Source organism: Stutzerimonas azotifigens (assembly GCF_013522725.1).
GTDB lineage: Bacteria > Pseudomonadota > Gammaproteobacteria > Pseudomonadales > Pseudomonadaceae > Stutzerimonas > Stutzerimonas azotifigens_A.
The window spans coordinates 1-228,965 of the sequence record NZ_JAAMRF010000003.1 but is presented as its reverse complement, the minus strand read 5'-3'; the positions used below and the strand labels follow the sequence as shown (position 1 = coordinate 228,965).

The window sequence follows — 228,965 nt, the reverse complement described above, 5'->3', positions numbered from 1 at the left end:
TCGAGAACGGTCATTTCGTGATGATCGGCCTCGGCGTCGAAGGCAAGCCGCTGATGCGCGCCTACAGCATCGTCAGCGCCAACCACGACGAGCACCTGGAATTTCTCAGCATCAAGGTGCCGGACGGCCCGCTCACCTCGCGCCTGCAGCATCTGAAGGCGGGCGATCCGATCCTGGTCAGCCGCAAGCCGGTCGGTACCCTGGTGATGCACGATCTGCGACCCGGCAAGCACCTCTACCTGTTCGGCACCGGCACCGGTCTGGCGCCGTTCATGAGCATCGTCCGCGACCCGGAGGCCTATGAGCGTTTCGACAAGATCGTGCTGGTGCATTGCGTGCGCGAGGTCAGCGAACTGGCCTATCACGACTACCTGACCCACGAGCTACCGCAGCACGAATTCCTCGGCGAAGAGGTGCGCGACAAGCTGATCTACTACCCCACCGTCACCCGCGAGCCGTTCCGCAACCAGGGCCGCATCACCACGCTGGTGGAGACCGGTCAGCTCGCCGCCGACATCGGTCTGCCGCCCCTGAACAAGGACAGCGACCGGGTCATGCTCTGCGGCAGTCCGGCCATGCTCGATGCGCTGACCGGCATGCTCGACGAAATGGGTTTCCACGCTTCACCGCAGCAGGGCGAAGCCGGCGACTACGTGATCGAGCGCGCCTTCGTCGAGAAATGAACCTGGCTCAGCGCGCGTCCGTTCAGACCGGGTATGTACCCCGGTCTGATGGTGACAGCTGCGCGCGGCTTCGCCTCCACCCTTCGATCCTGGCCAGCGCAATGCTTGCTGAACGCCTTCTCGTATTCCTGAGGCCGTACCGCTGATGCGCCAGCCGACAAAAAAAGAAACAACCCGCTAACTTTGCCGCCTTTTGTTGTCTGGATAGGGAGCGCACTCGACCAGAAAGACATGCGCACCGCTTCGAGCCTGATGATGAGGTCTCCCTTCTATGCTGACGCTTTCAATTAATGGCAACGACCTGCAGGTCGATGTGCCGGACGATATGCCCCTGCTCTGGGTTCTGCGCGATGTGCTGGGTCTGACCGGCACCAAATACGGCTGTGGCATCGCCCAGTGCGGCGCCTGTACCGTGCACCTGGACGGTCAGGCGGTACGCAGCTGCGTGCTGCCGGCGAGCAGCGCGGCCGGCAAGCAGGTGGTGACCATCGAGGCCATCGGCGAGACGGACATTGGCCGCGAAGTGCAGGCCGCCTGGCTCGAGGATGAAGTCGTGCAATGCGGCTACTGCCAGTCCGGGCAGATCATGGCAGCCGCCGCCCTGCTGGCGCAGAACCCTGCCCCGGACGATGTCGCCATCGACCAGAGCTTGGCCGGCAACCTCTGCCGCTGCTGCACCTATACCCGCATTCGCAGCGCCATCAAGCGCATCGGCCAGGCATGAGGAGGCGCGCCGTGAACGAGCAACCCTTTTCCCCATCGCGCCGGCAACTGCTCAAGGTCGCGGGCCTCGGCTTCGGCGGACTGGTGATCGGCTTTTCGCTGCCCTTCGCCGGACGCAGTTTCGCCGAACAGGTGCTTCCCGAGGGACCGGAGGACGGAACGCTGCCAACCGCTACCGCACTCGACGCCTTCATCAGCATCGACCGTGACGGCAAGGTGACCTTTACCGTGCCGAAGATCGAGATGGGCCAGGGCGCCCAGAGCGGACTGGCGATGATGATTGCCGAGGAACTGGAAGTTCCTCTCGACGAGATCACCTTGAAGGAGGCTCCGCCGAACGAAGATATCTACAACGACAGCCTGCTCAATTTCCAGGCGACCGGTGGTTCGACCTCCATCCGCAGTAACTGGGAACCGCTGCGCCGCGCGGGCGCCGCGGCCCGGCTGATGCTGATCCAGGCCGCGGCGCAGCGCTGGCAGATACCGGCCGACCGGCTTCGTGCCGAGAACGGCCAGGTGCACGGCCCGGACGGCCAGACTCTGGGCTATGGCGAGCTGGTCGAGGCCGCCTCGCAGCTGCCGATTCCGGAAGACATCCCGCTCAAGCCGGCCAGCGAGTTCAAGGTGATCGGCAAACCGTTGCGCCGGCTGGACACGCCGTCGAAGGTGGACGGCCGCTCGCGGTTCACCATCGACCTGGCCGTGCCGGACATGAAATACGCCTCGATCCGTGCCTGTCCGGTGGTCGGCGGCAGCGTGGCCTGCGTCGACGACAGCGCCGCACGCCGGATCCCCGGGGTAGTCGATGTGGTGCGTATGGGCAATGCCGTGGCCGTGATCGGCGAGCACACATGGGCGGCGTTCTCCGGCGTGCGCGCATTGGAAATCGAGTGGGATTACGGCGAGCACGCCGGGCTCGACTCCGAGCAGATGGAGCGGGCGATCCGCGACGCGCTGGACGAACCCGGCGCGCTGGCAAACGAAGTCGGCGACATCCAGAACGCCCTGGACAACGCCGCCAAGACCTTCGAAGCCGAATACGAGATGCCCTTTCTCGCCCACGCCGCACTCGAGCCCATGGGCTGCGTGGCGCAGGTACGTCCCGACGCGGTCGAGCTCTGGGTCGGCACCCAGGTTCCCGTCCGCGCCCAGACAGCTGCTGCCGAAGAGGCCGGGCGGCCGCCAGAGCAGGTCATCGTCAATAACCAGCTCATCGGTGGCGCCTTCGGCCGCCGCCTGGAAGTGGATTTCATTGCCCAGGCGGTGGCCATCGCCAAACAGGTCGACTATCCGGTCAAGCTGACCTGGACCCGCGAGGAAGACACCGCCCACGACATGTACCGGCCGCATTACATCGACCGATTGGCCGCCGCGCTGGATGGCGAGGGCCGCCTGCTGGGCTGGCGTCACAGCATCGCCGGGGCTTCGGTGCTGGCGCGCTTCGCGCCAGAAGCGGTGCCGGAGAATGGACTCGACGGCGATGCGGTCGAGGTGGCGCAGCATCCGATCTATGCGCTGGAGCATCTGCGGGTCAATTACATCCCGGTGCCGCCCAAGGCGATCCACCAGTCCTGGTGGCGCGGGGTAGGCCCGCTGCGCAGTACCTACATGCTGGAAAGCTTCATCGACGAAGTGGCCCGCAGCGTCGACCGCGATCCGGTCGATTACCGCATGCAGCTGCTCGGCCAGCACCCGCGAGCCCAGGCGGTGTTGCGTCTGGCTGCGGAAAAAGCCGGCTGGGGTCAGTCCTTGCCCGCCGGGCACGGGCGCGGTGTGGCGGTGCAGGAAGTGTTTGGTAGCTTCCTGGCCACGGTGGTCGAGCTGGAAGTCGCCGAGGGCAAGGGCATTCGCCTCACACGCCTGGTGGTGGCGGTCGATTGCGGCCAGGTGATGAATCCGGTGTCGGTGAAGTCGCAGATCGAGGGCGGCACCCTGTTCGGCCTCTCCGCGGCGCTGTTCAACGAGATTACCGTGCGCGATGGCCGCGTCGAGCAGAGCAATTTCCACGACTACCGTCAGTTGCGCATCAGCGATGCGCCACCGGTGGAAACCTACATCGTCGAAAGCGCCGAAGCGCCCGGCGGCGTGGGCGAGGCCGGCACCGCGATGATCGCACCTGCCCTGGTCAACGCCCTGCACAGCGCCAGCGGCGAGCGCATCCGTCGCCTGCCGCTGGCCCGCGCCGGTTATCACGTGCTTGGAGGACGTCCTGCATGAGGTTCAACGCTTTCTTTCGCGCGCTGTCCTGCGGCGCGCTTGCCCTGTTCGGCGGCAGCGTCCTGGCACAACCGGCCGACACCGAGCTGATCCAGCGTGGCGAGTACCTGGCCAGGGCCGCCGACTGCATTGCCTGCCATGTGACCGAAGGCGGCAAGCCGTACGCCGGCGGGCTGCCGATCAAGATGCCGTTCGGCACCCTCTATTCGACCAACATCACCCCGGACAAGGAGACCGGCATCGGCGAGTGGAGCGACGATGATTTCGTCCGGGCGATGCAGAAGGGGGTCGGCAAGGATGGCAAGCACTACTACCCGGCGTTCCCCTATACCTCCTACACACTGATGCCGCGTGAGGACATTCTCGCGATCAAGGCGTATCTGTTCAGTCTCGAACCGGTCAACCAGCCCAATCCGGAAAACGACATCGGCTTTCCGTTCAATCAGCGCTGGGGCATGGCCCTGTGGAATTTCTTCTTTCTCGACGACGAGCGCTTCGAGCCGGACCCGGAGCAATCCCCGGAGTGGAACCGCGGCGCCTACCTGGTCGAAGGGCCGGGGCATTGCGGCGAATGCCACACGCCGCGCAACCTGTTCCAGGCGCGTAGCGGCTCGAAGAACCTTGCCGGCAGCACCATCCAGGGCTGGAACGCCTGGAATATCACCGGCGACGAGCAGAGCGGCATCGGCGGCTGGCCGGACGACACGCTGGAGCGCTACCTGGCGACCGGGCTGGCCGAGGGCTACAGCGTGGCGGGCGGGCCGATGGCCGAAGTGGTCAATCACAGCCTGCGCCACCTGACGCCCGAGGATATCCGCGCCATGGCGGTGTACCTCAGATCGGTGCCGGCACAGGACGCCGAGGTGAAACGGCCGCAACCACGCGAACTGGCCGCCGAGGCGCCAACGCAGACGCCGCACCCACTGGGCCAGAAGCTGTTCGCCGACGCCTGCGTCAGTTGCCACCTGTGGGACGGCAACGGCCGCCAGTCGCCCTACGCCTCGCTGCGCGGGCTGCGCACGGTACATGACCCCGAGGGCCTGAATCTGGTGCAGATCATCCTGCAGGGCGACGTGCTGCACGGGCCGGACGGCGATCATGCGATGCCAGCCTTCGACCGGCACTTCACCGACTCCGAGGTGGCGGCCGTCAGCAACTTCGTGCTCAACCACTTCGCCGGCCTGGACGCTACGCTGAACGAGGAGCAGATCCGCGAGCGCCGCGAGGAGCACTAGCCCCAAGCGGCCCGCCGCAACGGCGGGCCGCTCCGGCGACCTGTCACCCGTCGCAAAATGCCCTTCCGTTCGTCGCCTCATCCTCCAGGCGGCGACGCTTACCGTATTCTGCGGGCCAGGTCGGATTCCCCACCCGACCGACGGTCTCCTCGCACAGGGATCCCCGCCGATAAACCGGCAGTGCCCAGACCGTGTATGCGCCTGACGGGTGCAGCGGGTAAATGCCCGCAAGAACACTCCGTCCGTCCCCGCCGGGACGGTTGTCCCGTAGTTGTGTCGGGTTTGCCCGCCTGGATGTGAAATGAAAAAACCTCGCTTACTGCAAGGCCGCCATGCGCTGGGCGCCTATGCTCTGGTCGTCCTGCTCGCCACCGCAGCGGCCATCTGGCAGTTCTACCCAGCGCCGCCGGCCAGCCCGCCGCAGGCCGGCTCGGCCGCCGCGATGCTGGCCCAGCTCCAGGAGTCCACCGCGCCCTGGCAGGCCAATCGTGAAGACCTTTCCACGTTGATGGCCGATCTGCGTAACCAGACCATCGCCACCGCGGCCATGGGCAAGGATGCGCTGTACATCACCACCACCTCCGGCACCCAGTACTGGGTGCCGGATCAGTCGGGGCGCGTCGCCGACCTGTTGCTGGACCAGTACCGCAGCACCGAAGGCCAGCTGTTCCCGGTGACCCTGTTCGAAACCGACGGCGAATCGCCCTGGTACAAGCGCGCACTGCCCTATTGGCCGGTGGCCCTGCTGCTGGTGGTGGCGATCATCGCCGGCGCGCTCAAACTCAAGCCCTACCGGGTCAACCGCAAGGGCACCGGCATCCGCTTCGCCGACGTGATCGGTGCGGGCGAGGCCAAGCAGGCCCTGCATGACGTCACCGCCTACCTGCGCGACCCCGATGCTTACGCGGCCCTTGGCGCCCGTCCGCCCAAGGGCGTGCTGCTGACCGGCGAGCCCGGCACCGGCAAGACCCAGCTGGCCAAGGCGCTGGCGACCGAATCCAACGCCGCGTTCATTCAGGTCACCGGCAGCGACTTCTCGTCGATGTATTTCGGCGTCGGCATCCAGAAGGTCAAGTCGCTGTTCCGCGCCGCCCGCAAGCAGGCGCCGTGCATCATCTTCATCGACGAGATCGACGGTATCGGCAAGCGCTCCGAGCAGACCCGCTCGAGCGACGCGGAAAGCAACCGCATCATCAACCAGTTCCTCGCCGAGATGGACGGCTTCGACGCGGCCAGCGGCGTGCTGGTACTCGGCGCCACCAACTTCCCCAATTCGCTGGACCCGGCGCTGGTGCGCGAAGGCCGTTTCGACCGCTCGATCGCCGTCGGCTTGCCTAGCCTGGATGATCGCGAAGCGCTGTTCCGCCTCTATGCCGGCAAGATCCGCGTCGGCGGCGAGCTGGATTTCGCCCAGCTGGCGCGCAACACCGTCGGGCTGACCCCCGCCGCCATCGCCTACATCGCCAACCATGCCGCCCTGCTGGCCGCCCGAACGGGTGCCGATCAGGTCGTGATGGCGCACTTCGTCGATGCCGTCGAAACCTGCCGCATCGGCGAGCAGCCCTCGGGCGTGACACCGATGTCGCCGAGCGACCGCAAGCGCATCGCCGTACACGAGGCCGGCCATGCCCTGGTCGCGGCCGAGCTGAAGGTAGGCCGCGTGGAGAAGGTCACCATCCTGCCGCGCGGACAGGCGCTCGGGGTCACCCTGGTGACGCCGGTCGAGGACAAGCGCTTGCACATGGAGTCTGAGCTGCGCGCCCGCATCCAGATGCTGCTGGCCGGCCGCGGTGCCGAGCAGCTGTATTTCCACGAAGTCTCCTCCGGCGCCGGCCAGGACCTGCAGGAAGCGTCGCGCATCGCGCTGTCCATGGTGGGCGCGCTGGGCATGGGGCCGACCGGGTCCCTGCTGAGCCTGCAAGCGGTACGCGAGGCCCATATCGAGTTCGACTCGGCCGACTCGATCCGCGCCGCTGACGATCTGCTGCGTCAGCTCGAGCGCGAATGCCTGGCGCTGCTGCAACGTCTCAAGCCTGCCCTCGATGAAATCGCCCAGCGTCTGCTGGACGAGGAAACCGTGCCGGGCCAGGAAGTCCTGGCGGCGATCGCCAGGCTGCCGCACCACGCTCGCGACGGAAGCGTCAGCCCGCTGTTGGCACCTGCGCTCAGCTCGATCGACAGGGTCGCAGCGAGCATGCTCGACAACGCCGACCATTTCGAGCTGACGCTCACCAGCAGCCCCGAGGAAGAAGGCCCTGGCATGGCCTAGCCGCCGCGCACGGTCGACCGTGCGTCGCCTTCCCCCGGGCCATTCGACTCGGCGAATGCCTCTGGCCTGCGTGCAAGGCGCGGGCTAGAGACCTCGATTCGTCAGCCTGGCCACCCCTCGGGCCCACCGCGAGTCTTCGCAGATGGATTTGCTGAACGGCCAACCGGGGCGCGGGTCGATTAAGAGTTGACCCGTTTAAGGCAATAACATGAACAATTCACGATATTTGTCGCTTCTGCCCCGTTTCTGCCGACATTTTCCCGCGCCAGACAGAGTGCGCTCCGCGCCAGGCTGTCCAACTGCCACCAGCGCCAGAAACGATAACCATCGCTATTCTTGTACCGAAGGCGGTGGAACGCCTGATGTGGCGCATGCACACTTGCGCCGCGACATGACCGGAAGCCTTGGCGCGTAGCGTCAGGTGCCGGGCGAGCCATGGAAAGCCGAGCAGATATCGTGAACGTACACCCGAGCATTCACCCTCCCGCATCAGGGAACGACGCGCTACGCCTGGCTGAGCTGGCCGGCTATCGCATCGTGGGCTCGCCACCGGAGCCCGCCTTCGACGATCTGGCGGCGCTGGCAGCCGATCTCTGCGGGGCCAGGAGCGCCGCGATCACGTTCCTCGACAACGAGCGCCAGTGGTCCAAGGCCGCCGTCGAGCTCGATCGACAGACCCTCGCCCTCGCCGAATCGATCTGCGCCCAAAGCCTCCTGCAAACCGACCTGACGGTCATCCCGGATCTGCGCCAGGATCCCCGCTTTTCCCAGCATCCCTGCGTCGCCGCCGCCCCAGGCGTACATTTCTATGCCGGGACGGCCCTGCGCACCGCCGAAGGCATACCGCTGGGCATGCTCTGCGTACTCGACGAACGGCCGCGCGAGCTGAGCGACCGTCAGGCCGAGCGCCTTCGCGCGCTGGCGCGCCAGATCATGGCGCTGCTGGAGATGCGCCGGCTCAGCGAAAGCCGCCGTCGTGACCAGCTGATCATCGACAGCGCGGTGGACTACGCGATCTTCTCCACCGATCTCGACGGTCGCATCACCAGTTGGAACGAAGGCGCCACGCGCCTGCTCGGCTGGAGCGCCGAGGAAATGCTCGGCCAGCCGGCCGACCGGGTCTTCACCGAGCAGGATCGCGCCGCCAACCTGCCGGAGCTCGAAATGCGCTCGGCCCACGAGTGCGGTGCCGCCATCAACGAGCACTGGCATCAGCGCAAGGATGGCAGCCTGCTCTGGGGCAGCGGGGAGTTGATGCCGCTGCGCAATGAAGCCGGGCAGATCACCGGCTTCATCAAGATTCTGCGCGACCGTACCGAACTGCGTCGCGAACAGGCGGCGCGGATCGAGGCCGAGGAACGCTACCGCGCATTGATCGACCTGAGCCCTCAGGCCCTGCGCCTGGCCGACGCCCAGGGCCGGGTCACTTTCGCCAACGCCTACTGGTGCGACTACACCGGCCTGTGCCCCGAGGCGTCGCTCGGCGACGGCTGGCTGCAGGCGGTCTGCGCCGACGAGCGCGTACGGGTCGAGGCCAGCTGGCATGAAGCGCTCCAGGGCAAGCAGCCCTATACCCTGGAGCTGCCCCTGACCGCGGCCGACGGCAGCGTGCGCTGGTTTCAGGAGCGCGGCGTGCCGGAGTTCGACGCCAAGGGCGCGGTCACCCGCTGGATGTGCGTGGCCCACGACATCGACGCGCGACGTCGCGCCGATGCCGAACGCCTCGAAAGCGAGGCCTTCACCCGGCTGCTGGTCGACTCGGCCAGCGAGGGATTCTTTTCCATCGATCGCGACGGGGCGATCACCCTGTGCAACGAGGCCTTCATCAAGCTGCTCGGCTTGGCCACCAAGGACCAGGCGCTGGGCAAGCCGATGCAGCAGGTCTTCCGCCGGCAGCGTGCCGACGGCTCGCCGGTCGACGAGCGCGACTGTTCGATCCAGCGCACAGCCCGCACGGGCGAACCGGCACACGTCAAGCACGAACTGTTCTTCCGCCAGGACGGCAGCAGCCTCTCGGTCGAATACCGCGCCGAGCCGATCTGGCGCGAGGGCGAGCTGCAAGGCGCGATCTGCACCTTCACCGATATCAGCGAGCGTGCCCGCGGCGAGGCGCTGCAGAGTTACCTGCTCGAACTCAGCGACCAGCTGCAGGACACCAGCGAGCGGGTCGATGTCCCCGCCCTGCTCGGCGAGCGACTGGGCAAGCTGATGGGATGCGATCGCCTTGCCTACGGCCACGTCAGCTCAGCCGACTCGCTCACCGTCCAGTACGAATGGACACCGCCCGGCCGGGGCAGCAGCTTGGGCCGGCACGGCATAGGCAAGAGCGCCGCCTTCATCGCCTCGCGTTTGCAGCAGGGCGAGCCGGTTGCCATCGACGACCTGGAGAGCGGCCATTACGACGAGGCCGCCCTTGCCGTCCCGCAACGCCTGGGCTGTCGCAGCCTGCTGTACGCACCGCTTTTCGAGCGGACCCCGCAGCTGTCCTTCCTGCTGCTGGCCTGCGAACGGCCTCGACACTGGACTCAGAATGACCTGGCACTGGTGCGCGAGGTGGTGGGGCGCATCCGCGCTGCCAACGAGCGCGCGCAGGCGACCAAGGCGCTGCGCGAAGCCGAACAAAGGGTCAGCCTGGCCAATGAGATCGCCTCGATCGGCGTCTGGGAATACAACAACACCCGCAACACGCTGCTCCTGGACGCCCAACTGAGGACGATGGCAGGCCTGATGCCGGAGGGCCCATCGCTGCGGGTGGACGAACTGCTCTCCCGGCTGCACCCGGACGATCGCAGCCGCTTCTTCGAAGCCCTGCACAATGCGCTCGATGGCGACAGCGAGCTGAATCTCGACTACCGGGTTTTCGACCCGTTGACGAACCAGTACCTGTGGTTGGCCAACCGTGGCCGCCGGGTGATCGATACCAGCGGGGAGGTGCGCATCATCGGCACCGCTCGCGACATCACCGAAGAGCGTAACGCCGAGCAGGAGTTGCTGCGCATCAATACCCTGCTCGAAGAACAGATCGCGGAACGACGCCTGGCCGAACAACGCCAGGCGGCCTTCATCGAGTTGGGCGACCTGCTGCGCGAACAACCCGACAGCGCCACCATCGCCGCCGCCGCGGAAAGGGTGCTGAGCAGCACCCTGGGCGTAGCGCGGGTCGCGTTCGCCAGCATCGACCCGACCGGCGAATACGCCACGATGCAACGCAACTGGGTCGACGAAAAGGACGAGGACCCCAACACCCGGATCCGCTTCGCCGATTTCGGCGACCTGGCCTATGACCTGCGCAGCGGCGAACTGGTGGCGATCGATGACATTCAGCACGACGTGCGTACCGCCACCAGCGCCGACGCCTATGAAGAGCGGAACATCCGCAGCCTGCTGTGCGTCCCGCTGCTGGAAAACGGCCGGCTGAGCGCCGCCCTGGTCATCCTCGACGCCCAACCTCGCCACTGGGCCGATGACGACATCTCCTTCATCCGCGACGTGGCCGACCGTGCCTGGACGGCGGACGAGCGGATCCGCGCCGAGCGCGCCCTGCGCGAAAGCGAAGAGCAGTTCCGCACGCTCGCCGACAACATGAGTCAGTTCGCCTGGACGGCCGACCCCAGCGGCCGGATCTACTGGTACAACAAGCGCTGGTACGACTACACCGGCACCACGTTCGAGGCCATGCGCGCTCTGGGCTGGCGATCGGTGCATCACCCCGAACACATGGAGCGTGTCTCGGCCTCGATGAAGCGCGCCTTCGCCATCGGCTCGATCTGGGAAGACACCTTCCCCCTGCGCGGCAAGGACGGCAAATACCGCTGGTTCCTCTCGCGCGCCCTGCCGATCCGCAACGAGCTGGGCCAGGTCACCCACTGGTTCGGCACCAACACCGATATCACCGCCCAGGTCGCCGCCGAAGAGGCGCTGCGCGAACTCAACGACAACCTCGAACGCCGAGTCGCCGAACGCACCCGGGAGCTCGCCGAGATCAACCACCGCCTGCATCGGGAAATGAGCGAGCGCGAACGCGCCGAGGAAGCCCTGCGCCATGCGCAGAAGATGGAAGCCATCGGCCAGCTCACCGGCGGCCTGGCCCACGACTTCAACAACATGCTGACCGGCGTGCTCGGCGCGCTGGACCTGATCCAGCGGCGGGTCACCGCCGGGCGGACCGGCGAACTCGATCGCTACATTGACGCTGCGGTGACCTCGGCCAACCGGGCCGCGGCCCTCACCCACCGCCTGCTGGCGTTCGCCCGCCGCCAGTCGCTCGATCCCAAGCCGGTGGACGTGGACGCGCTGGTCGGCTCGATGGAGGACATGCTGCGCCGCACCATGGGCGAACGGATCCAGCTGCAGACGCGCCTGACGGCCGGGCCCTGGCTGGCCTATACCGATGCCCCTCAACTGGAAAACGCCCTGCTCAACCTGGTAATCAACGCGCGCGATGCGATGCCGGAGGGCGGCGAGCTGAATATCGAGACCCGCTGCGTCAGCCTCGCCGGCCGTCAGCCCGATGGGCCGAACGCCGGCGACTACGTGGTGCTGTGCGTTAGCGACAGCGGCTTGGGGATGCCGGCCGAAATCATCGAGAAGGCCTTCGATCCCTTCTTCACGACCAAACCGATCGGCCAAGGGACCGGGCTCGGACTGTCGATGGTCTATGGTTTCGCCAAGCAGACCGGCGGACATGTGCGCATCGATAGCCAGGTCGGCGTCGGCACCCAGATCACGCTCTATCTGCCGCGTAATCTGGAACCCGTCGATACCGATGGCAAACAGCGCACCGGCAGCAGCGACATCCCGCGCGCTCAGCTCGGCGAGACGGTGCTGGTAGTCGAGGACGAGGCCGCCGTACGCCTGCTGGTCATCGAGGTGCTCAAGGAGCTCGGCTATGGAGCCCTCGAAGCGGTAGACGGACCGTCCGCACTGCCGCACCTCGAGGGCAATCAGCGCATCGACCTGCTGGTCACTGACGTTGGCCTGCCCGGCATGAACGGGCGCCAGCTGGCAGAGATCGCCCGCCAGCACCGCAAAGACCTCAAGGTACTGTTCATCACGGGCTACGCGCCCAATGCCGAAGTGCGCGGCGAGTTTCTCGGCCCGGGCATGGACATGCTGGCCAAGCCGTTCAACATCGACGCGCTCGCCGGACGCATCCGCCAGATGATCGAAGGCTGAGCCGGACGGCACCGGGCGGAACTCGCTCCGCGTCGCTGGACTCCTACCTGTAACAACAGAAGGAGGCGTCTACCATGCGCACTAAAGCTCTCATCGCTGTTCTGGCCCTTTCCGCCGCCCCGCTGGGCAGCGCCATGGCCGATTCCTGGTTCCGCAACCTGTTCACCACGGGCGCGACCATCGGCTCGACCTACGCGACCACCCACGACAACAAGCTGGTACTGGGCGCACGTGAAGACGCCGGCAGTTTCGTCGCGAGCAATGGCGAAATCCGTGGTCCCTATCTGGAAGCCGCGTTGCAGCGCGTTCGTGCCGAACAGCCTGATCTCGCCGCCAGCGACATGGAGCTGGCCACCGCGATCCTGATGAACGAAGACGCACCGCGCTGACGTTCGATCAGACACTAAAAAGCCGCCCGAGGGCGGCTTTTTAGTGTCCGGCATCTTCAGTCGCGGTAGTCGTCCACCGGCACGCAGGCACAGAACAGGTTGCGGTCACCGTAGACGTTGTCGACCCGGTTCACCGTCGGCCAGTACTTGTGCGCCTGGGTATGGGCCGTCGGCGTGACCGCCTCGACCACGCCGTAGGCGCGGTCCCAGCCGCCCAGCACGTCGGCCAAAGTGTGCGGCGCGCGGGCCAGCGGGTTGTCATCGGCCGGCCACTGCCCTGACTGGACCTTGTCGATCTCGGCACGGATCTGCAGCATCGCCTCGACGAAGCGGTCCAGCTCGGCCTTCGATTCGCTCTCGGTCGGCTCGATCATCAGCGTACCGGGCACCGGGAAGGACATGGTCGGCGCGTGGAAGCCGTAGTCCATCAGGCGCTTGGCCACGTCCTCCTCGGTGACCCCGGTCTGCGCCTTGAGCGGGCGCAGGTCGAGGATGCATTCGTGGGCGACGCGCCCGTTGCGCCCGGCATAAAGCACCGGGAACGCACCACCCAGGCGATGGGCCAGGTAGTTGGCGTTGAGGATGGCGACCTCGGTCGCGTCCTTGAGCTGCGGCCCCATCATGGCGATGTACATCCAGCTGATCGGCAGGATGCTCGCGCTGCCCCAGGGCGCGGCGCTCACCGCGCCGTTCTGCGGGTTCGGTCCTTCCAGTTCGACCACCGGGTGGTTGGCGACGAAGGGCGCCAGGTGCGCCTTCACGCCGATCGGGCCCATGCCCGGGCCGCCACCGCCGTGGGGAATGCAGAAGGTCTTGTGCAGGTTCATGTGGGAGACGTCGGCGCCCATGTCCGCCGGCCGCGCCAGGCCGACCTGGGCGTTGAGGTTGGCGCCGTCCATGTAGACCTGCCCGCCCTGGGCATGGACCACCTCGCAGATCTCGCGGATGCCTTCTTCATAGACGCCGTGGGTCGACGGGTAGGTGACCATCAGGCAGGACAGCTCTGCGCCGGCGTCGGCGGCCTTGCGCTTGAGGTCGTCGAGGTCGACGTTGCCGGCCTTGTCGCACTCGACGATCACCACCCGCATGCTCGCCATCTGCGCCGAGGCCGGGTTGGTGCCGTGGGCCGAGGACGGGATCAGGCAGATGTTGCGCTGCCCTTCGCCACGGCTCTCGTGGTACTTGCGGATCGCCAGCAGGCCGGCGTATTCGCCCTGCGCGCCGGAGTTGGGCTGCATGCTGATCGCATCGAAACCGGTTATCGCGCAGAGCCAGGCTTCCAGCTCGTCGATCATCAACCGGTAACCCTGGGCCTGCTCGCGCGGTGCGAACGGGTGCAGGTTGGCGAATTCCGGCCAGGTGATCGGGATCATCTCGCTGGTAGCGTTGAGCTTCATGGTGCAGGAGCCGAGCGGAATCATCGCCTGGTTCAGCGCCAGATCCTTGTTTTCCAGCTGCTTGAGGTAGCGCAGCATCTTGGTCTCGCTGTGATGCGCACTGAATACCGGATGGCTGAGGAACGCCGACTGGCGCACCAGCCCGGCGGGAATCCCGGACGGCACTTCGCCGGCATCGAGGGTGGCGACATCGAGCCCGTGGTCGGCACCGAGGAAGATCGCCAGCAGCTGCTCGAGGGTCTCCGTTGTGCTCGTTTCATCCAGGCTCACACCCAGCTTGCCGCGACCGAGGATGCGCAGGTTGATGCGCGCCGCCCGGGCGCTTTCGACGATGGCGGTCTGGCTGCCGCCGACGTCCAGCGTCAGGGTGTCGAAGAAGTGCTGGTTGACCCGCTTGATGCCGCGCTGCTCCAGCGCCGTCGCCAGGATGGCGGTCATCCGGTGCACGCGCTGGGCGATGCGCTTGAGGCCTTCGGGGCCGTGGTAGACGGCGTAGAAGCCGGCGATGTTGGCCAGCAGCACCTGGGCGGTGCAGATGTTGGAGTTGGCCTTCTCGCGGCGGATGTGCTGCTCGCGGGTCTGCAGTGCCATGCGCAGCGCGGTGTTGCCGCGCGCGTCCTTGGACACGCCGATGATGCGCCCAGGCATGGCGCGCTTGTATTCGTCGCGGGTGGCGAAATAGGCCGCGTGCGGGCCGCCGTAGCCCATCGGCACGCCGAAGCGCTGGGTCGAACCGAGCACCACGTCGGCGCCCAGTTCACCCGGTGGGGTGAGCAGCACCAGGCTAAGCAGGTCGGCCGCGACGCAGGCGATAGCCTGCTGCGCGTGCAGCGCATCGATCAGCGGACGCAGGTCCTGTATCTCGCCATGGGTGTCGGGATACTGCAGCAGCGCACCGAACACCTGCTCCTGGCCGAGGCTATCCGGTGTGCCGACCACCAGCTCGAAGCCGAACGCCTCGGCGCGGGTCTGCACGACCGACAGGGTTTGCGGGTGGCAATTCTCGTCGATGAAGAAGCGGTTGCTCTTGTTCTTGGCCATGCGCTTGGCCAGCGCCATGGCCTCGGCCGCCGCGGTAGCCTCATCGAGCAGCGAGGCGTTGGCCAGATCCAGGCCGGTCAGGTCGATGGTCATCTGCTGGAAATTGAGCAGCGCCTCGAGTCGACCCTGGGCGATTTCCGGCTGATAAGGGGTGTACGCGGTATACCAGCCCGGATTTTCCAACACGTTGCGCAGGATCACCGGCGGGGTGACCGTGCCGTGGTAGCCCATGCCGATCAGGCTGGTCCACAGCTGGTTCTGCTCGGCATGCCCGCGCAGCCGTGCCAGCGCCTGCTGCTCGTCGAGGGCGACCGGCAATTGCAGCGGACCCTGCAGGCGGATGCTCGGCGGCACCGTCTGGTCGATCAGCTGCTCACGCCGCTCCAGGCCGAGCGCCTCGAGCATCGCCTGCTGCTCGGCGGCATCCGGGCCCAGGTGGCGACGCAAGAACGCATCGGGCTGATGAAGCTGGGAAAGGCTTGGAGTCTGGGACATGACGGATTCTCTCGGAGTAACGGGCCGACGCTTGTCGTTGCGCGAATCGCGGGGCAGTGCCGGCATCTTGGCCGCCGGCATGGGCAGTCGGCGGTGGGACTGATACGAGAAAAGCCCCGCATGGCGGGGCTTTTGCACAACGCGGATCAGGCGTCGCTGTCGCAGGACGCCTTGTAACCGCTGGCGTCGAGCAGCTTGTCGAGCTCGGCCTTGTCGCTCGGCTGCAGTCGGAAGAACCAGCTGCCATAGGGGTCGCCGTTGACCTGCTCGGGCGAATCGGTGAGCGCGCTGTTGACCTCCAGCACTTCGCCCGAAACCGGCGCATAGATGTCGGAGGCGGCCTTCACCGACTCGACCACACCGGCTTCCTGACCGGCGGTCAGCTGCTGGCCGACTTCCGGCAGTTCGACGAAGACCACGTCGCCCAAGGCTTCCTGGGCGTGGTCGGAGATGCCCACGGTCACGCTGCCATCGGCTTCCAGGCGCGCCCACTCGTGGCTGGCGGCGTAACGCAGATCGCTGGGGATGTCGCTCATGTTATGTCCTCGAGGGCTATTGGCGCTGCAGTCGCCGGATTCAGATCAGAACCTTGCCGTGGCGCACGAAGCTCGGCTGCACCACACGCACGGGATACCACTTGCCGCGGATTTCCACCTCGGCGCGTTCCCCGGTGGCGGCTGGAACCCGCGCCAGGGCGATCGATTTGCCAAGGGTAGGCGAAAAACTGCCGCTGGTGATCTCGCCATCGCCGACACCGCCGACGCGAACCACCTGGTGAGCCCGCAGTACGCCGCGTTCTTCCAGCACCAGACCTACCAGCTTCTGAGATTCGCCGTTGCGGCGCTGACTTTCCAGCGCCGCACGTCCGACGAAGTCGCGCTCGGCCGGCTCCCAGGCGATGGTCCAGCCCATGTTGGCCGCCAGCGGAGAGACGTTTTCGTCCATGTCCTGGCCGTAAAGGTTGAGCCCGGCCTCCAGGCGCAGCGTATCGCGCGCGCCGAGTCCGATCGGGGCGATGCCCGCGCCAACCAGTTCGCAGAAGAAATCCGAGGCTTCGGCGGCCGGCAGGATGATTTCCAGGCCGTCTTCGCCGGTATAGCCGGTGCGCCCGATGAACCAGTCGCCCTCGGCGAGCCCCTGGAAGGGCTTCAGTTCGTGGATCAGCGCCGCGCGCGGCTGGCTGACCAGCTCGGCGACCTTGGCGCGCGCCTGCGGGCCCTGGATGGCGAGCATCGCGACGTCCGGCCGCTCCTCCACGCTGACCTCGAAACCCTCGGCCTGCGCCTGCATCCAGGCCAGATCCTTGTCGCGGGTGCTGGCGTTGACCACCACGCGATAGCCGTCCTCGGCGAGGTAGACGATGAGGTCGTCGATCACGCCACCCCGCTCGTTGAGCATACCGCTGTAGAGGGCTTTGCCGAGGGTGGTCAGGCGGGCCACGTCGTTGGCCAGCAGATGCTGCAGATAGGCCTTGGCGCCGCTGCCGGCGACATCGACCACCGTCATGTGGGACACATCGAACACGCCGCAGTCGCGCCGCACCTGATGGTGTTCTTCTACCTGGGAGCCGTAATGCAGCGGCATGTCCCAGCCGCCGAAGTCGACCATCTTGGCACCGAGAGCCAGGTGCTGTTCGTAGAGGGGAGTACGCTGACCCATGGGTTTTCTCCTTCCGGGCAGGACACTGGAGCCGCACCGACTCGGTGCTCGGACCCGCTCCGGGAGGGCGGGCTACTTCGAATGGCGCGCATTGTAGCGGCAAGGTCGGGGAAGGTCACGGCATGCCGACCGAGGGGGCAGCGCTCAGCCGATGCGCCTGGCCGAACGCCGAATCAGCAGGATCACCGGCAGCAGGCCGACGAGCACGAGCGTCAGCGCTGGCAACGACGCACGCGCCCACTCGCCTTCGCTGGTCATCTCGAAAATCCGCACCGCCAGCGTGTCCCAACCGAATGGCCGCATCAGCAGGGTGGCCGGCATCTCCTTGAGCACATCGACGAAAACCAGCAGTGCGGCGCTCAGCGCACCGGGCACCAGCAGCGGCAGGTAGATCCGCAGGAACAGCGCCGGCCCGCCCACGCCAAGGCTGCGTGAGGCCTGCGGCAGGGACGGCCGGATGCGCGCCAGGCTGCTCTCCAGCGGGCCGAAGGCCACCGCCATGAAACGGATCAGGTAGGCCAGCAGCAACGCGCCGAGGCTACCCAGCAGAATCGGCTTGCCTGCACCGCCGAGCCAGCCGGACAGCGGCACCACCAGTTCGCGGTCGAGATAGCTGAAGGCGAGCATGATCGAGACCGCCAGCACCGAGCCCGGCAATGCATAACCCAGGTTCGCCAAGCCGACTGCACCCTGTACCGGCCGAACCGGCGCCTGACGGCGGGCGAAGGCGAGCAGCAACGCTGCCGCCACGGTAATCAGTGCGGCCATCGCCCCCAGCGACAGGCTGCGCAGGATCAGCCCGACATACCGCTCATCGAGATCGAAGCGACCCCGCTGCCAGAGCCAGGCCAGTAACTGCAGCACGGGGATGACGAAGGCGCAGGCGAACACCAGGCCACACCAGAAGGTCGCGGCGAACGCCTTGGCCCCACGCAGGCGATAGAGCGCTCCAGCGCGGGCGCGCTCGCTGGCCGGACGCGCCGCTCCGCGCGAACGGCGCTCGCCATAGAGCACCAGCATCACCGCCAACAGCAGCAGACTGGCGAGCTGGGCGGCGCTGGTGAGGCTGAAGAAGCCGTACCAGGTTTTGTAGATGGCGGTGGTGAAGGTATCGAAATTGAACACCGAGACCGCGCCGAAATCGGCCAGGGTTTCCATCAGCGCCAGCGCCAGCCCGGCACCGATCGCAGGCCGGGCCATCGGCAGCGCGACGCGCCAGAACGCCTGCCAGGGTGTCTGCCCGAGCACCCGCGCGGCTTCCATCAGTCCCCTGCCCTGGGCCAGAAAGGCGGTGCGGGCGAGCAGGTACACATAGGGATAGAAGACCAGCACCAGTACCAGGATCACCCCGCCGGTGGAGCGCACCCTCGGAAAGCGAATACCGCTGCCGAACCATTCGCGTGCCAGCGTCTGCACCGGACCGGAGAAGTCCAACAACCCGATGAAGACGAACGCCAGGACATAGGCCGGGATCGCGAAGGGCAGCATCAGCGCCCAGTCCAACCAGCGCCGCCCGGGAAATTCGCACAGCGCAGTCAGCCAGGCCAGGCTGACGCCTAGCAGCGTCACGCCCAGCCCAACCCCCAGCACCAGGGTCAAGGTGTTGCCCAGGAGCCTGGGCATCTGGGTGTTCCACAGATGCGACCAGATCTCCATGTCCACGTCGTGCCAGCTGAACGCGAGGATGCTCAGCGGCAGCAGCACCAGCGCCGCGACAGCAAAGGTGATCGGGTACCAGCGGCGCTGCACGGTGAAGGACAAGAAAAAAAGCTCCTGGCGGATACAAGACGCCCCGGACTCAGCCGGGGCGCGAAAGTATAACGGCAGTCAGCCTGTGCCGGTCGTGGCGTCAGTTCCAGCCCACGCGGTCCATCATGCGGATCGCCTCGGCCTGGCGCTTGCCGGCCACCTCCACCGCAATGGTGTCAGCCTTGAAGCTGCCCCAGGCAGCGACTTCTTCGGACGGCGCGACCTTTGGATTGGCCGGAAACTCCTGATTGACTCCGGCGAACAAGCCCTGGGCCTCGTCGCTGGTCATCCACTCCACCAGTTTCTGCGCCGCCTCAGGGTGCGGGGCGTGTTGGGTCAGCCCGATGCCTGACAGGTTCACGTGAACGCCACGGTCGTCCTGATTCGGCCAGAACAGCTTGGCTTTCAGACCCGGGTTTTGCTTGTGCAGGCGGCCGAAGTAGTAAGTGTTGACGATGCCGACGTCGCATTGGCCAGCGTCGACGGCCTGGATCACCGAGTTGTCGTCGGCGAAGACGTCGGTGGCGAGGTTATTCACCCAGCCCTTGAGAATCTGCTCGGTCTTCTCGGCACCATGGGTTTCGATCAGGGTGGCGGTCAGCGACTGGTTGTACACCTTCTTGCTGGTGCGCAGGCACAGGCGGCCTTCCCAGTTCTGGTCGGCCAGCGCCTCGTAGGTGGACAGCTCGCCTTCGCTGACCCGCTCGGGCGAGTAGACGATGGTCCGGGCGCGCAGCGACAGTCCCGTCCAGGCGCCGCTGGAGGCACGGTATTGCGCCGGGATGTTCTGTTCGATGATTTCGGACTTCATCGGCTTGAGGATGCCCATCTGCTCGGCCTGCCAGAGGTTGCCGGCATCGACGGTCAGCAGCAGGTCGGCGGGCGTGTTGGCGCCTTCGGCCTTGATTCGCGCCATCAGCGGAGCTTCCTTGTCGGTGATGAACTTGACCGTGACCCCGGTCTTGGCAGTGTAGGCATCGAACACCGGCTTGATCAGCTCGTCGATGCGCGACGAATAGACCACCACTTCATCGGCGGCCTGGCTGATACCTGCCAGGCTGGTCAAGGCCATGACGGCCAGTAGTCCCTTGCTTGCGCGCATGATCGTGCCTCGTCGCGTTATTTAAGAGGCCAGATAGTAGTGAATCTTATTTAGCTTCTCAACGCGAACGTCCCGCGCAGCGATTACAAGTCGTTTCGCGGCGCGCTCAGGCTCGCGCCAGTTCGGGCAGATCGCCGGACAACCCCAGCGCCTGGCGGACGAACATCGACTTGGCTCCCGGCAATGTCTCGACCAGCTTCAGGCCGCTGTTGCGCAACCAGCGCAGCGGCAGCGGGTCGGCCTGGAACAGACGCTCGAAGCCCTCCATCGCCGCCATCATCGACAGGTTGTGCGGCATCCGTCGGCGCTCGAAGCGGCTGAGCACCTGCAGATCGCCCGGTTGCTCGCCGCGCCGCAGTGCAGCCTGCAGCACCTCGGCCAGGACCGCTGCGTCCAGTAGCCCCAGGTTGACGCCCTGCCCCGCCAATGGATGGATGGTGTGCGCGGCATCGCCGATCAATGCCAGGCCCTGCTGCACGTAGCGTTTGGCATGCCGCTGGCGCAGCGGGATGCACACGCGCGGATCGGCGTGTTCCACCTCACCCAGGCGCTCCTCGAAGGCGCGCCCGAGCGCCAGACAGAAGGCCTTATCGTCAAGCGCCATGAGCCGTTCGGCCTCGCGCTCTGGCACCGACCAGACAATCGAGCACCAGTGCGTGTCGCCGTCACGGGTCAGCGGCAGGAACGCCAATGGTCCGTCGTCGGTGAAGCGCTGCCAGGCGGTCCGGCGATGCGACTCATGGCAGCGGACGCTGGTGACGATAGCGTGATGCAGGTAGTCCCACTCGCGGGTCTCGCAGCCGCTCAGGCGACGGACCGCGGAATTGGCGCCGTCGGCGGCCACCAGCAGCGGCGTGCGGATCTGCTGGCCGTCGACCAGCGTCAGCAGCCATTCGTCGCCGGAGCGGCGCAACTGCTCGAGCCGCGCATCGGCAAGCAGCCGTACGCTGGCCTGCTCACGCAACCGCTCGACCAGCGCATCCTGAACCACGCGATTCTCGACGATATGACCGAGCACAGGGGCATGCACGGACGCGGCGCAAAAATGAATCTGGCCGGTCCCCGAACCGTCCCATACCTGCATGTCGGTATAAGGACTGGCACGCCGCGCGGCGATACCAGGCCAGGCGCCGACACGTTCGAGAATCCGCTGGCTGGCGGCCGAGAGCGCGCTGACGCGGGGTTCGAAGGGCGCCTGGGCGTCGAAGGGCGGCACCTGCAGGGGGCTGCCGTCGACCACCACGATATCCAGGCCGGTGCCTTCGAGCGCCAGCGCCAGCGTGCTGCCGACCATACCGGCGCCGACGATGATCAGGTCCGCTTGCATCCTGTCTCCTCCGCTTGCCGTCGCTGCGGCGTGGTTGTACGGGCGCGCATGCCCGTTATCGGCTGGCAAAGCCCATCGCCTGCCTGGCGAACCAGTGCTTGGCGGCAGGCAACAGGTCGAGCCCGACCAGACCAAGATTGCGTCCGACGATCGACAGCGGCGCGCTGTCGCCGAACAGCCGCGTCACCTGATCGGAAAACCCGACGGTCAGTTTCTGATCGAGACGCTGACGTTGCAGATAATCCCGCAGGGTGGCCAGGTCGCCCAGCGCTGCCGGGCTTTCCAGCAAAGCCGTGGCAAGGACATCGGCGTCACGCAGGGACAGGTTGTAGCCCTGCCCGGCGATCGGGTGCAGGCTGTGCGCCGCGTTGCCGAGAACCACCAGCCCGGCGCGCACCTGCTCGGCCGCCTCGACCAGAGACAGGGGATAAAGGTGCCGGGCCCCGACCTGGGCGAAGGCACCGAGCCGGTAACCGAAGGCCTCCTGCAACTCGGCCAGGAAGGCCGCTTCGCCGAGCGCCGCCAGCCGCGCCGCGTCAGCCTCGGGCCGAGTCCAGACGAGGGCGCAACGCTTTTCCTGCAAGGGCAGCAACGCCATCGGCCCGTCATCGGTAAAGCGTTCGAAGGCCTGGCCGCCATGAGCCTTGCCCGGCGTCACGTTGGCGATCAGCGCAGTCTGGCCGTAGGGCGTGCGGCGCACCTCGATCCCCAGCTGTTCGCGCAAGCCGGAGCGGCCGCCATCGGCCAGCACACTCAGGGCGCAATCAAGGGACTCGCCATCGGTCAGGGTCAGGCGGTAGCCGCCCTCGATCGCCTGGAGCCGATCGACCTCGGCGGGGCAGCGGCGCGTCACGACGTCATCGTCCAGCGCCTGCCACAGGCAATGGCCGATCCAGGCGTTTTCCACCACGTAGCCCAGCGCCGGGACCCGCTCTTCCTGGGCGCTCAGACGGGCTGCACCGAAGCGCCCGCGGTCGGAGACATGAATGTCGAGGATCGCTTCAGCACGCGTGGCGATGGCGTCCCAGACGCCGAGTCGCTCGTAGATCAGCCGGCTGCCGTAGGACAGCGCGGTGGAACGGGCATCGTAGCTCGGCTGGTACTCCTCGCCGGGCGCGAACGGCTCGATCAGCTCGATGCGCCAACCACGTGCCCGGGCGCCCTGTTGCAAGGCCAACGCCAGGCTGGCACCGACCAGCCCGCCACCGATGATCGCCAGGCGCCCGTTCATTTCAGGCGACCTGTTCGCGGGAAGCAGCCATCAACGCCTCGATCTCGGCGATTTCCTTGGGCACGCCGCCGGTGAGAATCTCGCAACCGTCGCGGGTGACCACCACGTCGTCCTCGATGCGTATGCCGATACCGCGCCACTTCTTGGCGACCTGTTCGTTGTCCACGGCGATATAGATGCCGGGCTCGACGGTCATGCACATGCCAGGCTCGAGCACGCGCCATTCACCGCCGACCTTGTAGTCGCCGACGTCATGCACGTCCATGCCCAGCCAGTGGCCGGCGCGGTGCATGTAGAACGGCTTGTAGGCCTCGGCCGCGATCAGCTCGTCCACCTCGCCTTCGAGCAGACCCAGCCTGACCAGCCCGGCGGTGATGACTCGAACCGTCGCCTCGTGGGCTTCGTTCCAGTGCTTGCCCGGCGCGATGTGCTTGAAGGCTTCCAGGTTGGCGTCCAGCACGATCTGGTAGATCGCCTTCTGCTCTGCGGAAAACCGGCCGCTGACCGGAAAGGTACGGGTGATGTCGCTGGCGTAGCAGTCGATCTCGCAGCCGGCGTCGATCAGCACCACGTCGCCGTCCCTGAGCGGCGCGTCGTTTTCCCGGTAATGCAGGATGCAGGCGTTGCGTCCGGCCGCGACGATCGAGCCGTACGCCGGCATCTTCGCCCCGCCCTTGCGGAATTCGTAATCCAGCTCGGCCTCGAGGTGGTATTCGAACAGGCCGGAGCGGCTGGCCTGCATCGCACGGATGTGGGCCCGCGCGGAAATCTCGGCCGCGGCGCGCATCACCTTTACCTCGTTGGCCGACTTGTACAGGCGCATGTCGTGCAGCAGATGGTCGAGGGCGACGAACTCGCTCGGCGGCTGAGCGCCCAGGCGCGCCTTGGAGCGGATGGTGTTTATCCATTCCATCAACTGGTGGTCGAATTCCGGATTGCTGCCAATCGCGTAGTAGACCCGTGATCGCCCTTCGATCAACCCCGGCAGGATGTCGTCGATGTCGCCGATGGGAAAGGCATCGTCCGCGCCGTATTCCTTGATCGCCCCGTCCTGGCCGGCACGCAGACCGTCCCAGAGCTCGCGTTCGGGGTCTCGCTCGCGGCAGAACAGCACGTACTCGCCGTGCTCGCGGCCGGGGATGAGCGCAACCACTGCCTCGGGCTCCGGAAAGCCGGACAGGTACTGGAAATCACTGTCCTGGCGGTACACATGCTCGACATCCCGGTTGCGCAGATGCACTGGCGCGGCCGGGAGGATGGCGATGCTGTTGGGCTCCATCTGATCCATCAGGGCTTTGCGACGGCGGGCGAATTCCGATTTCGGGATGCGAGTCATGGGCGGGCTTCTCGTTAATGCAGGGAAGGTTTTGGTGCAGGGGGAACCGGCTTGGCGCACTCGGTGAACAATAGCAGGGGCGCCACGCGCAGATATTCCATCACCTCCATGTAATCGTTCTCCCCGTCTTCGGACTCCTCCAGCCCGCCCTGCACCTGGGCGATGGCGGCCAGATCCTGCAGCACCTCGGTGGCTTCGTCGCTCAGCGCACGATCACCGGACGTCAGGCCGAAACCGGCCAGGAAGCCCTGGCACCATTGACCGAGTGCGGCAGTACGCTCGGCCAGCGGCGCCTCGTCGCTCGGCAGCAGCAGGACAATGGCGATGTCGTCGCCAGCCAGCTCGCCCTTGACCATTTCCTGCAGCCCCACCAGGGCCTGGCGGACCGGCTCTTCGGGCTCGCCACCGAGCAGCTCGGCGGCGTAGGACAGCCAGGGGTCGGCCTCGAAACCGGCGCCGGCGCAACTGCGACCGAGCAGATGACCGTGCAACTCGGCGGGCGATACGGGTTGCGCGCTGCCGGCCAGCAGTGCGGAAAAGGCAGCGTAGGGAGAATTCTGGATTGACATGGTGGCTAGGCGCATAGAAGCGCAATGACTAGAATGAAGGCTTCGTATCCTAGCACCGGGGTGCGAGCCAAGACCAACGCGCGGGCGCCGCACCCTGCAGCCCACTCCCCATTCGTCGCCACGTAGAGATCCCCATGGAAGACGCCGATCTGCACCTGCTGACTACCAAGCTAGAGCTGTTGATCCAGCGCATCGAGCAGCTCACGGCGCAGAACAAAGCCCTGCGAGCGGGTGAGCAGGCGTGGCGCGAAGAGCGCGCTCATCTGATTGAAAAGAACGAAATGGCCCGGTTGAAGGTCGAATCGATGATTTCACGCCTGAAAGCCCTGGAGCAGGACTCATGAGCCAGCCGAACACCGTTAACGTGCGTATTCTCGACAAGGAATACTGCATCGCCTGTCCACCCGAAGAGCGCAGCAAGCTCGAAGGCGCCGCGCGCTACCTCGACGGCAAGATGCGCGACATCCGCAACAGCGGCAAAGTCATAGGCGCCGACCGGATCGCGGTGATGGCCGCCCTGAACATCACCCACGAGCTGCTCGACAAGCAACACCGCCTCGACGAGGAGGCCGGCAACGCCCGCGAGCACGTGCGTTCGCTGCTCGAGCGGGTCGACAATGCGTTGGCCACTGATCCGAACAGCACGGGTAACTGATGGATGGTCGATGGATTGGGTTATACTGCCGGCGACTCCCTGGCATGTGCGCCAGTCGGCGATGACCCTCTCCCGATACGCAAAACCATGGAGGCTGCACGTTTGACCGGTGTGCATGTCCGCCCGACGGAAAGCCTGATGGTCTTCGGCAGTCGCCACCTTGAACTTTCGGGTTCAAGGGCCTACGCCGGCAGCGGCATGCTGGGGAGCCTTTCTTGACCGTCGCAGCCGAGAGCCTTTCCAGGCCGGCACTGCGTCGTCACTTGCGCCAACTGAGGCGCGATCTCAGCCCCGCCCAACAACGCCAATCCTCGCAACGACTCTACCGCCAACTGGCACAGCATCCGCTGTTTCGCCGCGCGCGCCACATTGCCCTGTACCTGCCCAACGATGGCGAGATCGATCCACGTCCGCTGCTGCGCGAAGCACAGCGTCGCGGCAAGGCGACTTATCTGCCGGTGCTCAACCCCTGGCCGCGCACACGCATGGTGTTTCAGCGTATCGCTCCGGGAGAGCGCCTGCGCTGCAACCGCTTCCGCATCCTCGAACCCCACCGGGCACCGGCCAGGCAGCGCCCGCTATGGGCGCTCGACCTGGTGATGATGCCCCTGGTGGGCTTCGACGAGCGTGGCGGCCGCCTGGGCATGGGTGGTGGCTTTTATGACCGCAGCCTGGCGTACCGGCGCCTGCGCAAAAATTGTCACAAACCGACCCTGCTGGGCCTGGCTCACGAGTGTCAGAAGGTGGATCGCCTGCCCCTGGCCAGCTGGGACGTGCCCATGACGGCGACGGTGACTGACCAGGGTTGGTACCGCAGTACCTGAGTGCGTCGCCGGGACGGCCGGCGGCGAACTTTATCGTTGCGTCTGAATAACCGGGGGCGCGTCACTCTGGCGCTCCCAAAGGCTCTGGGTGTAGCCCGTAGTGACCACACCCAGGCCGAAAATCACGACCAATACCCACAAAATATCTGGCTTGCGTCTCATAAGTTCGCCTCCCCCTGTCAGGCGAATATCCCGTCGAAACTTCTTTTCTGGTTTTGTGCCGCGACGGTCGATTTCGAAAACGAGGCATTTTCCGCGAAGGGTGGGCGTCCCGCAAACCGGTGCTGGGACCAGTTGTCGGTTAACCTTGCCATCGTTCGGCTGCCTGCAGTAATTCACGGAGCAAACTTCATGCCCTATTGGTTGATGAAATCGGAACCTGACGAATTTTCTATCCAGCACCTGAAGGAAAAGGGCAACGCCCGATGGGATGGCGTGCGCAACTACCAGGCGCGCAACTATTTGCGCGAGATGCGCGAGGGTGACCGGTTCTTCTTCTATCACTCTAGCTGCCCGGAACCCGGTGTCGCGGGGATCGGCGAAATCATTCGCGCCGCCTACCCCGATCCTGCCGCGCTCGACGGCCAGAGCCCTTATTTCGACGCCAAGGCCAGCGCCGAGAAAAATCCCTGGAGCGCGGTAGACGTGCGCTTCGTCGAAGCCTTCGACGCGGTCCTGCCGTTGGCGCTGCTGAAGACCGCCCCGGCCCTCGCCGACCTCGCGCTGGTTCGCAAGGGGAGTCGCCTCTCGGTGATGCCGGTGTCGCCCGACGAATGGAACGCGATCCTGGCGCTACGCTGAGCCGGACGCGGCCAGTCGGTCACTGGATGATCAGGTTGTTGAACAGCAGATCGTCAACCAGAGGCTGGCCGGTTTCCTGGCTCAGCACATCCTGCACCTGCTTGAGCGCTTCCTGGCGCAGGGTCTCCTTGGCGTCCAAGCTGCCGAGACTTTCGTCGGTCTGCTCCGAGAAGAGCATGACCAGTTGATTGCGGATGAGCGGCTCGTGATGCTTCACGCGATTTTCCGCATCGGTATTGGCGACCCGCAGGGCGACGTCGGCCTTGTAGTACTTCAGCCGCTCGCCGCTGCCATAGTTGCCGACCAGCGCGGGGGTCAGGGTGTGGTAAATGGTTCTGGCTTCGACCGGCGGGTTGGCCATGGCCTGGCAGGACAGGCCCAGCGCAAGGGCCAGCAGGGCAGCGTACGACTTCATCGGCTTCTCCTCGAAAACGGCGATTCTGCCTGTCCCCACGCGCGACGTCAGTGCCAAGGCGCAGGCGGCTTCGATTCTTCCCGATGAATCGGCCGCCTGCGGCCTATCTTGAACCGCGCTCGCCTCAGCCGGCGTAGCTGAGCAACATCTGGCCCGTGCGCTGAACGTCCACCGCCATCATCAGGCTCAGGGCGGTGATGATATAGATGGAAAAGAAGAACAGCTTGCGGGCCCACAGCCGATCGTCCACTGCCTGATAGCCGGTCCAGGCCAGATACAGCCAATAGGAACCCATCGCGGCCGCGACCACCAGGTAACTGATTCCGGCGTAACCCCACAGCGCGAGCATCAGCGTGGCCAGCAGAAACGCCAGGATATAAAGGAGGATATGCCGCTTGGCCACGGCGATGCCCCGCTCCACCGGCAGCACCGGGATCGATGCCGCCAGGTAGTCCTTGTAGCGGAAGATCGCGATCGCATAGGAGTGCGGCACCTGCCACAGACTGAAGATGATCAGCAGCGTCAGCGCGGCCAGGTCGAACGAGCCGCTCGCCGCGCAGTAGCCGATCACCGGCGGCATGGCGCCCGATATGCTGCCGACCAGCGTGCCATGAACCGATTTGCGCTTGAGGTACAGGCTGTAGAAGCCCACATAGATGACGAAGCCGAGCACCGCGAACAACGCAGACAGCGGGTTCGCCCCCCAATACAGCAGGGAAACGCCGGCCAGCCCCAGCACCGTCGCATAGGCCAGCACCACCCGGCCCGGAAGCAGCCCCTGCACCAGCACGCGGTTGCGGGTGCGCTCCATCATCACATCGATGTCGCGGTCAATGTAGTTGTTGAAGGCGCAGCCCGAGGCCACCACCAGGGCAGTACCGAGCAGCGCTACCAGCAGCAACCAGAGGTCGGCAGCTCCCCGCGCGGCGAGAAAATAGCCGCCCGCCACCGAGATCGCGTTGCCGAAGATGATCCCCGGCTTGGTGACCTGAATGAAGTGACCCAGCGCACCGCGCGGCTTCATCATCAGTGCGCCAGCATGTAATGGTGGACGCTGAACATGATCCACAGCGACAGGAACACCAGCAGGAAGATGATCAGTACCGAGAAGCCCAGCGCCACCAGGTTCCAGCGCTGCTCCGACGCGCCGTTCATGTGCAGGAAGAACACCAGGTGCACGAGCACCTGCACCACCGCGAAGCCGACCACCAGCCAGAGCGTGGTGCTCTGGGAAAACGTCGGGAACATCACCAGTGCGAAGGGTATGACGGTGAGGATGACCGACAGCACGAAGCCGATGACATAAGAACCCGTGGTGCCGTGATCGGCACCGGTTGCGTCGGTGAAAGTGTTGCTCATCGCAGGACTCCCATCAGGTAGACGACGGTAAACACGCAGATCCACACCACGTCGAGGAAGTGCCAGAACAGGCTCAGGCAACGCAGGCGGGTCTGGTTCGTTTCGGTCAGCCCCTTGGCGCGCACCTGGAACATCAGCACGGCCATCCACAGCAGGCCGCTGATCACATGCAGGCCGTGGGTGCCGACCAGGGTGAAGAAGCCGGAGAGGAATGCGCTGCGGTTGGGGCCGAAGCCCTCGCTGATCAGCTTGTGGAACTCGTTGATCTCGAGCCCGATGAACGCGAGCCCCAGCAGGAAGGTGACCGCCAGCCAGCCCAGCAGCTTCTGCTTGTCGCCCCGGTGCATCGCCAGCATGGCGAAGCCATAGGTGATGCTGGAGAACAGCAGGCAGAAGGTTTCCACCAGCACATAAGGCAGCTCGAAGATTTCCGCACCGGACGGGCCGCCCGCCACACTGTCGACCAGGACCGCATAGGTCGCGAAGATCGTCGCGAACAAGATGCAGTCGGTCATCAGGTAGATCCAGAAGCCGAACACCGTTACCGAGCCGACATGCTCCGGACCGTGCTCCTCGGCAGCGTGCTCTGTTGCATGAAGTACATGTTGCATATCGTTAAGCCTTCGCCAGTGATTCGAGTCGTGCGTTCTCGATCCGCGCCACCTCTTCGGCAGGCACGTAATAATCGATATCGTCGTCGTTGCTGCGGATGATGAAGGCGATCACCGAGCCCATCAGGCCGGCGATGGCCATCCACCAGATGTGCCAGACCAGGGCGAAGCCGATCACCAGGCTGAAGCCGGCGAGGATCAGACCCGCACTCGTATTGCGCGGCATGTGGATCTTCTTGTAATCGCTGCGTATGGCCGTGCTGACACCACGCTCCTTCATGCCCCAGTAGGCATCCAGATCGTCCACCTCAGGCTGCTCGGCGAAGTTGTAGAACGGAGGCGGCGAGGAGGTCGACCATTCCAGGGTGCGTCCATTCCACGGATCGCCCGTCACGTCGCGCAGCTTCTCGCGGTTGCGGTAGCTGACCACCAGCTGCGCCGCCTGGGCGCAGACACCGATCAGAATCAGCGCCACACCCACGAGCTCGAGCATCAGGAAGGGCCGCCACTCGGGTACGTCGAAGCTGTTCAGGCGACGGGTCATACCCATGAAGCCCAGGAAATAGGACGGAATGAAGGCGAAGAAGAACCCCATCAGCCAGCACCAGAACGCGACCTGACCGAGGCGATTGTGCAGGCGGTAGCCGAACGCCTTGGGGAACCAGTAGGTCAGCCCCGCGAGGTAGCCGAACACCGCACCGCCGATGATCACGTTATGGAAGTGGGCGATCAGGAACAGGCTGTTGTGCAGCAGGAAGTCGGCGCCAGGCACCGCCAGCAGCACACCGGTCATGCCACCGATGGTGAAGGTAATGATGAAGCCGATGGTCCACATGATCGGCGTCTCGAAGACGATCCGACCGCGGAACATGGTGAACAGCCAAGTGAAGATCTTCACCCCGGTCGGCACCGCAATGATCATCGTCATGATGCCGAAGAAGGCGTTGACGTTGGCGCCGGCGCCCATGGTGAAGAAGTGATGCACCCACACCACGAACGACAGCACCGTGATCGCGATGGTCGCCCACACCAGCGAGGTGTAACCGAACAGCCGCTTGCGAGCGAAGGTCGAGGTGACTTCGGAGAAGATGCCGAACGCCGGCAGGATCAGGATGTACACCTCAGGATGGCCCCAGGCCCAGATGAGGTTGACGTACATCATCGGGTTGCCGCCCAGCTCATTGGTGAAGAAGTGCATGTCCAGGTAGCGATCCAGGGTCAGCAGGCCGAGGGTCGCGGTCAGGATCGGGAAGGCGGCGAGGATCAGGATCGCGGTGCAGAAACAGGTCCAGGTGAAGATCGGCATCTTCATCAGGTCCATGCCCTTGGTGCGCATCTTGAGGATGGTCACGAAGAAGTTCAGACCGGTCAGCAGCGTCCCGATACCCGATATCTGCAATGACCAGATGTAGTAATCCATCCCTACTCCGGGGCTGTAGCCGAGCTCCGAGAGCGGCGGATACGCCACCCAGCCGGTACGGGCGAATTCGCCGACAGCCAGGGAGATATTGACCAGCACGGCGCCGACCACGAACAGCCAGAAGCTCAACGAGTTGAGGAACGGGAAGGCGACGTCGCGGGCACCGATCTGCAGCGGCACGACGATGTTCATCAGGCCGATCATGAACGGCATGGCCATGAAGAAGATCATGATCACGCCGTGGGCGGTGAAGATCTGGTCGTAGTGCTCCGGCGGCAGGTAGCCGGCCGAGCCCGCCGCGGCCATGGCCTGCTGGGTGCGCATCATGATCGCGTCGGAGAAGCCGCGCAGCAGCATGATCAACGCCACGACGATGTACATCACGCCGATTTTCTTGTGGTCCACCGAGGTCAGCCACTCGCGCCACAGCGGTCCCCAGCCCTTGGCACGGGTGATCAGGGCGAGAACTGCAGCCCCGATGACCCCGACGACGGCCAGCGTGTACATGATGATGGGCTCGTGCCACGGGATGGCATCAAGGGTCAACTTACCGAACATGCTCAATTTCCTCTGCCTTCAATCGAATGCATCTGTGTCTGTCTCGGCTCAATGGCTGTCCATGTTCATGTCGGGCATGTCATCCATCTTTCCGTGGGCTGGGGCGCCCTTGTTCATGCCTTCGTACTTGTCCACCACGTGCTGGAACAGGTCCGGCTGCACCGAGGCGAAATGTTGGACGGGATGCTCGATGCTGGGCTTGGCCAGCACTTCGTAATCGGCCATCGACGCCAACCGAGCCGGGTCGCCACGTACCTGGGCGACCCAGGCCTGGAAGTCGTCGGGGCTCATGGCGCGGGCCGCGAAGCCCATCTTGGAAAAGCCTTCGCCGTTGTAGTTGGCGGCGAACCCGCGGTACTCGCCGATCTCGTTGGCGATCAGATGCAGCTGCGTCTGCATGCCGGCCATGGCGTAGATCTGCCCGCCGAGCGCCGGGATGAAGAACGAGGTCATCGCCCCATCCGAAGTAATGCGGAAGTTGATGGGCGTGTTATCGGGAATGGCCAACTCGTTGACCGAGGCCACGCCGAGTTCCGGGTAGATGAACAACCACTTCCAGTCCATGGCGATGACCTGCACAGTCACCGACGGCACGTCTGATTCGAGAGGCTTGTAGGGGTCCAGCGCGTGGGTGCTTTTCCAGGTCAGGACGCCCAGCGCAATGATGATCAGGGTCGGGATGCCCCAAACCACGGCCTCGATGCGGTTCGAATGCGCCCAGTTGGGCTGATAGTTCGCCTTGGTGTTGCTAGCGCGGTATTTCCAGGCGAACACGGCGGTCATGATGAATACCGGAATCACCACGATCAGCATCAGCAGCGTCGCGGCGATGATCAGGTTCCGCTCGTCCAGCCCTACCTGACCCTTGGGATTGAACAGCGTCATGTCGCACCCACCGAGCAGCAGCATGATCAGAAACGGCAGGACGCTCAGAAATCTCGGGTATCGCTTGTTGCTCATTCTTGGCCTCGAACTATGTGCCTGAAGGCATCGACCATTGGCTGCCATTCAGTCCTTGGGAATCGATAGGTCGCAGGTGCCCGTATCTTCGAAGCGGCTCGAAGATAGGCAGAGGAGCGCGAAGGCTCGTCTGTTGGCTCGGTGCGTTATTGCCGGATAACGGCGACTGGCGTTGCGCCAGCGGATCCGTGGCCCAATTGTTTTTTTCTAGGTGGGCGGAGGAGTCGGTGCAGGCACGTCCATGGCCGATGCCATGAATCGCCTCATGGCAGGGACGGACAGGCGAGCCGTGGCGAGGTGGCCCAGAAGCCCAAATATCAAGGGCTGCAGCTCGTGCGTGTCCGAGTTAGCAAAACAAGTGTGAAGCAAAGCTTTAATTGTTTCAAGACAATACAAACTTTGCCGAATCATGATCCTCCCCTTCCAAGAAGGGCCAGGGCGCGCGCGGCCTGGCCTCGAACCACACTTATGCGACGCCATCAGGACGGGCCATGCTCGTTGCGTCCCCGCCCTCCGGACCTAGACTGCCTGGCAGCCTTTGGCCCAATAACTCCAACAAGGACCTTCCCGATGAAAGCCATTCTGTGCAAAGCCTTCGGCCCCGCCGACACCCTGGTCATGGAGGAGACCACCAGCCCCGAGATCAAGAAAAACGAGATCCTTCTCGACGTACACGCCGCCGGGGTCAACTTTCCCGACACGCTGATCATCGAGGGCAAGTATCAGTTCAAACCGCCGCTTCCCTTCTCCCCGGGCGGGGAAGCGGCTGGCGTGGTGGCCGCGGTGGGCGAGAAGGTCACCCACCTGAAGGTTGGCGACCGGGTAATGGGACTGACCGGCTGGGGAGCATTCGCCGAGCAGACCGCGGTGCCGGCTCATAACGTGCTCCCGATTCCGCAGAGCATGGATTTCGAAACGGCGGCAGCGTTCAGCATGACCTACGGCACGTCCATGCATGCACTGCGTCAGCGCGCCAACCTGCAGCCGGGCGAAACCCTGCTGGTACTCGGCGCCTCGGGCGGCGTGGGGCTGGCAGCGGTGGAAATCGGCAAGGCGATGGGCGCCCGGGTGATCGCCGCGGCGTCGACCGCCGAGAAGCTCGAGGTGGCACGCAAGGCAGGCGCCGATGAGCTGATCAACTACAGCGAAGGCGGGGTCAAGGACAGGCTCAAGGAGCTGACCGGCGGCCAGGGCGTCGATGTGATCTACGATCCGGTCGGCGGCTCGCTGTTCGAGGAGGCGTTCCGCAGCATCGCCTGGAACGGCCGCATGCTGGTGGTCGGTTTCGCCGCCGGAGACGGCATCCCCGCGCTGCCGGCGAACCTGCCGCTGCTCAAGGGCGCTTCCCTGGTCGGCGTATTCTGGGGCGCCTTCGCCCAGCGCCAGCCCCAGGACAACGCCGCCAACTTCCAGCAGCTGTTCGCCTGGCACGCCGAGGGCAAGCTCAAGCCGCTGGTATCCCAGACCTTCCCGCTGGCGCAGACATCCGAAGCGATCGACACCCTCGGCCAGCGCCGCGCGGTCGGCAAGGTGGTGGTCAAGGTCCGCTGACGCGTCCGAGAGACCGCCAGAACGACGAAGGGCCCGCCATCAGGCGAGCCCTTCGTGTCGAACGCGTTGCGCCCGCAGGCGCCGTGCGTCCTCAGTGCTGAGCGGTGCTCGGCGCCTGACCGGCCTGCTGCATACGGGCCATTTCCTGCGCGTAGAGCGCATCGAAGTTCACCGGGGAAAGCATCAGCGCCGGGAACGAGCCGCGGGTGACCAGGTTGTCCAAGGCTTCGCGGGCGTACGGGAACAGGATGTTCGGGCAGAACGCGCCGAGGGTGTGGCTCATGGACGGTGCGTCCAGGCCCTTGATCAGGAAGATGCCGGCCTGCTGCACTTCAGCGATGAAGGCTACTTCTTCGTTGGTCTTGACCGTGACCGACAGCGTCAGCACCACTTCATGGAAGTCGCCTTCGAGCGCCTTCTGCTTGGTGTTCAGATCCAGGCCGACGCTCGGATTCCACTCCTGGCGGAAAATTTCCGGGCTCTTGGGCGCCTCGAACGACAGGTCGCGGACATAGATGCGCTGCAGGGAAAACTGCGCGCCTTGCTCGCCGTTCTGGGAAGCGGCGCCGTTGGTTTCTTGTTCAGCCATTTTCGAAGCCTTCTCGTTGTGCGTTTTGATAAGGGTTGTCGAGCGACCGTCCGTTGCGGCCTGCCCTTCAGGACTTGAGCAGGGCGTCGAGACGGCCGGCACGATCCAAGGCGAAAAGTTCGTCGCAGCCACCGACGTGCTGCTCGCCGATCCAGATCTGCGGCACCGAGGTGCGACCTGCCTTGCGCGCCATTTCAGCGCGAAGCTCAGACCGGCCGTCGACCGGAATTTCCTGATAGTCGACGCCCTTCTTGTCCAGCAGGCTCTTGGCCCGCAGGCAATAGGGGCACCAGGCAGTGGTGTAGATCACGACATGGGGCATATCACTTGACCAGGGGAAGGTTGTCGCCGCGCCAGCTGGAAATCCCTCCGCCCAGCTTGGCGGCCGTGTGGCCTGCCTTCTGCAACTCCCGGCAAACCGTACCGGCGTGCTGGCCCAAGGCATCGACCACGATCAGCGTCTTGCCCTTGTGCTTTTCCAGCTCCGCCATTCGGCTGACCAGTTTGTCGTGGGGAATGTTCAACGCCTCGACGATATGACCGGCGGCGAACTCCTTCTTCGCCCGCACGTCCAACACCACGCCTTCTCCACTGTTGACCAGTGCCGTCAGCTCGCGATTGCTCAGGCTCTTGCCGCCTTTGCGCGTCTCGGTGATGACCAGAAGGATCAGCAGCACGACGAACAGGCTGCTCAATACATAGTGGTTAGAGACAAATTCAATCAGGTTAGCGACCATCAAAAGGGTACCCGGGGGATAAAATGCGGGCCAGTATACACAGCCCCCCCAGCCGGCTGAACCCTGATACTCGTGACCCTGGCCCGGCCCGCCAGTAGACTGGCCGCCCTTTCAAGTCCCCGCGCAAGGAGCCCGAACATGCCCGCCGCACCCAAACCCCTGGTACTCGTCATCCTCGACGGCTTCGGGCATAGCGAAAGCCCCGAGTTCAACGCCATCCATGCAGCCAACACACCGGTTTACGACCGCCTGCTGAGCACCCAGCCGCACGGCCTGATTTCCGGCAGCGGCATGGATGTCGGGCTACCGGATGGGCAGATGGGCAACTCCGAGGTCGGCCACATGAACCTCGGCGCCGGCCGCGTGGTGTACCAGGACTTCACCCGCGTGACCAAATCCATCCGCGACGGCGACTTCTTCGAGAACCCAACGATCTGCGCCGCGGTGGACAAAGCGGTCGGCGCAAGCAAGGCGGTGCACATCCTCGGCCTGCTGTCCGATGGCGGCGTGCACAGCCACCAGGATCACTTGGTCGCCATGGCCGAACTCGCCGCCAAGCGCGGCGCCGAGAAAATCTACCTGCACGCCTTCCTCGATGGCCGCGACACGCCGCCCAAGAGCGCCCAGGCCTCGATCGAGCTGCTCCAGGGCACCTTCACCCGCCTCGGCAAAGGCCGCATTGCCAGCCTCATCGGCCGCTACTTCGCGATGGACCGCGACAACCGCTGGGACCGTGTGCAGCAGGCCTTCGAGCTGATCGTCGACGGCAAGGCCGAATACCGCTCCGATTACGCGGTGGACGGCCTGATCGCCGCCTACGAGCGCGGCGAAAGCGACGAATTCGTCAAGGCCACCACCATCGGCGAGCCGGTGAAGGTCGAGGACGGCGACGCCGTGGTGTTCATGAACTTCCGCGCCGACCGTGCCCGCGAACTGTCGCGTGCCTTCGTCGAGGACGACTTCGAGGGCTTCGCTCGCGCCCGCCGCCCGCAACTGGCTGGCTTCGTCATGCTCACCCAGTACGCCGCCAGCATCCCGGCCCCCAGCGCATTCGCCCAGGAGTCGCTGACCAACGTGCTGGGCGAGTACCTGGCCAACAACGGCAAGACCCAGTTGCGCATCGCCGAAACCGAAAAGTACGCCCATGTCACCTTCTTCTTCTCCGGCGGCCGCGAGGAGCCCTTCGAAGGCGAGCAGCGCATCCTGATCCCTTCACCCAAGGTCGCGACCTACGACATGCAGCCGGAGATGAGCGCACCGGAAGTGACCGACCGGATCGTCGACGCGATCGAGAACCAGCGCTACGACGTCATCGTGGTCAACTACGCCAACGGCGACATGGTCGGCCACACCGGCGTGTTCGAGGCCGCGGTCAAGGCGGTCGAATGCCTGGATCATTGCGTCGGCCGGATCGTCACAGCCCTGGAAAAGGTCGGCGGCGAAGCCCTGATCACCGCCGACCACGGCAACGTCGAGCAAATGGAAGACGCCATGACCGGCCAGGCCCATACCGCCCATACGTGCGAGCCGGTGCCCTTCATCTATGTCGGCAAGCGCAACCTGAAGATTCGCGAAGGGGGCGTGCTCGCCGATGTGGCGCCGACCATGCTGACGCTCCTGGGCATGCCCCAGCCTGCCGAGATGACCGGCCGCAGCATCGTCGAGCTCGACTGAAACGGGCCAGCGGTGGGTCTGATGCCCACCGCTCATCGGGCCGCGCGGTGCCGTTCACAACACCACGCGGCTTTTATCTGGCGTGCAGCCTCGCGCTGCATTTTTTAGGCATACTAGCCCGGTCTCGTACCCTGGTATCGCGCCACTCATGCTCCGCCTTCTCCCTCCCCTGATACTCGCGCTTGTCGTCGGCTCCGCCGTGGCGGACGATCGCGACGCCGCCCGTGCTCAGATCGAAGCCGCCCGCAAGGATGTCGCCGAGCTGCAGAAACTGCTCAAGCAGATCGAGCAGGAGAAGAGCAGCGTGCAAAAGCAGCTGCAGACCACCGAAAAGGAAATGGGCACACTGGAAAAGCAAGTCGACACCCTTCAGCAGGAGATCGACCGCAGCCAGTCGGAGCTGCAGCGCCTGGAAGAAGAAAAGACCACACTCGAAGGCGCCCGGATCGAACAGCAGCGCCTGATCGGCATCCAGGCCCGGGCCGCGTATCAGAGCGGTCGGCAGGAGTACGTCAAGCTGCTCCTCAATCAGCAGAATCCGGAAAAATTCAGCCGCACCCTCACCTATTACGACTACCTGAACAAAGCACGCTTCGAACAACTCGACGCCTTCAACGAAACCCTGCGCCAGTTGGCCAATGTCGAGGCCGGCATCACCGCCGAGCAGGCGCGCCTGGCCGAACAGCGCAACGGCTTGCAAGCTCGCCGCGGCGAGCTTGCCGAAGTACGCAAGGAACGTCAGCAGGTCCTGGCCAAGCTCAACCAGGACTTGTCCAGCCGCGGCCAGACGCTCAAAGCCAGGCAGCAAGAGCAGGCCCAGTTCGAACGCGTGCTCAGGACCATCGAACAGACACTGGCCCGGCAGGCGCGCGAAGCCGAAGAAGCCCGGCAGCGGGCCATCGCCGAGGCGCGCGAAGCGCAGGAGCGCCAGCGGCAGTCAGCCGCCGCATCGCCGGCCGCCACCCCCAGCACCGCACCGCGACAGGTCGTTTCCAGCGCTGGCACCAGCTATGGCGGACCTTTCGACAAGGCAAAAGGTAAGCTGCCGTGGCCGATCGATGGCCAATTGATCGCGCGCTATGGCACTCCTCGCGGTGGCGACGCTCGAACCAAGTGGGACGGTGTACTGATCGGCGCCAGCGCCGGCACCCAGGTACGTGCCGTGCATGGAGGTCGGGTAGTGTTTGCCGACTGGCTGCGCGGCGCCGGTCTACTGGTGATCCTCGACCATGGCAACGGATACTTGAGCCTGTACGGCCACAACCAAAGCCTGCTCCGCGACGCTGGCGACATCGTCAAGGCGGGAGATCCCATCGCCACCGTAGGCACCAGTGGCGGGCAGGAAGCTTCCGCATTGTATTTCGCCATTCGCCAACAGGGTCGCCCAAGCGATCCGGCGCAATGGTGCCGCGCGCAAGGATAAGCGCGCCCTCAAACCTCGGAGTTCGACATGCTGTACCTGCGCCGCTTTGCCCGACCTTCAACGCTCGCCCTGGCCGTTACGCTGGGAGCCTACGGCAACGCCTGGGCACAGCAGCCGCCAGCGGACCTGGCACCGCCACCGGCCATCGACGCGCCGACCAACAAATCGCCGCTGCCTCTGGACGAGCTACGCACCTTTGCCGAGGTGCTGGACCGCATCAAGGCCGCCTATGTCGAGCCTGTGGACGACAAGACGCTGCTGGAGAACGCCATCAAGGGCATGCTCAGCAACCTTGACCCGCATTCGGCGTATCTCGAGCCCGAAGCCTTCGCCGAATTGCAGGAGAGCACCAGCGGCGAGTTCGGCGGCCTGGGCATCGAAGTCGGCCTCGAAGACGGCTTCATCAAGGTGGTGTCCCCCATCGACGACACACCGGCCTCCAAGGCAGGCATCGAGGCTGGCGACCTGATCGTCAAGATCGACGGCCAGCCGACCAAGGGCCTGTCGATGATGGAAGCCGTGGAGAAGATGCGTGGCAAGCCGGGCAGCGCGATCACGCTGAGCATCGTGCGCGACGGCGGCAGCCCACGGGACATCAAACTCACCCGCGCGGTAATCAAGGTGCGCAGCGTGCGCAGCCAGATCCTCGAGCCAGGCTACGGCTACCTGCGTATCACCCAGTTCCAGGTGAATACCGGCGACGAAGTGGGCAAGGCTCTGGCGAGCCTGAAAAAGGACAACCAGGGCAACAAGCTCAACGGTCTGGTGCTCGATCTGCGCAACAACCCCGGCGGCGTGCTGCAGGCTGCGGTCGAGGTGGCCGACCACTTCCTCACCAGCGGTCTCGTGGTGTACACCAAAGGCCGCATCGCCAATTCCGAACTGCGCTTCAATGCCGACCCGGCCGACGCCAGCGAAGGCATACCACTGGTGGTGCTGATCAATGGCGGCAGCGCCTCGGCCTCGGAAATCGTCGCCGGCGCACTGCAGGACCACAAGCGTGGCGTGCTGATGGGTACCGACAGCTTTGGCAAGGGTTCGGTACAGACCGTATTGCCGCTCAATAACGACCGCGCCCTGAAATTGACCACGGCCCTGTACTACACGCCCAACGGCCGCTCGATCCAGGCACAGGGCATCGTCCCGGACATCCAGGTCGAGCGCGCCAAACTGACGCGCGAACAGGCTGGTGAAAGCTTCCGTGAAGCGGACCTGCAGGGACACCTGGGTAATGGCAACGGCGGCCCGGACCGCCCGAGCAGCACCCAGGTCGTCAGCGATTCGCCGCGGCCGCAGGATGACGACTTCCAGCTTGGCCAGGCGCTCAACCTGCTCAAGGGATTGAACCTCACCCGCGGAAAGTAACGGGTGAGGTTTCTCGCCCCGCTGCTATTGGCGTTGCTGAGTGGTCCATTGGCCGCTCAGCTCACCATGTCGGAACCGAACACCAGCGCCGTCGAGCAGACAAGCGCAGCGAATCCCCGCCTTACGCTGATCATCGACGACCTCGGACAGACGCCGAATCGTGATCGCCGGGTCCTTGCCCTGCCTGGCCCCGTCGCGCTGGCGATCCTTCCCGATACGCCCCATGCGACGCAGCTGGCCGACGAGGCCCACCGCAGCGGCAAGACGGTGATGCTGCATCTGCCGATGGACCCTGCAGGCGGCCGCTATGCCTGGCATCCCGAGCTTCCCGTCGACGAATTGGAGCGGCGGCTCGATGCGGCGTTCGAAGCCGTGCCCCATGCCCATGGGGTCAACAACCATATGGGCAGCCGCATGACAGCCGATACCGCAGCCATGAGCTGGCTGATGGGCGAGCTGCAGCGACGCCACCGGTTTTTCGTCGACAGCCGCACCAGTGCCGCCACGGTCGCCGGCGCCACCGCCCAGCGCGTCGGTCTGGCGAGCCTGTCCCGCGACGTGTTCCTGGACAACGAGCCCACTGCCGACGCAGTCGCCGCACAGCTCGAAAGGGCCGTGGCGCTAGCGCACAAGCAGGGTTCGGTAGTGGTGATCGGCCATCCCTATCCCGCCACGCTCGAAGTGCTCGAGCGCGAACTGCCACGGCTGGCGGCGCGCGGCATCGACTGGATAGGTGTGGAGCAGATGATCGCCGTGCGCGGCAATCGGGCGATGGCCGCGCATGGGAAGAGCGGTATCTACCGCTGAGGCGTATTACAGGTAGCGGCGACGGATCTCATCGATGGTGCCGTCTGCGCGCATCTGGTTGAGCGCGTTCTGCAGACGTTTGATGACTTCGTCCGGTGTGTCCTTGTTCAATGCCAGGAACAGTTCGGCATCGTTGAAGCGCAGCGCGGTGACCAGTCCGGCCACGCCTTCCTGCTTGGCCCAGTAGGGGCCGACGGGATCGGTGGTCGCCCACATGTCGATCTCGCCCTTGAGCAACTTGGCGACGTTGTCCTGATCCTTCAGCGCATTGACCGGCTCAAGCCCGAGGCCTTCGAGGTGCTGGCTCACCGCATCATTCTTGTAGGCACCGATGCGGTATTGACGGGCCTGCTCGAGGGAGGTCAGACGCACATCGCTGCCGGGAGCGGCGAGCAGCACCCAGCCGGTCGTCGAAAGGGGGCCGACCCACTTGAACAGCTCCTCACGTGCCGGCGTGTAGGTCGTCGAGAAAATTCCCTGGTTCGGCTGGCTCAGCACCTGGTTGTAGATGCGGTCCCAGGGGAAGCGCAGCGTCATGTTGTAGTCGATCTTCGCCCGCTTGAACATCTCACGCACGATGTCGGAATTGATGCCAGTGACGTTCGCCTCCTGGGCGAAATTCTTGTTGTCGACCGACATGTTGAAAGGCGGGAAATTTTCAGTCAGGACGATGACCTGATAGCCGTCCGGCAACTCGGCCTTGGCGGCGGTGGCGATGAGCGCCAGCAACAAGATGGACTGGATTCGCTTGAGCATGGTGGACCCCATAGTTTCGATGTGCAGAGCACTTAAATTGTCTTTGTTATGTCGACGCCTTGGCGCCAGGCAGTTGTCGTCGTCTGGCGAAAGCAAGTTTTACACCAGGAGACACGTGTGACTGCCATGTACAGCGCAGGTGGCATAGTGCCAGGGCGCCGCACGCCGAGGCGAGAGGATAGGGTAATGGAGAATCTTGAATGGAAGTTGTCAGCGCCCGGCTGATGGTTCCAATACCGTGCATTCGCTTGCGGTCACGGCGTGCACGCCCCATTGCAGGGCGTGCAAAACTGAAACGCCTCACGCGCAAGCGCATGAGGCGTCAACGTCAGAGGTAGCGCTGATTCACAGCGTCGACGAAGCCCTCGGCTCGCATCTCGTCCAGTGCTTTTTGTAGCTGCCCGACCACCGCATCCGGCACTTCGCGATTGAGCGCCAAGAACAGTTCGGCCCGGTTGAAACTCAGCACCGTCTTGAAGCCGGTGACATGCTGCTGACGCGCCAGATAGCGTCCTGCCGGATCGCCTGTCGCCCAGAGGTCTATCTCCCCGGCAGCCAGCTTCGTCGCGTTTTCCTGATCGCGCAGCGCGAGCATCGGTTCCAGCCCCTGCTTAAGCAGGTGCTCAGCTATCGCGTCGCCCTTGTAGGCACCCACGTTGAATGCCTTGGCCTGTGCCAGGGAGTTCAGGCTGATGCGACTGTCGCCTCGCGCCAACAGCACCCAATCATCCGGCCCGATCGGCCCTACCCATTTGAACGACGCCTCACGTTCGGGCAGGCGCGCCATCACGAAAAGGCCATAGTCGGGCGTTTCCAGCGCCGTTGCATAAAGGCGCTCCCATGGGAAACGCAGCGTCAGGGTGTAGTCCACCCCGGCACGCCGGAACATCTCCCGCACGATATCCGCCGCGATACCGGACACGGCATCGCCCTGGGCGAAATTTTTCCCGTTGGGCGCCATGTTGTAGGGCGGGAAGTTCTCGGTCAGCAGATCGACCTTGTAGTTGGCGGGAATTTCGGCATGGGCGGCCGAGATGAAAAGCAGGGCGCCGATCAGGCCGATCAGCATACGACGGGGCATTGCCAGGTTCCTCTTTAATGCGCGCCCAGACAGCAGGCGCATCCTTTTGATGAAAAAAGCTTCCCTGCGCCGCGCGTGAACGCGGCTGCATCGGTAAACAGGAAGGGGAGCGGCCGTGGCGTCAGCGCATCACGATGCCACAGCTCGCCAGGTAGGCCTTGGCCTCGGGGACGGTGTATTCACCGAAGTGGAAGATGCTCGCGGCCAGCACCGCATCGGCCTTGCCGTGAAGAATGCCATCAGCCAGGTGCTGAAGGTTGCCGACGCCGCCCGACGCGATCACGGGGATACGAACCGCCTCGCTGATGGCGCAGGTCACGCCGAGGTCGAAGCCGTTCTTCATGCCGTCCTGATCCATGCTGGTCAGCAGGATCTCGCCGGCGCCGAGGGCTTCCATCTTCTGCGCCCAGCCCACCGCATCGAGCCCGGTGGGCTTACGCCCGCCATGGGTGAAGATTTCCCAGCGCGGCGTCTCGCCTTCGGCGGACACCTTCTTGGCATCGATGGCCACGACGATGCACTGCGAGCCGAAGCGCTGCGCCGCTTCGCCGACGAACTCCGGATTGAATACCGCGGCGGTGTTGATCGAGACTTTGTCGGCGCCCGCGTTGAGCAGGTTGCGGATGTCCTGCACGCTGCGCACGCCGCCGCCCACGGTGAGCGGGATGAAGACCTGGCTGGCCATGCGCTCGACGGTGTGCAGGGTGGTGTCACGGTTATCGACGCTGGCGGTGATGTCCAGGAAGGTGATCTCGTCGGCGCCCTGCTCGTCGTAGCGGCGGGCGATCTCCACCGGATCGCCGGCGTCGCGGATGTTCTCGAACTTGACGCCCTTGACCACACGACCGTTGTCCACGTCGAGGCAGGGGATGATGCGTTTGGCGAGGGCCATGCTTTTCTCCGCAAAGAGCTGGAAGCCGCAACTGAGCCAGGAGCATGCAGCGGCTCCTGCCTCGAGCTGCTTATTCGACTTTGTACTTCAGGTCGCAGATCGCCTGCGCTTCGGCGACGTCCAGCGTACCTTCGTAGATGGCGCGCCCGGTGATCGCCCCGACGATCCCCGGCGCACCGGCGTCGAGCAGCGCCTGGATGTCGCCGATGTTGTGGATGCCGCCCGAAGCGATCACCGGAATGCGCGTGGCATTGGCCAGCGCCGCGGTGGCCGGGACGTTGCAGCCCTGCATCATGCCGTCGCGGGCGATGTCGGTGTAGACGATCGCCGAGACGCCATCGGCTTCGAAACGCTTGGCCAGATCCACCACCTGCAGCCCGCTGACCTCGGCCCAGCCGTCGGTAGCGACGAAGCCGTCTTTGGCATCCAGTCCGACGATCACCCGGCCGGGGAAGGCGCGGCAGGCCTCGGCGACGAACTCCGGCTCCTTCACCGCCTTGGTGCCGATGATCACGTAGCTCACGCCGGCCTTGACGTAATGCTCGATGGTCTCGAGCGAGCGGATGCCGCCGCCGATCTGGATCGGCAACTGCGGGAAGCGCCTGGCGATCGCCGTGACCACTTCACCATTGACCGGCTGGCCCTCGAAGGCGCCGTTGAGGTCGACCAGGTGCAGGCGGCGGCAGCCGGCTTCGACCCACTTGGCCGCCATGCTCACGGGATCGTCGGAAAATACCGTCGAATCGTCCATACGGCCCTGACGCAGGCGCACGCAGGCACCGTCTTTAAGATCGATTGCGGGGATGATCAGCATATGAACCTGCTCTGTCGAGTTAGGGGTCAGCTCTTCTCGAGCGCCCAAAGATCGCTTTCGATGCTTTCGAACCTGTCTTTCAGGTGCGTCTGCACGTCGAAGATCGCCTTGTTGTAAAAGTGCGGAGCCACCTCGCGGCCAAGCATCTCGAGCAGTTCGAGCGCTTCGAACGAGCCGACATCGAGTTCGAAACGCTCCTGCAGAAATGCCTGAATCGCCTGTACCGCCGCTTGCTCCTGTGCCTGGTCGAGGGTCAGGATCGGCGGCTTGTGGCGTGCGCGACTCATGCGCGTCCAGCTTCCATGAGCTACCAGCGCCCGTCCCAGGCGGCAAAGTTCTGCAGCAGCTGCAGACCGTGGGTGTGGCTCTTCTCGGGGTGGAACTGCACGGCAAAGCGCGAACCGTCGGCCAGCGCGGCGGCGAAATCCTTGCCGTAGTGGCCGCGGCCAACGACCTGGCGCGGGTTGCCGGCGTCGATGTAATAGCTGTGGACGAAATAGAAGCGCCCATTATCGGGAATGCTGTGCCACAGCGGATGGTCGACGGCCTGCTTGACCTCGTTCCAACCCATGTGGGGGACCTTCAGCGCCTCGCCATCTTCTTCCAGATCCTTGCCGAAGAAGCGCACCTGGCCGGGGAACAGGCCGATGCAATCGACGCCGCCATTCTCTTCGCTGCGCTCCATCAGCGCCTGCATGCCGACGCAGATGCCGAGGAACGGACGGTCGACGCTGACCTCGCGCACCAGCTCATCGAAGCCCAGGCGGCGGATCTCGGCCATGCAGTCACGGATCGCACCGACGCCGGGAAACACCACCCGGTCGGCCTCGCGAATCACCCGCGCATCGCTGGTGACCTGCACGCGGCCGGCACCGACGTGCTCGAGCGCCTTGGCCACCGAGTGCAGGTTGCCCATGCCGTAGTCAATGACGGCTACCGTCTGCATTTACAGGCATCCCTTGGTCGACGGCATCTGCCCGGCCATGCGCTCGTCGAGCGTCACCGCCATGCGCAGCGCACGGCCGAACGCCTTGAACACCGTCTCGATCTGGTGATGGGTATTGATGCCACGCAGGTTGTCGATGTGCAGCGTGACAAGGGCGTGATTGACGAAGCCCTGGAAGAACTCCTGGAACAGGTCGACATCGAAGCGGCCAACCACCGCGCGGGTATAGGGCACGTTCATGTGCAGGCCCGGGCGACCGGAGAAGTCGATCACGACGCGGGACAGCGCCTCGTCGAGCGGTACGTAGGAGTGGCCGTAGCGGACGATGCCCTTCTTGTCACCGACGGCCTTGGCGAACGCCTGGCCGAGGGTGATACCCACGTCCTCGACGGTGTGGTGGTCGTCGATTTCCAGGTCGCCCTTGCACTCGATGTCCAGATCGATCAGCCCGTGGCGGGCGATCTGGTCGAGCATGTGCTCCAGGAAGGGCACACCAATGGCGAAACGCGCCTTGCCGGTACCATCCAGATTGATCGAGGCCTTGATCTGGGTTTCCAGGGTGTTGCGCTCGACGAATGCCGTACGTTCGGCCATCACCTGCTCCACAAAAGCGATCGGGAAAAAGGCTGCCATTATAGGCGTGCGCCGCCTCCCCCGGCTACCGCCGTGCATGGGCTGGGGTACACTGGCAACCCCGTTCCGGAGCCTGTCATGCCTGTACTCGTCGAAGCCGTCGGCACTCCCTCAGCCCAGGATCGCATCGACCTGGCAAAAATTTACGCCGACGCACCGGCCTGGCTGCTCCTCCCCTACGCCAGTGCCGAAGCACTCATCGAGGCAGGCCTGGCCAGTGGTCGTCTGATCGCCGGGCGCTTCAACGACCGACTGCTGGGCGCGGCCTTGCTGCAACCCGGCGAGCAGACCTGGCAACTGTCGCACCTGTGCGTGCGGCGGGTCACCCGCCGCCGCGGCGTCGGCAGGCGCCTGCTCGATGAGGCCGAACGCCTGAGCAGCGAAGCCGGCAAGACCCTGCGCCTGGGCGCGCCGACCGATCACTTGGAAGCCCAGGCGCTGGCCGCGCGCGTGCATCTGCCGCTGCAGCCCCTGCAGCTCTAGCCGCAGCAGCGGAACCGGTACTTGGCCAGGCGTTCCAAACCAGCCGCGCCTACCGCCGTCACGGGTCGGCGTTATACTCGCCACTTTTGCCACACCTCACAAAGGGACTCTCCATGAAAGCGCTGGGCAAGATCCTGGGTCTGGTCATTCTCGGATTGCTACTGATACTGGTGGCACTGGGCTTCGCGCTGACTCACCTGTTCGATCCCAACGACTACAAGGACGAGATCCAGCAGCTGGCACGCGAGCGGGCCGGGCTGGAGCTGACCATCAACGGCGACATTGGCTGGAGCCTGTTCCCCTGGCTGGGCCTGGAACTGCACGAGACCACCCTGGCCAGTGTCCAGACGCCGGAGCAGCCTTTCGCCGATCTGCGCATGCTCGGTCTCTCGGTGCGTGTGATGCCGTTGCTGCGCCGCGAAGTGCAGATGAGCGACATCACGGTCAACGGCCTGAACCTGACCCTGGTGCGCGACGAGAACGGCCATGGCAATTGGGAAGGCGTTGGCCAGCCGGCGGGCCAGGCGCGCGCCGACACCTCTCCCGCCGAGCCCCAGACCGAACAGCCGGAGCCTGCCGAGGCCGAGCCGGCTCGCCGCAAACCGCTCAAGCTCGATATCGACAGCCTGGCCATCAGCGATGCACGCGTCACCTACCATGACGCACGCAGCGGCCAGCAGCTTAGCGCCGAAAGCATCGAGCTGAGCACCGGCGCCATCCGCGAAGGCGCGACCATTCCCCTGAAACTCAGCGCCTTCTTCGGCAGCAACCAGCCGGTTATGCGTGCGCGCACCGAACTGCAGGGCAACCTGCGCTTCGACAATCAACTGCTGCGCTACTCCCTCGAAGACCTGCGCCTGTCCGGCGAAGCCTCCGGCGAGCCGCTGAACGGCAAGACCCTCGCATTCAGCGCCCAGGGCCAGTTGCTGGTCGACCGTGCCGCGCAGATCGCCGAATGGAACAGCCTGAAATTCTCCGCCAACCAGTTGCGCGGCCTGGGCGAACTCAAGGTGCGCGAGCTCGAAAGCGAACCGAAGATCGCCGGTGCGCTGTCCATCGCCCAGTTCAACCTGCGCGAGTTTCTCGACGGAGTCGGCCAGCAGTTGCCGCCCATGGCCGATGGCAAGACCCTTGAAAAAGCCGAACTGGTCACTCGTCTCAGCGGCACCGCCAACAGCCTGATGCTCGAAGACGCCACCCTGAAGCTCGACGACAGCACCTTCACCGGCCAGCTCGGCATCGCCAACTTCAGCACCCAGGCCCTGCGTGTCACGCTCAAGGGCGACCGCCTCAATCTAGACCGCTACCTGCCGCCGGACAACGAGCAGAGCAAGGCCGCCAGTGCCGCACGACAGGATCAGGTGCGCAGCACCGAAGCGGCTGCGGTCGGCAACGGCACCACCCCACTGCCGGATAAGCCTACCCAGCACGCCTGGAGCGAAGCCGATGTGCTGCCCATTGCCACGCTGCGCAAGCTCGACAGCCGCATCAACCTGGTCGTCGACAGCCTCGTGGTGAAGAAGCTGCCTCTCGAAGCGTTCAGTCTCAAGGTCAACAGCCTCGGCGGCCTGATCACCCTCGAGGAAATGCGCGGCAACCTCTACAATGGTCGCCTCGAAGCCAACGCGACCGTGGACGTGCGCCCACAGATCCCCGCGCTGACAGTCACCAAGCGCATCAGCCGGGTGCCGGTCGAGCGCCTGCTGGAAAGTCAGGGCCAGAAGCCGACGGTTCGCGGCCTGCTCGACCTCAACGCCGACCTGCGCACCCAGGGCAACAGCGAGCGGGCCTGGATCGACGGGCTCAACGGCACGCTTGGCTTTACCGTGAACAACGGCGTGCTGGTCGACGCCAACCTCGAACAGCAGCTGTGCCGAGCCATCGCCACCCTCAATCGCAAGAGCCTCTCCAGCGAACCGCGCAGCCAGGACACCCCGTTCCGCGCGCTGCGAGGCAACCTGGTGCTACGCAACGGCGTGGCGACCAACCCGGACCTGAAGGCGAGCATCCCGGGAATGACAGTCAACGGCAACGGCGATCTGGACCTGCGCGTGCTGGGCCTGGACTACCGCATCGGCATCCTCATCGAAGGCGACAAGGGCGAGATGCCAGACCCGGCCTGCGAGGTCAACCAGCGCTACGCCGGTATCGAGTGGCCGCTGCGTTGCCGCGGCCCGCTGGAAATCGGCGCCAAGGCCTGCCGCCTCGATCAGGATGCCCTGGGCAAGGTCGCGGCCAAGCTCGCCGGCGACAAGCTCAACGAAAAGATCGAAGAGAAGCTCGGCGACAAGGTCTCGCCAGACCTGAAGGATGCACTCAGAGGCCTGTTCAACCGATGACCCCCGAACAGTTCGGCGAGGCGGTCCTAAACTGGTACGACCGCCACGGCCGCAAGGATCTGCCCTGGCAGATCGGGATCACGCCCTATCGAGTGTGGGTCTCGGAAATCATGCTGCAGCAGACCCAGGTCAGCACCGTGCTCGGCTACTTCGACCGATTCATGGACGCCCTGCCCACGGTACAGGCCTTGGCCGAAGCCGATGAAGACGAAGTGCTGCACCTGTGGACCGGCCTCGGCTACTACAGCCGCGCCCGCAACCTGCACAAGACCGCCAAACTGATCGTCGCCGAGCACGGCGGCGAATTCCCGCGCGACGTCGAGCAACTGGCCGAACTGCCCGGCATCGGCCGCTCCACTGCAGGCGCCATCACCAGCTTGAGCATGGGACTGCGCGCGGCGATCCTCGACGGCAACGTCAAGCGCGTACTGGCACGTTTCAGTGCCCAGAGCGGCTATCCCGGCGAACCGAAGGTGGCGCGCGAGCTGTGGCTGACGGCCGAGCGGATGACACCGCACCAGCGCGTCAATCACTACACCCAGGCGATGATGGATCTGGGCGCGACGCTGTGCACCCGCAGCCGCCCGAGCTGCTTGCTGTGCCCGCTGCGTAGCGGCTGCCAGGCCCACCTGCTGGGTCGCGAGACCGATTACCCGGCGCCCAAACCGCGCAAGGCACTGCCGCAAAAGCGCACCCTGATGCCACTGTTGGCCAACGCGGACGGCGAGATTCTGCTCTACCGCAGACCCGCCAGCGGGCTCTGGGGCGGACTCTGGAGCCTGCCCGAACTGGACGACCTGAACGCACTGGACCCGCTCGCCCAGCGCCATACCCTGGACCTCGGCGAACGCCGACCGCTGCCGGAGCTGACCCATACCTTCAGCCACTTCCAGCTCGCCATCGAACCCTGGCTGGTGCAGGTGCGCGGCGCCGCACCCGCCGTGACCGAAGCGGACTGGCTCTGGTATAACCTCGCCGCCCCGCAGCGCCTCGGCCTCGCCGCCCCGGTGAAGAAGCTGCTCAAGCGCGCCGCAACCGAACTGAATGCAGGAGAGACGTCATGACCCGCACCGTGAACTGCCGTAAATACAAGGAAGCGCTCCCGGGCCTGGACCGGCCGCCTTACCCCGGCGCCAAAGGCGAGGACATCTACAACAACGTCTCGAAGAAGGCCTGGGAAGACTGGCAGAAGCACCAGACCATGCTGATCAACGAGCGTCGCCTGAACATGATGAACGCCGAGGACCGCAAGTTCCTGCAGGAAGAAATGGACAAGTTCCTGTCTGGCGAAGACTACGCCCAGGCCGAAGGCTACGTGCCGCCCAGCGAGTGAATTTCGCCTCGGAATGTGCCGCAACCAGCGGCACTGGCGAACCGCTGCACGAACACCTAAGCGCCCGCCGTGGCTAAATATTTTCCTGACCTCGCTTGACAGGCCAAAGCCAAATCCGTTTAATGGCGCCCCGTTGCCCAGGTAGCTCAGTTGGTAGAGCAGGGGATTGAAAATCCCCGTGTCGGCGGTTCGATTCCGTCCCTGGGCACCATTGATTCTTCGAGTGGTGCAAGCCACTCGAAACAGAAACCGGCCTAGAGCCGGTTTTTTGTTGCCCGCATATTCGCGGCGCCAGCTTTTCAGCTGGACTAAACACCCGCCATCAGACCGAGCTCGGCAATCGAGCCCTCCGGCGCCCCGCCACATCAAGAGCCTCGAAAATACCGGTGAGTATTTGCAGGCTATTGGCCGTCTACCCTTGCACACGCTGCATTTTTATCTCGGAGCCTGTCGCGTAGCCGTTGCCGATCTCCGACAAGAAAACCGGACGCCCCATGGACACGAACAAGAAACCACCCCGAGCCGTCATCCTCTTCCCCGTCTTCATCCCCTCCGTCGTCATCACCTTTCTGCTGGTCATCGGCACCATCAGCAATCCGGAACTGGCCGGTGAGCTTTTCGACTCGGTGCTGGCCTACATCACCCGGACCTTCGGCTGGTTCTACATGCTGTCGGTGGCGTTCTTTCTGATGTTCATCGTCGGCATCGCCATGACCAAGTGGGGCAATATCAAGCTTGGGCCGGATCACTCGGAGCCGCAGTACAGCTTCCCGGCCTGGTTCGCCATGCTGTTCTCGGCAGGCTATGGCATTGCGCTGCTGTTCTTCGGCGTAGCCGAGCCGGTGCTGCACTATTCGACGCCGCCGGCCGGCGCGCCGGAAACCGTGGATGCGGCCAAGCAGGCGATGCAGATCGCCTTCTTCCACTGGGGTTTCCATATCTGGGGCATCTTTGGGATCGTCGGACTGGCGCTGGCCTATTTCTCGTTCCGACACGGCTTGCCGCTGTCGCTGCGCTCGGCGCTCTATCCACTGATCGGCGAGCGCATCCATGGCCCGATCGGTCATGTCGTCGACGTTCTGGTCATCCTCGGCACGCTGTTCGGCATCGCCACGACACTGGGTCTCTCCGTCACCCAGATCAACGCCGGGATCAATTATCTGTGGGACATTCCGGTGAGCATCACCGTGCAGGTCATCGCCATTGCGATCATCACCGGCATGGCGATCTGCTCGGTCGTTGCGGGTCTGGACAAGGGCGTGAAGAATCTGTCGCTGCTCAACATCGTACTGGCCACGATCCTGATGTTGTTCGTGCTGGCGGTGGGTCCAACGATCTTCATCCTCGAAGCCTTCCTGCAGAACACCGGCAGCTACCTGAACAACATCATCGAGCGGACCTTCAACCTGCAGGCCTACAGCCGCAGCGACTGGATCGGCAACTGGACGCTGTTCATCTTCGGCTGGACGATTTCCTGGTCGCCCTTCGTCGGGCTGTTCATCGCCAAGATCAGCCGCGGCCGCACCATTCGCCAGTTCGTCTTCGGCGTCATGATCGTCCCCACGCTGTTCACCTTCTTCTGGTTCTCGGTGTTTGGCGATACCGCCCTGCACCTGATCATGGTCGAGGGCTACACCAGCCTGATCAACGACGTTCAGGCCGACCACGCCATCGCGCTGTTCAAGCTGTTCGAGCACCTGCCGCTGACCTCGCTCGCCTCGATGCTGGCGGTGCTGCTGATCGTCACCTTCTTCGTCACATCCTCGGACTCCGGCTCGCTGGTGATCGATTCGATCGCCGCCGGAGGGGCAAGCCACACCCCCACCTGGCAGCGCGTCTTCTGGGCGACCACCGCAGGCGTCGTCGCCTCGACCCTGCTGCTGGCCGGCGGGCTCAGCGCGCTGCAGACCATGGCCATCGCGGCGGGGCTGCCGTTCTGCATCCTGATGATGCTGACCGCGTTGGGGATGTGGCGCGCGCTGATCATCGAAGGCCATCAGTTGAATTTGCAAAACCACATGCAGGGTAGCCGCACCACCAGCAATGCTGCGCCAGGGCTGTGGAAAAAGCGGCTGGTCGGGCTGGTCAACTTCCCGGCTCGCGAACCGGTGGAGACGTTCATGTCCACCACGGTTCTCAAAGCGATGCGCCGTGTGCAACGTGGGCTGCAAGAGCAAGGCTGGCCGGCTCAGGTGCACGTCGACGAGCCACATTCACGGCTGTATCTGGAGGTGATCAGGGAGGATCAGCTGGATTTCATCTATGAAATCCGCCTGATGAGCTACGCGATGCCGGCATTCGCGCATCCGGAAAGCCCCGAAGGCGACGAGCACTACTACCGGGCCGAGGTGTTCCTGCGGCGCGGCGGGCAGTCATACGATATCTACGGTTACGACCAGCAGGAAATCATTGGTGACATTCTCGATCAGTTCGAGACGTACCTGCACTTCCTGCACATCTCACCGGGAAGCCTGCCCTGGAAGATGGAAGAACACGACGAGATGCTCGGCGACACGCCGACAGAGGCCAAACAACCCGGACACTGACCCTGTTACAGGCCCGCCGGATTGCGCCGCATGCCACTGGGGTCGCCATAGGTGATGCCCGGAGGCGGCTCGTTGTCAGGCATCAGATCGCCACTGGGTGCGGGAGCATCGGAAATGTTCGGCCCTCGCACTTCGTACACTGACTGCGACGCGGGACCGAGCAACTGCTCGATCTCCTGGGCCGACGGCAGCTCGTTGGTCGCCTTGGGCTCGAAAAGACGGGTCTCCTCGCCCTGAACGCCGCAGGGCCGGTCGGAGAAGGTGACATGGCCGTCGCCGCCCACGCATTTGAAGATGGTCGCCGAATGCGCCCAGCCGGGCAGCGCAAACAGCAAAACCAGAAGAATGCGCATGTCGTTAGCTCCCATAGCCGTATGCTGGCGATCCTGACGGACCGGTGTTTTACCCGCCTGCCCGCTACACTGGCGTGATTGAACGCACAGCGTTCCGACTATAGCCGCTAAAGCCGACAAAACGCCGTCCATCGTGGCGCCAATTCCAGGCCGCGATCCAGACGGCTCGCATCGCGATCATGCCTGCAACCGAGCCGTACGACCGCGAAAACGGCTGCACCCGCGCTTGGCTCTAGGCCGCATGCATGCTAGCTTTGCGCCCTCGCCAGGAGGGCGAGCCTTAGGCCGGAGCGCAATCAATCGAACAGACCGTGAAATATCGTTCGAGGGTCTGATTAAGAGGTAGATCCATGGCCGAGGCCATACCCGCACTGGAAATTCGCAATCTGCACAAGCGCTACGGCGATCTGGAAGTTCTCAAGGGCATTTCGCTGACTGCGCGCGATGGCGACGTGATTTCCATCCTGGGCTCCTCAGGCTCCGGTAAGTCGACCTTTCTGCGCTGCATCAACCTTTTGGAAAACCCCAACGAAGGGGAAATCCTGGTGGCCGGCGAACAGATGAAGCTCAAGACCGCCAAGGGCGGCGAGCTGGTGGCGGCCGATGCCAAGCAGATCAACCGCCTGCGTAGCGAAATCGGCTTCGTGTTCCAGAATTTCAACCTCTGGCCGCACATGACCGTGCTCGACAACATCATCGAAGCCCCGCGCCGGGTGCTCGGCAAGAGCCGCGCCGAAGCGACCGAAACGGCCGAGGCCTTGCTGGCCAAGGTCGGCATCGCCGACAAGCGCCATGTCTATCCTGCGCAGTTGTCCGGCGGTCAGCAGCAGCGCGCCGCGATCGCCCGCACATTGGCGATGCAGCCGAAGGTGATCCTTTTCGACGAGCCCACCTCGGCGCTGGACCCGGAAATGGTACAAGAAGTGCTTAATGTCATCCGCTCGCTAGCCGACGAGGGACGTACCATGCTGTTGGTAACCCATGAGATGAATTTTGCCCGGCAAGTATCGAGCGAAGTCGTCTTCCTTCATCAGGGGCTGGTGGAGGAGCAGGGGACACCCGAACAGGTCTTCGAGCGACCGGAGTCGGCGCGCTGTAAACAATTCATGTCTAGCCATCGCTAAAACTGGAGCAACAACAATGAAGAGCTTCCACAAGATTCTCCTCGCCGCTGCCGTGACCATCGCCTGCGGCAGCTCGTTCGCTGCGGAGAAACTGCGCATCGGTACCGAAGGTGCCTACCCACCCTTCAACCTCATCGACGCCAGCGGCCAGGTCGTAGGTTTCGACCTCGACATCGGTCACGCCCTCTGCGCCAAGATGAAGACTGAGTGCGAAGTGGTCACCTCCGACTGGGACGGCATCATCCCCGCCCTGAACGCGCGCAAGTTCGACTTCATCATCGCCTCCATGTCGGTGACCGAAGAGCGCAAGCAGGCGGTGGACTTCACCAACCCCTACTACACCAACAAGCTGCAGTTCATCGCGCCGAAATCCAAGGATTTCAAGACCGATGAAGCCAGCCTCAAGGGCAAGGTCATCGGCGCCCAGCGCGCCACCATCGCCGGCACCTGGCTGGAAGACAACCTGGGCAAGACCGTCGACGTGAAGCTCTACGACACCCAGGAAAACGCCTACCTGGACCTCGCCTCCGGCCGCGTCGACGGCATCCTCGCCGACACTTTCGTGCAGTGGGAATGGCTCAAGAGCGACGCCGGCAAGAACTTCGAGTTCAAGGGCGAGCCGGTCTTCGACGACGACAAGATCGCCATTGCCGTGCGCAAGGGCAACGACGAGCTGCGTGGGAATCTGAACAAGGCGCTGGAAGAAATTCTCGCCGACGGCACCTACAAGCAGATCAACGACAAGTATTTCCCGTTCAGCATTTACTGACCCGCCTGACCGCTGCCCGGATCGTCTCCGGGCAGCGTAGTTCGAGTACACATGATTCCTGACCTTCACGGATTCGGTCCGGCATTGATTGCCGGGACCTGGATGACCATTCAGCTGGCACTGGCATCACTGGCCCTGGGCCTGGTGCTCGGGCTGCTCGGTGCGCTGGCCAAGACCTCGCCCTACGCCTTTTTTCGCTGGCTCGGCGGCACCTACTCCACCATCGTACGCGGCGTACCCGAACTGCTCTGGGTACTGCTGATCTATTTCGGCACCATCAATCTGGTTCGCGGCCTGGGCGAACTGGTCGGCATCCAGGAACTGGCGCTCAGCCCGTTCGCCGCCGGCACCATCGCCCTCGGCCTGTGCTTTGGCGCCTACGCGACCGAAGTCTTTCGCGGCGCGCTGCTGGCCATCCCCAAGGGCCATCGTGAAGCCGGCCTGGCGCTGGGCCTGGGCAAGCGGCGGATTTTCTTGCGGCTGATCCTGCCGCAGATGTGGCGCCTGGCCCTGCCGGGCCTGGGCAACCTGTTCATGATCCTGATGAAGGACACCGCGCTGGTCTCGGTGATCGGCCTGGAAGAAATCATGCGCCGTTCGCAGATCGCGGTGACCGCGAGCAAGGAACCCTTCACCTTCTTCCTCGTCGCCGCCTTCATCTACCTCGGCCTGACCGTCCTCGCGATGATCGCCATGTACTTTCTCGAAAAACGCGCCGGACGCGGTTTCGTCAGGAGCGCCGCATGACCTGGGAGATTTTCATCAGGTGGCTGCCGAGCTTTCTCGAAGGTGCCTGGCTGACCCTGCAGCTGGTTGGCCTCTCGGTCATCGCCGGACTTATCCTCGCACTGCCGCTGGGCATCGCCCGCTCGTCACGCCTCCTGGCGGTGCGCGCCCTGCCCTACGGCTACATTTTCTTCTTTCGCGGCACGCCGCTGCTGGTACAGCTGTTTCTCGTGTATTACGGACTGGCACAGTTCGAGGCCGTGCGTGAGAGCGTGCTCTGGCCCTATCTGCGCGACCCTTACTGGTGCGCGGTCATCACCATGACCATGCATACGGCCGCTTACATCGCCGAAATCCTGCGTGGCGCCATCCAGAACGTACCGGCCGGTGAAGTCGAAGCGGCGCGGGCGCTGGGCATGTCCCGCAGCCAGGCGCTGCTGCACATCATCCTGCCGCGTGCCGCGCGCATCGGCCTGCCGGCCTACAGCAACGAAGTGATCCTGATGCTCAAGGCCAGCGCCCTGGCCAGCACCATCACCCTGCTGGAACTGACCGGCATGGCGCGCAAGATCGCCGCCCGCACTTACATGCACGAGGAGATGTTCCTCACCGCCGGCCTGATCTATCTGGCCATCGCGTTCATCCTCATGCAGGGTTTCAAACTGCTCGAGCGCTGGCTGCGGGTCGATGCCTGCCAGGGCCGCTGACCGCCCGCTGCGCTTGCCGCGGCGGGGTGTCGGCAGCATCTGAACAACGTGGCGCCGTCATCCGGGACACGGGCGCGGTTCGGCGAGCTGGACGCGTTCCTGCTCGGGCACCAGGCGCTCTGGCGCCCGCGCCCCTTCACCTGCCTCAGCTTGCCCTGGGAAGCCGAACACCTAGACTGGTCGGCCTGGCTGCGCGCCCGCTCGCTGAGCGATGCCGAGCACGTGGCCCTGCAGGGGTTGCCCGGCGAAGCGCCGCCAAGCCTCGCCCAACTCGCCGCCCAAGCCGCGGAGCTGTCGCGGTTGGATGAACTGCCCGCGACCACACGAGCGACAGGCGCGCCGCGCCAATCGGTAGGCGTGCCCGGCCGCAAATGGGAACAGATACAGGCGTTCGCCGGCCGCCTCAGGTTTACCGAACCACCGCGACACTGGCTCGACTGGTGCGCCGGCAAGGGTCATCTGGGCCGCCTGATGGCTTATCCCGACACACCCCTGACCTGCCTGGAATGGGACCCGGCGCTGGTCGCCGAAGGCGAGCGGCTCAGCAGCCGCCTGGGCATCGCAGCGACCCATCGCCAGCAGGATGTGATGGCCGATAGCGCAGTCGCCTGCCTCGAGCCAGACCACACGCCCATCGCCCTGCACGCATGCGGTGACCTGCACGTCAGGCTGATGGAGCTCGCCATGGGCCGTGGCTGCCGCCAGCTGGCCGTCGCGCCCTGCTGCTACAACCGCATCGCCGGCGAGCATTATCGGCCGCTGTCGCAAGCCGCTCGCCGGTCTGCGCTGACCTTAAGCCGCGACGATCTCGGCCTGCCACTCAGCGAAACCGTCACGGCCGGCGCCCGCGAGCGGCGCAACCGCGACCAATCGATGGCCTGGCGGCTCGGCTTCGACCTGCTGCAACGCCGGCTGCGTGGCCACGACAGCTACCTGCCGACGCCTTCGCTGCCCAGCGCCTGGCTGCGCAAGCCCTTCGCGCACTACTGCCGCGACCTCGCCTCGCTCAAGAACCTGGGCGATGTCGATGAACAGGACTGGAACGCGCTGGAACACGCCGGCTGGCAACGCCTGGCCCAGGTACGCAACCTCGAAACGGTGCGCAACCTGTTCCGCCGTCCCCTCGAACTCTGGCTACTGCTCGACCGCGCGCTGCTGCTCGAAGAAAGCGGCTACCGCGTCCGCCTCGGCATCTTCTGCCCACCCAGCCTGACTCCCCGCAACCTGCTGCTGCTCGCCGAGCGCCTTTGAGGCCAATTCGTCGCTTCATGATAAAAGCCAGCAAATCCCCAGCAATCAACGGTTTACTAGCCCCGCGCAATGGATATAATGGCGACCCTTCATGCCGGTATAGCTCAGCTGGTAGAGCAACTGACTTGTAATCAGTAGGTCCCGGGTTCGACTCCTGGTGCCGGCACCATAGAATTCACGAAAAGGCTCACCGCAAGGTGGGCCTTTTTCGTTTCCGTGCTTATGGGTCTACAGGATTGTCACTACTCGGTACCCGCCGCCGCATGATTGCGCCGTCGCTTGCGGCTTGACCGCCATTCGTACGCCTACGATCGGACGCTTCGTCATCATCGCCGTCATGAACAGCCCAGCAACGAGTCGCGCTGCTCAGCCCATTTCAACAGCGCATCCAGTGCCGGACACAGGGCCTGCCCCCAGGCCGTCAAGCGGTACTCGACCTTCGGCGGGACTTGCGGATACACCGTGCGTGAGACGATGCCGTCCGCCTCCAGCTGCCGCAATTGTTGCGCGAGCATCTTCTGGGAAATACCAGAAATCAGCCTTTCCAGATCGGAGAAGCGTTGCACTTTGCCGTCGAACAGGTGGAACAGGATGATCAGTTTCCACCGACCCTCTAGTAATTTCAGTATGTTTTCGACACCGCTTGCGGCCGTGTCTGGCGTGTAGGTGGTCATAGGGTAGTTACTTACTTTTAGGCGCGTTCTTGTCGATAGGTTAGTCGATGGCGAAACTGTAAAGCCACCCCCCGACCAGGTGAAACCTGACATGAACGAGCAGCTGCCTTCGCCAATCGCAACCTTCTTTTCCCTCAGTAACGGACAAGAACCGTTACCGCTGCACCCGTGCTTTTCCGCCGATGCGGTCGTTGTTGATGAGCGACGTACCTACATCGGCCACGACGCCATCAGCGCATGGCTGGACGAAGCACGGCGCCTCTATCGCTTCCAGGCCGAGCCGTTGGAACAGCAGGAACAGGACGGGAACGTCATCGTGATGGCCCGCGTATCCGGCACCTTTCCGGGTTCCCCAGCTCAGTTGCGCTACGTTTTTCATCTGAACGGTGATCGGATCGATCGCCTGGAGATCGACTGATGAACATGAACCTGGAGCTTGCCGGCACACGCGGGCTGGTAACCGGCGCCAGCCGGGGAATCGGTGCGGCCGTGATGCAGCACTTCGTCGAACAAGGCGCCCTCATACAGGCGCGAGCAAAGGTGTATAGCTCCGCTTGTACAGCCTGTTGCCCAGCAACCTGAGGACGCCATTGCGCGCTGGCGTCGGCAGGGTGCGCATCCTGTCCCGCGCCACGCATTGTTTCTGTACCCAGTCGACTCGCGGTCGGCGCCTGGCCGTGTAAGCGGCAAGCGCGGCGTCGGGGCTGCCTGTGGCTGCAAGGGCCTCGGCCAGCACCAACGCATCCTCGATCGCCATGCCGGCGCCCTCCGCCATGCTGGGCGAAGAGGCGTGCGCGGCGTCGCCGATGAGCACGACGCGATCCCGGGTCCAGTCGTCCAGCACCACCTGCCTGATCCTGCCGAAATGGACCTGCGTGTCTGCCGGCACATCGGCAATCAGCGGAAACACCGGCGCCGCGAAACCGTCAAACAGCCCCGCCAGGGACGTGTGAGCGAGGGAATCCTGGATATCGCTCTCCGCTATCGCCATGTCGGCATAGACATAGACCTGCTCCGCGCTCACTGGAATCGCCAGCAGGGTCCGTCCATGGCCCAACATGGCCGTCCAGCCTTCGATGCCCGTGGTATTTCGCGTCACCAGGCGCCAGCAGACGTTACCGACATAGGCGGGCTGCACGCCCGGGAACATCAGTCCGCGGACGGTCGAGTCGATGCCGTCCGCGCCGATCACCAGGTCGTAAGTAGCCATCGTCCCGTCGGAGAACGCCACCTCGCACCCCTGCCCCGACGGCGTCAGACCCTCCAGGGAGACGCCGAAGCGAATGGTCGTGCTGCTCAGCGAATCGCGAAGAAGGCCATGCAAGGCCGCACGGGGAAGCGAAAGGCATGGACCACAAGGGGCCCAGACGTCCTGCGTCCGGGTGAGGGTCAACGGCCGACCGTGGCTGTCCAGTATGCGCTGCGTGGCGATCACGACAGCCGTGTCGCGAACGGCCTCGTGCAGGCCAAGCTGCCCCAGCGCTCGTGCGACGTTTCCCGGCAGATAAAGCCCCGTGCCGCCTGAGAGTTCATCGGGGCGGCGCTCGACCAGCTCGGGTCGATAACCTTTGAGTTCGAGCGCCCGGGCCATGGAAAACCCGGCAATGCCTCCGCCAACGACCAATATCTTCATCTTCCACATCCCTTAATCGTCACTAGTAGACCCAAGAAGACCTCCTTCACGCCTACAGCCAGCTACGGCGCAGCGCTTCTAGAGTGTGTGGTCGGCGCGGATCATGTCGGCGGCGCGCTCGCCAATGACCACGCAGGGCGCCATGGTGTTGCCGATGGTGATCCGCGGCATGATCGAAGCGTCGGCGATGCGCAGGTTATCGATGCCATATACCCGTAGCCGATGATCGACGACCGACTCGGCGTCCCGCCCCATCTTCGCCGTGCAGGACTGGTGCCAATAGGTCACGGCCGAGTTTCGGATGAATTGCTCCATGGCACGGCGGTCCCGCTGGCCGGGCACGACCTCTCGCTTTACCAACCGCCCGAATGCCCGATGGTTGCCGAGCTCCCGACACAACTCGATGGTCGAGAGTGCGGCCGTCATGTCTTCCGGCTCGCTCAGGGAATTAGGCTCGATGAGCATCCTGTCCAGCGGACCGGCGCCCGACAGGCGCAGACGCCCCCGGCTTTTGGGCTGGGCCAGGCCGGCAAACATGGTCCAGCCGTGCTCGGGAGCAGCAATGCCGACTTCGGCCGGCGACGGCACGGCGAACTCGAGCTGGCAGTGCAGAAGATCCGGAGCATCGAGGCGCGAATCGCTTTTCCAGTACAGCTTGGCTTCGCAACCGCCGCCGCCAATTTCCTGCGGCTGCAGGTACTCCCAGGTACAGCCGAAGGCCACATGGTCTTGATGGTTCCGGCCGACGCCCGGCAGGTGCTGTACCACGTGGACGCCGTGCGCCCTGAGTTCCTCCTCCGGGCCGATGCCCGATTGCATGAGCACCTTGGGCGTATTGATCGCCCCGAGGCACAGAATCACCTCGCGGCGCGCCTCGATCGTCCTGAGCGCTCCGTCCATCAGCACCTCGACGCCGGTCACCTTTCGGCCCTCCAGCCGCAGGCGAGAAACGAGCGCATGGGGCAGCACGGTCAGGTTTTGCCGATGCGGACGCTGGAGAATGTAGGCCTGGTACATCGACTGCCGCTTGCCGTAGCGAATGCTCAGGTCGGCTATCGCGGCACCGCCCGGCCCCTCCATCATCGCCCCGTTGGGGCTGTCGAACCGCGGAATGCCCAGCAAGCCGGCGGCCTCGACCGTTACCTGGGCAAGTGGCTGCGGCGCGGCGGGAGGCGCCACATGCACAGGCCCGCCCGAGCCGCGACGATGTGAGTCCGCGGCGCCCTGCCAGTCTTCGATTCGCCGGTAGTAGCCGAGTACCGACGCGTAGCCCCAGGCGGGATCGCCGGCTTCCGAAGCGAAGTACTCCCAGTCGGACTGATGGCCTCGCGCCCAGACCATGACGTTGATGCTGGAGCCGCCACCCAGGCCCTTGCCCATGTTCAGCGGCAGACGGCGACCGTTCACGTGTTGGCCCGGCTCGCTTTCGAAGGCCCAGTCGCGCTCGGTGCCGAGGTTCAACGGCCAACTGCCGGGCTCTGTCGTCGCGGAGCAGACCCCATCGCCGCCCGCCTCTATCAGCAGGACTCGTATCTCTGGTTGCTCGGCTAGGCGCGCCGCGACTACGCATCCCGCGGCCCCTGCTCCGCAGACAATGAAGTCATAACTTGAATCGAGATCGGTCGCACCTGCCATCGTGATCTGTGGCCGATGCTGTTTGCCGGAGCCGCTATCCATGGAATGTCGCCCTCGAGGTTGAGTATCTGGAGCTCAGCTGCACATAGGTCATTCGCCTTTCAGGGCGCCATCGCCATCCATCAGCGAGAGGCACCCCGCGCGGCGCGATCGACGGCATCGGCGACCGCCTTGGGTTGGCTGATAAACGGCACGTGGCTCGCGTCCACTTCCTCGACCTTCGCGCCGATACGTTTGGCGGTATGGCGCAACAGCGCCGGGTCGATTGCCTTGTCCTGCGTGGCGATGACCGCCCAGCTCGGCTTGCTCTTCCAAGCCGCCTGAGTGACCCGCGTGTCGAAGATCGCCATATTGATCGGCACCTGCGAGTCGCGCAGGAAGGCGGAGTCCGCCTCGCTGGTGTCGCCCGCGAAGCCGGCCCGGAACTGCTCGAGGTCGACGAATCCGAAGCCATCTTCCTGGGTCTCGATGACGAATTCCGGCGGAGGCGGGATGTCGTTGAACTGCGAGCCCGTCGACTCCCCAACGTCCGGAGCCAGGGCCGAGACGTACACCAGCCCGGCGACCTTCGGGTCCACGCCGGCCTCGGTGATCACCGTGCCGCCGTAGGAATGGCCGACCAGCAGCGTTGGCCCGTCCTGGCGATCGAGAATCCGCTTCGTCGCGGCGACATCGGCGGCAAGCGAGGTGAGCGGGTTCTGCACGATCGTGACCCGGTATCCACGGCCGGTCAGCTCGTCATACACGCCGCGCCATCCCGACCCGTCGGCGAAGGCGCCATGCACCAGCACCACGTTTCGGACAGCCTGATCGTCGGGGATCCGCTCAGCAGAATGCGCGGCGCCGGACGCAGTGATGACCATAGTCGCGATTACATACAAAAGGCTTTTCATCTTCATGATCCTGTCCTCTCGCTTTATCTCGCGATAACAGTTATCGCGATAACCACAAACTGCGACAGGACCCTTCGATTGTCAAGCGATAACATTTATCGCAATATCGATTTCCAGCAGTTCCCGACGAGCACGCCATGACCCGCAAGAAAGCCAACCCTGCTCCCCCCATGGGCGACCAGCTTTGCTACGCCATCTATTCGGCGAGTATGGCGATCCAGCGCATCTACAAGCCCTTGCTCGACGAGATGGGCCTGACCTATCCGCAGTACCTCGTGCTCAACGTCCTGTGGCGAGAGGACGAGCAAACGGTGAGTGGGATCGCAGAGAAGCTGGCGCTCGAATCAAGCACCCTCACGCCGCTGCTGAAGCGGCTGGAAGCCGCAGGCCTGGTCCGCCGCACCCGAAACCCGCATAACGAACGCCAGGTCGTCGTCGCCCTCACCGAGCAGGGTCGTGCGCTCCAGTCCGATGCGGGCTGCCTGGGTGACTCACTGCTCCAGGCCTCCGGTCAGTCGCCGGCGGAACTGGCGGAGCTGAACAGGCACATCAGGCAGCTTCGCGATGCCATCTATTCCGGCATGGACGGCTGGAGCCCGCCGGTCTGAGGACCACGAGAAAATTCAGACCTGGCCCTTGTCCTCAAGGACGTCTTTGAGCGGAGCGCCGAGCGACACCCGGTCAGCCGGGCGGGCGATGGATGGGTCAGGCCTTCAACGCCGCCTCGATCGCAGCGATATCGATCTTTCCCATGGTCATCATGGCCTCGAATGCGCGCTTGGCTGCCGCTCGGTCAGGGTGGGTTATCGCCGCGGTCAATGCGCGTGGCGTGATCTGCCACGACAGGCCCCACTTGTCCTTGCACCAGCCGCAGGCACTTTCCTGGCCGCCGTTGTCGACAATCGCCTGCCACAAGCGGTCCGTCTCGGCCTGGTCGTCCGTCGCGACCTGAAAGGAGAAGGCCTCGTTGTGCTTGAAGACCGGCCCTCCGTTCAATCCGAGGCAAGGAATGCCCAGCACGGTGAACTCGACGGTCAGGACATCGCCCTCCTGGCCCGCCGGATACTCGCCCGGCGCATGGTGGACCGCGCCTACCGCGCTGTCCTCAAAAGTGCGGGCATAGAAGGTTGCCGCCTCCAGCGCGGCGCCGTCGTACCAGAGGCAGATCGTATTCTTGGGGGACATCTCGCTTCTCCAGGCGTGGGGCAGACTCCAGAAGAGTAGCCCGAAGCGCTACTCGCGCGCGGCGCCAAACGACAGCAGCTGGCAAGGGAGGCAAATCCTTCTCGTCGCGGTGGCCAGGACTAGCTCCGGGCCACTGCTTGCCCGCTTTGCCCGCTGCAGTACAGGCACTGCGGCGACTGCGAGATTTTGGAGAACCAGCGGCATCTGGCTGAAAGCTACCAGCACACGAGGGAGTTGTTCCCTGCCTGTCGAGTCAAAGGCTTATCACCTATGACGGAGTCGATGGCATGTCTGATATGAGCAAACCTTTAGCAGTCGTTACAGGCGCCTCAAGCGGGATCGGCCTTGAGCTAGCGAAGCAATTTGCACAAAACGGCTTCGACCTGTTGATCGCCTCTCGTGGTAGTGGCCTGGATGAAACGCGCCAGATGCTGCAAGCCTTGGGTGCACAGGTTGAAAGCATCGCGGTGGATTTGGGCACTTATGATGGCGTCAAGAAGCTATACGCCAAAGCCCGATCAATGAACCGGCCGGTAGAGGCAATCGCCATTAACGCGGGCGTAGGGGTGGGCGGAAGTTTCGTACCCGGAACGGAGGCCGCAACGACCCTTGAGAGTGAGCTCAATCTAATTCAGCTCAATGTGGTGTCCGTTGTTCACATCGCCAAAATGTTCGCCAAGGACCTGGTTGCGCAGGGCCATGGCCGCATGCTCTTTACCTCTTCCATCTCTGGAACGTCGCCAGTGCCATTCGAGGCGGTGTACGGGGCGTCCAAGGCCTTCGTACGCTCATTCGGCAATGCCATCGGCAACGAGATGAAAGGTACCGGGGTTCATGTCACGGTCCTGATGCCAGGCCCCACTGAAACCAACTTCTTCCATCGTGCCGGAGAGGACGACACGCAAGTCGGTTCCGCAGAGAAAAATGATCCTGCCCAGGTGGCTCGGCAAGGATTCGAGGCACTCATGGCCGGGCAGCCAGAAGTGTACGGGGGTGGTCCGGAGGTGAAGGAAGAAGGTGAAGGCGCCAACCGTACGGAATCTGAACAGCAGAAAGCGGAGCGCCATCGCCAGATGTCCGAGCCCGGCTCTGCTTGAACCGGGAAGGGAAGGCACGGGATGAGGATGGGCAACGCTATTCATGGCTGCGACCTCGTCCTCTTCGGAGCGCATAGACAGGTACTGTAGAGCGACTGCCCGATCGTTACGCGCCGTGGCTCCTTGCCGATCCGGATCGGCAGAAGCCACATGCACCCGCAGCCGGCGATCATGCAGACGAGGCGCCCGGCTCAGGGCTTACAACCGATCCAGCGCCCCGATGAAGTCAGCGACGATGTCCTGCGCATCCTCGATCCCCACCGACACACGGATCGTGCCGTCATGAATGTCCAGACTGCTCAGCGTCTCGGCCGAGAGGGCGCGGTGGGAGGTCTTGCCGGGGTGGGTGATGCTGCTGGCCACGCCAGCGAGCGACGGGGCGAAGGCGGTGCGTTGCAGGCCCTGGATCAGGGTGTCGACTTCCTCCAGCCCGCCCTCGAGGGTGAAGCTGAGCATGCCCGAGTAGCCCTTGCGAAACAGCCGTTTGGCCCGTTCGTGGTCCGGATGCGAGGGCAGGCCGGGGTAGTGGACCTTGGCGACCTTGGGATGCGCCTCCAGCGCTTCGGCCAGTTGCTGCGCGTTGTCAGAGTGGGCACGCATGCGCAGGGCCAGGGTCTTGGCGCCGCGGAAGGTCAGCCAGGCCTCGAACGGGCTGGCGCTGCCGCCGCTGTTGATCTGGAAGCGCCGCGCCTGGGCGACCCACTCGGCGTCGCCGACGATCACGCCACCGGTCGCATCGCTGTGGCCGTTGAGGTATTTGGTGGTGCTGTGCAGCACCAGATCGGCGCCGTCGGCGAGCGGCTGGTACAGCGCAGGCGAAAGGAAGGTGTTGTCCACCACGAGCTTCAGGTCCCGGGCCTTGGCCAGTTGGGCCAGGCCGGGCACATCGCTGATGCGCACCAGCGGGTTGGAGGCGGTTTCGGTGTAGATCAGTCGGGTGTTCGGCGTGATGGCGGCCTCGACGGCGGCCAAATCGTTGATGTCGACCAACGTGGCGCTGATGCCGAAGCGGGCGAGCTCCTTCTCGATCAGGCTTTGCGTGGTGCCGTAGAGCTCGCGGCTGGCGACCAGGTGGTCGCCCGCGCTCAGGCGGCCCAGCAGCGCCGCGCTGATCGCGGCCATGCCAGAGGCGGAGAATAGCGCCGCCTCGCCCCCTTCCAGTTCACATACCAGGGTTTCCAGCGCGGCGGTGTTGGGATTGCCCAAGCGGGTGTACATGTAGTTGTCGGGGTTGCCGGCGAGAAAGTCGTCGACCTGTGCGAGGGACTCGTAGACGAACACCGAGGTTTCGTAGATCGGCAGGCTCTTGGCGCGGGTGACCATCTTCTGGTCAACGTCGTTGCCGCTGTGCACCGCGCGGGTGGAAAGTCCTGGCTGCTGCTTGCTCATATCTCTTCCTTCGCAATGGTTCAGGGGCGCCCCTGGGCAGATGCAAAAACGCCGGCCTCTTGCGACCGGCGCCATGCAGGCTGAGCGCTCGGCTCGATCAGAACGCGGGCACGACCGCACCAGCGTAGCGCTTCTCGATGAAGGCTTTGACTTCCGGGCTGGTCAACGCGGCGGAGAGCTTCCTGATCGCCTCGCTGTCCCGGTTGTCCGGGCGGGCCACCAGGTAGTTCACGTAGGGCGAATCGCGGTCCTCGATCACCAGCGCGTCGGCGCCCGGGTCGAGCTTGGCTTCCAGCGCGTAGTTGGTGTTGATCATCGCCAGATCCACCTGATTCAGCACGCGCGGCAGCATGGCCGCCTCGAGTTCCCTGAATTTGAAGGCGCGCGGGTTATCGGCGATGTCGCGCGGCGTGGCCTGCGCATTGCTCGGGTCCTTGAGGGTCAGCAGGCCGGCTTTCTGCAGGAGCAGCAGGGCGCGACCGCTGTTGCTGCCTTCGCTGGGGATGGCGATGGTGGCGCCCTTGGGCAGCTCGTCCAGCGACTCGAAGCGGCTGGAATAGCCGCCGAAGGGCTCGACGTGCACGCCGGTGACGGTCACCAGGTCTGTGCCGCGGCTGCTGTTGAAGGTGTCCAGGTAGGGCTTGGTCTGGAAGTAGTTGGCGTCCAGCCGCTTCTGGCTGACCTGCATGTTGGGTTGCACGTAATCGGTGAACACCTTGATGTCCAGGTCGATGCCCTGCTCGGCCAGCTGCGGCTTGATCAGCTCGAGAATCTCGGCGTGGGGCACCGGGGTCGCGGCGATGGTGAGCGTTTCGCCGGCTTGCGCGAGGCTGATGGAAAAGGCAGCGGCCAATGCGGCCAGTAGCGAGGTCTTTTTCATGTCCATTGTTCTCGATGAGGAAGCCCCGGCTGGATCGCAGCCGCGCGGCGGAGGGATCGTTGGGCCTTCTTGGCCGTAACGAGACGACAGTACGGACTATAGTTATTCCAATAAAATATCGAATTGTTATTTTTATATGCTCAATATGAATAAGTTTAACGTTACGCCGTCCCCTGTACGCATGGGCCCAGCCAAAGTGGGGCTCCGTCAGCGCCATGGAAAACAGTGCTTACGTTTCCTTTACGTCGACTTCACACGATGCTGACCTTGTTAGGCGTAGAGTCTGGACCCAGGCTGACGAATCGACCTGCCCCCTTGGATGAGGGCACCGGCGCCCCCACATAGCCGTCATGCAGCGTTACGGTGTCGGTAACCCGTCCCTTTTCCGCCCGCGACACTTGCGTTGCGAATGGGGCACGTCAGTTTTCGCTCCAATCCTTGATCAGCGTGGGGAGACCAACCGCCATGTTACTTCGTAAACAATTGCTGGCCGTTACGGCAGGTGTCGTGATGCTCGGCCAGGCCCTTGTGGCCTATGCCGACCTGCCGGATTTCACACCGCTGGTGGAGAGTGCGTCGCCAGCGGTGGTCAACATCAGCACCAAGCAGAAAATGCCAGCGCGCGGCCCCGCGGCGCAGATACCGGACCTTGAAGGACTGCCGCCGGGCTTTCGCGAGTTCTTCGAGCGCAGTATTCCCAACCGTCCGGAACGCCAGCGCGAGGCCCAGTCGCTGGGCTCGGGGTTCATCATTTCCGAAGATGGCTACGTACTGACCAACAACCACGTGGTCGCCGACGCCTCCGAGATCATGGTGCGCCTGCCCGATCGCAGCGAACTGACCGCCAAGCTGGTCGGCGCCGACCCGCGCAGCGATGTGGCCCTGCTGAAGATCGAGGGCAACAACCTGCCGACGGTCAAGCTCGGCAAGTCCGATCAGCTCAAGGCCGGTGAATGGGTGGTGGCGATCGGCTCGCCGTTCGGCTTCGATCACACCGTCACCGCCGGCATCGTCAGCGCCACCGGGCGCACCTTGCCTAGCGAAAGCTACGTGCCCTTCATCCAGACGGACGTGGCCATCAACCCGGGCAACTCGGGCGGTCCGCTGTTCAACCTGAACGGTGAAGTGGTGGGCATCAACTCACAGATCTTCACCCGCTCTGGTGGCTTCATGGGCCTGTCGTTCGCCATCCCGATCGACGTCGCGATGGACGTGGCCGACCAGTTGCGCACCGAAGGCAAGGTCAGCCGTGGCTGGCTCGGCGTGGTGATCCAGGAAGTGAACAAGGACCTGGCCGACTCCTTCGGTCTGGACCGCCCGGCCGGTGCGCTGGTCGCGCAATTGCTCGAGGACAGCCCGGCGGCCAAGGGCGGCCTGCAGGTGGGCGACGTGATCCTGAGCATGGACGGCAAGCCGATCGAGATGTCCAGCGACCTGCCGCACCTGGTCGGCGCGCTCAAGCCAGGCAGCGTGGCACGGTTCGCCGTGGTCCGCGACGGCAAGCGCCAGACCCTGAACGTCACCATCGGCGCCCTGCCCGATGACGACGAAGTGGTCGCCGGCAGCGGTGCGCCGGGTGGCGCCCAGCAGAGCAGCAACCGCCTCGGGGTCACCGTGGGCGAGCTGAGCCCGGAGCAGAAGAAGTCTTTCGATCTGCGTGGTGGCGTGGTGGTGCGCGAGGTCGGTGACGGGCCAGCCATCGAAATCGGCCTGCGTCCGGGCGACGTGATCACTCACCTGAACAACCAGGCAATCGACTCGGTAAAATCCTTCCGCAGCATCGTCGACAAGCTGCCGGCCAAGCAGTCGGTGTCGATGCGGGTACTGCGCCAGGGCCGTGCGAGCTTCATCACCTTCCGCCTGCCGGACTGACCGGCAGTCTTTCACGGCACGACAAAGGCCCGCCTCGCGCGGGCCTTTCTTCTTTGGCCGGCGCCTGGCCAAGCCCTCTAGAACAATCCCATCTGGGTATCGATCAGGCTGGCGAAGTCGTCGCCCACGAATGGCAGGATCGCATCGGCGACCGGTTGCAGCTGGCGGCTGATGTAGTGGTCGTAGTCGATGGCGGCACGGCGGATCTCCAGCGGCTCGGGACCGGCGGTAGTGATCACGTAGCTGATCCAGCCACCGCTCTGGTACTGACGCGGACGCCCCTGGCGGTCGTTGTACTCGTCGGCCAGACGCGCCGCGCGCACGTGGGGCGGGACGTTGCGCTGATAGTCGTCGAGGCGGCGGCGCAGGCGCTTGCGGTAGACGAGCAGGTCGTCCAGCTCGCCGGCCAGGGTCTGGCGCACATAGTCGCGCACGTAATCCTGGTACGGCTCGCCATCGAAGATGCGCCGGTACAGCGTCTGCTGGAACTGCTGGGCCAGGGGCGACCAGTCGGTGCGCACGGTTTCCAGCCCCTTGAAGACCATCGACTCGCTGCCGTCGGCGCGCCTGACCAGCCCGGCGTAGCGCTTCTTGCTGCCCTCCTCGGCGCCGCGGATGGTTGGCATCAGAAACCGCCGGAAATGGGTCTCGAACTGCAGCTCCAATGCACTGTGCAAGCCCAATTCCTGCGCCAGCCGTTCGCGCCACCAGGCATTGATCTCGGCCACCAGCGTCTGCCCGATGCGCGCGGCATCGGCCTCCTCGTGGGGCCGACCGAGCCAGACGAAGGTGGAGTCGGTATCGCCATAGATCACCGCATGGCCACGAGCTTCGATCAGCTCGCGGGTGCAGCGCATGATCTCGTGGCCGCGCAGGGTGATGGACGAGGCCAGGCGCGGATCGAAGAAGCGGCAGCCGCTGGAACCGAGCACGCCATAGAAGGCGTTCATGATGATCTTCAGCGCCTGGGACAGCGGCTTGTTGCCTTCGCGCTTGGCCGCCTCGCGGCCCTCCCACACCCGCTCGACGATGGCCGGCAGGCAGTGCCGGGTGCGCGAGAAGCGTGCGCCGCGAAAGCCGGGCACCGAGGCCTCGTCGCTGGGCTCGCGCAGGCCTTCGACCAGCCCGACCGGGTCGATCAGAAAGGTGCGGATGATCGATGGATAGAGGCTCTTGTAGTCGAGCACCAGCACCGAGTCGTAAAGGCCAGGGCGCGAATCCATGACGAAACCGCCAGGGCTCGCCTCGGGCCTGCGCTCGCCGAGGTTCGGCGCGACGAAGCCCTGGCGGTGCATCGCTGGCAGGTAGAGGTGCTCGAACGCAGCCACCGACCCGCCGCTGCGGTCGGCCGCCAGCCCGGTCACGCTGGCGCGTTCGAGCAGGAAGCTCAGCAGCTCGGTCTTCTCGAAGATGCGCGTCACCAGCTCGCAGTCCTTGAGGTTGTAGCGCGCCAGGGCGGGCTTGTCCTCGGCGAACATGCGGTTGATCTCGTCCATGCGCTGGTAGGGGTTGTCGATCGCCTTGCCTTCGCCGAGCAGCGTCCGCGCGACGTTCTCCAGGCTGAACGAGGGGAAACTCCAGGTGGCCGAGCGCAGCGCCTCGATGCCATCGATGATCAACCGCCCCGCCGCCGCGGCGAAGAAATGGTTGCTGCGCGCGCCGTGCTCGCGCCACTCCATGGGCTGCTCATCACGCCCCAAACGCAGGGGAATCTTCAGCAGCTGGGCGTGCTCGTGGAGTACCCGCAGGTCGAACTGCACCAGGTTCCAGCCGATGATCGCGTCGGGGTCGTGGGTGGCCAGCCAGACGTTGAGCCGTTCGAGCAGCTCGCCGCGGCTGTCGCAGTAGTCGAGGTCGAAATCGACCTCCGCGTCCTCCCCGTTGGGCGGGCCGAGCATGTACACCTGCCGCTGGCCGCAACCCTGCAGTGCGATGGAATAGAGCTGGCCGCGCGCGGTGGTCTCGATGTCCAGCGAGACCAGCTTCAGGCGCGGCCGATAGGACGACGTCGGCCGGAGCTGGGCGACCATCAGCGTGCCGTTGGCAGTGGCCTGAGCTTCGAAACCGACCGGCGCGGTGATGAAGCGCTCCATCAGATAGCGCTCCGGCGGACGCACGTCGGCTTCGTAGACATCCACGCCCGCGGCGCGCAAGCGCTTTTCCAGTTGCAGCAGCTGGCGGTACTGGCGGCAGTACAGGCCGAGCACTGCGCGCTGACGAAAATCGCGCAGCTCCAGCGAACGCAGCTCGACGCCGCGTTCGCCACGCAGCACGGCTTCGGCGGCGTCGCGCTGCGTGGCCGGAATGAAAGCGGTGGACACCTGCTCCGGCACCCGGACGCGCCGCGGCCCGTCATCGGTCGCCAGCCAGAACTCGACTTCGGTGCCTGCCGGCGTGTCGCGCCAATGGCGGGTAAGGACGAAGCCTTGCTGTTGATTCACGCCGTTTTCCTGGGAGCGATGGAGGCCGCCGATTGTAGCGAGCCTTGCCCGCCGTCACCCGGGCTCGACGATGATCGGATCGATAGTGTTGATATTCACTAGTGATCCTCTGCGTTTCTCATGCGTGCGATCGGCCGCCACCATTGGCACCGAAGTCACCGACAACCCTTGAGGAACCCATCATGAGCAAGCACGTCATCGCATCCCTGATCATCGCCGGCCTGGCCGGTAACGCCTTCGCCGCCACGGCGGACACCACCGTCACCACCACCCAGACGGCTCGCCTCGAGGCAAGCCGTGCCGAGCCGGACCGGCAGGACATCGAACTGGCCGAGGCGCGCACCGCCGACGACGCGAAGGCAGAACGCAGCGCCTCGCGCGTCGAGTTCCGCAAGGACCGCCAAGGCCTGCCGCGCTGGTGGAACTGAACCACCGCTGCAACCCATCAAGGGCGCCGATGGCGCCCTTTTTCATGCCTGGTTACGGCCGATGTAGCCGTCGCACCGCGGCTGGCTTCGACCAACCCGATCCCGCTATTGCTCGAGCACGGCGGCGCAGGCTGGCGGCAGGCGCCGCACCGGGCTGGCTTCGACCAGCGGACGCGGCGTCGGCAGGATCGCTGCGCAGCCGTCGCCTGCCGGGGGCTCGGGCTGGTCGACGCATTCCTTCTGGTCCGCCGGGCAGCGCAGGCGCACGTGCAAATGTTCGTCGTGCCAGGGCCAGGGGCGGATGCGCCGCAGCCAGGAGCGGTCGTCCCACTCGCGCTCGCACAGGTCGCGCTTGACCGCGCCGTCGACGAAGATCCTCGCCACGCGCGGATCGTCCGCGGCCAGGCGGATCAGCTCGGCATGTTGATCGGTCCAGCGCGCGTCCAGCCGGGCGGTTCTCGGGTCGACCAGGATCGGCTGTTCGAGCCCTTCCCGCTCGCTGCGCTCGAGTTGCGGCAGGTCCAGGCGAAACCAGATGTCCACGTCCAGCCCGCTCTGGTGGCTGACGTGCCCGTAGCTCATCGGCCCGCCGCGAGGCTGGGCCATGTCGCCCACCAGTATTGGGCCGAACCCGGCGTCGGCGACGCGGCGACCGAGGATCTGGATGTAGTCCAGCAGCTCGGGATGACCATAGTGACGGCGGCGCTCCAGATCGACGGCCTGGTAGCCGACACCCTCGGCCGGCAGCTGCTGAGCACCGATCAGGCAGGCGGCCCCGTGGTGGCCGATGACGCGCGGCGGGCCCACCAGCGGGCCCGGGACCTCGGACCAGTCCCTGGCGAGCGCGTCGGATGCCGGCAGCAGGCAGGCTGTAGCAATCGCAAGCGCTGCCGGAGCGGCACGCCCGTTGCCGCGCCAAGGGTCAAAGAGACGGCGAAGGGGCGCGGCGGCCCCGGTGATCGTTGCCTTCATCAGCGCTCCTGTTCGCCGAGCCATTCGAGCCCCGGGCGGTAGAGCATGTCATGTTCGCCGTCGAACAGAATCAGCTCGGCAAGCCCGGATTTGAGGTGCAGCAGCACGGGCGCGTCGGCTTCGTCGAAGCGAGCATGGTCCTCCTGCGCATGGATCGAGCGTTCCTTGAGCGCGTCGGGAACCCTGCGGTCGGCCATGAGCTGGTCGATCTGCTCCTGGGAGATGCGGTCCGCTTCGTCGGCCAGGTCGTTGTAGGCGTGCAGCGCTTGCTCCGGCGGCACCGTCTGGTCGCCGATGCCGTGAGCGATGCGTACCCGCACCTTGCCGGCCGCGTCTTCGATCCGCGACTTCGCACTGCGCTTGGCGCACTCATCGTGCGCGTCGGTGCCCGGCGTCGGCTCGCCGCCGCAGGCCTGGGCGATTTCCTCGGCATATTTCTCGCCACGCTCGGCATTCCATTGATACCAGCTGACCAGGTCGTACACCGGGACCCACAGCGAGACGCCGGCGAACAGATCGGGGTTGCGGCTGGCCAGGTGCATCGCGTTGAGCGCGCCTCCCGAATAGCCGAGCAGATAGATGCGCGAACGGTCGATGCTGGCATTGTCCAGCGCATAGTCGAGCGCATCCTGCATGTCGGCGATCGCCAGATCCGAGGCGGTGGATTCCGGGCGGCCGTCGTTCTGCCCGCGAAAATTGGGGTGCATGAATACCCAGTCGTTGGCCACCGCGAACTGGCCAAGCGGAATGTCGATGTTCTGCAGGTAATCGGTGCTCCAGCTGTGCAACACCAGCAGCAGCGGCTTCTCTCGCTCGGAACCGGAGTCGTAATACAGCGCCGGCTGCGAGGCATCGTCGGCCGAGGAAGCAATCTCGATGCGCTCGATCTCCGGCGCCTGTTCGCGCCAGGTGTCGCGGTCGGCGTCGGCCAGCTCGCCCGGATAGCGGGTCACACGCAGGTGCTCGCTGGGGTATTGCAGGCCCGCGGTGTCGCGACTGTCCTGGGTCACGGGTTGTTCGGCGCCAGCCGACGGCTGGTCCGATGTGCCCGGTTCGCTGTCGCCACAACCGCCGAGCAGCGTCAGTGTCAGCGCCAGCACCGGCAGGCACCAGCGGCGCAGCCTCGGGGCGTTTTCGGTTTCGGGCAGCGCACCCGTCATGGGAAGGGAGCAGTACATCGGCAAGACTCCTGGCTCGGCTATCGTCGTTCGGACCGCAAGGCGCCCGATCGAATCGGTCCCTTTTTGCGACCCTGGCCGCCAGCCCGCCGTTCACCGCACCAGGCGCCCTCGGCGTCCGGACAGGTAACAAAATCATGCAGGGCTCCGGGGCAGGCGGCCACCGCCCGCCCCGGGCTCGACTTCAGCGGCCCGGCCGAGCCGCGTCGCGCACGTAACGCCCTTCGCCGAGATACCGCAGCCAGGTGCCGGCCAGCGGTTGCTGGCCGACGCCAGGTGCCTCCCAGTCGCAGACGCCGTTGGGGAAGATGCGGATCAGACGGGCGTATTCGTCAGGATCGAAGCTCACCTGATAATCGCGCTCATCCACCGGGCGCAGCTGGCATTTGATGACATCCGAGGCCAGCGGCCCGCCGGCGACCATTCGCGGCGAGGGAAACGCCGGGTACAGGTCGTTGCATGCCGAGGTGCCGCGGCCGCCGAAGGTCTGCGGTTCAGCGATGAAGCTCGGCTGTTCGTCGCGCGTCCAACAGCCGTCCTGCAGGTCGGCCGGCTTGTTGCGCACCACCTTCTCGGCCCGCGCCGCGCTGCCCGGGTCAGCCGCTATGGCGGCCAGCCAGCGGTCCATCGCTTCCAGCGCGCGGTCCTGGATGTAGGCGGTACGGGCGGTGCGGGTTTCGCCTTCGGGATAGCCCGCCCCGCCACTCCACATCACGTGGTTGTCGATGTGGCCGTTGGCCTCGCGCAGCCGCTCGCGGGTGGAGAAGTGGTGAAACTTCAGGTGAATGTCGCCGCCCGGTTCGAGATCCGTGTACATCAGGTCGTAATCGAGGATCGGCATTTCCGACAGCCCGGCGCCGCCATAGAGCAGCCGGCCAGTCTGATACGCCGCCCTCGTGGCCTGGCGGTCGGCGACCATCCGCTGTTCGGTGAAGTTGGCGTCGATGCCCAGCCCGCCGATGTTTTCGTTCAGATCGAGGAATTGCGCCTTGCTGATCTGCCCGGCGTTGAGCGCCTCCAATCCATACTGGATGCCGACATTGTCCAGCGGCCGGCGGGCGAAGCCCGTGCGCGGGTCGCGACCGTAGCTGTTCACCGCGTGATCGTAGACTGTCGCCCGGGCGCCGTCGGGGTTGTTCAGCGGGTGATAGCGCTCTGCTGCCGGTACCGAGGCGTCGAATTCGGCCGAGGCGCGGCCATCATCGCGACCGGGCACCGGGTCGATGCGCGCGGCGCCGTTGTCCAGATTGCCGATGGTGTTGAACTGGGCAAAGCCCGAGACGGCCCGAAGCTGCTCCGGCGCCCAGGCAACCTCGGTGGTCTTGGCGTAATGCAGCAGCAGGCGCGAGTCGGCAAGGGTGTGCACGGTGCCGAAGCCGACCTCGGGGAAGCTGCACATCGGGATGATGCCGTCGAGCAGGCCCGGGTAGTTGTCGCCCATCTGATGCTGCTGATAGGAGCCACCCGAGCAGCCCCAGCCGATGGTGTAGCGCGGCGGCCCGTAGGCCTCAATGAAGCGCTCCTTGACCATCATCATGGTCTCGGCGGCGAGCAGGTCGTCGCACTGGTTGCCGAACACATTCAGCGACGCCGAGGCGGTGGCGAAGCCGCGCGAGAGATGGCGGTCGTCGAGCACGCCGCCGGTGCTGTTGCCCTGGCGGTACCAGCCCGACCGACAGCCGCCGCCGAAGGTGTAGACCAGCCGGCCGTTCCAGGCGCCGTCGCGCAGGTCGATGCCCGGCCCGGGCCGTGCGGGGTCATCGAGCACGGCGGTCTGGTAGATCGCGCGGTTGAGGGTGCCGGTCTCCAGTCGCACCACGTAGGGCACGGTGTTGCCGTCGAGGGTGGTCGTGGTGGCTAGATCGCCCGGCGGCACGGCCGGGTCGTAGCGGGCGAACCGCCCCTGGGTGTTGCGATAGACGTAGTCCACCCGTCGCGCCACGGTGCAGTTCTCGTCCAGCGCAGGGCCCAGTTTACCGCCGCCCGGATAGACCTCGAATTCCTCCGTCTCGCACATGAAGGGCTGCTGCTTGGGACCGGAAAACACCGGGCCCGACAGCGGATGGCTGGTCAGCATCAGCCCCTTGGCTCCGACACCGGGCGCGGTGGCCATCAGCATGTTGGCGCCCGGACGCAGGCCCTCGACCAGGCCGGTCAGCACCCGACCATCGACCGATGGGTTGAAGGCGGCCGTCACGTCTGCGCCGTTGAGCAACACGCGCACGCCTTCGCCCGAGGCAGAAGACGGCAGGGTGATGCGGATCAGGGCATCGTCGCCGGTGAGCTTGTCCGCGCGGCTGGACAGACTCTCGACCTGGATACGCGACGCGGGCGCGTTCTGGGCGTGGGTGGTGGCGGTGAAACAGAGGGCCAGGGCAAGGGGCGTCAGCCCGTAGCGCAACGCGCGCAGGGAACCCGTTGTTATTGTCATGGGTGTTCCTCGGTCTTGTTGTCGGAGGTCGCCTCCTGCGTCGAGTCGTGCTGCCTGCAAGATTCAAGCGTAGAAGTCGGCCTTCGGTTCGCAACGGCCAGGCGGCGCCAACCGTCGGCCAGGCCGTAAAGATGCCAGCCGCAAGCAGCCGGGCTGCGGACCCAATCACCCGTTCCAATGCGGGGTGGTCTATAACGACCAGAGCAGTCACCGAATCGGCACCCGGGCAAGCGCCCGCCCATCAATCAGCGAGGAAGGCATGAATACCGAAGACACTGGAAAACTGGTTCTGCGCGTGGCGCTTGGCCTGCTCATCCTGCTGCACGGCATCTTCAAGCTGCAGCACGGCGTCGGCGCGATTGCCGGCATGCTCACCGGACATGGCCTGCCAGGTGTGTTCGCCTATGGGGCCTATGTCGGCGAGGTGCTGGCCCCGGCCTTGATGATCGTCGGCTTCTACACCCGCATCGCCGCGCTGGTGGTGGCGATCAACATGATCGTGGCGCTGGCCTTGGCGCATGCGAATGAAATCTTCGCGCTGAACTCGATGGGTGGCTCCGCCATCGAGCTGCAGGCGATGTTCCTGTTTACCGCGGTCGCCGTTGCCCTGCTCGGCGCTGGCCGGCTGAGCGTCGGCGGTGTGCACGGCCGCTACAACTGAGCGGCCACACCTGGACGCTAATCGATTCGCTCGATCGCCACGGCGGTAGCCTCGCCGCCGCCGATGCACACGGATGCCACGCCTCGCTTGAGTCCGTGATGGCGCAGCGCGTGCAGCAGAGTCACCAGCACCCGCGCGCCCGAGGCACCGATCGGGTGGCCCAGGGCGCAGGCCCCGCCATGCACGTTCAGCCGCTCGTGGGAGATGTCCAGCTCGCGCATGGCCGCCATCGGCACCACGGCGAAGGCCTCGTTGATCTCGAACAGGTCCACCTCGGATAACACCCAGCCGGTACGTTCGAGCAAGCGGTTGATCGCACCCACCGGCGCGGTGGTGAAGAGATTCGGCGCCTGGGCCACCGAGGCGTGACCGGCGATGCGTGCGAGCGGCGTCAGCCCCAGGGCTTCGGCCTGGGACAGGCGCATCAGCACCAAAGCCGCGGCGCCATCGGAAATGGAGCTGGCGTTGGCAGCGGTTACGGTCCCACCGTCGCGAAAGGCCGGCTTGAGGCTGGGAATCTTGTCCGGGCGCGCCTTGGGCGGTTGCTCGTCTTCGCTCACGGTGACCTGCTCGCGGCCGGCAGCGGTTTCCACCGCGACGAGCTCGTCGGCGAACAGTCCCTCGCGCATCGCGCGCTGGGCCCGCTCCAGGGAGGCGATGGCGTAACCGTCCTGCTGCTCGCGGGTGAAGGCGTATGCCGATGCGCATTCTTCGGCGAAGGTGCCCATCAGCCGGCCCTTGTCGTAGGCGTCTTCCAGCCCGTCGAGAAACATGTGGTCCAGCACCCGCCCATGGCCCATGCGGTAGCCGGAGCGCGCCCGCTCCAGCAGATACGGCGCGTTGGACATGCTTTCCATGCCGCCGGCGACCACCACCTCGGCGCTGCCGGCCAGCAGGGCGTCGAACCCCGACATCACCGCCTTCATGCCCGAGCCGCACATCTTGTTCAGCGTCGAGCAGGGCACCCCTTGCGGCAGCCCGGCGCCCAAGGCCGCCTGACGCGCCGGGGCCTGGCCCTGCCCGGCCTGCAGCACGCAGCCCATGATTACCTCGTCGATGCGCTCGACCGGCACGCCGGCACGCTGCACCGCCGCGCGAATGGCCGCAGCACCGAGCTCGGCGGCCGTCGCTCCCTTGAGCGCGCCGAGAAAGCCTCCCATGGGCGTGCGCATGGCGCTGACGATGACGATGACGATGACGACCGGATCGTTGTTCGTGTTCATCTTGTCCCCTTCACTTGGCTGCCATGCGCAGGGCGCCATCCAGGCGGATGACCTCCCCGTTGAGCATGGGGTTCTCGACGATGTGCCGCACCAGCACGGCGAATTCCTCGGGCCGACCCAACCGTGGCGGGAACGGCACGTTGGCCGCCAGCGAGTCCTGAACCTCCTGGGGCATGCCAGCCATCATCGGCGTCTGGAAGATGCCCGGGGCGATGCACATCACCCGAATCCCCGAGCGGGCCAGCTCACGGGCGGCTGGCAGGGTGAGACCGGCGACGCCGCTTTTGGACGCGGCATAGGCCGCCTGGCCGATCTGCCCGTCGAAGGCGGCGACCGAGGCGGTGTTGACGATGACCCCGCGCTCGCCGTCCGCCCCGGGCTGCCCCTGGGCCATCGCCTCGCTGGCCAGGCGCAGCATGTTGAAGGTACCGATCAGGTTGACCTCGATGACCTGGCGAAAGCGCTCCAGCCCATGCACGCCATTGCGCCCGAGGATCTTTTCGGCCGGCGCGATACCGGCGCAGTTGACCAGCCCGTGCACGGCGCCGAAAGCGTCCAGCGCTGCCGCCACCGCCTGCGCTGCATCGGCCTCCCGGGTGATGTCGGCCCTGACGAAGCGCGCGGATTGCCCGAGCGTCTCGGCAGCCGCCTGGCCGCGCGCCTCGTCGATGTCGACCAGCACGACGCGTCCGCCCTGCCCGGCCAGTTCTGTCGCCGTGGCGAGGCCCAGCCCGGAGCCTGCACCGGTGATGAGAAATGTCCTGCCGTCGATCTGCATGCTTGCCTCCCGCGCGATGAACCGGATTTCCAGTATGGCCCGGATATTCGCCTCGCCCTGCCGGCCTGCCAATGGCCGAACGCCTCGAACGGGGTGAGAGGTTTTGACAGTGGGCGCAGGTGCGCGGTCAGTCCGCTGCGGGTACGCCCAGCAGCGCCCGATAGCGGCCCGGCGTCGAGCCGGTCCACTTCTTGAAGGCCTTGTGGAAGGCGCTCGCGTCGGCAAAGCCCAAATCCTGCGACAGCTGCGCCAGGTTGCCCTCGCCCCGGGCGAGGTGTTCGAGGGCCAGGTCCCGGCGCAACTGATCCTTGAGCCGCTGGTAGGACTGTCCTTCAGCGGCGAGCTTGCGCTGCAGGGTGGACGGGGCCACGTGGAACTGCGCGGCCAGCGCCTCGATGTCCGGCCAGTCGTTGGCATCGAGCCGGCGCAGCTGCTGTCGGACCCGCGCGCCGAGGCCCTGCGGGTCGCGGTAACGGACCAGGATGTTGCCCGGCGCCCGGGCGAGGAAGCGCTCCAGCTCGGCCGCGCTGCGCCGCACCGGCTGGCCGAGGCAGTCGACGTTGAGCAGTAGGCGGCTTTTGGCACGGCCGAAGCGCAGATTGTCGGTGAACTTGACGCGATAATCGTCGAGACGGCGCGGCGCCTCGCCTTCGAGGTCGATGCCGAGGATCGACAGATGACGCCCCGCCAACCAGCAAGCCAGGCCGTGGATGATCATCCACAGGGTGAAGCAGGTGAAGGCACGCGGGAGATGGCCGGCGCGGTGATCGAGAACGATCTCGGCCAGGCCGTTGCCGCGCTCGAGCCGCGGCGCCAGGTCGTCCAGCGACAGGCGCAGAAAGGCGAGCATGGTCTCCAGCGCCTCGCCGAGGCTGGCCGCGCTCTGGGCGACGCGGGCCATGAAGGCGAAGCTGCCGGCCTTCAGGCCGCGGCTGTCCATGCCGAAGAATTCGTCGTCGAGCAGCCGGGCGCTGAGCCGCCACAGCCGCGCATAGGCCTGGGCGGTTACCCTCGCCTCGCCTTCGGCTAACGGTGACTCGATCCCGGCCACCCGCAGCAGGGCCGCGCCGTCATGGCCGCGCCGTTCGATGTCCAGCAGCGCCTCGGCCACCAGCTGGACCGAGATGGTGCCCTTGTGTAGTCGCTCGCCGGTCCGGGCGAGGGGGCGTTCGAGAGATTCAGCACGACCAGCCAACCGGGGCCTCCAAGGCAGTTGCCGGAGCGAAAGGCTTATCTAATCACGCCCGGCGGCTCAGGAGGTGGCGCGCAGCGCCTGGCGGGCATCCTCTTCCTGCTGCAGGGCGCGCCACATCAGCTTGCCGGTGGAGGAACGCGGCAGCGACTGGCGAAACTCCACCACCGCCGGCACCTTGTAGGCGGCCATTTCCTGCCGGCACCAGTCGATGATGTCCTGCTCGCCGACCTGGCCGACCCGCTCCGGGCGCAGCACTACGCAGGCCTTGACCGTCTCGCCACGGCGCGGGTCGGGCGTGGCAATGATGCAGCACTCCTGGATTGCCGGATGGCGGTACATCAGGCTCTCCACTTCCGACGGCCAGACCTTGAACCCCGAGGCGTTGATCATCCGTTTGACCCGGTCGACCATGAAGAAGTAGCCCTCTTGGTCGTAGTAGCCCAGGTCGCCGGTACGAAAGAAGCGCTTGCCGTCCAGCTCGATGAAGGCCTGCGCCGTCTCTTCGGGGCGGTTCCAGTAGCCTTCGAACAGCTGCGGCCCGTGGCTGACGATCTCGCCTACCTCGTTGGGGCCGAGCTCCTCGAGGCTGGCGACGTCGATGATGCGGCTGTCGACGTCGAACACCGGGATGCCCAGGCACTGCGGCTTGGGCCGCTCGGCCGGATTGATGTGGGTCGCGGCGATGGTTTCGGACAGCCCGTAGCCTTCGATGTAGTGCAGCCCGGTCAGGCGCTGCAGCTTCTCTTCCACCGCGCTCGGCATCGCCGCGCCGCCGCCGCCGATGCTTTTCAGGCTCGACAGGTCGTAGCGCTCGATATCCGGGTCGGAGAGGAAGTCGATGGCCATGGTGGCGATGTTGATCCAGGCGTTGATGGCGTAGCGCTCGATCAGCTGCGCCGCCACCTGGCGATTCCAGCGGGTCATGACCACGCTGGTGCCGCCCAGATAGATCGGCCCGTTCATCGCGCCCTGCATGCCGGTGACATGAAAGAACGGCAGCGTGGCGAGGATCACCGTTTCCGAGGTGCTGCCGTTCCACACCAGCCGGTGCACCGTCGTGGCCATCGCCGAACGGTGGGTATGCACGCAGCCCTTGGGCGCGCCGGTGGTGCCGGAGCTGTAGGGGAACACGCAGTGGTCGTCCGGCCCGGCCAGGTGCGCCGAAGGCCGATGTCCGGCCGCGAGCGCGTCCTGCCAGGCGATGGCGCCCTCGAACGCGGTGAACGGCGACTCGTCGGTGAGTTCGGGCGGCAGCGCCAGGTCGGTGGGCTGGCGCAGGTACTCGCGGTAGGCGGTGACGATCACGTGCCGCAGCTGCGCCTGGCCCACCAGCGGCGCGATGAAGCCGGTCAGCTCCTGACCGCAGAGGCAGACGGCGGCACCGGTATCGGCCAGGTAGTGCTCCAGCTCCGCGCTGTGGTTCATCGGGTTGACCGGCACCACCACCGCGTCGGCCCTGAGGATGGCGTAGTAGGCGATGGTGAACTGCGGCGCGTTCTGCATGTAGAGCAGCACCCGATCGCCACGACCGACGCCCAGATGCTGCAGGTAACCGGCCAGCGCCTCGACCTCGCGCAGCAGCTCGGCGTAGCGGATGCGGGTGTCGTAGTAGACGATCGCGGTCTTGTCCGGAAAACGCCTCGCGGAGATTTCCAGGTTGGTGAACAGGCTGGTCTGCGGGACCGACAGGGTCTTGGGTAGCTGGCGCGGCCAGACGCCGTAGTGGCGTTCGAATCTCATCGTGACGTCTCCCGTTCAAGGTCGGCCAGGCGCTGTTCCTGGCCCCATTCGAGCCAGCCGCGGGTATCGCGCAGCGGCGTGATGGCAACGCAGCGATCGCGCAGTGCGGTGACGTCCGCATCCGGCGCGACGATCTGCGTCGATGAGCGTTCGAAGCCCAGCCACCAGTAAGGCAGCCCGCGGGCATCCCGACCGGCCAGCAGCCGCGGCGCGCGGATAGAGCCTCGCGCCTGGCGCGCCATGCGCAGCTGGCTGATCTCGGTTGCCGGACAGGCCGGAAAATTCAGGTTCCAGCAGCAGCCGTCGGCTTCGCGGCGCGCCCAGAGCGCGCGGATCAGATTGCCCGCATAGCGCTGCACCGGCGACCAGTCGATGGCGGCTCGATCGATAAATGCCTGGCTCAGGCCGATCGCCGGCAACCCGAGCAGATCGGCGCTGAGCACCGCCCCGATGGTCCCGGAATAGGGCACCGAGTCGGCGATGTTGGCGCCGCTGTTGATGCCCGAGAGCACGAGATCCGGCGGTGTGTCGCGCAGGAACTCGGCCATGGCGAACATGATGCAGTCCGACGGGGTGCCGGACACCGCGTAACGGCGCTCGCCGTGGGCGAACACCCGCAAGGGCGCATGCAGCGAAATGCCCTGGCCGGTGCCGCTCTGGTCATGTTCGGGCGCGACCACCCAGACCTCTTCGGCCAGTTCGGCGGCGAGCCGCTCGAGCAACGCGAGGCCCGGCGCGGCGATGCCGTCATCGTTGGTCAGCAGGACACGGCGCAGCAGGGGGTAGCTCATGGCGAAAGGACTCCGTTGCCGCGTTGGGCGATGGCCCAGCCCGCTTCGGCGAGGATGCCGGCACGTTTGCCGACGTCCAGCGCATCAGCGTTGCTGGCGTTGCCCTGCAGCGCGCGGGCGTAGACGCCCTGGACGATGGCCGCCAGGCGGAACAGGGAAAAGGCGAGGAACACGTGCCAGTCGTCGATGCCGTCGCGCCCGCTTTGCTGGCAGTAACGATCCAGCAGTTCGCCCTCGCTCGGCACGCCCAATGCGGCGAGGTCGAGGCCGACCAGGCCGCGCATGCCTTCGTGTTCGCAGTGCAGGTGATAGGGCAGGCAGTAGTAGGCAAGATCCGACAGCGGGTGCCCGAGAGTGGACAGCTCCCAGTCGAGGATCGCCGTCACCTGCGGCCCATCGCCGGCCAGCATCAGGTTTCCCAGCCGGTAGTCGCCGTGGGCGATGGCGGTTTCGTCGCGCGCCGGCGACTGGTCCTGCAGCCAGGCCATGAGCTTGTCCATGGCCGGCATGTCGCCGGTGCGCGAAGCCTCGTACTGGCCGCTCCAGCGTTTGACCTGGCGCGCCATGTAGCCCTGGGGCTTGCCGTAGTCGGCCAGGCCGATCGCCTGCACATCGACCCGGTGCAGCGCGGCCAGGGTGTCGATGGCGGCGAAGTGGATCGCCCGTCGCTCGCCCTGCTCGGCTTCGCGCAAGGCGGGATGGGGCAATACCCGCCCGTCGACGAAATCCATCACGTAGAAGGGCGTGCCGATGATGCCCTCGTCTTCGCAGAGCACATGGGCAGCCGGCACCGGTACCGCGCCCTGCTCATCCAGGGCACTGATCACCCGGTACTCGCGCTCGACCATGTGCGCCGACGGCAGGATCCTGCCTGGCGGCTTCTTGCGCAGCACATAGCGCCTGCCGGCGGTTTCCAGCAGAAAGGTAGGGTTCGACTGGCCGCCCTGGAACTGGCGGATCACCAGTTCATCGCCCATTTCCGGCAGCCGTCCGCGCAGGTAGGACGCCAGCGCCGCCTCGTCGAAGCGATGGGCCGGCAGGACGTCAATCAACTCTGGTCCGTTCATGGCGCCCCCTCAGCAGGCCGTCTCGCCGCCGTCGGCGACGATCACCTGGCCGGTGATGTAGGCACTGGCAGGCGCGGCGAGAAAGACCGCCAGGCCCGCGATGTCGATCGGCTCGCCGATCCGGCGCAGCGGCGTCTTCTCGGCGGCGCGCCGCACCCGCTCGGGATCGTCCAGCAGCGCCTTGGCGAAATCGGTGCGCACCAGTCCCGGCGCGATGGCGTTGACGCGGATGCCGTCCGGCCCCCATTCGGCGGCCAGGTTGCGCGCCAGCGCCGCCTCGGCCGCCTTCGACACGCCGTAGGTGCCGATGGTGGTGTTGCCGCGCAGCCCGGCGATGCTCGAAAGCATGATCACCGCGCCGCCACCCCGCTCGGCCATGCCTGGCAACACCCTGTTGCAAAGCCAGAAGGTACCCTTGACGTTGGTCTCCATGATCTTGTCCCAGGCCTCGTCGGTCATCTCCCGGGTCGGCCCGTAGACCGGGTTGGTGGCGGCATTGCAGACCAGTACGTCGATCTGTCCCCAGCGCTCGAGGGTGGTGTCGACCAGCCGCTGCAGATCCTCCTTGCGCCCGACGTGGCAGGGCACGGCGATGGCCTCGAAGCCGGCCGCGACGAGCTCGCCGGCCACCTGCTCGCAGGCATCGGCCTTGCGGCTGGAGATCACCACGCGGGCGCCGCAGCGCGCCATCTGCTCGGCGATGGCGCGGCCGATACCCTTGGTGGAACCGGTGATCAGCGCCACCTTGCCGCTCAGATCGAACAGGGGATTGGTCATCGAGGCACCTCTCATGACACGGCCTGGCTCAGGCCGGCGGTTTCCAGTGCGTTGCGCGCAGATCGACGCTCACGCAGCGCGTTTTCTTGTTGTTTTCGCTCACCGGCACGACTTGCACGCCTGGATACTTCACTGACCGACGACGGGTCTGCGGGTGAGGCTATTCGCGGTCGAGACCGCTCCCACCAGGGGTCAGGCGATCCGTGGCAGCGGTCTTGACCGCGAGCTTCCAGGGGCCCACGGCCCCCGAATAACCACTGCCAACGCACGCCAGCTTCCCGTCGGGGCAACCGTGAAACGGCCCTTTTTTTGACGCTGTCACGGCTCGCCCAGGGCCGTCAATTTGAAAAACGTCCCCATCAAGACGGTTGATATCGCATCACAGCGAAATGCTTTTCGCCGGACGGGCTGTTGAAAAATTGTCCTGACGTGCTAGGTTCGCCTTAACGATATGCAAAAGGTAATTTCGCACTGCGAAACATTTAGCCAGTGTAGCTGACAAAATCGGTACCGCGTTGCAGTTCTGAACCCAGAACAATTACAAGAAAGAGGATCCGAAATGAAATTGTCGCCCCCGCTCAAGACCCTCAAGCTCGCCGTCGGCGCCGCCCTGCTGGCCGTTGCCGCGCTGGCACCCTCGCTCGCCAGCGCCCAGGACGTTGCCAAGTGGCGTGTGCAGTCCCACTGGCCAGGCGCCAGCAGCTCCTACAAGGACAGCCTGGTACGCCTGAAGAACGAAATCGAGCGCCGCACCGAGGGTCGCGTCCAGCTGCAGCTGTTCGAAGCCGGCGCGCTGTTCAAGGCGCAGGAGACCTTCAACGCGGTCAGCCGCGGCATCATCCAGATGGGTACCATTTCTCCCGGCTACGCCCAGGACAAGATCACCCTGGCGGGCATCGCCTCGGGTCTGCCGTTCGCCTTCCAGCACGTGTGGGAGGCGGCCTATTTCCATCAGCAGCTGGGCTTCGAGCAGATGCTGCGCGAGGAGTCGGCCAAGTTCGGCGTCTACTGGGCGACTGACAAGGTCTACCCCACCGAAATGGTGGTGAAGAAGCCGATCAACAGCTGGGAAGACTTCACCCGCCTGAAGATCCGCTCTTCGGGTGCCCTGCAGAAATTCCTCAACGAAGCCGGCGCCTCCACTACCTACCTGCCCGGCAGCGAGCTGTATCCGGCGCTCGACACCGGCGTGGTCGACGCGGCCCACTGGGGCGCGGCCCAGGGTGCGGCGAGCATGAGCTTCTACGAGGTGGCCAAATACCACGTCAAACCGGCCCTGAACATCGCCGGCACCGACGTCACCATCGTCAGCCAGAAGGCGCTCGACGCGCTGTCCGAGCGCGACCAGGAAATCGTCAAGCAGGTGCTGGACGAGCAATTCTGGTACCGCACCAACGAGTACCTCTACCAAGAGCACATCGCGCTCAGCAAGGCCGTCAAGGAGCAAGGCGTCGAGGTCAACACGTTGCCCGAAGACGTACAGAAGCGCCTGACCGACATCGCTCGCAACACCTGGGAAGAAGAAGGCAAGCGCAGCGACAAGGCCGCCGAAGCGCTGAACAAGCTCAAGGCGTTCCTCGGCGAGCTCGGCTACCTCTGAGTCGCCCATTGCCTGGCCGCCGCCCCGGGGCGGCGGCCGATTCCTTTCGATACTTCCTGTCAGGGCAGAGCAATGCGCGTGATTCGTGCCTACGTGAACGGCATCAGCCGACTCAATTCCTTCATCGGCCGCTGGGTCGCCTACCTGATCTTCGCGATCTTCCTGTTGCTGATCGGCGAGGTATTCATGCGCTACGTGCTGTCCTCGCCGACGTCCTGGACCAACGAGCTGGGGCAGATGCTGTTCGGCCTCTACGTGGTGCTGTCGGGCGGCTACCTGCTGCTGCACCGCGATCACGTCAACGTCGACATCTTCTACGGCACGCTGTCACGGCGCGCCCAGGCCTGCCTGGACATCTTCACCTCGTCGATGTTCTTCCTGTTCACGGCCGCCCTGCTCTACTTCGGCAGCTCCATGGCGTGGGAGTCGATCGGCAGCCGGGAAACCTCGTTCTCGGCCTGGAACCCGCCGATCTGGCCGATCAAGGCGGCGATCCCCATCGGCACCGCGCTGCTTCTGCTGCAGGGCATCGCCAAGCTGCTGCAGGACATCCTCGTCGCGCTGGACAAGGCTGACGACAGCGCCGACGTCCCATCGGAGCACGCCCGATGAGCATCGAAATCACCACACTGCTGTTCTTTCTCGCCCTGGTGTTCTTCCTGCTGCTGGGGCTGCCGCTGGCCTTCGTGCTGGGCGGCGTGTCGGTACTGTTCCTCTATTTCACCTGGGGCGTCGACGCCTTCTACATGGTCGCCTCGCAGATGTGGGGCACCATGGAGAGCTTCACCCTGGTGGCGATCCCGCTGTTCGTCTTCATGGCGATGATTCTCGAGCGCACCGGCGTGGCCAAGGACCTCTACCGGATGATGCACCTGTGGTGCGGCGGCATGCGCGGCGGCCTGGCGATCGGCACCCTGGGCATCTGCGCGGTGTTCGGCGCGATGGTCGGCATTAGCGGCGCGGCGGTGGTGGCCATGGGCACCATCGCGCTGCCGGCGATGCTCGAACGTGGCTACGACAAGCGCATGGTGCTGGGCTGCATCAACACCGGCGGCGGCTGGGGCATCCTGATCCCGCCGAGCATCATGATGATCCTCTACGCCATGATCAGCGGCGTCTCGGTGGGCAAGATGTTCGCCGCCGGGGTGCTGCCGGGCCTACTGCTGGTGGCGCTGACGCTGATCTACGTGATCGTGCGCAGCCACCTGCAACCGCACCTGGCGCCGGCCCTGCCGCCCGAGGAGCGCGGCAGCTGGAGCGAGAAGTTCACCGCCCTGCGCGCCGTGCTCTTGCCGATCGGCATCGTGGCGATGGTGCTGGGCTCGATCATCGGCGGCGTCACCACGCCTACCGAGGCGGCGGCCATGGGTGTGCTCGGCGCGCTGATCTCGGCCGCGATCTACCGCAAGCTGGACTGGCCGGTGCTGCACGAGGCGGCGATCCGCACCTTCAAGCTGACCGGGATGATCGCCTGGATTCTCTTCGCTGCTCATGCCTTCAGCTCCGCCTACCAGGGCATGGGCGCCCAGGCCCTGATCGAGGGGCTGATGATGGACCTGCCCGGCGGGCGTTGGGGCGTGATCATCGTGATGATGGCCCTGGTGTTCGTGATGGGCATGCTGCTCGACCCGGTCGGAATCATGCTGATCACCCTGCCGGTGTTCCTGCCGATCGTGGCCTCGCTGGGCTTCGATCCGATCTGGTTCGGCATCCTCTTCGTGATCAACATGGAAATCGGCTACATGACGCCGCCCTTCGGCTTCAACCTGTTCTACCTCAAGGGCATCGTGCCGCCGGGCATCACCATGAAGGACATCTACTGGTCGGTGATCCCCTTCGTACTCGTCAACCTGGTGGGCCTGGCGATCATCGCCATGATCCCGGAGATCGCGACCTACCTGCCCAACCTGCTGTTCTGACCCGCCGGCGGGCTCTCGTCTGCCCGCCGCGCACCTGGCCATCCTTTCCAACAACAACAAAAGGAACGACCCGATGCCCAAGACGCCCCTTGCCCGGTCCGTCACCCTCGCCGCCCTCGCCGGCGGCCTCGCCGGCGGCCTCGCCGCGCCTGCCGCCCACGCCGACTTCATCGGCGACAGCCGCGCCAACCTGGAGCTGCGCAACTTCTACGTCAACAGCGACAACCGCCAGGACGGCGTGGCGCAGTCCAAGGCCGAGGAATGGGCCCAGGGATTTCTGCTCAAGTTCGAATCGGGCTTCACCGAGGGCACCGTGGGGGTCGGCGTCGACGCCCTCGGCCTGCTGGGGGTCAAGCTCGACTCGAGCCCCGAACGCGCCGGCAGCGGCTTGCTGCCGGGCGGCTTCAACGACCCCGCGCCGGACGACTACAGCAACCTCGGCATGACCGCCAAGGTGCGCGTCTCCAAGAGCACCCTGCGCGTCGGTACGCTGATCCCAAAGCTGCCGACCATCCTGCCCAACGACACGCGCCTGCTGCCGCAGACCTTTCGCGGCGCCCAGCTCACCTCCGAGGAGATCGACGGCCTGACCCTCAACGCCGGGCGTTTGACCGAGAACAGCCTGCGCAGCGAGGCCGGCTACGAGGACATGATCATGTCCGGGGTCGCCGGCGGCCGGCAGACCGACAAGTTCGACTTCGGCAGCGCCAGTTACCGCTGGAACAAGGCCCTGTCCACCGCCTATAGCTACGGCAGGCTTGACGGCAACTACAAGCAGCACATCGTCAACCTCACCCACGTGGCCGCCCTGGGCGACAGCCAGTCGTTCAAGAGCGACCTGCGCTACGCCCGCTCGACCAGCGACGGCAACGCGACGGTGGACAACAAGGCCTTCGGCGCGATGTTCACCTACAGCCTGAGCGGCCATTCGTTCGGCCTGGCCTACCAGAAGATGAGCGGCGACACGGCCTACCCCTTCATCAACGGCAGCGATGCCTTTCTGGTCAACTACGTGATGATCGCACCGACCTTCGCCAACGCCGACGAGCGCTCCTGGCAGGCCCGCTACGATTACAACTTCGCTGCGATGGGAATCCCGGGGCTGTCGCTGATGGCGCGCTACATCAGCGGCGACGACTTCGGCCCGGGCGGCGACAGCAAGGAATGGGAACGCGACACGGACCTCGCCTACGTCATCCAGAGCGGTGCGCTGAAGAACCTCGGGCTCAAGTGGCGCAACGGCACCTACCGCGCCAGCGGCGGCCGCAAGATCGACCAGAACCGCCTGATCCTGAGCTACAGCATTCCTCTGATGTAACCCGCCCAGGTCACGCCTGGCCGATCGAGGCATTTGCCTCGGTCGGCCAGCGGTACATCAGTGCTGTCCTTGGCCCATCTCCAGACGGGGCCGTTGCGCCAGGGTCCAGTTCACCACCTCGGCGGACAATCGGTCGCTGGCCTCGCCAAAGGCCCGCACGACCTGGTCGACCGACTCGCCTCGGCTTGGCTGGCGCACTTCGAGCCGCTGGCTGGCGACAATCCGCTGGCTGGCGTTATGGACCAGCCGCAGATCCAGGCGAATCACCACCACCGGTGCCCCTTCGACGTACTCGGTCTGGAAGGCGCGCAAGTCACTGAACAGCTCCACATCGGCATGGATCTTCACGTCATCGCTGGTGACCGAGGCGATGCGCCCATCCTCCTGGAAGGCTTCGACCAGGCGGTTGCGCAGCAGCACCGGCGCCGAGTCGCTCCAGCGGGCACCCTTGTAGCTGCTGATCCGGTTGCCCTCGGGAATCACCGCGATGCGCGGCCCGCCGAGAATCTGGCTGGCCTGGGGCGTGGAGACCCGCAGGGACAGGTCCAGCGGTGCCGCGGCCGGCTGGCCCGTACTCGCCGGTGAGGCCAGGGTGCCTGGCAACAGGTAGACGGCGATCGGATCCGGCGACGAGACCAGCGCACAGGACGTCAGGCTGGCGAACATGGCCAGCGCAGCAAGGCGCGGCAGACGGCTGAGGATCATGGTTCGAACTCCTGGATGCGTTCCCGCCCGAGCAGGAAGCCGGTGGGGTTGTCTTCGAGACGGCGGGTCACGCGGCGAAGCGCGCCGAGGGTCTGGCGCAGCTCGCCGATGGCGGGTCCCAGGTCGCCGACGCCCTGCAGGCCGCTGTTGAGCGATTCCTGGTTCTGCTCGAAGAGCTGGTCGAGGCGGCTGGTGGAGCGCTCCAGCGCCGCCATCGACTGCGCGGCACTGTCGAGCAGGCCCCGCCCTTCTTCATCCAGCAGGCCGTTGGCGTTACGCGCCAGCTGGGTCATTTCCTCGAGCGCGGCGCTGGTCTGGCGGCCCAGGCCGTTTAGCTGGGCGAGCGCCTCGGCGAGATCGCCACGCTGCTCGGAGAGCACCCGCGTGGCCTGCTCGATGTGGTCCAGCGTGCTGCTGATGCGCTGGGTGTTCTCCTCCGAGAACATTCGGTTGGCGCTGCCCAGCAGGCTGTTGATGTTGCCCAGCAGGTCTTCCCCGTTGGCCAGCAGATTGGCCAGCGGGGACGGGTCGGCGACGATGATCGGCGGCTCGCCGGTCTTGCTGGTCAGCAGCGGGCTTTCCGGGGTGCCGCCGTGCAGCTGGATGACCATGCTGCCGGTAATGTTGGCCAGCGCCAGGCGCACCCGGGTGTCCTGCTTGATCGGCGTGTCGGCATAGACCCGGATCCGCGCCCGCACCTTGCGCGGGTCGTCCGGCTCCAGGCGCAGCGATTCGACATCGCCGACCTTGATGCCGCTGTACTCCACCGAGCCGCCCACCGACAGGCCGCTGACGTCGCGGTTGAAGATCACGTCGTAGATCCTGAACTCACGGTCCATGCTCGATTTGCCGAGCCAGAGCGCGAACAGCAGCGCGCCGCCCACCGCGATCACGGTGAACAGGCCGATCAGGACATGATGGGCGCGGGTTTCCATTCAGGGAGCCTCCAGAAGTTCGGCAGCCTTGTGTGCCGCACGGCCACGCGGACCGTGGAAGTAATCGCGGATCCAGGCATCGTCGGTGGCCTCGACCACCTCCAGCCGATCAGCCACCAGTACACGCTTTTGCGACAGTACCGCGACCCGGTCGCAGATGGTGTAGAGGGTGTCGAGGTCGTGGGTGACCAGGAACACGCTCAGGCCCAGCGCGTCGCGCAGGGTCAGAATCAGCTGATCGAAGGCCGCCGCCCCGATCGGGTCGAGCCCTGCGGTCGGCTCGTCGAGAAACAGCACCTCGGGGTCCATCGCCAGCGAGCGGGCCAGCGCCGCGCGCTTGACCATGCCGCCGGAGAGCTCGTCGGGAAACTTGCAGGCCGCCCCGGAGGGCAACCCGGCCAGGGCCAGCTTCAGCCGTGCCAGGTGCTCGGCATCGCGGCGGCTGAGCCCTGCATGCTCGATCAGGGGCAACGCGACGTTCTCCTGCAGGTTCAGCGAGGTGAACAGTGCGCCGCGCTGGAACAGCACGCCGAAGCGCCGCTCCACCTGGGAACGGCGCACCGGGCTCAGCGCCAGCAGTTCCTCGCCGAACACCCGCACGCTGCCTTCGGTGGGCCGGCGCAAGCCGACGATGCTGCGCAGCAGCACCGACTTGCCGGTCCCCGAGCCGCCAACCACGCCGAGGATCTCGCCACGGCGGATATCCAGGTCGAGCCCGTCGTGCACGGTCTGCCGGCCAAAGCGGTTGACCAGGCCGCGCACCTGGATCAGCGTCTCGGCCGTCGACGCCTGCGGGCCCGTCACCAGCCCATCTCCATGAAGAACATCGCGGCGACCGCATCGATCAGGATCACCATGAAGATCGACTGCACCACGCTGGAGGTGGTGTGCTCGCCCACCGACTGGGCGCTGCCGGAAACCTTGAAGCCTTCCAGGCAACCGATCACGCCGATCAGGAAGGCGAACACCGGCGCCTTCGCCAGGCCGACCAGAAAGTGGCTGATGCCGATATCGCGCTGCAGGATGCCGACGAACTGGGCGACCGAAATGTCCAGCGCCAGCACGCACACCACCGCGCCGCCGACGATCCCGCAGAGCATGCCGACGAAGGTAAGGATCGGCAGCGCGACCATCATCGCCAGTACCCGCGGCAGCACCAGGAGCTCGACCGGATCGAGACCGAGGGTGCGAATCGCGTCGACTTCCTCGTTGGCCTTCATCGAGCCGATCTGCGCGGCGAAGGCACTGGCGCTGCGCCCGGCGAGCAGGATCGCCGCCAGCAGCACGCCGAATTCGCGCAGGAAGGCGAAGGCCACCAGGCTCACCGTGTAGATGCTGGCGCCGAATTCGGCGAGCACCGTGGCGCCGAGAAAGGCCACCACCGCGCCGACCATGAAGGTCAGCAGCGCGACGATCGGCACCGCGTCCAGGCCGGTCTGCTCGATATGCGATGCCAGTGCGGTGAGCCGCCAGCGGCGCGGACGCAGGACGGTCAGCGCAAGCGCCTGCAAGGTCAGGCCGATGAAGCCGAGCAAGGCGCGCTGCTGCTGCCAGACATGGGCAACGGTGCGGCCGATGTGGGCCAGCACGTCACCGACCGCCGAGCCGCTGCGTGTATCGTCCGGCTCGCCACTGGGCGCGTTCAGGGCATCGGCGACGCTGCGCAGCAGGGCCAGCCGCTCGTCCGGCAGCTGCGGTGCCCATTGATCGACGCGCGCCAGTCGCTCGGCGCCTATCAGTTCGGCCAGCAGCCCGGCACCGGCGGTATCCAGTGCGCCGACTCCAGCCAGATCCACGGTGCTGGCCTGGCTGACCCGCGGCTGAGCCCGCTGAACCTCGCGCCGCAGAGTCGCGTAATGCGCAAGGGTCCAGTCGCCGGACAGCTGCAGATGGCTGCCGGACGTCTCGTCCTGCAGGCGCAGCGTGCCGGGTAGCCTGGTATCAGCGTGCATCAATATCCCTTGGTGAAAGTGGTGACGTCGCGCGACCTACTTGATCCTAACAGCCAGCGCCGATGAGCAGTACCGCCGCCGTCATCGCCCGCCTGGGCATATGGGCAACCGCTTCGTGGCCAGCTAGGCTTGGCGCTTTCGCAAACAAGGAGAACCCATGACCCTGTCTGACCCCGGCGACATCGAGAATTCTCCGCAGCCGCTGAGCGCCACCGAAGCCCGCATCCTCGGATGCCTGATCGAAAAGCAGGCGCTTTCGCCGGAAACCTACCCCCTGACGCTCAATGCGCTGGTGTTGGCCTGCAACCAGAAGACCAGCCGCGAGCCGGTGATGAACCTCTCTGCCGGCCAGGTCGGCCAGGGCCTGCGCACGCTCGAGGAGCAAGGGCTGGTGCGGATGGTCATGGGCAGCCGTGCCGACCGCTGGGAGCACCGTGCCGAAAAGGCGCTGCAACTGACTGCGCCACAGGTAGCGCTGATCGGCCTACTGCTGTTGCGCGGCCCGCAGACCCTCAACGAATTGCTGACCCGCAGCAGCCGGATGCAACCCTTCGATGACCTGGCCGACGTCCAGCATCAGCTCGAACGCCTGGCCAGCCGCACGCTGGTGACCCGCCTGTCACGCCAGGCCGGCCAGCGAGAGGAGCGCTACATGCAGCTGCTGGCCGGCAACGAAGTGCCGGCCAGCAGCTGCGCGGACGAAGCGGACGCGCCGGTCGCCCCCTCTCGCCTCGAAGCGCTGGAAGCCCGCGTGCAGGCGCTCGAAGAGCGGCTCGCCAGGCTCGAAGGCACGTCCGACTAAGCCCCGCCGCCGACCCGCTCGTCTTCGGCCCGCCCAGCCGAGCGCAAGGTACCTCGAAATGTCATCGAGCTCCTTGCGGCGGCTTGGGAATTTTTGAATTTCGGCTGTGTCTATGCAGCCGATATGCTAAGAGCCTGCTGCTCTACAGCGCGCCAAGGAAGCCCTATCATCATGCGCATTCTCGTTACCGGCGGAGCCGGATTCATCGGCTCCGCACTTATCCGTCACCTGATCCTCGACACCGAGCACAGCGTTCTCAACTTGGACAAGCTGACCTACGCCGGCAACCTGGAATCGCTCAGCGAAGTTCAGGACAATCCCCGCTACCGGTTCGTCCAGGCCGACATCGCCGATCGTGATCGGGTAAGCGAGGCGCTGCTGGAGTTCCAGCCCGACGCCATCATGCACCTGGCCGCCGAATCCCACGTCGACCGCTCCATCGACGGGCCTGCCGAATTCATCCACACCAACATCGTCGGCACCTATCAGCTGCTCGAAGCGACCCGCGCCTACTGGCAGAGCCTGCCAGCCGAGCGCCGCGACGCGTTCCGCTTCCATCACATCTCCACCGACGAGGTGTACGGCGACCTGCACGGCGTCGACGACCTGTTCACCGAGACCACGCCCTACGCGCCCAGCTCCCCGTACTCGGCGAGCAAGGCTTCGTCCGACCACCTGGTCCGCGCCTGGCACCGCACCTACGGGTTGCCGGTGCTGGTGACCAACTGCTCGAACAACTACGGTCCCTTCCACTTCCCGGAAAAGCTGATCCCGCTGGTGATCCTCAACGCACTGGACGGCAAGAAGCTGCCGGTCTATGGCGATGGCTCGCAGGTACGCGACTGGCTGTTCGTCGAGGACCACGCCCGCGCCCTGTTCAAAGTGGTGAGCGAAGGCGTGATCGGCGAGACCTACAACATCGGCGGCCACAACGAGCAGAAGAACATCGACGTGGTGCGCGGCATCTGCGCCCTCCTCGAAGAGCTGGCACCTCAGAAGCCGGCCGGTGTCGAACGTTTCGAAGACCTGATCACCTTCGTCAAGGATCGCCCGGGCCACGACCTGCGCTACGCGATCGACGCCAGCAAGATCGAGCGCGAGCTCGGCTGGGTGCCGCAGGAAACCTTCCAGACCGGCCTGCGCAAGACCGTGCAGTGGTACCTGGACAACCTCGAATGGTGCCGTCGCGTACAGGACGGTAGCTATCAACGTGAGCGCCTCGGCGCGCTGGAGCAAAGCGCATGAAAGGAATCATCCTCGCCGGGGGCTCCGGCACCCGCCTGCACCCCATCACCCTGGGCGTATCCAAGCAGCTGCTGCCGATCTACGACAAGCCGATGGCCTACTACCCGATCTCGGTGCTGATGCTGGCCGGGATTCGCGACATTCTGGTCATTTCCACCCCGACCGACCTGCCGCAGTACCGCAACCTGCTGGGCGATGGCAGCCAGTTCGGCGTGAACTTCAGCTACGCCGAACAGCCCTCTCCGGACGGCCTGGCCCAGGCCTTCCTGATCGGCGAAGACTTCATCGGCGACGATTCTGTGTGCCTGATCCTGGGCGACAACATCTTCCATGGCCAGCACTTCACCGAGAAGCTCAAGCGCGCCGCGAGCCAGCCCGATGGCGCGACGGTGTTCGGCTACTGGGTCAAGGATCCGGAGCGCTTTGGCGTGATCGACTTCGACGAGTCGGGCAAGGCCCTGTCCATCGAGGAGAAGCCGAAGAAGCCTAAGTCCAGCTTCGCCGTCACCGGCCTGTACTTCTACGACAATGACGTGGTTCAGATCGCCAAGTCGATCAAGCCCTCGCCGCGCGGCGAGCTGGAGATCACCGACGTCAACATGGCCTACCTGCAGCGCGGCGACCTGCGCGTCGAGCGCTTCGGCCGCGGCTTCGCCTGGCTCGATACCGGCACCCACGACAGCCTGCTCGAAGCCTCGCAGTACGTGCAGACCATCGAGCACCGCCAAGGCCTGAAAGTGGCCTGCCTCGAGGAAATCGCCTACCAGAACGGCTGGATCGATCATCAGCAGCTGCTCGCGCGCGCCGACCTGTTCGGCAAGACCGGTTACGGCCAGTACCTGTTCAAGCTCGCCGGGGAATACGCATGAACGTGATCGAGACCAGCCTGCCCGGTGTGCTGGTCATCGAACCCAAGGTGTTCGGTGACGCGCGGGGGTTTTTCTATGAAAGCTTCAACGCCGCGCGCTTCGAAGACGCCACCGGCGTCAAGCGCGAGTTCGTTCAGGACAACCACTCCAAGTCCCAGCGCGGTGTACTGCGCGGCCTGCATTATCAGATCCAGCAGCCCCAGGGGAAACTGGTGCGCGTGGTCGCTGGCGAAGTCTTCGACGTCGCCGTCGACCTGCGCCGCAGCTCGCCGACCTTCGGCAAGTGGTTCGGCATCCACCTGAACGCCGAGAGCCACCGCCAGCTCTGGATTCCCGAGGGCTTCGCCCACGGCTTCGTGGTGCTCAGCGAAACGGCCGAATTTCTCTACAAGACCACCGACTACTACGCACCGGCGTACGAGCGCAGCCTGCTCTGGAACGACCCGGCGCTCGGCATCGAGTGGCCCATCGACCAGGCACCGCAACTGTCCCCGAAAGACGTCGCCGGCTTGCCCCTCAGCGAGGCGGAGTGCTTTGCATGAACATCCTGATCATCGGTAAACAGGGCCAGCTGTCACGCGAACTGCAGTTGGAACTTGCCGGTGACGGGCAGGTGACTGCGCTCGGCCACACCGAACTGGATCTGGCGGACCCCGAACAGGTTCGCCAGCAGATCCGTCGGCTGCGGCCGGAGCTGATCATCAACACCGCGGCCTACACCGCGGTGGATGCCGCCGAAGACAACCGCGAGCAGGCCTTCGCCATCAATGCCACCGGCCCCGGCGTACTCGCCGAGGAGGCGGCCACCCTTGGCGTACCCTTGATCCACTACTCCACCGACTACGTTTTCAACGGCCGCAAACCTGCGCCCTATACCGAGCAGGACACTCCCGACCCATTGAGTGTCTATGGCGCCAGCAAGCTGGCCGGAGAACGGGCGATCCAGTCGGTCGACGGCCAGTATCTGGTGCTTCGCACCAGCTGGGTCTACTCGCTGCACGGCAAGAACTTCCTGTTGACCATGCAGCGCCTGCTGCAGGAACGCGACCGCCTCTCGGTGGTCGCCGACGAGATCGGCTCGCCAACCTGGGCCGGTACGCTCGCGCAAGTCACCCGGCAGATGGTGCTCGCCTGGCGCGACGGTAAAGGCGGCCCTTGGGGCCTGTACCATCTGACCTCCACGGGCGAGACCTCCTGGTACGGCTTCGCCTGCGCCATCGGCGAACACCTGCGCGCGCAGGGCAAAGCCTGCGCCGAGGTGAGCCCCATCGCCTCGAAGGACTACCCCACCGCGGCCCAGCGTCCCCTAAATTCCCGTCTGGACTGCAGCCTGCTGCAACAGACCTGGAACCTCCAGCTGCCCGACTGGGAAGCGGCCATGCACCAATGCCTCGCTACCCCGCGGAACCTGGAGGCCAGACCCGAGACGGCCAGGCAGGACGCCTGACCGACGCGCCGCGCAAGACGACCGGGCGGTCCCGCCCGTCCCGGCGAACGTGCATAATGCGCCAGTCCTACAGGCGCAGCATGCATGACCTTTCCCCTGATACCCCGACGCCCCCGCTGGCGCAGCCTGGCCCTGCTGGCCCTGATACTGGTGCCGATGCTCTGGCCCCTTGAGCAGCTGGCCGAGCGTTACTACCGCAGCGAGCTGATCGAACAGAACCGGCAAACCCTCGACCTCTATGTCGCCAACCTGCTGGGTTCGCTGCGCCGTTACGAAGTCTTGCCGCGCATCCTCGGCGAGCTGCCCGAGGTCCGCGACGCGTTGCTCGAAACGACCAACCCCGCTGCGCTCGATCGCGCCAACCGCCGGCTCAATCAGCTGCGCAACGAGACAGGCGCCGACGTCATTTATCTGATGGACCCGCAAGGCAACACCCTCGCGGCGTCCAACTGGGCCGACGAAGACAGCTTCGTCAACCGTAACTTCGCCTTCCGCCCTTACTTCCGCCAGGCCAAGGCCGGCCGGCTCGGACGCTTCTTCGGCCTCGGCACCACCTCCGGCAAGCGTGGCTACTACTTCGGCGCGGCCGTCCACGAGGGCAACGAGGTGATCGGGGTCATGGTGGTCAAGGTCGACCTGGACCACACGGAGCGGCTCTGGGGCAACACGCCGGAGCAGCTGCTGGTCACCGACAACTATGGCGTGGTGATTCTTACTTCCAACCCCGACTGGCGCTTTCGCGCCACTCGCGCGCTCGACGCCGAGGAACGTGAGGAGCTGGCGCGGCACCAGCCCTACCCGACCCTCGAACCGCGCCACCTGGCCTTCGACACCGACCAGTGGCTGATCCAGAGCCGCGAACTCAAGGAGACCGTCTGGACGGTACGCATCCTCGCGCCGGTCAGTCTGATCGACCGCCCGGTCCGCACCGTGGTCGCCATCGGCGGCGCGACCCTGCTGGCGCTGCTGCTCTGGATCGGGCTGCTGATGCAACGGCGTCGGCACTTCCTCGAACGCCTCTCCCACGACGCCCAGGCACGGCGACAGCTCGAGCTACGCGTGCAGGAGCGAACCCAGGACCTCGAAGCGCTCAACAGCCGTCTCAAACAGGAAGTGCTCGAACGCGAACAGGCGCAGCAGGACCTGGTGCGCGCGCAGGACGAACTCCTGCAGGCGGGCAAGCTGTCGGCGCTGGGTACCATGTCGGCGAGCATCAGCCACGAGCTCAACCAGCCGCTGGCGGCCATCCGCAGCTATGCCGATAACGCCGGCGTGCTGCTCGATCACGGTCGCAACGACGAAGCCCGCGACAACCTGCGGCTGATCAGCGAACTGACCGCGCGGATGGCCTCGATCATCGCCCACCTGCGCGCCTTCGCCCGCCGTGATCGGCATGCGCCCGAGCGGGTAGCGCTGCAGCCCGCCATCGACGATGCGCTGTCACTGCTGGCCAAGCGGCGTCAGGCGATGGGCGTCGAGCTGATCCGCGATCTGCCGGACGCCACGCTCTGGGTGGAGGCCGGCGAAACACGCCTGCGCCAGATCATCTCCAACCTGCTGGCCAATGCCCTGGATGCGCTCAACGAAAAGGGCTTGCCGCGCCGCATCTGGATCAGTGCGGAGCAGCGCGACCAGTGGGTGATGCTGACCTTGCGCGACAACGGCCCGGGCTTCAGCGACGAAGCGTTGGCGCGCGCCCGCGAACCCTTCTTCACTACCAAGACCAGCGCCCAGGGATTGGGGCTGGGGCTGGCGATCTGCGACACCCTGATCCGCGCGCTGGACGCGGAGCTTTCGCTGGGCAACCATCGCGACGGCGGCGCCGAGCTGCGCCTGACGCTACGCTCGGCCAGCGCCGCCGTCGCCTTTCCAACCGAGGACCTTCTGCAATGATCGGCAGCCAGATCGACAACCAGGCGCAGGTGGTGCTGATCGACGACGATGCGCACCTGCGCAAGGCGTTGAGCCAGACCCTCGACCTCGCCGGCCTTCGTGTGGTGAGCCTGGGCGATGCACGCAACCTCGCGGCGCAGCTGCCTGCCGACTGGCCGGGGGTGGTGATCAGCGACATCCGCATGCCCGGCGTCGACGGCCTGACCCTGCTCGAACAGCTGCATGCCCGCGACGCCGAGCTGCCGGTGCTGCTGATCACCGGCCACGGCGACGTGCCGCTGGCGGTGCAGGCGATGCGCGCCGGGGCCTACGACTTTCTGGAGAAACCCTTTCCCAGCGAGGCGCTGCTCGAAAGTGTGCGACGCGCCCTCGCCCTGCGCCAGCTGGTGCTGGACAACCGCAGCCTGCGCCTGGCCCTGTCCGACCGCCAGGAGCTCTCGACGCGTCTGCTCGGCCATTCGTCAGCAGTGCAACGCCTGCGCGAGCAGATTGGCGCCCTGGCCAGCACCCAGGCCGACGTGCTGATCCTCGGCGAAACCGGCTCGGGCAAGGAAGTGGTGGCGCGCGCGCTGCACGACCTGTCCAACCGCCGCGCCGGCCCCTTCGTGGCGATCAACGCCGGTGCGCTGGCCGAGTCGGTGGTCGAGAGCGAATTGTTCGGTCACGAGGCGGGCGCCTTCACCGGCGCGCAGAAACGGCGCATCGGCAAGTTCGAGTTCGCCAACGGCGGCACCCTGTTTCTCGACGAGATCGAAAGCATGAGCCTGGAGGTTCAGGTCAAGCTGCTGCGCCTGCTACAGGAGCGGGTGGTCGAACGTCTGGGTGGCAATCAGTCGATGCCGCTGGATATCCGGGTCATCGCCGCCACCAAGGAAGACCTGCGCCACGCCGCCGACCAGGGGCGTTTCCGCGCCGACCTCTATTACCGCCTCAATGTCGCGCCCCTGCGCATCCCGCCGCTGCGCGAGCGCAACGGCGACGTGCTGTTTCTGTTCCAGTATTTCGCCGAGGCGGCGGCCGGTCGCCACGGCCTGCCCCTGCGTACCCTCGCGCCCGAGCAACGTGCACTCCTGCTGCGCCACCGCTGGCCAGGTAACGTGCGCGAACTGCAGAACGCCGCCGAGCGTTTCGCCCTCGGCCTGGACCTGGGCCTCGAGCACGACGATGTCGCGCCCGCTCCGGAACAGAGCGTGGCGAGCAACCTGGGGGATCAGGTCGAGGCCTACGAGCGTGCGCTGATCGCTGCCGAACTGGCGCGCCCGCACAGTTCGCTGCGCAGCGTCGCCGAGGCGCTGGGGCTGCCGCGCAAGACCCTGCACGACCGGCTACGCAAACATGGCCTGAGCTTTACCGATCCTGGCGGAACCTCGCCGGACGATGGCGAATAGCTGGCGGGTTTCCGCCACCTTAGGTGACACCGCACCGCCGTACCCGTGCGATGCCCGGTCGGCACCGGTAGCCGGACGCGGCTTGGACACAGCAGTACCGCCCTGCCGCGGCGACCGTTCGCAGGTCCCGCAACCCTGCGGGCTAGACCGATTGGCACCCTGAAAGAAAAGGCTCCATTTCGTCATGGCAAAGTGGTAAAAGGCGACAGCGGAAGCGAATCATGCCCATCTGGCACGTGCCTTGCTCTCGCACTAACCGAGTCGGGTAATCACTCCGCGTACGGTATGGCGATCGAGCCGCCGCCGCAGGGTTCTGCCTCTCACTGCCGGATTGCTCTCGGAGCGGTTCTTCACAACAAAAGGAATGCCAATAATGTTCAAGCTGACAGCCAAGGCGCTCGCTTGCGCTCTGTCCCTTAGCGTCGCCGGTCTGGCCCATGCGGCCGACCCGATCATCATCAAGTTCTCCCACGTCGTAGCGGACAACACGCCCAAAGGCCAGGGCGCGATCATGTTCAAGCGCCTGGCTGAAGAGCGTCTGCCCGGCAAAGTGAAGGTCGAGGTCTACCCGAACTCCTCGCTGTTCGGCGATGGCAAGGAAATGGAAGCGCTGCTGCTCGGCGACGTGCAGCTGATCGCCCCGTCGCTGGCCAAGTTCGAGCACTACTCCAAGGGCGTCCAGGTATTCGACCTGCCGTTCCTGTTCAACGACATCGAAGCGGTTGACCGCTTCCAGCAGGGCGAAGCCGGCCAGAAGCTGCTGCGCTCGATGGAAGACAAGAACATCACCGGCCTCGGCTACTGGCACAACGGCATGAAGCAGCTGTCGGCCAACAAGCCGCTGCGCGAGCCGAAGGACGCACGTGGTCTGAAGTTCCGCGTACAGGCTTCGGCAGTACTGGACGAGCAGTTCAAGGCCGTACGCGCCAACCCGCGCAAGATGAGCTTCGCCGAGGTCTACCAGGGCCTGCAGACTGGCGTGGTCAACGGTGCCGAGAACCCGTACTCGAACATCTACTCGCAGAAGATGCACGAAGTGCAGAAGTACATCACCGAATCCAACCACGGCCTGCTTGACTACATGGTGATCACCAACACCAAGTTCTGGCAGGGCATGCCGGATGACGTGCGTACCGAGCTGGAAAGCATCCTGAACGAAGTCACCGTCGCGGTGAACGAGCAGGCTGATGCGCTGAACCAGGGCGACAAGCAGCGCATCCTCGATGCGGGCACCACCGAGATCATCACCCTGACTCCCGAGCAGCGCGAAATGTGGCGCGAAGCCATGAAGCCTGTCTGGAAGAAGTTCGAGGGCGAAATCGGTGTCGACCTGATCCAGGCCGCCGAAGCAGCCAACAAGGGCTGATACTAGCCTTGGCAAAGGGGTCCGCATCGCGGGCCTCTTCGCATACCTAACGCAACATCGACAGCCAGTGAAAAAAGCGTAACGCACCAGTCATCCGCGGCGGCGCCAGCTCAGGCCCCCGGCCTGGTCGATGACAAAAAAGTTTCATTGATCTGTCTGCCGGCTACGGTCGGTGCCACGCGCACGGCTCGTGCCTTTCGCTCCGCAAACAGCTAGTCCATCAGGAGATGTCATCCATGAACGCCCTTCGGCGCGTCTGGGACCACTTCGAGGAAGGGTTCATTGCCTTCCTTCTGGCCGCCATGACGCTGGTGACCTTCGTTTACGTCATCCTCAATAACCTCTACACCCTTTTCTACGACCTTGGCGACAAGTTCGAGGGCGCCAGCGAATTCCTCTTCGCCATCGGCGACTTCATCATCGGCCTCGCTCAGTCCATGACCTGGAGCACCGCGCTGACCAAGGCGCTGTTCGGCTGGCTGATCTTCTTCGGCTTGGCCTATGGCGTGCGCACCGCAGGCCACATCGGCGTCGATGCACTGGTCAAGCTCGCCTCGCGACCCGTGCAGCGTGTCATCGGTCTGATCGCTTGTCTGATCTGCCTCGGCTATGCCGCCCTGCTGACGATTGCCAGCTTCGAGTGGATCCAGACCCTGTTCATCGCCAACATCGGTGCTGAAGACCTCGGCCACATTGGCGTCAAGCAGTGGCATATCGGGATGATCGTTCCCATCGGCTTTGCCCTGGTGTTCATCCGTTTCGCCGAGATTCTCGTACGCATCCTGCGCAACCAGCAGACTGGTCTCGGCCTGGCTGACGAAGCCGCCGAGGCCGCCAAGCTCGGTGGCGATCAGGAGGAGCTGCACAAATGACCATCCTGTTCCTTTTCGTCGCGCTGTTCGCGCTGATGTTCATCGGCGTGCCGGTGGCCATCTCCCTGGGCCTCGCCGGCTCGATGACGATCATCTTCTTCAGCCCCGACTCGGTGCGCTCGCTGGCGATCAAGCTGTTCGAGACCTCCGAGCACTACACCCTGCTGGCGATTCCGTTCTTCCTGCTCGCCGGTGCCTTCATGACCACCGGTGGCGTGGCTCGTCGCCTGATCGACTTCGCCAACGCCTGCGTCGGCCACATCCGTGGCGGCCTGGCCATCGGCGCGGTGCTGGCGTGCATGCTGTTCGCTGCGCTGTCAGGCTCCTCGCCTGCAACTGTGGCTGCAGTGGGCTCGATCGCCATCGCCGGCATGGTGCGCTCCGGCTATCCGCAGGCTTTCGGCGCCGGCATCGTCTGTAACGCCGGTACGCTGGGCATCCTGATCCCGCCGTCGGTGGTGATGGTGGTCTACGCCGCCGCCACCGAGACCTCGGTCGGCAAGCTGTTCATGGCCGGCGTCGTGCCGGGCATCATGCTTGGCCTTGCGCTGATGATTGCGATCTACATCATCGCGGTGAAGAAAAACCTCCCCGCACTGCCGCGCGCGACCTTCCGTGAATGGCTCACCGCCGCACGCAAGGCCGTTTGGGGCCTGCTGCTGATGGTGGTCATCCTCGGCGGTATCTACTCGGGCATGTTCACCCCCACCGAGGCCGCGGCCGTGGCGGCGGTGTATTCGGCTTTCGTCGCGCTGTTCGTCTACAAGGACCTGCGCATCCGCGACTGTCCGAAGGTGCTCCTCGAATCCGGCAAACTGAGCATCATGCTGATGTTCATCATCGCCAACGCCATGCTGTTCGCCCACGTGCTGACTACCGAGCAGATTCCGCAGGCGATCACCGCCTGGGTAATCGAGGCCGGTCTGCAGCCCTGGATGTTCCTGCTGGTGGTGAACATCGTGCTGCTGATAGCCGGTGCCTTCATGGAGCCGTCGGCGATCATCCTGATCCTCGCGCCGATCCTGTTCCCGATCGCCATGCAGCTGGGGATCGATCCGATCCACCTGGGCATCATCATGGTGGTGAACATGGAAATCGGTCTGATCACACCGCCGGTGGGGTTGAACCTGTTCGTCGCCTCGGCGGTGACGGGCATGCCGGTGACCCAGGTGATCCGCGCCGTGCTGCCATGGCTGGCAATGATGCTGAGCTTCCTGATCATCATCACCTACGTGCCGGCGATCTCGATGAGCCTGCCCAACATGCTGGGTATGTAGCACAAGTAATTCTTTCAGCCCGGCCAAGTGCCGGGCTTTTTTTGCCTGTGAAAAAGCGCCGGTCAGAGCGGCTCGGGGGCGCGGCGGCGAAACCAGCCGGTCAGCGACAGGCGCTCGCAGCGGGTCGGCAGCACTTCATGGGGCACTTCGCCGGAGAGGAATACCACCAACGTGCCACCCGTCGGCGCCACATCCAGCGCCGGCGCATCGCTGAAATGCATACGCAGCTCGCCACCATGCTCGGGCTGCCAGTCCGGGTTGAGGTACAGGGCGGTGGTCACCGCACGGCGATCGTCGTCGCGAAAGCGGTCTAGATGCGTCTTGTAGAACGCGCCGGGCGGATAGAGCGCGAAATGGCACTCATAGTCCTCGAGGCCCAAGAAAAGCTCGCGGTTGAGCGTCTGCCGCAGCTGCTCCATCAGATCGAGATAGGCATCGGTGGGATCGGATTGGCCTGGTTCGAGCCACTGGATGTGGTCGCCGCGGATGCCTTCGAGCACCGTAACCCCATCACCCCGACCGATGCCTGCCGGGCGCAAGGCGCCTTCGGCCTCGCGTGTGCGGCACTCGACGGCCAGATCGGCGGTCAGATCAGAGGACAGGAACGCTTGCTGCAACGACCATCCCCGCGCGGCGAGGTCGTCGATGATGACAGAGAAAGACAAGGGTGCAGACTCCGAAAGGCCTCGGCACAGTCTATCAGCGCCCCAATCCAGCCTCGACAAGCAGCCGCCGGGGCACCGAAAATAAAATGCCCGCCAGACAGGAGTTCCCATGCGCGTCCTTTTAGCTTGTGCGTTGTTCGCCTTCAGCCTTTACAGCTTTGCCGACGCCCACCAGGAACTGTACGAAACCGCCGGTTGGCCCGATCAGCGCGCCAACTTCGCCGATGCACTCACCTCCGCTCAGCAGCGCTACCAGCAGACGCTTCCACCGGCGGTGTTCAAGACCCTGGTCAACAACAGCAATCAGCGCTTCGCGCCGCAGGCCATGGACAACCGCGCGTTGCAGGCATTGCGTAGCAACCTCGCCGACCCACAGCCGGCACTCGAGTTCTACCAGTCCCCGCTGGGGCGCAAGATCGTATCCGCCGAGGTGCTGGCCGGTCGCCGCGAGCAACTGGACAAGTATGCCGGTGGCCTGCCCCGCCTGGAGGCGGGCAGCAACCGCCAGCTGCTGATTCGCCATCTCGCCCAGGCCGTGCCAGCCACCGAGGCCGGTGCCGAAGTCAGTCTGGCGCTGGCCGGCGTAGCCGCCGACAGCCTGAGCCAGATGCTGCCGGGTATCCTCGGTGGAGGTCAGGCCCAGGGACTGCTCGATACCCAGCGTGAACGCCTGATCCAGCAGATGGACGGCGAGATCGACAACACCCTGCTGTTCGTCTACCGCGACCTGTCCGATGCCGAACTCGAGGAGTACGTCGCCTTCGCCCAATCGAGCGACGGCAAGGCCTATTTTGATGCCGCGCTGAAGGCGCTGCGTGCGGCTCTGGCGGTCGGCGCTCAGTAATCGCCGCTTAGCCGAGGCGCTCGCGGAGGAAGTCGAAGTACTGCCGTCGCAGCGCCTCGCTCTCGTTGGCCAGGTGGTGACGCGCAGCCGGTAGCCGCAGTACCTCGGGGTTGTCGAACTTGCGCTGCAGTACCGGCAGGTTGTAGCGCCAGTCCACCGTCATGTCCGCCTCGCCCTGCACGATGATCGGGCGGTGCCGACAGCCCGGCGCGGCCTCGATGCGCGGGATCCAGCGCGACAGGGCGCCGACCCAGGCCGTCGGCAGAATGACCGGCTGCAGCGGGTCGCGGGTCTGGATGAACTCGAGAAAGCCGGCATCGCTGGAGTTCTCGCTGAAACGTCGAGGGATCTGATCGACGAAACGGCGCAACAGCTCGTAGCTCACCCGCGACCAGCCCCATGAACGCGGCCGCACCAGCGGTGCCAGCAGGATGGTCTCACCCAGCGCGCCGGGCTGATCCGTATGCAGCAGGTGATCGAGGGCGATCGCACCGCCGGTGCTCTGTCCGAGCAGGTGCCAGGGGGCCGGCAGTTCCAGCCGCCGCGCCTCTTCGAGCAGGGCCTGCAGCACCGCCTGGTATTCGTCGAACTCGTTGATGCTCGCCCTGGGGCCGCTCGACAGCCCATGGCCGGGCAGGTCGCAGCCAAGCACGGCAAACCCCATCTCCAAGCCCCAGTCGACCACATGGCGATACAGCCCCATGTGGTCATAGAAACCGTGCAGGACGATCAGCGTCGCGCGCGGACTGTCCGGCCACCAGGCCTGGGCGACCACTTCGTAATCGCGTACGGCGAAACGCCCCAGGGCGCTGTGCACGCCCGGCCGGTGCGGCAGGTCCAGCCCATAGAAGGCCTGGTAGTGGCGCGCCTGGGGCGACAGGTCGGTCGTCTGCGCCAGGGGCTGCAAGGCCGCGCGCAGCAGGTCGGGATCGAGGGAGTCGGCCATCATCAAATTCTTCAAACGTGAGCGGGCACGATATTCTGCTCTGTGCCACGGCGTGGCAAGCTGAGAAACCGTCTAACGAGCGCCGTCATGTCTCCACGCTACAAATACCTGCTGGTCGGCCTCATCGGCATCCTCTGGATCATCGCCATGCTCGCCGCGTTCTGGTGGTTCCAGGCGCGCTATCTGCGCCCCTTCGATGATCGCACCGCGTTGTTCTCCGGCGACAGTCTCGCCCTGCCACCCGCCCTGGCAGGCACCGGGGATATTCGCGTCGTGCACTTCTGGGATCCGGCCTGTCCCTGCAATGTCGGTAATCAGCAGCATCTGGCCGAACTCATCGCGCGCTACGCCGGGCAGGGCGTGTCCTTCCATGTCGTGCAAAAGCCCGGCAGCAGCGGTCGCCTGCCGCACCAGCTGGCGCGACTGCAGCCGCTCGAGTCACTGTCCGGCGCCGAGGGGTTGCCGGCAAGCCCCGCCGTGGCGATCTGGGACCGCAGCGGCAGGCTGGCCTATGTCGGGCCCTACAGCGAAGGCGCGGTGTGCAATTCGGGCAACAGCTTCATCGAGCCGATCATCGAGGCCCTGGCGTCCGGCCGCCGGGTGGCGGCGACCCATTCGCTGGCGGTGGGTTGTTTCTGCGACTGGCAGCGTTGACGGCCCGCCAGCCGTCGCATCAGCGACGAGCTGGCGGTCTCGCTCAGCTGTGGGTTGAAGGCGGGGTCATGGCCTTGCGACTGTCGATCACCTGACGGAAGGTCGGTGTCCCGGTGTCGTCCAGGGCCTGCTGCATCGCCCGTGCACGGCGCTTGTCGGCACGCCGAGTGATGAACCAGGCGAGGAATGTCGCCAGCGACACGACCAACAGGATCAGGCTCGCCACCGCGTTGATCTCCGGCTTCACACCGAGGCGCACCGCAGAGAAGATTTCCATCGGCAAGGTGGTCGAACCGGGTCCGGAGACGAAGCTCGCCAGCACCAGATCGTCCAGCGAGAGCGCGAACGAGAGCATGCCGCCGGCCGCCAGAGAGGGCGCGATCATCGGCATGGTGATCAGGAAGAACACCTTCCACGGCCTCGCCCCGAGGTCCATCGCCGCTTCTTCGATGGACAGGTCCAGCTCTCGCAGCCGGGCCGAAACAACCACCGCGACATAGGCCGAGCAGAAGGTGGTGTGGGCGATCCAGATGGTGGTCAGGCCGCGCTGGGCCGGCCAGCCGATCAACTGCGCCATGGCCACGAACAGCAGCAGCAGTGACAGGCCGGTGATCACCTCGGGCATCACCAATGGCGCGGTGACCAGACCGCCGAACAGCGTGCGCCCGCGAAACTGCGGAATACGGGTCAGCACGAAGGCGGCCATGGTGCCCAGCGCTACCGCGGCGATCGCTGTGTAGAAGGCCACCTCCAGCGAACGCATCACCGCGCCCATCAGCTGGCTATTGTCCAGCAGCCCGGCGTACCACTTCAGCGACCAGCCACCCCACACCGTCACCAGCCGCGAGGCGTTGAACGAGTAGATGACCAGAATCACCATCGGCAGGTAGATGAACAGCAGGCCCAGCACCAGGATCAGGTTGGAAAAGCTGTAGCGCTTCATAGCTTGCCCTCCAGCGCCCGCGCCTGGTTGCGGTTGAACAGGATGATCGGCACCAACAGAAGCGCCAGCATCACCACTGCCAGAGCCGCAGCCACCGGCCAGTCGCGGTTGTTGAAGAACTCCTGCCAGAGCACCTTGCCGATCATCAGCGTCTCCGGCCCGCCGAGTAGCTCGGGGATCACGAACTCGCCCACCACCGGAATGAACACCAGCATGCAGCCGGCGATGATGCCGTTCTTCGACAGCGGTACGGTGATCTTCCAGAAGCTGGAGAGATTGCGCGCACCGAGATCCGAAGCCGCCTCGAGCAGGCTGAGGTCGTGCTTAACCAGGTTGGCGTAAAGCGGCAGGATCATGAACGGCAGGTAGGAATAGACCACGCCGATGTATACCGCGGTGTCGGTATTGAGGATCTGCAGCGGCGCATCGATCAGCCCCAGGCCCTGCAACAGCCCGTTGAGAATGCCGTTGCTGCTGAGAATGCCCATCCAGGCGTAGACGCGGATCAGGATGGCCGTCCAGGTCGGCATCATGATCAGCAGCAGCAGGACGGTCTGCAGGTCCTTGCGCGCGCGGGCGATGGCGTAGGCCATCGGATAGCCGATCAGCAGGCACAGCAGGGTGCTGACGAAGGCGATCTTCAGTGAACCGGCGTAGGCCGCCAGGTAGAGCTGATCTTCACTGAGGAAGATGTAATTGCCCAGGTTGATGACCACCTGCAGCTGCTGCTCGGCGTAGCTGAAGATTTCGGTATAGGGCGGAATGGCGACGTCGGCTTCGGCAAAGCTGATCTTCAGTACGATGACGAAGGGCAGCAGGAAGAACAGCATCAGCCAGACGAAGGGAACACCGATGACCAGACGGCGTCCGTTGTTCATCCTGAGCCGGTTCATGCCTGCAGCACCACGCCGCTGTCATCCCACCAGTACACGTACACCTCTTCCTCCCAGGTCGGCCATTTCACGTGGCGTTCGGAGTTGGCCAGGAAGGCCTGCACCACACCGCCTGACGGCAGCTTGATGTAGTACACCGAATGACCTCCGAGGTAGGCGATGTCATGCACCACGCCCTTGGCCCAGTTGTAGCCGGGGCGCTGCAGCTCCGGCAACTCGGTGCCGATCAGCAGCTTTTCCGGGCGCAGGGCGTAAGTGATGCGCTTGTCTTCGGCGCGGGTGCTGATGCCGTGGCCGACATAGATCGGAATTTCCAGCCCAGGGCAGGCGATGATGGCGTGGTCTTCCATGTCCTCGACCAGCTCGCCATCGAACAGGTTGACGTTGCCGATGAACTCGCAAACCAGCCGGCTCGCCGGCGTTTCGTAGATATCCATCGGGCTGCCGACCTGGGCGATCCAGCCCAGGTGCATGATGGCGATGCGCTCGGCCATGGTCATGGCCTCTTCCTGATCATGGGTGACCATCACGCAGGTAACGCCGACCCGCTCGATGATCTGCACCAGCTCCAGCTGCATTTGCGAGCGCAGCTTCTTGTCCAGCGCGCCCATGGGCTCGTCGAGCAACAGCAGCTTGGGCCTTTTCGCCAGCGAGCGGGCCAGGGCGACCCGCTGGCGCTGGCCACCGGAAAGCTGATGCGGCTTACGCTTGGCGTACTGGCTCATCTGCACCAGCTTGAGCATTTCGGCGACACGTTCTTCCACCTCGCCCTTGGGCAGTTTGTCCTGCTTGAGGCCGAAGGCGATGTTCTGCTCCACCGTCATGTGCGGGAACAGCGCGTAGGACTGGAACATCATGTTGATCGGCCGCTCGTAGGGCGGCAAATCAGTGATGTCCTGACCGTCGAGGAAAATGCGCCCCTCGGTGGGCCGCTCGAAGCCGGCGAGCATGCGCAGCAGCGTCGACTTGCCGGAGCCCGATCCTCCCAGCAGGGCGAAGATCTCGCCCTGGTGAATGTTCAGGGAGACATCGTCGACCGCCACCGTCTCGTCGAACTTCTTGGTGACGCGGTCGATCTTGAGCAGCACCTGCTTGCTTTTGCTTTCGCCGCTGAGGGCTTTCTTGTAGGCGCTGGAGGCTACGGCCATGCGCGAACTCCCGAAGATGGAAAATTGGCCCAGCCAGCGGGCTGGGCGGCTACCGAGCTGCGCCGGGCACAGCGTCGGGACTTAACGGCCGGATTTGACCTTGGTCCAGGTTCGCGTCATCACCCGCTGGATCCGGGGAGGCAGTTCTGCCGACACATAGAGCCGGTCGAGCACCTCCTGGGGCGGATAGACCGACTCGTCTTCATACACCTCGGCATCCATCAGCTCGCCCGCCTTGAGATTGGGGTTGGCGTAGCCGACGTAATCGCTGACGCCGGCGATGACTTGCGGATCGAGGATGTAATTGATGAAGGCGTGAGCTTCGTCGACATTGCTGGCATCTGCTGGGATCGCCAGCATGTCGAACCAGAGGTTGCCGCCTTCCTTGGGAATGGAATAGGCGATCTCGATACCCTTGCCGGCTTCCTCGGCACGGGCGGCGGCCTGGAACACGTCACCGGAGAACCCGGCGGCGACACAAATATTGCCATTGGCGAGATCGGAAATGTACTTCGAAGAATGGAAATACCTGACGAAAGGCCGAACTTCGAGCAACTTGGCCTCGGCTTTTTCATAATCGGCCGGGTCCTGGCTGTTGGGGTCCAGACCCAGGTAGTTGAGCATCGCCGGCACCATTTCATCGGCCGAGTCGAGGAAGGCCACGCCACAGCTCGACAGCTTCTCGATGTTTTGGGGCTCGAACAGCACATCCCAGGAATCGATCTCGTCCACGCCTAGCGCGGCCTTGACCTTCTCCACGTTGTAGCCGATGCCGTTGGTGCCCCACAGATAGGGCACGGCGTAACGGTTGCCCGGGTCGTTCTTCTGCAATTGCTTGAGCAGTTCGGGGTCGAGATTCTCCCAATTGGGCAGCTTGTCGCGGTCCAGCTCCTGGAAGGCACCGGCCTTGATCTGCTTGCCGAGGAAGTGATTGGAGGGCACCACCACGTCGTAGCCGCTGCGGCCGGCCAGAAGCTTGCCTTCAAGCGTTTCGTTGGAGTCGAAGACGTCGTAGACCGGCGTGATGCCGGTGGCTTTCTGGAACTCTTCGAGGGTCGACTCGCCGATGTAATCCGACCAGTTGTAGATGTGCACGGTGGATTCGGCATGGGCCTGTGCCGTCGCGGCACAGGCAATGGCCGTGACGAGCAGAGTCTTGAGCGTCGAACGCATGTTGGGTCCTCGTGTTCCAGGCCGCTGTCACCCGGCGGGTAAAGGCGGGCTGTTTATGGGAAAAACCTCGAAAAATCAACTGTTGTCGCAAAGACGGGACAACAGCAGGTCTGAATGGGGTGGCGATTGGGGAGAGGCGTGGCAGCCGCTATACGCGTCTGCCACGCCGAAAGGACTCCGGAGACGGGATACAAGACCGGAGTCGGCATGGCTCAGCGGCCCGACTTGATCTTCGTCCAGCTACGGGTCATGGCGCGCTGGGTTTTCGGATCCAGGTCCGGGAAGGTGTACAGCTTCTTGGCCACCTCGGCGCTCGGGTAGATGCCCGGATCGTTGCGGATGGACTCGTCGACCAGCGGCGTGGCAGCTGCGTTGGCGTTGGGGAACTGCACATAGTCGGTGATGGCCGCCATCACTTCGGGCTTCATCAGGTAATCGAGGAACGCGTGCGCGCTCTCGACGTTCTTCGCATCGGCCGGGACGGCTAGCATGTCGAAGAAGCTGCCAGCGCCTTCATTGGGAATGTTGTAGCCCACGTTGACGTTGTTCTTGGCTTCCTCGGCGCGCGACTTGGCCTGGTAGATGTCGCCCGAATAGCCGATGGCGACGCAGATGTTGCCGTTGGCCAGGTCCGAGATGTACTTGGAAGAATGGAAGTAGGCCACGTGCGGGCGGATCTGCATGAACAGGTCTTCGGCCTTCTTCAGCTCGTCGGCCTTGCCACTGTCCGGCTGGAAGCCCAGGTAATGCAGGGCTGCAGGCAGGATCTCGGTCGGCGAGTCGAGGAAGGAGACGCCGCAGGACTTCAGCTTCTCGATGTTCTCGGGTTTGAAGACCAGGTCCCAGGAGTCCACCGGTGCGTCGTCGCCGAGCACCGCCTTGACCTTGTCGACGTTATAGCCGATGCCGATGGTGCCCCACATGTAGGGGATCGCGTATTCGTTACCCGGGTCGCTCGGCTCCAGTGCCTTGAGCAGGTCCTCGTCGAGGTTCTTCCAGTTCGGCAGCTTGGACTTGTCCAGCTTCTGGAACACGCCAGCCTTGATCTGCTTGGCCAGAAAGGGGTTGGACGGCACCACCACGTCGTAACCGGAGCTGCCGGCGAGCAGCTTGGCTTCGAGCACTTCGTTGCTGTCGAAGACGTCGTAGACGACCTTGATGCCGGTTTCCTTGGTGAAGTTATCCAGGGTGTCTTCGGCAATGTAGTCGGACCAGTTGTAAACGTGCAGCACCTTGTCGTCGGCCTGGGAAACCCCGACGGTGGCGCCGGCCAGCGTCAAGGCGAGTAGGGTCTTGGCAAAGGGTTTCATCCGTGCAGCTCCTGTTGTCTTAATAAGCATTCGGGGCAGTGACGTGGCGAACGGGCCGGCCGCCTGACGCACCCGCGCAGTCTGGCAAGATCGGCCCCTTTTTTACAACAGGCCAGACGCTACAAAAGTCACCCGTAACGGCCGCCGTGCGCAGCGTTCAGGCCCGCATGTCTTTCGCCGTCAGATCCAGACAACGGCGAACCTTGGCCAGCAACTCGTCGATTTCGTCGGTGCTGATCACCAGCGGCGGAGAAATGATCATGGTGTCGCCGACGGCGCGCATCACCAGACCATTATCGAAACAGTGATCGCGGCAGCGCATGCCGACACCCTGATCAGTAAAGCGCTCTCGGGTCTTCTTGTCCTTTACCAGCTCGAGCGCGCCGAGCATGCCGACGCCACGCGCCTCCCCCACCAGCGGATGTTCCGCCAGTTCCGCCCAGCGCTTCTGCAAATAGGGTGCCGTATGCGCCTTCACCCGCTCGACGATGCGCTCCTCGCGCAGGATGCGGATATTCTCCAGCGCCACCGCGGCCGCCACCGGATGCCCCGAATAGGTGAAGCCGTGGTAGAACTCGCCGCCCTCGTTGAGCGTTTGCACCACTTCGTCGCGCACCACGACGCCGCCCATGGGGATGTAGCCGGAGGTCAGGCCCTTGGCGATCGGCATCAGGTCCGGCGCGTTGCCGAAATAGTCGCTGCCGAACCATTCGCCGGTGCGGCCGAAGCCGCAAATCACCTCGTCGGCGATCAGCAGGATGTCGTAGCGGTCGAGGATCTCGCGCACCTTGGGCCAGTAGCTGTCCGGCGGAATGATCACACCGCCCGCGCCCTGGATCGGCTCGGCGATGAAGGCGGCGATCTTGTCCTCGCCCACCTCGAGAATCTTGCGCTCGAGCTGTTCGGCCACTTGCACGCCAAAGGCGTCAGGGTCCAGGTCGCCTCCTTCGCCGAACCAGTAGGGCTGGTCGATATGCTCGATACCCGGAATCGGCAGATCGCCCTGCCCGTGCATCGCCTTCATCCCGCCGAGGCTGACGCCCGCGACGGTCGAGCCGTGATAGCCGTTCCAGCGGCCGATGACCACTTTCTTCTCCGGCTGGCCTTTGATTGCCCAGTAATGGCGCACCATGCGCAGCACGGTGTCGTTGGCCTCCGAGCCGGAACCGGTGAAGAACACATGGTTCATGCCGGCCGGCGTGATCTCGGCGATCGCCTTGGCCAGCGCGAGGGCCGGCGGGTGGGCGGTCTGGAAGAACAGGTTGTAATAGGGCAGCTCGCGCATCTGTCGGCTGGCCGCCTCGACCAGCTCTTCGCGGCCGTAGCCGACATTGACGCACCAGAGCCCAGCCATGGCATCGAGGATCTTGTTGCCCTCGCTGTCCCACAGGTAGACGCCGTCGGCGCGGGTGATGATCCGCGCACCTCGGGCGTTCAGCGTCTTGTAGTCGCTGAACGGCGGCAGATGGTGGTCGCGGCTCATGGCTTGCCATTGCTGGGTTTGCGTATCGCTCATCGATCACCTCCAGGTCGTTAGTGCGGTGCGTTGACGGTGGATGAAAAAAACGCCATCCACCCTACGATTACACCGAGAGCATCAGGAACTCGCGCTCCCAGGAACTGATCACCCGATGGTAGTTCTCCTGCTCGGCGCGCTTGACCGCGACATAGCCGGTGATGAACTTGGGGCTCAGGTACTTTTCCAGCTGTCGGCAGCTTTCCATCCGCTCCAGGGCGGTTTCCAGGGTCAACGGCAGGCGCAGGTTGCGGCGCTCGTAGCCGCGACCCTTGACCGGCTGGCTCGGGGTCAATTCCTCGACCATGCCGATGTAGCCGCACAGCAGGCTCGCGGCTATGGCGAGGTACGGGTTGGCATCGGCACCGGCCAGGCGGTTCTCGACGCGGCGGTTCTGCGGATCGGAATCGGGCACGCGCAAACCGACGGTACGGTTCTCCTCGCCCCATTCGACGTTCACCGGCGCCGAGGTGTCGGGCAGGAAACGGCGGAACGAATTGACGTTGGGCGCGAACATCGGCAGCAGCTCGGGGATGTACTTCTGCAGGCCGCCGACGTGGTGCAGGAACAGCTGGCTCATGGAACCGTCGGGGTTGGAGAAGATGTTGCGCCCGGTTTCCAGGTCGATGACGCTCTGGTGCAGGTGCATCGCGCTGCCCGGCTCGCCTGTCATGGGCTTGGCCATGAAGGTAGCGGCGACGTTGTGCTTGAGCGCGGCCTCGCGCATGGTCCGCTTGAACACCAGGATCTGGTCGGCCAGGTGCAGCGCCTCGCCATGACGGAAGTTGATCTCCATCTGCGCGGTGCCTTCCTCGTGGATCAGCGTATCGAGGTCCAGGCCCTGGGCCTCGCACCAGTCGTACATGTCCTCGAACAGCGGGTCGAATTCGTTGGCCGCATCGATGGAGAACGACTGGCGTCCGGTTTCCTGCCGGCCCGAGCGACCGACCGGCGGCTGGAACGGCAGGTCAGGGTCCTCGCAGCGCTTGGTCAGGTAGAACTCCATCTCCGGCGCGACGATCGGCTGCCAGCCCATGTCGGCGTACATCTTCAGTACTTTCTTGAGGATGTTGCGCGGCGACAGCTCGATGGGGTTGCCCATCTTGTCGTAGGTGTCGTGGATGACCTGGGCGGTGGGCTCGATGGCCCAAGGCACGAGGAACACGGCATTGGGGTCCGGGCGGCAGAACATGTCGATGTCGGCCGGATCGAGGAGCTCGTAGTAGATGTCGTCCTCGACATAGTCGCCGGTGACGGTCTGCAGCAGCACGCTCTCGGGGAGACGCATGCCCTTTTCGTCGAGAAACTTGTTGGTCGGGGAAATCTTGCCCCGTGCGATACCGGTCAGGTCGCTGATCAGGCATTCGACTTCGGTGATCTTGCGTTCTTTCAGCCAGCCCGTGAGCTGGTCGAGCTTGGTAGTCATAACGACCTCAAGGTTGATGGAACGACCGCTGCGAGGGTGCGGTCAGCGTTGGCTCGCGTGCTCCCGGCAGGCCTCGGCGAAAGCCTGGAACAGCGCCAGGTAATGCGGGTGGTCATGCACCTTCCATTCCGGGTGCCACTGGACGCCTAGGGCAAAACGCGCGCCCTCGACGGAGAAGGCTTCGATCAGCCCGTCCGGCGCCAGCGCCTCGATACGCAGGCCCCGGCCCAGGCGTTCGACCCCCTGGCCATGCACGGAGTTGACCTGGATCTGGGGTGGCAGCAGCGTGGCGAGCAGCCCTCCCGGCTGGATGTGTAGCGGATGGCTGAGGCCGTACTGCACCTCCACCGGATCGTCCGGACGCTCGCGGTGATCCCCGTAAACGCCGACATCGTGAACCTTCTGGTACAGGCTGCCACCAAAGGCGACGTTCATTTCCTGGAAGCCGCGGCAGATGCCGAACACCGGAATGCCGGCGTCGATGGCAGCGCGGATCAGCGGCAGGGTCGTGGCGTCGCGATCGGGATCGTGGGGCGTGCCGGGCTCGCTCGCCGGCCCACTATAATGATGAGGCTCGACATTGGACGGCGAACCGGTGAACAGCAGGCCGTCGAACTGCTCGAGCAGGGTGGCCTGGTCGAGCGCTTCGCCGAGCGCCGGAATCACCAGCGGTAGCCCGGCGATGGAGGCCGCCCGCAGGTATTTGTCGCCAGCGATATGGAAAGGATGGTGACCGATCTGTTTGGTGCAGGCGCATACGCCGATCAGCGGCAAGCGAGGCATGAGGACACACGTCTGTCTGTCGTGGAAGTCTTGATCGAGAGTAGCCTTGTTCATTTTTTTAGACAATAGCTTGCCAGTTCGTTGAACAGTCGCGCCTTCGACAACCAGGTAAACGGGCCTCGACAGGCCGCACGGAGCCTTCCGGGACCACTATTGACACTGGCCTGGCTTTTCGATTGACTCCAGGCAAGACGTTTGATGATTGAAATTTTTAACAATTAAGGTGCTTCATCATGGCTTCCCAGCCGCGTGCCGTTCAGCTCAACGAAGCGAACGCATTTCTCAAGGAACATCCGGAAATCCTCTACGTCGATCTACTGATCGCCGACATGAACGGGGTAGTTCGAGGCAAGCGCATCGAGCGCGCCAGCCTGCACAAGGTGTATGAAAAGGGCATCAACCTCCCCGCCTCGCTGTTCGCTCTCGACATCAATGGCATCACCGTGGAAAGCACCGGCCTTGGCCTGGACATGGGCGACGCCGACCGGACCTGCTTCCCGATTCCCAACACCCTTTCCAAGGAACCCTGGCAGAAGCGCCCCACCGCGCAGCTGCTGATGACCATGCACGAGCGCGACGGTTCGCCGTTCTTCGCCGACCCGCGCGAGGTTCTGCGCCAGGTCGTAGCGCGTTTCGACGAGCTGGGCCTGACCATCTGCGCCGCGTTCGAACTGGAGTTCTACCTGATCGATCAGGAGAACGTGAACGGCCGCCCGCAGCCACCGCGCTCACCCATCTCCGGCAAGCGCCCGGTGTCGACCCAGGTCTACCTGATCGACGACCTGGACGAATACGTCGACTGCCTGCAGGACGTGCTCGAAGGCGCCAAGGAACAGGGCATCCCGGCCGATGCCATCGTCAAGGAAAGCGCGCCGGCGCAGTTCGAGGTCAACCTCCATCACGTCGCCGACCCGATCAAGGCCTGCGACTACGCGGTCCTGCTCAAGCGGCTGATCAAGAACATCGCCTACGACCATGAGATGGACTCCACCTTCATGGCCAAGCCCTACCCCGGCCAGGCAGGCAATGGCTTGCACGTGCACATTTCCATTCTGGACAAGGACGGAAACAATATTTTCGCCGGCGACGAGCCGCTGGAAAATGCCCGCCTTCGCCATGCCATCGGCGGGCTACAGGAGACCATGCCGGCCTCGATGGCCTTCCTCTGCCCGAACGTGAATTCGTACCGCCGCTTCGGTGCCCAGTTCTACGTGCCGAACACCCCGAGCTGGGGCCTCGACAACCGCACCGTGGCCCTGCGCATTCCCACCGACAGTCCGGACGCGGTGCGCATCGAACACCGTGTAGCCGGTGCCGACGCCAACCCCTACCTGTTGCTCGCTGGCGTCCTGGCCGGGATCCATCACGGCCTGACCAGCGAGATCGAGCCGGCCGAACCGATCGAGGGCAATTCCTACGAGCAGGTCGAGCAGAGCCTGCCGACCAACCTGCGCGACGCGCTGCGCGAGCTGGACGACAGCGAAATCATGGCCCGCTACATCAGCCCGGACTACATCGACATCTTCGTCGCCTGCAAGGAAAGCGAGCTGGCCGAGTTCGAGCACTCGATCTCCGACCTCGAGTACAACTGGTACCTGCACACCGTCTGAACCGACGCGGGTTCGCTAGTCCATCCCTGGATGGGCAGCGAACCACGCCTCGATCAGCTCACGCATCCTCTCCCCTGAAAAGCTCGAGAAGTGCCCACCGTGCACGGTGCGCACCGGCAATTCGCCCAAGCGCGCCAGGCTGCGCGCGTAGTCGCCGAGGTCCGAATGGTAGGCGTCCTCAATCAGCGGTCCGTCGTAGAGGATGTCCCCGGAAAACAGCGTCTGCGTGCGCGCTTCCCATAGGCTGATGCCGCCCGGCGAATGCCCTGGCGTGTGCAGCACCTCGAGCACCCGATCGCCCAGATCCAGCACGTCGCCCTCCTCCACCAGCCGCGTTGCCGGCGCCGCCTTCACGCGATATTCGGCGTAGCACAGCGGGCAGTCGGGGTGGGCCTCGAACATCTCGTCGCCGACATAGGCTTCAGCCAGCGTATTTTGGCCGTCGGGCCGGGAGAGAATGTCCGCCTCGGCCGGATGCACCAGGCGTTCGGGGAATTCATGGTGCCCGGCCACGTGGTCGAAGTGGGTGTGGCTGGCGACCGCCAGCAGCGGCTTCTCGGTCAGCCAGGGCAGCTGCTCGCGCAGACTGACCACGCCCGAGCCGCTATCGACCAGCACGTCGCGCTCGCGCCCTTGAACGTGCCAGAGGTTGCAGCGGTAGAAAGGCCTGATCCAGGGCTCATGGATCAGGCTCACGCCATCGGCGCGGCGCTGCACCTAGAACCACTGGTTTCGGGCGACGATCTTCATCGGTTCCTCCGGGCGCCACCGCCTGGTCACGGGAAAAGCCAGCGCATCCTCAGGCCACCTGCACCCGCGGTACCAGTACCCACTTGCGCAGCACCACGTAGAGCACGGCGGTAAGCACGAACACCGGCAGCGAGGCGCCGAACGCGAGCGGCGAGACCCAGCCCCAATAGTAGGCCAGCAACGCGCCCAAGCCGTAGGCGGCGTACGCAGCCGGGTTGATGCCTGCCCGGTAGCCGTAGCGGCCGCCCGTTTCGCGCAGCAGGTCGCCCTCGTCGTAGTCGCCGCGGTGGATGACGAAGTAGTCGGCGATCAGCACGGCGAACGCCGGAATGAAGACGCTGCCGATCACCAGCAGGAAGGTCTGGAAATTGTCGAGGATGCCCGGGATCTGCGAGCCGGCGATGGACAGCAGGCCGATCACCAGCGCCGGCTTCCAGAAAGGCGTCTGCGGACGGATGTTGAGGTACGACAGCGACGCGCTGTACACGCACATCACGTTGGTGGTCATCACCGACAGGAACACCACGATCGCCGCCGGCAGCCCGAAGCCGAAGCCGGCCAGCAACACGGCCGGGTCGTAGGTCTGCTCCATGCCCGACAGCACGCTGAAGCCCGACACCGCCGCGCCCATGCCCATCGCCAGCAGCGTGGCGAGCACGTAGCCGACCCAGGTGCCGACCGCGGCGACCTTCTGCGTACGGCAGTTGCGGTTGTAGTCGGCCGCCAGCGGAATCCAGGAAAACGCCGTGGCGATGACGATATCGAAGGCGATCCCGGCGGTGATCTCGTTTCGTGGTTCGGCCGGCATGGCGAGCAGTTCGGCGAATTCGAAGTGCTGGCCCATGGCGTAGAACACCGCGCCGGCGAGCAGCACCATGCCGAGCGCGGCCCAACGTTCGACCCGTTCGATGCCCAGGTGACCACGCAGAGCGATCAGCACCACCAACGCCTCGCAGAGGATGGTGAACAAGGCCAGATTGCTGTAGCCGGTCAGCGCCTGCACCGCGAAGTTCAGGCTCATGCCGGCCAGCAGCGCCTGAATCCAGCTCCAGGCCAGCAGGCTCAACAGATTGACCAGCGACGGCAGCTTGGCCCCCTGGAGGCCGTAACTGCCCCGTGCCAGCACCATGGTGCTCAGGCCCGAGCGCTGCCCCATCAGACCGACCAGCACCAGCGGCAGGATGCCGATCGCCGAGCCGAGCAGCACGATCAGCATCGCCTGGCCGAACGGCAGATCCGGCACCAGCAGCATGCCGGTGAGAATGGTGGTCACCACCACGTTGGCGCCCAGCCAGAGCGCGAGGGTGCCCGGCATGCCGAGGCTGCGATGGGTGCGATCGGTGGCGGCCAGGCTGTCCTGGCCGAAGTACTGGGTAAGCTGTCTGAACATGGCGTGACTCCCGGTTTTGCTCTTGTGGTTGGCAGGAGAGAAGGCGGTTACCGGCATGTTGTTGTGGAATCAAGGGTGGAACGGCGGCGCCTCCATGAGCTCGATCAGCAGTGGCCGGTCGCCCGGCGCCTGGCGCAGCAGTTCGGCGAGGTGCGCGTGGTCACGGGCGCGCTCGGCCAGACAGCCGAAGCCACGAGCGATCGCGATGAAATCGGGGGTGTGGATGTCGACGCCGAGCGGGGTGATCTGGCGACGCTCCATGTAGCGCTTTATCTCGCCGTAGCCCTGGTTGTTCCACAGCAGCACGACGATACCGACGCCCACCTCGACCGCGCTGGCCAGTTCCGCCAGGCTGAATTGCAGGCCGCCGTCGCCGATCAGGCAGATCACCGGGCTGGACGGGTCGGCGAGTTTCGCCCCGATGGCGGCGGGCAGGCCGTAGCCGAGGGTGCCGTAGCCGGTCGATGAGTTGAACCAGCGTCGCGGGGCCATGGTGTCGACCAGGTGGTTGCCGCTGTAGACGGTCTGGGTCGAATCGCCGACGAAGCGCGCGCTGGGCAGCGCTTCCAGGAGGGTATCGAACAGCTGTCGGTAGTGCGCCCAGCCGGCGAAGTCTTCGGCCAGGGCCGCGCGAACCGCGGCGGCGCGCAGTGCCCCCGGACTCTCGGCATCGAAGACGGCGGGCGGCAACTCGGCCAGCAGCTGCTCCATTGCCTGACGTGCATCGGCCTGGATGGCCAGCACTGGGGTGAAGTTGCGGCCCAGCTGCGCAGCATCGATGTCGATGCGAATCAGCTCGCCGCCGAGGGCGAAGCCACCGTCGAAGACCACGTCGTAATCGGTCTCGCCCAGTTCGGTACCGATCGCCAGCACCACATCCGCCTGTCGCGCCAGCTCGCGCACCGGCACCAGCGACTGGTTGCTGCCCAGCAGCAGCGGATGGCCGGCCGCCAGCAGGCCCTTGGCGTTGATGGTGAGCGCGGTCGGCGCATCCAGCGCCTCGGCGAGCGCACGGGCCTCGTCCGGCGCCTCGACGCAGCCGCCACCGAGCAGCAGCAACGGCGCCCGGGCGGCGCGCAGGCGTTCGACCGCCGCGCGGATCAGCGCACCATCGGCCACCGGGCGAGAGGCCGGGGCCAGCGGCTGCAAGGCAAGGTGATCGGCCGGCATGGTGATCAGATCCAGCGGCAGCTCGATGTGCACCGGCCGCGGCCGCGCGCCCGAGAACACCGCGAAAGCGCGCGCCAGTATGTCGGGCAGCGCCTCCACGCTCATCAGCGTGTGGCTGAAGGCGCTGACACCGGCGGTGAGCGCGCGCTGGTCGGGCAGCTCGTGCAGGTAGCCCCTGCCCTGCCCCAACCGGTCGCGCTCGTTGACCGAGGAAATCACCAGCATCGGGATCGAGTCGGCGTAGGCCTGGGCCATGGCCGTGAGGATGTTGGTCATCCCTGGGCCGGTGATGATCAGGCACACGCCGGGCTTGCCGCTAACCCGCGCGTAGCCGTCAGCCATGAACCCCGCGCCCTGCTCGTGGCGCGGCGTGACATGGCGAATGCCGCTGCCGGGCAAGCCCCGGTAGAGCTCGACGGTGTGCACGCCGGGGATGCCGAACATCGTATCGACGCCCCAGGCCTGGAGCTGGCGGATCAGAAACTCGCCGCAGGTGGTCATGCTGGTCAGTCCTTGTAGCTGGGGTCGAGGCGGTCGAGCTTGCGCAGCCAGGCCTGCCAGATCAGTTGGCGCTGCCATTCGGCACCCTCCAGCTGTTCGCAGGCATGGCGGCTCAGATGGGCCTGGATCTGGCTGTAGCGGCAGCCGCTCGAGATGGTCGTCAGTTGAATCTCGCAGGCACGGTTGAGGTAGAACATCACGTAGAAGGCATCGGCGACGCTGGCGCCCACGCTGAGCAGGCCGTGGTGCCGCAGGATCAGGGCGATGTGATCGCCCAGCGAGGCCTGGATGCGGCGGCGCTCTTCCAGATCCAGCGCCACGCCCTCGTAGGGGTGGTAGCCGACGCGTTGGTAAAACTCGGTGCTGATCTGGTTCAGTTGCAGCAGGCCGTCGTCCTGCGCCGCCACCGCCATGCCGGCCAGGGTATGGGTGTGGATCACGCAGTGCGCATCCTCGCGCGCCATGTGCACCGCGCTGTGGATGGTGAAGCCGGCGACGTTGTAGTCGGCGCGGCCTTCGACCACCTTGCCGTGCATGTCCACCACGATCAGGTCGCTGGCCCGTACTTCCTCGAACAGCAGGCCGAACGGGTTGATCAGAAAGCGCGGCTCCTCGCCCGGCAGGCGTACGGAAAAATGGGTGTAGAGGGTGTCGTCCCAGCCGAACAGCGCGGCCAGCCGGTAGGCCGCGGCCAGGTCCCGGCGCAGGGTGGCGATGTCGTCGTTCATGTCCGGTCCGTCTCCAGGCCGATGAAGCGCCGAACGCGCTCGCTGCCGTGGTTGCGAATCGCCTCGGGCGAGGCGTCCAGGCCGATGTGACCGTCCTCCATGAACACCACGCGGTCGGAGATCGACAGCGCGAAGTCCATCTCATGGGTGACGATGAGCATGGTCATGCCCTCGCTGGCCAGATCGCGGATCACGTTAAGCACGTCGCCGACCAGTTCTGGGTCGAGCGCCGAGGTGGGTTCGTCGAACAGCATGATGTCCGGCTTCATCGCCAGCGCGCGGGCGATCGCCACGCGTTGCTGCTGGCCGCCGGAGAGCTGATGCGGGTATTTCTCGGCATGGGCCAACAGGCCGACCTTGTCGAGCAGCGCCAGGGCCTGCTGGCGCAGGGTCGCGGTATCGCCCAGACGGTGATAACGCGGCGCCAGCAGCACGTTGTCGACAATGGTGCGGTGCGGGAACAGGTTGAAGCTCTGGAACACCATGCCGATGCGCCGCACGCCGGCACGCAGGCGGCGGCTGTCAGGCGCATCGCCGGCATGGATGAAGCTTTCGCCGAAGAGCACGATTTCGCCTTCGTCGATGCGCTCCAGGCCGTTGACCGTGCGGATCAGCGACGTCTTGCCCGAACCGGATGGGCCGATGATCGAGATGACCTCGCCCGGACGCACCCGCAGGTCGATGCCCTTGAGCACGTGGTGGTTGCCGTAGCGCTTGTGCACGCCATTGAGACGCAGCGCGTCGGGCATGCCCGCACGCGGGCTCTGCGCGGTCGCCGCGGTGGATGCCGGCAGGCTTTCGCGCAGAGTTTGCAGACGCGCGCCTTCCAGGGTTTCGGACTTGCGTCGGCTCAGGTCAAGGTGCCGTTCGAGGTACTGCAGCAGCCAGCCGAACAGGCTCACGATCAGCACGTAGTAGAGCGCCACCGCGCCGAGGGTCTCGAGCACCAGGAAGTTCTGCGCATAGAGGCGCTGGCCCACCAGCAGCAGCTCGGTAAGCGAGATCACCGACACCAGCGAGGTCAGCTTGACGATGGTGACGTACTCGTTGGTCAGCGTCGGCAGGGCGATGCGAAACGCCTGCGGCACCACGATCAACCGCTGCGTGCCGAGCCCGCGAATGCCCAGTGCCCGCGCCGCCTCCCGCTGGCCCTTGGCGACCGAGAGCAGCCCGCCGCGATGAATCTCGGCCATGTAGGCCGCCTCGGTGAGCACCAGCGCGAACAGGCCGGCGTAGAACGGCTGGGACAATATCGGGCCACTGCCGGGAAACAGCTGCGGCAGGTTGTAGACGAAGATCAGCAGTACCAGCAACGGCACGCTGCGGAAGAACCAGACATAGATCGAAGCCGGCATACGCACCCAGGCGTGCAGCGACTGCTTGGCGCTGGCCAGGCCAAAGCCGATCAGCATGCCGATCAACCAGGCCAGGGTACTCAGCTTGACCACCGTCCAGCTGGCCTTCCAGAAGGCCGGCATGGAGAACATCGAGAAGAAATACGTCCATTCGAATGGCATGCGTCACCTCTAGCCTAGGGTCGCGATCCTGCGGCCCCGGTGGGTCGTCGCGCGGCGCAGACACGCGCCGCGCAGGGCGATCAGGCTTCTTCCAGACCGTACTTGGCCAGCAGCTGCTCGTAGTCGCCGCTCTGCTTGAAGTCATCGAGTGCGGTCTTGAGCGCATCGAGCAGTTGGGTGTTGCCCTTCTTCACATAGATGCCCAGCGTTTCCGGGTAGATCGACTCAGGCGTGGTGACGACGATGCGCCCGCGCGACTTCTCCACCATTAGCTGCGAGGCGCTGGCGATTTCCAGGTGCGCCTGGATGTGCCCGGAGAGCAGCGCCTGGGAAGTTTCCGAGCTGGTCGGGTATTCGTTGACGGTGATCGCGCCCTTGCCCTGCTCGGTGCAATAGCCGGCCGACAGCTCGTTGAGCTTCTTGATCCAGGACGTGCCCTGCTGCAGCCCGACGGCCAGGCCGCACAGCTCCTGCTCGGTCGCAGGCTTACGCTCGGCATCGGCGCGTACCATGATTGCCGCGCCGGTCTTGGCGTAGGGGATGGCGTCGGCCTGTTCGAGGCGCTCGGGCAGGATGTACATGCCGGAGATGATGGTGTCGAAGCGGTTGGCGTTCAGCCCCAGGATCAGGTTGGGAAAGCGCGTGTCCGAGAAGGTCGCCTCCAGGCCCATCCGCTTGGCCAGCTCGGCGGACACTTCCGGATCGAACCCGACCACCTTGTCGCCTTCGTAGTATTCGAACGGCGGGTAGGCGATCTCCATGCCCACCTTGAGCTCGCCACGGGTGGCGGTCTTGGGTGTGTCGGCGGCGACAGCACCGAGGGTGGCGCCCAGTAGCAGCGCGCCCAGGCCGCCGAGGTAAAGAGTCTTCAGGCTTTTCATCGTTATGTTCTCCAAAGGCTTTAAAGGTCGTCGGCAGCGAATCAGGTCGCGCTCGGCTGATGCTTGAGGTGGCCGAAGCTCGAGGGTTTGCGGGCGCGTTCGGGCAGTTGCAGGTCCCCGGCCTCGACGCGTCTTTTCAGATATTGATAGGTCTGCAGCGCCTGGCTCCACATGTGCTCGCCGATACTCAGCGGCTCGTAACGGGTGCCGGCCTCGGCGAATTGCGGCAGCGGGCGAATCTGGGTGTGGTAGTCGCAGGCGTAGAACAGCGGGAAGGAATAGCGCTCCTCGGCCACCTTGCGTACCCGGTGGGCGGTGGCGACGAAGGTGCCGGCGGTCATCACCTCGAGCATGTCGCCGATATTGACGACGAAGGCGCCCTCCACCGGCGGCGCGTCGATCCAGTCGCCCAGATCGTTCATCACCTCCAGCCCCGGGCGGTCGGCCAGCAGGATGGTGAAGCACTCGTAGTCGGTGTGGGCGCCGATGCCCGGGGCGTCCTGCGCCTCGCCGTCGTAGGGGTAGTGGATCAGCCGCAGCTTGGATGGCGGAAAGTTCGCTACGCCGTCGAAGGCATCCTCGGCCAGCCCCAGGGCCAGGGCGAAGCCGCGAAACAGCTGGCGCCCGAGACCAAACACCGCGGCGTAATAGGCTTGCGCCGCCTCCCTGAAGCCCGGCAGCTCGGGCCAGCGGTTCGGCCCCAGCAGGGGCGTGCCAGCGAGCACCAATGGGTTGTCGGCGGGCACTTCGAAACCGATATCGAAGGCTTCCTTGTGGTCCGGCTTGCCCTTCGAATAGACCTCTTCACCCTCGGGCACGTAGCCCTTGTGGCTTTCCGAGGCGCCGATGTAATGGCGCATCTTGGTTTCGAAGGATTGGGCGAAGAAGTCCTCGGCGGCGCGGTGCAGGCCGTCGATCAGCGACGGCTCGATGCGATGGCCGGTGATGTAGAGAAAGCCCACCTCGCGCGCCGCCTTGCCAAGCTGGTCGGCCACCGCCTGGCGTCGGGCCAGATCGGGGCTGAACAGGTCGCCGATGTCGATCACCGGGATACGGGTGAAATGCTTGGCGCTGCCGCTCATGGAATCGCTCCTTGCTAGTGGCCGAGAAATCGATGGAAGTGATGCCGCTCGGTGCGCGCCATCCACTGGTTCAGCTGCCAGAGGTCGGCGACCGGCACGTCGGTAAAGGGCAGGTGATGCAAATAGCCGTCCGGGCCGAACTCGGGGGTGAGCGTGGTGCCAGCGAAGCCGCGCCGTTGCTGGCTGCTCCAGACGCTCTCCCAGTGGCGCTGGTGAAAGGCCAGTGCGTCGGCGTACTCGGGCGCACCAGGATGGGGCACCTGCGGCCCCTGGTCGTAACCGACACGGGCCTGGATGTGGTGCACGCGCTCGACGAAGGGCGTCAGGTCGTCGGCCGGATCGTCCAGCAACCGCTCGCAGGTCACCACCCAGTGGCTGATGTCGCTGGTGAAGCGCAGCGCCGGCAGCTGGCGAATCAGGTCCAGCGTGACCCAGGGGCTATAGAGCGAACGGGCGCGGTGGGTCTCGAAGCTCAGCAGCAGACCGGCACGCTCCCCGAGCTCCATCGCGGCACCGAAAAAGTCGACCTGCTCGGCCTGGCTCCAGCGGTCATTGCCGGCCAGCAGGTTGATGAAGCGCGGCTCGAGCTCGGCGGCCAGCGCCAGCTTGCGCGCCAGGTCTGCCAGGTGCATCGCCGGGGTGTCGGACTGGCGCGGCAACACTGGCGTCGAAGTGAACAGCACGCAGATGTAGGGCACTGCGTTGTCGCGCAGAAAGCGGCCGAAACGGCTGCGTTCGGCCCCAGCTTCAGGCAGGCGCGCCTCGATACCGTCGAAGCCGGCGCCGCGTAGTTCATCGAGTACCTGGGGCCAGGGGCTGCGATTGCCCCAGAGGGTGCGAAATATCTCGAGCTTCATGCTGCATCCTGCTACCGGTTAGGGTCCGGCCGCGCCGGGCGGGCCGCGGGGTGTCCGTGTCAGCGCCTGATCACGCCAGGCATCACGCAGAGCATTTCGTAGAGCAGATTGGCGCCGAGCAGCGCGGTGTTGCCGGTGGTGTCGTAGGGTGGCGAGACCTCCACCAGGTCGCCGCCGATCAGCTCCAAGCCTTGGCAGCCGCGGATGATTTCCAGCGCCTGGATGGTGGTCAGCCCGCCGACTTCCGGGGTGCCGGTGCCCGGCGCCCAGGCCGGGTCAATACCGTCGATGTCGAACGACAGGTACACCGGCCCGCCACCGACGCGCTCGCGCACCTCGGCCATCAGCGGTTCGAGCGACCGGTGCCAGCATTCTTCGGCCTGCACCACGCGAAAGCCCTGGGTGCGACACCAGTTGAAGTCTTCAGCGGTGTACCCCTGGGCACGCAGGCCGATCTGCACCACACGGTCGCAGTCGAGCAGGTCTTCCTCGACCGCGCGGCGGAAGGTAGTGCCGTGGGCGATCTTCTCGCCGAACATGTGATCGTTGACGTCGGCATGGGCATCGACATGCACCAGCCCGACCTTGCCGTACTTCTTCTTCATCGCCCGCAGAATCGGCAGCGTCAGGGTGTGGTCGCCGCCCAGGGTCAGCGGGATCACCCCGTGTTCGAGGATGCGGTCATAGGCCTGCTCGATGATCCGCACGGTGTCGAGCAGGTTGAAGGTATTGATCGCCACGTCGCCGATGTCCGCCACGCTCAGCGAGTCGAACGGCGCGGCGCCGGTGGCCATGTTGTAGGGACGAATCATCACCGACTGGGCGCGAATCTCCCGCGGGCCGAAGCGCGTTCCGGCACGCAGCGAGGTGCCGATATCCAGCGGAATGCCGACGAAAGCGACGTCCAGCCCGGCGGGGCTGTCCACCACCGGCAGGCGCATCATGCTGGCGATGCCGCCAAAGCGCGGCATTTCGTTGCCTCCCAGCGGCTGGTGCAAGGTCTTTTCCAACGGACGGCCCTCATGTCGATGCGATCGTTGAGAGCCATCTTGGCCAGCACGCCGGAACGGAAGAATCGGCCGGAGCAAATAATCAGTTCAGAGATTTCTAAACTATCGACATGCCTCGCTCATCATCGGACCGCGGGCTGCACCCTGTCCCGCCTGCCTTGACCCGCGCCGGATAGGCATTAAGCTGCGCGCCTGTCCGACCTCACGAGGCGCCGCCATGGCCGACCAGCTGATCATCGTGCCGCAGATTTCCAGCTACCCAGGCCACGAAGCCCGTGCCCACGCCATTGTCCGCTGGCTGGCCCACCGCAACATCGTCGAGACGGTGCCGACCACCTGCGGGCGCACCGGCAACCGCATGGCCCATGCGCTGGCCCCCGGTGCCCGGCAAGTCGCGCAGCATCCAGCCAGGCTGCCCTTCGACGAGCCAGTCAACGGTCTGGAAGTCATCACCCGCCGCTGCATCTATACCCCGACGCAGGGTTTCAAGGAGGAAGCCGGCTGCCCCGAATGCCGTCGGGAGATTGGCGAGGCCCTGTTCGACAGCCTCGAAGACTGGATGCCCGGCCACACCGACCACTTCCGCTGCCCGGAATGCGGCCATGAAGACGACATCAACGGCTTCCTGTTTCTGCAGCCCTGCGCGTTCTCGAACCTGGGCTTCATCTTCAACGACTGGGGCAAGGCGGGATTTACCCAGGCCTTTCTCGACGAGTTTCGCGAGCGCCTGGGGTTCGACCTGACCCAGGTCCGCGTGGCCTGCGAGTGAGCGCCCAGGCGCCGATCAGGGAATCGTGGCTTTGGCTTGGGCGACCAGCGTGGCATTGTCCGGCCGGATGCTGATCGCGTTGTTCAGGTCCACCACCGGCAGGTAGTAATAGCGGGTGTCGATTCCCTTGCGGCCCATCCGCCCGTGCAGGGAGTCGGCCACCACCGGGTCATCCACGTTCAGGTAGCGGAACCTGACCCCTGCGCTCGACAGCGCGCGAAGCGTGCCCTGGGTATAGCCGCAGCTGTCGCGGCCGTAGACCACCAGATAGGGCCGGTCTTCGAGCGGCTCGACCGAACGCGCCTGCCAGTACGTCCAACCCTTGTGGCCCGCCGCGATCAGCAGGACGCAATAGAGCAGTTTCTTCATTCCCTGAACCTCGCCTGTCGATGCCGAGCCGCGCGGCCTCATGCTATCGCCTGGTGGGGGCCGCCGCCATCGTCAGCCGGGCAAGGCGATGCCCGGGACCTGGCCGATGGCGTAGGCCAGGGCATTGAGGTTGTAGGGTTTGGTCACCACGGGCACCTGGTCGAAGCGCTCGGGAATGGCCGTCCGCGCACCGTAGCCGGTGGCGAACAGGAACGGATGCTGCCGGGCCTCCAGCTCCGCCGCGATGCCCAGGCTGGTTTCGCCGGCGAGGTTGACGTCGAGCACCGCCAGGTCGAAGCGATCCAGGCGCAACGCACGCCGGGCGTGATCCAGCGAGCCGGCGATTTCCACCTGGACGCCGACATCTTCGAGCATGGCCTGGGCGTCTAGGGCGATCATCATGCTGTCCTCGACCAGCAGCAGACGAAGCCCGGCGAGCGAGCTGGCGTTTGGCGGCTTGACCGTATCGCGCGGCTGCTCTCGATCGACGCCCGCCGAGACATGCGCCGGCGGTACCTGGAAGCAGGCGAACAGGCCCTCGGGACGAAACTCCACGCGCGCCTCGCCCTGCAGTTCGAAAGGAATGGTGCGCTCGGTCACGATACTGCCGAAGCCACGACGGGTCGGAGGCTGCACCTCGGGGCCGCCGCTTTCGTTCCACTCGATCACCAGGCCGCGCCCTTCGATCAGCTGCCAACTCACCGTCAGCTGCCCCTCCGGCACGCTCAGGGCGCCGTACTTGGCGGCGTTGGTCATCATCTCGTGGAACACCAGCGCCAGCGTCTGGTAGCTGCGCACGTCCAGCAGCACGGCGCTGCCGGAGAGCTGGATGCGTTCGTCCAGCTCATCCCGGCCGTTCCAAGCCCGCGCCTCGGATTCAAGCAGCGCCCGCAACTGGGTACAGGTGCCGCTGGGCGCGTTGATCTGATCGTGGGCGCTGGCGAGCGCCTGGATGCGGTGCTCCATCTCCTCCGTGAACGCCTCGACCGAAGTGGCCTGCTGGGCGCTCTGACGGGTGGTGGCCAGCACCAGGCTGAGCACGTTCTTGATTCGATGATTGAGTTCGGCGATGAGCAGCGACTGACTGTCCTGGGCGCGCTGGCGCTCCGAGGCGATCAGCTCCGAGCGCCGCAGCACGACCTCCAGCAGGGCGACCCGCAGCGTCTCGGCGACCCGCAGCTCGCTCGATGTCCAGGGCTGGGCGTGACACCGCACGGTTTCGCGCCAGACCTCGAAACTGTGCCGCGGGTGGAGCTGGCCCGTCGACGTATCGCGCTGCATGGCCTTGTCCGGGTTGCCGCCCCAGGTGACGGTCTGGATCACTTCGCGACGAAAGAACAGCAGGTAATCCTGCGCCGCCCTTGAAATGGGAATGGCCAGCACACCGCTGGCGCGATCGGCGAAACGCGCAGCCGGCGCGAAATGCTCGGCCAGCGATGACGTCGCGTAGATGCGATCGACCGGCTTCTGCCCGAGGAACGCGATCAGCTCGGCGATCGCCTCGTCGGGCGGCAGCACGCCCTGCCCGCTGAGCTGGCCGTTCGACCAGACCGCCAGGCCGTCGCTGGCGATCATCGCATTGAGCATGTCGGCGTAGCGGCCCAGGTCCTCGAATACCGTGTCGCGCGGCGACATGGCGGACAGCAGCCGGTCGTGGGCGCTCTGCGCCTTGGACAGGCGATGCTGTTCCTGCTCCTGTTCGCGCACGTCGATCTGCAGTGAGAGCATCTGCCCGAACAGCTCCGCCGCCGAACACAAGGCGCCGCTCAGGTAATGCGGCTCGCTGTGGTGACAGGCGATCAGGCCCCACAGCTTGTCGCCGCGCATCAGGCTCACGGTGAGGGTCGCGCGTACGTTCATGTTGCGCAGGTACTGGATATGCACGGGCGAAACGCTGCGCAGCGCCGCCAGCCCCAGGTCGAGCGGCTGCCCGTCGGGGCCGCGCCCGGGCAGCACCGGGACCGGCACATAGTCGACATCCGGGATCAGCCGCAGCGGCTGGCGCCGGTAGAGCGCACGCGCCTGCGCCGGGATATCGGTGGCCGGGTAGCGCAGGCCAAAATAGGAGTCGGTGCCGGGTCGGACCGCCTCGGCCACCACCTCGCCGGAATCGTCGTGCAGGAAGCGGTAGATCATCACCCGGTCATAACCGGTCACGGCACGCATCTGCTGCGCGGCGAGCGTGAGCAGGCGCGACACCGTAGCCGTGCGGCGCAGGCGACCGGCAAGCCCCCGCAGCAACGTCACGCCGTTGGCGCCTGCCCCCGGCATGCTTGGCACCGCCTCGATCACCGCCAGACCGCCCGCCAGATGCACCGTCAGGTCGTACCGCCGGGTGCCCCCGTCGAGGGCCAGGCAATCGAGCCGCTCGGCCAGGCCCGAGAGCATGGCGGTCTGCAGCTGATTGCGCACCGCGTGCACCGTTTCGGCCGGAAGCACCTGGTCAAGCGACTGCCCCAGCAGACCCACCGGCGCGACACCTTCGAGAAATTTCGAAACATTGCCCGACACATGAGCGACGGACCAATCGGGCAGGGTGCAACCCAACAGCAAGCCATGGGGCTGGATGGTGCCGGGGGTGTGAATCGGCTCCTGGGCACAGTCGATCGTGGTGACGCTCATCTGCGGCTCGGTCGTCAAAACAAGGCATCTCCAGCGGCTTCTAAAAGGTGGGCATGTGAGACCCAACGGAAAGTTTTGACCCGCCCAGCGGCCATAACGCACAAAAAAAGTGGCCGCCCATGGCCGGAGGAGCCGTGTCGGCGCAGACGCCAGACGCGGCTGTCAGAGCGCTGAAACGCCCGCCACCCCAGGGCTTGAGGTTTCTGAGGGAGCCGTGCAACCGGCCCCGATGAAAGCGAAACGACAGCGTGGTTCGTGGCCCGTACAGGTTCAGCGAGCGACATGGATGTTCAGCCAGCGCGCAACCGGGCCAGCCAGCAACGCCCCCACGATAGCGGACGGAATGCCCCAGAGCAGGACGCTCACGTAGACCATGGAGGCTCCACCGCCCGCAGTGGGAGCCATGCAATCGGTGTAGTAGGCGAACAGCAGCCAAGGCGCCACGAACAGGCAGGCACCGACCGCACGCAGGGGATTCGGAAAAGCCAGGCAGATGACGGCAGGCACCAGCGGCGGAGCGACGAACACCGAGTTGGCGGCCACGAATGTTTCGAAGTCGTGCCGGTAGCAGGTAAAGCTGTTGAAGGCCGCCAAGGCGACGACTGCCCCGATCGCCAGGAGGCCACATCCGAAAGCATGAGCGCGCGAAATCACCATGTCGTTACCGCCTCGATCAGGCCGCACCGCGATGCAGCGTCAGTTGCCGTGGATGCCCATCATCTTTCGTTCCTGTCCCTGGAACCGGATTTTCAAATGCATTTGCAGCCTTCGTCTCACCTCACGCCCTCGCCTGTTGTACCTCGATGCCCTGCTGCCGGTACACACCGATATCGCCCGAGGGAATGTGCCGTTCGGTGATTAATACATCGACACGGTGGCAGGGAGCGACGGCGAAGGGCTCGACCGCGCCCAGCTTGTCGGCCGTGACCACCGCGACGACCTGGGAGGCGCCGCGCAGCATGGCCTGTTTCACGGCCACTTCGTTGAAGTGGGCAGTGGTCAGGCCGAGTTCGGGGTGGATGGCGCATACGCCGGTGAACAGCAGGTCGGCGTTGATCGATTCGAACATGCGCACCGCTTCGTGGCCGGTGGCGACCATCGCGGCGGTGTTGAGCTGCCCGCCGGCGATGATGATGTCGATGTTGCTGTAGCGCGCCAGGGCCATGGCGATCATCGGCGAATGGGTCACGGCGGTGATGGCGATCTCGGCCGGCAGCGAGAGGGCGATCTGCAAGGTGGTGGTGCCGGAGTCGAAGACGACGATCTGGCCGTCCCGGACCCGTTGCGCGGCGAGGTGGGCCAAGGCCTGCTTGGCCTCGCTGACCTCGATGGCGCGGGTGAAGAAATCCTTGCCGGTATCGGCCGAACGCGGCAGCGCGCCGCCGTGGACACGATGCAGCAGCCCGGCACTGGCGAGTTCGGCGAGATCACGGCGGATGGTGTCTTCGGAGACGCCGAAGCGCTGGCCGAGGTCGGCAGCCATGACTTTGCCGTCGCGCTCGAGCAGCAGGAGGATTTTCTGCCGACGCAGATGAGGGAGTTCCGGCGCTTCCTGGCTTTGCATGTTTGTGCCTGTTTCTGCATGTTCATGCCGATTCTAGGCGGCAAACAGCGGTGGCACAAACAGCGATTGCCCTACGCCCCGCCGAAGCGGGGCGCAGGCAAAGGCTCAGATGCGGAAGCTGCCGACCAGGTGCTTCAGGCGGGTGGCCTGCTGCTCGAGGTCGGAACAGGCGCGCAGGGTCGCCTGGAGGTTCTCGACGCCTTCCTGGTTGAGGGTGTTGATCTCGGTGATATCCACGTTGATCGACTCCACCACGGCGGTCTGCTCTTCGGTGGCGGTGGCTACCGACTGGTTCATGCCGTCGATCTCGCCGATGCGCTGGGTCACGCTGCCCAGCCGCTCGCCGGCCTGGTTGGCGATACCGACGCTGGCTTCGCTCTCCTGCTGGCTGGAGGTCATGGTGGCTACCGCTTCACGGGCGCCGACCTGCAGCTCTTCGATCATCTTCTGCACCTGCTGCGCGGACTCCTGGGTGCGGTGAGCCAGGTTGCGCACCTCATCGGCGACCACGGCAAAGCCGCGCCCGGCTTCCCCTGCGCGGGCCGCTTCGATCGCGGCGTTTAGCGCCAGCAGGTTGGTCTGCTGGGAAATGCCGGTGATGACCTCGAGGATCTGCCCGATGTTGACGGTATTGCTGTTGAGCGTCTCGATGTTGTCGCACGAGTCGCTGATCTTCGCCGACAGCTGCTGCATGGCGCGGATGGTGCGGTCGACGACCTGCTGGCCTTCCTCGGCGAGGGTGCGCGCATCGCTCGAATGGTGAGAGGCGGTGGCGGCGTTCTGCGCGATTTCCTGGGCAGCGGCGCCCAGCTCGTTGATTGCGGCGGCCACGCTGTTGGTCCGCGAGGATTGCTCCTCGGAGTTGTGCAGCGATGCGTTGGAGGCGCTGACCACGCGCAATGCGACTTCGTTGACCTGGCTGGTGGCCGAGGCGACTTCGCGGATGGAGCCGTGGATACGCTCGACGAAGCGGTTGAACGACATGCCCAGGGCGCCGAACTCGTCATTGCCGTGGATGACCAGGCGTTTGGTCAGGTCACCCTCGCCTTCGGCGATGTCGTGCATGGCACGGCCCATCAGCAAGAGCGGCTGCATCAGCACGCGGATCAGCATGCCAAGCAGGCTGATGATGATGAGCACCGCGATGACCATGGCGATCAACGCAGAGGTGCGGAACTCGCTGAGCATGGAAAAGGCGATGTCCTTGTCCAGCACCAGCCCGACGTACCAGTCGGCCGACGGCACGCCGGTGACCTGGGTGAAGGAGATCAACTGTGCTTTGCCGCCGACCTGGAACTCCTGCAGGCCATCGACGATGCGAGGCGTCGCGTTCGGGTAGGCCTCGGCCAGCGTCTTGAGCTGCAGCTTGCTGTCGGGGTGCACCAGGATCTTGCCGTCGGCGCTGACGATGAAGGCATGGCCGTGGCCGCCAAAATCCAATGCGTTGATGGTGGCGCTAATGCTGCCCAGGTCGATGTCCGCACCGGCCACACCGGCGAAGGCATTCTGCTGCCTGACCGGGGTGGCGACGGTGATCACCAGCTTGCCGGACGACGCGGCGATATAGGGCTCGGTGACGATGGTCTGCTGCGCGGCATTGGCGGCCTTGTACCAGCCGCGTTGGCGCGGGTCGTAGTCGGGCGCGCGGCTGCCAGCCGGAATTGAAAACATCGCACCGGTCTCGGCGCCGAAGTAGGTCAGCTCGAAGTTGTCGATGTAGGCCGGCAAGCCGACGCTGCGCTGCAGGTTCTGGGTGGAGCTGCCGTCGAGGGCGATCTGCTGGGCCAGCGACTGGACCAGCTGCATGCGGCTTTCCAGCCAGGTGCGGATGTTGCTGCTGGTGAGGCTGCCGATGTCCTGCATCGAGCGTTCGGTGCTGTCGTGCAGCGCCTGGCGCTGCCGGTAATCGTTGAACAGGATGAAACAGGCGAATGCAGCCGCGACGACGAGCGCGGCGGCAATCAGGATCTTATGGCTGAACTTCAGATTCGTTGTCATGAGCGTCCACACAGCAAGAGAGGGGCAAGGCGTCCAGCAAGGCTGGAACCCCTCTGTTTCGGCAAGGCACTGATCTACGTGAGGCACGGATGGAACGATCGGACAAACTGTCGCAGCGCCCCGGTCGCGCCGCCGGCGTGGCTTCGGACCGGGGCGCGAAGATAACTACTGCGGCACACCGCCACCCAGGGCCTGGGTCAGCGCGACCTGGGCTTGCAGCCGGCTCAGCCGGGTTTCGGTCAGGCTGATCTGCGCCGTGCGGCGGGTGTCCTGGGCGCTGAGCCAGGACTGCAGATCCACCGCGCCGGCTTCGTAGCGGATGCGGTAGATGCGCTCGGCTTCCAGCGCGGCAGCGAGGGCGCGCTCGCGCATGGCTTCCTGCTCGGCGTAATGACGGCGCGCGGCGAGGTTGTTCTCCACGTCCACCAACGCCTGATAGAGGCTCTGGCGGAAGCCCACCACGGCCAGCTCGTAATCGGTCTTGGAGACGGCGATGTCCAGCTGCATCTGGTTCCATTGCAGAAACGGCAGGGTCAGCCCGGCGCCGAGCGCGGCCACCGGATTGCGCAGCACATCGCCGAGACGGTCGCTGGCGTAGCCCAGGGTGCCGGTGAGGCTGAAGTCCGGATAGTAGCTGGCCCGGATCGCATCGACCGACTTCAGGCTGCTGCGCAGGCGCAGTTCGGCGGCCCGCAGGTCCGGGCGGCGACCGAGCAGGCTGGCCGGCAGATCGGCGTCGACTTGGGGTAGATGGGTCTGCGCCAGGGTCTGCGGCTCGCTGAAGGCGATCGGCGTGCTGCCATCGAACAGCAGCGCCAGGGCGTTGCGCTGCTCGACCCGGTCCTGCAGCAGGGCCACGTGGTTGGCTTGCTGGCTTTCTAGGTTTTGCCGGGCTTCGGCCAGTTCCAGCTCCGAGCCCTGGCCGGCGTCGAAGCGCACCTGCACCAGCTGCAAGGTCTGGCGGGCGTAGGCGATGCTCTCCTCGCTCGCGGCGATGCGCTCGTTGAGGTAGCCGATCTGCCAGTAGAGGTTGGCCAGGGTGCCGACCAGCGACAGCTCGGTGGCCTGGTAGTCTTCCTGTGTCGCCAGGGCTTCGAGGCGCGCGGCGTCGGCGTTGCTGCCCAGGCGATTCCACAGGTCGAGCTCCCAGCTCACCGAGCCGGTCAGCGAATAGCTGCGGGTGCTCGCGGTATCGCCGCGCACGTAGCGGCTGGTCTGGCCGCTCGCGCTGGCGCCGGCCTGCGGATAGCGTGCGTCGTCGGCGAGCCCGGCCAGCAGCTGGGCGCGGCGGACGTTGAGCAGCGCCGTGCCCAGGTCGTTGTTGCGCACCAGCGCTTCGCTGACCAGGGCATCGAGGGTCGGGTCCTCGAAGGCGCTCCACCAGGCGTCCGGCAGCGTTGTGCCGCCGTTCGGCGCCTGCTGCCAGTGGGTCGGCAGGTTTACCGGCGGCTGTTCGTACGAAGTGCTCATCGAGCTGCAGGCGGTCAGCAGCAGGCAGCCGATGAGGGTCGAGAGGCTACGGATCATGCTGTTCATTCCCTGGACAGGGCCTCGACCGGATCGAGGCGGGCGGCGTTGCGTGCCGGCAGGTAACCGAAGATCAGCCCGATGGCCGTCGCGCAGACGAACGCGGCGATGATCGAGCCGGTGGAGAAGATCAGGGTGAATTCGCTGGAGAAGCGCGCGAACACCGCGCCGAAGCCCAACGCGCCGAGCACCCCGAGGGCGCCGCCGATGAGGCAGACCAGCACCGCCTCGATCATGAACTGGCGCATGATGTCGCTCTGCCGCGCGCCGACGGCCATGCGCACGCCAATCTCGCGGGTGCGCTCGGTGACCGACACCAGCATGATGTTCATCACGCCGATGCCGCCAACCACCAGCGAAATCAGCGCGATCATGGAGATCAGCACGGTCATGGTCTGGGTGGTCTTCTGGATCGTCTGGCGGATGGTGTCGGTGTTCACCACGAAGAAATCCTCAGTGCCGTGACGACGCGTCAGCAGCCGCACGATGCCCTGCTCGGCGGCGTCGCTGGCGACGTCGTCACGGATGCGCACGGTGATGCTGGCCAGGTACGACTGGCCGAGCAGGCGATTCATCGCCGAGGTGTAGGGGACGTAGACGCGCAGCGAGTCGTTGTTGCCGAAGCTGCTCTGGATCGGGTCTAGCACGCCGATCACCCGGGCCGGCATGTTGCCCAGCATGATCACCTTGCCCAGCGCATCGCCGCTGCCGAAGACCTTCTTCCAGGTGTTGTCGTCGATCACCACGCTCTGCGCCGAGGCACGCACGTCGGCCTGGTCGAAGCCCTGCCCCTGCCGGAAGCTGTAGCCCTTGGCGCGGAAGAACTGCTCGCCGACCCCATTGATCGACACGCTCAATGCCTGGGAGCGGTAACGCAGGGTGCTGCTGGTGGAGACCGTTGGCGTCACGCTGTCGACAAAGGCCTGGCCGGCCAGCGCCTCGGCATCGGCCGGCACCAGGGTCTGGATCTTCGCCGAGTTGCGGTCACCGAAGCCCTTGCCGGGAAACACATCGACGGTGTTGGTGCCGATGGCGCTGATGTTCTCCAGAATCTTCTGCTGCGACCCCTGGCCCAGGGCGACCACCGAGACCACCGAGGCGATGCCGATGATGATTCCGAGCATGGTCAGAAAGGTGCGCAGCTTGTGCGCCAGCATCGCCAGCAGGGCCATGCGCATGGCCTCGCCGAACGGACCGACGCGGGCACGGCGCAGCAGGCCGGCGTGCGGCTCCACCACGTCGGCCAGCGGGGCGACGCCTTCGACTTTTTCCTCCCTGAGCCGACGATCGCCGATGATCCGCCCGTCGCTGATCTCGATCAGCCGGTCGGCGCTCTGCGCCACGCTCATGTCGTGGGTGACGATGATCACCGTGTGGCCCTGGCTGTGCAGCTCGCGCAAGAGCGCCAGCATGTCCTGACCGCTGCTGCGGTCGAGGGCGCCGGTGGGTTCGTCGGCGAGGATCACCTGGCCGCCGTTGACCAGCGCGCGGGCAACACTCACCCGCTGCTGCTGGCCGCCGGAAAGCTGGGCGGGCTTGTGGGTCAGTCGATTGCCCAGACCGAGGCGCTCGAGCAGCTTCACGCTGCGCTCGCGGCGCGTGGCGCTGTCGATGCCGGCGTAAACCGCCGGGATCTCGGCGTTGCCCATGGCATCGAGGTCGGCGAGCAGGTGGTAGCGCTGGAAGATAAAACCGAAGTGCTCGCGACGCAGGCGCGCCAGTTCGTCGGCATCGAGGGTTGCGGTCTCGCGGCCGTCGACGCTGTAGGTACCGGCGCTGGGCCGATCGAGGCAGCCGAGGATATTCATCAGCGTCGACTTGCCGGAACCGGACGCGCCGACGATGGCGACCATCTCGCCACGCTCGATGGTCAGATCGACGTCTTCGAGCACGGTGATGGTCTCTTCGCCTGCGGGAAACTCCCGGCGCAGGCCCTTGAGTTCGAGTAGGGCGCCCATGCTCAGAGCCTCATGCCTGGCGGGCCACGACGGCCCGAGACGGGGCTGGCGGTGGCCTGGGAGGAATCGCCGAGCACGATGCGCTCGTTCAGCGACAGGCCCTCGGTGACCTCGACGTTGAGGCTGTCTTCGAGGCCGGTGCGAATGCTGCGCTCGACGATGCGGCCATCGTCCTGCAGCACCTGCACGCTGTAACTGCCGTCGCGAGCCGGGCGACCCAGCGCGGCGACCGGAATGGTCGGCACGCCGCGCGCCTCGGCCAGCACGATGTACACCTCGGCGGTCATGGAGATGCGCAGCCGGCCCTCCTCGTTGGGCACGTCGAACACACCGTTGTAGTAGATCGCCGTACTGCTGCTGCTCGTGGAACTGCTGGCGCTGTCCTCGGTGTTGATCGACGCAGGCGCCGGCTCGACGCTTCGCAGCGTGGCGCGGTAGCGCTTGTCCGGCTCGCCGAGGGTGGTGAAGTAGACCGGCTGGCCGGGCGCGACGCGCACCACGTCGGCCTCGGAGATTTCCGCCTTGACCGTCATCTTGTCGAGCTGCGCGAGCTTCACCAGGGTCGGCGCCGATTGCGCGGAGTTGACCGTCTGCCCCTCTTTGACCAGCACACCGACGACGGTGCCGTCGATGGGCGCGACGATGCGGGTGTAGCCGAGGTCGAGTTCGGCGGTGGAGACCTGGATCTGCGCCTGCTCGATCTGCGCGTCGAGGGCGGCGATTTCCGCCTTGCCGGTGGCCAGCGTGGCCTCGGCCGCCTCGAAGTCCTCGCGGGCGCTGGCCTGCTGCTCGAGCATGCGCTTCTGCCGGTCGAAGGCGAGCTGCGCCTGCTTGAGCGCCGCCACCTTGGCCGCGCGCTGGGCCTTGACGTTGGCCAGCGCGGCCTGGGCGTTCTTCAGCGCGTTCTGCTGGGTCAGCGAGTCGATCTCGGCGATCAGGTCGCCCTTCTTCACCGGGTCGCCGATCGCGACCGCCAGCGTCTTGATCTGCCCGGAGACCTGGGCGCCAACGCTCACCTGCTCGAAGGCTTCGAGGGTGCCGGTGGCGATCACGCTCTGCTCGATGTTGCGCGGCGATACGTCGGCGGTGAGCAGGCGGCTCTGGGTCGAACTGGGGTAGAAGGTGGCGTAGGCGAAGTAACCGCCGCCGGCAACGAGGGCCAGTGCAACGGCGAACAACAGACGGGTACGGGTAGAACGAGGCATGCGAAGGGCACTCCAGCCGGCATGACAGAGGTGCCGCCCACTATAGGAAGCGCTTCGTTTGGCTGGGGTAAGGCCGAGGTAATGAATCGGTAAAGCCTCGCCGTTTGCGAGGCCCCGGTCACAGCGCGCTGGTTTAGACTGCGGCGGTCTCGCTTCAGGAGCCGTCATGAACAACGCCCAACCGGACATCAAGCTGCTGCGCATCTTCGTCGCGGTCGTGCGTCAGCAGGGATTTGCCGCCGCGCAGCAGACGCTCAACCTGTCCACCTCGGCCATCAGCACCTACATGAGCCAGCTGGAGACGGCGCTCGGCTTCAGCCTGTGTCACCGCGGCCGCGGCGGCTTTCGGCTGACTGCCAAGGGCGAGTCCTTCTATCAGGAAAGCCTGCGCCTGCTGGCCGAACTGGAGAGCTTCGAGCGCTACGCCGCCGCGCTCAAGGGCGAGCTCAGCGGCACCCTGTCGCTGGGCATCATCGATTCCACGGTGAGCGACCCGGCGCTGCCCCTGGCGGCCGTGCTCGGTGCCTACAGCGCGGAGAACCCCGGCGTGCACCTGCGCCTGTCGGTGATGGGCCCGCATGAATTGCAGCTCGCGGTGCTGGAGAATCGTCTGGATGTGGCGATCGGCGCGTTCTATACGCGCATGAGCGGGCTGATCTACCAACCGCTCTACCGCGAGCAGCACTGGCTGTATTGCAGCGACCGACACCCGCTGTTCGGCGAGCGACGCATTCCCGCCGACCTGATCACCCAGCAGCGCATGGTCGGGCGCGGCTACTGGAGCCAGGCGGAGCTGGCACGGCATGGCTTCAAGGACAGTGCGGCGACGGTGGAGAGTATGGAGGCGCAGCTGATCCTGGTGCTCTCCGGCGCCTATATCGGCTACCTGCCGGAACATTACGCACAGACCTGGGCCGACCAGGGCCGACTCAAGGTCCTGCTGCCGGCGACCTTCGGCTACCAGGCGCCGTTCACCCTGATCACCCGCCGCGGACGCAGCCGCGAACCGCTAGTGAAGACCTTCCGCGACCTGCTGATGTCGCCCCCGGCAGGCGAGACGTCAGCGACGCACGTTGCATCCGCCCCGGCACTGACATCCAATAGCGCCCCATGACTACAGCCGACACGCCTCCCCGCACCCCTTCAGGCCGCAAGCCGCGCGCCAGCAGCCAGGCGCGCATCGCGCAGATCCTTGCCGCTGCCCGCGAACTGCTCGCCGACGCGGGCGTGGCCGGGCTGTCGATCTACAGCGTGGCCGAGCGTGCAGCGATCCCGCCCTCCTCGGTCTATCACTTCTTCGCCAGCGTGCCAGCGCTGCTCGAGGCGCTCACCGCCGACGTTCACGCCGCCTTTCGCGCCAGCCTGCAGGAGCCGGTGGATCACGACAGCTTGGGCAACTGGCACGACCTCTCGCGGCTGATCGAGCGGCGCATGCTGGCGATCTACCAGGGGGATGCGGCGGCACGGCAGCTGATCCTCGCCCAGCACGGCCTGGCCGAAGTCACCCAGGCCGACCGCCAGCACGACATCGAACTCGCCGGTTTGATGCAGGTCCTCTTTGAACGGCACTTCGAGCTGCCCGCGCTGCCCGGCGACGTCGATGTGTTCGCCCTGGCCATGGAGCTGGGCGACCGTGTCTACGCCCGCTCGGTGCACCTGCACGGCAGCATCACGCCGCGTATGGCCGAAGAAGGCATGCGGGTTTTCGACGCCTACCTCGGTCTTTACCTGCCGCCCTTCTTGCCCAAACGAGCACGCACGATTTAATCGATATTTATCGAGTTAATACGGCCGCGAGCAACTTAAAAAGCGACAGATAGCGCTTTTAATCCGGATAACTATCGAATAAATTTCGCAACACCCATTCGGGCCGTCTTCACGCCAGCATTCGCGAGGTTTTCCATGTCCCGTATCGTTACCGTTGCCGCCACCCAGATGGCCTGTTCCTGGGATCGCGAAGCGAACATCGCCAACGCCGAAAAGCTGGTCCGCGAGGCGGCCGCCAAAGGCGCGCAGATCATCCTGATCCAGGAATTGTTCGAGACGCCCTACTTCTGCCAGAAGCCGAATCCGGAGTACCTGCAGCTGGCCACCTCGGTCGAAGAAAACCCGGCCATCCAGCACTTCCAGAAAGTCGCCGCCGAACTGCAGGTGGTGCTGCCGGTGAGCTTCTTCGAACTGTCGGGACGCGCGCGCTTCAATTCCATCGCCATCATCGATGCCGACGGCAAGCTGCTCGGCGTCTACCGCAAGAGCCACATCCCGGACGGCCCCGGCTACCACGAGAAGTACTACTTCAACCCGGGCGACACCGGCTTCAAGGTGTGGAACACCCGTTACGCCAAGATCGGTGTGGCCATCTGCTGGGACCAGTGGTTCCCGGAAACCGCCCGCAGCATGGCGCTGATGGGGGCCGAACTGTTGTTCTACCCGACCGCCATCGGCAGCGAGCCGCATGACTCCACCATTTCCTCGCGCGACCACTGGCAGCGCGTGCAGCAGGGCCATGCCGGTGCGAACCTGATGCCGCTGATCGCCAGCAACCGCATCGGCCGCGAAGAGCAGGACGGCTACGACATCACCTTCTACGGCTCCTCGTTCATCGCCGACCAATTCGGCGCCAAGGTCGAGGAATTGGACGAAACCAGCGAAGGCGTGCTGGTGCATCAGTTCGACCTCGACCAGCTCGAGCACATCCGCAGCGCCTGGGGCGTGTTCCGCGATCGCCGGCCGAACCTGTACAGCCCGATCCGCACCCTGGACGGCTCGCAGCCCTCCAACTGAGCCACCGCCATCCGTAGGGTGGAAACCGCGCAGCGTTTCCACCGCTAGGCCAACAGTCGGTGGAAAAGGCCTGCGGCCGTTTTCCACCCTACACACGGACATCACCATGACCACCCTGACCACCACGCCGCGCACCGACGGTTACTTCATGCCCGCCGAATGGGCCCCGCACAGCCAGACGTGGATGGTCTGGCCGCAGCGCCCGGACAACTGGCGTAACGACGGTGCGGATGCGCAGGACGCCTTCGCCGCGGTGGCCAAGGCCATCGCCCGTTTCGAGCCGGTCACCGTCTGCGCCACCGCCGGGCAGTATCACGTCGCCCGCGCGGCGCTGGACGATGCGCGCATCCGCGTGGTGGAAATGAGCACCGACGACGCCTGGGTGCGCGACACCGGCCCGACCTTCGTCATCGACGGCAAGGGCGGTTTGCGCGGCGTGGACTGGACCTTCAATGCCTGGGGCGGCCTCGACGGCGGACTCTATGCCGACTGGCAGCGCGACGACGAAGTGGCGCAGAAGATTCTCGAGATCGAGCGCTGCGACCGCTACCGCACCGAGGGTTTCGTGCTCGAGGGCGGCTCGATCCACGTGGACGGCGAAGGCACTCTGATCACCACCGAGGAATGCCTGCTCAACCGCAACCGCAATCCGCACCTGTCCCGCGAGCAGATCGAAAACGTGCTGCGCGAGCACCTGGCGGTTGACAGCATCATCTGGCTGCCCCACGGCCTCTACAACGACGAGACCGACGGGCACGTCGACAACTTCTGCTGCTTCGTGCGCCCAGGCGAGGTGCTGCTGGCCTGGACCGACGACCCGGCCGATCCCAACTTCGAGCGTTGTCAGGCGGCGATGGCCGTGCTTGAAAAGGCGCGCGACGCCAAGGGCCGGGCCATCACCGTACACAGGATGCCGATCCCCGGCCCGCTGCACGCCAGCGCCGAGGAATGCGCCGGCGTGGTGGCGCTCGACGGCAGTCAGCCACGCGACCCTTCGGTGCGGCTGGCCGGCAGCTACGTGAACTTCCTGATCGTCAACGGCGGAATCATCGCGCCGGCCTTCGGCGATCCACTGGATGCCCAGGCCGAACGCATCCTGGCCGAGGTGTTCCCCGAGCACCAGGTGGTGATGGTGCCGGGCCGGGAGATCCTGCTCGGCGGCGGCAACATCCACTGCATCACCCAGCAGCAGCCGTTGCCGCGCTAGCGGAGCCTCAGCGCCAGGGCGCGAACCAGCCTAGGCCGTCTTCGGTGAGGCCGCGCGGGTTGTACTCGCAGCCGATCCAGCCGTCGTAGCCGGCCTCGTCGAGCAGGGCGAACAGGTAAGGGAAGTTCACCTCGCCCAGGTCCGGCTCGTGGCGATCCGGCACCCCGGCGATCTGGATGTGCCCGATACCCGCCTGGTGGCGCCTGAAGCAGACGGTCAGGTCGCCCTCCATGATCTGCGCATGGAACAGGTCCAGCTGCACCCGCAGGTTCGGCTCGCCCAGCTCGGCCAAAATCGCATGGCCCTCGGCCTGGCGGTTGATGAAGTAGCCCGGAATCGAGCGGGTATTGATCGGCTCGATCAACAGCGTCAGGTCGTGCTCGGCCAGACGCCGCGCGGCATAGCGCAGATTCTCCAGGTACACCTCACGCATCCGTGGGCGCTGGCGCTCGTCGCTCACCAGCCCCGCCATCGCGTGCAGCCTCGGGCAGCCCAGGGCGCGGGCGTATTCGACGGCGCGGTCCACGCTCTCGCGAAATTCCGCCTCACGTCCCGGCAGGGCCGCGATGCCCCGCTCGCCCGCGGCGAAATCGCCCGGCGGCAGGTTGAACAGCACCTGGCTCAAGCCATGCTCGGCCAGCCGCTCGGCCAGCTCGGCCGGCGCGAAGTCGTAGGGAAACAGGTATTCCACGCCCTTGAAGCCCGCGGCGGCGGCACGGCCGAAGCGCTCCAGGAAGGGGGCGTCGTTGAACAGCATGCTGAGGTTGGCAGCGAATCGTGGCATAGCGGTCACCATTGAGCGCCGAAGGTCTGGCGCAGTTCTTCGATCTGGTCATCATCGAGCGGGCGTACCGGCTGCTGACGCAGCAGCAGGTACAGCTTGGCGGTTTCTTCGAGTTCTTCGATCGCGTAGGTAGCCGCCTCCAGGCTCTTGCCCGAGACGACCGGCCCGTGATTGGCGAGCAACACCGAGCTGTGCTGCCCGACCAGCCCGCGAATCGCCTCGCCCAGCTGCGGATCGCCGGGACGGTGATACGGGATCAGCGGCAGCCTGCCGACACGCATGACGAAATAGGGCGTCAGCGGTGGCAGGCAGGAGGTCGCGTCCAGGCAGTCCAGACAGGACACCGCGGCCGAGTGGGTGCAGTGCAGGTGCACGATGGCGCCGGAGTCTTCACGGCCCTCGTAGACGGCTCGGTGCAGGAAGGCCTCCTTGGATGCCGGCTTGCCGGCCAGGTGGTTGCCTTGCCAGTCGAGCTTGGCGATATCGCCCGGGTCCAACCGCCCGAGGCAGGCATTGGTCGGCGTCAGCAGCCAGCCGTCGTCCAGGCGCGCGCTGATGTTGCCCGAGGAACCGGGGCTTAGCCCGCGGAGGTAGAGCGAACGGCCGATTTCAACGATTTCTTCGCGCAGTGCGCTTTCTTCGCTCATGCGAGCATCTCCCAGGCCTTGACCATGAAATCGGCGCTGCCGAAGTTGCCGGACTTGAGCGCCAGCGCTAGCGGCCGCCCGGATTGGCCGAGCGTCTGGGTCCAGGGCACGCCGGGATCGATGCTCGGCCCGATGCGCAAACCCTCGATGCCCAGCGCGCCGACCACCGCACCGGAGGTCTCGCCGCCGGCCACCAGCAGTTGGCCTACGCCCTGCTGTTCGACCAGCTCGCGCGCAATCGCCGCCAGCGCCGCTTCGATGCGCTCGCCGACCTGCTGGGTGCCGAACTGCTGCTGCACGCGGCGGACTTCCTCGGGTGGGCTGCTGGCGTAGATCAGTATCGGCCCTTGTCGCTCGGCGGCCCAGGCCAGCGCCTCGGCGACCACCGCGTCGCCACGGGCCATCAGCTCGCCGGCCTCGAGGCGAAACGCGGGATACACGGCCGCAGCCTGCTCGATCTGGCCGAGGGTAGCCCGCGAACAGCTGCCGCTGAGAATCGCCTGGCGACCCCAGCCCGTCTCCAGCCGACTGGCTTCGCCGCTGGCCGTGAGCAGTCCCCTGGCCTGCCAGTCCTGGGCCATGCCCAGCGCCAGTCCGGAGCCTGCGGTGACCAACGGCAGATCGGCGCAGGCAGCGCCAAGCACCGTGAGATCCTGGTTGTCGATGGCGTCGCTGATGGCGATGCCGACGCCTTCGGCACGTAGCGCGGCGATTCGCTGGCGGGTCGCCTCGACGCCAGTGCGCAGGGTGCGGTAGTCGATCAGGCCGACCTTGTGTGCGGTCTGCGGTTGCAGCACACGCAGGAGGTTGGCGTCACGCATGGGTGTCAGCGGATGGTCCTGCATGCCACTTTCGTTGAGCAGCACGTCATTGGCGAACAGGTACCCGTTGAAGATGCTGCGGCGGTTTTCCGGAAACGCCGGGCAGGCCACGGTGAAATCGCTGCCCAGGGCCTGCAGCAATGCATCGGCGACTGGGCCGATGTTGCCTTCGGCGGTGGAGTCGAAGGTCGAGCAATACTTGAAGTAGAACTGCCGGCACCCCTGCTGGCGCAGCCAGTCGAGGGCCTGCAGCGACTGCGCGACCGCCTCGGCCGGCGCCAGGTTGCGCGACTTGAGCGACACCACCAAGGCATCGGCCTCGCCCAGTTCCAGCGGCCGGCGCGGCACGCCGATGGTCTGCACGGTGCGGGCGCCGCCGCGGACCAGCATGCTGGCAAGGTCGGTCGCGCCGGTGAAATCGTCGGCGATGCATCCGATCAGGGGCATGGTCACATCTCCTCGTTGGCAGCGGAAGGCAGGCGGATACCCGGGAAGATCTTCGCCACGGCGATGTCGTCCTCTCGCCCCAGCCCGGCGGCCGACGCCTGCTTGAACATCTGGTGTGCGCTGGCGGTGAGCGGCAGCGGGAAGACGGCGTCCTGTGCGCTGTCGAGCACCAGGCCCAGGTCCTTGACGAAGATGTCCACCGCCGAGCGCGGCTGGTAATCACCGGCCAGCAAGTGCGGCACGCGGTTTTCGAACATCCAGGAATTGCCGGCGCTGTGGCTGATCACGTCATACAGCGCCTGCGGATCGCAGCCCTGGCGTATGCCGTAGGCCATGGCCTCTGCCGCGGCGGCGATGTGCACACCAGCCAGCAACTGGTTGACCAGTTTGATCTGCGAGCCCTGCCCGGCTTCGTCACCCAGGCGGTAGATCTTGGCGGCTACCGCCGCAAGCGCCGTTTCGGCCCTTTCGAACGCGGCGGCAGGGCCCGAGGCCATGATCGTCAGCTCGCCGGCGGCGGCGCGCACGGCGCCTCCCGAGATCGGCGCATCGAGCATCAGCACCTGCTGCTCGGCCAGCCGCGCCGATATGCGCCGGGCAGCGGCGGCAGAAATGGTCGCGCAGGCGATCACCACGGCTCCCGGACGCAGGCGTGCGGCGATGCCCTGCTCGCCGAACAGCAACTGCTCGGTTTGCGCGGCGTTGACCACCACGATGAACAGCAGGTCGCCGGACGCAGCGCTATTGGCCAGCGCGGTCACCGGTTGGCCGCCCTCTGCGACGAAGGCCTGACACACATCCTCACGGATGTCGTAGCCCCATACCGGCAGTCCGGCTCGCAACAGGGAACGCGCCATGCCCAGGCCCATGGAGCCCAGGCCGACCACGCCAACGCTGGATATCGCTGTCATCTGGTGAGTCCTCTTGTGGTTGTTATAAGGAGATGTCGGCCTCGCTTTGCGCTTCACGCAGACGGGCTTCGGCATTGTGCAGATGGGTGGAGGCCGCGCGCCGCGCCGCCTCGCTGTCACCCGCGTCGATCGCGTCGAGCAGCGCGTGGTGCTCCCGGTCGACCTGGTGCATGTAGCGGGCGTTACGCGCCTCGTTGCGACGGGTCACGCTGATCGCCTGCTGCACCAGCTGATGCAGGAAATCGATGGTTTCGAGAAAGTGCTGGTTGCCGGTGGCAGCGACCACCGAACGGTGAAAGGCGAGGTCTTCGCGCACCCCGTCCTCCCCCCGCTCGACCGCCTCGTCGAGCTCGGCCAAGGCGTTGCGCATCGCCCGCAGCTGAGCGTTGGTGCGGCGCGCCGCGGCCAACTCGGCGGCCTTGATCTCGAGGGCGCTGCGAAGCTCGAGGATTTCCACCACGGCCTCGAAGTTGCCCTGCGGCGGCGACAGGCGCAGCGCCACGGAGGGGTTGGGGACGACGAAGGTGCCGCTGCCCTGGCGCGAGGTGAGCATGCCCTCGCGCTTGAGCATCGAAATGGCCTCGCGCACCACGGTGCGGCTGACACCGTACTGCTCGCACAGCGCCTGCTCGGTGGGCAGCCGCGTTCCGGCGGTCAGCTGACCTTCATGGACCGCCGTGCTCAGGCGCTTGGCCAGTCGTTCGGCCAGCTTGGGGGTGGCGTCGTTCAGCATATTCACTCGGGCTCCCGGCAACCATCACGCGTTTTTGCCAGCACTGCGGACAAAGGAGAACGGTGCGAACGGTTGCGCCAACGTTAAATTCATCATACAACATGACAACTACCTGTCACCTGATTCGTCGATAACAAGAATGGGCGTGCCACATCACTGCCCGAATATTCTCCTGAAGCGGAGTGCGATGCATGAAGATCCTGGTAACCGGCGGTGCCGGCTTTCTCGGTGCCCGTCTGATCGAGGCGCTGCTGGCGCCCACTGCGAACGACCTGCTGCCCGCTGGCGGCACCATCGTCTCGGCCGACCTGGCGCCCTGCCCGGTGGATGATCCGCGCGTGGTCTCGCACACAGGCGATGTTTCCGATCCGGCCTTCATCGCCTCGTTGATCGATCCGAGTACGACCCTGGTCTATCACCTGGCTGCGGTCGTCAGCGGCCAGGCCGAGGCCGATTTCGACCTCGGCATGCGGGTCAACTTCGATGCGACCCGCACTCTGCTCGAGGCCTGCCGCCAGCAGGCGCAGACGCCACGCTTCGTCTTCGCGAGCTCCCTGGCGGTATTCGGCGGGCCGATGCCCGAGCAGGTGCCCGAATCGCTCGCGCCGTTGCCGCAATCCTCCTACGGCGCGCAGAAGGCGATGGCCGAACTGCTGATCAACGATTATTCGCGCAAGGGCTTCGTCGACGGCCGCGTGTGCCGCCTGCCAACCATTTCCGTGCGTCCTGGCAAGCCCAACGCCGCAGCCTCGTCGTTCGCCAGCGGGATTCTCCGCGAGCCCCTGTCGGGCGAGGCGAGCAACTGCCCGGTGCCGCTCGATACCCGCCTTTGGCTGTCGTCCCCACAGACCGTTATCGATAATCTGCTCCATGCCGCGCGCCTGGACGGCCAGGCGCTGGGCCTGCGCCGCACCCTCAACCTTCCCGGCATCAGCGTGAGGGTCAGCGAAATGCTCGACAGCCTTGCCCGCGTCGGTGGCGACGCGGCGCGTGCGCGGGTCGGCTTCGAGCCGGACGAGCGGGTACAACGCATCGTCTGCAGCTGGCCCGGCGATTTCGACATCGAGCGACCGCTGCAGCTGGGCTTTCGCGTCGACGCGGACTTCGACAGCGTCGTGAAGGCTCACCAGCGCGATATGAATCGCTAACCAAGCGGCGCCAACCTGGCGTCGTCGCTCCATCCAATAACAACAAGAGGGGTTTCCAATGGACGCAACTTCCATCGCCGGTCCACAGCTGATGGTCGGCCTGGTCATGGCCATCGTCGTGCTGATCGTGCTGGTCCTAAAAACTCGTATCCATGCGCTGCTGGCGTTGATCATCGCCGCGTCTATCGCCGGCCTGGTCGGCGGCATGGCACCCGACGCGCTGGTCAAATCCATTACCACCGGCTTTGGCGCCACGCTGTCGACCATCGGCCTGGTCATCGGCTTCGGCGTGATGATGGGCCGTCTGCTGGAGGTCTCCGGCGCGGCCGAGCGCATGGCCTACAGCTTCGTTCGCTGGCTGGGCAGCAAGCGCGAAGAATGGGCGATGATGGTCACCGGTTATATCGTCTCGGTGCCGATCTTCTGCGATTCGGCCTTCGTCATCCTCAATCCGCTGGTGCGTGCCCTGTCGCGCAACACCGGCAAATCCATGCTCACCCTGGGTATCGCGCTGGCGGGCGGCCTGATGCTGACCCACCATGCGGTGCCGCCGACCCCGGGGCCACTGGGCATCGCCGGGATATTCAACATCGATGTCGGGCTGATGATCTTCTGGGGCGTGGTGTTCACCATCCCCGGGATGTTCGTGCTGGTGGCTTACGCGCGCATCATGGGTCCGCGCATCGAGGCGATGATCGCCCAGAGCGGTCAGCCGCCGATCGAGCCGGCCGCCGCCTACCGCGAGGTGCTCGAACGCGCCGATGCCCGCGAGGCCGAGCTACCGCCGCTGTGGCTTTCGATGCTGCCGATCCTGCTGCCCATCCTGCTGATCTTTGCCAACACCCTGGTCGTCACCATCACCAAGCTCAACGGGGACAGCACCCTCGCCCAGAGTCTGTTCGGGCAAATCATCGCGTTCGTCGGGAACCCCGTGATCGCCGTCGGCCTCGGCGTGATTGCAGCGCTCTACGGTCTGGTGCCGCGTCGCCCGCGCGATGAAGTCATCGCGGAAATGGAGAAAGGTGTGGAAAGCGCCGGGATCATCCTGCTGGTGACCGGGGCCGGGGGAGCGCTCGGCGCGGTGTTGCGCGACAGCGGCGCAGGCCAATACATGGGGGAGTGGGTTGCTACCCTGCCGATGCCAGCGGTGCTGATTCCCTTCGTGATCGCCTCACTGGTGCGCCTGATCCAGGGTAGCGGTACGGTCGCGATGATCACCGGGGCGTCCATTGCAGCACCGATCCTGGCCTCGATCCCCGACGTCAACATGGTGTTCGCTGCTCAGGCCGCTGCCATCGGTTCGATGGTCTTCAGCTATTTCAACGACAGTTACTTCTGGGTGGTCAACCGGATGCTCGGCGTGAAGAACGCCAAGCAACAGCTGCTGACCTGGTCAGTCCCGTCCACCCTCGGCTGGCTCAGCTCGCTGCTCACCCTGCTGCTGTTCAACGCCATCCTGGGCTGACCGGACGTCAGCGCCTCAGGTAAGAACGATCTGGTTCTTGCCCTGGCGCTTGGCCTGGTACATGCCGGCGTCGGCGCGGGCGAAGAGGCTGGTCAGCAGCAGGTCATTGGCATGGAGCGAGGTCAGACCCAGGCTCACGGTGACGCGGAACAGCCGCCCTTCGGAGACGAAGCCCAGGCGCCGGATCTCGCGCTGCAGGCGCATCGCGATCTGCTCAGCCAGATCCGGTGCGCAGCCGGGCAGCACCGCGGCGAATTCTTCGCCCCCGATCCGCCCGAACAGATCGCCCCGGCGCAGGGTCGACGCGCCGCACTGGGCGATCTTCTGCAATACCTGGTCGCCCATCGGGTGGCCGTAGGTATCGTTGATCCGCTTGAAATCATCGATGTCCAGCAACAGGAACGCCAACGGGGTAGCGTACTGACGGGCATGGTCGAATTCACGCTGGGCGCATTCGAAGAAGTGCCGACGATTGCTGCTCTGGGTGAGCACATCGGTGGTCGCCAGGCGTTGCAGTTCGCCTTCGAGCTGCTTCTTCTCGGTGATGTCTTCAGCGATGCCCACCACCAGGGGGCCCTTGCCATTCTCGCTGTCACGGGCGATGAAGCACTTGTCGCTGAGCCAGCGCAGCTGGCCATCGCCGCGAATGATGCGGTATTCGCGCTCTTCCACCGCGCCCGAATCGAGCACGTCGAGCATGGTCTTCTGGGCGTATTCCACATCGTCCGGATAGATGCTGTTGCGCCACTCGGCGTAATCGGCCAGCAGCAGCGCGGCCGACCGGCCAAACACCCGTTCGTAAGCGGGGCTGACGTAGATCATCCGCTGGGCTTTCCAGTCGAAAGCCCATAGCACCGCATTAAGGCTGCCGAGCAGCGAGCTGAACATCTGTTCACGTTCGCTGAGCCGTGCGACTTCTGCTCGCGCATGCATCAGCGCCAGCAACGTTTCCGCTTCAGTCCCCGGCAACAGCCCCATTCCCGTACCGCCTTGCTCTCCCAGCAGACTCATGACTGCATACCCAAAAAGGCCGGCTCCAGGACACCTGCAGCCGCGTGTGGGGGGCCACCCCGTAAGATGCCTTTCAGAAAGCGTCCCCGTGAGCAAGTTCCCTCAGGTACGGCCTCCCAGACCGTGCCTGAATGTGTCATGCCAGAGCGGGTGCTGGGCGTAGCGAATAGGTCTTGAGCTGCTCGGCGAATTCGCGCAGAGACTGGATGCCGCTGGCCTCGGCCTCGTGGATCCACTGCTTGATCGCCGCCAGCATGTCATGGCCGTTGGCGCTGGTCTTGGACCAGATCTGCTGCAGCGCCAGACGCTTCTCGTAGATCACCCGCAGCGACTGGCTCTGCTCGAGCATGACGGCGATGCGTGCGTGCTGGTCGTCGTGCAGCAGGCTTGGCTCACGCGACAACAGGCGCTTGGCGCGGTGGAAATGGTGGCGTACCGACGCATCGGCACGGGCCAGCTCCAGGCGCACCAGCGGCGCGATCACCAATTTGCGGTACTGGGCCATGATCTGGAAGCGGTTGTTGAGGATGGCCATGGCAGTGTCCATGTCCAATTGGCCCTTGCCCTCGACGCGGTGGGCGATGGGCGCGACGCGATTGACCTTGGCCAGCCTCAGCAAACTGAACAGGCGTATCCAGGCCCAACCCATGTCGAACTCCCACTTGCGGACCGACAGCTTGGCCGAGTTCGGGTAGGTGTGGTGGTTGTTGTGCAGCTCTTCGCCGCCGATGAGGATGCCCCAGGGCACCAGGTTGGTCGCGGCGTCGCGGCATTCGAAGTTGCGATAACCCACCGCATGGCCCAGGCCGTTGACCACCCCGGCGGCCCACAGCGGGATCCAGATCATCTGCACCGCCCATACGGTCAGGCCGATGACGCCGAACAGCGCCAGATCCAGGCCAAGCATCAGTACGATGCCGAGGTTGGGAAAGCGGCTATAGAGGTTGCGCTCGATCCAGTCATCCGGGCAGTTCTTGCCGTAGATGCGCAGCGTTTCCTCGTTCTTGGCCTCCTCCATGTACAGCTCGGCGCCGCGCCGCAACACAGTCCCCAGCCCTTTTTGTACCGGACTGTGGGGATCGTCGGCGGTTTCGCATTTGGCGTGGTGCTTGCGGTGGATGGCGGTCCACTCGCGGGTATTCATGGCGGTGGTCAGCCACAGCCAGAAACGGAAGAAGTGTTTGAGCGCAGGGTGCAGCTCCAGCGAGCGGTGCGCGGAGTAGCGGTGCAGGTATACCGTCACCGCGACGATGGTCACGTGCGTCACGGCCAGCGTGACGGCCACGAGCTGCCAGACCGACAGGTTGAGAAGACCGTTGTACCACATAGCGTATCTGTTGCCTCGGATCGTGAAGTGGGCAGGCTCGGGCGACCTGCACTGCATTATCAGGCCGAAGATCAATAACACCAGCCCCCCTGCCGATAGAAAACAACCGATCGTCGCTCCGCCTGACGATACCCGGCCCGCAAAGGAACCGTCGCCCTGCTCGACGGTATTCGCACGCCGCGAACCATGCGTCTTCGCGGCCTGCTCGACCGATCGAAGACCGTTTCGTCGGTATCTTCGGGCGCCGCCCCGGAACATCGACGGGATGTTTCAGACCAGCCCCGCAGCGAGACGCTAGACTTCCTTCGGTGGTGCGCGAGAAAGATGCTCCCGCGAGCGCCGCGCGCTTGCCAGCGAGCGCCCCTGGCCATCACTCTTGGGCTGTACCGTAGCAATGCGTTGCGCGCATGGCCACCGGCCAGACGCACGCGAAAGCCCTCATTGCACAACCTCAAGCGGCGCTCGTTCGAAAAGCCTGTATGACAACAACAAAAACCATTGGCACATACCTGTCTCCCGTTACCCCCCTGCTCATCGGCACGCTCCTGCTCAGCCTGTTTTTCGCCTTCCTCGCCTATGACGGCTATCGGGTACGCGACGGACTGTGGCAACAGCAGATGGAAAGACAGGGGCGTTTCCAGACGCAGGCGCTGCAGAATGCACAACAAGCTTTGCTCAAGCAGGCCGAGTCGCTGGCCGGCACGCTGGCGCACGACACCGAGATGCTCGAGGTGGTGCGTCAGATCGATGCACAACTGCGTAGCGGTGCCGCTACCGACGCACCCGCCGTACAGGCCCTGCGTCAGCGCCTTCACGCAATACTCGCCCCGTCCTGGCAGGCCATGGCGCAACACCAGGTACGGCAGCTGGATGTGTACTGGGGCGAGGCCGGCAAGACCCTGCTGCGTCTGCACGATCCGCAGGCTCATGGCGATGACGTGGCCCAGCACCGCGAATTGCTGCGCAGCGTGCTGGAACAGGGGCGCCCCGCCTCCGGCCTGGACATCGCCCGGCACGGCGCCGGTAACCGTGCGATCGTTCCCCTGCGTGCCAGCGACGATCCGACCAGCGCGGTGATCGGCGCCCTGGAGGTCGGCCTGGACATCCTTCCGGATCTTGACGTGCTGCAGAAGCAGCTCGACGCCGGTCTGGCATTGATCGTCGATCGCCGGACGCTCGAACAGAGCCTCTGGAAGAAGCCGCAAGGCCAGCCGCTCGGCGACGGCGGTGACTGGCTGCTCGACAGCCGATCGGCCGACGAGCTGCCCGACTGGGTCGAGCGAAAGCTGCTGTCCTCGTCGGAGCAAGGGTCCGCGGCCCGTCAGCTTGAGTCCGGCAACCGATATTTCCTGCTCAACCAGCTCTCGCTACGCGACGTCCGCGGAGAACAGGATCCGACCCGTCCACCGCTGGCCACGGCGATGGTCTGGCATGACATCAGCGAGCAACGCGAGGAACACGAAGCGGGCAACCATCGGCTGTTTCGCAAATGGGCCAGCGCCTGGCTACTCGCCGAACTGCTGCTACTGGCTCTGATCCTCCTGCATCGCTGGCGGCTGAATGCCCAGCGGGAACACTTGCTCGCCCGTGAGCATCAGCAGCGCGAGCGCGCGGAACTGCTCGAGCGCACCCAGAAGATCACCAGCCTGTTGCCGGGTATGGTCTACCAGATGATCCGCACGGCCGAGGGCGAGTACAGCTTTCCCTACGTCAGCGAAGGCTGCAGGGAACTCTACGGGGTGAGCGCCGAGGCGCTGATGCAGAACCCCTCGCTGGCCTTCGCCCGTATCCATCCGGACGATCTGGGCTCCGTACACCAGACCATCGGCGACTGGTCGGCCAAGTTGCGTTCGGGCAGCTTCGAATACCGCATCGTCCACCCTCAGAAGGGCACGATCTGGGCCGCCGGCTACGCCACCGCAGAAGCACGCGACGATGGCTCGGTACTCTGGCATGGCTTCATCGCCGACACCACCGAACGCAAGGCGATCGACCAACGCATCAAGGTCGAGCGCCAGCGCATGACCGGCGTCCTGGAGGCAACCCAGGCCGGAACCTGGGAATGGAACGTGCAGACCGGCGCTCTGACGATCAACCCGCGCTGGGCGGAGATCGTCGGCCATACCCTGGAGAGCCTGGCACCGATCGACATCGCCATCTGGGCGCGCATGGTCCACCCAGACGACGAGCTCGCCGCGGCCGAGGCTCTGGGCTGGCACTTCCACGGCGAGCAGGCGTTGTTCGAGCATGATTACCGGATGCAACACCGCGACGGTCACTGGGTCTGGGTGCGCGCACGCGGTCAGGTCCTGAGCCGCAACGCCGAAGGCGAGCCACTGATGATGTACGGCACGCTCAAGGACGTCAGCCGCGAGCGCGAGCAGGAAGACGCCATCCGTCGGACACGCGCCTTCCTCGAAGCCGTGGTCGACTCGTCGTCGGAAGTCGCGATCATCGCCACCGACCCGAAGGGCACGATCACCCTGTTCAACGCCGGCGCCGAGCTGCTGCTTGGCTACCAGGCCCACGACGTCGTCGGCACGCTCAACGCCACGGCGCTACTGCCCGAAGCGCAACTGGCCGAGCGCGCCCGCGCCCTCAGCGCCGCACTCGGCCGTCCCATTGAAGGCTTCGAGACGCTCTCGGCGATCGCTCGCACCGGCACGCCCGAAACTCGCCATTGGACCTACCCACACAGGAACGGTACGGTCCGCCAACTGAACCTGACCATCAGCACCATCACCGACGCCAATGGCCAGCTCATCGGTTTCCTGGGCTTTGCCAGCGATGTCACCGAACTGATGGAAACCACCCGCGCGCTACAGAAGAGCGAAAGCCGCTTCCGCGCCATGGTCAGCAACCTGCCGGGCGTGGTCTACAACAGCCGCACCGATGACGGCCAGACGATGAGCTACCTGAGCGAGGGGATAGAACGTCTGACCGGCTACCGGGTCGACGAGCTGATCGACAGTCGGGTACGCAGTTTCGCCAGCCTGGTTCACCCCGAGGATCGCCCGGCCTTCGACGCCCCCCGGCAGCTGCAAAGGGAGAATGTCTTCGAACGCACCTACCGGCTGGTCAACGCCGAGCAGCAAGTGGTCTGGGTCCGCGAGCAAGGCCGCGCGCAACGCAATCGCAAGGGCGAGATCATCGGTTACGACGGCTTCATCTGGGATATCTCCCAGCGGGTGCTGGCCGAAAGTGCATTGCGCCTGACCCAGGAGCGCTTCGCCGCGCTCTACCGCCTGGCGCCGGTGGGCATCATGCTGAGCCGGCTGTCAGACGCCAGAATGCTGGAGTGGAACCCGCAGCTGTGCCGGATGAGCGGCTACGACGACTCGGCCCTGACCAACCTCGACTTCCTGAGCCTGATGCCCGCGCTGGCCGGCGACTCGCAGGCTTTGAACGCCCTCATCCGCGACGGCTTTCATGGCCCCTACGAAACACTGCTGCGCCACGCCGACGGGACCCAGGTACCGGTACTGCTCAACGGCGCGCTGATGACCGGCGACGATGGCCAGCCGCTGGTCTGGTCGATCATCCAGGACATCACCGAGCGCGCCCAGGCCGAGCAGGAGGTACAGGAACGCGAGCGCTACCTGCGCCTGCTGATCGCCAACGTCATCGACGCGATCATCATCACCGACAACAACGGCACCATCGAGACCTTCAACCATGCGGCCGAGCGCACCTTCGGCTATCTGGAGCACGAAGTACTCGGCCGCCCGCTTTCCCTGCTGCTGCCGGAAACGGTCGCACTGTGTAACGGCCAGCCGGACGACCACCTGTCCGAACGCCAGGCGCTGGATCGCGAGCTGACCGCGATCCGCCGCGATGGCGAGCCGTTTACCGTCGAGCTGCGCGTTTCGCAGGTCAGCCATGACGGAACACGCAAGTACATCGGCCTGGTACGCGACATCACCGAGCGCAAGCGCATCGAGCGCATGAAAAGCGAATTCGTCTCCATCGTCAGCCATGAGCTGCGCACGCCGCTGACCTCCATCAGCGGCGCGCTGGGGCTGATCAACGGCGGCGCGCTCGGCGAGCTGTCCGGCCCGATGCGACAGATGCTCGGCATCGCCCATCAGAACAGCCTGCGCCTGGGCCGACTGATCGACGACCTGCTGGACATGGACAAGCTGGTCGCCGGCAAGATGGCGTTCAATCTCCGGCCGTTGCCGCTGGCCCCGCTGCTCGAAGAGGCCCTGCGCAGCCACCAGGCCTACGCGGAACAGCACCAGGTGCGCTTCGTCCTCGAGCCGGTGCGCGATTGGCAGGTGATGGCCGACGAGACACGGCTGGAACAGGTGCTGGCCAATTTCCTGTCCAATGCGGCCAAGTTCTCGCCGCCCGGCGAAGTGGTCATCGTTGCGGTCCGCGCGCAGGGCAACGGGGTACGGGTCAGCGTGACCGACCGCGGCCCCGGCATCGCACCGGAATTCGAGACCCGCATCTTCCAGAAATTTTCCCAGGCCGACTCCTCCGACACCCGCCAGAAGGGCGGTACCGGCCTGGGATTGGCGATCAGCAAGGAACTGGTGGAACGCATGCACGGACGCATCGGCTTCGACAGCAGGCCAGGCCAGGGCGCATCCTTCTGGTTCGAGCTGCCGCTGGCCGACGAGGTCGCGGAGACCACTCGGTGATGCTGGCTGCTTTCCGCAGGCGGTCATGCCAGCATGGGCAAACTACACTCATTGGGGCGAGACGATGAACGAGCTGAGGCGAATTCTGCATGTCGAGGATGATCCCTCCATCCAGGCGGTGACCAAGGTCGCGCTGGAGGTGGTCGGTGGATTCGAGGTGTTGTGCTGCTCGTCCGGCCCGGAAGCCCTGGAACAAGCCCTGGGCTTCGCGCCCGACTTCATTCTGCTCGACGTGATGATGCCCGGCATGGACGGCCCCGAAACCCTGGCGCGCCTGCGTGAACGCCTCGCCCTGGCAGACATCCCGGTAGCCTTCATGACGGCCAAGGTGCAACCCAACGAAGTCGAGTACCTGCGGGGCCTGGGTGCTCGGGAAGTGATCATCAAACCCTTCGACCCCATGCTGCTGGCAGGCCAGGTAAGGTCCATCTGGCAAGCCGGGCGAGGTTGATGGCGCCGCCGGAACAAACACAATGAGCCGAGCATCAGGCAACCCGATGGAACCTGCGAACACGAGCACGACGCTCGCCCCGCCACAGCGCGAACTTTCGCGCCTGGCCGCCCTGCTGCGTTATGAGATTCTCGATACGCCCGATGAGGACGCCTTCGACGATTTCACCCAGCTGGCCGCGCAGTTCTGCGGCACGCCCATCGCCCTGATCTCGTTGATCGACGAGCGCCGACAGTGGTTCAAGAGCCGCGTCGGGCTTGAGGTCAGCGAGACCCCGCGGGAAATCTCGTTCTGCACCCACACCATTCAGGGCAACGATGTCTTCGAAGTGCCGGACGCCACCCGCGATCCTTGCTTCGCCAACAATCCGCTGGTCACCGATGCGCCGGACATCCGCTTCTACGCCGGGGCGCCACTGACCACGCCCGACGGTTACAACCTGGGCACGCTCTGCGTGATCGACCGCAAGCCACGCCAGCTCAGCGACCAGCAGCGCGACGCCCTCGAGCGCCTCGGTCGCCAGGTCATCCGCCTGTTCGAACAGCGCCTGCTGACCCGCCGCCATGCCGAACAGGCCGCACTCCAGAAAGCCATCCTCGACAGCGCCAGCAGTGCGGTGGTGGTGGTAGACCAGGCGGGACATATCGCCAGTATCAACCCCGCCGTCGAGCAGTTGCTCGGTTACCGGGAGGCGGAGCTGATCGACCAGCCCTTCGCGCAGACGCTGCTGACCAGCGAGGCCCTGCAGGCGCGTGCCTCGGCAATGTCGCAAGAGCTGGGGCGGCCGATCGAACCCGGCTTCGACGTGCTGACCGCCGAGCTGCAACGCGGCCACCGCGAGCTGCGCGAATGGCAGATGCGGCACCGCAACGCTGGCCTGATCCCGGTACAACTGAGCGTCTCTTCGATCATCGACGACCAGCAGCGACTACGCGGCTACCTCGCCATCGCGTACGACATGGGCTACCAGCAACAGCTTCAGCTGCGCCTGCAACAGATCGCGGCGCAGGTGCCGGGCATGCTCTTCCAGTACCTCTGGCGACCCGGCGAGCGCGGCCAGTTCCCCTATGCCAGCGAAGGCATCGAACAGATCTACGGGCTGACCTCGAACCAGATTTCCGACAGCGTCAATCCGCTGTTTGCGGTCATGCATCCGGAGGACCGCCAGCGCGTCGGCCGTACCATCCGTGCCGCCGCCGCGACCCTCTCGCCGTGGCACTTCGAGCACCGCATCAACCACCCGCGCAAGGGGCTGATCTGGGTCGAGGCACGGGCCACACCGATGCCCCGCCCCGATGGTTCGGTGCTCTGGCATGGCCTGGTCACGGACATCACCGAGCGCCGCGCGCAGCAGGATGAGCTGGCCAAGCAGCAGGAAATGAACCGTCGTCTGCTCGAGGCCCTCTCCGAAGCGGTAATCGCCTGTGACGCCGAAGGCCACCTGACGTTATTCAATGACAAGGCCAGGGAGTGGCATGGCCATGATGCCGAGCCGATTTCCCCCGACCAGTGGGCCAGCCGCTACCACCTCTATCACGCCGACGGCGTCACCTTGCTGGCCGAGGAGGAGATTCCGCTGCGTCGGGCGTTGCACGGCGAGCACATCACCAATCTCGAGATGACCATCGTGCTCGACGGCCAGCCGCGTCATGTGCTGGTCAATGCCGACCCGTTGCATGCACCGGACGGTGACCAGATCGGTGCCGTCGCGGTGCTGCACGACATCACCGAACGCAAGCGCATCGAGCAGCTGCAGCGCGAGTTCATCTCCACCGTCAGCCACGAGCTGCGCACGCCGCTGACCTCGATTACGGGCTCGCTCGCGCTGATCTGTGGCGAAGTGATCGGCGAGGTGCCGCCCCACCTGCAGGAGCTGCTGGGCATCGCCCACCAGAATAGCCAGCGGCTCACCGCGCTGATCAACGACCTGCTCGACATGGACAAGCTCAACGCCGGAAAGATGCGCTTCGACCTGCACATCCAGCCCTTGCAGCCGCTGCTGAAACAGGCCCTGCGCAGCAACGAAGGCTATGCCAAGCGGCTCGGCGTGCGCTATCGCCTGACGCACTCCAGCGAGGCGCTCGTTCGCGTCGATACCCTGCGCCTGCATCAGGTACTGAGCAATCTGCTGTCCAACGCGGCCAAGTTCTCTCCGCCTGGCGAAGAGGTATGCATAAGCGCCGAGATGCGCGGCGACGCCGTGCGGGTCAGTGTCACCGACCAGGGCCCCGGCATCAGCGAGGCCTTTCGCGAGCGGGTGTTCCAGAAATTCGCCCAGGCCGACTCGTCGGACACCCGCCAGCAGGGCGGCACCGGCCTCGGCCTGGCCATCAGCAAGGATCTGATCGAACGTATGGGCGGACGTATCGGCTTCGACTCCGAAGAGGGCCGCGGTGCCTGCTTCTGGTTCGAGCTACCGCGCTACGAACAACCGGCAACGACCAGTGAGGGTCAACAGCCATGAAGCAACTCAAGCGGATTCTCCATGTCGAAGACGTACCCTCGATCCAGGTGGTGACCCGCATCGCCCTGGAAAAGATCGGCGGCTTCGAGGTGCTCAGCTGTCTGTCGGCCCAGGAGGCACTGGACCGCGTACGGGATTTCGCACCCGATCTGATCTTGCTGGATATGATGCTTCCCGAAATGGACGGCATGGAGCTGTTGCGCCAGCTCGGCCAGCGCATCGACCTGACCCAGGTGCCGGTGGTTTTCCTCACTGGTACCGTGGAGCCGGAGCGGCTGAACGAGCTGCGTCAGCTCGGTGCCCGCGACGTATTGGCCAAACCCTTCGATCCCATGCAATTGTCCGCACGCCTGCAGGACATATGGAAACACCTACATGACTGATGCCGGGCTCGAGTTGCAGCGCCAGCTGCAAGCCCTGACCGACAGATTCGCTGAGCGGCTGAGCCTGGAACTACCGGAACTGGCCCGCCTGGCCGGTTTCGTTCACAGCCGGGAGCCCGAGGCCCTCGGCTACCTCGGCGAAATTCGCGAGCGTCTGCACAGGCTCGCCGGCTCGGCCGGAACCTTTGGCTTCTCCCGTGTCGGCGACGAGGCCAGGCTGCTCGAGCAACGCGTGGATGCCTGGCTCGAGGCTGGCCAGAGCACCGAAAGCAGTCTCGATCAGTTGGGTCGGGACATCGCCCACTTCGCCGAACAGTCCCCCGCCGCACCCTCGGCCCGGACACCCGAAACGGAGCGCCTCGATAGCCACGGCGAAGCCGGCGGTACCCGCATCTATCTGCTCGAGGGCGATCCCGATGCGGCGACCGGCATGGTCCAGACACTCGGCAACTTCGGCTACGAGGTCAGCCACTTCGCCACCGCCCAGGCGCTGGCCGAGGCTACGGCCCGGCAGTTGCCCGACGCGCTGATCGTCAGCCTCAGCCAGGATGACGACCTGCAACAGGCCGCCGCAATCCAGCCGAACCTGCAAACGCCGCTGCCCCTGCTGCTGATCAATGACCGGGACGATTTCGACAGCCAACTGGCCGCGGTGCGTGCGGGCGCCCAGGGCTATTTCACCCGGCCACTGGACATCACCCGCCTGGAACAGCGCCTGGAGCACTGCCTGAACCAGCAACAGGGCGAGCCGTTCCGGGTGTTGATCATCGACGACGATCTGGAGCTGGCCACGCGTTACAGCCTGGCGCTGCGCAGCGCGCGGATGCAGGTCGAGGTGCTGGGCGAGCCCGGCCGGCTGTTCGAGGCCCTGCACAACTTCAATCCCGAGGTGCTGTTGCTGGACGTCAACATGCCCGGCTGCTCCGGTCCGGAACTGGCACAGACCATTCGCCTGAATGACGAATGGCTGCGGGTAACGATCATTTATCTCTCGGCCGAAACCGACATCACCCGACAGATGGCAGCGCTGGTGAAGGCTGGCGACGATTTCATCACCAAGCCGATCAGCGACAACGCGCTGATCTCTTCCGTGTTCTCCCACGCGCAAAGGGCCCGTTCGCTGAGCAACGCGCTGGCGCGCGACAGCCTTACCGGCCTGCTCAAGCACGCCGACATCAAGGAACACCTGGCGGTGGAGGTGCAGCGTGCGCAGCGCTCGGGCAAGCCCACCAGCGCGGTCATGCTCGATATCGACCACTTCAAGAAGGTCAACGACAGTCATGGCCACGCCGCCGGGGACAACGTCATCCGCGCGCTGGCCAACCTGATGCGCCAGCGCCTGCGCCGCGTCGACAGCCTGGGCCGCTACGGCGGCGAGGAATTCGTCGCGGTGCTCCCCAACTGCTCGGCCGCCCAGGCCAAACGTGTGATTGACGAGATCCGCGAGCGTTTCGCCGAGCTGATCTTCAGCGCCGACGACCAGCGTTTCAACGTGACCCTGAGCGCCGGCATCGCCGAAACCGCCGAGGGCATGCGCCCCAACGACCTGCTCGAACAGGCTGATCGCGCGCTCTACAGCGCCAAGCACAACGGTCGCAACCAGGTCCGCCTTGCCGAGTGACGGCTCCGCCGGGCTCCGGGCGAACCGCCGACGGTCTAGCAGCAAGGGCAATAAAGCCTCTGAAGCCTGAAGCCGAACGCATGATGGCGCGTCTGCCTCCAGCCTCTGGCTTCCGGCTATTGCTGCTCCTTAAAGCTTTATCCAGGTCGCCTTGAGCTCGGTGTACTTGTCGAAGGCGTGCAGCGACTTGTCGCGGCCGTTGCCCGATTGCTTGAAGCCACCAAAGGGCGCGGTCATGTCGCCGCCGTCGTACTGATTGACCCAGACGCTACCGGCGCGCAGCGCCTTGGCGGCCAGGTGCGCCTTGGACAGATTGGACGTCCACACCGCTGCGGCCAGGCCGTACTGGGTGTCGTTGGCGATGGCGATGGCCTCGTCGAGTTCGTCGAAGGCGATCACCGACAGCACCGGCCCGAAGATTTCTTCCTGGGCGATCTTCATCGCGTTATCGACGCCATCGAAGATGGTCGGCTCGACATACAGCCCGCCGGTTTCCTGCAGCGTCTGCTGGCCGCCGATCAACACCTGGGCGCCGCCCTGGCGGCCGGCCTCGATGTAGCCGAGCACCGTGCCGAGCTGCTGGGTATCGACCAGCGCGCCGACGGTGGTCTCGGGATCGAGCGGATTGCCGGGCTTCCAGGCCTTGAGCGCCTCGACCACCATCGGCAGGAACTGGTCCTTGATCGAGCGCTGCACCAACAGCCGCGAGCCCGCAGTGCAGACTTCGCCCTGGTTGAAGGCGATCGCGCCCGCTGCCGCCTCGGCCGCGGCCTTGAGATCCGGCGCATCGGCAAAGACGATGTTCGGGCTCTTGCCGCCCGCCTCCAGCCAGACGCGCTTCATGTTCGACTCGCCGGCATAGATCATCAGTTGCTTGGCGACACGGGTCGAGCCGGTAAAGACCAGTGTGTCGACATCCATGTGCAGCGCCAGCGCCTTGCCGACGGTATGGCCGTAACCCGGCAGCACGTTGAGCACGCCCGCTGGGATACCCGCCTCGAGCGCCAGGGCGGCGATACGGATCGCGGTCAGCGGCGATTTCTCCGAGGGCTTGAGAATCACCGAGTTGCCCGCCGACAGCGCCGGGCCGAGCTTCCAGCAGGCCATCATCAGCGGGAAATTCCACGGCACGATGGCCGCGACCACACCCACCGGCTCGCGCGTGACCAGCCCCAGTTCGTCATGGGCGGTGGCGGCCACCTCGTCGTATATCTTGTCGATCGCCTCGCCGCTCCAGCGCAGCGCCCGGGCGCTACCTGGGATGTCCAGCTGCAGCGAGTCGCTGATCGGCTTGCCCATGTCCAGGGTTTCCAGCAGCGCCAGCTCCTCGCGATGAGCCTCGAGCAGGCCGGCGAAACGAATCATCACCGCCTTGCGCTTGACCGGCGCCAGACGGGACCAGACGCCCGTCTCGAACGCCTTGCGCGCGCTGACCACCGCGCGGTCGGCGTCGGCTTGGTCGCAGCTCGCGACCTGCGTCAGCACCCGGCCGTCGAGGGGGCTGATGCAGTCGAACGTGGCTCCGGCCTCGGCACCAGTGTATTCGCCCTGAATGAAGGCACGGCCTTCGATCTGCAAGTCGCGGGCGCGCTGTTGCCAGTCGGCGAGTGTCAGGCGGGTCATGGGAGTTCCTCGAGGTGGTCGACCATGGAAAAGGGCACCCTAAACCGGGCCGTGGGCTATATCAATATTTTTTACGAACGGCGCGGTTTTTGCCTTGTTTTGTTCGTTTTATTAAACATAGACTCGGCGAACCCGCCCTCTGCTCCGGAGCTTTCCCCATGGCCCATACCGCTCAGCCCGACCACTTCTGGATGCCCTTCACCGCCAACCGCCAGTTCAAGAGCGCACCGCGCCTGCTCGAGCGCGCCGAGGGCATGTACTACACCTCCGACGACGGTCGGCAGATTCTCGACGGCACGGCCGGACTCTGGTGTTGCAACGCGGGCCACGGACGCCGGGAAATCACCGAGGCGGTGACCCAGCAGCTGTCGAAGATGGACTTCGCACCGACCTTCCAAATGGGCCATTCGCTGCCCTTCCAGCTGGCCGAGCGGCTGAGCGAGATCACCCCTGCCGGGCTCAACCGGGTGTTCTTCACCAATTCGGGCTCCGAGTCGGTCGACACCGCCCTGAAAATCGCCCTCGCCTACCAGCGCGCCATCGGTCAGGGCACCCGCACCCGCCTGATCGGCCGAGAGCTGGGCTATCACGGGGTCGGATTCGGCGGCATCTCGGTCGGCGGCATGACCAACAACCGCAAGGCGTTCGGCGCCCTGCTGCCGGGCGTCGATCATCTGCCGCACACCCTGGACATCGAGCGCAACCGCTTCTGCAAGGGGTTGCCCGAACACGGCGCGGAAAAGGCCGATGAGCTCGAGCGCCTGGTTACCCTGCACGGTGCGGAAAACATCGCGGCGGTGATCGTCGAGCCGATGTCCGGCTCGTCCGGCGTGATCCTCCCACCGAAAGGCTATCTGCAGCGCTTGCGAGAGATCACCCGCAAGCACGGCATCCTGCTGATCTTCGACGAAGTGATAACCGGGTTCGGACGCGTCGGCGAAGCCTTCGCCTCCCAGCGCTGGGGCGTCACCCCGGACCTCATCACCTGCGCCAAGGGCCTGACCAACGGTGCCGTTCCGATGGGCGCAGTGTTCGTCGCCGACGAACTCTATGAGGCCTTCATGGCTGGCCCGGACAGCGCCATCGAGTTCTTTCACGGCTACACCTATTCCGGCCACCCGGTCGCCTGCGCCGCCGCCCTGGCAACCCTGGACATCTATGCACGGGAAAACCTGTTCCAGAAGGCCATCGAGCTGGAAGGCTACTGGCAGAGCGCGCTGAAGAACCTGGAAGACCTGCCGCACATCGCCGATATCCGCACCGTTGGGCTGGTCGCCGGCGTGCAATTCGAGCCCCATGCCGAGGGCGTCGGCAAGCGCGCCTACGGCATCTTCCGTCAGTGCTTCGAGGATGGTCTGCTGGTGCGCGCCAGCGGCGACACCATCGCCCTGTCGCCACCACTGATCATCGAAAAGTCCCACATCGACGACCTGTTCAGCCGTTTCGCCGACGCGATCCGAAAGGCGGGCTAAGGCCGCGGCTCGCTTGCCGTTGCACTTGAGCGACGGCAGGCGCAACGGGTTCCCCGAAACGAAAAAACCCGCCGAGAGGCGGGTTTTTTGGTCAAGGGCCAGATCAATTACTTGATCTTGGCTTCCTTGTACATCACGTGCTTACGAACAACCGGATCGAATTTCTTGATTTCGATCTTGTCGGGCGTAGTGCGCTTGTTCTTGTCGGTGGTGTAGAAATGGCCGGTACCGGCGCTGGACACCAAACGGATCAGGTCACGCATGTCGTTCTCCTTAAACCTTTTCGCCGCGGCTGCGCAGTTCAGCCAGAACGGTATCGATACCACGCTTGTCGATGACGCGCATACCCTTGGCGGAAACGCGCAGACGAACGAAGCGATTTTCCGACTCAACCCAGAAGCGGTGATGCTGCAGGTTCGGCAGGAAACGACGACGGGTTTTGTTGTTTGCGTGGGAAACGTTGTTCCCGGTTACCGGACCCTTACCGGTAACTTGACAGACTCTAGACATGCCTCAGCCCTCTAAAACCACATGCCCAACCCGGCATGGGTTGGCCGCTTGAACTCTCAGTCATTTGGCGCTCTGCGCCGCGTTTCATCGGGGTCTTACCAGCCGCAGCGTCGTGCGAAGAGCCGGGCCCCTAGAAAAGAGCGCTGCTTTATATCAGAAAGCCCCACACCCCACAAGCGCGATATGGCTTTGCATAGCGGTCTACCGCAGCCCGATCTGCCAGGCCAGGGCCCGTGCCCAGGCGCCTGGAGCCAAACGACCATCCGTCGCCGCAGGGCCGTTGCAGCACAGGCAACTGCATTCAGTGCCGCTGCCTTTATATAGCCAAGGCAGCGATCGATGCTGCCTTGCTCGAGCGCCGACAACTCCTCCCGCCTCGCAGCTGCTAACGCCGTAGCACTGCAGGTCTCCCTTGCAACAGGCAGGCAAGGCCATACGCTGACCTTATATATGAGCCGACCGACGCTGCCGTCGCTCGGCTCAGGCGAATAACCGTACCGGCCCCTTCGCGCTCAAGACCGCTACCACACGAGCCCCACACTCCCTGGTCTTGACCGCGAAAGAAACGCAACTTCGAACCGATTCCGCCCGCTACCGCTCGAGCGCCGACAACGCTCTCGCCTCGTCGCGAATCTCCACCTCGCTCGACACTTTGTACCCGCGAGGGAAGCGCGACAGTGTTCGATCAACGCTTCTGGCTCAATGCTGGCTCCTTGAGGCTGACGAAGAGCTTCACCGACTCGCCCTTGCGTACGTCCAACACACCCATGGCCGCGCATTCTCGGACCGCGGATACTGCATCTGTTTTACTGTGCGAAACATGATGTCGAATTCGACGTTATTCGCTACGCTTTCCTCGCAACGATCGCAGCTCCCTGTATGCCGACCATCGATCTGCTATCGTTCGCCCCGCCCCTACCTGCGAGACCACCGAGACATGAGCGACGACGTTGAAGACAGCAGCACTCCGAAGGATCGCAAATTCGTCGAGGCGCTGGCCCGGGGGCTGGACGTGTTGCGCGCCTTCACCCACGGCTCGGTGGTGATGGGCAACCAGGACATCGCCCGCATCACCGGCCTGCCCAAGCCGACCGTGTCGCGCATGACCTACACCCTGACCAAGCTCGGCTACCTCAGCTATTCGCAGCAGCTGGAGAAGTACCAGCTCGACTCCGGCGTGCTCGCCCTGGGCTATGCCTACGTCTCCAACCTTCGGGTGCGCCAGCTGGCCAAGCCGTACATGGACGAATTCGCCCGGCGCACCAACACCACGGTGGGCCTGACCTGCCGTGATCGCCTGTCGATGATCTACATCGAGAACTGCCGTCCGGCCGAGGTCACCTCGCTGCGCATGGACGCCGGTGTGCGCCTGCCGCTGGCGACCACCGCCGCGGGTCGCGCGTACCTGGCCGCCACCCCGGAGAAGGAGCGCGAGCACCTGATGGCGCTGCTCGCCGACAAATACGAAGACGGCTGGGACGCGATGAAGACCTCGCTGGAGAGCGCCTTCGCCGAATTCGAACGCACCGGCTTCTGCCTGTCGCTGGGCGAATGGGACCGCAACGTGAAGGCCGCCGGCGTGCCACTGCACCTGTCCGACGGCAGCATCATGGCGTTGACCTGCGGCGCCCCCTCGTTCCAGCTCGACGAGGCCACCCTCAAGGGCTCGCTGGCCCACCAGCTGGAAATGCTCGCCCGCGACATCGAAAGCCTCGGGGTCTGACCGAGCTCAGCGTCAAGCCCTGACGCTGGCCCACGCGATGTCCGCGAGCAGGTCACGGACATCGGCCAGCGCGGTGCGCGAGCGCCCGGCCAGCCAGTTGCGCGCCATGTCATGACAGGGCCCGATCACCACGGCGATGAAACAGTCGCTTGGCATCCGCCGGAAAGCACCGCTTTCACGGTGGCGACGCAGAATCGCGCCGACCCGCTCGCCATGGGCCTGATTGACCTCGCGCAACCGATCGCCCATCTCCCCGGCCTCGACCCGCCCACGGTTGTGCAGCACGAAACGCGCCCAGTCCGGGTTTGCCACCACCCAATCGATGTAGCTGGAGACGAACAGCCGGACGCACGCCTCGGCATCCAGCGTCTCGATCAGCCCGGCCTCGAGCCGCGCGGCGTATTCGCCGATACCCTCCAGGTACAGCGCGGCGATGATCCGTTCCCGATTGCCGAAGTGGTGATACAGGCTGCCGATGCTGGCACCGGAGCGGTCGCGGATCATCTCGATGGTGGTCGCCTCCACCCCGTACTCGGTGAAACAACCAAGCGCGGCCTGAAGGATTTCCTGCTTGCGGCTACTGCGGGCCATCCGACCTCCAAGTTTTGACTAGAATAATTTTCTAGAATTATATTCTGATGTTCTTATACTGCTTCGATCGCAGCACTGGCGAAAGAGCGGAGAACAACAAGATGGCGACGATACAGGCGCAAGAACGCGCAATCGACAACGGCAACGGCCACACCCTGTCCAGTTACTGGTACCCACCGAGCGGCCCTTCACGCGGCGCCGTCATCATCGCACCCGCGATGGGCGTGAAGCAGCGTTTCTATACCGACTTCGCCAGCTGGCTGGCCGAGCGCGGCTACCTGGTCGTGACCTTCGATTACCTGGGCATGGGCCGCTCCCGTTCGGTACCGCTGCGCCAGCTCCAGGTCGACATTCTCGACTGGGGCCACCACGACTGCAGCGCGGTACTCGCCACGGTCGCCGAAGCGGCTGGCAACCTGCCGCTGTACTGGATCGGCCACAGCGTCGGCGCGCAGATCCTGCCGCTGGTCAGGGGTCACCACCGGCTGACCCGCATCGTCACCATCGCTGCCGGCAGCGGCTACTGGCGCGAGAACAGCCCGCAGATCCGGCGCAAGGCGTGGTTGCTCTGGCACGGCCTGGCTCCGCTGCTGACCGCCATCGCGGGGTATTTCCCGGGCGACCGCATCGGCGCGGTCGGCGATCTGCCGGCCGGGGTGATTCGCCAGTGGCGGCGCTGGTGCCTGCATCCGGAGTATCTGGTCGGCGTCGAAGGCGAGCCGGTGCGCCAGGCCTTCGCGGCGGTGCGTACACCCCTGACGTCGCTGTCCTTCAGCGACGACGAGATGATGTCGGCGCGCAATACCGAATCCCTGCACGGCTTCTATAGCGGCGCACCGAAAACCATGCAGCGCATCGCCCCAGGCGACGTGGGTGCCACACGGATCGGCCATTTCGGATTCTTCCGCCGCAGCTTCGCCGACAACCTGTGGTCCCGCTGGCTGCTGCCGGAGCTGGCTTGCGATGAAAACCGGGTGGTGGCCCATGCCCATAGGCAGGTAGTGCGGGTTTCGCACAGCGGAACGTAGGGACTCTATCGCGAAACATATCCGAGGGTTATTCAACTTGCCGAATGGCTGATCTCCGACAACAGTGAGGACGGGCTGGCTACAGCCCGCCAATCGGAGCTTGCCATGCACAACAACAATAACGGCTACCCCTCGAGTACCCGCGCCTGGATGACAGTGGCCATCCTGATGCTCGCCTACGTGCTGTCGTTCGTCGACCGGCAGATTCTCAACCTGCTGGTCGAGCCGATCCGCCGCGACCTCGACATCACCGACACCCACATGAGCCTGCTGATGGGCTTCTCCTTCGCGGTGTTCTACACCATCTGCGGCGTGCCGATCGGTCGTCTGGCCGATCGCAAGAGTCGTCGCGGCATCATCGCCATCGGCGTGCTGGTCTGGAGCCTGATGACAGCCCTGTGCGGCACCGCCCGGACGTTCTGGCAGTTCCTGGTGTTCCGCATCGGCGTCGGTGTCGGCGAGGCCGCGCTGTCGCCCTCGGCCTATTCGCTGATCGCCGACAGCTTCCCGCCCAAGTTGCGCGGCACCGCCATGAGCGTCTACTCGATGGGCATCTACATCGGCTCGGGCCTGGCCTTTCTACTCGGCGGACTGGTGGTCAAGTTCGCCTCGGCGCAAGGCGACGTGCACCTGCCGGTGCTCGGCATGGTTCGCCCGTGGCAGCTGATCTTCCTCGTGCTCGGCGCCGCCGGGGTGCTGTTCACCGCCGTGCTGCTGTTAATTCGCGAGCCGTCGCGCAAGGGCATCGGCGCCGGCGTCGAGGTGCCGCTGAGCGAGGTGGCCGGCTACATCCGGCAGAACCGTCGCACCGTGCTCTGCCACAACTTCGGCTTCGCCTGCCTGGCCTTCGCGGCCTATGGCAGCTCGGCCTGGATCCCGACCTTCTTCATCCGCACCTACGGCTGGTCGGCCAGCGACGTCGGTGTGCTCTACGGCTCGGTGGTGGCGGTGGCCGGCTCGCTGGGCATCATCGCGGGCGGGAGGCTGTCCGACCTGCTGCACCGCCGCGGCTATCGCGACGCACCGCTGCGCGTGGGCATCATCTCCGCAGCGCTGACCCTGCCGCTCAACCTCGCCTACCTCGCCGGCAGCGGCGAACTGGCGCTGGCCCTGATCGCCCTGCACGTGTTCACCATCGCCATGCCCTTCGGGGTCGGCCCGGCGGCGATCCAGGAAATCATGCCCAACTCCATGCGCGGCCAGGCCTCGGCGGTGTACCTGTTCGTCATCACCATGGTCGGCCTCGGCATCGGCCCGACAGCAGTGGCGCTGGGTACCGACTTCGTCTTCGGCGACGACAACGCCCTGCGCTATTCGCTGTTGATCGTCACCGGCATCGCCCTGGTCGGCGCCATGATCCTGCTCGGCATGGGGCTGAAGCATTACCGCGGCAGCTTGGATCGGCTGCAGGCGTGGAAGCCGCAGAGCGCGGCTGCGGACGACGCCCAGGCCAAGCCGGCCTGATCGCACACAGGCAAGCCCGCGTAGGGTGGATCACGCTTCACCGATCCACCGACCCACGGCATCGACCCCGCCGCGTGGATGTGAAAGGCGACATCCACCCTACGAACCCAAACCGGCGCAGCCGTAGGGTGGATCACGCTTCACCGATCCACCGACCCTCGGTGCCGACCCGACCGCGTGGATGTGAAAGGCGACATCCACCCTACGAACCCAAACCGGCGCAGCCGTAGGGTGGATCACGCTTCATAGATCCACCGACCCACGGCATCGACCCGCCGCGTGGATGTGAAAAGCGACATCCACCCTACGAACCCAAACCGACGCAGCCGTAGGGTGGATCACGCTTCATCGATCCACCGATCCACCGATCCACCGGCCCACGGCATCGACCCGGCCGCGTGGATGTGAAAGGCGACATCCCCCCTACGGCGCTACCGATCCTCCGCATCATCCAAAAATCACAAACCGCGCATCGACATCCGTCAAAAAAAAACCCGCTCCTGGGAGCGGGTCTTCGTTCACTCGACCTCGGCCGATCACGCCACCTGCATCAGCTTCGTATAAGCCTTCAGGTGATGGTCATCGTCGCCCAGCTCGTGGGCCATCATCACCAGGCGCTTGGCATGGTGGGCGAGGTTGTACTCCCAGGTCATGCCGATGCCGCCGTGCAGCTGGATGGCTTCCTCGGCGATCTTGCGACCGGCCCGGGCGCAGATGTACTTGGCAGCGGCGATGATGCGGCGGCGGTCGTCGTTGTCTTCGCCATCGGCAAAGGTCGCGGCGAGGATCGCCATGCTGGTGGCCTGTTCCAGCTCGGTCTGCATGTCGACCATGCGGTGCTGCAGGACCTGGAACTTGCCGATCGGTACGCCGAACTGCTTGCGCGTCTTCAGGTAGTCGAGGGTGAGCTTGCAGGCCTCCTGCATGCTGCCCAGTGCATCGGCGCACTGCGCGGCGATGGCGCGGCCCTGCTGGTAGCGCAGCGCCGGCAGGGCATTACCGGCTTCGCCGAGCACAGCTTCGGCCGACACCTGAACGTTGTCGAGGAACAGCTCGCAGCCCTTGCGCCCGTCGATGGTCGGGTAGACGCGACGGCTCACGCCCTTGGCGTTCGGATCGACGATGAAGAGCCCGATACCGGCCTCGTCACGGCTGTCGCCGGAGATGCGCGCGGAGACGATGATCCGCCCGGCACTGTGCCCGCCAATCACCACGGCCTTGCGCCCGGACAAGCGATAGCCGCCGTCCACCGCCTCGGCGCGGGTCTGCACGTCGTTGAGGTTGTAGTGGCTCTGCGGCTCTTCGAAGGCCACCGCCAGCTGCAGCGAACCGGCCGCCACCTGGGGCAGCAAGTCCTGCTTCTGCGCTTCGCTGCCGAGCTGGTTGAGCAAGCCGCCACCGAAGATGACCGATTGCACGTAGGGCTCGAGCGTCAGCCCGCGGCCCAGTTCGGTCATCACCAGCATGGTTTCCACGCCACCACCGCCAAAGCCTCCGATCTCTTCGGAAAACGGCACGGCGGTCAGGCCCAGCTCGCCCAGCTGTCCCCAGAACTCGGAGGAGAAGCCGAGCTCCGACTCGCTGAATTTCTCGCGCTGCTCGAACGGGTAGGCGTCGCGCACCAGACGCGCCGCGGTGTCCTGCAGCATTTGCTGCTCTTCAGTCAGTTTGAAGTCCATTGCGGTGCCCCCTTACAGCTCGAGAATCATCTTCGAGACGATGTTCTTCTGGATTTCGTTGGAGCCGCCGAAGATCGACAGCTTGCGCATGTTGAAGTAGTCGCCGGCCAGCGCCGCGCTGTAATCGGCGTGCAGCAGCTCGCCGTCGTAGTCCAGCTGCAGCTCCTCCTCAAGGAAGGGCAGCGCGTAGGGGCCGATGACCTTTCGCAGCAGGTAGGTAATCGCCTGGCGGATCTCGGTGCCCTTGACCTTGAGGATCGAAGACTCGGCGCCGGGCACACCGCCCTCCTTCGCCGCCGCGAGGATGCGCAGGGTGCTCATCTCGATGGCCATCAGCTGCATCTCGACCTCCGCCACCTGGGCGCGGAACAGCGGGTCTTCGAGCATCGGCTTGCCGTCGCAGACTTCCTTCATGGCGATGCGCTTGAGGTGCGCCAGCGCCGCCTTCGAGGCGCCGATGCCGGCCAGCCCCGTGCGCTCGTGGGTGAGCAGGTACTTGGCGCAGGTCCAGCCCTGGTTTTCCTGACCGACGAGGTTTTCCACCGGCACGCGAACGTTATCGAAGAAGACTTCGTTGACCTCATGGTCGCCGTCCAGGGTGATGATCGGCCGCACGCTGATGCCCGGCGTGCTCATGTCGATCAAGAGGAAGCTGATACCGCGCTGCTGCTGGGCCTCGGGATCGGTGCGCACCAGACAGAAGATCATGTTGGCGTGCTGGCCGAGAGTGGTCCAGGTCTTCTGGCCATTGACGACGTAGTGGTCGCCGTCACGCACGGCGCGGGTCTTGAGGCTCGCCAGATCCGAGCCTGCACCCGGCTCGGAATAGCCCTGGCACCACCAGTCCTCGCCCGAGAGGATGCGCGGCAGGTAGTGGTCCTTCTGCTGCTGGGTGCCGAACTTGATGATCACCGGCGCGACCATGTTGACGCCGAACGGGATGGTGCGCGGCGCACCGAAGGCGGCGCACTCCTCGTCGAAGATGTGCTTTTCCACCGGGCCCCAGGTAGTGCCGCCCAGCTCCACCGGCCAGCCCGGCGCGTACCAGCCCTTGTTCGACAGGATGCGTTGCCAGCGCTGGTGGTCTTCCTTGGACAGGTGCTTGCCGAGCTTGGTCTTGGTGGCTATATCCGCCGGCAGCTCGGTGGACAGGAAAGCACGCACCTCGTCGCGGAAGGCGAGCTCTTCGGTCGTGTAGTTGACGTTCATGGGTATTCCTCTGAGCAGGGGTGCAGGCGGCTACTCGCCGGCCTGCCATTGCGAAAAGGTGCGGCCTTCGGCGGCCAGTTTTTCCAGCAGCGGCGCCGGCTTCCACCAGTCGCCGCAGCGCGCGTGCAATTCCTTGACCTTCGCCAGCACGGTGTCGAGCCCGACGCTGTCGGCGTAGAACATCGGCCCGCCGCGAAACGCCGGGAAGCCATAGCCGTTGAGGTAGATGACGTCGATGTCGCTCGAGCGCTGGGCGATGCCCTCCTCCAGGATCTTTGCGCCTTCGTTCACCAGCGCGTAGATCGTCCGCTCGATGATGTACGCCTCGTCCAGCGTGCGGCGTTCGATGCCCTTCTCACGCGAGGCGGCTTCGAGCATCTCGGCGAGTGCCGGGTTCTCCTGCGGCGTGCGGTTGCCGGGCTCGTAGCGGTAGTAGCCGGCGCCGGTCTTCTGCCCGAGCATCCCCGCTTCGCAGAGCTTGTCGGACACGGTGGGGAAGTCGAGGCCCGCCGGCAGCGTCGCGCGCTGACGCTTGCGGATCGCCTGGCCGATGTCGAGGCCGGAAAGGTCACGCATGGCGAACGGGCCCATGGCCATGCCGAAGTCACGCAGCGCGGCGTCCACCTGCTGGGGCGTGGCGCCCTCTTCGAGCAGGAACTCCGCCTCGCGGCCGTACTGGAACACCATGCGGTTGCCGACAAAGCCATCGCACACACCCACCACCACGGCGACCTTCTTCAGCGTCTTGCCCAGCGCCATCGAGGTGGCGAGCACTTCATGGCTGGTCCGCTCGCCGCGTACCACTTCGAGCAGGCGCATGACATTGGCCGGGCTGAAGAAATGCAGGCCCACCACCTCTTCGGGGCGTTTGGTAAAGGCGGCGATGGCGTTCAGGTCCAGCGAGGAGGTATTGGAGGCGAGGATCGCGCCGGGCTTGCAGACCGCATCGAGCCGCTCGAACACCTGCTGCTTGACACCCATGTCTTCGAACACCGCCTCGATCACCAGGTCGACGTCGGCGAGCGCAGCGTAGTCGGTCACCCCCTGAACCAGCGTGAGGCGCTTTTCCATGGCCACCTCGGTCAGGCTGCCTCGCTTGACGCTGGCGCCGTAGGTGTCACGGGCGCGCTGCAGGGCACGGCCAAGCGCCTCGTCGTTGATTTCCAGCAGCTTGACCGGCAGCCCGGCATTGGCGAAGCACAGCGCAATGCCGACGCCCATGGTACCGCCGCCGATCACCGCGGCACTCTTGATCTGGCGGGGCGACACATCGGCAGGCAAACCGGCGACCTTGCCCGCCTGCCGTTCGGAGAAGAACGCATGAACCAGCGCCGCCCGCTGCGGCGATTGCAGGCACTCGACGAACAGCTCGCGCTCCCGCTTGAGCCCTTCGGCCAGCGGTAGTCTGGTTGCTGCTTCCACCGCGGCCACGCAGCGCAGCGGCGAGAACAGGCCCGGCATGCGCTTGGCCACTTCGGCGTGCTTGGCAGCGATCAGCCCGGCGTTGTCAGCCCCCTCCAGGCCGGCGGTCTGCTCGCCGCTGCGCCGGGGCGCGCGGCCTTCCTCGACCATGCGGCGGGCGTAGGCCAGGCCGGCTTCGACCAGGTCACCCTCGAACAGCTCGTCGACGATGCGGTGCTCGACCGCCTCGGCCGCACCGATCGGCTGGCCACTGACGATCATGTCCAGCGCCTTGGCGACCCCGGCCAGACGCGGCAGACGCTGGGTACCGCCGGCGCCGGGGAGCAGGCCGAGCTTCACCTCGGGCAGGCCGACCTTGGCGTCGGGGCGGGCGATGCGGTAATGGCAGCCCAGCGCGACCTCGAGGCCGCCGCCCAGCGCAGTGCCGTGAATCACGGCAACGCTGGGCTTGCTGCCACCTTCGATGATTTCGATCACCTCGGGCAGGCTCGGCGACTGTGGCGGCTTGCCGAACTCCTTGATATCCGCGCCAGCAATGAAGGTCGTGCCCTCGCAGAGCAATACGACTGCGCGAACCTCGGTATCGGCCTCGGCGCGCTCGAAGGCCTGTTGCAGCCCTGCACGTACCGCCACGCCGAGTGCGTTGACCGGTGGATTGTTGACCGTGATCAGGGCGATATCGCCCCGGCGCTCGAGCCGAACGACTTCTGACATGGCAGGCCTCCGCTGGTGAGGTGTGTTTTTAGATTTGTTATTTCACGAAACCATATTTCGCACAGCAGAATACAAAAGTCATTTTGCTCTGTCGAGAACGAAAATGGCTCGATCAGTCATAGCACCTGCTCAAGGACGAACAAGCGCTATTGGCGAGGCGAATGTCGGCGGAAAGGCTTCGTCAGAAGGGCCCGCCTCGCTGTTGGCCCGGCGGGCGAACCGGTCGAGCCGCCGGTGATTCCCGAACATTCGCGGTCAAGACTAGGCGTCCCCGACCACCCCCCACGGGATCGGGGACTCGTTGTGGGGGCGGTCTTGTCCGCGAATCGATGGTACGGCGAGCAGCGTCCTCGAGTTGAACCTGACCAGGCTCGCAGCGAGCGACTCGGCTAGCTAGCCCTGAATCCAGGCAATAAAAAAACCGATCATCCGATCGGCTTCTCGGCGAGACATCGACACCGCGGGCACGGCTACAGCCGCACCCGTGCTTCACCTTAGATGGACAGGCAGAGGTACTTGATCTCCAGGTAATCCTCGATCCCGTATTTCGAACCTTCGCGCCCGAGCCCGGAGGATTTCACGCCACCGAACGGCGCCACTTCGGTGGAGATCAGCCCGGTGTTGATGCCGATCATCCCGGCCTCGATGGCTTCGGCCACGCGGAACACACGGCCCAGGTCTCGGGAATAGAAATAGGCCGCCAGGCCGAATTCGGTGTCGTTGGCCAGAGCGATGCCCTCGGCCTCGTCCTTGAAGCGGAACAGCGGCGCCAACGGGCCGAAGGTTTCTTCCTTGGCCACTTTGGCGCTGTGCGGCACGTTCACCATCAGCGTCGGCTCGAAATAGCTGCCGCCCCGCTCGTGTGCCTTGCCGCCGGTGAGCACGGTAGCGCCATTGGCCACGGCATCCTCGATGTGCTCACGGACCTTGGTCGCAGCGCGATCGTCGATCAGCGGCCCGATGTCCACACCCTCGTCCAGCCCGTTGCCGACCTTGAGCTTCTCGACCGCCGCCTGGAATTTCTGCGCAAAGGCGTCGTACACCCCATCCTGCACATAGATGCGGTTGACGCAGACGCAGGTCTGGCCGGCATTGCGGTACTTGGACTGCATGGCGCCCTTCACCGCCTCGTCCAGATCCGCGTCGTCGAACACCAGGAACGGCGCGTTGCCGCCCAGCTCCAGCGAGACTTTCTTGATCCCTGGCGCGCACTGCTCCATCAGCTTGGCACCGACTTCGGTGGAGCCGGTGAAGCTGATCTTGCGCACCGTCGGATTGGCGGTCAGCTCGTTGCCGATGTCGCCGGCAGACCCGGTAATCACGCTGAACACACCCTTAGGGATGCCAGCACGCTCGGCAAGCTCGGCCAGCGCCAATGCAGAAAACGGCGTCTGGCTGGCCGGCTTGAGCACCATGGTGCAGCCAGCGGCCAATGCCGGGCCGGCCTTGCGAGTGATCATCGCCGCCGGGAAGTTCCACGGCGTAATCGCCGCGGTCACCCCGATCGGCTGCTTGATCACCAGGATGCGCTTGTCCTTCTGATGGCCGGGAATAGTGTCGCCATAGACACGCTTGGCTTCCTCGGCGAACCACTCGATGAACGAGGCCGCATAGGCGATCTCGCCTTTGGATTCGGCCAGCGGCTTGCCCTGCTCCAGGGTCATCAGCCGGCCCAGGTCGTCCTGGTTCTCCATCATCAGCTCGAACCAGCGGCGCAACTTTTGCGAACGCTCCTTGGCGGTCAAATCACGCCACGCCGGTAATGCCCGCTCGGCCGCCTCGATCGCGCGGCGGGTTTCGGCGGCGCCCATCTTCGGCACGGTGCCCAGCGTCTCGCCACTGGCCGGATTGGTCACAGAAATGGTCTGGCCACCGTCGGCCCCCACCCAGGCGCCATCGATATAGGCCTGCTGGCGGAACAACGAGGTGTCTTTGAGTTGCATGGCAGTCTCCTTCGAGCCGGCGTTGCGCGCCGGATATGGGCAAAGCCTGGGGCAGCAGAAAGGGAGCGAAGCGCCGCAGCGCTGCCTCGTCTCGAATGAGAGAGCAGCAACCGCAGTGGGTTCCTGCAGGCACGGCTGTGTTTGAAATCTCAAACGATCCTAGGAGCAACGACCCCAGCGCCGCAACTCTATGTTCAGAAAAATTAACAACCCATAGCCCAGCCTGATGGACCAAAGGGGCTCGTCCCACCGAGCGCTACAACCCAGCGCAACGGCAACCTGCCTACAGTACCGTGGAGTCATGTAGCGCCGCGCCAACCACCCGCCGAAGCGCCATGGACGCCCGCGAGCGAGATGCGTATCATGCTGCCCGCTACGCACCAGTAGCTCAGCTGGATAGAGTACTGCCCTCCGAAGGCAGGGGTCGTGGGTTCGAATCCCGCCTGGTGCGCCACCTCTTTCCCTTGTTTCTCAAGGGTTAGCGCTTCTGATAGAAACCTGTCCTAGTCCTGAAAGTCGTTTGAACCACAAATTTGCCACTCTTGAACGTGGCGGGAATGGTCGAAATGGCAACAATCAGGAATCGCGGCGTGTATCAGTGGGAAGCGCAAATTCGCCGTAAGGGCTATCCGGCCCAGCGCAAAACCTTCGAAACCAAATCCGATGCCCAAGCCTGGGCTCGCATGATCGAAAGCGAGATCCACGGGGTATTACTATGCCGACGGCTCACACAACCCGTGGATACGCTCCATCGTGCAGCTTGCGCTGGAAACTGCCATGCGCCGTGGCGAGCTATTCCAGCTGCTGTGGAAGCATGTAATTCTGGATCGCCGGACGGCCCACTCACCCTCCACATAAAATGATCTACCCAGCACGCTACCGCTCACGCCCAAAGCTGCGCAGCTATTGAGAGACTTGCCTAGGTCGATGTTTATCAGCCCTCGCGCAGCAGAAAAGCTGGGTTCATACGTAGCGCCCGCAGTAATGGCAGCAGGCCGCCTAGCAATGCAAATGAGCTGACGGCGCCCGCAGTCAGCGCACCAAGCCACCAAAGGTCGCCCGCCGGCAATTTCAGCAGCGTGGCGGCCAGCGGCAACGCGATCAACGAGCCGAGGGCGGTGGCGAATATCGTTGATATGACGGTAAGCAGCCCCGTCTCGAGTAGCATTGCCGATCGTATGGCCCGGTGCCTGGCGCCAAGGCAATGCAGCAGGTTGGCCTCGTAGAGCTGCCTCCTCCGGCTGACACTGACCACGCTGGATAGCACGAGAAGACTTGCCATCAGGCTGACCGCGGCGATGGCGGCGAGGCCAGCAGTCGCCTTGCCTAGCAAATCTCCGGCTGTCTCGAGCCAATCTGCGGTGCGTAGTGTGATCACATTGGCGGTGTTGCGGGCCAACCATTGCTGCGATTTTTTCGCCGCAGCATCGCTCTGGTAGACCACACCTACGTAGCGCCCGATAAATGTGTCGAGCGCACCATCCTGCAGGACGCCCTCGAACCAGAAGCGGGTCTGCAGGCCTTTCTGCTGATAAAGCGCCCTGATTTCAGCCGCGATGGTCCGTCCCTCGACCGAAAACTCCACGCGGTCTCCAACCGTCAGTCCGAGCTCGTTGGCCTCGCGATCCTCCATGGCCATGAATGCGGGCTCGCCATCGGCCGCAGGAGAGGCCCACCAGCTACCCGAGACCAGCTCCAGATCCTCCGGGTTGCCGGACAGATAGCTGAGCTTGTATTCATCACCCATTGCTTCGCGCCTGGCTCGCGAATCATCGGCGAGCAACTCGGCGATCGGCTTCGTGTTGATTGCAGCCAGGCGGCCCCGAACCAACGGCAGCAGTTCGGTGCGGCTGAGGGGGTCGAGCGATCGGAGGCCAGACTCCAGCGAGTCGAGCTGATCGGGGAAAACATCATAGAGAATCAGTGCTGGCGCTTCGGCCGGGATGGTCGATTCCAGCGCCCGCAGCAGGGTGCTGACCAGCAGCGTGCAGGCGACGACCAGCGTCAGCGCCGTCCCGAGGGAGAGCAGCGTCGCCCGCAATGGGGAATCAGGCCGATACAAGTTGGCCAGGGCCAGTCGCCGGGCAAAACTGCTACCGGCAAAACCGCCGTTTTCCAGCGCTCGGGCCGCATACCGCAGTCCCCTGATAAGGCCTTCCAGCATTCCCCACAGCACGCCCAGCGCCAGCAGAAAGAAGAATCCTAGCTGCGTAGACGGTAGCCAGACGAGCAGGGCGACGATATAAACAGCCAGTAACCCATAACTCGCCATTCGCCAGAGGTGAGGCTCATGACGCGCCGCCTGAACTTTGCCGCGGAACAACCCCGCCGGCGAAGCAGCAAGTGCCCTCGCAAGCGCGGGAAGTGCGAAGACGTAGGCGGTCAGTACTGCAAACAGCCAACTCAGGAGCAGAGGCACCACCCACTGCGCTATCCATTGGCCCGCACCGTTCGAGGCGGACACCGCGAAAGCATCGCCCGCAAGATTCAATGCCACCGCGGACAACGCCAGACCAACTGCGCCGCCGATAATGCCGGCAAGGCTGCCCAGCATGCCGACCTGCAGCAAATAGATCCCTATCAGCGGTCCATGCCGCAAACCCAGCGTCTGTAACGTGGCGATGGTGCCGAGCTTTTCGTCCAGATAGGCGTGGATGCTGTTCGCGACCCCCAGTCCGCCGATGAAAAGGGTGGTGAACGCAATCAGGATCAGCGACGTAGCGATCTGGTCGAGCCGCTGCGCCAGTCGTTCGCTGCGTTCGGCGAAGGTTGTGATGTCCCAGCGAGTGTCTGGAAAGGCTTGCTCAAACTCGTCGAGCCAGGCATCCAGGTTACGGTCAGTCTGCACCCGGTACTGGTAGTCGACTACGCTGCCCGGGCGTATCAGCTCGGTGGCCTGCAGTGCTTCGTCCGAAATCATGATTGGCAAGCCACGCCAGTTGGCATTGAGGCTGCGGTCAGGCTGCGCCTGGATCAAGGCGCTGATGCGGAAGGTCGCAGCTCCGATCTCGATCTGATCACCGATGGTCTGGCCCAGCCGCTCAGCTAACATCGGGTCGATGATGGCGCCCCAGCGATCACCCTGACGCGCGAGGAGAGCGGCGCGAGACTGGTCTGGCGTCAATTTGAGCTCGCCGTATAAGGGGTAAGCCGCATCTGCGACCAGTATTTCGGCGTTGTAGAAACTCTCTCCTAGCTCGTCGCTGACGAGGGTGTTGAGTTCCCTGACCAGCGAGATGCTCCCGGTTGCACTAATCCATTCAAGCACCTCTGTTGGCAGAGGTTCACTGGCCTCCAGCTCGACGTCCCCGCCTAGGAGGGCGCGGGTATCGGCCAGCAGGCTCTGCTCGATGATTCGGTAAAGAATGGCCGTGGCTGCAACCAGCGTGACGCCGAGGATGAGGCAGGCAAGGAAGACCTTGAGCACGGAGAGGCGAGAGCGCAGATCGGACAACGCGAACCGCAGCATCCAGCGCGTACCGGCGGGTCTGTCAGTATTCATGGAGGCGACCACCGTCCATTCTGACCCGGTGTTGGCAGCGCTCGGCCACGCGCTCGTCGTGCGTCACCAGTACCAGCGTTGACTTGCTCTGCTTATGCAGGTCGAACAATAGCGAAAGCACCTTCTCACCGGTTTTCTGGTCCAGGTTGCCGGTTGGCTCATCGCCCAGCAGAAGGCTCGGCTGATGCACGAGCGCCCTGGCAATCGCCACACGCTGCTGCTCGCCGCCAGAGAGCTGCATGGGGTAGTGTTGCAATCGATGGCTCAGCCCGACGGCTTCGAGCATCGCAATGGCTCGCTCGCGTGGGTTCGCCTGCCCGGCAATTTCAAGTGGCAGGCTGACATTACTCAGCGCGCTGAGGCCAGGCAGCAGATGAAAAGACTGGAAGATGATGCCAAGGTGCTCGCTGCGCCAGTCGGCCAAGGCATCGGCACTCATATCGCCAAGCTGCTGGCTGCCGACCCATATCTCACCGCTGCTTGGACGCTCGAGGCCTGAGAGCAACAGGAGCAGGGACGTTTTGCCACTGCCTGACGGCCCGGTGACCGCCAGCGTCTCGCCCGGAGCAATGGTCAGCGATGCGTTATCAAGCACCGCAACGGGTCCCGACTCGGTCGGATAGCTGAGGCTGATGGCCCTCATTTGGACGCCAGTGGACACAGAGGCTCCTTTCGCTAATGGGTCGAGAGCAACACTATGTCACGCCAAATTAGCTGACAGCCAACAGGGATCGTTGATCACCGAACACCGGCTAGCCGCGTTTACACACTCTAGGACGAGAGCAGCCGTTAGCGGCGGGCTGCTTGCCCCGAGCAGCCCGTCACGACAGGCAGCTTTCGGGCCAGTAGCGGCCCCTCGCTTCAGGCAGATTGGCCGATCACGAGCTGTGTAACTCAATCCCAACTCCATACTCTTGGAACACCTCAAGTAGACTGATCGTCTAGTAACGAATAAAGTAATGGCATGACCAGCTTAAAGACACGCGAAACTTCCAACGTCCGCCAGGAAATCCTTGATGTAGGCCAACGAATCATGGCTGCCAAGGGATATTCCGCTGTGGGCTTGAATGAAATTCTGGCCACTGCCGGTGTGCCGAAAGGGTCCTTCTACCATTACTTCAATTCCAAGGACGCTTTCGGCGAGGCGTTGCTGGAAAGCTATTTCGCGGCCTATCTGGCTGAACTCGATCAGGTCCTGGCTCTCCCTGATTTGAACATGGCCCAGCGGTTGATGAAGTATTGGGCCGTCTGGCAGGACACCCAGTCGTTCCAGGACTGCCAGGGCAAGTGCCTGGCGGTGAAGCTTGGCGTAGAGGTTGCCGACCTTTCAGAAGCGATGCGCGCCGTTCTCAAGCGTGGTACGTCTGGTATCACCGACCGCCTTGCGCAGGCGATTGAGGCAGGTGTCGCTGAAGGATCCCTAAGGATCTGCGATGAACCTCATGCTGTCGCCCAGAGCCTCTATCAATTGTGGGTCGGCGCGAGTGTCATGGTGAAGATCACCAAAAGCATCCAGCCATTCGAGGCGGCGATGTCAATGACGCGTCAGGCCCTGAGTATTCCCTGACCCATGGACAGAGCGGCGCGCTCGCCCCGCTCTTCTAGCTCTTCTCCCTCCCCAACTTGCCCCACCCCAGGTCCGAACAGCCTCGTCTGCAGGGCGAGCCTGCGCAGGCCGATTGCTCTCCATCCACCCTATCGAAAGCGCAAACCCAGTGGCAGATAAAAAAGCTAAAAATCGCTAGACGACTGGTCTAATTGAATTTAAGGTAGCCACACGTTCAACGCATCGCACAAGGATGCACGTCATGAAAGCTCGTACCGCCAAGTATTTCGCCCAGGGGTTGCCACCGTCGGAGCAGGTGCTCATCGCTGCCATACAGGGTGCATTGAATAGCCACGCGTTGAGCGAGCGGGTCAAGCATGCCGCCTGGCACAGCGCGCCCTCTTTCGCCGTGGTTGCAGGTAACGATGCAATCATCTACCCGCAACGACAGCAGGATCAGGCCAAGCGCATGCATGCCGTCTCGGTGGAAGTGCCGTCTAGCCATGTCGCGAAGCAGTGAATTTTTTTACCCAGACAATAGACGACCGGTCTAATTTAATCGCACTACCTAACCTGAAACAGGAAAATCAAATGAAAGTTCTCATGGTACTGACCTCGCACGACACCCTTGGCAACACAGGCCTTAAAACCGGCTTCTGGCTCGAAGAGCTGGCGGCGCCTTACTACGCGTTTATGGATGCGAAGGAAGAGATCGTTCTGGCTTCGCCCAAGGGCGGGCAGCCACCACTCGATCCAAAGAGCAACGAGCCTTCCTTCCAGACTGACCTGACCCGCCGTTTCGAAGCCGACGCGGACGCCAACGCATTGCTTGCAAACACCGTGCGCCTGGACAGCGTCTCACCCGCCGACTTCGATGCCGTCTTCTACCCCGGCGGCCACGGCCCGCTGTGGGATCTGGCAGAAGATCCGATCTCGATCCGGTTGATCGAATCCTTCATCGCTGCCGGCAAACCTGCGGCCCTGGTTTGCCACGCACCCGGCGTGCTGCGCCATGTGAAGAAGCCTGACGGCACACCGTTGGTCCAGGGCAAAAAAGTCGCGGGCTTCACCAACACCGAGGAAGAGGCGGTAGGCCTGACCGAGGTCGTGCCCTTCCTGGTCGAGGACATGCTCAAGGCCAACGGAGGTGTGTATTCCAAGGGCGCCGACTGGTCTTCCTACGTGGTCCGCGACGGCCTGCTGATCACCGGCCAGAACCCGGGTTCGTCCAGCGAAGCCGCCAGCGTGCTGGTCGATCTGCTGAACAACGGCTGAGCCTGCCAGTAGCGGGAGACGCCGCAGCGTCTCCCGCGCGCTCCACCGTCCCGATGCCAGCGGCATGGGACTTCGGTTACGCCCTGACATTCCTGGAGACACCATGACGACGTTCAATCTGCAGCAAATCAAGGAGGCTGGCTGGCTGAAAGAAGCCAACTACATCGACGGCCAGTGGCTGCCGGCGGACGATGCCAGCCTCTTCGCCGTCAACGACCCCGCCACTGAAACCCAGATCGGCCAGATCCCCTGGAGTGGCGCCGTTGAAACACGCCGCGCCATCGACGCCGCCCAAGTGGCCTTCACCTCCTGGGCACTGACCACCGCGGCAGAGCGTGCCACCTTGCTCAACCGTATGGCCCAGCTTGTTCGCGACAACCTCGACATCCTCGCCAGCATGCTCACCCTCGAGCAAGGCAAGCCGCTGGCCGAAGCGCGCAATGAAATGAAGCTGGGAGCCGACTACATCCAGTGGTTTGCCGAGGAGGCGCGGCGCATAAATGGCGAGATCATTCCTTCGCCCTGGAAAGACCGGCAGATCCTCGTCACCCGTGAGCCGGTGGGTGTTGTGGGGGCGATATCACCGTGGAATTTCCCGTTCTCCATGCTCTCGCGCAAGATTGCGCCGGCCCTGGCCGCTGGCTGCACCATTGTCATCAAGCCTTCCGAGTTCACGCCGTTCTCCGGCCTGCTGTATGGCGTGCTGGCCGAGAAAGCGGGCATCCCCACCGGTGTGGTCAATGTGATTACGGGCGACGGCGCCGCCGTGGGCGGTGAACTCTCCGCCAACAACCTGGTGCGCAAGATCACCTTCACCGGCTCCACCCGAGTCGGCAAGCTGCTCTACAAGCAATCCGCCGACAGCATGAAAAAGCTCTCCCTGGAGCTGGGCGGTAATGCCCCGACGATCATCTTCGACGACGCCGATCTCGACCTGGCCGTGGAAAACGCCATCGCTGGCAAGTTTCGCAACAGCGGGCAGACCTGCGTCAGCACCAACCGCTTCTACGTCCAGGACGGCATCTATGACGAATTCGCCCAGCGCCTGACCGCACGGGTTCGCCAGTTAAAAGTCGGCAACGGCTTCGATGAAGGCGTCGAGCAAGGTCCGCTGATCAATCAGGCCGCCGTCAGCAAGGTCGAGGCGCATGTCGAGGACGCCCAAGCCAAGGGCGGCCGCGTATTAGTGGGCGGCAAACGCCATGCGCTGGGCGCGACCTTCTACGAGCCCACCGTCATCGCTGATGCCTCCGAAGACATGCTTCTGGCCCAGGAAGAAACCTTCGGTCCGGTGGCTGCGCTGTTCCGCTTCGGCACCGAGCAAGAGGGCATCGACGCTGCCAACGGCTCCGAATTCGGTCTCGCCGCGTACTTCTACACCCGCGATTTGGCGCGCACCTTCCGCGTCTCCCGCGCCTTGCAGAGTGGCATGGTCGGCATCAACGCCGGCGTCATCACCACCGTCGAAGCACCCTTCGGCGGCATCAAGGACAGCGGTATCGGCCGGGAAGGCTCAGCCCACGGCCTGGAGGAATACCTCCACCTCAAATACCTCAGCCTCGGCGGCTTGTAAGCCGACCCGATAACTGACGCAAAAGGAATCGACTCATGGAACACCGCTCGCTGTTCGAACCCACCTCGCTGGGCTCCATCACGCTGAAAAACCGCATCGTCATGCCGCCACTCACCCGCCAACGCAGCGGCCAGCCTGGCGATGTACCGACCGCCCTGATGGCCACCTATTATCAACAACGTGCCAGCGCCGGCCTGATCATCAGCGAAGGCACCCAGATCGAACCGCGCGGCAAGGGCTATGCCTGGACGCCGGGTATCTACAGCCAGGCGCAGATTGACGGCTGGCGCACCGTGACCGATGCCGTGCACGCTGAAGGCGGAGTGATCTTTGCCCAGCTGTGGCACGTCGGTCGTGTGTCCCACACCGCCTTGCAGCCAGACAACGCCGCGCCCATTGCGCCGTCAGCGATCCAGGCGCAGAAGGTCAAAGCCTTTATCGAAACGGGCGCTGGCACTGGCGTTCTGGTCGACCCCTCCACGCCGCGGGAGCTGAGCGTTGCCGAGATCCAGGCGCTGGTCGAGCTATACGCCCAGGCCGCGCGCAATGCCCTGAGCGCCGGCTTCGATGGCATCGAGATCCACTCGGCAAACGGCTATCTGGTCAATCAGTTCATCTCGGCCCACGCCAACCAGCGCACCGATGAATACGGCGGTTCGTTGCACAACCGCCTGCGCTTTTTGCGCGAAGTGGTGCAAGCCGTCAGCGCCGTGGTCGGGCCGGAGCGCGTTGGAGTGCGCTTCACACCGCTGTTCACCAGCACCGATGAAGACCGCGTGTACATCGGCTTCGTCGAAGAAGACCCGCATCAGACCTACATCGAAGCCATCAAGGTGCTTGAGCAAGCAGGCATCGCCTACCTGTCGATCGCTGAAGCCGACTGGCCCAATGCCCCCGATCTGCCCGAGGCGTTCCGTCGTGAGGCGCGCAGCACCTTCAGCGGACGGATCATCTACGCCGGGTTGTACACCGCGAGCCGCGCGGAGCGCCTGATCGACGCTGGCCTGGCCGACCTCGTTGCGTTCGGGCGGCCCTTTATTGCCAACCCCGACCTGCCCCAGCGCATCGCCAACGGCTGGCCACTGAATGCCTTGAACGCCGCCGGTCTGTATGGCGGCGGCGAGCAGGGATTCACGGATTACCCGCGCTATTCCCCTGCCAAATCTGACGTTAAAGAAGAGCTGTTGTCATGACTAACGATATCGAAGGAAAAGTGGTGTTGATAACCGGTGGCAGCCAGTACTAGCGCCGAAATGGCCCGCTTGCTCTCAGCGCGCGGAGCCAAGGTAGCCATTGCCGTACGCCGGGCAGCCAAACTGGCTGCGGCGGTGGCGGAAGGTACGCATGACCTCCATCGCTCCCGGCGCGGTGGACAGCGACCTCAAGCAGGCGTTGCGGCCAGCGGCGACAGGTTCGCTTGCCGGCCATGCTCCATAAAGAGCTGAGTGGCTAACGTCGGTTGAACATTGCGCAGATAGGCCATCACCAGCGTGGACACCGGCATTTCGTCTTCGATATCCACCTGCGACAGGCGCATCCCGTCGTAGGTCAGGTCCATGCAGGGGCGGGTTACCAGTACTGAAAAACCCAAGCCCTGGCCGACCATGCAACGCACCATTTCTATAGAGGGTGAACTGTAAGCCACCTTGGGGTGGTAGCCATTTTCCTTGAAGATATCGACGAAGTAATTGCGGCTCGGAACCACGTCCAGCAGGATCATCGGCTCCTGGCTAAGCTCACCGAGGGTCACCGTGCTGCGTTGCGCAAGCGGGTGCCCGGCGGGCAGTAGGGCATAGGGTTTATGCGGAGCATTGAGTGCCTCCTTCACGATGGAACCGCCCAGCTCCAGGTCATACGTGAATACCAGGTCAAAACGCCCCCGGTGCAGCCCCAGCAGCAATTCATGCTGCTCGCCGTCATATAACTGCACGCTGATATCCGGGTATTTCTGTTTGAAATCCGCTACCAACTTCGGCATATACAAGGGCGCCGCGGATTCAAAGCAACCAATACCGACAGTTCCTGATATCAGCTCATTCTCTGCGCGCGAGCTACTTTCAAGATCTTGTGACAGTCGCAACAACTCTCTGGCTCTTTCATAGACTCTCCGCCCACTCGGCGTTAATGACACGCCTTGCGCATGGTGGCGGATAAAGAGTATCTGATTGAACGATTCCTCCAGATTTCGGATGCCTACCGATATAGATGGTTGCGATACATGAAGTCTGCGCGCGGCTTCGACAATACTGTTTTCTTCAACCACGGTCACAAAATACTTCAGTTGTTTCAGGGTGAAGTGCATCACGGCTTAGCCTATAGGGCGAAACTTTTCATGCTTGTGATCTGAATAATTATTGCTTATCCAAGCGAAAGTCGTGCCAGCGACCGGACGCCTTTAGTTGCGCTGGATTGAGGGCCTTGCTCATGTTTTCGTCATGACTGGATTCGCACCTTAACGTAGCCTTTTAAAGAACCCACGCCCAAAGGTGGTGCGCCTTTTTGATCGGTAGCGAACTGCTTTGTTGTATAGCCCAGCACTATGCAAGATCAAAAAAATTCTAATTGACCGCTATGTAGAAGAGTTCGCATTCTGAAGGCACAGCTTGAGGTCGGCTCAAGAAACTCCACACTTCAGCTGTTCGATTCTATTTGCTGGGCGGTTTGACTATGACATTTGATTTTCACTACACGTTGAGTCTGCTCAGCTACAAGGACTTTTGGCTGGCGGCGTGGGTTGTCATTAAGCTGAGTGTCCTGACCTGGCTGATAAGTATCGTTCTCGGCTTTGCACTGGCACTCGCCAAACAGTCGCCGCGTGCTCTGCTCAATATGCCGGCCAGGGGATATATCTGGTTGTTTCGCAGCATGCCCTTGTTGGTATTGCTGATCTTTACCTACAACCTGCCACAGGCTATCCCCGCGACCTCGGCTCTGATCAGCGACCCGTTCTGGGCAGGTCTTATCGGTTTGGTGATCTGCGAAACCGCCTACGTTGCGGAGATTCACCGCGGCGGGCTGCTATCCATCCCAAAGGGCCAGAGCGAAGCAGCCCGTGCGCTGGGCCTGCGCTTTCTCGGGATTCAATGGCGCGTAGTGATCCCCCAGGCGTTGCGTGTAGCGTTGCCGGCGCTGACCAACGAATTCATTTCCATCGTCAAGCTCAGCTCTCTGGTGTCGGTAATTTCCCTGACGGAAATCCTTATGGTGGGCCAGCGCCTGTATTCGCAGAACTTCCTGGTGATGGAAACCATGGCTGCGGTGGCGTTCTACTACGTGCTGATCGTGACGCTGTTCGACTTCCTGCTCAAACGCCTGGAGCGCTTTCTCGATGTCGGACAGCGCAAGCCACGCCCTGCCCCAGGCCCTGAGGTACTTGCCCATCCTGCCACCCAGGCCACAGTGCAAGCGCGGCCGGTCGTGGCCAATGAGCAGGCCCCTGCGCTGCAAGCCACTCGTCTGCACAAGGCCTATAACGATGTCGAGGTGCTGGGCGCTGTCAGTCTGGCCATCGAGCCGGGCGAGGTGGTCTCGGTAATCGGACCGTCGGGCTCCGGCAAGACGACCTTGATTCGCTTGCTCATCGGTCTGGAGCAGATCGACAACGGTGAGATCTGTATCAACGGCCAGCCATTCATCCAGCTGACCCGCGAAGGCGCGCAAAGGCCACGTTTTGTGGAGCATGCCCAGCACCGCCTGAACATCGGCATGGTGTTCCAAAGCTTCAACCTGTTTCCGCACCTGAACGTGCTCGACAACCTGTTGCTGGCGCCGCGTTACCACCGCCTCGCTCCTGTAGCGGAGCTGCGCCAACAGGCTTTCGAGCTGCTGCACAAAGTAGGGATGCTCGAGCACGCCTACAAATACCCGCAGCAATTGTCAGGCGGCCAGCAGCAGCGCGTGGCGATCGCACGGGCCTTGATGATGCGCCCGCAAATCATGCTGTTCGACGAACCCACCTCCGCGCTGGACCCGGAAAAGGTCCACGAGGTGCTGCAGGTCATGGAAACCCTTGCGAAGGAGGGGATCACCATGGTGATCGTGACCCACGAGATGAACTTCGCCTTCAAGGTTTCCGACCGCATCGTGTTCATGGAAAAAGGCCGGGTCGTGTGCGACGACACACCACCCGTGCTGCGCAGTGGCCGACACCCGCGGGTGGAAGCGTTCCTCAAGGACGTATCGCTGGCTTGACCCTTAACCATTCCGAAGGAAACACCATGATTTCCCAATCTCAGGTTGAACAGTTCCATCAGCAAGGTTTCCTGGTGGTCGAGGGTGTGCTCTCGACTGAAGAAGTCGCCACTTTGCAGCAGGACTTCGACCAATGGGTCGAAGACAGCCGCAGCCGGACTCAGGCCTGGGGTGAAACACGCGATGGCCGTCCACGCTTCGACGTGGAGAGCGACCACCGCCCGGACCATCCCTCGCTGCGCCGCGTAGCGTCGCCGACGGAAATCTCCGAAGCGTTTGCCTACGCTGCCCTGAAGTCGCGCATGGCAACTATTGCCGGACAACTGATCGGCGGCAGCGGTACCCGCTTTCATCACAGCAAGATCAATTCGAAGTTGCCGCACACCGCCACCCAGGTGAAATGGCACCAGGACTTCCTTTTCACGCCGCACAGCAATGACGACATCGTCACCGCGCTGCTGATGGTCAGCGAAGTGACGCCGGAGAACGGCCCGCTGAATGTCATCCCAGGCAGCCACAAGGGGCCACTGTGGTCGCACTGGCATGACGGCCGGTTCACCGGCTCGGTTGACGCCGAAGTCGAGGAGCAGAACTGCCAGCAGCCAATCGCGTGTTTTGGCCCATCGGGCTCGGTGTGCTTCATGCACACCCGCCTGCTGCATGCATCAGCACCGAATGAAACCGAATACCCGCGCACGCTGTTCATCAGCGTGTACGCCGCCGAAGACGCTCTACCTTTCGGCGAAAATCCGCTCCCCAGCGATCACGAAGGGATCATGGTAGCGGGCGAAGAGAGCGGCCTGGTACGCAGCACTGCGAACCATATCCGCCTGCCGCAGAAACCACGCGGTGCTTCGTTTTTCGTGCAGCAAGCCGGGCAAGACCTGGCAAATGCCTAAAAAACCTTACCTACTCTTTCGCGGGGAATTTGCATGAACACCATTCGAAGCATCGCTCGTCCGCTCGCGCTGGGCCTACTTGGCACGGCGATGGCCTTCTCCTCGGTTGCCGCGCAGGCCTTCCAGCAGCCCGGCAAAATCACCGCCGGCTCGGACATGACCTTTTATCCCTACGAGTACATGGAAGGTAACAAGCCAGCCGGCTTCGACATCGAGCTGCTCGACGGCCTTGCCAAGGTCATGGGGCGTGAAGCCGAACATATCGACACCCGCTTTCCGAACCTGATCACCGGTCTGCAGGGCGGTCGTTTCGACATTACCAACTCGTCGATGTACATCACCGCCGAGCGCCTCAAGGTGATCGACATGGTCCCTTACCTGAAAAGCGGCGAGGCGATCATTGCCCTCAAAGGCAGCGACTACCAACCCAAGGTGCCGGAAGACTTCTGTGGTCACAAGATCGGATCGATGGGTGCCACCTCGTGGCTGCAACAGTTGCAGAAGCTCTCTGAAGAGTACTGCGTCAAGAACGGCAAAGGTGCGATCCAGATAAGCGAGTACGGCACCGATCCCCAGACTACCCAGGCGCTGCTGGCGCGCGCGGTCGAAGCACAAATCACCGACGCTGCCGTCGCCCGGGGTCTGATCGAGAAACTTGGCAATCGCGTACAGATCTCCTCGGAAACGCTGATTTATCCGGTACTCAACGGCTTCGGCGTGAAAAAGGGCAATGACGAAGTAAAGACCGCTCTGATCGAGGCGCTGGATACCTACAGCAAGACGCCCGAGTACGAAGCGCTGCTGAAGAAGTACAACTTCCAGGCGCCAACTGAAGCCGAAATCGCCGAGCTGATGCCCAAGCCCTGATACCTGAAGCCGTGTGCGCCCCCGCGGCGCACGCTAACGGTAGGAGTAGAACCGATGCCCCTGTCTCTTGAAGAACAGACACGCATAGATCTGGCGGCCACGTTCCGCATCATTGCCCACCTCAATATGCATGAAGCGGTGGCCAACCATTTCAGCGCGACCGTTTCAGCCGACGGCAAGCAGTTCTTGCTGAACCCGAAGTGGAAACACTTCTCGCGCATTCGTGCCAGCGATCTGTTGCTCCTCGATGCGGATGACGCCAGCAGCGCCGAGCGTGACGACGTCGACAACACGGCCTGGTCAATCCACGGGCAAATCCACCAGCGTCTTCCCGAGGTAAAGGTCGTGCTGCATCTGCACCCGGTGTACACCACCGCCGTGGCGTGCCTGGCTCAGCCACAGATTCCGCCGATCGACCAGAACACCGCACGCTATTTCAACCGCGTGGCCGTTGATGAACTCTACGGCGGCATGGCCGACACCGTCGCCGAAGGCGCTCGTCTGGCCAGCCTGCTGGGTGATAAGAGCCGTTTGCTGATGGGCAACCACGGCGTGATGGTGACAGCACCCACCATCGGCGAAGCCTTTGACGACATCTGGACCCTCGAGCGGGCCTGCCAGATTCTGGTGACCGCGTGGTCCACCGGCCAGCCGCTCAAGCTGCTGGACGATGAGGTCGCGGAAAAAACCGCCCGCGCCTGGACGAAGATCACCGATTTCTCCCAGCGTCACTTCGAAGAAATGAAGGAGCTGATGATCCAGCAGGATCCATCCGTTCTGGACTGAAGCCTCTGCTGTCTGTGTGAACACCCGCTGGGCCAATTGGGCCCGGGCGCGGGTAAGTAGTGACCGGTATTTAGTGTGGCCTGGCTGTTCGCGCTCGGCCCAAGGATGCAGCGATGACTGATGAAATGACCGAAATCGATACCGTGGTAGTCGGCGCAGGCCAGGCTGGCATCGCCATGAGCGAGCACCTGAGCCGGCTTGGCATCGAGCATCTGCTGCTGGAGAAGAACCGGGTGGCAGAAGCATGGCGTAGCGGCCGCTGGGATTCGTTGGTGGCCAACGGGCCGGCCTGGCATGACCGCTTTCCCGGTCGTGAATTCGATATCGACCCTGACGGCTTTGCCGGTAAGGAACAGATAGCTGACTATCTGGAAGCCTACGCTCGTCAATTCAACGCCCCGATCCGCAGCGGTGTCGAAGTCAAGCGAGTGACCCGCAACGTAGGGCGCTCTGGCTTCACCGTCGAAACCAGCCAGGGCGCCTTGCTGGCCCAACGAGTCGTCAGTGCCACCGGACCCTTCCAGAAGCCGGTGATTCCGGCCATCGCGCCGAAAACCGAAGGTCTTTATCAGATCCACTCGGCACACTATTACAACCCTGAGCAGCTCCCTGATGGAGCCGTGCTGGTCGTGGGCGCGGGCTCTTCCGGCGTACAGATTGCTGACGAGCTGTTGCGTGCGGGCAAACAGGTCTACCTGTCGGTAGGCCCGCATGACCGCCCGCCACGCGCTTATCGCAATCGCGATTTCTGCTGGTGGCTGGGTGTGCTGGGGTTGTGGGACACCGAAGCCATGAAGCCGGGCCGTGAGCACGTGACCATCGCCGTGAGCGGTGCCCGGGGCGGCCACACCGTGGACTTCCGCCGCCTGGCCCAGGCCGGCATGACCCTGGTCGGCCTGACCGAGCGCTTCGAGGACAGCAAGGTCACTTTCAAGCCAGACCTGGCGGAGAATCTTGATCAGGGCGATCAGAATTACCTGGCGCTGCTCGATGCTGCAGACGCCTACGTCGACCGTAATGGGCTCGATCTGCCACTCGAACCCGCTGCCCGTGAACGTGTGGCCGATGCGCCGTGCATCGCGCAGCCGCTGCGAGAGCTGGATCTGGCCGCCGCCGGCGTGAAGAGCATCATCTGGGCCACGGGCTATGCCGCTGATTACAGCTGGCTGCAGGTCGACACGTTCAACGAAGGCGGCAAACCCAGCCACCAGCGTGGCGTGGGCAAGGAACCCGGAATCTTCTTCGTGGGCCTGCCCTGGCTGTCTCGACGGGGCTCGGCGTTCATCTGGGGCGTGTGGCATGACGCCAGGCACGTGGCCGAGCAGATCGCCATCCAGCGCAAGTACCAGCAGTACCGCCGCAAGGACGAGGCAGATGAATTCGCCAGCGCCGTGACGCCGCTCAATCAGGCTCGCGCCTGATGACTTCTGTTTTGGAGCCGACCATGGTTACCCATACCCGCATTCGCAGGGTCAACACCGAGGTGTGCGTATCCCAACTGAAAGGCGTGTTTCCGATCTCCCGCCTGGGTTCCTCAAGCATCGCCGTGGTCGCTTGCGGCGGGTTTTGCTGGGGCCTGGCGGCGTCTTGATCCCGGCCAACACCAGCGGCCCCTGCAATGCTCTGGTTATGTGGAAGCCGCTCAGCCCAGCCCTCCACATGTCCATTCCTGGCCGAAAGCACGATCCGGTGGCGCTGCTCACAGGCGGCTCCAGCCTCCTCAGGCATGAAGGGGGGCCGCAAGCCAAGCGCCGACGAAAATGCCCTCGTACGCCGCTTGCGCCGGGCTTGATCATCGCAATCCGCGCCGGCTGTACCGGCTTCAGCTTTTCCTAAGCACTACTCAACGCAAATGCTGGTTTCGCCGGTTCAACAGCAATGGGAAGCTCTGGCCAATCCCATCGCAGAGTTACCAGGCATGCCCACCCATACCCGCATTCGCATGTTCAACACCAAGCAGACCTATCCCAACCAGTCGCTGGACAATGACCTCTGCCAGGCCGTGCGCGCCGGCAACACTGTTTATGTACGCGGCCAGGTCGGTACTGACTTCGAGGGCAATCTCATCGGCCTGGGTGACCCGCGCGCGCAAGCCGAGCAGGCGATGAAGAACGTCAAGCAGCTGCTCGAGGAAGCGGGTTCGGACCTCTCCCATATCGTCAAGACAACCACTTACCTCATCGACCCACGCTACCGCGAGCCGGTCTATCAGGAAGTGGGCAAGTGGCTCAAAGGGGTATTCCCGATCTCGACAGGGCTGGTCGTCTCGGCGCTTGGCCAGCCCCAATGGCTGATGGAGATCGATGTCATCGCGGTCATTCCGGATGACGGGTCCGCCACCTGATCCATTAGCCCCATCAGTAACCGGAGCGCCCATGGCGACTGCACAGATCAAGCCCCTTCCCCCTGCGCTCGACACCAGAGCGCCATCGTCGCCGCGCATCAACACGGCGGTTCAGCTCGATGGCGTGCTCAAGCGCTTCGGCGATTCCATCGCGCTGCAAAAGGTGTCGCTGAAGATTCAGGAAGGCGAATTCGTCACCCTCCTTGGCCCGTCAGGATGCGGCAAGACCACGCTGCTGAACCTGATGGCCGGCTTCGCCGACGCCGATAACGGCGAGATCTTCATCGACGGCCAATTGGTCACCGAAACCCCGCCCTACCAGCGCGAAATCGGCATCGTCTTCCAGAACTATGCGCTGTTCCCCCACATGAACGTGGCGAAGAACGTCGGTTACGGCCTGCGCATGCGTGGCGTGCCGAAGCCCGAAATCGCCGAGCGGGTGGAGCAGGCCCTGGCGCTGGTGAAACTGAGCGGCTATGGCGAACGCAAGCCGCGCGAACTGTCCGGCGGCCAGCAGCAACGGGTCGCGCTGGCCCGTGCGCTGGTGATCCGGCCCAAGGTCCTGCTCCTCGATGAACCGTTCTCCGCGCTGGACAAGAACCTTCGGCTGTCGATGCAGATCGAGCTCAAGGAGATCCAGCGCAAACTGGGCGTCACCACCGTCTTTGTCACCCACGATCAAAGCGAAGCCTTGAGCATGAGTGATCGCGTAGTGGTCATGTCCGCCGGGCACGTACGGCAGATCGGCACGCCCGATGCGATCTACCGGCGTCCGGAAGACCCCTTCGTGGCCGGCTTCGTCGGCGATGCCAACATCCTGCCTGGCCGCTATCTGAGCCGCGACGAGACCGCCAGCCTGGAACTGGGCGACGCCACGCTGCGCTTGCCGGCCGACCGCGTGCATGCCCAGGTCGGCGCACGCCTGAACGTCTACGCGCGTCCGGAAAACATTCGCCTGGTGCCGCTGGGAGCCGGCTCCCTGCTCAGCGGGACCGTCGTCAACCATGTGTTCCAGGGCGACCACGTCGACATCCACCTGGACGTTCCCGCGCTGGGCCAAACCCGCCTGTTCGTGCGCCAATCGGGGCTCGACTCGCTGACTCGCTGGCCTGTGGGCGCCGTTGCCGGCCTCGCCTTCGACGATGAAGGCGTATGCGCCTTTGCCGCCGACGCCCAGCCTTCCCATTGAATCGGAGCGATCCTGTGAACCTGCCCCCTGAAACGATGAACGCTGTGATCGCCCGTGAGTCGGGTGGTCCTGATGTGCTCGAGTGCGTACAGCGCGCGCTGCCTGATGTGCACACCGGCGAGGTGCTCATCCGCGTGGCGGCTGCAGGCGTCAACCGCCCGGACCTCATGCAACGGAGCGGCGCGCCTCTCCCTCCCGGTGTGACCGACGTGCTGGGCCTGGAAGCGTCGGGAACCGTGGTTGCCGTGGGCGATGGCGTGAGCGATATCGCCCCTGGCGACCGGGTCATGGCACTGCTCAGCGGCGGCGGCTACGCGCACTATTGCGTCGCCACCGCCGCGCATTGCCTGCCGGTGCCTGCGGACCTGGCGCTGGAGGATGCTGCAGGCGTACCCGAAGCGGCGTTCACGGTGTGGCACAACCTGTTCGAACTTGGCCGCTTGCGCGAAGGCGAAACCGTACTGATTCATGGGGCCGCGAGTGGCGTCGGTACCTTCGCCATCCAGTGCGCCCACGCCGCCGGGGCCAAGGTCATCGCCACGGCAGGGGGTGCGCAGAAAATCGCCGTACTGGAAAAGCTGGGCGTGTGGCGTGCAATCGACCGACACGAAGCGGATTTCGTCGAGGTGATTGCTGAATGCACCCAGGGGCGAGGTGTCGACGTGGTGCTCGACAGCGTTGGAGGCCCCTACGTGGCGCGCAATCTTGCCGCCATGGCGCCGGGCGGCCGCCATGTCAGTCTGTCGTTCATGCAAGGTCCGAAGATCGAGCTGGACCTGCAACTGTTGATGCGCAAAAGCCTGAGCCTGACGTCATCGACGTTGCGCCCCAAGAGCAGCGAGGAAAAGGCGCGCCTGGCCGCGGCTATCCGCGAGCAGCTGCTGCCCTGGCTCGCGGCGGGCAAGGTTCGCCCGCTGATCCACGCGCGATTGCCAATGGGCCAGGCGGCCGAGGCCCATCGGATTCTGGAAGCGAACGAGAACATCGGCAAGGTACTGCTCACGTTCGACGCACCGTAACGCGCTCGCCACGCCAAAGCGTGGCGCACACGAAGGGCTCATCATGTTCAAGCTGTATTACGCCTCGACCTCGGCCTACGTCCGCAAGGTCATGATCACCGCGCACCTCCTGGGACTGACCGACCAGATCGAGAAGCTCGACTCGGCCGCCCACCCGGTCCAACGCGACGAGCGCATCGCGCGCCTTAACCCGTTGGCCAAGGTCCCCGCCCTGCAGACACCCGACGGCTTGTCGCTCTACGACAGCCGGGTGATTTGCGAGTACCTGAACGCCTTCGCCGGCGGCACGCTGTTTGGTGCCGACGCTCAACGCTGGGTCAGTCTCGCCCGCCAGGCGCTGGGGGATGGCCTGGTCGATGCCGCCTTGCTGGCACGTTATGAAACCACCGCCCGCCCGCCGGAAAAGCAGTGGGACACCTGGATCACGTCGCAGCTGGCCAAGGTCTGGGCGGCACTGGCCGAAATCGAACGCCAGGCACCGCAGTTCAGCCGCAGCCCGGATGACATCGGCCTGATCGCCATCGGCTGCGGCCTTGGCTACCTGGACTTTCGCTTTCCCGACCTCGACTGGCGCGCCAACCATCCGGCCGCAGCCGCCTGGTTCGCCGAATTCGACCAACACCCCGCCATGCTCGCGACCCGCCCGGTAGCCTGACGCCCTGGAGCCTTCCATGCCGCACACCGTGTTTTTCCTCAATGGCCCGAATGCCAACCTCTACGGGCTGGACAAGAACGGCACCTATGGCAGCGAAAGCTTCGCCAGCATCGAACAGCGCTGCCAGCGCCATGCGGGTGAACTTGGCCTGACACTCGAATTTCGCCAGAGCAACCACGAGGGTGTGCTGGTGGACTGGATTCAGGACGCACGGCTGAACGCTGACGCCATCATCATCAACGCCGCAGGGCTGACGTACAGCTCGGTGCCGATCCTCGATGCGTTGCTGGCCTTCGAGGGGCCAATCATCGAAGCGCACATGAGCAATATCTGGAAGCGTGAAAGCTTCCGTCATCACTCCTACGTATCAAAGGCCGCCACCGGCGTGATCGCCGGCCTGGGCGCGATGGGCTATCGACTGGCACTGACGGCCGCCGCCGAGTTGCTGGAGACCCAGCCATGACGCCTACGCTCGTGTTCTACAGCCAGTTCGACAGCTTCGAAGAGTGGCGCGACCTGCTCGCACCGTTACTTCCGCACGTGCGCATTTGCCAGGAGCAGGACGTCGAAGACCCGGACCACGTGCTCTACGCGCTGGCCTGGAAGCCGCCTCAGGGCTTCTTCGCCCGCTACCGCAACCTGCAACTGCTGGTGAACCTGGGCGCCGGCGTGGACTCGCTCGTTGGGCGGGACGACTTGCCGTCCATTCCCATCACCCGCGTTTCGGACCCGGACATGGGCCGCATGATGGCGAGCTACATCCTCTTCGCCGTGCTGCGTTATGCGCGCGATATCCCGGCCTTCGAGCGCGCGCAGCGCGAGCGGCGCTGGCATTACGTGCATCCGCGCCTGCCGGCGAGCATACGTGTGGGTGTGCTGGGGCTCGGCGAGCTCGGTGCCTACGCGGCGGCTGAACTGGTACGTCAGGGGTTCGACGTGCGCGGCTGGTCACGCTCGGCCAAGCAGCTCGACGGCGTGACCTGCTCCAGTGGGCTGGACGCGCTGGACAGCTTCATCGCCGGCAGCGACATCCTGGTGGTGATGCTTCCGCTGACCCCTGAAACCCGTGGGCTGTTGAACGCCGAACGGCTGGCGCTTCTGCCTGCGGGCAGTTGCTTCATCAACGCATCGCGCGGCGCCGTGGTCGATCAGCACGCATTGACCGAGGCGCTGGCCAGCGGGCTTATCGCCGAAGCCACCCTGGATGTCTTCGACCGGGAGCCGCTGCCACCGGAAGATCCGCTGTGGGCGCTGGACAACGTACTGATCACGCCTCACCTGGCGTCGGTTGCCATTCCAGGCTCGGCGGCCAAGCAGATCGCCGACAACATCATGCGCCTGGAACGTGGCGAGACCGTCCTGCACCAGGTCGACCCCGCGCGGGGTTATTGACCGTCAGCTCACGCCCTTGAGCATGCGTACCGAGTGCGGATCGAAGAAGCTCGGTGCGGCCATGCCGGGAATGTACTGGTCGGACACGAACATCCGGCAGCGCTCGGCAAAAGCGCTGACGACACGCGAGAGCTGGGCGTTACGGGCCACCGCATAGCCCAATCGCATCGGCCGGTGTTCGCCTGCCAGGCGCACACGGATCAGGCGTTTGCCGTCCTGGGACAGATTGGCCTTGGGGCGGACGTTGGCGATGCTGTAGCCGACGCCGTTGGCGACCATCGCCCGAACCACTTCGAGGTTGCTCGAGCGCATCACGATGTTCGGCGTAACGCCCGCCGGCATGAACAGGCTGAGGAAGTATTCGCGGCTCCAGGGGATGTCCAGCAGGACCATCGGATGGGTTTCAAGATCGTCCAGCGTCACCGCCGGCAGGTCCGCCAGCGGGTGGTGCTCGCCGACCATCACGTAGGGCGGCAACTGCGCCAGTGAATGGAAGTCGATGTCGTCGCTGGTCGCCAGATCATAGGTCAGGGCGATGTCGATGTCGGCACCGCGCAGTTTGCCCAGCAACTGCTCGTGATTGCCCTCGAACTGGCTGATCCGAACGCCCGGAAACGCGCGCCCGAAGCCGAATACCAGTTCAGGCGTAATCATGGGCGCCAGCGACTCCAGGCAGCCCACCCGCAGCGGCCCGCGGATGGTGTTCAGCGACTCGGAGGCGATCGTGTAGAGATTGCTCATCTGATCAAGGATCAGCTTGGCCTCGGTCATCACCTGACGGCCAATCGCCGTCAGCGACACGCCTTGAGCATGGTGGCGGACGAACAATTGCACGCCCAGTTCGGATTCGATGTGGCTGATGGCCGCCGAGATCGATGGCGACGACACGTGCAGGCGCTCCGACGCCCCGAGAAGGCTGCCGGCCTCGCCTGAAGCGACGAAGTATTCCAGCTGCCGCTGTGTGATTCGACTAAGCATTGATGGCTCTCTGAAGATGGGCTCGCTGACTGAACGTAAGCGCTTTGAGTCTTGCCATTCGGGACGCAAGGTCCGTGCCCGCAGCCATGCGCCAGCGCCGGCTACAGACGGTCAAGGCGGGCTCGCGGGTGGCTGTAAAGCTTGTCAGATCGCGCCCTTGGGCCTGCATCGGAAATTCCTATGCAACGGCACGGTAAAGGTTGTTTTACCGCAATCACTGCCCCCCGCCATGATTGTCCCCATCACGTTAGGCCTGCCTTTGCCCCATTAAGGGGCGGCGCGAACGCCCACTGATTCGAACGAAAATCAGACCGCATCGCGACTTTCCCGTAACGCTAAAACGCTCGACCCCTACCAGGAGCAGAATGATGATGCGCAAAGCCCTTGCCTTGACCGTGTTGAGTGCCAGCCTGCTGGCCGCAGCAAACGCCAGTGCTGCTGACAAGTTGATTGTCAGTACCTGGGGCGGAAGCTTCCGCGATCTGATCGACGAAGCCATCGGCACCGAATTTACCAAGCAGACCGGCGTCGAGGTCGAGTACGTCACGGGCGGCACCATTGATCGCCTGAACAAGGCGAAGCTGGCCGGTACCGCCGAGACGGATATCACCTTCACCACTTCTCACGTCGGCTGGCTGTACACCACTGACGGCCTGTTCGAAACGCTCGACATGAGCAAGATCCCCAACGCCAAGAACCTCGTCCACCAGGCGCAGCTGAGCCCAAGTCACATCGGGGTATGGGGCTATGTCTACACGATCGGCTACCGTCCGGATCTGGTGCCGGCCGGCGAGACCTTCGAAAGCTGGAACGATCTCTGGAAGCCTGAACTGAACGCCAGCCTGGCGCTGCCGGACTTCGACCCCAGCCACATCATTGCCGTCTCGGCCCAGCTGTCCGGCGCTGATGCAGGTAGCTGGGAAAAGGGCCAGGACAAGCTCAAGGCCCTCATCCCCAGCATCAAGTCGTACTACACCAACGATGCCAACAGCCAACAGCTCATCGCCACCGGCGAGACGCCCGTGCAGGTGCTGCTGTCGATGAACGCCTACCACATGATCGAAGAAGGCGTGGACATCACACTCGCCATACCTAAAGAAGGTGCCGTGCTGGGCGTCGATGCGATGGGCATCAACAAGGGCAGCAAGCAGGCCGACCTCGCCTACACCTTCATGAACATCGCCTTGTCGCCTGAGGTACAAGCGAAGATCGCCGAGATCAACCGCGGCAGCCCCGTCGTCAACAATGCCGAGATCGATCCAGAGATTGCCAAGCTTCCTGGAATGCTGACCACCGAGGCTCAGTGGGACGCCACGTTGAACATCGATCCCAAGCTGCGCGCTGAAAAAACCGCCGAATGGCGCAAGTGGTTCTCGGAAAACATCATGGCGCATTGATCGCCGCGCGGGCGCGAGCACCCTTCGCGCCCGCTTCGCTGAGTCATCTGCTGTGGCTAACGCCTGCGTCCGCCTTCAACGGAAACACCCATGACCCGTAATCCTGCGTTTGTCCCATGGTTCGTGCTGCCTTCGGTACTCACGGCTCTGGGTTTGACGATCGCCATGCTGACCGTGCTGCAGTACAGCGTGCGCGCCTACATTCCCGGTTCGCTGGAGGTGGGTGGCTTCACCCTCGACAACTTCCAGGGCATGCTCAAGAGCCTCTACGCCGACGCCTTCATCAACACGGTATGGCTGAGTTTCAAGACGGCGCTGTTCGGCCTGCTGCTCAGCTATCCCCTGGCCTACGCGCTGGTACGCACGCGGACCCCATGGCTGAAGTCCTGCATTCTGATCATTGCCATTACCCCGCTGTTTCTTGGCGAAGTCGTACGCACCTACTCGTGGATCATCGTGCTGGGCAACAGTGGCTTCCTCAACAGCCTGCTCCTGGCGATGGGGGTGATCGATAAGCCGCTGCAGCTGATGTTCACCAATACCGGGGTCGTGCTGGCCTTGGTCCATGTGACGATGCCCATCATGGTGCTGATGCTCGCCACCGGGCTCTCACACATCGACACCGCTTACGAGAAGGCCGCCACCAGTCTCGGTGCCGGGCCGATCCGCGCCTTTTTGACGGTGACGCTGCCGTTGTCGCTGCCGGGCATCGTGGCGAGCACTACTACGGCCTTCGCCTGGACCTTCAGCGCGTTCGCCACACCGCAACTGATTGGCGGTGGACGGGTAAGTACGGTGGCCACACTCGTTTATCAGTTGGGATTCTCATCGCTGAACTTCCCCTTCGCGGCGGCCTTGAGCGTCGCCGGTCTGGTACTGACGTTGCTGCTGCTGGCCGCGCTGAAGCGCATGAGCCGCTCACTGCAACACGTGGGAGGGCATTGAGATGACCCGTTCAAATCGCGACAAATGGCTGGGATACGCCGGGCGTCTGCTGGTCGCACTGATCCTGATGTTCGTGCTGCTGCCGACGGTGGTGGTGTTCATCTCCTCGTTCAGCAGCACCTCGGTGCTGTTCTTCCCGCCCAAGGGCTGGTCGCTGCGCTGGTTCGAACGGGCCGTCAGCTACCCGGATTTTCGCAATGGCTTCTATGCGGGGCTCATCGTCACGGGCTGGGCATCGACCCTGGCCGTGGTGATCGGCACCACCCTGGCCATCGCCATCAACCGCTACGAGTTCCGTTTCAAACCCGTACTCGAGGGCGTGCTGCTGTCACCGCTGTTCATCCCCCACTTCACCATCGGCCTCGGCCTGTTGATGCTGACGGCGCAACTGAACCTCAGCCGCGGCTATGCGCTGGTGGTCTTCTGCCACGTCGTGCTGGTCCTGCCCTTCGTACTGCGCAGCCTCTATGTATCGCTGCACAACCTGGAACAGCGGATCGAGCAGGCCGCCGCCAGCCTCGGCGCCTCGCCCTTGCGGGTGGTCTGGACCATCACCGTACCGCTGATGATTCCCGGCCTGTTCGGCGGCTGGCTGTTCGCCGCGATCCTGTCGTTCAACGAGTTCACCGCGTCGTTGTTTGTGACCACGCAGGCGACCCAGACGCTGCCGGTGGCCATGTACAACTATGTCCGCGAGTTCGCGGACCCAACCCTGGCGGCGCTGTCGGTGATCTACATCGTCACGACCGCCTCCCTGCTGACGCTGGCGAACCGGTTTCTCGGGCTCGGGCGAGTACTCAATGTCGAGGCGCCGCGGTGAGCCGGGAACCAAACACACGGCGATCGGACCGGGCTTGCCCGAAGGCGCCGGTCGATGCCCCTGTGGAAAACCGGTTCCGATCGTTACGCCCAGACCTGAGAGGAGCGACACCGACATGACATTTTCCATCACCGGCCGTTGCGCCAAAACGGGCCAAATGGGCATCGCGATCAGCTCATCCAGTATCGCAGTCGGAGCCCGTTGCCCGTGGGTACGCCCCGGTATCGGGGCCGTCTCGACACAAAACGTCACGCTCCCCGCGCTGGGTAATCGCGTGCTCGATCAGCTCGTACTAGGGGCAACACCCGAAGACGCACGCGACCTTGCACTGGCTAGCGACCCCTACAGTCAGTACCGCCAGCTCACCGTGATCGATCGCTTCGGCAACGCGGCGCACTTCAGCGGCAGCGAAACGCTGGGGCGTCATAACGCCGTCATCGGGGAGCAATGCGTAGGCGCCGGCAACATGCTGGCGGACGAAAGCGTCATCGTCGCGCTGGTACGTGCCTTCGAGTCTGCCGAAGGCCAATTGGCCGACCGACTGATCGCCGCCATGCAGGCCGCAATGGCGGCCGGCGGCGAAGCGGGACCGGTGCATTCGGCCGCGCTGGTCGTGGTGGGCGAGCAGGCCTGGCCCATCGTCAATCTTCGGGTGGACTGGGCAGACGAAGACCCGATCGGGACGCTGGCGCAGTTGTGGAACGACTACCGGCCGCAGATGCAGGACTACATCACCCGAGCCCTCGACCCTACCCAGGCGCCTCGCTACGGCGTGCCAGGGGACGAATGATGACCAGCAAAGAGTTGCTGTGCGCCCTCGTTGCGTTCGACACCACCAGCCGCGAGTCCAACCTGCAGCTGATCACGTTCGTGCGCGACTACCTCGCCCGGCTGAACGTGCCCTGTGAGCTGATCTTCAACGAGGAGCGGAGCAAGGCCAACCTGTTCGCCACCCTCGGGCCGGACGACGTTCCCGGCATCGTGCTCTCCGGCCATACCGATGTCGTGCCCGTGGACGGTCAGCCATGGACCGTCCCGCCGTTCGAACTGAGCGAGAAAGACGGCAAGCTCTACGGTCGCGGGACCGCTGACATGAAGGGCTACATCGCCTGCGTATTGGCGGCCGTCCCCGGCTTTCTGGCCAGACCGCTGCGCCTGCCCATTCATATCGCCCTGTCCTACGACGAGGAAGTCGGCTGCCTGGGCGTGCGCGATCTCATCTCGCGCCTCGAAGGACGGGCTAACAAACCAAGGCTTTGCATCATCGGCGAACCCACGCAGCTGCAGCCGGTGCTGGGCCACAAGGGCAAGCTCGCCATGCGCTGCGACGTTCATGGCGCGGCCTGTCATTCCGCGTACGCCCCGCAGGGCGTCAACGCCATCGAATACGCCGCCGACCTGATCGGCGAACTCGGCCGTATTGGCCAGGTATTACGCGCACCCGATCGGTGCGACCCCCGGTTCGACCCACCCTTCACGACGGTGCAAACCGGCGTCATCAGCGGTGGCAAGGCGCTGAACATCGTCCCGGCCGACTGTCGCTTCGACTTCGAGGTCCGGGCCCTTCCGGCGACGGACCCAGCCGAGGTTGCGCAGCAGCTGGAACGATATGCGCAGCGAGACCTGCTGCCGAAGATGCGTGCGGTGGACGCCCACAGCGATATTCGTTTTTCGCGACTCTCCGCCTACCCCGGGCTCGCGACGGACGCCCAGAGCGAGGCCGCGCAGCTGATCGCGCAGATCTGCGGTTCCACCGACTTCACCACGGTTGCCTTCGGTACCGAAGGCGGGTTGTTCGACGCCATCGGTATCCCGACGGTGATATGCGGGCCGGGCAGCATGAACCAGGGCCATAAACCCGATGAGTTCGTCAGCGTTTCGCAGCTCGATGCCTGCGACGCCATGCTCGAGCGCCTCGCCTCGATGTTTCTCGCATAACCGCTTCATCGATTCCGATAACTAAGGCAGCTCAAGAGTCGGGCCGTTTCAACGGCCTGCACCCGATAACTACGGATGAAACTTCCGCTTTGCCATTGCAGAACTTCGCTTTGTTTTTTCCTAAGCGCTGAGTTCAAAAAGCGTGATTCTCAAAAGAGTTCGGTTTGATCAGACTTCCAACGGTCGAAGAAGTTGTTCCCAGGGCACCTGTGCTTCTTCGACTTACTGTTGGCGCTCGGCGCCGACACAACAAAACAGGGTCGGCTCCCTTTAGGAAACTCAAATGTCAGTTGAAAAAATCAACACTTTGGTGGTCGGTGCTGGCCAGGCGGGAATTGCCATGAGTGAACACCTCTCACTGATGGGCGTACCCCACGTTGTCCTGGAGCGAAGCCGAATCGCCGAACGCTGGCGCTCGGAACGATGGGATTCCCTGGTTGCCAATGGCCCCGCCTGGCATGACCGTTTCCCGGCGTTGAAATTCGACAACATCTCCCCCGAGGCTTTTCCGCCGAAAGAGCGCATGGCGCAGTACTTCGAGGACTACGCCGCGATGCTGAAGGCACCCATCCGTACGGGGGTCGAAGTCCTCCAGGTGGAGCGCCTCCCAGGACGGCCGGGCTTCAAGGTCACGACGTCGCAAGGCGTGCTGGAAGCCGCCAACGTTGTTGCGGCAACCGGCCCCTTCCAGAAGCCGACCTATCCGAAGATCGTTCCCGAGAACGCCGGGGTCCGGCAGCTGCATTCCTCGGCCTACAAGAACCCCGGCCAACTGGCAGAGGGCGGCGTGCTGGTCGTGGGCGCTGGCGCCTCGGGCTCCCAGATCGCCGAGGAATTGCAGCGGGCGGGAAAGCGCGTCTACCTCTCGGTCGGTGAGCATTATCGTCCGCCGCGCTCGTATCGCGGTCGTGACTACTGCTGGTGGCTGGGCGCCCTCGGCCTGTGGGACGAGGTCAAGATCAGGCCCAAGAAAGAGCACGTCGCCTTCGCCGTCAGCGGCTACGAAGGCGGCAAGACCGTCGACTTCCGACGCCTGGCGCATTCGGGTATCACGTTGGTGGGCCTGACCAAATCTTGGAAAGACGGCGTCGTCGAATTCGAAGAAGGGCTGGCGAAGAATATCGCCGATGGCGACCAGGCCTACTTCGACGTGCTGCGTGAGGCCGATGTCTACATCGAGCAGAACGGACTGCCGTTCCCGCCCGAGCCGCAAGCCTGGGAGCTGCTACCCGATCCCGGCTGCATAAAGGATCCGATCCTCGAACTGGATCTGGAAAAAGCTGGTATCACCACAATTCTCTGGGCCACAGGATTCAAGTTCGACTTCAGCTGGATGAAGGTCAATGCCTTCGACGATAAAGGCATGCCGTTCCACAAGCGCGGCATCTCCGCCGAAAGTGGCGTTTACTTTGTCGGCCTGCCGAACTTGGTAAACCGCGCCTCGTCGTTCATCTATGGCGTTTGGCATGATGCGAAATACATTGCCGATCATATCGCCTTGCAGAACGCGTATATGGCATACGACAAGTCTTGAACTGCCAGAGCCAACTCTTCTGAGTCAATATCCTTGCACTGCCGAACTTCGTTAGTTTGGCAGTTTCATTCCGATTTACCGCAGGCATTCCATGGCCGAAATAACATGCATCGAAGATCTGCGCCGTCTGGCGAGAAAAAGAGTGCCGCGCATGTTCTACGACTATGTGGATGGCGGCTCATGGACTGAATATACCTATCGGGCCAACGAGTCGGATCTGCAGCGCATCGAATTTCGCCAACGCGTGGCCTGCGACATCACCCATCGAAGCACCGCCACGACCATGGTGGGCCAACACGTCAGCATGCCGGTGGCCATTGCGCCCACGGGCCTGACCGGCATGCAGCATGCCGATGGAGAGATCCTGGCGGCACGGGCGGCGAAGGACTTCGGAATACCCTTCACTTTGTCCACCATGAGCATCTGCTCGATCGAGGCGGTGGCCGAGGCGACCGGGCGGCATCCGTTCTGGTTTCAGCTCTACGTCATGCGCGATCGCACTTTCGTCGAGAGCCTCATCGACCGGGCCCAGGCGGCCAACTGTTCCGCACTGGTCGTGACGATGGACCTGCAGGTCTTCGGTCAACGGCACAAGGACAAGAAGAATGGCCTGTCCATGCCGCCCAGGCCGACACTCCGAAACATCGCGAACATGCTGAGCAAGCCGCGCTGGTGCCTGGACATGCTGGGTACACGGCACCGCCAGTTCGGCAACATCGTCGGCCACGCGCATTGCGTCGACAACATACAGTCGCTGGTGGAATGGACGCGGGAACAGTTCGATCCGACCCTCTCCTGGCAGGATCTGGAGTGGATCCGCAAGCGCTGGGGCGGGCGGCTGATCGTCAAGGGCATCCAGCATCCCGAGGATGCTCGACTCGCCGTGGAATACGGTGCCGACGCCATTGTCGTGTCCAACCATGGCGGGCGGCAGCTGGACGGTGCATCGTCGTCGATCGCGACCTTGCCGGAGGTCGTGGATGCCGTTGGTAGGCATACGGAAGTCCATTTCGACAGCGGCATTCGCTCGGGCCAGGATGTACTCAAGGCCGTCGCGCTCGGGGCCAAGGGCACCTACATCGGACGCGCGATGCTGTATGGATTGGGCGCCCTCGGAGAAGCCGGCGTGACCAAGGCGCTGAGCATCATCAAGGACGAACTCGACCTTTCCATGGCGTTCTGCGGCAAGACGGATATGGCTGCGGTGAACCGCGACATCCTGCGCATCAGGCCTTGATCGACGCCGGACGACTATCAAGGCGTCCCCTGCCCCGCCGAGAGGTCACGGATCATCGCCACCGTCAGATACAGGCGCGGGGCGATGCTGGACAGTTCCAGGTACTCGTCTTCGGAATGCAGGCCCGCACCGACCACGCCCATGGTTTCAAGCACCGCCGGCTTGTCGCTGCCTGGCACGAAGGCGTAGCCGGCATCGGTGCCAAAGCGCATCGCGATGGGCTCGATGGTTTTGCCGATCCGCCCGTACAGCGCCTGGGCCGTTTTGGCGAGGGCATTCGAGCCCGGGTTGTCAGCCAGCGGCGGGCGGCCTTTTTCGATACGGAAGTCCACCTCGGTGTCATCGATCAGACGCGTCTGCACGATCTTCTTGCCGTCGGCGAGCACACGGTCGTACTCGGTGATGTCCGAGTAGCGCATGTCCGCCTCGGCGGAGGCGCTGTCAGGGATGATGTTGCGCTTCTCGCCGCCCTTGATCATCGTCCAGTTCACGGTGGTGCCCTTGGCCGGATCACCCAAGTCCTTGAGTTGCACCAGCTGATGCGCAAGCTCCATCACCGCGTTACGGCCCTCCTCCGGCGCCGAGCCGGCGTGTGACGAGCGCCCTTTTACCTCGAGCAGCACACCGTTGATGCCATTGGTCGCGGTCGTCACAGCGTCGCGGTCCGGCGGCTCGTAGGAGAAGACGTAGTCGTGCTGGCGCGCAAGCTCCGCGATCTTGTCCTTGGAGCCCGCCGAGCCCATTTCTTCGTCCGGATTGAACAGCACGGTAACGCTGCCGAAGTCGTCGAAGCCCTGTGCCTTCAGCAGTTCGAGGCTGTGCAGGATCATCGCGATGCCGCCCTTCGCATCCGCGACGCCCGGGCCATAGGCGCGCTCGCCCTCGACCTTGAACGGGCGCTTGGCAGCGGTGCCAGGCGCGAAGACGGTGTCGTAATGGACCATCAAGAGAAACCGGGCGGTGCCTTTGCCTTTGATCGTCCCGACAATGTTGTCACCAACCGACGGCGTCGCCGGCGAGGTCTGTACCTCGGCGCCGAGGGCCTCCAGGCGCTCGACCAGCATCCCGCCCACCTGGGCGATGCCTTCCTGCTGGCCGGTGCCTGAATCCACGGCAACCAGCGTCTGCACGGTGTCCAGGTAGGCTTGCTGCTCGGCCTGGGCCTGTTCGAGCAAGGCTTCGGGGGTCAGCTCGGCGGCCTGGGCCGTGAGGCAGAACGCGGACAGGCTGATTGCTGCAAACAACGTGCGTCGAGATGACATGTCGGTAGCCTCGCTCGGGGTGGATGAGACTGTGATGCCTCCCCGCCGTTGGACGTTCCACGGCGGGCAAGGCTTGGGCTCATCGCGTCAGCGGTCGCACTCGACCTTGGCTCGCGGCAGGCGCTCCTTGAGCTCGCAGAGCAGTTGATTGCGCAGGTAGTCGTCGTATTCGTAATGGGCCTGGCTGTAGTCGCGGAACTGCACGGAAATCCGGTCCGTGCTCGAGGGCCAGTTGGGCACGTTGAGCTGCGTACGTTCAGCACCGCCCCGGTTGCGCAGGCTCAGCCGAACCACGCCACGCCCGTTGGGAGAGGCCGGTATGAACAGGTCTCCGGCAGAGATAAAGGTGATGGTGTTGAAGGGAAACAACTCACCCTTGCCCAGATCGCTCTGCCCGTCGAGCCCATCGTCATAGGCATAGACGCCAATGGTGACGCCCCGCCGTGGGCTGACCTGCGCGGTAAGCAACTCGGCACCGTTGATCTCGAGTCGATCGTTCAGGTGGCCCTGGTCGCCCCAGAACTCCTTCTGCCGCGTGAGGGTCAGCACGCTGTGGTTCGGGCTCTTGGGCACCACGGCATCGAGCCCGACACCTGGGCGACTGGAGTTGAGCCGCACGAAATGGTTACTGCGGACGAAACGCGGCTGGTAGAAGTGGTGAACCGAGCCGTCGGGGCGCACCAGCGCCAGCTCATAGAGGGTTCGTCCGTTGACTGGGATAGGACCGAAGGCGCCGCTGGCATCGAGGGTTTGGGTCAGCAGGGGCCGCAAGCCGATGCGCTGGCCGCTGTTTTCATTGATGCGCCATAGCTGCAGGGTGGCGCCAGCGAAACCCGAGTTTTCAGGAAAGATGACCGCGCGCCCGGCGATGGTGAGTTGGGAAGGTCGCTCCGGCACGACATCGGTGGTCTGCGGCGCGACGCCGGTGAAGAAGCGGTACATCAGCGAGAACGCTTCGGCGGACGTCGTAACCTCGGTGTGGCCCTTCTCAGGGAAATGGTAGTTGTCCTGCGGGTTGGGGCCTATCTGGGTCAGTCCGGGTTGGCGAGCATAGAGGCCGCCGGAATTCCACTCGCCCCAGATGCCCAGGGTCGGCACGCCACCTGGCAGCTCAGGCATCGAGCGGCCGTCGATATTGACGTAACGCGCCACCTTGGCCGCGCCCCCGGGAAATCCGTTCAGGTAGGTCGTCGAAACGGTCGTACCGAGCGAATGCGCGGCCAGGTTGACCTGGCTGCTGCCAGTGCGGGAGCGCACCGCGTCGATGAAGGCATCGAGCCCGGCTACGACTTGTGCGCCGTTCTGGGTGAACGGCACGCTGGTGTCGTATTCATAGACGAACAACAACTCCTGGCGATAACCGTTGCTGGTAAAGCGCATCACCTGGGTTTCGAACTGCGATGCAGAACCCGACGAGCCATGGACGAAGACGATCGGCAAACGGTCCGCAGCCGTGGCGTGGGTAACGCCGAACCACAGCAGAACGAACAGCAAGGGAAACACCTGGGCAAGCGGGGATGGGCGTAGGCGGATCATGGGCACTCAACTCCTGGAGATTGTTGTTATGTGAGCGGCCAGGAGAGCAGGCACGGACACGAATCACTGCGTCACCTGCCTCGTCGAGCCGTTACTGCCATGACAGGGCTGCACCGGTTGCGATGCGAAGTAGTGACTGAGCGGTCACGCTGGAGTTCTCGCCGCTCCGGTCGGCGCGCGAGTGATTCAGTCGTAGGGATGAAGCCATTCATCGGTGCCATCCTTTCGAAGGATGGCACCGGTGACGGTGGCCCGACGGCGAAGCCGCCACTGACGGCCCGCTCCAGTGTGAAAGCGTCGAGAACAACGGGGCGACGTCCGTCTGCACCCAGCACATGCGTAGGCGGCCTGGGACAGGGTGCGCTATGGGCGGGCAACTTCGCGGTAGAGACGTAGGGCGGGATGCAGGATTGTTGCTCGCAAGCTAAGGCTTGCAGCAGAACGGCAGAGGGATACGGGATGGATGCATGTCAGAGGTACCCGGCCTGGGTTGATTTACCGTTCTGAGGGACGCACCCAGAATTCGGACGCCAGAACGACTCAAGGGAGCCGAAGCTCCCTTGAGTTTGAACGCTCTTGTTTTTCTGCCCACCAAGCGGTGGAGGCCATCTAGGCCCAGTAGATAACGGATGCTTTTGGACGCTGAATCACCATTTACCACCAGTCACCGAGCTGCTCGAGCAGTTTTTTATTCTCGACTGGCCGCCGGGTCGTGCCCGCTGGCGCTTCCTCTCCAAAAGAATCGGTTAGCTTCGTCTCTGCCGTCTTGTCGTTATTGTGCGAGAGTCGATACGTATCGTTCTTGTTTGATTTTTTGCCGCTTATTATTTTTGTTGTGCCAGATAGAAAGCATACGGCGTGCCAAAAATAGCAAACCCTTAAAATTCAACCGCTTAGGGCAAATCGCGCAAAGGGCTCGCTGTAACCCCTGGGCGATCCGTTACCGTAACACTCACCTCGCGCCAAGCCGGCGCAAGATGTGGTAACAACTGAATCGGTTCAGCTGTTTCAGCGTAGCGCTGCCTCGTCATAGTCCAAGTCGCGGATCAGCGCCTGGAGCATCTGCTCGTCGATGTCATGGCGCTTGCGCATGCGCAGCAGCTCCTTGCGCTGCACCGCGATCGCCTGCAGACGCAATTCGATCTCCAACGCTCGGGTCCGCCGCGCCTGGTTGGCCATGTCTTCCCGGTCCATCAGCGCCTCGAGATCCTGCCGGTAGGACTCGATGACCCGCTCGGCAACCTCGCTCTGCAAGGCCGAGCGGTCGACGTCGCTGCTGGCATTCTCCTGCCGCCAGTTCTCCAGCCAGCCAACCGCCGCCTGCGCCGCCTGGCGCCTGGCCTTCTGCAGTTCGCGCTCGTGCTCTTCGAAATCGTTGTTCGGCATCCGTTTGAGGAAAAAGGGCACGCCGAGCGCGCCGACCAGCAACGAAAGGATGATCACCGCCGCGGCGAGGAAGATCATCAGGTCGCGCCCGGGGAAAGGCGTATCGCCGATCATCAGGGGCACCGACAGCACCCCGGCCAGGGTGATGGCGCCCCGTACGCCCGCCACCGCGCTCAGCGCCGAGAACAGGCCGAGCGACTTCTCCTCCACCGGTGCGCCACGCAACCGGCGCACACGCATTTCGCTCCAGTGATAGGCGTAAACGAAGGCGAAGCGCATCGCCAGCAGCAGCGCCATGATCGCCACGGCACTGAACAGCAGCGTCGGCATGTTGTAGGCCTGATGGCTGGACGCCTCCCAGACACGGCCGACGATGCGCGGGAACTGCAGGCCCAACAGCAGGAACACCAGGCCGTTGAAGCTGAAGTCGAGCATTTCCCAGATGCTGCGATTGAGGATCCGCGTGCTGGTCTTGACCGGCAGCATGTCGACACGGCTCTGCACCATGCCGGCCGCTACCGCCGAGAGGATGCCGGACATGCCCGCATGCTCGGCCAGATAGAACGCGGCGAACGGCAGCAGCAGAATCATCACCACATACACTGCGGGGTCGAACAGGCCACGCGCGGTCATCCAGCGCTTGAGCCTGCCCACCGACCAGCTCAGGCCGGCGCCGATCAGCAGGCCACCCAGGGCGACGATCAGGAATTCGCCGGCCACCGAGACCAGCGAAAAAGTACCGCTGATGGCCGCCGCCAGGGCGAACTTGAAGGAAACCAGGCCCGTGGCGTCGTTCATCATCGCCTCGCCTTCGAGCTGATGCGCCATGTGCCGTGGCAGACGCCCCTGGCCGATGGCGATGACCGCCAGCGCGTCGGTGGGCGAGAGGATTGCCGCCAGGGCGAAACTCGCGCCGAGAGGAATCGCCGGCAACAGCCAATGGATGAAGTACCCCACGACCACGACCACCAGCAGTACCAGCACCAGCACCAGCGACATGGCGGTCATTTCCACGCCGTGTTCGGTGAACTCGCGCTTGGGGATCTTCCAGCCGTCGTAGAACAGCAACGGCGGAATGAACAGCAGCATGAAGATTTCCGGATGCAGTTCGATCTGCATGCCAAACGGCGGCATCGCGAGGATGCTGCCAAGCACTATCTGCAGGATCGGCAGGGGCAACGGAATGAGATTGGCGAGGATGCGACTGGCGCCTACTGCCAACAGCAGCAGGAAAATCAGGTAAAGAATGTCCATCGGCAGGCTGGGTCTCTTGCGAATACACGCCCGGTTACAAACGGGAGCACCGGCAGTATAGACACTGTCCGTAAAGCGGCCGTGACCCCATCGCCGGGTGATTGACCTCCGTCAACGGCTCGCCCTCTCGCACACCACCAGGTTTAAACTGGCATGCCTTCCGGATACCGATCTCTATGACGCCCACCGCCATCGCCACCCTGCACCGCTTGCTGCTCGACGCACTCGACTCCGCCCCCGACGAAGCACGCCGCCTTTTCCATGGCCGGGGACGGCGCTGGGAAGGCCTGGAGCAACTGACTGTGGACTGGCTCGAGGGCGTGCTGCTGGTGGCGTTGTTCCGGGCGCCCGATCCCGAGGCGCTGGCCGCCCTGAAAGACATGCTGATGGCGGTCGCAGCCGCGCCAGCCTGGTCCGCCAGCGGCGCGCACACCCTGCTTCTGCAGCATCGCTACCTGCCGGACAGCCCCACCGAACGCCTGCTCGGCGAGCCGTTGGAGCACTGGGTGATTCACGAAGACGGCCTGCGCTTCCAGCTGGACATCGGCCAGAAGCAGAACAACGGACTGTTTCTCGACATGCGCCATGGCCGGCGCTGGGTGCGCGAGCAGGCGGCCGGCAAGCGTGTGCTCAACCTCTTCGCCTATACCTGCGGGTTTTCGGTTGCGGCCATCGCCGGTGGCGCCGAGCACGTGGTGAATCTGGACATGGCGCGGGCCGCGCTGAGCCGTGGGCGTGACAATCATCGCCTCAATGGCCATGACCTCAGCCGGGTCGGCTTTCTCGGCCACGAGCTGTTCAAGAGCTGGGGCAAGGTGCGCAAGGAAGGCCCCTACGACCTGATCATCATCGATCCGCCGAGCTTCCAGAAGGGCAGCTTCGCCCTGACCCGCGATTATCAGAAGATCCTGCGCCGGCTGGCCGAACTGCTCACCGACGAGGGGCAGGTGCTGGCCTGCGTCAACGACCCGGACACCGGGCCGGCCTTTCTTATCGACGAAATGAGCCGCGAGGCGCCGCAGCTGCGTTTCGAGCAGCGCCTGGACAACCCGCCGGAATTCGCCGACATCGACCCGGACGCCGGGCTCAAGGCCCTGGTCTTCAGCCGGCACGACGCCTGAACGATCAGGGCAGGGTCAACACACGCAAGGTGACCCCGGTGACGTCATCCCCCACCCGCTCGCGGTAACGCCGCATGTGGGACGTCTGCAGGTGCGCCTGAAGATGCTCGACGCTCTGCCATTGCTCGAACATCAGGATGCTGTCTGGGTCGACCGTCTGCGCCGCCATATCGGTGGCAAGGTCTATCAGGGGTTGGTAGGCCAGGCAGCCCGCCTCGGCCAGTACCTCTGGCGTGACCTCGGCGAGGGCCTGGAGTACCCGCGAGCGGGCACCCGGAGCGGTATGAAGGGTGGCGATGACGTGGATCATGAGCTCTCCAGTGGATGAGTGAGACGGTGCTCCGCAGTCTGGCCGCTGGCCTCATCCGGAAAAAGCCACCTGGCCACCAAACACCTTTGACTGGCGCGCAAGCGAGCGGCCCATCCGGCGGATAGCGAGCCCTCGAACCTTGCGCAACCTGAAGCCATGCGCAGGCCCCTGGCCATCATTAGGCCTTCAGAGATCGATGAATCGGCCGACTACCTGTTACCCGCCGTCCAGCCCTTTCGGTAACCGACCCCATGTTCTTCAGAAAACTCAAAGCCCAGTACGCTCAGCTTCAGGAAGAGCTTTCCAGCCTCCAGCAGACCCGGGACTCGCTCTATCGCGAAATGATGGTGCTGGAGCTGGATGTCGATGGTCGTATCCGCTACGCCAACGATCTGTTCCTGAAGGAGATGCTGTATCGGCGCGAGGATCTGATCGGGCGTTCGATCGAGGACCTGATCTCCGCCTCGTTCCGCACCCAGCCGAACTATCAGAAGCTGCAGGCCACCTTCAAACGCGGCGAACACTTCAGCGGTGCGTGCAGGATGCTCCGCGCCAACGGGCAGGAAGCCTGGCTGCGCTCGATCTGGGAACCGATCAAGGACAGCCAGGGACGCACCCTGAAATTTACCCTGTGCGCCAACGACCTGACCCGCACCATCGAAAAATCCAAGGAGCACGAAGGGCTGATCAACGCGCTGCTGCGCTCGACCGCCGTCATCGAACTGGGGCTCGAGGGCGAAGTGATCACGGCAAACGAGCGCTTCCTCGGAGCCATGGGTTACAGCCTCGAACAGCTCAAGGGCAAACATCACCGCCTGTTCTGCGACCCCGAGGAAGTGGCCTCGCAGGGCTACCGCGACTTCTGGGCCCGTCTCAACGCCGGAGAGTTCGTCTCCGGTCGCTTCAAGCGGGTCGACAGCCATGGACGGATCGTCTGGCTGGAGGCCTCGTACAACCCGGTGCGCGACAGCTACGGAAAGCTGTACAAGGTGGTCAAGTTCGCCACCATCGTCACCGACCAGGTCAATCAGGAGCGGGCGGTTTCCGAAGCGGCCACCATCGCCTACGGCACGTCCCAGCAGACCGACCACACCGCTCAGAAAGGCGCCGCGGTGGTTCAGCAGACCGTCGAGGTGATGCATCGGATCGCCGACCAGGTGCAGGAGGCGGCTAACGGTATCGAGGCGCTGGACAAGCAGTCGCAACTGATCAGCTCCATCATGAAAACCATCAGCGGCATCGCCGAGCAGACCAATCTGCTGGCGCTCAACGCCGCCATCGAAGCGGCCCGCGCCGGCGAGCAGGGCCGCGGTTTCGCGGTGGTGGCCGACGAGGTTCGCCAACTGGCCGGCCGCACCAGCAAGGCGGCCGCCGAAATCGTCGACGTGGTGCAGCAGAACCAGGCCCTCGCTCAGACCGCCGTGAACAGCATGTCCAGCAGCAAGACGCAGGCCGAACAGGGCCTGGCGCTGGCCAACGAAGCGGGTGCGGTGATCGTCGAGATTCAGGACGGCGCGAAGCGGGTGGTCAACGCGGTCGGCCAGTTCGCCAACCAGCTCAAGAGCTGAACCGACCGCACCGCCGACCCCACGCGCGCTGTAGAGCCATCGTTAACCTGGGCGTAACGATCACGCGGCGAGCTTGATTGATGACCGCCCGGTCACTGCCTAACGTGCCCTCCACATCGCGGAAAATGTGGAGTCAGCATGACAACAACAATATCCCCACCGCCGCAGTGGTCGCGTCGTCGCGCTGAAAAAGCCCGGCGTCTCGACCAGGTGCGCAACCTCGCCGATGGCGTGGTGTTGCCGAGCGACAAGATCGTCGCGGCGCTCGAAGCGCTGATCGCCCCGGGCGATCGGGTAGTGCTCGAGGGCAACAACCAGAAGCAGGCGGATTTCCTTTCCCGCTCCCTGGCCCAGGCCGACCCCGCCCGCCTGCACGACCTGCACATGATCATGCCCAGCGTCAGCCGCGCGGAGCACCTCGACCTGTTCGAACGGCAGATCGCACGCAAGCTCGACTTCTCCTTCGCCGGCCCGCAGAGCCTGCGCATCAGCCAGCTGCTCGAAGACGGGCTGCTGGAAGTCGGTGCCATCCATACCTACATCGAACTCTATTCGCGCCTGTTGGTGGACCTGATCCCCAACGTCGCGCTGGTGGCCGGTTTCACCGCCGACCGCGAGGGCAACATCTACACCGGCCCCAGCACCGAAGACACCCCGGCGCTGGTCGAGCCCACGGCCTTCAGCGATGGCATCGTCATCGTCCAGGTCAACCAGATCGTCGATGACCCGCGCGACCTGCCACGCGTGGACATCCCGGCGAGCTGGGTCGACTTCGTCGTGGTCGCCGACAAGCCGTTCTACATCGAACCGCTATTCACCCGCGACCCGCGCCACATCAAGCCGGTGCACGTGCTGATGGCGATGATGGCGATCCGCGGCATCTACGAAAAGCACAACGTGCAGTCGCTCAACCATGGCATCGGCTTCAATACCGCCGCCATCGAGCTGATCCTGCCGACCTACGGCGAGTCGCTCGGCCTGAAAGGCAAGATCTGCCGCAACTGGACGCTCAACCCGCACCCGACGCTGATCCCGGCCATCGAGACCGGCTGGGTCGAGAGCGTGCACTGCTTCGGCACCGAACTGGGCATGGAGAACTACATCGCCCAGCGCCCGGACGTGTTCTTCACCGGCCGCGACGGCTCGATGCGCTCCAACCGCATGATGTGCCAGCTGGCCGGGCAGTACGCGGTGGACCTGTTCATTGGCGCCACTTTGCAAGTCGATGGCGATGGTCACTCGTCGACGGTGACACGTGGGCGTCTGGCCGGTTTCGGCGGCGCGCCGAACATGGGCCACGACCCGCGCGGTCGTCGCCATCCGACGCCGGCCTGGCTGGACATGGCCATGCCCGGTGGAGAAGCCCCGGTCACCATGCTCGAGCGCGGCAAGAAGCTCGTGGTGCAGATGGTCGAGACCTTCCAGGAAGGCGGCAAGCCCACCTTCGTCGAGCAGCTCGATGCGGTCGAGGTGGCGAAGAAGAGCGGCATGCCGCTGGCGCCGATCATGATCTACGGCGACGACGTCACCCACCTGCTCACCGAGGAAGGCATCGCCTACCTGTACAAGGCGCGCTCGCTGGACGAACGCCAGGCGATGATCGCCGCGGTGGCCGGGGTGACCAGCATCGGCCTGCGCCACAACCCCAAGGACACCGAGCGCATGCGCCGCGAAGGGCTGATCGTCCTGCCGGAAGACCTCGGCATACGCCGCAACGATGCGACCCGCGAGCTGCTCGCGGCCAAAAGCATCGCCGAGCTGGTCGAGTGGTCCGGCGGCCTCTACAACCCGCCTGCCAAGTTCAGGAGCTGGTGATGAGCGCACTCATTGCACGACAGGCGCCGTCTGCGGCCGAGCGTCTGGCCGATCTGGCGGTGCAGGCGCTGATCGACGAGGCCGACCTTTCGCCCAAGCCGGGCCTGGTGGACCGGCGCGGCAATGGCGCCCATGACGACCTGCACTTGGGCCTGATGCACGCCTCGGCGCAATCGCTGTGGCCGGCCTTCGCCGCCATGGCCGAGGCGGCACGGCTCGAAGGTCGGGTCAGCCAGCCGCTGCGCGAAAACCTCGGCCAGCTCGGCCGCGAAGGCGAAGCACAAATGCTGCGCGTGACCAACGGCGTGAATACCCACCGTGGTGCCATCTGGGCGCTGGGGCTGCTCAGTGCCTCCGCGATGCTGAAACCGGGTGCTGCGGCTGGCGAGATCGCCTTGACCGCCGCCGCCCTGGCACGGCTGGAAGACCCGGCCGCGCCACACAACCCGGACAGCCATGGCGCGCGGGTGTGCCGCCGCTACGGCGTGCTCGGCGCGCGGGAACAGGCGCAGCACGGCTTTCCCGCCGTGATCGAACACGGCTTGCCGCAGCTCAACGCCAGCCGTCGCGCGGGTGCCGGCGAGCAGAACGCCCGGCTCGATGCACTGCTGGCGATCATGAGCACCTTGACCGACACCTGCGTGCTGCACCGCGCCGGTCTGGAGGGGCTGACTCGTATGCAGGCCGGTGCCCGCGCCGTGCTCGCCGCCGGTGGTGCAGCCAGCCTTGCCGGCCGCCGACAGCTGCGCCTGCTGGATCGCGACATGCTCGCCCTCAACGCCTCGCCCGGCGGCGCCGCCGACCTGCTGGCCGCCACCCTTTTCCTCGATCGCCTGGCGCCTCATGCGCCGGCGCCGACTGGGAGCAACTGAACATGGAAACCCTGTCTTTCGAATTCCCCGCCGGGCAACCCGCCCGCGGCAAGGCCCTGGTCGGCGTGGTCGGCTCGGGCGATCTGGAAGTGCTGCTCGAGCCCGGCCAGGCCGGCACGCTGGCGATCCAGGTGGTCACCTCGGTCAACGGCGCCGAGCAACGCTGGCAGCAACTGTTCGAGCGGATGTTCCGCGAGCAGACGCCGCCAGCGCTGAACATCGACATCCACGATTTCGGCGCGACTCCCGGCGTGGTGCGCCTGCGCCTGGAACAAGGACTGGAGGAGGTTGGCCATGACTGACGTCGCACGTTTGCTCCAGTCACGCAGCTTCGTCGAGCTCGGCGCCCGCCAGCGTGCCCGCGCGCTCCTGGACGAAGGCAGCTTCCGCGAGCTGCTCGACCCCTTCGCCCGCGTCACTTCTCCCTGGCTGCCGAAGCAGGGCATCGTCACCCAGGCCGATGACGGCGTGGTGGTGGCCAAGGGCACCCTCGACGGCCAGCCGGCAGTGATCGCCGCCATCGAAGGCGCCTTCCAGGGCGGCAGCATGGGTGAAGTCGGCGGCGCGAAGATCGCAGGCGCCCTGGAGCTGGCCGTCGAAGACAACCGCAATGGCATCCCGACCCGGGCGGTACTGCTGCTGGAAACCGGCGGCGTGCGCCTACAGGAAGCCAACCTGGGGCTGGCCGCAATCGCCGAGATCCAGGCGGCCATCGTCGAGCTGCGCGAATACCGGCCGGTGACCGGCGTGGTCGCCGGTGCCGTCGGCTGCTTCGGCGGCATGTCCATCGCCGCCGGGCTGTGCAGCTACCTGATCGCCACCCGCGAAGCACGCATCGGCCTCAACGGTCCACAGGTGATCGAGCAGGAAGCCGGCCTCGATGAGTACGACTCGCGCGACCGCCCGTTCATCTGGAGCCTGACCGGCGGCGAGCAGCGTTACGCCTCGGGGCTGGTGGACGCCTATGTCGCCGACGACGCCGACGCCATCCGCGCCGAGCTGCACCGTCTGTTCGCCCAAGGCAAACCGCCGCAACCGCGCAGTCGCCGCCATGCCTGGTTCCTCCAGCGCCTGGCCGACGTCGACATCCGCACACAGCTCGATGCCGCCGCCGTGCGCGCCCTCTATCAAGGAGATGCCCAATGAGCCGTGGACTGAATTGGTTGCAAGCCCTGGCCGGTGGCCAGGCCCTGACGGGCTATCCGGCCTCGGTGAAGGTCGTCGATGGCTCGCTCGGCAAGCGCGCCGCACGCTACATTGCCGTGGTGCCGGATGCCGGGAATCCGTTCCCGCGCGCCCGCAATGGCGAGGTCGGACTGCTCGAAGGCTGGGCCCTGGGCCAGGCGCTGGATGAGGTGATCGAAGCGGACCGCGACAAGGCGGACAAGCGCGTCGTGGTCGCCGTGGTCGACGTGCCAAGCCAGGCCTACGGCCGCCGCGAAGAAGCTTTGGGGATTCATCAGGCACTGGCCGGCGCGGTGGATGGCTATGCCCGCGCCCGTCTGGCTGGGCATCCGGTAATCGCCTTGCTGGTGGGCAAGGCCATGTCCGGCGCCTTCCTCGCCCACGGTTATCAAGCCCAGCGGATCATCGCCCTGCGCGACCCAGGAGTGATGGTGCACGCCATGGGCAAGGCCGCGGCGGCACGCATCACCCTGCGCAGCGTCGAGGAACTGGAAGCGCTGGCCGAGTCGGTGCCTCCGATGGCTTACGACATCGACAACTACGCGACCCTCGGGCTGCTCTGGGAAACCCTCTCGGTGCAGAACATCGAGCAGCCCTCGGCTGACGATCTGGCGCGGGTGCGCGACTGCCTGCAGCAGGCGGCTGAGGATATTGGCGCCAGCACCGACCTGCAGGGCCGCCTTGGCGCGCCGAATCGGGCTGCTTCATCGAAGGTCCGGGAGATGCTGCGGGCGCAGTGGTAAGTCTGCTTCGCCCGCATCCCTTCGGTCGAGTATGGGAGCGATTCGAGGAGCGGTCTTGACGCGAAGGACGCACCGCAAAGGCCGAACACAGAAACCCCTGACGTTTGACGACCAGCTCGACAATAACAATCAAAAACGGAGGCTGTAGATGCACGACATTCCACGCCCCCACGACCTGCTCTGGGGCATGACGCCGGTACAGCTGCCCGCTGATGCGCCAGCCTGGGCACGGCAGGTGCTCGCCGCCGGCCAACCGGTCGTGGTGCGCCGCGCGGTGGTAGCCGACGACCAGATCGCCATTGGCCTGCGGGGCGCGACGCGTGAGCAACGCTTCGCCGCGCGGATGCGACGCGAATCGGTGGTTTCACGCGTCAGCCCCGAGCAACTGATCGCCCGCCTTCCGGACAGCCGCCTCCCCGCTCTGCTCGCACTGCACCGGTTGCATCCATTGCTCGACAGCCTGGGCCTGGCCTGGGGCGTCACCGGCTCGGTGGGGTATCAGCTCGGCAGTGGCATCGCGGTCGTCAGCGCCGAAAGCGACCTCGACCTGCTGCTGCGCACACCAACGGTATTTTCACGCGACGAGGCGCGCGAGCTTCAACAGCTGCTGGACAGGGCTCCGTGCCGGGTCGACCTGCAGCTGGAGACGCCCTCCGGCGCCATCGCCCTGCGCGAGTGGGCCGGCGATTCGGCCCATGTCCTGCTCAAGTGCGCCACGGGCGCTCGGCTGATCGACGATCCCTGGGACCAGGCGGAGCGGGCCGCATGAGCAGCCTGTTCGCCTTTCCCGGCCAGGGCGCTCAGAAGCCCGGTATGCTCCATCGCCTTCCGCAGAAAGCGCAGGTCCTGGCATGCCTCGAACAGGCCGGTGAAGCGCTTGGCGAAGACGCCCTGGCGCTGGATAGCGAAGACGCCCTGACGTCGACCCGCGCCGTGCAGCTCTGCCTGCTGATCGCCGGCGTGGCCGGTGCCCGTCTGCTGATGAGCGGCGGGCAGACGCCGGGCTACGTGGCGGGGCTGTCCATCGGCGCCTACGCAGCGGCCGTGATTGCCGACTCGCTGGACTATCGAGACGCGGTTCGGCTGGTCGCGCTGCGGGGCGAACTGATGCAGAACGCCTACCCCCGGGGCTACGGCATGACCGCCCTCATCGGCCTTGATCTCGGCAGCGTGGAGCGCCTGCTGGCCGACGTGCATGACGAGCGATCGCCGGTCCATCTGGCCAACATCAACGCCGACAACCAGATCGTCATCGCCGGGGCGGACGACGCCATGGCGCAGGTCGCGCAGCGCGCCAGAACCTTGGGCGCGTCGGCGGCGAAAAGGCTGGCGGTCAGCGTGCCGTCCCACAGTGCGCTGCTCGAAGCGCCGGCCACTGCACTCGCCGAAGCCTTCGCCGACATCGAGCTCCGCGCGCCGCGCCTGCGCTATCTGAGCAGCACAACGGCCCGGCCGATCGCCGATCCCGAGCGCTTGCGCGACGACCTCGCCTTCAACATGTGCCGCGTCGTCGACTGGCACGGCACCCTGCGCACCGCTTACGAACGCGGCGTGCGTCTGCATATCGAACTGCCGCCCGGCACGGTCCTCACCGGCCTGGCACGACGCGTTTTCGAACAGGGTACGCTGGTCGCCTTCGATGGCGCCCGGCTGGACACGATGGACGCCTTGTTGCGCCAGGAGGTTAGCCAGACGCCATAGATCGCAGCGTTCTCGGGACGCGGCGGACGCGCCAGCAAGGTGCGCCAGGCCGCCGATTGATCGATGAATAACAACAATCACTTCGACACCACGCGTCGCCGGTAAAGCGGGTTGCTCCAGCGAACCGCCGCCAGGCCGCGCACAAGAGGACAACAACAATGATTATCTTCGGTGTGGCCTTTCTGGCCCTGTGTACCCTAGCAGGCATCTTCGCCGGCGAGATGCTCGGCAAGCTCATCGGCGTGCCGGCCAACGTTGGCGGCGTCGGCATCGCCATGGTCATCCTCATCCTACTCGGCAGCTACCTGAAAAAGCGCGGCCTGTTCGACGGCACGTCCGAGCAGGGCATCCAGTTCTGGAGTGCGGTTTACATCCCCATCGTGGTCGCCATGGCCGCGCAGCAGAACGTCTACGGCGCCCTTGCCGGCGGGCCGATGGCGATTCTTGCGGGCGTCGCCGCGGTCGCCGCGTCCTTCGCTCTGGTCCCGGTGCTCAGCCGGATCGGGCAAAAAAAGCCTGAAGCCGGCGTCGACGAAAAGCCCCTGACCACCGGCCCGAGGGTTTGATCATGTACGACTCACTCATGAAGGTCATTTCCGGTTACGGCCTGATCAGCGGGTTCGCCGTGATCGGCGCCGCCATGTGGTTCTCCTACTGGCTGTCCAGGCGGTTCACACGGGGCCGCCTGCATGGCTCGGCCATCGCCATTCTGCTCGGCCTGGTGCTTTCCTATATCGGCGGCGCGCTCACCGGCGGGCAGAAGGGCCTGGTGGACATCGCGATGTTCTCCGGCATCGGTCTACTGGGCGGGGCGATGCTGCGCGATTTCGCCATCGTCGCCACCGCTTTCGGGGTCAGCGTCGAGGAGCTCAAGCGGGCGGGCTACGTCGGCATACTGGCGCTATTCATCGGCGTCTTCACGTCCTTCATTGCCGGCGTCGCGGTGGCCATGGCCTTCGGCTATACCGATTCGGTCAGCCTGACCACCATCGGCGCCGGTGCGGTGACCTATATCGTCGGGCCGATCACCGGCGCAGCGCTCGGTGCGAGTTCCGACGTCATGGCCCTGTCGATCGCCGCCGGGCTGGTCAAGGCGATCCTGGTGATGGTCGCGACGCCCTTCGTGGCGCCCTACATCGGCCTGAACAATCCCCGCTCGGCGGTGATCTTCGGCGGCTTGATCGGCACCTCCAGCGGCGTTGCCGGCGGACTGGCCGCCACCGATCCGAAGCTGGTGCCCTACGGCTGCCTCACCGCGGCGTTTTATACCGCGCTGGGCTGCCTGCTCGGGCCGTCGCTGCTGTTCTTCATCATGCGCGGGATACTGGGCTGAAGGTGGATCGGTACGGTGACGTCTGGGCACAGCCGTGGCGGTGGAAAGGCTTCGCCGTTTTCCACCTTACGCCGCTTCAGCCCGGATGTTTCAGGCTGTACATGCGGCATTCGGCGAGGAGCGCGAGCAGATTCGGGTCGCGCTCCTTGGCCTTGAGGAAGACCACACCGATGTGCTGCTGCAGGCGATAATCGGCACGCAGCGGGATCAGCCGGACGCCGGACTCGTAGACCATCCCCACCCGCCCCGGCAGCAATGCATAGCCGACCCCGGAATTGACCATGCTCAACAGGGTGAAGATGTCGTTGACCTGCATGGCCACCTGCGGCTCGAAGCCGGCCTGGCGGAACACCCGGTTGCCGTCCTGGTGGGTCGCGAACCCCTGGGTCAGGGTGAGGAAGGTGGCGTCGCGCAGTTCGCTCAGATCGATTTCCGCCTGCCGGGCGACCGGTGAGTCGGCCGGCGCAGCGAGAAAGATGTCGTCGGAGAACAACGGCACCTGGGCGCAATCGGCATCGCTGACGCTGTCGTTGAGCGACACCAGGATCGCGTCCAGCTCCATGCTCTTGAGCTTGTAGAACAGGTCGACGTTCGAGCCCAGAATCAGATCGATGTTGAGTTCGCTGCGGCGCAGCTTGAGCCCCATGATCAGCTGCGGAACGGTCTTGACGGTAAGCGAATAGAGCGCGCCGAGCTTGAAGCGCTCGGCCGAGAAACCGGCGGCTTCGCGCGTCTGGCGCACCGTCTCGACCACGTCCTGCACCAGTTTCTGCGCCCGCTCCTCGAGCACGTAGGCGCTTTCCAGCGGGATCAGATTTCGCCCTTCGTGCTTGAACAAAGGGCAGCGCAGCGCCGCCTCCAGCGAATGGATGGCCCGGTGCACGCTGACGTTGCTGGTGTTGAGATCGGCAGCGGCCTTGCCGAGGTTGCCGCTGCGCATGAAAGCCAGGAACACCTGCAATTTCTTCAGCGTCAGTTCTTCATCGATCTGCATGGCGCGCGCTCAGGTGGCGAAGCTTGCGATTATGCCTGCCTGTCGCCCTTGCGCATCAACCGCGACGACCTTGCTGGTCGCTGGCCTCCTCAGCCGGTGGGTGAAGCCGCTGTAGTCGCCGCCCAGGAATTCTGCTCCCCAATCTCGAAGCGGCCGCGGCGGGACAAGCCCAGCAGAATCGCCGCATCGGCCTGATCGAGCATCCCCTGACCGAGCGAAATAACCGGGAGCGCCTAGTCGTTGGCCGTGCCGATCGACAGAGAAGCCAGCTCGACCGCTAGGGTACGAGCTGGGCCGTGGTTACCGCAGCTGGCTGGCACAGGGTTGTCGCGCCGCTTTGCAGGTAGGGCTTGAGAATCGGCGCCATGCCCTTGAGGGCCTGCACCGGCAGCGCCGAGGTGAAGCGGAAGCTGTCCGCCGCCCGGCCCGGCACATAGGCGGTCAGGGTGCCGAAATGGTTGGGCCCGAGGTAGAAGACGAAGGTCGCCGTGCGGTTCATTGCCAGCGAGCTGATCAGTCGCCCGCCCGCACCCACGCTCTGGATACGGTTGTCACCGGTACCGGTCTTGCCACCGACCTTCAGAGCGCTGCCATCGTCGAGCACGAACGTACCGTTGAGCCGCCGTGCGGTACCGCCCTCCACGACGCTGGCCAGCGCTTCGCGCAGCGCCACGGCGACCTCGCTCGGCATCACCCGCTCGCCGGCGCCGGATGCAATCCCCAGGCGTGTTTCGTAGGGGGTGTTCACGGCGAACTGCAGGCTGTCGATGCGCACGCTTGGCAGCCGCACCCCATCGTTGAGGATGATCCCCATCAGCTCGGCCAGCGCCGCCGGGCGATCGCCGGAGCTGCCGAGCGCAGTGGCCAGCGACGGCACCAGATGGTCGAACGGGTAGCCGACGCGCTGCCAGCGCCGGTGGATGTCGGTGAAGGCTTCCACCTCGAGCATGATCCGAATGCGGCTGTCGCGCGCGCTCTTGTGGCGGCTGCGGAACAGCCAGCCGTAGACCTCCTGGCGCTGTTCGCGACTGGCGCCGACGATCTCGCCGAGCGTGGCGTCCGGATGGTTGATCAGATAGCCCAGCAGCCACAGGTCCAGTGGGTGCACACGGGCGATGTAGCCTTGGTCCGGCAAGCTGTAGGCGCCGGGTGCGTAGCGGCTGTAGAGGCCGTCGAGCTGCTTGTCGGTCAGTTCGGCATCCGGCAGCCGAGCGCGCAGGAAGCGTTCGAAGGCCGAGCGGTCGGCGTCCGGCATGAGGTAGCGATGGACCGCCGCCAGCCGCACCGGCGTGGCGCGCATGCCGTTGAGAAAGGCCTCGATGCGCTCATCGCCGCTCTTGCCGCGATACTTCTGCCAGAAGCGCTGGAGAAACACCGAGCCTTCGCGGTCGGCAAAGCGCGTCAGGTATTCGAGGCGCGCGGGGTTGTTGTCATCCTTAAGCAACTCGGCACGGTTGATCATCGCGTAGGTGCTGTAGGCGACCAGGTCGCGCATCAGGCGCACGAACGGCAGGTTGATCGACTCCTGCAGCGACTCGCGCAGGGTCGGCAGGCGACCATCATCCTCGCGGCGGAAGTTGCCGAAGCGGTGCACACCGGCGCCGGTGAAGAAGCGCTCGGCGGGGCTTGCCGAATAGCGTCGTTCGAGCGCTGCGTCGAGCATCGCTGGCAGGTTGCGGTCGCTCGTCGCACTCAGGTAGCCGATCGCCCAGCGGCTGAGCGGATCTTCCACTTCGACGTGGCGCAGCTCGCCCGCCGTCATGCCGGCATAGCGTCCATGCAGTTCGGCGATGATTTCAAGGTAGGTCGTCAGTACGCGCAGCTTGGCAGTCGATCCCAGCTCCAGTTTGCTGCCTTCGTTGATGTCGAACGGCTGGTTGGTGCTGTCGGTCTGCACCCGAACCCGGAACCCTTCGCCGGCTCGCTCGAAGAGCGTGAAGCTGTAGCGCACGTCGCCAGTCTTTTCCGGCGACAGCATGCGTTCGCCGAGCAGCCCCATTTCCTTGGCGAACGCCGGGTCGGCCAGGTGGCCGAGGTAGTCGCTGATCTGCTCCTGCAGGTCGCCTTGGAGGGTGGTGGTGGCAGCCAGATCGATGCGGTCGAGGTCGTACAGCGGCAGGCCAAGCAGCCCGGCCACCCGCATCCGCGCCACGCTGATGCCTTTGGTGGCCTCGACCGGGCGCAGCGCAGGCTCGCGGCGCAAGTCGCGGAATGCGGCATGCTGGGCCAATGCCGCATCGCGCAGCGCCGTGTCGATGATGCCACCACGGGCCAGCAGGCGAATGTGGCTGTCGGTGAGATCGACCATGTCCTGGCGTCCCTTGCCCAGGTAATAGGATGGCCGGCGCTGCGCAATCAGCAGCGAAAGCACCTGGCGCAGCGCCAGGCCCTGGGCTTCGAGATCGGTACCGGCATTGCGTCGCGGGTCGAGCAGGCGGTTGACCTCGGCAAAGTCGGCGCCGTACCACAGCCGCAAGCCATCGGCGATGCCATGCACCTCGCCATGTCCCGGTGCTGCCGACAGGGGCACGCTGTTGAGGTAGTCGCGCACGATACGCTGCCGGGTGACGAGGGTCTGCGGACCGTCACGGTAGGCGCGAACGCTGGCCGAGACCATCTGGCGCAGCTTTTCCTCACCGCTGCCTGTGCGTCCTTCGGGCGAATGGCGGTACTTCTCGACCTGGGTCGCCAGAGTACTGCCACCGGCGGACTGGCCGGAAAGGCCGAGCTGCTTCTGCGCTTGGCTGATCGCCGCCTTGGCGAAGCGCGGCCAGTCGACCGCCGGGTTCGCCATCGGGCGGTCGGCGGCCAGCAGGCTGCGGTCCTCTATGAAGAGCAAGCTCCGGGCAATCAGCGGCGGGATGCTCTCGAAGCTGTCGTAGTACTCGTGCGGGTAGCTGTTGGCATAGAGCGGCTCGCCGCGACAATCGTCGATGGTGAGGCCCGCCTGGGATTTCTCCGGATAAGGCACGAAGAAACCGCGGTTGGCATAGTCTTCCAGCGCCGGCGAGAAGCGCGCCTGCGCCTCGATGCGGAAATTGCGCTGAACCAGGCGCTCGAGAAACGCCGGCATGTCGGCATAACCCAGGCGGCGATCGAACGGGCCGCTATCGGGAAACTGCACCGATGGGCTGGGGCCGGGCTCGACGCTATAGTCCAGATTGGCCGCGTAGCGACTGATCCAGTGAGCCTGCCAGCGAGAGCTGTCGATCTCCTGCCAGGCCACATAGCCGCCGCCCGCCAGCAAGGAGACGGCCGACAACAATGCCAGCCGGCGCGCCATTGGGCGTCCACGTTTAGGTGATTTGTTTGGAGGCGTCGCAGACGAAGCAGGCGAGGGTCGCGCAGCTCCAGATCTATCGGATTGCCATACTGCGCCCATGATTACCGGCCTGGCTTCCTAGCAAGTGTTTCGGCGGCAAGCTTAGCGTGCAGGAGCCCGTCGGCGGTGGCGAGCAGACGAACGGAACGGGGCGGCCTAGGCGCTTGCGATTGGGTTCAGCAGAGGGTTGCCGACGGAAACGATGTGCGCACCTGCCGCAGCTCTACCGAAGCATGAACGAACGGCAGCAATGCCGTTCGCGACGGGGCCATTTCCGCCGCAAAAGCAGCCCGATGAGCTCAACGGGACTGCGTTTTTTCGCAGCCGCTTCGCCCGACCGCTCTTCAGAGCGACCGCTACCGGCGGCAGGAAGTACCGGATACTGCGAGCGGTGCTTGGCGTCTAGTATGGATGGGCCGCGCGACCCCAAGGGCAAAGTCACGGCCTCTCGCTCGCACGAACCAGACGGCCGTGCATCACAAGCTCGCTCACAGCCCCTACAGGTGGACCGGCCGCATCCTGATACCGAATTGGTCCAGACGAGATCGAGCGATCACTGCGAACACCGGAGCGAGACAACGCCCAGACCGCTCCGCAGCCGATGCCAGCCAGCCAGCCAGCCAGCCAGCCAGCCAGCCAGCCAGCCAGCCAGCCAGAGATTATCGCGCACAAAGACAAACCCCCAACCCGATTGCTCGGATTGGGGGTTTGGGATAGAAGCTTGACGATGACCTACTCTCACATGGGGAAACCCCACACTACCATCGGCGATGCGTCGTTTCACTACTGAGTTCGGGATGGGATCAGGTGGT

At 64.7% G+C, this 228,965-nt stretch carries 199 protein-coding genes, 3 tRNA genes, 1 rRNA gene, 1 other RNA gene and 1 pseudogene (1 of these 205 running past the window's edge); 104 read left to right on the top strand and 101 right to left on the bottom strand.

All coding sequences use genetic code 11. The features are described 5' to 3' along the window. The 7 genes from G7026_RS06930 to G7026_RS06900 form a co-directional block, all read left to right on the top strand. Positions 1-683, top strand: the 3' portion of a protein-coding gene (locus G7026_RS06930) for a ferredoxin--NADP reductase (protein WP_181070024.1). It extends 94 nt beyond the left edge of the window; only the last 683 of its 777 coding nucleotides appear in the window; its start codon lies off the left edge, out of view; it ends in the stop codon at positions 681-683. 271 nt (positions 684-954) lie between these two features. Next, positions 955-1,407, top strand: a complete 453-nt coding sequence (locus tag G7026_RS06925; RefSeq protein ID WP_181070023.1) for a (2Fe-2S)-binding protein — start codon at positions 955-957, stop codon at positions 1,405-1,407. Next, a complete protein-coding gene (locus G7026_RS06920) occupies positions 1,404-3,623 on the top strand; it encodes a xanthine dehydrogenase family protein molybdopterin-binding subunit (RefSeq protein WP_181070022.1) in 2,220 nt (739 codons plus the stop codon). The genes G7026_RS06925 and G7026_RS06920 overlap by 4 nt, the downstream gene beginning before the upstream one ends. Further along, positions 3,620-4,858: a c-type cytochrome gene (locus G7026_RS06915; RefSeq protein ID WP_181070021.1), complete on the top strand. Its 1,239-nt coding sequence runs from the start codon at positions 3,620-3,622 to the stop codon at positions 4,856-4,858. Before G7026_RS06920 ends, G7026_RS06915 begins: the two co-directional genes overlap by 4 nt. Positions 4,859-5,159: 301 nt before the next feature. After that, positions 5,160-7,127, top strand: a complete 1,968-nt coding sequence (locus G7026_RS06910) for an AAA family ATPase (RefSeq protein ID WP_181070020.1) — start codon at positions 5,160-5,162, stop codon at positions 7,125-7,127. Between the two features lie 435 nt (positions 7,128-7,562). After that, positions 7,563-12,302 (top strand): PAS domain S-box protein, encoded by a 4,740-nt coding sequence (locus G7026_RS06905; protein WP_181070019.1) that lies wholly within the window; start codon positions 7,563-7,565, stop codon positions 12,300-12,302. 74 nt (positions 12,303-12,376) lie between these two features. Beyond that, positions 12,377-12,691: a DUF2388 domain-containing protein gene (locus G7026_RS06900; RefSeq protein WP_181070018.1), complete on the top strand. Its 315-nt coding sequence runs from the start codon at positions 12,377-12,379 to the stop codon at positions 12,689-12,691. 56 nt (positions 12,692-12,747) lie between these two features. Here G7026_RS06900 and gcvP read toward each other — a convergent pair whose 3' ends face one another. The 9 genes from gcvP to G7026_RS06855 all read right to left on the bottom strand — a co-directional run bounded on the left by gcvP (position 12,748) and on the right by G7026_RS06855 (position 24,597). Then, positions 12,748-15,624 carry an aminomethyl-transferring glycine dehydrogenase gene (gcvP, locus tag G7026_RS06895; protein ID WP_181070017.1) on the bottom strand — a complete coding sequence of 959 codons (2,877 nt, stop codon included), beginning with the start codon at positions 15,622-15,624 and terminating at the stop codon, positions 12,748-12,750. Between the two features lie 146 nt (positions 15,625-15,770). After that, a complete protein-coding gene (gene gcvH / locus G7026_RS06890) occupies positions 15,771-16,160 on the bottom strand; it encodes a glycine cleavage system protein GcvH (RefSeq protein WP_181070016.1) in 390 nt (129 codons plus the stop codon). A 40-nt stretch (positions 16,161-16,200) separates the two neighbouring features. After that, entirely contained in the window at positions 16,201-17,283 is a 1,083-nt protein-coding gene (gene gcvT, locus G7026_RS06885) for a glycine cleavage system aminomethyltransferase GcvT (RefSeq protein ID WP_181070015.1), read from the bottom strand. Positions 17,284-17,427: 144 nt separating this feature from the next. Beyond that, the gene (locus G7026_RS06880) at positions 17,428-19,044 is read right to left on the bottom strand and encodes an ABC transporter permease (RefSeq protein WP_181070014.1); all 1,617 of its coding nucleotides are present in this window, start codon (positions 19,042-19,044) and stop codon (positions 17,428-17,430) included. An 88-nt stretch (positions 19,045-19,132) separates the two neighbouring features. Further along, a complete protein-coding gene (locus tag G7026_RS06875; RefSeq protein WP_181070013.1) occupies positions 19,133-20,134 on the bottom strand; it encodes an extracellular solute-binding protein in 1,002 nt (333 codons plus the stop codon). 106 nt (positions 20,135-20,240) lie between these two features. After that, on the bottom strand, positions 20,241-21,461 hold the full coding sequence (locus G7026_RS06870; RefSeq protein ID WP_181070012.1) for a 2-octaprenyl-3-methyl-6-methoxy-1,4-benzoquinol hydroxylase: 1,221 nt from the start codon (positions 21,459-21,461) through the stop codon (positions 20,241-20,243). A gap of 55 nt (positions 21,462-21,516) precedes the next feature. Further along, positions 21,517-22,692, bottom strand: coding sequence for a 2-octaprenyl-6-methoxyphenyl hydroxylase (gene ubiH / locus G7026_RS06865; protein WP_181070011.1), 1,176 nt, complete (start codon positions 22,690-22,692; stop codon positions 21,517-21,519). A gap of 1 nt (position 22,693) precedes the next feature. Further along, positions 22,694-24,028, bottom strand: coding sequence for a Xaa-Pro aminopeptidase (pepP, locus tag G7026_RS06860; RefSeq protein ID WP_181070010.1), 1,335 nt, complete (start codon positions 24,026-24,028; stop codon positions 22,694-22,696). 14 nt (positions 24,029-24,042) lie between these two features. Further along, entirely contained in the window at positions 24,043-24,597 is a 555-nt protein-coding gene (locus G7026_RS06855; RefSeq protein ID WP_181070009.1) for a YecA/YgfB family protein, read from the bottom strand. A gap of 134 nt (positions 24,598-24,731) precedes the next feature. On the opposite strand from G7026_RS06855, the gene G7026_RS06850 reads away from it, so the two are divergent. The 5 genes from G7026_RS06850 (at position 24,732) to G7026_RS06830 (ending at position 26,877) form a co-directional block, all read left to right on the top strand. Further along, positions 24,732-24,941 carry a TIGR02449 family protein gene (locus tag G7026_RS06850; RefSeq protein WP_181070008.1) on the top strand — a complete coding sequence of 70 codons (210 nt, stop codon included), beginning with the start codon at positions 24,732-24,734 and terminating at the stop codon, positions 24,939-24,941. Further along, entirely contained in the window at positions 24,938-25,252 is a 315-nt protein-coding gene (locus tag G7026_RS06845; RefSeq protein ID WP_181070007.1) for a cell division protein ZapA, read from the top strand. Before G7026_RS06850 ends, G7026_RS06845 begins: the two co-directional genes overlap by 4 nt. A gap of 33 nt (positions 25,253-25,285) precedes the next feature. Next, positions 25,286-25,464, top strand: a non-coding RNA gene (ssrS, locus tag G7026_RS06840) — 6S RNA. A gap of 3 nt (positions 25,465-25,467) precedes the next feature. Then, a complete protein-coding gene (locus G7026_RS06835; protein ID WP_181070006.1) occupies positions 25,468-26,076 on the top strand; it encodes a 5-formyltetrahydrofolate cyclo-ligase in 609 nt (202 codons plus the stop codon). 351 nt (positions 26,077-26,427) lie between these two features. Continuing rightward, positions 26,428-26,877 (top strand): EVE domain-containing protein, encoded by a 450-nt coding sequence (locus G7026_RS06830; RefSeq protein WP_181070005.1) that lies wholly within the window; start codon positions 26,428-26,430, stop codon positions 26,875-26,877. Between the two features lie 19 nt (positions 26,878-26,896). Here G7026_RS06830 and G7026_RS06825 read toward each other — a convergent pair whose 3' ends face one another. The 6 genes from G7026_RS06825 to cyoA form a co-directional block, all read right to left on the bottom strand. After that, complete coding sequence (locus G7026_RS06825; protein WP_258190195.1) at positions 26,897-27,238, bottom strand: flagellar basal body-associated protein FliL; 342 nt, start codon at positions 27,236-27,238, stop codon at positions 26,897-26,899. A 178-nt stretch (positions 27,239-27,416) separates the two neighbouring features. Continuing rightward, positions 27,417-28,316, bottom strand: a complete 900-nt coding sequence (gene cyoE, locus G7026_RS06820) for a heme o synthase (RefSeq protein ID WP_181070342.1) — start codon at positions 28,314-28,316, stop codon at positions 27,417-27,419. Positions 28,317-28,318: 2 nt separating this feature from the next. Further along, positions 28,319-28,651, bottom strand: a complete 333-nt coding sequence (gene cyoD, locus G7026_RS06815; protein WP_181070003.1) for a cytochrome o ubiquinol oxidase subunit IV — start codon at positions 28,649-28,651, stop codon at positions 28,319-28,321. Then, positions 28,648-29,262 (bottom strand): cytochrome o ubiquinol oxidase subunit III, encoded by a 615-nt coding sequence (gene cyoC / locus G7026_RS06810; protein ID WP_181070002.1) that lies wholly within the window; start codon positions 29,260-29,262, stop codon positions 28,648-28,650. The genes cyoD and cyoC overlap by 4 nt, the downstream gene beginning before the upstream one ends. A 4-nt stretch (positions 29,263-29,266) precedes the next feature. Next, positions 29,267-31,240 carry a cytochrome o ubiquinol oxidase subunit I gene (gene cyoB, locus G7026_RS06805; RefSeq protein WP_181070001.1) on the bottom strand — a complete coding sequence of 658 codons (1,974 nt, stop codon included), beginning with the start codon at positions 31,238-31,240 and terminating at the stop codon, positions 29,267-29,269. A gap of 48 nt (positions 31,241-31,288) precedes the next feature. After that, positions 31,289-32,200 carry a ubiquinol oxidase subunit II gene (gene cyoA / locus G7026_RS06800; RefSeq protein ID WP_181070000.1) on the bottom strand — a complete coding sequence of 304 codons (912 nt, stop codon included), beginning with the start codon at positions 32,198-32,200 and terminating at the stop codon, positions 31,289-31,291. Between the two features lie 570 nt (positions 32,201-32,770). On the opposite strand from cyoA, the gene G7026_RS06795 reads away from it, so the two are divergent. Then, on the top strand, positions 32,771-33,751 hold the full coding sequence (locus G7026_RS06795; protein WP_181069999.1) for an NADPH:quinone oxidoreductase family protein: 981 nt from the start codon (positions 32,771-32,773) through the stop codon (positions 33,749-33,751). 91 nt (positions 33,752-33,842) lie between these two features. On the opposite strand, the gene secB is transcribed toward G7026_RS06795, so the two are convergent. The 3 genes from secB to G7026_RS06780 form a co-directional block, all read right to left on the bottom strand. Continuing rightward, positions 33,843-34,340: a protein-export chaperone SecB gene (gene secB, locus G7026_RS06790; protein WP_181069998.1), complete on the bottom strand. Its 498-nt coding sequence runs from the start codon at positions 34,338-34,340 to the stop codon at positions 33,843-33,845. 67 nt (positions 34,341-34,407) lie between these two features. Beyond that, positions 34,408-34,662: a glutaredoxin 3 gene (grxC, locus tag G7026_RS06785; RefSeq protein ID WP_181069997.1), complete on the bottom strand. Its 255-nt coding sequence runs from the start codon at positions 34,660-34,662 to the stop codon at positions 34,408-34,410. 1 nt (position 34,663) lies between these two features. After that, positions 34,664-35,077, bottom strand: coding sequence for a rhodanese-like domain-containing protein (locus G7026_RS06780; RefSeq protein ID WP_181069996.1), 414 nt, complete (start codon positions 35,075-35,077; stop codon positions 34,664-34,666). A 138-nt stretch (positions 35,078-35,215) separates the two neighbouring features. Here G7026_RS06780 and gpmI point away from each other — a divergent pair, with 138 nt between their 5' ends. From gpmI to G7026_RS06760, 4 genes are all read left to right on the top strand, one after another. Next, on the top strand, positions 35,216-36,751 hold the full coding sequence (gene gpmI / locus G7026_RS06775; RefSeq protein ID WP_181069995.1) for a 2,3-bisphosphoglycerate-independent phosphoglycerate mutase: 1,536 nt from the start codon (positions 35,216-35,218) through the stop codon (positions 36,749-36,751). Positions 36,752-36,899: 148 nt separating this feature from the next. Beyond that, positions 36,900-38,174 carry a murein hydrolase activator EnvC family protein gene (locus G7026_RS06770; RefSeq protein ID WP_181069994.1) on the top strand — a complete coding sequence of 425 codons (1,275 nt, stop codon included), beginning with the start codon at positions 36,900-36,902 and terminating at the stop codon, positions 38,172-38,174. A gap of 27 nt (positions 38,175-38,201) precedes the next feature. Next, positions 38,202-39,539: a S41 family peptidase gene (locus tag G7026_RS06765; protein ID WP_181069993.1), complete on the top strand. Its 1,338-nt coding sequence runs from the start codon at positions 38,202-38,204 to the stop codon at positions 39,537-39,539. A 3-nt stretch (positions 39,540-39,542) separates the two neighbouring features. Then, complete coding sequence (locus G7026_RS06760; protein ID WP_308811764.1) at positions 39,543-40,346, top strand: divergent polysaccharide deacetylase family protein; 804 nt, start codon at positions 39,543-39,545, stop codon at positions 40,344-40,346. Positions 40,347-40,352: 6 nt separating this feature from the next. On the opposite strand, the gene G7026_RS06755 is transcribed toward G7026_RS06760, so the two are convergent. The 7 genes from G7026_RS06755 to hisB form a co-directional block, all read right to left on the bottom strand. Beyond that, positions 40,353-41,102, bottom strand: a complete 750-nt coding sequence (locus G7026_RS06755) for a substrate-binding periplasmic protein (RefSeq protein WP_181069992.1) — start codon at positions 41,100-41,102, stop codon at positions 40,353-40,355. Positions 41,103-41,430: 328 nt separating this feature from the next. Then, the gene (locus tag G7026_RS06750; RefSeq protein WP_181069991.1) at positions 41,431-42,183 is read right to left on the bottom strand and encodes a substrate-binding periplasmic protein; all 753 of its coding nucleotides are present in this window, start codon (positions 42,181-42,183) and stop codon (positions 41,431-41,433) included. 121 nt (positions 42,184-42,304) lie between these two features. Next, positions 42,305-43,075, bottom strand: coding sequence for an imidazole glycerol phosphate synthase subunit HisF (gene hisF, locus G7026_RS06745; RefSeq protein ID WP_181069990.1), 771 nt, complete (start codon positions 43,073-43,075; stop codon positions 42,305-42,307). A gap of 70 nt (positions 43,076-43,145) precedes the next feature. Further along, positions 43,146-43,889, bottom strand: a complete 744-nt coding sequence (gene hisA, locus G7026_RS06740) for a 1-(5-phosphoribosyl)-5-[(5-phosphoribosylamino)methylideneamino]imidazole-4-carboxamide isomerase (RefSeq protein ID WP_181069989.1) — start codon at positions 43,887-43,889, stop codon at positions 43,146-43,148. A gap of 26 nt (positions 43,890-43,915) precedes the next feature. Further along, the gene (locus tag G7026_RS06735) at positions 43,916-44,176 is read right to left on the bottom strand and encodes a DUF2164 domain-containing protein (protein ID WP_181069988.1); all 261 of its coding nucleotides are present in this window, start codon (positions 44,174-44,176) and stop codon (positions 43,916-43,918) included. Positions 44,177-44,196: 20 nt separating this feature from the next. Then, positions 44,197-44,835 carry an imidazole glycerol phosphate synthase subunit HisH gene (hisH, locus tag G7026_RS06730; protein WP_181069987.1) on the bottom strand — a complete coding sequence of 213 codons (639 nt, stop codon included), beginning with the start codon at positions 44,833-44,835 and terminating at the stop codon, positions 44,197-44,199. Further along, positions 44,836-45,429: an imidazoleglycerol-phosphate dehydratase HisB gene (hisB, locus tag G7026_RS06725; RefSeq protein ID WP_181069986.1), complete on the bottom strand. Its 594-nt coding sequence runs from the start codon at positions 45,427-45,429 to the stop codon at positions 44,836-44,838. Between the two features lie 117 nt (positions 45,430-45,546). Here hisB and panM point away from each other — a divergent pair, with 117 nt between their 5' ends. The 6 genes from panM to G7026_RS06695 all read left to right on the top strand — a co-directional run bounded on the left by panM (position 45,547) and on the right by G7026_RS06695 (position 52,169). Continuing rightward, positions 45,547-45,951, top strand: a complete 405-nt coding sequence (gene panM, locus G7026_RS06720; protein WP_181069985.1) for an aspartate 1-decarboxylase autocleavage activator PanM — start codon at positions 45,547-45,549, stop codon at positions 45,949-45,951. Between the two features lie 113 nt (positions 45,952-46,064). Beyond that, a complete protein-coding gene (locus G7026_RS06715) occupies positions 46,065-48,290 on the top strand; it encodes an AsmA family protein (RefSeq protein WP_181069984.1) in 2,226 nt (741 codons plus the stop codon). After that, positions 48,287-49,354, top strand: coding sequence for an A/G-specific adenine glycosylase (gene mutY, locus G7026_RS06710; RefSeq protein ID WP_181069983.1), 1,068 nt, complete (start codon positions 48,287-48,289; stop codon positions 49,352-49,354). Before G7026_RS06715 ends, mutY begins: the two co-directional genes overlap by 4 nt. Further along, the gene (locus G7026_RS06705) at positions 49,351-49,623 is read left to right on the top strand and encodes an oxidative damage protection protein (RefSeq protein ID WP_181069982.1); all 273 of its coding nucleotides are present in this window, start codon (positions 49,351-49,353) and stop codon (positions 49,621-49,623) included. Before mutY ends, G7026_RS06705 begins: the two co-directional genes overlap by 4 nt. 135 nt (positions 49,624-49,758) lie before the next feature. Further along, a tRNA-Phe gene (locus G7026_RS06700) sits at positions 49,759-49,834 on the top strand. A 283-nt stretch (positions 49,835-50,117) separates the two neighbouring features. Next, positions 50,118-52,169, top strand: a complete 2,052-nt coding sequence (locus tag G7026_RS06695; protein WP_181069981.1) for a BCCT family transporter — start codon at positions 50,118-50,120, stop codon at positions 52,167-52,169. Between the two features lie 5 nt (positions 52,170-52,174). On the opposite strand, the gene G7026_RS06690 is transcribed toward G7026_RS06695, so the two are convergent. Beyond that, the gene (locus G7026_RS06690) at positions 52,175-52,522 is read right to left on the bottom strand and encodes a DUF4124 domain-containing protein (protein WP_181069980.1); all 348 of its coding nucleotides are present in this window, start codon (positions 52,520-52,522) and stop codon (positions 52,175-52,177) included. 350 nt (positions 52,523-52,872) lie between these two features. Here G7026_RS06690 and G7026_RS06685 point away from each other — a divergent pair, with 350 nt between their 5' ends. The 6 genes from G7026_RS06685 to G7026_RS06660 all read left to right on the top strand — a co-directional run bounded on the left by G7026_RS06685 (position 52,873) and on the right by G7026_RS06660 (position 57,268). Further along, on the top strand, positions 52,873-53,646 hold the full coding sequence (locus G7026_RS06685; RefSeq protein ID WP_181069979.1) for an ABC transporter ATP-binding protein: 774 nt from the start codon (positions 52,873-52,875) through the stop codon (positions 53,644-53,646). A gap of 16 nt (positions 53,647-53,662) precedes the next feature. Beyond that, positions 53,663-54,415, top strand: a complete 753-nt coding sequence (locus G7026_RS06680) for an ABC transporter substrate-binding protein (protein WP_181069978.1) — start codon at positions 53,663-53,665, stop codon at positions 54,413-54,415. Between the two features lie 51 nt (positions 54,416-54,466). Further along, a complete protein-coding gene (locus tag G7026_RS06675; RefSeq protein ID WP_181069977.1) occupies positions 54,467-55,162 on the top strand; it encodes an ABC transporter permease in 696 nt (231 codons plus the stop codon). Continuing rightward, positions 55,159-55,848: an ABC transporter permease gene (locus tag G7026_RS06670; protein WP_181069976.1), complete on the top strand. Its 690-nt coding sequence runs from the start codon at positions 55,159-55,161 to the stop codon at positions 55,846-55,848. Before G7026_RS06675 ends, G7026_RS06670 begins: the two co-directional genes overlap by 4 nt. A 48-nt stretch (positions 55,849-55,896) precedes the next feature. Next, positions 55,897-57,099 carry a methyltransferase gene (locus G7026_RS06665; protein WP_181069975.1) on the top strand — a complete coding sequence of 401 codons (1,203 nt, stop codon included), beginning with the start codon at positions 55,897-55,899 and terminating at the stop codon, positions 57,097-57,099. Between the two features lie 93 nt (positions 57,100-57,192). Then, positions 57,193-57,268 (top strand) — tRNA-Thr (locus G7026_RS06660). 166 nt (positions 57,269-57,434) lie between these two features. On the opposite strand, the gene G7026_RS06655 is transcribed toward G7026_RS06660, so the two are convergent. Then, a complete protein-coding gene (locus G7026_RS06655; protein WP_181069974.1) occupies positions 57,435-57,773 on the bottom strand; it encodes a winged helix-turn-helix transcriptional regulator in 339 nt (112 codons plus the stop codon). Positions 57,774-57,864: 91 nt separating this feature from the next. On the opposite strand from G7026_RS06655, the gene G7026_RS06650 reads away from it, so the two are divergent. Next, complete coding sequence (locus G7026_RS06650; protein WP_181069973.1) at positions 57,865-58,191, top strand: nuclear transport factor 2 family protein; 327 nt, start codon at positions 57,865-57,867, stop codon at positions 58,189-58,191. A 102-nt stretch (positions 58,192-58,293) separates the two neighbouring features. On the opposite strand, the gene G7026_RS06645 is transcribed toward G7026_RS06650, so the two are convergent. From G7026_RS06645 to G7026_RS06635, 3 genes are all read right to left on the bottom strand, one after another. After that, a complete protein-coding gene (locus G7026_RS06645) occupies positions 58,294-59,406 on the bottom strand; it encodes an FAD-dependent monooxygenase (RefSeq protein WP_181069972.1) in 1,113 nt (370 codons plus the stop codon). Positions 59,407-59,484: 78 nt separating this feature from the next. Beyond that, the gene (locus G7026_RS06640; protein WP_181069971.1) at positions 59,485-61,083 is read right to left on the bottom strand and encodes a GMC family oxidoreductase; all 1,599 of its coding nucleotides are present in this window, start codon (positions 61,081-61,083) and stop codon (positions 59,485-59,487) included. A gap of 80 nt (positions 61,084-61,163) precedes the next feature. Then, entirely contained in the window at positions 61,164-61,940 is a 777-nt protein-coding gene (locus G7026_RS06635) for an alpha/beta fold hydrolase (RefSeq protein ID WP_181069970.1), read from the bottom strand. 131 nt (positions 61,941-62,071) lie between these two features. Here G7026_RS06635 and G7026_RS06630 point away from each other — a divergent pair, with 131 nt between their 5' ends. Next, positions 62,072-62,542 carry a MarR family winged helix-turn-helix transcriptional regulator gene (locus G7026_RS06630; protein ID WP_181069969.1) on the top strand — a complete coding sequence of 157 codons (471 nt, stop codon included), beginning with the start codon at positions 62,072-62,074 and terminating at the stop codon, positions 62,540-62,542. Between the two features lie 97 nt (positions 62,543-62,639). Here G7026_RS06630 and G7026_RS06625 read toward each other — a convergent pair whose 3' ends face one another. Continuing rightward, entirely contained in the window at positions 62,640-63,119 is a 480-nt protein-coding gene (locus G7026_RS06625) for a VOC family protein (protein WP_181069968.1), read from the bottom strand. 287 nt (positions 63,120-63,406) lie between these two features. Between G7026_RS06625 and G7026_RS06620 the strand changes: the two genes are divergently transcribed. Beyond that, positions 63,407-64,216: an SDR family NAD(P)-dependent oxidoreductase gene (locus tag G7026_RS06620; protein WP_181069967.1), complete on the top strand. Its 810-nt coding sequence runs from the start codon at positions 63,407-63,409 to the stop codon at positions 64,214-64,216. Positions 64,217-64,414: 198 nt separating this feature from the next. On the opposite strand, the gene G7026_RS06615 is transcribed toward G7026_RS06620, so the two are convergent. Next, on the bottom strand, positions 64,415-65,605 hold the full coding sequence (locus G7026_RS06615; RefSeq protein WP_181069966.1) for a trans-sulfuration enzyme family protein: 1,191 nt from the start codon (positions 65,603-65,605) through the stop codon (positions 64,415-64,417). Between the two features lie 97 nt (positions 65,606-65,702). After that, complete coding sequence (locus G7026_RS06610; RefSeq protein ID WP_181069965.1) at positions 65,703-66,485, bottom strand: MetQ/NlpA family ABC transporter substrate-binding protein; 783 nt, start codon at positions 66,483-66,485, stop codon at positions 65,703-65,705. Positions 66,486-66,950: 465 nt separating this feature from the next. Here G7026_RS06610 and G7026_RS06605 point away from each other — a divergent pair, with 465 nt between their 5' ends. Continuing rightward, positions 66,951-68,357, top strand: a complete 1,407-nt coding sequence (locus G7026_RS06605) for a DegQ family serine endoprotease (protein ID WP_181069964.1) — start codon at positions 66,951-66,953, stop codon at positions 68,355-68,357. A 77-nt stretch (positions 68,358-68,434) separates the two neighbouring features. Here G7026_RS06605 and G7026_RS06600 read toward each other — a convergent pair whose 3' ends face one another. Beyond that, positions 68,435-70,798 (bottom strand): DNA polymerase II, encoded by a 2,364-nt coding sequence (locus G7026_RS06600; protein ID WP_181069963.1) that lies wholly within the window; start codon positions 70,796-70,798, stop codon positions 68,435-68,437. A 182-nt stretch (positions 70,799-70,980) separates the two neighbouring features. On the opposite strand from G7026_RS06600, the gene G7026_RS06595 reads away from it, so the two are divergent. After that, complete coding sequence (locus G7026_RS06595; protein ID WP_181069962.1) at positions 70,981-71,226, top strand: hypothetical protein; 246 nt, start codon at positions 70,981-70,983, stop codon at positions 71,224-71,226. A 105-nt stretch (positions 71,227-71,331) separates the two neighbouring features. On the opposite strand, the gene mepA is transcribed toward G7026_RS06595, so the two are convergent. The 3 genes from mepA to G7026_RS06580 all read right to left on the bottom strand — a co-directional run bounded on the left by mepA (position 71,332) and on the right by G7026_RS06580 (position 75,807). Beyond that, on the bottom strand, positions 71,332-72,198 hold the full coding sequence (mepA, locus tag G7026_RS06590) for a penicillin-insensitive murein endopeptidase (RefSeq protein ID WP_181069961.1): 867 nt from the start codon (positions 72,196-72,198) through the stop codon (positions 71,332-71,334). Next, positions 72,198-73,376 carry an alpha/beta hydrolase family protein gene (locus G7026_RS06585; RefSeq protein WP_219858338.1) on the bottom strand — a complete coding sequence of 393 codons (1,179 nt, stop codon included), beginning with the start codon at positions 73,374-73,376 and terminating at the stop codon, positions 72,198-72,200. Before G7026_RS06585 ends, mepA begins: the two co-directional genes overlap by 1 nt. A 184-nt stretch (positions 73,377-73,560) precedes the next feature. Further along, positions 73,561-75,807: a DUF6351 family protein gene (locus G7026_RS06580; RefSeq protein WP_219858337.1), complete on the bottom strand. Its 2,247-nt coding sequence runs from the start codon at positions 75,805-75,807 to the stop codon at positions 73,561-73,563. A 259-nt stretch (positions 75,808-76,066) separates the two neighbouring features. Here G7026_RS06580 and G7026_RS06575 point away from each other — a divergent pair, with 259 nt between their 5' ends. Continuing rightward, complete coding sequence (locus G7026_RS06575; RefSeq protein WP_181069960.1) at positions 76,067-76,468, top strand: DoxX family protein; 402 nt, start codon at positions 76,067-76,069, stop codon at positions 76,466-76,468. 17 nt (positions 76,469-76,485) lie between these two features. Here G7026_RS06575 and G7026_RS06570 read toward each other — a convergent pair whose 3' ends face one another. The 7 genes from G7026_RS06570 to G7026_RS06540 all read right to left on the bottom strand — a co-directional run bounded on the left by G7026_RS06570 (position 76,486) and on the right by G7026_RS06540 (position 84,039). Next, positions 76,486-77,691, bottom strand: coding sequence for an acetyl-CoA C-acyltransferase (locus G7026_RS06570; protein ID WP_181069959.1), 1,206 nt, complete (start codon positions 77,689-77,691; stop codon positions 76,486-76,488). Between the two features lie 10 nt (positions 77,692-77,701). After that, entirely contained in the window at positions 77,702-78,469 is a 768-nt protein-coding gene (locus tag G7026_RS06565; RefSeq protein WP_181069958.1) for a 3-hydroxyacyl-CoA dehydrogenase, read from the bottom strand. Between the two features lie 127 nt (positions 78,470-78,596). Beyond that, the gene (locus G7026_RS06560; RefSeq protein ID WP_181069957.1) at positions 78,597-79,664 is read right to left on the bottom strand and encodes an AraC family transcriptional regulator; all 1,068 of its coding nucleotides are present in this window, start codon (positions 79,662-79,664) and stop codon (positions 78,597-78,599) included. Between the two features lie 57 nt (positions 79,665-79,721). Further along, a complete protein-coding gene (locus G7026_RS06555) occupies positions 79,722-81,404 on the bottom strand; it encodes a long-chain fatty acid--CoA ligase (RefSeq protein ID WP_181069956.1) in 1,683 nt (560 codons plus the stop codon). Beyond that, positions 81,401-82,195 carry a 5'/3'-nucleotidase SurE gene (gene surE / locus G7026_RS06550; RefSeq protein ID WP_181069955.1) on the bottom strand — a complete coding sequence of 265 codons (795 nt, stop codon included), beginning with the start codon at positions 82,193-82,195 and terminating at the stop codon, positions 81,401-81,403. The genes G7026_RS06555 and surE overlap by 4 nt, the downstream gene beginning before the upstream one ends. After that, positions 82,192-83,262 carry a phosphotransferase gene (locus G7026_RS06545; protein WP_181069954.1) on the bottom strand — a complete coding sequence of 357 codons (1,071 nt, stop codon included), beginning with the start codon at positions 83,260-83,262 and terminating at the stop codon, positions 82,192-82,194. Before G7026_RS06545 ends, surE begins: the two co-directional genes overlap by 4 nt. 9 nt (positions 83,263-83,271) lie before the next feature. Then, complete coding sequence (locus G7026_RS06540; protein ID WP_181069953.1) at positions 83,272-84,039, bottom strand: SDR family NAD(P)-dependent oxidoreductase; 768 nt, start codon at positions 84,037-84,039, stop codon at positions 83,272-83,274. Positions 84,040-84,598: 559 nt separating this feature from the next. On the opposite strand from G7026_RS06540, the gene dctP (G7026_RS06535) reads away from it, so the two are divergent. The 4 genes from dctP (G7026_RS06535) (at position 84,599) to G7026_RS06520 (ending at position 88,876) form a co-directional block, all read left to right on the top strand. Then, positions 84,599-85,639, top strand: coding sequence for a TRAP transporter substrate-binding protein DctP (dctP, locus tag G7026_RS06535; protein ID WP_181069952.1), 1,041 nt, complete (start codon positions 84,599-84,601; stop codon positions 85,637-85,639). A 72-nt stretch (positions 85,640-85,711) separates the two neighbouring features. After that, positions 85,712-86,251, top strand: coding sequence for a TRAP transporter small permease subunit (locus G7026_RS06530; RefSeq protein ID WP_181069951.1), 540 nt, complete (start codon positions 85,712-85,714; stop codon positions 86,249-86,251). Then, positions 86,248-87,558: a TRAP transporter large permease gene (locus G7026_RS06525; RefSeq protein ID WP_181069950.1), complete on the top strand. Its 1,311-nt coding sequence runs from the start codon at positions 86,248-86,250 to the stop codon at positions 87,556-87,558. Before G7026_RS06530 ends, G7026_RS06525 begins: the two co-directional genes overlap by 4 nt. 73 nt (positions 87,559-87,631) lie before the next feature. Beyond that, the gene (locus G7026_RS06520) at positions 87,632-88,876 is read left to right on the top strand and encodes an OprD family porin (RefSeq protein ID WP_181069949.1); all 1,245 of its coding nucleotides are present in this window, start codon (positions 87,632-87,634) and stop codon (positions 88,874-88,876) included. A 57-nt stretch (positions 88,877-88,933) separates the two neighbouring features. On the opposite strand, the gene G7026_RS06515 is transcribed toward G7026_RS06520, so the two are convergent. Genes G7026_RS06515 through G7026_RS06500 form a run of 4 tightly spaced genes read right to left on the bottom strand, consistent with a single transcriptional unit; the run spans position 88,934 to position 92,468 of the window. Then, complete coding sequence (locus tag G7026_RS06515; protein WP_181069948.1) at positions 88,934-89,581, bottom strand: ABC-type transport auxiliary lipoprotein family protein; 648 nt, start codon at positions 89,579-89,581, stop codon at positions 88,934-88,936. After that, a complete protein-coding gene (locus G7026_RS06510; protein ID WP_181069947.1) occupies positions 89,578-90,516 on the bottom strand; it encodes an MlaD family protein in 939 nt (312 codons plus the stop codon). The genes G7026_RS06515 and G7026_RS06510 overlap by 4 nt, the downstream gene beginning before the upstream one ends. Continuing rightward, positions 90,517-91,320 (bottom strand): ABC transporter ATP-binding protein, encoded by an 804-nt coding sequence (locus tag G7026_RS06505; protein ID WP_308811763.1) that lies wholly within the window; start codon positions 91,318-91,320, stop codon positions 90,517-90,519. Further along, a complete protein-coding gene (locus G7026_RS06500) occupies positions 91,317-92,468 on the bottom strand; it encodes an ABC transporter permease (RefSeq protein WP_181069946.1) in 1,152 nt (383 codons plus the stop codon). The genes G7026_RS06505 and G7026_RS06500 overlap by 4 nt, the downstream gene beginning before the upstream one ends. Before the next feature lie 157 nt (positions 92,469-92,625). Here G7026_RS06500 and G7026_RS06495 point away from each other — a divergent pair, with 157 nt between their 5' ends. From G7026_RS06495 to dctM, 10 genes are all read left to right on the top strand, one after another. Then, positions 92,626-93,270, top strand: a complete 645-nt coding sequence (locus tag G7026_RS06495) for a YceH family protein (protein ID WP_181069945.1) — start codon at positions 92,626-92,628, stop codon at positions 93,268-93,270. A gap of 171 nt (positions 93,271-93,441) precedes the next feature. Next, on the top strand, positions 93,442-94,515 hold the full coding sequence (rfbB, locus tag G7026_RS06490) for a dTDP-glucose 4,6-dehydratase (protein ID WP_181069944.1): 1,074 nt from the start codon (positions 93,442-93,444) through the stop codon (positions 94,513-94,515). Further along, positions 94,512-95,384, top strand: a complete 873-nt coding sequence (gene rfbA / locus G7026_RS06485; protein WP_181069943.1) for a glucose-1-phosphate thymidylyltransferase RfbA — start codon at positions 94,512-94,514, stop codon at positions 95,382-95,384. The genes rfbB and rfbA overlap by 4 nt, the downstream gene beginning before the upstream one ends. Next, positions 95,381-95,926: a dTDP-4-dehydrorhamnose 3,5-epimerase gene (rfbC, locus tag G7026_RS06480; protein ID WP_181069942.1), complete on the top strand. Its 546-nt coding sequence runs from the start codon at positions 95,381-95,383 to the stop codon at positions 95,924-95,926. The genes rfbA and rfbC overlap by 4 nt, the downstream gene beginning before the upstream one ends. Then, entirely contained in the window at positions 95,923-96,831 is a 909-nt protein-coding gene (gene rfbD, locus G7026_RS06475) for a dTDP-4-dehydrorhamnose reductase (protein WP_181069941.1), read from the top strand. The genes rfbC and rfbD overlap by 4 nt, the downstream gene beginning before the upstream one ends. Before the next feature lie 84 nt (positions 96,832-96,915). Further along, positions 96,916-98,724, top strand: coding sequence for a sensor histidine kinase (locus G7026_RS06470; RefSeq protein WP_181069940.1), 1,809 nt, complete (start codon positions 96,916-96,918; stop codon positions 98,722-98,724). Continuing rightward, a complete protein-coding gene (locus G7026_RS06465; protein ID WP_181069939.1) occupies positions 98,721-100,112 on the top strand; it encodes a sigma-54-dependent transcriptional regulator in 1,392 nt (463 codons plus the stop codon). The genes G7026_RS06470 and G7026_RS06465 overlap by 4 nt, the downstream gene beginning before the upstream one ends. A gap of 373 nt (positions 100,113-100,485) precedes the next feature. Continuing rightward, positions 100,486-101,478, top strand: coding sequence for a C4-dicarboxylate TRAP substrate-binding protein DctP (gene dctP, locus G7026_RS06460; protein WP_181069938.1), 993 nt, complete (start codon positions 100,486-100,488; stop codon positions 101,476-101,478). 236 nt (positions 101,479-101,714) lie between these two features. Further along, positions 101,715-102,350, top strand: coding sequence for a TRAP transporter small permease (locus tag G7026_RS06455; RefSeq protein WP_181069937.1), 636 nt, complete (start codon positions 101,715-101,717; stop codon positions 102,348-102,350). After that, the gene (dctM, locus tag G7026_RS06450) at positions 102,347-103,627 is read left to right on the top strand and encodes a C4-dicarboxylate TRAP transporter large permease protein DctM (protein ID WP_181069936.1); all 1,281 of its coding nucleotides are present in this window, start codon (positions 102,347-102,349) and stop codon (positions 103,625-103,627) included. The genes G7026_RS06455 and dctM overlap by 4 nt, the downstream gene beginning before the upstream one ends. A gap of 62 nt (positions 103,628-103,689) precedes the next feature. On the opposite strand, the gene G7026_RS06445 is transcribed toward dctM, so the two are convergent. Then, positions 103,690-104,292 (bottom strand): 2OG-Fe(II) oxygenase, encoded by a 603-nt coding sequence (locus G7026_RS06445; protein WP_181069935.1) that lies wholly within the window; start codon positions 104,290-104,292, stop codon positions 103,690-103,692. Between the two features lie 109 nt (positions 104,293-104,401). On the opposite strand from G7026_RS06445, the gene G7026_RS06440 reads away from it, so the two are divergent. Continuing rightward, positions 104,402-105,136: a DUF2059 domain-containing protein gene (locus G7026_RS06440; protein WP_181069934.1), complete on the top strand. Its 735-nt coding sequence runs from the start codon at positions 104,402-104,404 to the stop codon at positions 105,134-105,136. A gap of 7 nt (positions 105,137-105,143) precedes the next feature. On the opposite strand, the gene G7026_RS06435 is transcribed toward G7026_RS06440, so the two are convergent. Then, a complete protein-coding gene (locus G7026_RS06435) occupies positions 105,144-106,082 on the bottom strand; it encodes an alpha/beta hydrolase (protein WP_181069933.1) in 939 nt (312 codons plus the stop codon). 87 nt (positions 106,083-106,169) lie between these two features. On the opposite strand from G7026_RS06435, the gene G7026_RS06430 reads away from it, so the two are divergent. Continuing rightward, the gene (locus G7026_RS06430; protein WP_181069932.1) at positions 106,170-106,736 is read left to right on the top strand and encodes a DUF6436 domain-containing protein; all 567 of its coding nucleotides are present in this window, start codon (positions 106,170-106,172) and stop codon (positions 106,734-106,736) included. Between the two features lie 43 nt (positions 106,737-106,779). On the opposite strand, the gene G7026_RS06425 is transcribed toward G7026_RS06430, so the two are convergent. The 8 genes from G7026_RS06425 to G7026_RS06390 all read right to left on the bottom strand — a co-directional run bounded on the left by G7026_RS06425 (position 106,780) and on the right by G7026_RS06390 (position 115,928). Then, positions 106,780-107,679 (bottom strand): ABC transporter permease subunit, encoded by a 900-nt coding sequence (locus G7026_RS06425; RefSeq protein ID WP_181069931.1) that lies wholly within the window; start codon positions 107,677-107,679, stop codon positions 106,780-106,782. Next, positions 107,676-108,572, bottom strand: coding sequence for an ABC transporter permease subunit (locus tag G7026_RS06420; RefSeq protein ID WP_258190182.1), 897 nt, complete (start codon positions 108,570-108,572; stop codon positions 107,676-107,678). The genes G7026_RS06425 and G7026_RS06420 overlap by 4 nt, the downstream gene beginning before the upstream one ends. Next, positions 108,569-109,720 carry a polyamine ABC transporter ATP-binding protein gene (gene potA, locus G7026_RS06415; RefSeq protein WP_181069930.1) on the bottom strand — a complete coding sequence of 384 codons (1,152 nt, stop codon included), beginning with the start codon at positions 109,718-109,720 and terminating at the stop codon, positions 108,569-108,571. The genes G7026_RS06420 and potA overlap by 4 nt, the downstream gene beginning before the upstream one ends. Positions 109,721-109,801: 81 nt before the next feature. After that, positions 109,802-110,893, bottom strand: coding sequence for a polyamine ABC transporter substrate-binding protein (locus tag G7026_RS06410; protein WP_181069929.1), 1,092 nt, complete (start codon positions 110,891-110,893; stop codon positions 109,802-109,804). Positions 110,894-111,105: 212 nt separating this feature from the next. Then, on the bottom strand, positions 111,106-112,203 hold the full coding sequence (locus G7026_RS06405; RefSeq protein ID WP_181069928.1) for an extracellular solute-binding protein: 1,098 nt from the start codon (positions 112,201-112,203) through the stop codon (positions 111,106-111,108). Positions 112,204-112,360: 157 nt separating this feature from the next. After that, a complete protein-coding gene (locus G7026_RS06400; protein ID WP_181069927.1) occupies positions 112,361-113,719 on the bottom strand; it encodes an aspartate aminotransferase family protein in 1,359 nt (452 codons plus the stop codon). A 67-nt stretch (positions 113,720-113,786) separates the two neighbouring features. After that, positions 113,787-115,145: a glutamine synthetase family protein gene (locus G7026_RS06395; protein ID WP_181069926.1), complete on the bottom strand. Its 1,359-nt coding sequence runs from the start codon at positions 115,143-115,145 to the stop codon at positions 113,787-113,789. A gap of 42 nt (positions 115,146-115,187) precedes the next feature. Beyond that, positions 115,188-115,928, bottom strand: a complete 741-nt coding sequence (locus G7026_RS06390; protein WP_181069925.1) for a gamma-glutamyl-gamma-aminobutyrate hydrolase family protein — start codon at positions 115,926-115,928, stop codon at positions 115,188-115,190. 233 nt (positions 115,929-116,161) lie between these two features. Here G7026_RS06390 and G7026_RS06385 point away from each other — a divergent pair, with 233 nt between their 5' ends. Then, the gene (locus tag G7026_RS06385) at positions 116,162-117,538 is read left to right on the top strand and encodes a glutamine synthetase family protein (protein WP_181069924.1); all 1,377 of its coding nucleotides are present in this window, start codon (positions 116,162-116,164) and stop codon (positions 117,536-117,538) included. Positions 117,539-117,553: 15 nt separating this feature from the next. Here the strand turns inward: G7026_RS06385 and G7026_RS06380 are convergent, their stop codons facing one another. From G7026_RS06380 to speB, 9 genes are all read right to left on the bottom strand, one after another. Next, positions 117,554-118,255, bottom strand: coding sequence for an MBL fold metallo-hydrolase (locus G7026_RS06380; RefSeq protein WP_308811762.1), 702 nt, complete (start codon positions 118,253-118,255; stop codon positions 117,554-117,556). A gap of 82 nt (positions 118,256-118,337) precedes the next feature. Then, complete coding sequence (locus G7026_RS06375) at positions 118,338-119,678, bottom strand: purine-cytosine permease family protein (protein WP_181069923.1); 1,341 nt, start codon at positions 119,676-119,678, stop codon at positions 118,338-118,340. A 69-nt stretch (positions 119,679-119,747) separates the two neighbouring features. Next, a complete protein-coding gene (locus G7026_RS06370; protein WP_181069922.1) occupies positions 119,748-121,349 on the bottom strand; it encodes a 5-guanidino-2-oxopentanoate decarboxylase in 1,602 nt (533 codons plus the stop codon). A gap of 5 nt (positions 121,350-121,354) precedes the next feature. After that, positions 121,355-122,077 (bottom strand): class II aldolase/adducin family protein, encoded by a 723-nt coding sequence (locus tag G7026_RS06365; RefSeq protein ID WP_219858336.1) that lies wholly within the window; start codon positions 122,075-122,077, stop codon positions 121,355-121,357. Then, entirely contained in the window at positions 122,074-123,594 is a 1,521-nt protein-coding gene (locus G7026_RS06360; RefSeq protein ID WP_181069921.1) for an amino acid ABC transporter permease/ATP-binding protein, read from the bottom strand. The genes G7026_RS06365 and G7026_RS06360 overlap by 4 nt, the downstream gene beginning before the upstream one ends. A gap of 80 nt (positions 123,595-123,674) precedes the next feature. After that, complete coding sequence (locus tag G7026_RS06355; protein ID WP_181069920.1) at positions 123,675-124,475, bottom strand: ABC transporter substrate-binding protein; 801 nt, start codon at positions 124,473-124,475, stop codon at positions 123,675-123,677. A gap of 41 nt (positions 124,476-124,516) precedes the next feature. Then, positions 124,517-125,557, bottom strand: coding sequence for an isopenicillin N synthase family dioxygenase (locus G7026_RS06350; protein ID WP_181069919.1), 1,041 nt, complete (start codon positions 125,555-125,557; stop codon positions 124,517-124,519). 14 nt (positions 125,558-125,571) lie between these two features. Continuing rightward, positions 125,572-126,414, bottom strand: coding sequence for a sugar phosphate isomerase/epimerase family protein (locus tag G7026_RS06345; protein ID WP_181069918.1), 843 nt, complete (start codon positions 126,412-126,414; stop codon positions 125,572-125,574). Positions 126,415-126,473: 59 nt separating this feature from the next. Then, on the bottom strand, positions 126,474-127,424 hold the full coding sequence (gene speB, locus G7026_RS06340; RefSeq protein WP_181069917.1) for an agmatinase: 951 nt from the start codon (positions 127,422-127,424) through the stop codon (positions 126,474-126,476). A 217-nt stretch (positions 127,425-127,641) separates the two neighbouring features. Here speB and G7026_RS06335 point away from each other — a divergent pair, with 217 nt between their 5' ends. Next, positions 127,642-128,193: a sugar ABC transporter ATPase gene (locus G7026_RS06335; RefSeq protein ID WP_181069916.1), complete on the top strand. Its 552-nt coding sequence runs from the start codon at positions 127,642-127,644 to the stop codon at positions 128,191-128,193. A gap of 15 nt (positions 128,194-128,208) precedes the next feature. Here the strand turns inward: G7026_RS06335 and G7026_RS06330 are convergent, their stop codons facing one another. The 8 genes from G7026_RS06330 to G7026_RS06295 form a co-directional block, all read right to left on the bottom strand. After that, complete coding sequence (locus G7026_RS06330; RefSeq protein WP_181069915.1) at positions 128,209-128,562, bottom strand: glutaredoxin family protein; 354 nt, start codon at positions 128,560-128,562, stop codon at positions 128,209-128,211. A gap of 72 nt (positions 128,563-128,634) precedes the next feature. Continuing rightward, complete coding sequence (locus G7026_RS06325; RefSeq protein WP_181069914.1) at positions 128,635-131,184, bottom strand: HWE histidine kinase domain-containing protein; 2,550 nt, start codon at positions 131,182-131,184, stop codon at positions 128,635-128,637. A gap of 270 nt (positions 131,185-131,454) precedes the next feature. Then, a complete protein-coding gene (locus G7026_RS06320; protein WP_181069913.1) occupies positions 131,455-131,841 on the bottom strand; it encodes a Na+:solute symporter in 387 nt (128 codons plus the stop codon). A 121-nt stretch (positions 131,842-131,962) separates the two neighbouring features. Then, a complete protein-coding gene (locus G7026_RS06315) occupies positions 131,963-132,748 on the bottom strand; it encodes a DeoR/GlpR family DNA-binding transcription regulator (protein WP_181069912.1) in 786 nt (261 codons plus the stop codon). A 105-nt stretch (positions 132,749-132,853) separates the two neighbouring features. Further along, complete coding sequence (locus tag G7026_RS06310) at positions 132,854-134,746, bottom strand: methyl-accepting chemotaxis protein (protein WP_181069911.1); 1,893 nt, start codon at positions 134,744-134,746, stop codon at positions 132,854-132,856. 165 nt (positions 134,747-134,911) lie between these two features. Beyond that, complete coding sequence (locus G7026_RS06305; protein WP_181069910.1) at positions 134,912-136,273, bottom strand: efflux transporter outer membrane subunit; 1,362 nt, start codon at positions 136,271-136,273, stop codon at positions 134,912-134,914. Positions 136,274-136,278: 5 nt separating this feature from the next. Beyond that, positions 136,279-138,231, bottom strand: coding sequence for a MacB family efflux pump subunit (locus G7026_RS06300; protein ID WP_181069909.1), 1,953 nt, complete (start codon positions 138,229-138,231; stop codon positions 136,279-136,281). Positions 138,232-138,233: 2 nt separating this feature from the next. After that, positions 138,234-139,436: an efflux RND transporter periplasmic adaptor subunit gene (locus G7026_RS06295; protein WP_181069908.1), complete on the bottom strand. Its 1,203-nt coding sequence runs from the start codon at positions 139,434-139,436 to the stop codon at positions 138,234-138,236. A gap of 166 nt (positions 139,437-139,602) precedes the next feature. Between G7026_RS06295 and G7026_RS06290 the strand changes: the two genes are divergently transcribed. From G7026_RS06290 to aguA, 4 genes are all read left to right on the top strand, one after another. Further along, positions 139,603-140,550 (top strand): LysR family transcriptional regulator, encoded by a 948-nt coding sequence (locus G7026_RS06290; protein WP_181069907.1) that lies wholly within the window; start codon positions 139,603-139,605, stop codon positions 140,548-140,550. Continuing rightward, a complete protein-coding gene (locus G7026_RS06285) occupies positions 140,547-141,203 on the top strand; it encodes a TetR/AcrR family transcriptional regulator (RefSeq protein WP_181069906.1) in 657 nt (218 codons plus the stop codon). The genes G7026_RS06290 and G7026_RS06285 overlap by 4 nt, the downstream gene beginning before the upstream one ends. A gap of 135 nt (positions 141,204-141,338) precedes the next feature. After that, positions 141,339-142,220, top strand: coding sequence for an N-carbamoylputrescine amidase (gene aguB / locus G7026_RS06280; protein ID WP_181069905.1), 882 nt, complete (start codon positions 141,339-141,341; stop codon positions 142,218-142,220). A gap of 106 nt (positions 142,221-142,326) precedes the next feature. Continuing rightward, positions 142,327-143,427: an agmatine deiminase gene (gene aguA, locus G7026_RS06275; RefSeq protein WP_181069904.1), complete on the top strand. Its 1,101-nt coding sequence runs from the start codon at positions 142,327-142,329 to the stop codon at positions 143,425-143,427. 7 nt (positions 143,428-143,434) lie between these two features. Here the strand turns inward: aguA and otnI are convergent, their stop codons facing one another. The 5 genes from otnI to G7026_RS06250 are packed head-to-tail and all read right to left on the bottom strand — an operon-like array spanning position 143,435 to position 147,770. Beyond that, a complete protein-coding gene (otnI, locus tag G7026_RS06270; protein WP_181069903.1) occupies positions 143,435-144,211 on the bottom strand; it encodes a 2-oxo-tetronate isomerase in 777 nt (258 codons plus the stop codon). Positions 144,212-144,216: 5 nt separating this feature from the next. Continuing rightward, complete coding sequence (otnC, locus tag G7026_RS06265; RefSeq protein ID WP_181069902.1) at positions 144,217-144,858, bottom strand: 3-oxo-tetronate 4-phosphate decarboxylase; 642 nt, start codon at positions 144,856-144,858, stop codon at positions 144,217-144,219. Continuing rightward, on the bottom strand, positions 144,855-146,126 hold the full coding sequence (otnK, locus tag G7026_RS06260) for a 3-oxo-tetronate kinase (RefSeq protein WP_181069901.1): 1,272 nt from the start codon (positions 146,124-146,126) through the stop codon (positions 144,855-144,857). The genes otnC and otnK overlap by 4 nt, the downstream gene beginning before the upstream one ends. 2 nt (positions 146,127-146,128) lie before the next feature. After that, the gene (gene ltnD / locus G7026_RS06255; RefSeq protein ID WP_375138188.1) at positions 146,129-147,112 is read right to left on the bottom strand and encodes an L-threonate dehydrogenase; all 984 of its coding nucleotides are present in this window, start codon (positions 147,110-147,112) and stop codon (positions 146,129-146,131) included. Beyond that, positions 147,060-147,770, bottom strand: a complete 711-nt coding sequence (locus G7026_RS06250) for a FadR/GntR family transcriptional regulator (protein ID WP_181070335.1) — start codon at positions 147,768-147,770, stop codon at positions 147,060-147,062. The genes ltnD and G7026_RS06250 overlap by 53 nt, the downstream gene beginning before the upstream one ends. Positions 147,771-147,961: 191 nt before the next feature. Here G7026_RS06250 and denD point away from each other — a divergent pair, with 191 nt between their 5' ends. Then, positions 147,962-148,918, top strand: a complete 957-nt coding sequence (denD, locus tag G7026_RS06245) for a D-erythronate dehydrogenase (RefSeq protein ID WP_181069899.1) — start codon at positions 147,962-147,964, stop codon at positions 148,916-148,918. A 58-nt stretch (positions 148,919-148,976) separates the two neighbouring features. Beyond that, complete coding sequence (locus tag G7026_RS06240; protein ID WP_181069898.1) at positions 148,977-150,383, top strand: GntP family permease; 1,407 nt, start codon at positions 148,977-148,979, stop codon at positions 150,381-150,383. Positions 150,384-150,398: 15 nt separating this feature from the next. On the opposite strand, the gene G7026_RS06235 is transcribed toward G7026_RS06240, so the two are convergent. Both G7026_RS06235 and desA read right to left on the bottom strand, forming a co-directional pair. Further along, positions 150,399-151,394 (bottom strand): GGDEF domain-containing protein, encoded by a 996-nt coding sequence (locus tag G7026_RS06235; RefSeq protein ID WP_181069897.1) that lies wholly within the window; start codon positions 151,392-151,394, stop codon positions 150,399-150,401. 136 nt (positions 151,395-151,530) lie between these two features. Continuing rightward, positions 151,531-152,721: a delta-9 fatty acid desaturase DesA gene (gene desA, locus G7026_RS06230; RefSeq protein WP_181069896.1), complete on the bottom strand. Its 1,191-nt coding sequence runs from the start codon at positions 152,719-152,721 to the stop codon at positions 151,531-151,533. Positions 152,722-153,128: 407 nt separating this feature from the next. Here desA and G7026_RS22780 point away from each other — a divergent pair. The 6 genes and pseudogenes from G7026_RS22780 to G7026_RS06205 form a co-directional block, all read left to right on the top strand. Then, a pseudogene (locus tag G7026_RS22780) lies at positions 153,129-155,918 on the top strand (PAS domain-containing protein); the annotation flags it as partial. Next, complete coding sequence (locus G7026_RS22775; RefSeq protein WP_375138193.1) at positions 155,910-157,367, top strand: PAS domain S-box protein; 1,458 nt, start codon at positions 155,910-155,912, stop codon at positions 157,365-157,367. The pseudogene G7026_RS22780 and the gene G7026_RS22775, both read left to right, overlap by 9 nt. Before the next feature lie 64 nt (positions 157,368-157,431). Then, positions 157,432-157,818, top strand: a complete 387-nt coding sequence (locus G7026_RS06220) for a response regulator (RefSeq protein ID WP_181069894.1) — start codon at positions 157,432-157,434, stop codon at positions 157,816-157,818. 46 nt (positions 157,819-157,864) lie between these two features. Then, the gene (locus tag G7026_RS06215; RefSeq protein WP_181070334.1) at positions 157,865-160,282 is read left to right on the top strand and encodes a PAS domain S-box protein; all 2,418 of its coding nucleotides are present in this window, start codon (positions 157,865-157,867) and stop codon (positions 160,280-160,282) included. Then, on the top strand, positions 160,279-160,665 hold the full coding sequence (locus G7026_RS06210; protein ID WP_181069893.1) for a response regulator: 387 nt from the start codon (positions 160,279-160,281) through the stop codon (positions 160,663-160,665). Before G7026_RS06215 ends, G7026_RS06210 begins: the two co-directional genes overlap by 4 nt. Continuing rightward, positions 160,658-162,286, top strand: a complete 1,629-nt coding sequence (locus G7026_RS06205) for a diguanylate cyclase (protein ID WP_181069892.1) — start codon at positions 160,658-160,660, stop codon at positions 162,284-162,286. Before G7026_RS06210 ends, G7026_RS06205 begins: the two co-directional genes overlap by 8 nt. Positions 162,287-162,415: 129 nt before the next feature. Here the strand turns inward: G7026_RS06205 and G7026_RS06200 are convergent, their stop codons facing one another. Continuing rightward, positions 162,416-163,909, bottom strand: coding sequence for an aldehyde dehydrogenase (locus tag G7026_RS06200; RefSeq protein ID WP_181069891.1), 1,494 nt, complete (start codon positions 163,907-163,909; stop codon positions 162,416-162,418). A 158-nt stretch (positions 163,910-164,067) separates the two neighbouring features. Between G7026_RS06200 and G7026_RS06195 the strand changes: the two genes are divergently transcribed. Further along, positions 164,068-165,381, top strand: coding sequence for an aspartate aminotransferase family protein (locus G7026_RS06195; RefSeq protein ID WP_181069890.1), 1,314 nt, complete (start codon positions 164,068-164,070; stop codon positions 165,379-165,381). 107 nt (positions 165,382-165,488) lie between these two features. Here G7026_RS06195 and rpmG read toward each other — a convergent pair whose 3' ends face one another. Further along, positions 165,489-165,644 carry a 50S ribosomal protein L33 gene (rpmG, locus tag G7026_RS06190; protein ID WP_102820382.1) on the bottom strand — a complete coding sequence of 52 codons (156 nt, stop codon included), beginning with the start codon at positions 165,642-165,644 and terminating at the stop codon, positions 165,489-165,491. A gap of 10 nt (positions 165,645-165,654) precedes the next feature. After that, the gene (gene rpmB / locus G7026_RS06185; protein WP_181069889.1) at positions 165,655-165,891 is read right to left on the bottom strand and encodes a 50S ribosomal protein L28; all 237 of its coding nucleotides are present in this window, start codon (positions 165,889-165,891) and stop codon (positions 165,655-165,657) included. Positions 165,892-166,828: 937 nt separating this feature from the next. Here rpmB and G7026_RS06180 point away from each other — a divergent pair. Further along, positions 166,829-167,614 carry an IclR family transcriptional regulator gene (locus tag G7026_RS06180; protein WP_181069888.1) on the top strand — a complete coding sequence of 262 codons (786 nt, stop codon included), beginning with the start codon at positions 166,829-166,831 and terminating at the stop codon, positions 167,612-167,614. Positions 167,615-167,626: 12 nt separating this feature from the next. Here the strand turns inward: G7026_RS06180 and G7026_RS06175 are convergent, their stop codons facing one another. Continuing rightward, positions 167,627-168,205: a TetR/AcrR family transcriptional regulator gene (locus G7026_RS06175; RefSeq protein WP_181069887.1), complete on the bottom strand. Its 579-nt coding sequence runs from the start codon at positions 168,203-168,205 to the stop codon at positions 167,627-167,629. A gap of 101 nt (positions 168,206-168,306) precedes the next feature. Here G7026_RS06175 and G7026_RS06170 point away from each other — a divergent pair, with 101 nt between their 5' ends. Next, a complete protein-coding gene (locus tag G7026_RS06170) occupies positions 168,307-169,233 on the top strand; it encodes an alpha/beta hydrolase family protein (protein ID WP_181069886.1) in 927 nt (308 codons plus the stop codon). Between the two features lie 105 nt (positions 169,234-169,338). Further along, positions 169,339-170,697: a spinster family MFS transporter gene (locus G7026_RS06165; RefSeq protein WP_181069885.1), complete on the top strand. Its 1,359-nt coding sequence runs from the start codon at positions 169,339-169,341 to the stop codon at positions 170,695-170,697. A 536-nt stretch (positions 170,698-171,233) separates the two neighbouring features. Here G7026_RS06165 and G7026_RS06160 read toward each other — a convergent pair. The 4 genes from G7026_RS06160 to gabD all read right to left on the bottom strand — a co-directional run bounded on the left by G7026_RS06160 (position 171,234) and on the right by gabD (position 177,664). Continuing rightward, the gene (locus G7026_RS06160) at positions 171,234-172,376 is read right to left on the bottom strand and encodes an acyl-CoA dehydrogenase family protein (protein ID WP_181069884.1); all 1,143 of its coding nucleotides are present in this window, start codon (positions 172,374-172,376) and stop codon (positions 171,234-171,236) included. Positions 172,377-172,388: 12 nt separating this feature from the next. Next, positions 172,389-173,585 carry an acyl-CoA dehydrogenase family protein gene (locus G7026_RS06155; RefSeq protein ID WP_181069883.1) on the bottom strand — a complete coding sequence of 399 codons (1,197 nt, stop codon included), beginning with the start codon at positions 173,583-173,585 and terminating at the stop codon, positions 172,389-172,391. A gap of 30 nt (positions 173,586-173,615) precedes the next feature. After that, a complete protein-coding gene (locus tag G7026_RS06150; protein ID WP_181069882.1) occupies positions 173,616-175,721 on the bottom strand; it encodes a 3-hydroxyacyl-CoA dehydrogenase NAD-binding domain-containing protein in 2,106 nt (701 codons plus the stop codon). A 494-nt stretch (positions 175,722-176,215) separates the two neighbouring features. Then, the gene (gabD, locus tag G7026_RS06145) at positions 176,216-177,664 is read right to left on the bottom strand and encodes an NADP-dependent succinate-semialdehyde dehydrogenase (RefSeq protein ID WP_181069881.1); all 1,449 of its coding nucleotides are present in this window, start codon (positions 177,662-177,664) and stop codon (positions 176,216-176,218) included. A 377-nt stretch (positions 177,665-178,041) separates the two neighbouring features. Between gabD and G7026_RS06140 the strand changes: the two genes are divergently transcribed. After that, positions 178,042-178,118: transfer RNA gene (locus G7026_RS06140), tRNA-Arg, on the top strand. A 480-nt stretch (positions 178,119-178,598) separates the two neighbouring features. Here the strand turns inward: G7026_RS06140 and G7026_RS06135 are convergent. Together G7026_RS06135 and G7026_RS06130 are read right to left on the bottom strand one after the other, a co-directional pair. After that, positions 178,599-181,166, bottom strand: coding sequence for an ABC transporter permease (locus G7026_RS06135; RefSeq protein ID WP_219858335.1), 2,568 nt, complete (start codon positions 181,164-181,166; stop codon positions 178,599-178,601). Beyond that, positions 181,156-181,809 carry an ABC transporter ATP-binding protein gene (locus G7026_RS06130; protein WP_181070332.1) on the bottom strand — a complete coding sequence of 218 codons (654 nt, stop codon included), beginning with the start codon at positions 181,807-181,809 and terminating at the stop codon, positions 181,156-181,158. Before G7026_RS06130 ends, G7026_RS06135 begins: the two co-directional genes overlap by 11 nt. A 321-nt stretch (positions 181,810-182,130) precedes the next feature. Here G7026_RS06130 and G7026_RS06125 point away from each other — a divergent pair, with 321 nt between their 5' ends. The 5 genes from G7026_RS06125 to G7026_RS06105 all read left to right on the top strand — a co-directional run bounded on the left by G7026_RS06125 (position 182,131) and on the right by G7026_RS06105 (position 186,753). After that, on the top strand, positions 182,131-182,733 hold the full coding sequence (locus G7026_RS06125) for a TetR/AcrR family transcriptional regulator (protein ID WP_181069880.1): 603 nt from the start codon (positions 182,131-182,133) through the stop codon (positions 182,731-182,733). 241 nt (positions 182,734-182,974) lie between these two features. After that, on the top strand, positions 182,975-183,232 hold the full coding sequence (locus G7026_RS06120; RefSeq protein WP_181069879.1) for a hypothetical protein: 258 nt from the start codon (positions 182,975-182,977) through the stop codon (positions 183,230-183,232). Between the two features lie 71 nt (positions 183,233-183,303). Continuing rightward, positions 183,304-183,987, top strand: coding sequence for a type 1 glutamine amidotransferase domain-containing protein (locus G7026_RS06115; protein WP_181069878.1), 684 nt, complete (start codon positions 183,304-183,306; stop codon positions 183,985-183,987). 103 nt (positions 183,988-184,090) lie between these two features. Then, positions 184,091-185,560, top strand: a complete 1,470-nt coding sequence (locus tag G7026_RS06110) for an NAD-dependent succinate-semialdehyde dehydrogenase (protein ID WP_181069877.1) — start codon at positions 184,091-184,093, stop codon at positions 185,558-185,560. A gap of 35 nt (positions 185,561-185,595) precedes the next feature. After that, positions 185,596-186,753, top strand: coding sequence for an alkene reductase (locus tag G7026_RS06105; protein WP_181069876.1), 1,158 nt, complete (start codon positions 185,596-185,598; stop codon positions 186,751-186,753). A 188-nt stretch (positions 186,754-186,941) separates the two neighbouring features. Here G7026_RS06105 and G7026_RS06100 read toward each other — a convergent pair whose 3' ends face one another. Continuing rightward, positions 186,942-187,865: a LysR family transcriptional regulator gene (locus G7026_RS06100; protein WP_181069875.1), complete on the bottom strand. Its 924-nt coding sequence runs from the start codon at positions 187,863-187,865 to the stop codon at positions 186,942-186,944. A 362-nt stretch (positions 187,866-188,227) separates the two neighbouring features. On the opposite strand from G7026_RS06100, the gene G7026_RS06095 reads away from it, so the two are divergent. From G7026_RS06095 to G7026_RS06045, 11 genes are all read left to right on the top strand, one after another. Further along, positions 188,228-189,751: an amino acid ABC transporter permease/ATP-binding protein gene (locus tag G7026_RS06095; RefSeq protein WP_181069874.1), complete on the top strand. Its 1,524-nt coding sequence runs from the start codon at positions 188,228-188,230 to the stop codon at positions 189,749-189,751. 26 nt (positions 189,752-189,777) lie between these two features. After that, positions 189,778-190,650, top strand: coding sequence for a phytanoyl-CoA dioxygenase family protein (locus G7026_RS06090; protein ID WP_181070331.1), 873 nt, complete (start codon positions 189,778-189,780; stop codon positions 190,648-190,650). A 33-nt stretch (positions 190,651-190,683) separates the two neighbouring features. Continuing rightward, a complete protein-coding gene (locus G7026_RS06085; protein ID WP_181069873.1) occupies positions 190,684-191,517 on the top strand; it encodes an ABC transporter substrate-binding protein in 834 nt (277 codons plus the stop codon). Positions 191,518-191,571: 54 nt separating this feature from the next. Beyond that, on the top strand, positions 191,572-192,303 hold the full coding sequence (locus G7026_RS06080; protein WP_181069872.1) for a class II aldolase and adducin N-terminal domain-containing protein: 732 nt from the start codon (positions 191,572-191,574) through the stop codon (positions 192,301-192,303). A gap of 113 nt (positions 192,304-192,416) precedes the next feature. Next, positions 192,417-193,724 carry a flavin-containing monooxygenase gene (locus tag G7026_RS06075; RefSeq protein ID WP_181069871.1) on the top strand — a complete coding sequence of 436 codons (1,308 nt, stop codon included), beginning with the start codon at positions 192,417-192,419 and terminating at the stop codon, positions 193,722-193,724. Positions 193,725-194,221: 497 nt separating this feature from the next. Continuing rightward, entirely contained in the window at positions 194,222-194,647 is a 426-nt protein-coding gene (locus G7026_RS06070; protein WP_181069870.1) for a RidA family protein, read from the top strand. A gap of 31 nt (positions 194,648-194,678) precedes the next feature. After that, positions 194,679-195,836, top strand: coding sequence for an ABC transporter ATP-binding protein (locus G7026_RS06065; RefSeq protein WP_181069869.1), 1,158 nt, complete (start codon positions 194,679-194,681; stop codon positions 195,834-195,836). Between the two features lie 14 nt (positions 195,837-195,850). Beyond that, on the top strand, positions 195,851-196,855 hold the full coding sequence (locus G7026_RS06060; RefSeq protein ID WP_308811761.1) for an NAD(P)H-quinone oxidoreductase: 1,005 nt from the start codon (positions 195,851-195,853) through the stop codon (positions 196,853-196,855). A 43-nt stretch (positions 196,856-196,898) separates the two neighbouring features. Beyond that, positions 196,899-197,510, top strand: a complete 612-nt coding sequence (locus G7026_RS06055; RefSeq protein ID WP_181069868.1) for a glutathione S-transferase — start codon at positions 196,899-196,901, stop codon at positions 197,508-197,510. A 16-nt stretch (positions 197,511-197,526) separates the two neighbouring features. After that, a complete protein-coding gene (locus tag G7026_RS06050; protein WP_181069867.1) occupies positions 197,527-197,973 on the top strand; it encodes a type II 3-dehydroquinate dehydratase in 447 nt (148 codons plus the stop codon). Then, positions 197,970-198,902 carry a 2-hydroxyacid dehydrogenase gene (locus G7026_RS06045; RefSeq protein ID WP_181069866.1) on the top strand — a complete coding sequence of 311 codons (933 nt, stop codon included), beginning with the start codon at positions 197,970-197,972 and terminating at the stop codon, positions 198,900-198,902. Before G7026_RS06050 ends, G7026_RS06045 begins: the two co-directional genes overlap by 4 nt. 3 nt (positions 198,903-198,905) lie before the next feature. Here G7026_RS06045 and G7026_RS06040 read toward each other — a convergent pair whose 3' ends face one another. After that, the gene (locus G7026_RS06040) at positions 198,906-199,880 is read right to left on the bottom strand and encodes a LysR substrate-binding domain-containing protein (RefSeq protein WP_181069865.1); all 975 of its coding nucleotides are present in this window, start codon (positions 199,878-199,880) and stop codon (positions 198,906-198,908) included. Between the two features lie 368 nt (positions 199,881-200,248). Here G7026_RS06040 and G7026_RS06035 point away from each other — a divergent pair, with 368 nt between their 5' ends. From G7026_RS06035 to G7026_RS06005, 7 genes are all read left to right on the top strand, one after another. Beyond that, positions 200,249-201,277 carry a polyamine ABC transporter substrate-binding protein gene (locus G7026_RS06035; RefSeq protein ID WP_181069864.1) on the top strand — a complete coding sequence of 343 codons (1,029 nt, stop codon included), beginning with the start codon at positions 200,249-200,251 and terminating at the stop codon, positions 201,275-201,277. Between the two features lie 90 nt (positions 201,278-201,367). Continuing rightward, positions 201,368-202,222 (top strand): ABC transporter permease, encoded by an 855-nt coding sequence (locus G7026_RS06030; protein WP_181069863.1) that lies wholly within the window; start codon positions 201,368-201,370, stop codon positions 202,220-202,222. A gap of 1 nt (position 202,223) precedes the next feature. Further along, entirely contained in the window at positions 202,224-203,042 is an 819-nt protein-coding gene (locus G7026_RS06025) for an ABC transporter permease (RefSeq protein WP_181069862.1), read from the top strand. Positions 203,043-203,157: 115 nt separating this feature from the next. Further along, entirely contained in the window at positions 203,158-203,832 is a 675-nt protein-coding gene (locus G7026_RS06020; protein ID WP_181069861.1) for a DUF1028 domain-containing protein, read from the top strand. Next, the gene (gene argE / locus G7026_RS06015; protein WP_181069860.1) at positions 203,829-204,980 is read left to right on the top strand and encodes an acetylornithine deacetylase; all 1,152 of its coding nucleotides are present in this window, start codon (positions 203,829-203,831) and stop codon (positions 204,978-204,980) included. Before G7026_RS06020 ends, argE begins: the two co-directional genes overlap by 4 nt. Positions 204,981-205,263: 283 nt before the next feature. Then, positions 205,264-206,514: a flavin-containing monooxygenase gene (locus G7026_RS06010; protein ID WP_181069859.1), complete on the top strand. Its 1,251-nt coding sequence runs from the start codon at positions 205,264-205,266 to the stop codon at positions 206,512-206,514. A gap of 91 nt (positions 206,515-206,605) precedes the next feature. Further along, positions 206,606-207,751, top strand: a complete 1,146-nt coding sequence (locus tag G7026_RS06005; RefSeq protein ID WP_181069858.1) for an alpha-hydroxy acid oxidase — start codon at positions 206,606-206,608, stop codon at positions 207,749-207,751. A gap of 17 nt (positions 207,752-207,768) precedes the next feature. On the opposite strand, the gene G7026_RS06000 is transcribed toward G7026_RS06005, so the two are convergent. The 3 genes from G7026_RS06000 to G7026_RS05990 all read right to left on the bottom strand — a co-directional run bounded on the left by G7026_RS06000 (position 207,769) and on the right by G7026_RS05990 (position 213,189). After that, positions 207,769-209,013 carry a M20/M25/M40 family metallo-hydrolase gene (locus tag G7026_RS06000; protein ID WP_181069857.1) on the bottom strand — a complete coding sequence of 415 codons (1,245 nt, stop codon included), beginning with the start codon at positions 209,011-209,013 and terminating at the stop codon, positions 207,769-207,771. Between the two features lie 87 nt (positions 209,014-209,100). Beyond that, entirely contained in the window at positions 209,101-210,549 is a 1,449-nt protein-coding gene (locus tag G7026_RS05995; RefSeq protein ID WP_181069856.1) for an alpha/beta hydrolase, read from the bottom strand. 1,008 nt (positions 210,550-211,557) lie between these two features. Beyond that, positions 211,558-213,189 (bottom strand): Na+/H+ antiporter, encoded by a 1,632-nt coding sequence (locus G7026_RS05990; protein ID WP_181069855.1) that lies wholly within the window; start codon positions 213,187-213,189, stop codon positions 211,558-211,560. A gap of 176 nt (positions 213,190-213,365) precedes the next feature. On the opposite strand from G7026_RS05990, the gene G7026_RS05985 reads away from it, so the two are divergent. Further along, the gene (locus tag G7026_RS05985) at positions 213,366-214,310 is read left to right on the top strand and encodes a class I SAM-dependent methyltransferase (RefSeq protein ID WP_181069854.1); all 945 of its coding nucleotides are present in this window, start codon (positions 213,366-213,368) and stop codon (positions 214,308-214,310) included. Positions 214,311-214,314: 4 nt separating this feature from the next. Here G7026_RS05985 and G7026_RS05980 read toward each other — a convergent pair whose 3' ends face one another. Further along, positions 214,315-214,620 carry a putative quinol monooxygenase gene (locus G7026_RS05980; RefSeq protein ID WP_181069853.1) on the bottom strand — a complete coding sequence of 102 codons (306 nt, stop codon included), beginning with the start codon at positions 214,618-214,620 and terminating at the stop codon, positions 214,315-214,317. Positions 214,621-214,871: 251 nt separating this feature from the next. On the opposite strand from G7026_RS05980, the gene G7026_RS05975 reads away from it, so the two are divergent. From G7026_RS05975 to madM, 10 genes are all read left to right on the top strand, one after another. Continuing rightward, the gene (locus G7026_RS05975; protein WP_181069852.1) at positions 214,872-216,188 is read left to right on the top strand and encodes a methyl-accepting chemotaxis protein; all 1,317 of its coding nucleotides are present in this window, start codon (positions 214,872-214,874) and stop codon (positions 216,186-216,188) included. A 138-nt stretch (positions 216,189-216,326) separates the two neighbouring features. Next, positions 216,327-218,003 carry a malonate decarboxylase subunit alpha gene (gene mdcA / locus G7026_RS05970; RefSeq protein ID WP_181069851.1) on the top strand — a complete coding sequence of 559 codons (1,677 nt, stop codon included), beginning with the start codon at positions 216,327-216,329 and terminating at the stop codon, positions 218,001-218,003. After that, the gene (locus G7026_RS05965) at positions 218,003-218,875 is read left to right on the top strand and encodes a triphosphoribosyl-dephospho-CoA synthase (protein ID WP_181069850.1); all 873 of its coding nucleotides are present in this window, start codon (positions 218,003-218,005) and stop codon (positions 218,873-218,875) included. Before mdcA ends, G7026_RS05965 begins: the two co-directional genes overlap by 1 nt. A 2-nt stretch (positions 218,876-218,877) precedes the next feature. Continuing rightward, the gene (locus tag G7026_RS05960) at positions 218,878-219,177 is read left to right on the top strand and encodes a malonate decarboxylase subunit delta (RefSeq protein ID WP_181069849.1); all 300 of its coding nucleotides are present in this window, start codon (positions 218,878-218,880) and stop codon (positions 219,175-219,177) included. Beyond that, on the top strand, positions 219,170-220,021 hold the full coding sequence (locus tag G7026_RS05955; RefSeq protein ID WP_181069848.1) for a biotin-independent malonate decarboxylase subunit beta: 852 nt from the start codon (positions 219,170-219,172) through the stop codon (positions 220,019-220,021). Before G7026_RS05960 ends, G7026_RS05955 begins: the two co-directional genes overlap by 8 nt. Then, positions 220,018-220,803 (top strand): biotin-independent malonate decarboxylase subunit gamma, encoded by a 786-nt coding sequence (mdcE, locus tag G7026_RS05950; protein ID WP_181069847.1) that lies wholly within the window; start codon positions 220,018-220,020, stop codon positions 220,801-220,803. The genes G7026_RS05955 and mdcE overlap by 4 nt, the downstream gene beginning before the upstream one ends. Before the next feature lie 148 nt (positions 220,804-220,951). Then, a complete protein-coding gene (locus G7026_RS05945; RefSeq protein ID WP_181069846.1) occupies positions 220,952-221,572 on the top strand; it encodes a malonate decarboxylase holo-ACP synthase in 621 nt (206 codons plus the stop codon). Continuing rightward, positions 221,569-222,504 carry a malonate decarboxylase subunit epsilon gene (gene mdcH / locus G7026_RS05940; RefSeq protein WP_181069845.1) on the top strand — a complete coding sequence of 312 codons (936 nt, stop codon included), beginning with the start codon at positions 221,569-221,571 and terminating at the stop codon, positions 222,502-222,504. The genes G7026_RS05945 and mdcH overlap by 4 nt, the downstream gene beginning before the upstream one ends. Positions 222,505-222,662: 158 nt before the next feature. Beyond that, complete coding sequence (gene madL, locus G7026_RS05935) at positions 222,663-223,070, top strand: malonate transporter subunit MadL (protein WP_181069844.1); 408 nt, start codon at positions 222,663-222,665, stop codon at positions 223,068-223,070. 2 nt (positions 223,071-223,072) lie between these two features. Beyond that, positions 223,073-223,837, top strand: coding sequence for a malonate transporter subunit MadM (madM, locus tag G7026_RS05930; RefSeq protein WP_181069843.1), 765 nt, complete (start codon positions 223,073-223,075; stop codon positions 223,835-223,837). A gap of 76 nt (positions 223,838-223,913) precedes the next feature. Here madM and G7026_RS05925 read toward each other — a convergent pair whose 3' ends face one another. The 3 genes from G7026_RS05925 to rrf form a co-directional block, all read right to left on the bottom strand. Then, complete coding sequence (locus tag G7026_RS05925; protein WP_181069842.1) at positions 223,914-224,831, bottom strand: LysR family transcriptional regulator; 918 nt, start codon at positions 224,829-224,831, stop codon at positions 223,914-223,916. Positions 224,832-225,108: 277 nt separating this feature from the next. Next, positions 225,109-228,213, bottom strand: coding sequence for a transglycosylase domain-containing protein (locus G7026_RS05920; protein WP_181069841.1), 3,105 nt, complete (start codon positions 228,211-228,213; stop codon positions 225,109-225,111). 659 nt (positions 228,214-228,872) lie between these two features. Further along, positions 228,873-228,965, bottom strand: a 5S ribosomal RNA gene (gene rrf, locus G7026_RS05915); the annotation flags it as partial.

Excerpts from the sequence above, each read along its gene's own strand:
- G7026_RS06925 (WP_181070023.1), top strand. The coding sequence starts at position 955 with ATGCTGACGCTTTCAATTAATGGCAACGACCTGCAGGTCGATGTGCCG.
- G7026_RS06920 (WP_181070022.1), top strand. The coding sequence starts at position 1,404 with ATGAGGAGGCGCGCCGTGAACGAGCAACCCTTTTCCCCATCGCGCCGG.
- G7026_RS06915 (WP_181070021.1), top strand. The coding sequence starts at position 3,620 with ATGAGGTTCAACGCTTTCTTTCGCGCGCTGTCCTGCGGCGCGCTTGCC.
- G7026_RS06910 (WP_181070020.1), top strand. The coding sequence starts at position 5,160 with ATGAAAAAACCTCGCTTACTGCAAGGCCGCCATGCGCTGGGCGCCTAT.
- G7026_RS06905 (WP_181070019.1), top strand. The coding sequence starts at position 7,563 with ATGGAAAGCCGAGCAGATATCGTGAACGTACACCCGAGCATTCACCCT.
- G7026_RS06900 (WP_181070018.1), top strand. The coding sequence starts at position 12,377 with ATGCGCACTAAAGCTCTCATCGCTGTTCTGGCCCTTTCCGCCGCCCCG.
- gcvP (WP_181070017.1), bottom strand. The coding sequence starts at position 15,624 with ATGTCCCAGACTCCAAGCCTTTCCCAGCTTCATCAGCCCGATGCGTTC.
- gcvH (WP_181070016.1), bottom strand. The coding sequence starts at position 16,160 with ATGAGCGACATCCCCAGCGATCTGCGTTACGCCGCCAGCCACGAGTGG.
- gcvT (WP_181070015.1), bottom strand. The coding sequence starts at position 17,283 with ATGGGTCAGCGTACTCCCCTCTACGAACAGCACCTGGCTCTCGGTGCC.
- G7026_RS06875 (WP_181070013.1), bottom strand. The coding sequence starts at position 20,134 with ATGCGCGCAAGCAAGGGACTACTGGCCGTCATGGCCTTGACCAGCCTG.
- G7026_RS06870 (WP_181070012.1), bottom strand. The coding sequence starts at position 21,461 with ATGCAAGCGGACCTGATCATCGTCGGCGCCGGTATGGTCGGCAGCACG.
- ubiH (WP_181070011.1), bottom strand. The coding sequence starts at position 22,692 with ATGAACGGGCGCCTGGCGATCATCGGTGGCGGGCTGGTCGGTGCCAGC.
- pepP (WP_181070010.1), bottom strand. The coding sequence starts at position 24,028 with ATGACTCGCATCCCGAAATCGGAATTCGCCCGCCGTCGCAAAGCCCTG.
- G7026_RS06855 (WP_181070009.1), bottom strand. The coding sequence starts at position 24,597 with ATGTCAATCCAGAATTCTCCCTACGCTGCCTTTTCCGCACTGCTGGCC.
- G7026_RS06850 (WP_181070008.1), top strand. The coding sequence starts at position 24,732 with ATGGAAGACGCCGATCTGCACCTGCTGACTACCAAGCTAGAGCTGTTG.
- G7026_RS06845 (WP_181070007.1), top strand. The coding sequence starts at position 24,938 with ATGAGCCAGCCGAACACCGTTAACGTGCGTATTCTCGACAAGGAATAC.
- G7026_RS06830 (WP_181070005.1), top strand. The coding sequence starts at position 26,428 with ATGCCCTATTGGTTGATGAAATCGGAACCTGACGAATTTTCTATCCAG.
- G7026_RS06825 (WP_258190195.1), bottom strand. The coding sequence starts at position 27,238 with ATGGCCAACCCGCCGGTCGAAGCCAGAACCATTTACCACACCCTGACC.
- cyoE (WP_181070342.1), bottom strand. The coding sequence starts at position 28,316 with ATGAAGCCGCGCGGTGCGCTGGGTCACTTCATTCAGGTCACCAAGCCG.
- cyoD (WP_181070003.1), bottom strand. The coding sequence starts at position 28,651 with ATGAGCAACACTTTCACCGACGCAACCGGTGCCGATCACGGCACCACG.
- cyoC (WP_181070002.1), bottom strand. The coding sequence starts at position 29,262 with ATGCAACATGTACTTCATGCAACAGAGCACGCTGCCGAGGAGCACGGT.
- cyoB (WP_181070001.1), bottom strand. The coding sequence starts at position 31,240 with ATGTTCGGTAAGTTGACCCTTGATGCCATCCCGTGGCACGAGCCCATC.
- cyoA (WP_181070000.1), bottom strand. The coding sequence starts at position 32,200 with ATGAGCAACAAGCGATACCCGAGATTTCTGAGCGTCCTGCCGTTTCTG.
- G7026_RS06795 (WP_181069999.1), top strand. The coding sequence starts at position 32,771 with ATGAAAGCCATTCTGTGCAAAGCCTTCGGCCCCGCCGACACCCTGGTC.
- secB (WP_181069998.1), bottom strand. The coding sequence starts at position 34,340 with ATGGCTGAACAAGAAACCAACGGCGCCGCTTCCCAGAACGGCGAGCAA.
- grxC (WP_181069997.1), bottom strand. The coding sequence starts at position 34,662 with ATGCCCCATGTCGTGATCTACACCACTGCCTGGTGCCCCTATTGCCTG.
- G7026_RS06780 (WP_181069996.1), bottom strand. The coding sequence starts at position 35,077 with ATGGTCGCTAACCTGATTGAATTTGTCTCTAACCACTATGTATTGAGC.
- gpmI (WP_181069995.1), top strand. The coding sequence starts at position 35,216 with ATGCCCGCCGCACCCAAACCCCTGGTACTCGTCATCCTCGACGGCTTC.
- G7026_RS06770 (WP_181069994.1), top strand. The coding sequence starts at position 36,900 with ATGCTCCGCCTTCTCCCTCCCCTGATACTCGCGCTTGTCGTCGGCTCC.
- G7026_RS06765 (WP_181069993.1), top strand. The coding sequence starts at position 38,202 with ATGCTGTACCTGCGCCGCTTTGCCCGACCTTCAACGCTCGCCCTGGCC.
- G7026_RS06755 (WP_181069992.1), bottom strand. The coding sequence starts at position 41,102 with ATGCTCAAGCGAATCCAGTCCATCTTGTTGCTGGCGCTCATCGCCACC.
- G7026_RS06750 (WP_181069991.1), bottom strand. The coding sequence starts at position 42,183 with ATGCCCCGTCGTATGCTGATCGGCCTGATCGGCGCCCTGCTTTTCATC.
- hisF (WP_181069990.1), bottom strand. The coding sequence starts at position 43,075 with ATGGCCCTCGCCAAACGCATCATCCCCTGCCTCGACGTGGACAACGGT.
- hisA (WP_181069989.1), bottom strand. The coding sequence starts at position 43,889 with ATGCTGATCATCCCCGCAATCGATCTTAAAGACGGTGCCTGCGTGCGC.
- G7026_RS06735 (WP_181069988.1), bottom strand. The coding sequence starts at position 44,176 with ATGAGTCGCGCACGCCACAAGCCGCCGATCCTGACCCTCGACCAGGCA.
- hisH (WP_181069987.1), bottom strand. The coding sequence starts at position 44,835 with ATGCAGACGGTAGCCGTCATTGACTACGGCATGGGCAACCTGCACTCG.
- hisB (WP_181069986.1), bottom strand. The coding sequence starts at position 45,429 with ATGGCCGAACGTACGGCATTCGTCGAGCGCAACACCCTGGAAACCCAG.
- panM (WP_181069985.1), top strand. The coding sequence starts at position 45,547 with ATGCCTGTACTCGTCGAAGCCGTCGGCACTCCCTCAGCCCAGGATCGC.
- G7026_RS06715 (WP_181069984.1), top strand. The coding sequence starts at position 46,065 with ATGAAAGCGCTGGGCAAGATCCTGGGTCTGGTCATTCTCGGATTGCTA.
- mutY (WP_181069983.1), top strand. The coding sequence starts at position 48,287 with ATGACCCCCGAACAGTTCGGCGAGGCGGTCCTAAACTGGTACGACCGC.
- G7026_RS06705 (WP_181069982.1), top strand. The coding sequence starts at position 49,351 with ATGACCCGCACCGTGAACTGCCGTAAATACAAGGAAGCGCTCCCGGGC.
- G7026_RS06695 (WP_181069981.1), top strand. The coding sequence starts at position 50,118 with ATGGACACGAACAAGAAACCACCCCGAGCCGTCATCCTCTTCCCCGTC.
- G7026_RS06690 (WP_181069980.1), bottom strand. The coding sequence starts at position 52,522 with ATGCGCATTCTTCTGGTTTTGCTGTTTGCGCTGCCCGGCTGGGCGCAT.
- G7026_RS06685 (WP_181069979.1), top strand. The coding sequence starts at position 52,873 with ATGGCCGAGGCCATACCCGCACTGGAAATTCGCAATCTGCACAAGCGC.
- G7026_RS06680 (WP_181069978.1), top strand. The coding sequence starts at position 53,663 with ATGAAGAGCTTCCACAAGATTCTCCTCGCCGCTGCCGTGACCATCGCC.
- G7026_RS06675 (WP_181069977.1), top strand. The coding sequence starts at position 54,467 with ATGATTCCTGACCTTCACGGATTCGGTCCGGCATTGATTGCCGGGACC.
- G7026_RS06670 (WP_181069976.1), top strand. The coding sequence starts at position 55,159 with ATGACCTGGGAGATTTTCATCAGGTGGCTGCCGAGCTTTCTCGAAGGT.
- G7026_RS06655 (WP_181069974.1), bottom strand. The coding sequence starts at position 57,773 with ATGACCACCTACACGCCAGACACGGCCGCAAGCGGTGTCGAAAACATA.
- G7026_RS06650 (WP_181069973.1), top strand. The coding sequence starts at position 57,865 with ATGAACGAGCAGCTGCCTTCGCCAATCGCAACCTTCTTTTCCCTCAGT.
- G7026_RS06645 (WP_181069972.1), bottom strand. The coding sequence starts at position 59,406 with ATGAAGATATTGGTCGTTGGCGGAGGCATTGCCGGGTTTTCCATGGCC.
- G7026_RS06640 (WP_181069971.1), bottom strand. The coding sequence starts at position 61,083 with ATGGATAGCGGCTCCGGCAAACAGCATCGGCCACAGATCACGATGGCA.
- G7026_RS06635 (WP_181069970.1), bottom strand. The coding sequence starts at position 61,940 with ATGAAGATGAAAAGCCTTTTGTATGTAATCGCGACTATGGTCATCACT.
- G7026_RS06630 (WP_181069969.1), top strand. The coding sequence starts at position 62,072 with ATGACCCGCAAGAAAGCCAACCCTGCTCCCCCCATGGGCGACCAGCTT.
- G7026_RS06625 (WP_181069968.1), bottom strand. The coding sequence starts at position 63,119 with ATGTCCCCCAAGAATACGATCTGCCTCTGGTACGACGGCGCCGCGCTG.
- G7026_RS06620 (WP_181069967.1), top strand. The coding sequence starts at position 63,407 with ATGTCTGATATGAGCAAACCTTTAGCAGTCGTTACAGGCGCCTCAAGC.
- G7026_RS06615 (WP_181069966.1), bottom strand. The coding sequence starts at position 65,605 with ATGAGCAAGCAGCAGCCAGGACTTTCCACCCGCGCGGTGCACAGCGGC.
- G7026_RS06610 (WP_181069965.1), bottom strand. The coding sequence starts at position 66,485 with ATGAAAAAGACCTCGCTACTGGCCGCATTGGCCGCTGCCTTTTCCATC.
- G7026_RS06605 (WP_181069964.1), top strand. The coding sequence starts at position 66,951 with ATGTTACTTCGTAAACAATTGCTGGCCGTTACGGCAGGTGTCGTGATG.
- G7026_RS06595 (WP_181069962.1), top strand. The coding sequence starts at position 70,981 with ATGAGCAAGCACGTCATCGCATCCCTGATCATCGCCGGCCTGGCCGGT.
- mepA (WP_181069961.1), bottom strand. The coding sequence starts at position 72,198 with ATGAAGGCAACGATCACCGGGGCCGCCGCGCCCCTTCGCCGTCTCTTT.
- G7026_RS06585 (WP_219858338.1), bottom strand. The coding sequence starts at position 73,376 with ATGTACTGCTCCCTTCCCATGACGGGTGCGCTGCCCGAAACCGAAAAC.
- G7026_RS06580 (WP_219858337.1), bottom strand. The coding sequence starts at position 75,807 with ATGACAATAACAACGGGTTCCCTGCGCGCGTTGCGCTACGGGCTGACG.
- G7026_RS06575 (WP_181069960.1), top strand. The coding sequence starts at position 76,067 with ATGAATACCGAAGACACTGGAAAACTGGTTCTGCGCGTGGCGCTTGGC.
- G7026_RS06570 (WP_181069959.1), bottom strand. The coding sequence starts at position 77,691 with ATGAACACGAACAACGATCCGGTCGTCATCGTCATCGTCATCGTCAGC.
- G7026_RS06565 (WP_181069958.1), bottom strand. The coding sequence starts at position 78,469 with ATGCAGATCGACGGCAGGACATTTCTCATCACCGGTGCAGGCTCCGGG.
- G7026_RS06555 (WP_181069956.1), bottom strand. The coding sequence starts at position 81,404 with ATGAGATTCGAACGCCACTACGGCGTCTGGCCGCGCCAGCTACCCAAG.
- surE (WP_181069955.1), bottom strand. The coding sequence starts at position 82,195 with ATGAGCTACCCCCTGCTGCGCCGTGTCCTGCTGACCAACGATGACGGC.
- G7026_RS06545 (WP_181069954.1), bottom strand. The coding sequence starts at position 83,262 with ATGAACGGACCAGAGTTGATTGACGTCCTGCCGGCCCATCGCTTCGAC.
- G7026_RS06540 (WP_181069953.1), bottom strand. The coding sequence starts at position 84,039 with ATGACCAATCCCCTGTTCGATCTGAGCGGCAAGGTGGCGCTGATCACC.
- dctP (WP_181069952.1), top strand. The coding sequence starts at position 84,599 with ATGAAATTGTCGCCCCCGCTCAAGACCCTCAAGCTCGCCGTCGGCGCC.
- G7026_RS06530 (WP_181069951.1), top strand. The coding sequence starts at position 85,712 with ATGCGCGTGATTCGTGCCTACGTGAACGGCATCAGCCGACTCAATTCC.
- G7026_RS06525 (WP_181069950.1), top strand. The coding sequence starts at position 86,248 with ATGAGCATCGAAATCACCACACTGCTGTTCTTTCTCGCCCTGGTGTTC.
- G7026_RS06520 (WP_181069949.1), top strand. The coding sequence starts at position 87,632 with ATGCCCAAGACGCCCCTTGCCCGGTCCGTCACCCTCGCCGCCCTCGCC.
- G7026_RS06515 (WP_181069948.1), bottom strand. The coding sequence starts at position 89,581 with ATGATCCTCAGCCGTCTGCCGCGCCTTGCTGCGCTGGCCATGTTCGCC.
- G7026_RS06510 (WP_181069947.1), bottom strand. The coding sequence starts at position 90,516 with ATGGAAACCCGCGCCCATCATGTCCTGATCGGCCTGTTCACCGTGATC.
- G7026_RS06500 (WP_181069946.1), bottom strand. The coding sequence starts at position 92,468 with ATGCACGCTGATACCAGGCTACCCGGCACGCTGCGCCTGCAGGACGAG.
- G7026_RS06495 (WP_181069945.1), top strand. The coding sequence starts at position 92,626 with ATGACCCTGTCTGACCCCGGCGACATCGAGAATTCTCCGCAGCCGCTG.
- rfbB (WP_181069944.1), top strand. The coding sequence starts at position 93,442 with ATGCGCATTCTCGTTACCGGCGGAGCCGGATTCATCGGCTCCGCACTT.
- rfbA (WP_181069943.1), top strand. The coding sequence starts at position 94,512 with ATGAAAGGAATCATCCTCGCCGGGGGCTCCGGCACCCGCCTGCACCCC.
- rfbC (WP_181069942.1), top strand. The coding sequence starts at position 95,381 with ATGAACGTGATCGAGACCAGCCTGCCCGGTGTGCTGGTCATCGAACCC.
- rfbD (WP_181069941.1), top strand. The coding sequence starts at position 95,923 with ATGAACATCCTGATCATCGGTAAACAGGGCCAGCTGTCACGCGAACTG.
- G7026_RS06470 (WP_181069940.1), top strand. The coding sequence starts at position 96,916 with ATGACCTTTCCCCTGATACCCCGACGCCCCCGCTGGCGCAGCCTGGCC.
- G7026_RS06465 (WP_181069939.1), top strand. The coding sequence starts at position 98,721 with ATGATCGGCAGCCAGATCGACAACCAGGCGCAGGTGGTGCTGATCGAC.
- dctP (WP_181069938.1), top strand. The coding sequence starts at position 100,486 with ATGTTCAAGCTGACAGCCAAGGCGCTCGCTTGCGCTCTGTCCCTTAGC.
- G7026_RS06455 (WP_181069937.1), top strand. The coding sequence starts at position 101,715 with ATGAACGCCCTTCGGCGCGTCTGGGACCACTTCGAGGAAGGGTTCATT.
- dctM (WP_181069936.1), top strand. The coding sequence starts at position 102,347 with ATGACCATCCTGTTCCTTTTCGTCGCGCTGTTCGCGCTGATGTTCATC.
- G7026_RS06440 (WP_181069934.1), top strand. The coding sequence starts at position 104,402 with ATGCGCGTCCTTTTAGCTTGTGCGTTGTTCGCCTTCAGCCTTTACAGC.
- G7026_RS06435 (WP_181069933.1), bottom strand. The coding sequence starts at position 106,082 with ATGGCCGACTCCCTCGATCCCGACCTGCTGCGCGCGGCCTTGCAGCCC.
- G7026_RS06430 (WP_181069932.1), top strand. The coding sequence starts at position 106,170 with ATGTCTCCACGCTACAAATACCTGCTGGTCGGCCTCATCGGCATCCTC.
- G7026_RS06425 (WP_181069931.1), bottom strand. The coding sequence starts at position 107,679 with ATGAAGCGCTACAGCTTTTCCAACCTGATCCTGGTGCTGGGCCTGCTG.
- G7026_RS06420 (WP_258190182.1), bottom strand. The coding sequence starts at position 108,572 with ATGAACCGGCTCAGGATGAACAACGGACGCCGTCTGGTCATCGGTGTT.
- potA (WP_181069930.1), bottom strand. The coding sequence starts at position 109,720 with ATGGCCGTAGCCTCCAGCGCCTACAAGAAAGCCCTCAGCGGCGAAAGC.
- G7026_RS06410 (WP_181069929.1), bottom strand. The coding sequence starts at position 110,893 with ATGCGTTCGACGCTCAAGACTCTGCTCGTCACGGCCATTGCCTGTGCC.
- G7026_RS06405 (WP_181069928.1), bottom strand. The coding sequence starts at position 112,203 with ATGAAACCCTTTGCCAAGACCCTACTCGCCTTGACGCTGGCCGGCGCC.
- G7026_RS06400 (WP_181069927.1), bottom strand. The coding sequence starts at position 113,719 with ATGAGCGATACGCAAACCCAGCAATGGCAAGCCATGAGCCGCGACCAC.
- G7026_RS06395 (WP_181069926.1), bottom strand. The coding sequence starts at position 115,145 with ATGACTACCAAGCTCGACCAGCTCACGGGCTGGCTGAAAGAACGCAAG.
- G7026_RS06390 (WP_181069925.1), bottom strand. The coding sequence starts at position 115,928 with ATGCCTCGCTTGCCGCTGATCGGCGTATGCGCCTGCACCAAACAGATC.
- G7026_RS06385 (WP_181069924.1), top strand. The coding sequence starts at position 116,162 with ATGGCTTCCCAGCCGCGTGCCGTTCAGCTCAACGAAGCGAACGCATTT.
- G7026_RS06375 (WP_181069923.1), bottom strand. The coding sequence starts at position 119,678 with ATGTTCAGACAGCTTACCCAGTACTTCGGCCAGGACAGCCTGGCCGCC.
- G7026_RS06370 (WP_181069922.1), bottom strand. The coding sequence starts at position 121,349 with ATGACCACCTGCGGCGAGTTTCTGATCCGCCAGCTCCAGGCCTGGGGC.
- G7026_RS06365 (WP_219858336.1), bottom strand. The coding sequence starts at position 122,077 with ATGAACGACGACATCGCCACCCTGCGCCGGGACCTGGCCGCGGCCTAC.
- G7026_RS06360 (WP_181069921.1), bottom strand. The coding sequence starts at position 123,594 with ATGCCATTCGAATGGACGTATTTCTTCTCGATGTTCTCCATGCCGGCC.
- G7026_RS06355 (WP_181069920.1), bottom strand. The coding sequence starts at position 124,475 with ATGAAAAGCCTGAAGACTCTTTACCTCGGCGGCCTGGGCGCGCTGCTA.
- G7026_RS06350 (WP_181069919.1), bottom strand. The coding sequence starts at position 125,557 with ATGAGCGGCAGCGCCAAGCATTTCACCCGTATCCCGGTGATCGACATC.
- G7026_RS06345 (WP_181069918.1), bottom strand. The coding sequence starts at position 126,414 with ATGAAGCTCGAGATATTTCGCACCCTCTGGGGCAATCGCAGCCCCTGG.
- G7026_RS06335 (WP_181069916.1), top strand. The coding sequence starts at position 127,642 with ATGGCCGACCAGCTGATCATCGTGCCGCAGATTTCCAGCTACCCAGGC.
- G7026_RS06330 (WP_181069915.1), bottom strand. The coding sequence starts at position 128,562 with ATGAAGAAACTGCTCTATTGCGTCCTGCTGATCGCGGCGGGCCACAAG.
- G7026_RS06325 (WP_181069914.1), bottom strand. The coding sequence starts at position 131,184 with ATGAGCGTCACCACGATCGACTGTGCCCAGGAGCCGATTCACACCCCC.
- G7026_RS06320 (WP_181069913.1), bottom strand. The coding sequence starts at position 131,841 with ATGGTGATTTCGCGCGCTCATGCTTTCGGATGTGGCCTCCTGGCGATC.
- G7026_RS06315 (WP_181069912.1), bottom strand. The coding sequence starts at position 132,748 with ATGCAAAGCCAGGAAGCGCCGGAACTCCCTCATCTGCGTCGGCAGAAA.
- G7026_RS06310 (WP_181069911.1), bottom strand. The coding sequence starts at position 134,746 with ATGACAACGAATCTGAAGTTCAGCCATAAGATCCTGATTGCCGCCGCG.
- G7026_RS06305 (WP_181069910.1), bottom strand. The coding sequence starts at position 136,273 with ATGATCCGTAGCCTCTCGACCCTCATCGGCTGCCTGCTGCTGACCGCC.
- G7026_RS06300 (WP_181069909.1), bottom strand. The coding sequence starts at position 138,231 with ATGGGCGCCCTACTCGAACTCAAGGGCCTGCGCCGGGAGTTTCCCGCA.
- G7026_RS06295 (WP_181069908.1), bottom strand. The coding sequence starts at position 139,436 with ATGCCTCGTTCTACCCGTACCCGTCTGTTGTTCGCCGTTGCACTGGCC.
- G7026_RS06290 (WP_181069907.1), top strand. The coding sequence starts at position 139,603 with ATGAACAACGCCCAACCGGACATCAAGCTGCTGCGCATCTTCGTCGCG.
- G7026_RS06285 (WP_181069906.1), top strand. The coding sequence starts at position 140,547 with ATGACTACAGCCGACACGCCTCCCCGCACCCCTTCAGGCCGCAAGCCG.
- aguB (WP_181069905.1), top strand. The coding sequence starts at position 141,339 with ATGTCCCGTATCGTTACCGTTGCCGCCACCCAGATGGCCTGTTCCTGG.
- aguA (WP_181069904.1), top strand. The coding sequence starts at position 142,327 with ATGACCACCCTGACCACCACGCCGCGCACCGACGGTTACTTCATGCCC.
- otnI (WP_181069903.1), bottom strand. The coding sequence starts at position 144,211 with ATGCCACGATTCGCTGCCAACCTCAGCATGCTGTTCAACGACGCCCCC.
- otnC (WP_181069902.1), bottom strand. The coding sequence starts at position 144,858 with ATGAGCGAAGAAAGCGCACTGCGCGAAGAAATCGTTGAAATCGGCCGT.
- otnK (WP_181069901.1), bottom strand. The coding sequence starts at position 146,126 with ATGCCCCTGATCGGATGCATCGCCGACGATTTCACCGGCGCGACCGAC.
- ltnD (WP_375138188.1), bottom strand. The coding sequence starts at position 147,112 with ATGCCGAAGCCCGTCTGCGTGAAGCGCAAAGCGAGGCCGACATCTCCT.
- G7026_RS06250 (WP_181070335.1), bottom strand. The coding sequence starts at position 147,770 with ATGCTGAACGACGCCACCCCCAAGCTGGCCGAACGACTGGCCAAGCGC.
- denD (WP_181069899.1), top strand. The coding sequence starts at position 147,962 with ATGAAGATCCTGGTAACCGGCGGTGCCGGCTTTCTCGGTGCCCGTCTG.
- G7026_RS06240 (WP_181069898.1), top strand. The coding sequence starts at position 148,977 with ATGGACGCAACTTCCATCGCCGGTCCACAGCTGATGGTCGGCCTGGTC.
- G7026_RS06235 (WP_181069897.1), bottom strand. The coding sequence starts at position 151,394 with ATGAGTCTGCTGGGAGAGCAAGGCGGTACGGGAATGGGGCTGTTGCCG.
- desA (WP_181069896.1), bottom strand. The coding sequence starts at position 152,721 with ATGTGGTACAACGGTCTTCTCAACCTGTCGGTCTGGCAGCTCGTGGCC.
- G7026_RS06220 (WP_181069894.1), top strand. The coding sequence starts at position 157,432 with ATGAACGAGCTGAGGCGAATTCTGCATGTCGAGGATGATCCCTCCATC.
- G7026_RS06215 (WP_181070334.1), top strand. The coding sequence starts at position 157,865 with ATGGAACCTGCGAACACGAGCACGACGCTCGCCCCGCCACAGCGCGAA.
- G7026_RS06210 (WP_181069893.1), top strand. The coding sequence starts at position 160,279 with ATGAAGCAACTCAAGCGGATTCTCCATGTCGAAGACGTACCCTCGATC.
- G7026_RS06205 (WP_181069892.1), top strand. The coding sequence starts at position 160,658 with ATGACTGATGCCGGGCTCGAGTTGCAGCGCCAGCTGCAAGCCCTGACC.
- G7026_RS06200 (WP_181069891.1), bottom strand. The coding sequence starts at position 163,909 with ATGACCCGCCTGACACTCGCCGACTGGCAACAGCGCGCCCGCGACTTG.
- G7026_RS06195 (WP_181069890.1), top strand. The coding sequence starts at position 164,068 with ATGGCCCATACCGCTCAGCCCGACCACTTCTGGATGCCCTTCACCGCC.
- rpmG (WP_102820382.1), bottom strand. The coding sequence starts at position 165,644 with ATGCGTGACCTGATCCGTTTGGTGTCCAGCGCCGGTACCGGCCATTTC.
- rpmB (WP_181069889.1), bottom strand. The coding sequence starts at position 165,891 with ATGTCTAGAGTCTGTCAAGTTACCGGTAAGGGTCCGGTAACCGGGAAC.
- G7026_RS06180 (WP_181069888.1), top strand. The coding sequence starts at position 166,829 with ATGAGCGACGACGTTGAAGACAGCAGCACTCCGAAGGATCGCAAATTC.
- G7026_RS06175 (WP_181069887.1), bottom strand. The coding sequence starts at position 168,205 with ATGGCCCGCAGTAGCCGCAAGCAGGAAATCCTTCAGGCCGCGCTTGGT.
- G7026_RS06170 (WP_181069886.1), top strand. The coding sequence starts at position 168,307 with ATGGCGACGATACAGGCGCAAGAACGCGCAATCGACAACGGCAACGGC.
- G7026_RS06165 (WP_181069885.1), top strand. The coding sequence starts at position 169,339 with ATGCACAACAACAATAACGGCTACCCCTCGAGTACCCGCGCCTGGATG.
- G7026_RS06160 (WP_181069884.1), bottom strand. The coding sequence starts at position 172,376 with ATGGACTTCAAACTGACTGAAGAGCAGCAAATGCTGCAGGACACCGCG.
- G7026_RS06155 (WP_181069883.1), bottom strand. The coding sequence starts at position 173,585 with ATGAACGTCAACTACACGACCGAAGAGCTCGCCTTCCGCGACGAGGTG.
- G7026_RS06150 (WP_181069882.1), bottom strand. The coding sequence starts at position 175,721 with ATGTCAGAAGTCGTTCGGCTCGAGCGCCGGGGCGATATCGCCCTGATC.
- gabD (WP_181069881.1), bottom strand. The coding sequence starts at position 177,664 with ATGCAACTCAAAGACACCTCGTTGTTCCGCCAGCAGGCCTATATCGAT.
- G7026_RS06135 (WP_219858335.1), bottom strand. The coding sequence starts at position 181,166 with ATGAATACTGACAGACCCGCCGGTACGCGCTGGATGCTGCGGTTCGCG.
- G7026_RS06130 (WP_181070332.1), bottom strand. The coding sequence starts at position 181,809 with ATGAGGGCCATCAGCCTCAGCTATCCGACCGAGTCGGGACCCGTTGCG.
- G7026_RS06125 (WP_181069880.1), top strand. The coding sequence starts at position 182,131 with ATGACCAGCTTAAAGACACGCGAAACTTCCAACGTCCGCCAGGAAATC.
- G7026_RS06120 (WP_181069879.1), top strand. The coding sequence starts at position 182,975 with ATGAAAGCTCGTACCGCCAAGTATTTCGCCCAGGGGTTGCCACCGTCG.
- G7026_RS06115 (WP_181069878.1), top strand. The coding sequence starts at position 183,304 with ATGAAAGTTCTCATGGTACTGACCTCGCACGACACCCTTGGCAACACA.
- G7026_RS06110 (WP_181069877.1), top strand. The coding sequence starts at position 184,091 with ATGACGACGTTCAATCTGCAGCAAATCAAGGAGGCTGGCTGGCTGAAA.
- G7026_RS06105 (WP_181069876.1), top strand. The coding sequence starts at position 185,596 with ATGGAACACCGCTCGCTGTTCGAACCCACCTCGCTGGGCTCCATCACG.
- G7026_RS06095 (WP_181069874.1), top strand. The coding sequence starts at position 188,228 with ATGACATTTGATTTTCACTACACGTTGAGTCTGCTCAGCTACAAGGAC.
- G7026_RS06090 (WP_181070331.1), top strand. The coding sequence starts at position 189,778 with ATGATTTCCCAATCTCAGGTTGAACAGTTCCATCAGCAAGGTTTCCTG.
- G7026_RS06085 (WP_181069873.1), top strand. The coding sequence starts at position 190,684 with ATGAACACCATTCGAAGCATCGCTCGTCCGCTCGCGCTGGGCCTACTT.
- G7026_RS06080 (WP_181069872.1), top strand. The coding sequence starts at position 191,572 with ATGCCCCTGTCTCTTGAAGAACAGACACGCATAGATCTGGCGGCCACG.
- G7026_RS06075 (WP_181069871.1), top strand. The coding sequence starts at position 192,417 with ATGACTGATGAAATGACCGAAATCGATACCGTGGTAGTCGGCGCAGGC.
- G7026_RS06070 (WP_181069870.1), top strand. The coding sequence starts at position 194,222 with ATGCCCACCCATACCCGCATTCGCATGTTCAACACCAAGCAGACCTAT.
- G7026_RS06065 (WP_181069869.1), top strand. The coding sequence starts at position 194,679 with ATGGCGACTGCACAGATCAAGCCCCTTCCCCCTGCGCTCGACACCAGA.
- G7026_RS06055 (WP_181069868.1), top strand. The coding sequence starts at position 196,899 with ATGTTCAAGCTGTATTACGCCTCGACCTCGGCCTACGTCCGCAAGGTC.
- G7026_RS06050 (WP_181069867.1), top strand. The coding sequence starts at position 197,527 with ATGCCGCACACCGTGTTTTTCCTCAATGGCCCGAATGCCAACCTCTAC.
- G7026_RS06045 (WP_181069866.1), top strand. The coding sequence starts at position 197,970 with ATGACGCCTACGCTCGTGTTCTACAGCCAGTTCGACAGCTTCGAAGAG.
- G7026_RS06040 (WP_181069865.1), bottom strand. The coding sequence starts at position 199,880 with ATGCTTAGTCGAATCACACAGCGGCAGCTGGAATACTTCGTCGCTTCA.
- G7026_RS06035 (WP_181069864.1), top strand. The coding sequence starts at position 200,249 with ATGATGCGCAAAGCCCTTGCCTTGACCGTGTTGAGTGCCAGCCTGCTG.
- G7026_RS06030 (WP_181069863.1), top strand. The coding sequence starts at position 201,368 with ATGACCCGTAATCCTGCGTTTGTCCCATGGTTCGTGCTGCCTTCGGTA.
- G7026_RS06025 (WP_181069862.1), top strand. The coding sequence starts at position 202,224 with ATGACCCGTTCAAATCGCGACAAATGGCTGGGATACGCCGGGCGTCTG.
- G7026_RS06020 (WP_181069861.1), top strand. The coding sequence starts at position 203,158 with ATGACATTTTCCATCACCGGCCGTTGCGCCAAAACGGGCCAAATGGGC.
- argE (WP_181069860.1), top strand. The coding sequence starts at position 203,829 with ATGATGACCAGCAAAGAGTTGCTGTGCGCCCTCGTTGCGTTCGACACC.
- G7026_RS06010 (WP_181069859.1), top strand. The coding sequence starts at position 205,264 with ATGTCAGTTGAAAAAATCAACACTTTGGTGGTCGGTGCTGGCCAGGCG.
- G7026_RS06005 (WP_181069858.1), top strand. The coding sequence starts at position 206,606 with ATGGCCGAAATAACATGCATCGAAGATCTGCGCCGTCTGGCGAGAAAA.
- G7026_RS06000 (WP_181069857.1), bottom strand. The coding sequence starts at position 209,013 with ATGTCATCTCGACGCACGTTGTTTGCAGCAATCAGCCTGTCCGCGTTC.
- G7026_RS05995 (WP_181069856.1), bottom strand. The coding sequence starts at position 210,549 with ATGATCCGCCTACGCCCATCCCCGCTTGCCCAGGTGTTTCCCTTGCTG.
- G7026_RS05990 (WP_181069855.1), bottom strand. The coding sequence starts at position 213,189 with ATGGACATTCTTTACCTGATTTTCCTGCTGCTGTTGGCAGTAGGCGCC.
- G7026_RS05985 (WP_181069854.1), top strand. The coding sequence starts at position 213,366 with ATGACGCCCACCGCCATCGCCACCCTGCACCGCTTGCTGCTCGACGCA.
- G7026_RS05980 (WP_181069853.1), bottom strand. The coding sequence starts at position 214,620 with ATGATCCACGTCATCGCCACCCTTCATACCGCTCCGGGTGCCCGCTCG.
- G7026_RS05975 (WP_181069852.1), top strand. The coding sequence starts at position 214,872 with ATGTTCTTCAGAAAACTCAAAGCCCAGTACGCTCAGCTTCAGGAAGAG.
- mdcA (WP_181069851.1), top strand. The coding sequence starts at position 216,327 with ATGACAACAACAATATCCCCACCGCCGCAGTGGTCGCGTCGTCGCGCT.
- G7026_RS05965 (WP_181069850.1), top strand. The coding sequence starts at position 218,003 with ATGAGCGCACTCATTGCACGACAGGCGCCGTCTGCGGCCGAGCGTCTG.
- G7026_RS05960 (WP_181069849.1), top strand. The coding sequence starts at position 218,878 with ATGGAAACCCTGTCTTTCGAATTCCCCGCCGGGCAACCCGCCCGCGGC.
- G7026_RS05955 (WP_181069848.1), top strand. The coding sequence starts at position 219,170 with ATGACTGACGTCGCACGTTTGCTCCAGTCACGCAGCTTCGTCGAGCTC.
- mdcE (WP_181069847.1), top strand. The coding sequence starts at position 220,018 with ATGAGCCGTGGACTGAATTGGTTGCAAGCCCTGGCCGGTGGCCAGGCC.
- G7026_RS05945 (WP_181069846.1), top strand. The coding sequence starts at position 220,952 with ATGCACGACATTCCACGCCCCCACGACCTGCTCTGGGGCATGACGCCG.
- mdcH (WP_181069845.1), top strand. The coding sequence starts at position 221,569 with ATGAGCAGCCTGTTCGCCTTTCCCGGCCAGGGCGCTCAGAAGCCCGGT.
- madL (WP_181069844.1), top strand. The coding sequence starts at position 222,663 with ATGATTATCTTCGGTGTGGCCTTTCTGGCCCTGTGTACCCTAGCAGGC.
- madM (WP_181069843.1), top strand. The coding sequence starts at position 223,073 with ATGTACGACTCACTCATGAAGGTCATTTCCGGTTACGGCCTGATCAGC.
- G7026_RS05925 (WP_181069842.1), bottom strand. The coding sequence starts at position 224,831 with ATGCAGATCGATGAAGAACTGACGCTGAAGAAATTGCAGGTGTTCCTG.
- G7026_RS05920 (WP_181069841.1), bottom strand. The coding sequence starts at position 228,213 with ATGGGCGCAGTATGGCAATCCGATAGATCTGGAGCTGCGCGACCCTCG.